General features: G+C 64.1%; 210 protein-coding genes and 6 pseudogenes (2 of these 216 cut by a window edge). 113 read left to right on the top strand and 103 right to left on the bottom strand.

Features of this window, described 5'->3' with window-relative positions; all coding sequences use genetic code 11:
* Positions 1 to 872 carry the 5' portion of an alanine racemase gene (alr, locus tag MTX23_RS20180; RefSeq protein ID WP_280971958.1) on the bottom strand. It extends 349 nt beyond the left edge of the window, so 872 of the gene's 1,221 nt are visible here — the first part of the coding sequence; the start codon lies at positions 870 to 872; its stop codon lies beyond the left edge, outside the window.
* Positions 873 to 1,022: 150 nt separating this feature from the next.
* Positions 1,023 to 2,525, bottom strand: coding sequence for a replicative DNA helicase (locus MTX23_RS20175; protein ID WP_280971957.1), 1,503 nt, complete (start codon positions 2,523 to 2,525; stop codon positions 1,023 to 1,025).
* A gap of 448 nt (positions 2,526 to 2,973) precedes the next feature.
* On the opposite strand from MTX23_RS20175, the gene MTX23_RS20170 reads away from it, so the two are divergent.
* Positions 2,974 to 3,294 (top strand): hypothetical protein, encoded by a 321-nt coding sequence (locus tag MTX23_RS20170; protein ID WP_280971956.1) that lies wholly within the window; start codon positions 2,974 to 2,976, stop codon positions 3,292 to 3,294.
* 23 nt (positions 3,295 to 3,317) lie between these two features.
* On the opposite strand, the gene MTX23_RS20165 is transcribed toward MTX23_RS20170, so the two are convergent.
* On the bottom strand, positions 3,318 to 4,571 hold the full coding sequence (locus MTX23_RS20165; protein WP_280971955.1) for a cyclopropane-fatty-acyl-phospholipid synthase family protein: 1,254 nt from the start codon (positions 4,569 to 4,571) through the stop codon (positions 3,318 to 3,320).
* Positions 4,572 to 4,826: 255 nt separating this feature from the next.
* On the opposite strand from MTX23_RS20165, the gene MTX23_RS20160 reads away from it, so the two are divergent.
* The 3 genes from MTX23_RS20160 (at position 4,827) to MTX23_RS20150 (ending at position 6,933) form a co-directional block, all read left to right on the top strand.
* Complete coding sequence (locus tag MTX23_RS20160; RefSeq protein WP_280971954.1) at positions 4,827 to 5,777, top strand: hypothetical protein; 951 nt, start codon at positions 4,827 to 4,829, stop codon at positions 5,775 to 5,777.
* Positions 5,778 to 5,869: 92 nt separating this feature from the next.
* Positions 5,870 to 6,475, top strand: a complete 606-nt coding sequence (locus tag MTX23_RS20155) for a TetR/AcrR family transcriptional regulator (protein WP_280971953.1) — start codon at positions 5,870 to 5,872, stop codon at positions 6,473 to 6,475.
* On the top strand, positions 6,472 to 6,933 hold the full coding sequence (locus MTX23_RS20150; RefSeq protein WP_280971952.1) for a PaaI family thioesterase: 462 nt from the start codon (positions 6,472 to 6,474) through the stop codon (positions 6,931 to 6,933). Before MTX23_RS20155 ends, MTX23_RS20150 begins: the two co-directional genes overlap by 4 nt.
* 39 nt (positions 6,934 to 6,972) lie before the next feature.
* On the opposite strand, the gene rplI is transcribed toward MTX23_RS20150, so the two are convergent.
* The 4 genes from rplI to rpsF all read right to left on the bottom strand — a co-directional run bounded on the left by rplI (position 6,973) and on the right by rpsF (position 9,438).
* A complete protein-coding gene (gene rplI / locus MTX23_RS20145) occupies positions 6,973 to 7,575 on the bottom strand; it encodes a 50S ribosomal protein L9 (protein WP_280971951.1) in 603 nt (200 codons plus the stop codon).
* Between the two features lie 51 nt (positions 7,576 to 7,626).
* Entirely contained in the window at positions 7,627 to 8,598 is a 972-nt protein-coding gene (locus MTX23_RS20140) for a DUF2232 domain-containing protein (RefSeq protein WP_280971950.1), read from the bottom strand.
* 126 nt (positions 8,599 to 8,724) lie between these two features.
* On the bottom strand, positions 8,725 to 8,964 hold the full coding sequence (rpsR, locus tag MTX23_RS20135; RefSeq protein ID WP_016844287.1) for a 30S ribosomal protein S18: 240 nt from the start codon (positions 8,962 to 8,964) through the stop codon (positions 8,725 to 8,727).
* Between the two features lie 6 nt (positions 8,965 to 8,970).
* Positions 8,971 to 9,438, bottom strand: coding sequence for a 30S ribosomal protein S6 (gene rpsF, locus MTX23_RS20130; protein ID WP_280971949.1), 468 nt, complete (start codon positions 9,436 to 9,438; stop codon positions 8,971 to 8,973).
* A gap of 347 nt (positions 9,439 to 9,785) precedes the next feature.
* Between rpsF and MTX23_RS20125 the strand changes: the two genes are divergently transcribed.
* The 9 genes from MTX23_RS20125 to gmk all read left to right on the top strand — a co-directional run bounded on the left by MTX23_RS20125 (position 9,786) and on the right by gmk (position 18,384).
* Entirely contained in the window at positions 9,786 to 10,496 is a 711-nt protein-coding gene (locus MTX23_RS20125; protein ID WP_280971948.1) for a TetR/AcrR family transcriptional regulator C-terminal domain-containing protein, read from the top strand.
* A complete protein-coding gene (locus MTX23_RS20120) occupies positions 10,493 to 11,518 on the top strand; it encodes a fatty acid desaturase family protein (RefSeq protein ID WP_280971947.1) in 1,026 nt (341 codons plus the stop codon). The genes MTX23_RS20125 and MTX23_RS20120 overlap by 4 nt, the downstream gene beginning before the upstream one ends.
* A gap of 209 nt (positions 11,519 to 11,727) precedes the next feature.
* Complete coding sequence (gene fabD / locus MTX23_RS20115) at positions 11,728 to 12,681, top strand: ACP S-malonyltransferase (protein WP_280971946.1); 954 nt, start codon at positions 11,728 to 11,730, stop codon at positions 12,679 to 12,681.
* Positions 12,682 to 12,701: 20 nt separating this feature from the next.
* On the top strand, positions 12,702 to 13,439 hold the full coding sequence (fabG, locus tag MTX23_RS20110) for a 3-oxoacyl-[acyl-carrier-protein] reductase (RefSeq protein ID WP_280971945.1): 738 nt from the start codon (positions 12,702 to 12,704) through the stop codon (positions 13,437 to 13,439).
* Between the two features lie 287 nt (positions 13,440 to 13,726).
* Complete coding sequence (locus MTX23_RS20105) at positions 13,727 to 13,966, top strand: acyl carrier protein (protein WP_139482977.1); 240 nt, start codon at positions 13,727 to 13,729, stop codon at positions 13,964 to 13,966.
* Positions 13,967 to 14,062: 96 nt separating this feature from the next.
* Positions 14,063 to 15,325, top strand: a complete 1,263-nt coding sequence (gene fabF / locus MTX23_RS20100) for a beta-ketoacyl-ACP synthase II (protein WP_280971944.1) — start codon at positions 14,063 to 14,065, stop codon at positions 15,323 to 15,325.
* Positions 15,326 to 15,454: 129 nt separating this feature from the next.
* Positions 15,455 to 16,711, top strand: coding sequence for an endolytic transglycosylase MltG (gene mltG / locus MTX23_RS20095; protein WP_280971943.1), 1,257 nt, complete (start codon positions 15,455 to 15,457; stop codon positions 16,709 to 16,711).
* Between the two features lie 128 nt (positions 16,712 to 16,839).
* The gene (locus tag MTX23_RS20090) at positions 16,840 to 17,727 is read left to right on the top strand and encodes a YicC/YloC family endoribonuclease (protein WP_280971942.1); all 888 of its coding nucleotides are present in this window, start codon (positions 16,840 to 16,842) and stop codon (positions 17,725 to 17,727) included.
* A 3-nt stretch (positions 17,728 to 17,730) separates the two neighbouring features.
* Entirely contained in the window at positions 17,731 to 18,384 is a 654-nt protein-coding gene (gene gmk / locus MTX23_RS20085; RefSeq protein ID WP_280971941.1) for a guanylate kinase, read from the top strand.
* Positions 18,385 to 18,389: 5 nt separating this feature from the next.
* Here gmk and MTX23_RS20080 read toward each other — a convergent pair whose 3' ends face one another.
* The 9 genes from MTX23_RS20080 to lptF all read right to left on the bottom strand — a co-directional run bounded on the left by MTX23_RS20080 (position 18,390) and on the right by lptF (position 29,613).
* Positions 18,390 to 19,319, bottom strand: coding sequence for a hypothetical protein (locus MTX23_RS20080; protein ID WP_280971940.1), 930 nt, complete (start codon positions 19,317 to 19,319; stop codon positions 18,390 to 18,392).
* 303 nt (positions 19,320 to 19,622) lie between these two features.
* Entirely contained in the window at positions 19,623 to 20,834 is a 1,212-nt protein-coding gene (locus MTX23_RS20075) for an ABC transporter substrate-binding protein (protein ID WP_280971939.1), read from the bottom strand.
* A gap of 60 nt (positions 20,835 to 20,894) precedes the next feature.
* Positions 20,895 to 21,953 carry an alcohol dehydrogenase gene (locus tag MTX23_RS20070; RefSeq protein ID WP_280971938.1) on the bottom strand — a complete coding sequence of 353 codons (1,059 nt, stop codon included), beginning with the start codon at positions 21,951 to 21,953 and terminating at the stop codon, positions 20,895 to 20,897.
* 19 nt (positions 21,954 to 21,972) lie between these two features.
* Complete coding sequence (gene rsmA, locus MTX23_RS20065) at positions 21,973 to 22,827, bottom strand: 16S rRNA (adenine(1518)-N(6)/adenine(1519)-N(6))-dimethyltransferase RsmA (RefSeq protein ID WP_280971937.1); 855 nt, start codon at positions 22,825 to 22,827, stop codon at positions 21,973 to 21,975.
* Positions 22,824 to 23,831 (bottom strand): 4-hydroxythreonine-4-phosphate dehydrogenase PdxA, encoded by a 1,008-nt coding sequence (gene pdxA, locus MTX23_RS20060; RefSeq protein ID WP_280971936.1) that lies wholly within the window; start codon positions 23,829 to 23,831, stop codon positions 22,824 to 22,826. The genes rsmA and pdxA overlap by 4 nt, the downstream gene beginning before the upstream one ends.
* 17 nt (positions 23,832 to 23,848) lie before the next feature.
* Positions 23,849 to 24,796 carry a SurA N-terminal domain-containing protein gene (locus tag MTX23_RS20055; RefSeq protein ID WP_280971935.1) on the bottom strand — a complete coding sequence of 316 codons (948 nt, stop codon included), beginning with the start codon at positions 24,794 to 24,796 and terminating at the stop codon, positions 23,849 to 23,851.
* Between the two features lie 64 nt (positions 24,797 to 24,860).
* A complete protein-coding gene (locus MTX23_RS20050) occupies positions 24,861 to 27,272 on the bottom strand; it encodes an LPS-assembly protein LptD (RefSeq protein WP_280978125.1) in 2,412 nt (803 codons plus the stop codon).
* Positions 27,273 to 27,349: 77 nt separating this feature from the next.
* Positions 27,350 to 28,447, bottom strand: a complete 1,098-nt coding sequence (gene lptG, locus MTX23_RS20045; RefSeq protein WP_280971934.1) for an LPS export ABC transporter permease LptG — start codon at positions 28,445 to 28,447, stop codon at positions 27,350 to 27,352.
* Positions 28,444 to 29,613, bottom strand: coding sequence for an LPS export ABC transporter permease LptF (lptF, locus tag MTX23_RS20040; RefSeq protein ID WP_280971933.1), 1,170 nt, complete (start codon positions 29,611 to 29,613; stop codon positions 28,444 to 28,446). Before lptF ends, lptG begins: the two co-directional genes overlap by 4 nt.
* Before the next feature lie 351 nt (positions 29,614 to 29,964).
* Between lptF and MTX23_RS20035 the strand changes: the two genes are divergently transcribed.
* From MTX23_RS20035 to MTX23_RS20025, 3 genes are all read left to right on the top strand, one after another.
* Positions 29,965 to 31,467, top strand: a complete 1,503-nt coding sequence (locus tag MTX23_RS20035; RefSeq protein ID WP_280971932.1) for a leucyl aminopeptidase — start codon at positions 29,965 to 29,967, stop codon at positions 31,465 to 31,467.
* A gap of 15 nt (positions 31,468 to 31,482) precedes the next feature.
* Positions 31,483 to 31,935 carry a DNA polymerase III subunit chi gene (locus MTX23_RS20030; protein WP_280971931.1) on the top strand — a complete coding sequence of 151 codons (453 nt, stop codon included), beginning with the start codon at positions 31,483 to 31,485 and terminating at the stop codon, positions 31,933 to 31,935.
* 157 nt (positions 31,936 to 32,092) lie between these two features.
* Positions 32,093 to 32,617, top strand: coding sequence for a hypothetical protein (locus MTX23_RS20025; protein WP_280978124.1), 525 nt, complete (start codon positions 32,093 to 32,095; stop codon positions 32,615 to 32,617).
* Positions 32,618 to 32,783: 166 nt separating this feature from the next.
* Here the strand turns inward: MTX23_RS20025 and MTX23_RS20020 are convergent, their stop codons facing one another.
* From MTX23_RS20020 to MTX23_RS20010, 3 genes are all read right to left on the bottom strand, one after another.
* Positions 32,784 to 34,646: an ABC-F family ATP-binding cassette domain-containing protein gene (locus MTX23_RS20020; RefSeq protein WP_280971930.1), complete on the bottom strand. Its 1,863-nt coding sequence runs from the start codon at positions 34,644 to 34,646 to the stop codon at positions 32,784 to 32,786.
* Between the two features lie 130 nt (positions 34,647 to 34,776).
* The gene (locus tag MTX23_RS20015) at positions 34,777 to 34,953 is read right to left on the bottom strand and encodes a hypothetical protein (RefSeq protein WP_280971929.1); all 177 of its coding nucleotides are present in this window, start codon (positions 34,951 to 34,953) and stop codon (positions 34,777 to 34,779) included.
* Positions 34,954 to 35,169: 216 nt separating this feature from the next.
* A complete protein-coding gene (locus MTX23_RS20010) occupies positions 35,170 to 35,421 on the bottom strand; it encodes a sulfur globule protein precursor (protein WP_280971928.1) in 252 nt (83 codons plus the stop codon).
* A 347-nt stretch (positions 35,422 to 35,768) separates the two neighbouring features.
* On the opposite strand from MTX23_RS20010, the gene ndk reads away from it, so the two are divergent.
* Positions 35,769 to 36,191 (top strand): nucleoside-diphosphate kinase, encoded by a 423-nt coding sequence (ndk, locus tag MTX23_RS20005; protein WP_280971927.1) that lies wholly within the window; start codon positions 35,769 to 35,771, stop codon positions 36,189 to 36,191.
* 112 nt (positions 36,192 to 36,303) lie between these two features.
* Positions 36,304 to 37,143: a TerC family protein gene (locus tag MTX23_RS20000; protein ID WP_280971926.1), complete on the top strand. Its 840-nt coding sequence runs from the start codon at positions 36,304 to 36,306 to the stop codon at positions 37,141 to 37,143.
* 64 nt (positions 37,144 to 37,207) lie between these two features.
* Here MTX23_RS20000 and ppx read toward each other — a convergent pair whose 3' ends face one another.
* The 4 genes from ppx to MTX23_RS19980 form a co-directional block, all read right to left on the bottom strand.
* Positions 37,208 to 38,710: an exopolyphosphatase gene (gene ppx, locus MTX23_RS19995; RefSeq protein ID WP_280971925.1), complete on the bottom strand. Its 1,503-nt coding sequence runs from the start codon at positions 38,708 to 38,710 to the stop codon at positions 37,208 to 37,210.
* 12 nt (positions 38,711 to 38,722) lie between these two features.
* A complete protein-coding gene (locus MTX23_RS19990) occupies positions 38,723 to 40,927 on the bottom strand; it encodes an RNA degradosome polyphosphate kinase (RefSeq protein ID WP_280971924.1) in 2,205 nt (734 codons plus the stop codon).
* A 134-nt stretch (positions 40,928 to 41,061) separates the two neighbouring features.
* A complete protein-coding gene (locus MTX23_RS19985; protein ID WP_280971923.1) occupies positions 41,062 to 41,739 on the bottom strand; it encodes a chromosomal replication initiator DnaA in 678 nt (225 codons plus the stop codon).
* Between the two features lie 18 nt (positions 41,740 to 41,757).
* Positions 41,758 to 42,300: a CDP-alcohol phosphatidyltransferase family protein gene (locus tag MTX23_RS19980; protein ID WP_280971922.1), complete on the bottom strand. Its 543-nt coding sequence runs from the start codon at positions 42,298 to 42,300 to the stop codon at positions 41,758 to 41,760.
* 159 nt (positions 42,301 to 42,459) lie between these two features.
* On the opposite strand from MTX23_RS19980, the gene purM reads away from it, so the two are divergent.
* Complete coding sequence (purM, locus tag MTX23_RS19975; protein ID WP_280971921.1) at positions 42,460 to 43,533, top strand: phosphoribosylformylglycinamidine cyclo-ligase; 1,074 nt, start codon at positions 42,460 to 42,462, stop codon at positions 43,531 to 43,533.
* Positions 43,530 to 44,180 carry a phosphoribosylglycinamide formyltransferase gene (gene purN, locus MTX23_RS19970; protein ID WP_280971920.1) on the top strand — a complete coding sequence of 217 codons (651 nt, stop codon included), beginning with the start codon at positions 43,530 to 43,532 and terminating at the stop codon, positions 44,178 to 44,180. Before purM ends, purN begins: the two co-directional genes overlap by 4 nt.
* 84 nt (positions 44,181 to 44,264) lie before the next feature.
* Here the strand turns inward: purN and MTX23_RS19965 are convergent, their stop codons facing one another.
* The 3 genes from MTX23_RS19965 to MTX23_RS19955 all read right to left on the bottom strand — a co-directional run bounded on the left by MTX23_RS19965 (position 44,265) and on the right by MTX23_RS19955 (position 47,505).
* Positions 44,265 to 44,468 carry a cold-shock protein gene (locus tag MTX23_RS19965; RefSeq protein ID WP_280971919.1) on the bottom strand — a complete coding sequence of 68 codons (204 nt, stop codon included), beginning with the start codon at positions 44,466 to 44,468 and terminating at the stop codon, positions 44,265 to 44,267.
* Between the two features lie 340 nt (positions 44,469 to 44,808).
* Positions 44,809 to 45,957 (bottom strand): ribonuclease D, encoded by a 1,149-nt coding sequence (rnd, locus tag MTX23_RS19960; protein ID WP_280971918.1) that lies wholly within the window; start codon positions 45,955 to 45,957, stop codon positions 44,809 to 44,811.
* Between the two features lie 612 nt (positions 45,958 to 46,569).
* Positions 46,570 to 47,505 carry an AEC family transporter gene (locus MTX23_RS19955; protein WP_280971917.1) on the bottom strand — a complete coding sequence of 312 codons (936 nt, stop codon included), beginning with the start codon at positions 47,503 to 47,505 and terminating at the stop codon, positions 46,570 to 46,572.
* 117 nt (positions 47,506 to 47,622) lie between these two features.
* Here MTX23_RS19955 and MTX23_RS19950 point away from each other — a divergent pair, with 117 nt between their 5' ends.
* Positions 47,623 to 48,486: a LysR family transcriptional regulator gene (locus MTX23_RS19950; RefSeq protein ID WP_280971916.1), complete on the top strand. Its 864-nt coding sequence runs from the start codon at positions 47,623 to 47,625 to the stop codon at positions 48,484 to 48,486.
* A 482-nt stretch (positions 48,487 to 48,968) separates the two neighbouring features.
* On the opposite strand, the gene MTX23_RS19945 is transcribed toward MTX23_RS19950, so the two are convergent.
* The 4 genes and pseudogenes from MTX23_RS19945 to MTX23_RS19930 all read right to left on the bottom strand — a co-directional run bounded on the left by MTX23_RS19945 (position 48,969) and on the right by MTX23_RS19930 (position 52,045).
* Positions 48,969 to 49,463 carry a DUF892 family protein gene (locus tag MTX23_RS19945; RefSeq protein WP_280971915.1) on the bottom strand — a complete coding sequence of 165 codons (495 nt, stop codon included), beginning with the start codon at positions 49,461 to 49,463 and terminating at the stop codon, positions 48,969 to 48,971.
* A 65-nt stretch (positions 49,464 to 49,528) separates the two neighbouring features.
* Positions 49,529 to 49,996: pseudogene (locus MTX23_RS19940) on the bottom strand (NADH-quinone oxidoreductase subunit B family protein); the annotation flags it as partial.
* Positions 49,997 to 50,054: 58 nt separating this feature from the next.
* The gene (locus MTX23_RS19935) at positions 50,055 to 50,258 is read right to left on the bottom strand and encodes a hypothetical protein (RefSeq protein WP_280971914.1); all 204 of its coding nucleotides are present in this window, start codon (positions 50,256 to 50,258) and stop codon (positions 50,055 to 50,057) included.
* Between the two features lie 314 nt (positions 50,259 to 50,572).
* A complete protein-coding gene (locus MTX23_RS19930) occupies positions 50,573 to 52,045 on the bottom strand; it encodes a protein adenylyltransferase SelO (RefSeq protein ID WP_280971913.1) in 1,473 nt (490 codons plus the stop codon).
* Positions 52,046 to 52,241: 196 nt separating this feature from the next.
* On the opposite strand from MTX23_RS19930, the gene aspS reads away from it, so the two are divergent.
* From aspS to MTX23_RS19915, 3 genes are all read left to right on the top strand, one after another.
* On the top strand, positions 52,242 to 54,014 hold the full coding sequence (gene aspS / locus MTX23_RS19925) for an aspartate--tRNA ligase (RefSeq protein ID WP_280971912.1): 1,773 nt from the start codon (positions 52,242 to 52,244) through the stop codon (positions 54,012 to 54,014).
* Between the two features lie 146 nt (positions 54,015 to 54,160).
* On the top strand, positions 54,161 to 56,470 hold the full coding sequence (locus MTX23_RS19920) for an NADP-dependent malic enzyme (protein ID WP_280971911.1): 2,310 nt from the start codon (positions 54,161 to 54,163) through the stop codon (positions 56,468 to 56,470).
* Positions 56,471 to 56,571: 101 nt separating this feature from the next.
* Positions 56,572 to 57,024, top strand: coding sequence for a DoxX family protein (locus MTX23_RS19915; protein ID WP_280971910.1), 453 nt, complete (start codon positions 56,572 to 56,574; stop codon positions 57,022 to 57,024).
* Positions 57,025 to 57,066: 42 nt separating this feature from the next.
* Here the strand turns inward: MTX23_RS19915 and MTX23_RS19910 are convergent, their stop codons facing one another.
* From MTX23_RS19910 to MTX23_RS19890, 5 genes are all read right to left on the bottom strand, one after another.
* On the bottom strand, positions 57,067 to 58,185 hold the full coding sequence (locus MTX23_RS19910) for a helix-turn-helix domain-containing protein (protein ID WP_280971909.1): 1,119 nt from the start codon (positions 58,183 to 58,185) through the stop codon (positions 57,067 to 57,069).
* Between the two features lie 560 nt (positions 58,186 to 58,745).
* On the bottom strand, positions 58,746 to 59,303 hold the full coding sequence (locus MTX23_RS19905; protein ID WP_280971908.1) for a dihydrofolate reductase: 558 nt from the start codon (positions 59,301 to 59,303) through the stop codon (positions 58,746 to 58,748).
* Between the two features lie 20 nt (positions 59,304 to 59,323).
* Positions 59,324 to 60,310, bottom strand: a complete 987-nt coding sequence (locus MTX23_RS19900) for a polysaccharide deacetylase family protein (RefSeq protein WP_280971907.1) — start codon at positions 60,308 to 60,310, stop codon at positions 59,324 to 59,326.
* 172 nt (positions 60,311 to 60,482) lie between these two features.
* A complete protein-coding gene (locus MTX23_RS19895; protein WP_280971906.1) occupies positions 60,483 to 61,052 on the bottom strand; it encodes a glutathione peroxidase in 570 nt (189 codons plus the stop codon).
* An 83-nt stretch (positions 61,053 to 61,135) separates the two neighbouring features.
* Positions 61,136 to 62,800, bottom strand: coding sequence for a L,D-transpeptidase (locus MTX23_RS19890; protein ID WP_280971905.1), 1,665 nt, complete (start codon positions 62,798 to 62,800; stop codon positions 61,136 to 61,138).
* 221 nt (positions 62,801 to 63,021) lie between these two features.
* Here MTX23_RS19890 and MTX23_RS19885 point away from each other — a divergent pair, with 221 nt between their 5' ends.
* Positions 63,022 to 63,579, top strand: coding sequence for a CreA family protein (locus MTX23_RS19885; protein ID WP_280971904.1), 558 nt, complete (start codon positions 63,022 to 63,024; stop codon positions 63,577 to 63,579).
* 43 nt (positions 63,580 to 63,622) lie between these two features.
* Here the strand turns inward: MTX23_RS19885 and MTX23_RS19880 are convergent, their stop codons facing one another.
* On the bottom strand, positions 63,623 to 63,856 hold the full coding sequence (locus MTX23_RS19880) for a hypothetical protein (RefSeq protein WP_280971903.1): 234 nt from the start codon (positions 63,854 to 63,856) through the stop codon (positions 63,623 to 63,625).
* A 389-nt stretch (positions 63,857 to 64,245) separates the two neighbouring features.
* Here MTX23_RS19880 and MTX23_RS19875 point away from each other — a divergent pair, with 389 nt between their 5' ends.
* Both MTX23_RS19875 and MTX23_RS19870 read left to right on the top strand, forming a co-directional pair.
* Positions 64,246 to 64,401 (top strand): hypothetical protein, encoded by a 156-nt coding sequence (locus tag MTX23_RS19875; RefSeq protein WP_280971902.1) that lies wholly within the window; start codon positions 64,246 to 64,248, stop codon positions 64,399 to 64,401.
* Positions 64,402 to 64,443: 42 nt separating this feature from the next.
* Entirely contained in the window at positions 64,444 to 64,842 is a 399-nt protein-coding gene (locus MTX23_RS19870; RefSeq protein ID WP_280971901.1) for a hypothetical protein, read from the top strand.
* 65 nt (positions 64,843 to 64,907) lie between these two features.
* Here the strand turns inward: MTX23_RS19870 and MTX23_RS19865 are convergent, their stop codons facing one another.
* Both MTX23_RS19865 and MTX23_RS19860 read right to left on the bottom strand, forming a co-directional pair.
* On the bottom strand, positions 64,908 to 65,147 hold the full coding sequence (locus tag MTX23_RS19865) for a DUF6719 family protein (protein ID WP_280971900.1): 240 nt from the start codon (positions 65,145 to 65,147) through the stop codon (positions 64,908 to 64,910).
* Positions 65,148 to 65,208: 61 nt separating this feature from the next.
* Positions 65,209 to 66,711, bottom strand: coding sequence for a PLP-dependent aminotransferase family protein (locus MTX23_RS19860; RefSeq protein ID WP_280971899.1), 1,503 nt, complete (start codon positions 66,709 to 66,711; stop codon positions 65,209 to 65,211).
* 74 nt (positions 66,712 to 66,785) lie between these two features.
* On the opposite strand from MTX23_RS19860, the gene MTX23_RS19855 reads away from it, so the two are divergent.
* A complete protein-coding gene (locus MTX23_RS19855; protein ID WP_280971898.1) occupies positions 66,786 to 67,511 on the top strand; it encodes a pyridoxamine 5'-phosphate oxidase family protein in 726 nt (241 codons plus the stop codon).
* 53 nt (positions 67,512 to 67,564) lie between these two features.
* Complete coding sequence (locus MTX23_RS19850; RefSeq protein ID WP_280971897.1) at positions 67,565 to 68,842, top strand: ArgE/DapE family deacylase; 1,278 nt, start codon at positions 67,565 to 67,567, stop codon at positions 68,840 to 68,842.
* An 87-nt stretch (positions 68,843 to 68,929) separates the two neighbouring features.
* On the opposite strand, the gene MTX23_RS19845 is transcribed toward MTX23_RS19850, so the two are convergent.
* A complete protein-coding gene (locus tag MTX23_RS19845; RefSeq protein WP_280971896.1) occupies positions 68,930 to 69,742 on the bottom strand; it encodes a cobalamin-binding protein in 813 nt (270 codons plus the stop codon).
* 175 nt (positions 69,743 to 69,917) lie between these two features.
* On the opposite strand from MTX23_RS19845, the gene MTX23_RS19840 reads away from it, so the two are divergent.
* Both MTX23_RS19840 and MTX23_RS19835 read left to right on the top strand, forming a co-directional pair.
* Positions 69,918 to 70,316, top strand: coding sequence for a PaaI family thioesterase (locus MTX23_RS19840; RefSeq protein ID WP_280971895.1), 399 nt, complete (start codon positions 69,918 to 69,920; stop codon positions 70,314 to 70,316).
* 145 nt (positions 70,317 to 70,461) lie between these two features.
* The gene (locus tag MTX23_RS19835; RefSeq protein WP_280971894.1) at positions 70,462 to 71,085 is read left to right on the top strand and encodes a GNAT family N-acetyltransferase; all 624 of its coding nucleotides are present in this window, start codon (positions 70,462 to 70,464) and stop codon (positions 71,083 to 71,085) included.
* 80 nt (positions 71,086 to 71,165) lie between these two features.
* On the opposite strand, the gene MTX23_RS19830 is transcribed toward MTX23_RS19835, so the two are convergent.
* Together MTX23_RS19830 and MTX23_RS19825 are read right to left on the bottom strand one after the other, a co-directional pair.
* On the bottom strand, positions 71,166 to 71,474 hold the full coding sequence (locus MTX23_RS19830) for a hypothetical protein (RefSeq protein ID WP_280971893.1): 309 nt from the start codon (positions 71,472 to 71,474) through the stop codon (positions 71,166 to 71,168).
* A 175-nt stretch (positions 71,475 to 71,649) separates the two neighbouring features.
* Positions 71,650 to 72,336, bottom strand: a complete 687-nt coding sequence (locus MTX23_RS19825; RefSeq protein WP_280971892.1) for a DUF2161 family putative PD-(D/E)XK-type phosphodiesterase — start codon at positions 72,334 to 72,336, stop codon at positions 71,650 to 71,652.
* Positions 72,337 to 72,447: 111 nt separating this feature from the next.
* On the opposite strand from MTX23_RS19825, the gene MTX23_RS19820 reads away from it, so the two are divergent.
* Entirely contained in the window at positions 72,448 to 72,822 is a 375-nt protein-coding gene (locus MTX23_RS19820; protein ID WP_280971891.1) for a GrlR family regulatory protein, read from the top strand.
* A gap of 47 nt (positions 72,823 to 72,869) precedes the next feature.
* Here MTX23_RS19820 and fabG (MTX23_RS19815) read toward each other — a convergent pair whose 3' ends face one another.
* Entirely contained in the window at positions 72,870 to 73,550 is a 681-nt protein-coding gene (fabG, locus tag MTX23_RS19815; protein ID WP_280971890.1) for a 3-oxoacyl-ACP reductase FabG, read from the bottom strand.
* A gap of 128 nt (positions 73,551 to 73,678) precedes the next feature.
* Between fabG (MTX23_RS19815) and MTX23_RS19810 the strand changes: the two genes are divergently transcribed.
* A complete protein-coding gene (locus tag MTX23_RS19810; RefSeq protein WP_280971889.1) occupies positions 73,679 to 74,374 on the top strand; it encodes an SGNH/GDSL hydrolase family protein in 696 nt (231 codons plus the stop codon).
* 121 nt (positions 74,375 to 74,495) lie between these two features.
* On the top strand, positions 74,496 to 74,693 hold the full coding sequence (locus tag MTX23_RS19805; protein ID WP_280971888.1) for a hypothetical protein: 198 nt from the start codon (positions 74,496 to 74,498) through the stop codon (positions 74,691 to 74,693).
* A 13-nt stretch (positions 74,694 to 74,706) separates the two neighbouring features.
* On the opposite strand, the gene MTX23_RS19800 is transcribed toward MTX23_RS19805, so the two are convergent.
* Both MTX23_RS19800 and MTX23_RS19795 read right to left on the bottom strand, forming a co-directional pair.
* Positions 74,707 to 75,450, bottom strand: a complete 744-nt coding sequence (locus tag MTX23_RS19800; protein WP_280971887.1) for a tyrosine-protein phosphatase — start codon at positions 75,448 to 75,450, stop codon at positions 74,707 to 74,709.
* Positions 75,451 to 75,714: 264 nt separating this feature from the next.
* Positions 75,715 to 75,915: a DUF2735 domain-containing protein gene (locus tag MTX23_RS19795; RefSeq protein WP_280971886.1), complete on the bottom strand. Its 201-nt coding sequence runs from the start codon at positions 75,913 to 75,915 to the stop codon at positions 75,715 to 75,717.
* Positions 75,916 to 76,456: 541 nt separating this feature from the next.
* Between MTX23_RS19795 and MTX23_RS19790 the strand changes: the two genes are divergently transcribed.
* The 4 genes from MTX23_RS19790 (at position 76,457) to MTX23_RS19775 (ending at position 79,316) form a co-directional block, all read left to right on the top strand.
* Positions 76,457 to 77,491, top strand: coding sequence for a glutamine synthetase beta-grasp domain-containing protein (locus MTX23_RS19790; protein ID WP_280971885.1), 1,035 nt, complete (start codon positions 76,457 to 76,459; stop codon positions 77,489 to 77,491).
* Positions 77,492 to 77,672: 181 nt separating this feature from the next.
* Complete coding sequence (locus MTX23_RS19785) at positions 77,673 to 78,377, top strand: hypothetical protein (protein WP_280971884.1); 705 nt, start codon at positions 77,673 to 77,675, stop codon at positions 78,375 to 78,377.
* A gap of 5 nt (positions 78,378 to 78,382) precedes the next feature.
* Positions 78,383 to 79,069, top strand: a complete 687-nt coding sequence (locus MTX23_RS19780) for a substrate-binding domain-containing protein (protein WP_280971883.1) — start codon at positions 78,383 to 78,385, stop codon at positions 79,067 to 79,069.
* A 97-nt stretch (positions 79,070 to 79,166) separates the two neighbouring features.
* Positions 79,167 to 79,316: a hypothetical protein gene (locus MTX23_RS19775; RefSeq protein ID WP_016843021.1), complete on the top strand. Its 150-nt coding sequence runs from the start codon at positions 79,167 to 79,169 to the stop codon at positions 79,314 to 79,316.
* Positions 79,317 to 79,358: 42 nt separating this feature from the next.
* Here MTX23_RS19775 and MTX23_RS19770 read toward each other — a convergent pair whose 3' ends face one another.
* Positions 79,359 to 79,802, bottom strand: coding sequence for a DMT family transporter (locus MTX23_RS19770; RefSeq protein ID WP_280971882.1), 444 nt, complete (start codon positions 79,800 to 79,802; stop codon positions 79,359 to 79,361).
* A 161-nt stretch (positions 79,803 to 79,963) separates the two neighbouring features.
* On the opposite strand from MTX23_RS19770, the gene MTX23_RS19765 reads away from it, so the two are divergent.
* The 3 genes from MTX23_RS19765 to MTX23_RS19755 all read left to right on the top strand — a co-directional run bounded on the left by MTX23_RS19765 (position 79,964) and on the right by MTX23_RS19755 (position 83,164).
* Positions 79,964 to 81,586, top strand: a complete 1,623-nt coding sequence (locus MTX23_RS19765; protein WP_280971881.1) for an ABC-F family ATP-binding cassette domain-containing protein — start codon at positions 79,964 to 79,966, stop codon at positions 81,584 to 81,586.
* 342 nt (positions 81,587 to 81,928) lie between these two features.
* On the top strand, positions 81,929 to 82,804 hold the full coding sequence (locus MTX23_RS19760) for an MBL fold metallo-hydrolase (RefSeq protein WP_280971880.1): 876 nt from the start codon (positions 81,929 to 81,931) through the stop codon (positions 82,802 to 82,804).
* Positions 82,805 to 82,918: 114 nt separating this feature from the next.
* Positions 82,919 to 83,164, top strand: coding sequence for a PilZ domain-containing protein (locus MTX23_RS19755; protein WP_280971879.1), 246 nt, complete (start codon positions 82,919 to 82,921; stop codon positions 83,162 to 83,164).
* A gap of 157 nt (positions 83,165 to 83,321) precedes the next feature.
* On the opposite strand, the gene MTX23_RS19750 is transcribed toward MTX23_RS19755, so the two are convergent.
* Positions 83,322 to 83,570 carry a hypothetical protein gene (locus tag MTX23_RS19750; RefSeq protein ID WP_280971878.1) on the bottom strand — a complete coding sequence of 83 codons (249 nt, stop codon included), beginning with the start codon at positions 83,568 to 83,570 and terminating at the stop codon, positions 83,322 to 83,324.
* A 161-nt stretch (positions 83,571 to 83,731) separates the two neighbouring features.
* On the opposite strand from MTX23_RS19750, the gene MTX23_RS19745 reads away from it, so the two are divergent.
* Both MTX23_RS19745 and MTX23_RS19740 read left to right on the top strand, forming a co-directional pair.
* A complete protein-coding gene (locus MTX23_RS19745) occupies positions 83,732 to 84,100 on the top strand; it encodes a hypothetical protein (RefSeq protein ID WP_280971877.1) in 369 nt (122 codons plus the stop codon).
* 140 nt (positions 84,101 to 84,240) lie between these two features.
* On the top strand, positions 84,241 to 85,404 hold the full coding sequence (locus MTX23_RS19740; RefSeq protein ID WP_280971876.1) for an acyl-CoA dehydrogenase family protein: 1,164 nt from the start codon (positions 84,241 to 84,243) through the stop codon (positions 85,402 to 85,404).
* A gap of 43 nt (positions 85,405 to 85,447) precedes the next feature.
* On the opposite strand, the gene MTX23_RS19735 is transcribed toward MTX23_RS19740, so the two are convergent.
* Entirely contained in the window at positions 85,448 to 87,529 is a 2,082-nt protein-coding gene (locus MTX23_RS19735) for a methyl-accepting chemotaxis protein (protein ID WP_280971875.1), read from the bottom strand.
* 168 nt (positions 87,530 to 87,697) lie between these two features.
* A complete protein-coding gene (locus tag MTX23_RS19730) occupies positions 87,698 to 87,943 on the bottom strand; it encodes a hypothetical protein (RefSeq protein WP_280971874.1) in 246 nt (81 codons plus the stop codon).
* Positions 87,944 to 88,120: 177 nt separating this feature from the next.
* Here MTX23_RS19730 and MTX23_RS19725 point away from each other — a divergent pair, with 177 nt between their 5' ends.
* Both MTX23_RS19725 and MTX23_RS19720 read left to right on the top strand, forming a co-directional pair.
* Positions 88,121 to 88,711, top strand: a complete 591-nt coding sequence (locus tag MTX23_RS19725; RefSeq protein WP_280971873.1) for an NADPH-dependent FMN reductase — start codon at positions 88,121 to 88,123, stop codon at positions 88,709 to 88,711.
* 36 nt (positions 88,712 to 88,747) lie between these two features.
* Entirely contained in the window at positions 88,748 to 89,530 is a 783-nt protein-coding gene (locus tag MTX23_RS19720; RefSeq protein ID WP_280971872.1) for an SDR family oxidoreductase, read from the top strand.
* A 10-nt stretch (positions 89,531 to 89,540) separates the two neighbouring features.
* On the opposite strand, the gene MTX23_RS19715 is transcribed toward MTX23_RS19720, so the two are convergent.
* A complete protein-coding gene (locus tag MTX23_RS19715) occupies positions 89,541 to 89,924 on the bottom strand; it encodes a hypothetical protein (protein WP_280971871.1) in 384 nt (127 codons plus the stop codon).
* A gap of 170 nt (positions 89,925 to 90,094) precedes the next feature.
* Between MTX23_RS19715 and MTX23_RS19710 the strand changes: the two genes are divergently transcribed.
* Positions 90,095 to 90,718, top strand: coding sequence for a L,D-transpeptidase (locus tag MTX23_RS19710; RefSeq protein WP_348637493.1), 624 nt, complete (start codon positions 90,095 to 90,097; stop codon positions 90,716 to 90,718).
* Between the two features lie 117 nt (positions 90,719 to 90,835).
* On the opposite strand, the gene MTX23_RS19705 is transcribed toward MTX23_RS19710, so the two are convergent.
* Positions 90,836 to 91,906 carry a hypothetical protein gene (locus MTX23_RS19705; RefSeq protein ID WP_280971869.1) on the bottom strand — a complete coding sequence of 357 codons (1,071 nt, stop codon included), beginning with the start codon at positions 91,904 to 91,906 and terminating at the stop codon, positions 90,836 to 90,838.
* 541 nt (positions 91,907 to 92,447) lie between these two features.
* Between MTX23_RS19705 and MTX23_RS19700 the strand changes: the two genes are divergently transcribed.
* Complete coding sequence (locus MTX23_RS19700) at positions 92,448 to 92,930, top strand: septal ring lytic transglycosylase RlpA family protein (RefSeq protein WP_280971868.1); 483 nt, start codon at positions 92,448 to 92,450, stop codon at positions 92,928 to 92,930.
* Positions 92,931 to 93,402: 472 nt separating this feature from the next.
* Positions 93,403 to 93,582 (top strand): hypothetical protein, encoded by a 180-nt coding sequence (locus tag MTX23_RS19695; protein WP_280971867.1) that lies wholly within the window; start codon positions 93,403 to 93,405, stop codon positions 93,580 to 93,582.
* Between the two features lie 37 nt (positions 93,583 to 93,619).
* Here the strand turns inward: MTX23_RS19695 and MTX23_RS19690 are convergent, their stop codons facing one another.
* Positions 93,620 to 94,348 carry a class I SAM-dependent methyltransferase gene (locus MTX23_RS19690; protein WP_280971866.1) on the bottom strand — a complete coding sequence of 243 codons (729 nt, stop codon included), beginning with the start codon at positions 94,346 to 94,348 and terminating at the stop codon, positions 93,620 to 93,622.
* Between the two features lie 192 nt (positions 94,349 to 94,540).
* Between MTX23_RS19690 and MTX23_RS19685 the strand changes: the two genes are divergently transcribed.
* Both MTX23_RS19685 and MTX23_RS19680 read left to right on the top strand, forming a co-directional pair.
* Positions 94,541 to 94,726: a hypothetical protein gene (locus tag MTX23_RS19685; RefSeq protein WP_280971865.1), complete on the top strand. Its 186-nt coding sequence runs from the start codon at positions 94,541 to 94,543 to the stop codon at positions 94,724 to 94,726.
* Positions 94,727 to 95,009: 283 nt separating this feature from the next.
* Positions 95,010 to 95,207 carry a hypothetical protein gene (locus MTX23_RS19680; RefSeq protein WP_280971864.1) on the top strand — a complete coding sequence of 66 codons (198 nt, stop codon included), beginning with the start codon at positions 95,010 to 95,012 and terminating at the stop codon, positions 95,205 to 95,207.
* A 35-nt stretch (positions 95,208 to 95,242) separates the two neighbouring features.
* On the opposite strand, the gene MTX23_RS19675 is transcribed toward MTX23_RS19680, so the two are convergent.
* From MTX23_RS19675 to pdxY, 5 genes are all read right to left on the bottom strand, one after another.
* Complete coding sequence (locus tag MTX23_RS19675) at positions 95,243 to 95,479, bottom strand: hypothetical protein (protein ID WP_280971863.1); 237 nt, start codon at positions 95,477 to 95,479, stop codon at positions 95,243 to 95,245.
* Positions 95,480 to 95,883: 404 nt separating this feature from the next.
* Complete coding sequence (locus MTX23_RS19670; protein ID WP_280971862.1) at positions 95,884 to 96,030, bottom strand: hypothetical protein; 147 nt, start codon at positions 96,028 to 96,030, stop codon at positions 95,884 to 95,886.
* An 11-nt stretch (positions 96,031 to 96,041) separates the two neighbouring features.
* Positions 96,042 to 96,272, bottom strand: a complete 231-nt coding sequence (locus MTX23_RS19665) for a hypothetical protein (RefSeq protein WP_280971861.1) — start codon at positions 96,270 to 96,272, stop codon at positions 96,042 to 96,044.
* Between the two features lie 138 nt (positions 96,273 to 96,410).
* Entirely contained in the window at positions 96,411 to 96,755 is a 345-nt protein-coding gene (locus tag MTX23_RS19660; RefSeq protein WP_280971860.1) for a tRNA-binding protein, read from the bottom strand.
* A gap of 51 nt (positions 96,756 to 96,806) precedes the next feature.
* Positions 96,807 to 97,664 (bottom strand): pyridoxal kinase PdxY, encoded by an 858-nt coding sequence (gene pdxY / locus MTX23_RS19655; protein WP_280971859.1) that lies wholly within the window; start codon positions 97,662 to 97,664, stop codon positions 96,807 to 96,809.
* Between the two features lie 95 nt (positions 97,665 to 97,759).
* Here pdxY and MTX23_RS19650 point away from each other — a divergent pair, with 95 nt between their 5' ends.
* A complete protein-coding gene (locus MTX23_RS19650) occupies positions 97,760 to 98,035 on the top strand; it encodes a hypothetical protein (RefSeq protein WP_280971858.1) in 276 nt (91 codons plus the stop codon).
* A 140-nt stretch (positions 98,036 to 98,175) separates the two neighbouring features.
* Here the strand turns inward: MTX23_RS19650 and MTX23_RS19645 are convergent, their stop codons facing one another.
* Positions 98,176 to 98,349: a hypothetical protein gene (locus MTX23_RS19645; RefSeq protein WP_280971857.1), complete on the bottom strand. Its 174-nt coding sequence runs from the start codon at positions 98,347 to 98,349 to the stop codon at positions 98,176 to 98,178.
* Between the two features lie 693 nt (positions 98,350 to 99,042).
* Here MTX23_RS19645 and MTX23_RS19640 point away from each other — a divergent pair.
* The 6 genes from MTX23_RS19640 to panD all read left to right on the top strand — a co-directional run bounded on the left by MTX23_RS19640 (position 99,043) and on the right by panD (position 104,214).
* Positions 99,043 to 99,735 carry an FMN-binding negative transcriptional regulator gene (locus tag MTX23_RS19640; protein ID WP_280971856.1) on the top strand — a complete coding sequence of 231 codons (693 nt, stop codon included), beginning with the start codon at positions 99,043 to 99,045 and terminating at the stop codon, positions 99,733 to 99,735.
* 475 nt (positions 99,736 to 100,210) lie between these two features.
* A complete protein-coding gene (locus MTX23_RS19635) occupies positions 100,211 to 100,471 on the top strand; it encodes a PepSY domain-containing protein (RefSeq protein ID WP_280971855.1) in 261 nt (86 codons plus the stop codon).
* 124 nt (positions 100,472 to 100,595) lie between these two features.
* On the top strand, positions 100,596 to 101,330 hold the full coding sequence (locus tag MTX23_RS19630; protein ID WP_280971854.1) for an ROK family protein: 735 nt from the start codon (positions 100,596 to 100,598) through the stop codon (positions 101,328 to 101,330).
* A 44-nt stretch (positions 101,331 to 101,374) separates the two neighbouring features.
* Complete coding sequence (locus MTX23_RS19625) at positions 101,375 to 101,779, top strand: hypothetical protein (protein WP_280971853.1); 405 nt, start codon at positions 101,375 to 101,377, stop codon at positions 101,777 to 101,779.
* 187 nt (positions 101,780 to 101,966) lie between these two features.
* Positions 101,967 to 103,250: a cystathionine gamma-synthase family protein gene (locus MTX23_RS19620; protein ID WP_280971852.1), complete on the top strand. Its 1,284-nt coding sequence runs from the start codon at positions 101,967 to 101,969 to the stop codon at positions 103,248 to 103,250.
* Between the two features lie 574 nt (positions 103,251 to 103,824).
* Positions 103,825 to 104,214 carry an aspartate 1-decarboxylase gene (panD, locus tag MTX23_RS19615; RefSeq protein ID WP_280971851.1) on the top strand — a complete coding sequence of 130 codons (390 nt, stop codon included), beginning with the start codon at positions 103,825 to 103,827 and terminating at the stop codon, positions 104,212 to 104,214.
* Positions 104,215 to 104,473: 259 nt separating this feature from the next.
* On the opposite strand, the gene MTX23_RS19610 is transcribed toward panD, so the two are convergent.
* Positions 104,474 to 105,463: an LLM class flavin-dependent oxidoreductase gene (locus tag MTX23_RS19610; RefSeq protein WP_280971850.1), complete on the bottom strand. Its 990-nt coding sequence runs from the start codon at positions 105,461 to 105,463 to the stop codon at positions 104,474 to 104,476.
* Between the two features lie 580 nt (positions 105,464 to 106,043).
* Between MTX23_RS19610 and MTX23_RS19605 the strand changes: the two genes are divergently transcribed.
* The 4 genes from MTX23_RS19605 (at position 106,044) to MTX23_RS19590 (ending at position 110,587) form a co-directional block, all read left to right on the top strand.
* Positions 106,044 to 107,156 carry an ABC transporter ATP-binding protein gene (locus MTX23_RS19605; RefSeq protein WP_280971849.1) on the top strand — a complete coding sequence of 371 codons (1,113 nt, stop codon included), beginning with the start codon at positions 106,044 to 106,046 and terminating at the stop codon, positions 107,154 to 107,156.
* A 55-nt stretch (positions 107,157 to 107,211) separates the two neighbouring features.
* Positions 107,212 to 108,630, top strand: a complete 1,419-nt coding sequence (locus tag MTX23_RS19600) for an extracellular solute-binding protein (RefSeq protein ID WP_280971848.1) — start codon at positions 107,212 to 107,214, stop codon at positions 108,628 to 108,630.
* Between the two features lie 170 nt (positions 108,631 to 108,800).
* The gene (locus tag MTX23_RS19595; RefSeq protein WP_280971847.1) at positions 108,801 to 109,763 is read left to right on the top strand and encodes a sugar ABC transporter permease; all 963 of its coding nucleotides are present in this window, start codon (positions 108,801 to 108,803) and stop codon (positions 109,761 to 109,763) included.
* Positions 109,760 to 110,587: a carbohydrate ABC transporter permease gene (locus tag MTX23_RS19590; RefSeq protein ID WP_280971846.1), complete on the top strand. Its 828-nt coding sequence runs from the start codon at positions 109,760 to 109,762 to the stop codon at positions 110,585 to 110,587. Before MTX23_RS19595 ends, MTX23_RS19590 begins: the two co-directional genes overlap by 4 nt.
* 115 nt (positions 110,588 to 110,702) lie before the next feature.
* Here MTX23_RS19590 and MTX23_RS19585 read toward each other — a convergent pair whose 3' ends face one another.
* Positions 110,703 to 111,872 (bottom strand): saccharopine dehydrogenase NADP-binding domain-containing protein, encoded by a 1,170-nt coding sequence (locus MTX23_RS19585; protein ID WP_280971845.1) that lies wholly within the window; start codon positions 111,870 to 111,872, stop codon positions 110,703 to 110,705.
* A 322-nt stretch (positions 111,873 to 112,194) separates the two neighbouring features.
* On the opposite strand from MTX23_RS19585, the gene MTX23_RS19580 reads away from it, so the two are divergent.
* Positions 112,195 to 112,605, top strand: coding sequence for an SRPBCC family protein (locus tag MTX23_RS19580; RefSeq protein WP_280971844.1), 411 nt, complete (start codon positions 112,195 to 112,197; stop codon positions 112,603 to 112,605).
* A gap of 86 nt (positions 112,606 to 112,691) precedes the next feature.
* Here MTX23_RS19580 and MTX23_RS19575 read toward each other — a convergent pair whose 3' ends face one another.
* Complete coding sequence (locus tag MTX23_RS19575) at positions 112,692 to 113,048, bottom strand: MTH938/NDUFAF3 family protein (protein WP_280971843.1); 357 nt, start codon at positions 113,046 to 113,048, stop codon at positions 112,692 to 112,694.
* A 599-nt stretch (positions 113,049 to 113,647) separates the two neighbouring features.
* Between MTX23_RS19575 and MTX23_RS19570 the strand changes: the two genes are divergently transcribed.
* From MTX23_RS19570 to MTX23_RS19540, 7 genes and pseudogenes are all read left to right on the top strand, one after another.
* A complete protein-coding gene (locus MTX23_RS19570; protein ID WP_280971842.1) occupies positions 113,648 to 114,325 on the top strand; it encodes a protein-L-isoaspartate(D-aspartate) O-methyltransferase in 678 nt (225 codons plus the stop codon).
* Between the two features lie 580 nt (positions 114,326 to 114,905).
* Positions 114,906 to 116,414: an amidohydrolase family protein gene (locus MTX23_RS19565; protein WP_280971841.1), complete on the top strand. Its 1,509-nt coding sequence runs from the start codon at positions 114,906 to 114,908 to the stop codon at positions 116,412 to 116,414.
* Positions 116,415 to 116,707: 293 nt separating this feature from the next.
* Positions 116,708 to 117,022 (top strand): co-chaperone GroES, encoded by a 315-nt coding sequence (groES, locus tag MTX23_RS19560; protein ID WP_280971840.1) that lies wholly within the window; start codon positions 116,708 to 116,710, stop codon positions 117,020 to 117,022.
* Between the two features lie 90 nt (positions 117,023 to 117,112).
* Positions 117,113 to 118,753: a chaperonin GroEL gene (gene groL, locus MTX23_RS19555; protein WP_280971839.1), complete on the top strand. Its 1,641-nt coding sequence runs from the start codon at positions 117,113 to 117,115 to the stop codon at positions 118,751 to 118,753.
* 890 nt (positions 118,754 to 119,643) lie between these two features.
* Positions 119,644 to 119,916, top strand: a complete 273-nt coding sequence (locus tag MTX23_RS19550; protein WP_280971838.1) for a DUF2312 domain-containing protein — start codon at positions 119,644 to 119,646, stop codon at positions 119,914 to 119,916.
* Between the two features lie 334 nt (positions 119,917 to 120,250).
* Positions 120,251 to 120,415 (top strand): annotated as a pseudogene (locus MTX23_RS36390) (glyoxalase superfamily protein); the annotation flags it as partial.
* Positions 120,398 to 120,565: pseudogene (locus MTX23_RS19540) on the top strand (ClpX C4-type zinc finger protein); the annotation flags it as partial. The pseudogenes MTX23_RS36390 and MTX23_RS19540, both read left to right, overlap by 18 nt.
* A 630-nt stretch (positions 120,566 to 121,195) precedes the next feature.
* On the opposite strand, the gene MTX23_RS19535 reads toward MTX23_RS19540, so the two are convergent.
* From MTX23_RS19535 to MTX23_RS19510, 6 genes and pseudogenes are all read right to left on the bottom strand, one after another.
* A complete protein-coding gene (locus MTX23_RS19535) occupies positions 121,196 to 123,055 on the bottom strand; it encodes an AAA family ATPase (protein ID WP_280971837.1) in 1,860 nt (619 codons plus the stop codon).
* A complete protein-coding gene (locus MTX23_RS19530; RefSeq protein WP_280971836.1) occupies positions 123,052 to 123,555 on the bottom strand; it encodes an ABC-three component system middle component 2 in 504 nt (167 codons plus the stop codon). Before MTX23_RS19530 ends, MTX23_RS19535 begins: the two co-directional genes overlap by 4 nt.
* Positions 123,540 to 124,622, bottom strand: a complete 1,083-nt coding sequence (locus tag MTX23_RS19525) for an ABC-three component system protein (protein WP_280971835.1) — start codon at positions 124,620 to 124,622, stop codon at positions 123,540 to 123,542. Before MTX23_RS19525 ends, MTX23_RS19530 begins: the two co-directional genes overlap by 16 nt.
* A gap of 82 nt (positions 124,623 to 124,704) precedes the next feature.
* Positions 124,705 to 125,771 (bottom strand): IS630 family transposase gene (locus MTX23_RS19520; RefSeq protein WP_280971795.1). Its coding sequence is split into 2 segments (ribosomal slippage): positions 124,705 to 125,285 and positions 125,285 to 125,771, totalling 1,068 coding nucleotides; the frame shifts between segments, so codons are not numbered across the junction.
* A 104-nt stretch (positions 125,772 to 125,875) separates the two neighbouring features.
* Positions 125,876 to 126,636 (bottom strand): annotated as a pseudogene (locus MTX23_RS19515) (IS5 family transposase).
* Between the two features lie 184 nt (positions 126,637 to 126,820).
* On the bottom strand, positions 126,821 to 130,579 hold the full coding sequence (locus MTX23_RS19510) for a vitamin B12-dependent ribonucleotide reductase (RefSeq protein ID WP_280971834.1): 3,759 nt from the start codon (positions 130,577 to 130,579) through the stop codon (positions 126,821 to 126,823).
* A gap of 805 nt (positions 130,580 to 131,384) precedes the next feature.
* On the opposite strand from MTX23_RS19510, the gene MTX23_RS19505 reads away from it, so the two are divergent.
* Positions 131,385 to 132,278 carry a DMT family transporter gene (locus MTX23_RS19505; RefSeq protein WP_280971833.1) on the top strand — a complete coding sequence of 298 codons (894 nt, stop codon included), beginning with the start codon at positions 131,385 to 131,387 and terminating at the stop codon, positions 132,276 to 132,278.
* A gap of 49 nt (positions 132,279 to 132,327) precedes the next feature.
* On the opposite strand, the gene MTX23_RS19500 is transcribed toward MTX23_RS19505, so the two are convergent.
* The 3 genes from MTX23_RS19500 to MTX23_RS19490 form a co-directional block, all read right to left on the bottom strand.
* Positions 132,328 to 134,565, bottom strand: coding sequence for a CHASE3 domain-containing protein (locus MTX23_RS19500; RefSeq protein WP_280971832.1), 2,238 nt, complete (start codon positions 134,563 to 134,565; stop codon positions 132,328 to 132,330).
* Between the two features lie 19 nt (positions 134,566 to 134,584).
* Entirely contained in the window at positions 134,585 to 134,989 is a 405-nt protein-coding gene (locus MTX23_RS19495) for a response regulator (RefSeq protein WP_280971831.1), read from the bottom strand.
* 356 nt (positions 134,990 to 135,345) lie between these two features.
* Positions 135,346 to 135,915 carry a BA14K family protein gene (locus MTX23_RS19490; RefSeq protein WP_280971830.1) on the bottom strand — a complete coding sequence of 190 codons (570 nt, stop codon included), beginning with the start codon at positions 135,913 to 135,915 and terminating at the stop codon, positions 135,346 to 135,348.
* 268 nt (positions 135,916 to 136,183) lie between these two features.
* Between MTX23_RS19490 and MTX23_RS19485 the strand changes: the two genes are divergently transcribed.
* Positions 136,184 to 136,594, top strand: coding sequence for an NADH:ubiquinone oxidoreductase subunit NDUFA12 (locus MTX23_RS19485; protein ID WP_280971829.1), 411 nt, complete (start codon positions 136,184 to 136,186; stop codon positions 136,592 to 136,594).
* A gap of 374 nt (positions 136,595 to 136,968) precedes the next feature.
* On the opposite strand, the gene MTX23_RS19480 is transcribed toward MTX23_RS19485, so the two are convergent.
* Complete coding sequence (locus MTX23_RS19480) at positions 136,969 to 137,655, bottom strand: DJ-1/PfpI family protein (protein ID WP_280971828.1); 687 nt, start codon at positions 137,653 to 137,655, stop codon at positions 136,969 to 136,971.
* A gap of 111 nt (positions 137,656 to 137,766) precedes the next feature.
* Between MTX23_RS19480 and MTX23_RS19475 the strand changes: the two genes are divergently transcribed.
* A complete protein-coding gene (locus MTX23_RS19475; protein WP_280971827.1) occupies positions 137,767 to 138,705 on the top strand; it encodes a GlxA family transcriptional regulator in 939 nt (312 codons plus the stop codon).
* Positions 138,706 to 138,943: 238 nt separating this feature from the next.
* Here the strand turns inward: MTX23_RS19475 and MTX23_RS19470 are convergent, their stop codons facing one another.
* The 4 genes and pseudogenes from MTX23_RS19470 to MTX23_RS19455 all read right to left on the bottom strand — a co-directional run bounded on the left by MTX23_RS19470 (position 138,944) and on the right by MTX23_RS19455 (position 141,975).
* Positions 138,944 to 139,384: a hypothetical protein gene (locus MTX23_RS19470; RefSeq protein WP_280971826.1), complete on the bottom strand. Its 441-nt coding sequence runs from the start codon at positions 139,382 to 139,384 to the stop codon at positions 138,944 to 138,946.
* Positions 139,385 to 139,611: 227 nt separating this feature from the next.
* Positions 139,612 to 140,103 (bottom strand): annotated as a pseudogene (locus MTX23_RS19465) (citrate transporter); the annotation flags it as partial.
* A 70-nt stretch (positions 140,104 to 140,173) separates the two neighbouring features.
* Positions 140,174 to 141,115 carry an alpha/beta hydrolase gene (locus MTX23_RS19460; protein WP_280971825.1) on the bottom strand — a complete coding sequence of 314 codons (942 nt, stop codon included), beginning with the start codon at positions 141,113 to 141,115 and terminating at the stop codon, positions 140,174 to 140,176.
* A gap of 80 nt (positions 141,116 to 141,195) precedes the next feature.
* Entirely contained in the window at positions 141,196 to 141,975 is a 780-nt protein-coding gene (locus tag MTX23_RS19455) for an SDR family NAD(P)-dependent oxidoreductase (protein ID WP_280971824.1), read from the bottom strand.
* 236 nt (positions 141,976 to 142,211) lie between these two features.
* Here MTX23_RS19455 and MTX23_RS19450 point away from each other — a divergent pair, with 236 nt between their 5' ends.
* Positions 142,212 to 143,183, top strand: coding sequence for a DUF2155 domain-containing protein (locus MTX23_RS19450; RefSeq protein WP_280971823.1), 972 nt, complete (start codon positions 142,212 to 142,214; stop codon positions 143,181 to 143,183).
* A gap of 135 nt (positions 143,184 to 143,318) precedes the next feature.
* Here the strand turns inward: MTX23_RS19450 and aat are convergent, their stop codons facing one another.
* Positions 143,319 to 143,999: a leucyl/phenylalanyl-tRNA--protein transferase gene (gene aat, locus MTX23_RS19445; RefSeq protein WP_280971822.1), complete on the bottom strand. Its 681-nt coding sequence runs from the start codon at positions 143,997 to 143,999 to the stop codon at positions 143,319 to 143,321.
* A 698-nt stretch (positions 144,000 to 144,697) separates the two neighbouring features.
* On the opposite strand from aat, the gene MTX23_RS19440 reads away from it, so the two are divergent.
* The 6 genes from MTX23_RS19440 to MTX23_RS19415 all read left to right on the top strand — a co-directional run bounded on the left by MTX23_RS19440 (position 144,698) and on the right by MTX23_RS19415 (position 154,592).
* Positions 144,698 to 146,035 (top strand): MdtA/MuxA family multidrug efflux RND transporter periplasmic adaptor subunit, encoded by a 1,338-nt coding sequence (locus MTX23_RS19440; protein ID WP_280971821.1) that lies wholly within the window; start codon positions 144,698 to 144,700, stop codon positions 146,033 to 146,035.
* Entirely contained in the window at positions 146,032 to 149,139 is a 3,108-nt protein-coding gene (locus tag MTX23_RS19435) for an MdtB/MuxB family multidrug efflux RND transporter permease subunit (protein WP_280971820.1), read from the top strand. The genes MTX23_RS19440 and MTX23_RS19435 overlap by 4 nt, the downstream gene beginning before the upstream one ends.
* 1 nt (position 149,140) lies before the next feature.
* Positions 149,141 to 152,428 carry an efflux RND transporter permease subunit gene (locus MTX23_RS19430; protein WP_280971819.1) on the top strand — a complete coding sequence of 1,096 codons (3,288 nt, stop codon included), beginning with the start codon at positions 149,141 to 149,143 and terminating at the stop codon, positions 152,426 to 152,428.
* A 33-nt stretch (positions 152,429 to 152,461) separates the two neighbouring features.
* Positions 152,462 to 153,931 carry an efflux transporter outer membrane subunit gene (locus MTX23_RS19425; protein ID WP_280971818.1) on the top strand — a complete coding sequence of 490 codons (1,470 nt, stop codon included), beginning with the start codon at positions 152,462 to 152,464 and terminating at the stop codon, positions 153,929 to 153,931.
* Between the two features lie 8 nt (positions 153,932 to 153,939).
* Positions 153,940 to 154,254 carry a hypothetical protein gene (locus MTX23_RS19420; protein ID WP_280971817.1) on the top strand — a complete coding sequence of 105 codons (315 nt, stop codon included), beginning with the start codon at positions 153,940 to 153,942 and terminating at the stop codon, positions 154,252 to 154,254.
* Between the two features lie 89 nt (positions 154,255 to 154,343).
* Positions 154,344 to 154,592, top strand: a complete 249-nt coding sequence (locus MTX23_RS19415) for a BA14K family protein (RefSeq protein ID WP_280990741.1) — start codon at positions 154,344 to 154,346, stop codon at positions 154,590 to 154,592.
* 17 nt (positions 154,593 to 154,609) lie between these two features.
* Here the strand turns inward: MTX23_RS19415 and MTX23_RS19410 are convergent, their stop codons facing one another.
* The 10 genes from MTX23_RS19410 to MTX23_RS19365 all read right to left on the bottom strand — a co-directional run bounded on the left by MTX23_RS19410 (position 154,610) and on the right by MTX23_RS19365 (position 164,055).
* Positions 154,610 to 155,692, bottom strand: coding sequence for a response regulator (locus MTX23_RS19410; RefSeq protein WP_280971815.1), 1,083 nt, complete (start codon positions 155,690 to 155,692; stop codon positions 154,610 to 154,612).
* Complete coding sequence (locus MTX23_RS19405) at positions 155,689 to 156,129, bottom strand: response regulator (protein ID WP_280971814.1); 441 nt, start codon at positions 156,127 to 156,129, stop codon at positions 155,689 to 155,691. The genes MTX23_RS19410 and MTX23_RS19405 overlap by 4 nt, the downstream gene beginning before the upstream one ends.
* Positions 156,126 to 157,658: a CHASE3 domain-containing protein gene (locus tag MTX23_RS19400; RefSeq protein WP_280971813.1), complete on the bottom strand. Its 1,533-nt coding sequence runs from the start codon at positions 157,656 to 157,658 to the stop codon at positions 156,126 to 156,128. Before MTX23_RS19400 ends, MTX23_RS19405 begins: the two co-directional genes overlap by 4 nt.
* 100 nt (positions 157,659 to 157,758) lie before the next feature.
* Entirely contained in the window at positions 157,759 to 159,117 is a 1,359-nt protein-coding gene (gene accC, locus MTX23_RS19395; protein WP_280971812.1) for an acetyl-CoA carboxylase biotin carboxylase subunit, read from the bottom strand.
* A gap of 86 nt (positions 159,118 to 159,203) precedes the next feature.
* Positions 159,204 to 159,689, bottom strand: coding sequence for an acetyl-CoA carboxylase biotin carboxyl carrier protein (accB, locus tag MTX23_RS19390; protein ID WP_280971811.1), 486 nt, complete (start codon positions 159,687 to 159,689; stop codon positions 159,204 to 159,206).
* Between the two features lie 51 nt (positions 159,690 to 159,740).
* Complete coding sequence (aroQ, locus tag MTX23_RS19385; RefSeq protein WP_280978123.1) at positions 159,741 to 160,202, bottom strand: type II 3-dehydroquinate dehydratase; 462 nt, start codon at positions 160,200 to 160,202, stop codon at positions 159,741 to 159,743.
* Positions 160,203 to 160,498: 296 nt separating this feature from the next.
* A complete protein-coding gene (locus MTX23_RS19380; RefSeq protein WP_280971810.1) occupies positions 160,499 to 161,245 on the bottom strand; it encodes a DUF1236 domain-containing protein in 747 nt (248 codons plus the stop codon).
* Positions 161,246 to 161,366: 121 nt separating this feature from the next.
* Entirely contained in the window at positions 161,367 to 161,513 is a 147-nt protein-coding gene (locus MTX23_RS19375) for a hypothetical protein (RefSeq protein ID WP_280971809.1), read from the bottom strand.
* 281 nt (positions 161,514 to 161,794) lie between these two features.
* The gene (locus MTX23_RS19370) at positions 161,795 to 162,562 is read right to left on the bottom strand and encodes a DsbA family protein (protein WP_280971808.1); all 768 of its coding nucleotides are present in this window, start codon (positions 162,560 to 162,562) and stop codon (positions 161,795 to 161,797) included.
* An 86-nt stretch (positions 162,563 to 162,648) separates the two neighbouring features.
* Positions 162,649 to 164,055, bottom strand: a complete 1,407-nt coding sequence (locus MTX23_RS19365; RefSeq protein WP_280971807.1) for a M48 family metalloprotease — start codon at positions 164,053 to 164,055, stop codon at positions 162,649 to 162,651.
* A 227-nt stretch (positions 164,056 to 164,282) separates the two neighbouring features.
* On the opposite strand from MTX23_RS19365, the gene MTX23_RS19360 reads away from it, so the two are divergent.
* Positions 164,283 to 165,470, top strand: a complete 1,188-nt coding sequence (locus MTX23_RS19360) for an aminotransferase class I/II-fold pyridoxal phosphate-dependent enzyme (protein ID WP_280971806.1) — start codon at positions 164,283 to 164,285, stop codon at positions 165,468 to 165,470.
* A 33-nt stretch (positions 165,471 to 165,503) separates the two neighbouring features.
* Here the strand turns inward: MTX23_RS19360 and MTX23_RS19355 are convergent, their stop codons facing one another.
* Together MTX23_RS19355 and MTX23_RS19350 are read right to left on the bottom strand one after the other, a co-directional pair.
* Positions 165,504 to 166,736 (bottom strand): FAD-dependent oxidoreductase, encoded by a 1,233-nt coding sequence (locus tag MTX23_RS19355; RefSeq protein ID WP_280971805.1) that lies wholly within the window; start codon positions 166,734 to 166,736, stop codon positions 165,504 to 165,506.
* 90 nt (positions 166,737 to 166,826) lie between these two features.
* Positions 166,827 to 170,006 carry a ribonuclease E/G gene (locus tag MTX23_RS19350; RefSeq protein ID WP_280971804.1) on the bottom strand — a complete coding sequence of 1,060 codons (3,180 nt, stop codon included), beginning with the start codon at positions 170,004 to 170,006 and terminating at the stop codon, positions 166,827 to 166,829.
* Between the two features lie 704 nt (positions 170,007 to 170,710).
* Between MTX23_RS19350 and MTX23_RS19345 the strand changes: the two genes are divergently transcribed.
* The 4 genes from MTX23_RS19345 (at position 170,711) to MTX23_RS19330 (ending at position 176,873) form a co-directional block, all read left to right on the top strand.
* Entirely contained in the window at positions 170,711 to 172,024 is a 1,314-nt protein-coding gene (locus MTX23_RS19345; protein ID WP_280971803.1) for an N-acetylmuramoyl-L-alanine amidase, read from the top strand.
* A gap of 236 nt (positions 172,025 to 172,260) precedes the next feature.
* Positions 172,261 to 174,762, top strand: a complete 2,502-nt coding sequence (locus MTX23_RS19340) for a penicillin-binding protein 1A (protein WP_280971802.1) — start codon at positions 172,261 to 172,263, stop codon at positions 174,760 to 174,762.
* Between the two features lie 106 nt (positions 174,763 to 174,868).
* Positions 174,869 to 176,000, top strand: a protein-coding gene (gene prfB, locus MTX23_RS19335) for a peptide chain release factor 2 (RefSeq protein ID WP_280971801.1) whose coding sequence is annotated in 2 segments (ribosomal slippage) — positions 174,869 to 174,937 and positions 174,939 to 176,000 — 1,131 coding nt in all. Because the reading frame shifts where the segments join, the coding sequence is not laid out codon by codon here.
* Between the two features lie 3 nt (positions 176,001 to 176,003).
* Complete coding sequence (locus MTX23_RS19330; protein WP_280971800.1) at positions 176,004 to 176,873, top strand: NAD(P)-dependent oxidoreductase; 870 nt, start codon at positions 176,004 to 176,006, stop codon at positions 176,871 to 176,873.
* Between the two features lie 240 nt (positions 176,874 to 177,113).
* Here the strand turns inward: MTX23_RS19330 and MTX23_RS19325 are convergent, their stop codons facing one another.
* Complete coding sequence (locus MTX23_RS19325) at positions 177,114 to 179,267, bottom strand: carbamoyltransferase C-terminal domain-containing protein (RefSeq protein ID WP_280971799.1); 2,154 nt, start codon at positions 179,265 to 179,267, stop codon at positions 177,114 to 177,116.
* A 161-nt stretch (positions 179,268 to 179,428) separates the two neighbouring features.
* Between MTX23_RS19325 and MTX23_RS19320 the strand changes: the two genes are divergently transcribed.
* Positions 179,429 to 180,664 carry an ABC transporter substrate-binding protein gene (locus tag MTX23_RS19320; protein WP_280971798.1) on the top strand — a complete coding sequence of 412 codons (1,236 nt, stop codon included), beginning with the start codon at positions 179,429 to 179,431 and terminating at the stop codon, positions 180,662 to 180,664.
* A gap of 811 nt (positions 180,665 to 181,475) precedes the next feature.
* On the opposite strand, the gene MTX23_RS19315 is transcribed toward MTX23_RS19320, so the two are convergent.
* Positions 181,476 to 182,831: a peptidoglycan DD-metalloendopeptidase family protein gene (locus MTX23_RS19315; protein WP_280971797.1), complete on the bottom strand. Its 1,356-nt coding sequence runs from the start codon at positions 182,829 to 182,831 to the stop codon at positions 181,476 to 181,478.
* A 101-nt stretch (positions 182,832 to 182,932) separates the two neighbouring features.
* Positions 182,933 to 183,643, bottom strand: coding sequence for a peroxiredoxin (locus MTX23_RS19310; protein WP_280978122.1), 711 nt, complete (start codon positions 183,641 to 183,643; stop codon positions 182,933 to 182,935).
* 217 nt (positions 183,644 to 183,860) lie between these two features.
* On the opposite strand from MTX23_RS19310, the gene MTX23_RS19305 reads away from it, so the two are divergent.
* Both MTX23_RS19305 and MTX23_RS19300 read left to right on the top strand, forming a co-directional pair.
* Entirely contained in the window at positions 183,861 to 187,568 is a 3,708-nt protein-coding gene (locus tag MTX23_RS19305) for a DUF3971 domain-containing protein (protein WP_280971796.1), read from the top strand.
* Positions 187,569 to 187,659: 91 nt separating this feature from the next.
* Positions 187,660 to 188,726, top strand: a protein-coding gene (locus MTX23_RS19300; RefSeq protein ID WP_280971795.1) for an IS630 family transposase whose coding sequence is annotated in 2 segments (ribosomal slippage) — positions 187,660 to 188,146 and positions 188,146 to 188,726 — 1,068 coding nt in all. Because the reading frame shifts where the segments join, the coding sequence is not laid out codon by codon here.
* A 432-nt stretch (positions 188,727 to 189,158) separates the two neighbouring features.
* On the opposite strand, the gene MTX23_RS19295 is transcribed toward MTX23_RS19300, so the two are convergent.
* The 3 genes from MTX23_RS19295 to tyrS form a co-directional block, all read right to left on the bottom strand.
* Positions 189,159 to 189,755: a phasin family protein gene (locus MTX23_RS19295; protein ID WP_280971794.1), complete on the bottom strand. Its 597-nt coding sequence runs from the start codon at positions 189,753 to 189,755 to the stop codon at positions 189,159 to 189,161.
* A 585-nt stretch (positions 189,756 to 190,340) separates the two neighbouring features.
* A complete protein-coding gene (locus tag MTX23_RS19290; RefSeq protein ID WP_280971793.1) occupies positions 190,341 to 191,588 on the bottom strand; it encodes an MFS transporter in 1,248 nt (415 codons plus the stop codon).
* 56 nt (positions 191,589 to 191,644) lie between these two features.
* Positions 191,645 to 192,913 (bottom strand): tyrosine--tRNA ligase, encoded by a 1,269-nt coding sequence (tyrS, locus tag MTX23_RS19285; RefSeq protein WP_280971792.1) that lies wholly within the window; start codon positions 192,911 to 192,913, stop codon positions 191,645 to 191,647.
* A gap of 149 nt (positions 192,914 to 193,062) precedes the next feature.
* Here tyrS and MTX23_RS19280 point away from each other — a divergent pair, with 149 nt between their 5' ends.
* The 3 genes from MTX23_RS19280 (at position 193,063) to MTX23_RS19270 (ending at position 195,264) form a co-directional block, all read left to right on the top strand.
* Entirely contained in the window at positions 193,063 to 194,166 is a 1,104-nt protein-coding gene (locus tag MTX23_RS19280) for an anhydro-N-acetylmuramic acid kinase (protein WP_280971791.1), read from the top strand.
* 84 nt (positions 194,167 to 194,250) lie between these two features.
* Complete coding sequence (locus tag MTX23_RS19275) at positions 194,251 to 194,928, top strand: glutathione S-transferase family protein (protein WP_280971790.1); 678 nt, start codon at positions 194,251 to 194,253, stop codon at positions 194,926 to 194,928.
* Positions 194,929 to 195,003: 75 nt separating this feature from the next.
* Positions 195,004 to 195,264 carry an SMR family transporter gene (locus tag MTX23_RS19270; RefSeq protein ID WP_280971789.1) on the top strand — a complete coding sequence of 87 codons (261 nt, stop codon included), beginning with the start codon at positions 195,004 to 195,006 and terminating at the stop codon, positions 195,262 to 195,264.
* A gap of 107 nt (positions 195,265 to 195,371) precedes the next feature.
* On the opposite strand, the gene MTX23_RS19265 is transcribed toward MTX23_RS19270, so the two are convergent.
* Positions 195,372 to 196,019, bottom strand: a complete 648-nt coding sequence (locus MTX23_RS19265) for an alpha/beta hydrolase (RefSeq protein WP_280971788.1) — start codon at positions 196,017 to 196,019, stop codon at positions 195,372 to 195,374.
* Positions 196,020 to 196,356: 337 nt separating this feature from the next.
* Here MTX23_RS19265 and MTX23_RS19260 point away from each other — a divergent pair, with 337 nt between their 5' ends.
* From MTX23_RS19260 to MTX23_RS19220, 9 genes are all read left to right on the top strand, one after another.
* Positions 196,357 to 197,514, top strand: coding sequence for a cysteine desulfurase family protein (locus MTX23_RS19260; RefSeq protein WP_280971787.1), 1,158 nt, complete (start codon positions 196,357 to 196,359; stop codon positions 197,512 to 197,514).
* Between the two features lie 96 nt (positions 197,515 to 197,610).
* Entirely contained in the window at positions 197,611 to 199,107 is a 1,497-nt protein-coding gene (gene sufB, locus MTX23_RS19255) for a Fe-S cluster assembly protein SufB (protein WP_280971786.1), read from the top strand.
* A gap of 59 nt (positions 199,108 to 199,166) precedes the next feature.
* Positions 199,167 to 199,919, top strand: coding sequence for a Fe-S cluster assembly ATPase SufC (gene sufC / locus MTX23_RS19250; protein WP_280971785.1), 753 nt, complete (start codon positions 199,167 to 199,169; stop codon positions 199,917 to 199,919).
* Positions 199,920 to 199,936: 17 nt separating this feature from the next.
* Positions 199,937 to 201,259, top strand: coding sequence for a Fe-S cluster assembly protein SufD (gene sufD, locus MTX23_RS19245; RefSeq protein WP_280971784.1), 1,323 nt, complete (start codon positions 199,937 to 199,939; stop codon positions 201,257 to 201,259).
* On the top strand, positions 201,256 to 202,503 hold the full coding sequence (locus tag MTX23_RS19240) for a cysteine desulfurase (protein ID WP_280971783.1): 1,248 nt from the start codon (positions 201,256 to 201,258) through the stop codon (positions 202,501 to 202,503). The genes sufD and MTX23_RS19240 overlap by 4 nt, the downstream gene beginning before the upstream one ends.
* A complete protein-coding gene (locus MTX23_RS19235) occupies positions 202,500 to 202,871 on the top strand; it encodes an SUF system Fe-S cluster assembly protein (protein WP_280971782.1) in 372 nt (123 codons plus the stop codon). The genes MTX23_RS19240 and MTX23_RS19235 overlap by 4 nt, the downstream gene beginning before the upstream one ends.
* A gap of 9 nt (positions 202,872 to 202,880) precedes the next feature.
* On the top strand, positions 202,881 to 203,294 hold the full coding sequence (locus MTX23_RS19230) for a VOC family protein (RefSeq protein WP_280971781.1): 414 nt from the start codon (positions 202,881 to 202,883) through the stop codon (positions 203,292 to 203,294).
* 102 nt (positions 203,295 to 203,396) lie between these two features.
* Entirely contained in the window at positions 203,397 to 203,786 is a 390-nt protein-coding gene (locus MTX23_RS19225) for an iron-sulfur cluster assembly accessory protein (RefSeq protein WP_280971780.1), read from the top strand.
* 86 nt (positions 203,787 to 203,872) lie between these two features.
* A complete protein-coding gene (locus tag MTX23_RS19220; RefSeq protein ID WP_280971779.1) occupies positions 203,873 to 204,322 on the top strand; it encodes a TfoX/Sxy family protein in 450 nt (149 codons plus the stop codon).
* Positions 204,323 to 204,546: 224 nt separating this feature from the next.
* Here MTX23_RS19220 and MTX23_RS19215 read toward each other — a convergent pair whose 3' ends face one another.
* On the bottom strand, positions 204,547 to 205,614 hold the full coding sequence (locus tag MTX23_RS19215; protein WP_280971778.1) for a GGDEF domain-containing protein: 1,068 nt from the start codon (positions 205,612 to 205,614) through the stop codon (positions 204,547 to 204,549).
* A gap of 225 nt (positions 205,615 to 205,839) precedes the next feature.
* Positions 205,840 to 207,261, bottom strand: coding sequence for a DEAD/DEAH box helicase (locus MTX23_RS19210; RefSeq protein ID WP_280971777.1), 1,422 nt, complete (start codon positions 207,259 to 207,261; stop codon positions 205,840 to 205,842).
* Between the two features lie 509 nt (positions 207,262 to 207,770).
* On the opposite strand from MTX23_RS19210, the pseudogene MTX23_RS19205 reads away from it, so the two are divergent.
* A pseudogene (locus tag MTX23_RS19205) lies at positions 207,771 to 208,236 on the top strand (caspase family protein); the annotation flags it as partial.
* Positions 208,237 to 208,303: 67 nt separating this feature from the next.
* A complete protein-coding gene (locus MTX23_RS19200) occupies positions 208,304 to 209,554 on the top strand; it encodes an FAD-dependent oxidoreductase (RefSeq protein ID WP_280971776.1) in 1,251 nt (416 codons plus the stop codon).
* 58 nt (positions 209,555 to 209,612) lie between these two features.
* Here MTX23_RS19200 and MTX23_RS19195 read toward each other — a convergent pair whose 3' ends face one another.
* From MTX23_RS19195 to MTX23_RS19180, 4 genes are all read right to left on the bottom strand, one after another.
* Positions 209,613 to 210,383, bottom strand: coding sequence for a glucose 1-dehydrogenase (locus MTX23_RS19195; protein WP_280971775.1), 771 nt, complete (start codon positions 210,381 to 210,383; stop codon positions 209,613 to 209,615).
* A 210-nt stretch (positions 210,384 to 210,593) separates the two neighbouring features.
* Positions 210,594 to 211,385 (bottom strand): porin family protein, encoded by a 792-nt coding sequence (locus MTX23_RS19190; protein WP_280971774.1) that lies wholly within the window; start codon positions 211,383 to 211,385, stop codon positions 210,594 to 210,596.
* A 238-nt stretch (positions 211,386 to 211,623) separates the two neighbouring features.
* Complete coding sequence (gene parE / locus MTX23_RS19185) at positions 211,624 to 213,684, bottom strand: DNA topoisomerase IV subunit B (RefSeq protein WP_280971773.1); 2,061 nt, start codon at positions 213,682 to 213,684, stop codon at positions 211,624 to 211,626.
* A gap of 133 nt (positions 213,685 to 213,817) precedes the next feature.
* Entirely contained in the window at positions 213,818 to 214,186 is a 369-nt protein-coding gene (locus MTX23_RS19180) for a hypothetical protein (RefSeq protein ID WP_280971772.1), read from the bottom strand.
* 189 nt (positions 214,187 to 214,375) lie between these two features.
* Here MTX23_RS19180 and MTX23_RS19175 point away from each other — a divergent pair, with 189 nt between their 5' ends.
* The 5 genes from MTX23_RS19175 to MTX23_RS19155 all read left to right on the top strand — a co-directional run bounded on the left by MTX23_RS19175 (position 214,376) and on the right by MTX23_RS19155 (position 218,002).
* A complete protein-coding gene (locus tag MTX23_RS19175; RefSeq protein ID WP_280971771.1) occupies positions 214,376 to 214,906 on the top strand; it encodes a DedA family protein in 531 nt (176 codons plus the stop codon).
* Between the two features lie 110 nt (positions 214,907 to 215,016).
* On the top strand, positions 215,017 to 215,646 hold the full coding sequence (locus MTX23_RS19170; protein ID WP_348637492.1) for a hypothetical protein: 630 nt from the start codon (positions 215,017 to 215,019) through the stop codon (positions 215,644 to 215,646).
* A 206-nt stretch (positions 215,647 to 215,852) separates the two neighbouring features.
* The gene (locus MTX23_RS19165; protein ID WP_280971770.1) at positions 215,853 to 216,518 is read left to right on the top strand and encodes an FMN-binding negative transcriptional regulator; all 666 of its coding nucleotides are present in this window, start codon (positions 215,853 to 215,855) and stop codon (positions 216,516 to 216,518) included.
* On the top strand, positions 216,515 to 217,492 hold the full coding sequence (gene argC / locus MTX23_RS19160; RefSeq protein ID WP_280971769.1) for an N-acetyl-gamma-glutamyl-phosphate reductase: 978 nt from the start codon (positions 216,515 to 216,517) through the stop codon (positions 217,490 to 217,492). Before MTX23_RS19165 ends, argC begins: the two co-directional genes overlap by 4 nt.
* A 186-nt stretch (positions 217,493 to 217,678) precedes the next feature.
* Positions 217,679 to 218,002, top strand: coding sequence for a YMGG-like glycine zipper-containing protein (locus tag MTX23_RS19155; protein ID WP_280978121.1), 324 nt, complete (start codon positions 217,679 to 217,681; stop codon positions 218,000 to 218,002).
* A gap of 348 nt (positions 218,003 to 218,350) precedes the next feature.
* On the opposite strand, the gene MTX23_RS19150 is transcribed toward MTX23_RS19155, so the two are convergent.
* The 3 genes from MTX23_RS19150 to phaC form a co-directional block, all read right to left on the bottom strand.
* Entirely contained in the window at positions 218,351 to 218,530 is a 180-nt protein-coding gene (locus MTX23_RS19150; RefSeq protein WP_280971768.1) for a hypothetical protein, read from the bottom strand.
* A gap of 69 nt (positions 218,531 to 218,599) precedes the next feature.
* Positions 218,600 to 218,998 carry an MAPEG family protein gene (locus MTX23_RS19145; RefSeq protein ID WP_280978120.1) on the bottom strand — a complete coding sequence of 133 codons (399 nt, stop codon included), beginning with the start codon at positions 218,996 to 218,998 and terminating at the stop codon, positions 218,600 to 218,602.
* 73 nt (positions 218,999 to 219,071) lie between these two features.
* The gene (phaC, locus tag MTX23_RS19140; RefSeq protein WP_280971767.1) at positions 219,072 to 220,880 is read right to left on the bottom strand and encodes a class I poly(R)-hydroxyalkanoic acid synthase; all 1,809 of its coding nucleotides are present in this window, start codon (positions 220,878 to 220,880) and stop codon (positions 219,072 to 219,074) included.
* 291 nt (positions 220,881 to 221,171) lie between these two features.
* Here phaC and MTX23_RS19135 point away from each other — a divergent pair, with 291 nt between their 5' ends.
* From MTX23_RS19135 to MTX23_RS19105, 7 genes are all read left to right on the top strand, one after another.
* Positions 221,172 to 221,498 carry a hypothetical protein gene (locus MTX23_RS19135; protein ID WP_280971766.1) on the top strand — a complete coding sequence of 109 codons (327 nt, stop codon included), beginning with the start codon at positions 221,172 to 221,174 and terminating at the stop codon, positions 221,496 to 221,498.
* Positions 221,499 to 221,713: 215 nt separating this feature from the next.
* A complete protein-coding gene (locus MTX23_RS19130; protein WP_280971765.1) occupies positions 221,714 to 222,934 on the top strand; it encodes an LL-diaminopimelate aminotransferase in 1,221 nt (406 codons plus the stop codon).
* Between the two features lie 22 nt (positions 222,935 to 222,956).
* Complete coding sequence (locus MTX23_RS19125; RefSeq protein ID WP_280971764.1) at positions 222,957 to 224,276, top strand: homoserine dehydrogenase; 1,320 nt, start codon at positions 222,957 to 222,959, stop codon at positions 224,274 to 224,276.
* A 76-nt stretch (positions 224,277 to 224,352) separates the two neighbouring features.
* On the top strand, positions 224,353 to 225,351 hold the full coding sequence (gene glpX / locus MTX23_RS19120) for a class II fructose-bisphosphatase (protein WP_280971763.1): 999 nt from the start codon (positions 224,353 to 224,355) through the stop codon (positions 225,349 to 225,351).
* 138 nt (positions 225,352 to 225,489) lie between these two features.
* On the top strand, positions 225,490 to 226,209 hold the full coding sequence (locus MTX23_RS19115) for a haloacid dehalogenase type II (RefSeq protein ID WP_280971762.1): 720 nt from the start codon (positions 225,490 to 225,492) through the stop codon (positions 226,207 to 226,209).
* Between the two features lie 55 nt (positions 226,210 to 226,264).
* Positions 226,265 to 228,106 carry a single-stranded-DNA-specific exonuclease RecJ gene (recJ, locus tag MTX23_RS19110; protein WP_280971761.1) on the top strand — a complete coding sequence of 614 codons (1,842 nt, stop codon included), beginning with the start codon at positions 226,265 to 226,267 and terminating at the stop codon, positions 228,104 to 228,106.
* A gap of 18 nt (positions 228,107 to 228,124) precedes the next feature.
* Positions 228,125 to 228,254 carry the 5' portion of an SDR family oxidoreductase gene (locus MTX23_RS19105; RefSeq protein WP_280971760.1) on the top strand. It continues 680 nt past the right edge of the window, so 130 of the gene's 810 nt are visible here — the first part of the coding sequence; it begins with the start codon at positions 228,125 to 228,127; the stop codon falls past the right edge of the window.

Genomic DNA, 228,254 nt, shown 5'->3' with positions numbered 1-228,254 from the left:
GCGATGATGGCGAGCCGGGTCGGCCGTCGCGCGGTCCAGGTACCGCCATAGCCGACGGTCTCGCCGCGATCGATGTTGCGGATCTGCACGATGCGCGCCTTGAGGTCGACCACCTGCTGCATCGGGTTGTCGGCCTCCGGCGTCGGGTTCACGCCATAAAGCGCCGCGCCGGGCCGTACGATGTCGAACTGGAAATGCGGGCCGAGGAAGACGCCGGACGAGTTCGCGAGCGAGGCTGGCACGCCCGTGAACAGGCTCGCGATCTCCCGGAAGGTCGCAAGCTGCCTGGCGTTGGTGGGATTGTTGAGCAACTCGGCGGAGGCGAGGTGGCTCATCACCAGCGCGATGCCGTGATCGCCGGCATTGATGCGCGGGATGATGCCCTGCGCCTCGCTGACCGTGAGCCCGAGCCGGTTCATTCCGGTATCGATATGGATCGCCGCGCCGCCGGACCAGCCGGAGCGGCGGCAGAACACGTCCCATTCGGCGAGTTCGTTAAGGTCGCCGATCACAGGCTTGCAATCGATCTTGGCGTAGCGGTCGCCGGTGTTCTGGAAGAAGCCGCCGAGCGAATAGATGGTGGCCTGGGGAGCTGCCGCGCGCACGACGGCGGCCTCATCCACTGTGGCGACGAAGAAGGTCTTGCAACCGGCATTGGCGAGCGCGCGCGCAACCTGCTCGGCGCCGCAGCCATAGGCGTTGGCCTTGACCACGGCGGCGCATTCGGCCGGGATCGCGGTCTTCTCGAGCCTGCGCCAGTTGGCGACGATGGCGTCGAGGTCGACGGTGAGGATGCCGGTGGCGGCCGGATCGGCCGCCAGCAGGTTGGCTTCGGGCGTCAGCTGCGATTTCGCGTCGGTCACGATGTTCATGCGGCAGTTGTACGCGCGGGGCTTCCGGCGTTCAACCGCGTCAGGTCGGTAAAGCCACTTCCGTTCCGATGGTATCGGCGCGGGGCTCTCGCTTCTTGTTCTGACGCGTTCTCTTTACGCGAACCGGTATCCACCTCGCTCGACAACGCTTTAGTAGCCGCGATCCGGAACCTGGCCGTCGGGCGCGAGATCGCCGAACCGGGTGACGCTGGCTTCGAAGTGCAGTTCGACGGTTCCGGTCGGGCCGTGGCGCTGCTTGCCGATGATGACTTCGGCCTTGCCGTGGGCGAGGCCCATCTCGGTCTGCCACTTCTCATGTTCGGGGGTGCCGGGGCGCGGCTCCTTGTTCGCGAGGTAGTATTCCTCGCGATAGACGAACATCACGACGTCGGCGTCCTGCTCGATCGAGCCGGATTCACGAAGGTCGGAGAGCTGCGGCCGCTTGTCGTCGCGGTTTTCGACCTGACGCGAAAGCTGCGACAGCGCAATCACCGGGACGTTCAATTCCTTCGCCAGTGCCTTCAGGCTGGTGGTGATCTCGGTGATTTCCTGCACGCGGTTATCGTTGCCGCGCTTGCCCGAGCCTTGCAGCAGCTGGATGTAGTCGATCACGATCAGGTCGAGGCCCTTCTGCCGCTTGAGACGGCGGGCGCGGGCGGTGAGCTGCGAGATCGACAGGCCGCCGGTCTCGTCGACATAGAACGGCAGCGACTGCAGCTCGATCGAGCAGTCGCGGATCTTCTCGAAGTCCATTTCGGTGATGCCGCCACGGCGGATCAGGCTCGAGGGGATGCCGGTGCGCTCGGCCAGAATACGGGTGGCGAGCTGCTCGCCGCTCATTTCGCAGGAGAAGAAGCCGACGGCGCCGCCGTTGACGGCCTTGGTGGTGCCGTCCGCCTGCACCTCCGGCACGTAGGCCTTTGCGATGTTGTAGGCGATGTTGGTCGCCAGCGACGTCTTGCCCATGCCGGGGCGGCCGGCGAGAACGATGAGGTCGGACGGCTGCAAGCCGCCCATCCGGGCGTCGAGGTCGCGCAGGCCGGTCGAGATGCCCGACAGCTTGCCGTCGCGCTGGAACGCCTTCGCCGCCATGTCGACGGCAACCGTGAGGGCCTGCGAGAAGCGCTGGAAGCCGCCGTCATAGCGGCCGGTCTCGGCGAGCGAGTAGAGCTGCCGTTCGGCATCCTCGATCTGCGCGCGGGGAGCGAAATCCACCGGCGCGTCGTAGGCGACGTTGACGATCTCTTCGCCGATCCGGATCAGGTCGCGGCGCAGGCAGAGGTCATAGATCGTGCGGCCGTAATCCTGCGCGTTGATGATGGTGGTCGCCTCGGCGGCAAGCCGGGCGAGGTATTGGCTGACCGTCATGCCGCCTATGTCGAGATCGGCGGGCAGGAAAGTCTTCAGCGTGATGGGGGTCGCGACCTTACCCATCCGGATCAGACTTCCGGCAGTTTCGTAGATCTGCTGGTGGATGGTTTCGAAGAAGTGCTTCGGCTCCAGGAAGTCCGAGACCCGGTAGAAGGCGTCATTATTGACCAGGATCGCGCCCAGAAGGCTCTGCTCCGCTTCGATGTTGTGCGGTGCACTCCGGTACGCCGGTGTTCCGGCGTCAGGCGCGAGCGTGTGGACGTTCGAATCAATCAAGGCCATGGACGAGCTTATTCTTCTGATTTCGTCGTTACTGGGATTTTCGGATGTGGGGCCGCGATCAAGCGCCAGCCCGGCACGAAGCGAAAGGCGGGATGTGCCTTATGCACGATTCACACAACGCATGGTGTGAATCCCGGACGGCAGGACGCATTCGGCTTGACGGGGATTCGTCGAGAACCGGGGAGGGCGGGGCTGGGGAGCGGTGTCGTTGGCGAGAGTTGGACGCGGCCTGAACCTTTTGCCGGGCTGGCGCACCCATCAGAAGGCGAGGTGGCCGTTCGTTCCGATTCTTCAGACGAGGATGAGGAAGGCCAGTGCGATCAAGGCTGCCGCCACGCCGGTTGCGATCAAGGCGTAGTCGGTCACGATATCGCGCTGCGGGTCCAACATCGATCGGTATGTTTCTCGACTCATACCGGACCACTACGACGAACCGGACAGGGCCTCTGTGAAGCAGGTCACACCTGCCGCATTTTATTTGCGGCATGGTTGCGGGAACGACCTGGTGATTTCCGGGTTGTTGTCGCTCAGCGAAGATACGGCGACGATGGCGCAGGAGTTTCAGACATCGCGGTGTGTGGTCGGCCGGGCGGAAAGCCTCGACCGGCGCTGGCTGGCGAGGCTGATCGAGGCCATGGAGCAGGCCGCTCGCCCAGAGACCCGCAGCGTTCCCTGCGATGCCAACCTGATTTCAGCGGTTTCGGCCCATCTGGCGCGCCCGGCATCGGCCTTCGCCCAATACGGGTCGGCCTACAACCTTCGCAAGTAGCCGCTCTCGTCTTTTCGTCAGACTTACTCGCCGGCGAGCTGCAGCCGGGGCGTGGCGGCGTCCGCCTCCTTGAGCCGCAGCCGCGCTTCCTCGCGCCCGATATAGTCGCGCGTCATCGGCACAACGCCCTGCCGCTTGGTGAGTTGCAGCTGGAAGTTCATCATGTTCTGCACGCGGAACGACATCTCCGCCGCCGCCAGATAGAACTCCCACATCCGGGCAAAGCGCTCGTCGTACAGCCGGACGGCCTCCTCGCGCCGCGCCATGAACCGGTCGCGCCACGCCTTCAGCGTCTCGGCGTAGTGCAGGCGCAGGATCTCCATGTCGCAGACGAGCAGTCCGGCTTTCTCGATCGCGGGCATGACCTCGGAGAGGGCCGGGATGTAGCCGCCGGGGAAGATGTATTTCCTGATCCAAGGGCTGGTGACGTCGGGACCGGTCGAGCGGCCGATCGAATGCAGCATCATGACGCCGTCGTTGCTCAGGAGCTCGGCGCAGCGCTCGAAGAAGGTCTCGTAGAAGGCCACCCCGACATGCTCGAACATGCCGACCGAGATGATGCGGTCGAACGGGCCGGGGATGTCGCGATAGTCCTGCAGCAGGAAACGCGCCGACTGGGCAAGGTTGCGCTCGGCGGCGCGGGCATTGGAAATCTGCAGCTGTTCGGTCGACAGCGTGACGCCGGTGACGTCGGCGCCGGTCATTTCGGCGAGATAAAGCCCAAGTCCGCCCCAGCCGGAGCCGATGTCGAGGACGCGATCGCCGGGCCGCACCAGAAGCTTGGCGGTGAGGTGGCGCTTCTTGGCGAGCTGAGCATCGTCCAGCGTCGCGTCGGGCGTCTCGAAATAGGCGCAACTATATTGCTTGTCGGCGTCGAGGAAGAGCGAGTAGAGGCGCCCATCGAGATCGTAGTGGCGGGCGACGTTGTTCCTGGACCGGCCCCGGACATTGAGCTGCTGGATGCGCCGTCCGAGGAAGCGCAGGCCCGACTGCAGTCGGGCATAGTTCGGCAGTATTTTGGCTTGGCCCATCAGGACCGCCAGCGCATCCGCGATGGTGCCTTGTTCCACCACGAACGTGCCGTCCATGTAGGCTTCGCCGAGATAGAGCTCTGGATCGAGGAGAACGCGGGCTTCAGCCGCGGTGCTCGTGAAACGGACGGCAACCGGTATGCCGCTTCCGTCGCCGCAGGTGAATTTCATTCCGCTTGCGGTCGTGAACGTGATCGAACCGCGCCGAACGAAGTGCCCCAAGAAGTATCGCAACAATCGATCCATCGATACACCAACGGAACGGCAAGCTGCTTGCGCCCGACACAACCGGAGCGGTGTGCCCCGATGTGTCCCCATCGCTACAAACATAGGCAGGGAATTAGATCGCGCTATTGCATTGTGGTCAAAGCCGATATTCCGAAATGTGACAATACCGTGTGTGCATCATGGACGCGCTTCCATTCGCGCGATAATCGGATAAAAGGTGACCGTCGCCATGGACCCCGGCGGCGATTTTCCGGAATCTGGAGACTTAAGGGAATGTTGAGCCGAGCCCTCAGTCTGGCGGCGGTGACGCTTTTGATTGGCTGCCTTCCGGCAGCAACCGCGCAAGCGCAAAACCTCGAGGCCGGCAAGAGCCCCTCCCAAATCTTCTCGAGCACCTGCACGGCGTGCCACAAGAGCCCGCGCGGCCTGCTCAAGACCGTGCCGGCGTCCTCGCTGCCGGGCTTCCTGCGCCAGCACTACACGACGTCCAGCGACATGGCCGGGGTGCTCGCGTCCTATCTGATTTCGAACGGCGCCAACGACCCGCGCTACCAGGCGAAGGATCAGCCCAAGGGAGCCAAGGACGGTCGGCACGAGGCGAGGCAATCGCCGGATCAGGCGGAGCGTTCGGGCCCCCGGCGGCAGCCCAGTGCAGCGCCGCAAGAGGCGGCGCGGCCGGACGCGGACGGCTTGACGCCGGGCGAGGGTCATCCTCACCGCAGGGGCAAGCGCATGGCGCGCCCGAGCGAGGCGCCCGAAGGCGTTAGACCCGCCGAGGGTGAGCCGCCGGCCGCGGGCGAGGGCAAGCCCTCCCGCCATAAGCGCGGTCGTCGCGGCAAGCCTAGTGAGGAGAAGCCCGGCGAGGCAGCAAAGGGCGAGACGCCGAACGACGAGTCCAGGGCCGCCAGGAGCCAACAGAAGGGCGAGAGCGAGAAGCCGGCGAACGCCAAGCCTGCGTCGGACAAGTCCGACAACGCCAAGGTCGATGCTCCCAAGGAAGCCACTGGCAGCGAATCGACCCCGCTGCGCTCTGATCCCGTACCGCCAGTGACGCCCGCTCCGGCTGCCGCGCCATCGCCTTCGCCGGCTCCTGCGGCTGGCGCGCCGGCCCCGAGCCCGGCTGCGGCCGCTTCGCCAGCGCCGGCATCCGCAGCTCCGCCGGCCACGGCAGCTGCGCCCGCTCCAACGCCGGCCGGGTCGTCCGAAGCTCCGGTGTCGAAGTAATCCCCAAAGCCCGGCCCTCACAGGCCGGGCAAATTCTTGACCGCAATTAGAGTAATGCTCTAGAGTGTTGATCTAGTTAGGAGGAGAAGCGGGTGACCACAGCGCGCGAGGATCTGCTGGAAGCGGGGCTGGCGGTGTTCGACCGGGATGGCTTCGAAGGCGCGACGGTTGCCGCGATCCGGACCCGGGCGCGGGCCTCCAATGGCAGCTTCTTCCACTTCTTCGCCTCGAAGAAGGAGCTGGCCGGAACTCTCTTCCTGGAGATCCTGCAGCGCTACCACGCCGCGATCATGACCTCGGTCGATGCATCCTGCGGCGCGAGCGAGGGCGTTGCGCGGCTGATCCGCGCCCATCTCGATTGGGTCGTGAGCAACCGGCGCGAGGCGCGTTTCCTGTTCGAGATTTCGCGCAGCGAGTGGAGCGAGGAGGTGCGCGGCGCCCAGCGCAGCGAGAATGCGCGGCTCGCCGACGGGATCGAGCGCTGGCGCGCGCCGCTGCTTGCCCGCGGCGAATTGCTGCCGATGAGCGCGGTGCTGTTCTTCAGCCAGATCATCGGTCCGGCGCAGATCTTCTGCCGGGCCTATCTGTCGGGCCGCGACCGCAGCGACCCGCGGGAACAGGTCGAGACGCTGATCGCCTGCGCGATCCGCGCGGTGGTGGCGCCGGGAGCGGCGCACAGAGCAGGAGGGACTTCATGAGCGAAACCGATCCGGATTTTGCGCCGATCGCGACACGGATCCGCGACAATGTCGGCCGCCAGGGCTTCATGGGCCATGTCGGCGCGGAATTGGCGGAGCTGTCGCGCGGCGCCTGCACGCTCGCGGTCGACCGCCGGCCCGAACTGTTGCAGCAGCACGGCCTGTTTCACGGCGGGGTCACGGCGTTCCTGGTCGACAATGCCACGACGATCGCGGCCGCGACGTCGCGCGGCCAGCCCGCGCTGACGGCGGAGTACAAGCTGAACCTGCTGTCGCCGGCGTCGGGCGATCGCCTGATCTGCCGCGCGCGGGTGATCAAGCCGGGACGTCAGGTCGCGGTGGTCGCAGCCGACGTGTTCTGCGTGATCGATGGCAAGGAAAGGCATACCGCGACGGCGCTGGCGTCGATCGCGATGCTCGACGACGCGGCGGCGGCACGAATCCAAAGCCCGGCCTGATCAGGCCGGGCTTCAGTCGGTGGCACGTTGGAAACGCGCTTACTTCTCTTCTTCGGCTGCCGGGGCCGGCTCGACCTCGTCGTGCTGGGCTTCCGGATCGAAGAATTCGCCGGCGGCGGCGAGCGCCTCGGCGGCGGCGTCCTGGTCTTCCTGACGGGTCGAGATGTCCTCGCCGCGCTTGATCCGTTCGGCCTCGTCGGCGGAGCGGGCGACCGTCACGACGATGCTGGCTTCGACTTCTGGATGGACGGCGATCGTGACCTTCTGCTGGCCGATCACCTTGATCGGCGTGTCCAGCCAGACCTGCGGACGCGTCACCGTGACGCCGTCGGCGGCCAGCGCGGCGACGATGTCGCGCACCGAGACCGAGCCGAACAGCTGGCCGGATTCGGAGGCCTGGCGGATGATGACGATGTCGCGGCCGTCGATCTTCTCGGCGACCTGGGCGGCTTCGCCCTTGGCCTTGATGTTGTTGGCCTCGAGCTCGGCCTTCATGCCGTCATACTTGGCGCGGTTGTCGGCGGTGGCGCGCAGCGCCTTGCCGCGCTTCAGCAAGAAGTTGCGGGCATACCCGTCCTTGACGCGGACGATCTCGCCCATCTGGCCAAGCTTGGCCACGCGCTCCAGCAGAATGACTTCCATGTTCGTTCTCCTTTAGATGCTAAGTATTGGATTGAGTGGTTGGTTCTGACGTCAGGATGCCGGCAGCGGCGGCGGCCTGCTGCGCAGGTAGCGTTGCCGCAGTCCGAACAGGGTATCGGCAATGCCGAGCGCCACCATCGCGGCGATCGGCCAGGTGAAGACGACGACGGCAGTGTAGGCGCAGCCCAGCCAGAAGCCGCGGTTGGTGAGCGACAGCGTTACCGTGTGCAGCACGGCGAAGCCGACGAGGGTGTAGACGATCACCAGCGCGGTCGTGACGATCTGTGCCAGGATGGCGAGAAGGCCGCCGACGAAACTCAGGCCGATCGCCACCAGCAGCGCGACCAGCGTCATCGGCGGCAGCGCGGTCGAGCGCAGCTCCGGCCAGGGCCGGTTCAACCGTCCCGAGATCTGTGTGACCTTGCCGGCGAGCCACAGGTTCACCGTCAGCGTGACCATCGCTACGACCGTTGCTGCGATCGGCGCGACGACCACGAGCAGCTTGACGAGCTGCTCGATCTTGTCGCTGGACTGCACGTTGCCGGCACTGAACACCTTGAGCAGCCCGCGCCGCAGCTCAGAGGCAATCGTCTGGGCGTCCCAGCCGAGCGTCAGCAGCGTGCCGGCCGTGGTGACAACGGCGAAGGCCGCGACCCAGAGCAGGATGCGGCCGACTGGATACCATTCGAGCTGTAGAGGGGCTGCTTCCGCGGCATCGCCAGCGGGGGCGCCGCTGATCGGCCGGCCGAGCAGCGCAAGATGGCCGAGCCACCAGCCGGGCAGGGCAACCATCGTGGCAAAGGCGATCCCGTAGGGAAGTCCGAGGATCGCACCGACGCTTGCGGCCGCGATGATGCCGCCGATCGCGGCGGCGAGCGGACCCCAACCGAGCGCCGTCACCATCAGCGGCAACGGTGCGAGATAGAACAGCAGCAACGAGATCAGCGCGCCCGAAATGATCGAGGCGAACATCAACGCCGACGCAGCGCCGGCCGCAATGGCAACGATGAATATTCCGATCATCAGCTGTCCCGCTCCTTTCGAGCGGTTAGAGGCTGTCTTGCGAGAGCCCCAACCATCGGCGACCGGACGACCCGGAAGCCTTATGAAGATAAGCGGCCGGCGACGCGCGCCGCCGGCCGAAGGCGATTACCTGATAACGTAGGGCAAGAGGCCGAGGAAACGCGCGCGCTTGATGGCGCGGGCGAGTTCACGCTGCTTCTTGGCGGAAACGGCCGTGATGCGGCTCGGCACGATCTTGCCGCGCTCCGAGACGTAACGCATCAAAAGCTTGGAATCCTTGTAGTCGATCTTCGGCGCATTCGCGCCCGTGAACGGGCAGGACTTGCGGCGACGGAAAAACGGACGGCGGGCACCAGCGTCAGCCATGATTCTTTACTCCTCGGTCGCTGCGTCTTCTTCGCGCGGACGGCGCGGGCCACGGTCACCACGGAAACCGCCTTCGCGGTCACCACGGAAGCCACCGCCTTCGCGGTCGCCGCGGAAGCCGCCGCCGCGGTCATCGCGTTCGCGGTCACGGTCGGCCTTGCGCATCATCGCCGACGGGCCTTCCTCGTGCTCTTCGACGCGCACGGTCAGGTAGCGGATGACGTCTTCGTTGATCCGCTCCTGGCGCTCGATCTCGGTGACGACAGCCGACGGAGCGTCGATGTTCATCAGCACGAAGTGCGCCTTGCGGTTCTTGTTCATGCGGTAGGTGAGGGAGCGCACGCCCCAGTTCTCGGTCTTGGTGACCTTGCCGCCGCCCTGCTCGACGATACCCGTGACCTGGGTGGTCAGTTCATCGACCTGCTGGGTGCTCGAGTCCTGACGCGCGAGGAAAACATGCTCGTAAAGAGGCATGGGTGTCCTTTCATGTGTTGGCGCGGTTCCCGGCGACAAGCCCTTCGAGGCCTTCGGAAAGGACTCGAGCTGCTCAGAAGGCGGAAGCACGGGACGACGAGCCGACTGGCCCTGCCACATCAAAATCAACGAGTGAATTTGCTGAGACCGTCCGTTCAGCTCCCGGCCGGGGCCCACGGATGGCGCGCTTTATACGGATTTTGGCTGCGAAGGCAAGGGTTCTTGGCCCCGCCCAGATCTTATCGGCGAGGGCGACCTCGCGGGGGGCGCTCTCGCGCCCATCATGGCACGGTTCTCTGTTGATTTCTTTGTTTGTATGTCATACAAATATCTACGGGAGGACGATGATGGGTTCGGAGACCGCTATCGGCATGCCTGTGCCCGATCCGAAGCACGCGGTCCGCGCGACACGGTCGGCAGGCCGCAAGATGCGCTCCCTGCTGCTCGACGGCGCCAGCCGCCTGTTCAAGGAACGGGGGCTGTCGGGGACCTCGATCTCCGATATCGCCGCGGCGGCCGACGCCTTTCCCAGCCAGATCACCTATTACTTCCGCACAAAGGAGGCGCTGTTCGTCGAGGCCGCCTGCCGCGACATGCTCTATCTGGCGCGCGCGACCGAGCAGGCCGCCCTCAAGGCCCACTCACCGCGCGACTACACGCATGTGCTAGCCGAGACCGTCACCGCGACCGATACGGTCGCCTTCTTCGCCGAAGCCCTGACCCTGACCAGGCGCCGACAGGACCTCGCGCCGCTGGTCGAACGCACCATCGAGCGGTTGCACAGCGAAGGCGCGCGCGCCTATGCGGGCCAGGTCGAGCGGCATGGCTGGCGAACGCTGCGCGCGCCCGAGGAGAGCTCGCGGCGATTCTGGGCGGTCGCGATTGGCGTGATCGTCGAAGGCTTTGCGATGGGCCGCGCGCCCGAAGAGATGTGCCGCGAGCTCCTGCGCGCGCTCGGCGAGCAGGCGAGGGCGACATCGGCACACGAAGCCACGCGGCTCCGCCTGGTCGGCGATTCCAGCACTTCAGCCTTATCGGACGGGGAGACGAGCACATGACCGCGCTTCGCATGCGTGCCCGCGAGTTCCTGACCGATGACGAACTGGTCGCGGTTCGGCAGCGCGCGACATGGAAAGGCGTCGCCCTGATCGCACATGCATGGGCGCTGATCCTGGGCGCGATCGCGCTCATGGCTTGGTGGCCCAATCCGCTGACCTATCTGCTGGCCGTTGCGATCATCGGCTCGCGTCAACTCGGGCTTGCGATCCTGATGCATGACGGTGCGCATGGCTGCCTGTCGGCGGACGAGACGACCAACCTGGCGCTGAGCCAATGGTTCTGCGCTTATCCGATCTTCGCCGAGACCCGCGGATATCGCCGCTATCATCTGCAGCATCACGCGCGCACGCAGCAGGAGGACGATCCGGACCTCGTGTTGTCGGCGCCGTTTCCAATCACGCGGCTGAGCTATCGTCGCAAGTTCTTCCGCGATATCACCGGCCAGACCGGCTACCAGCAGCGCAAGGCGCAACTGCTCAACGCGCTTGGGCCGAAGGAATGGCCGTTGTCGCGGCGCGCCGCGAATTTCTGGGACAAGCTCGGGCCGCAATGCCTGACCAATGCGGTGCTGTTCGCGGGCCTCGCCGCTGCCGGCGTGTGGTGGGCCTATCCGCTGCTCTGGCTGGTGCCGCTCCTGACCTGGATGATGGTGATCACGCGCATCCGCAACATCGCCGAGCATGCCGTCGTGCCCGACAGCTCCGATCCCTTGCGCAATACCCGCACCACGCACGCGAATTTTCTCGAGCGTCTTTTCATCGCGCCTTACTACGTGAACTACCATCTCGAGCATCACCTGCTGTTCTACGTGCCCTGCTACAACCTGCCGCGCGTCCATCGCATCCTGAGCAGGAGCCGATATGCCGACAGGATGGAGGTGCAGCCGGGCTACGCCGCCGTGCTGCGGCTCGCGACCGGCAGGCCTGACCACGAGGATCGGCCGGGGCAACTGGTCAACAGCGCGCGCCGGGCAAGGGCGGGCGCGAAGGTTAATGCCGACCAGAACGCCGGCGGCTTCTAGCCCGAAGATCGTCCGGCATCCCCAGGGTTCCTTCGGCGCGGCTTGACACGGCGGCCTTCGGCAGTGTCTTACGGCCCGGTCCGAGGCATGGTTCATGGCATGGACCGGACCCGCCGAGGCATTTTTCGCGCGACGCGGATACCGTTCTCCCCGCAGCAGACGCTGGGCGTTTGCGGGGAAGTTCACGCTCAACGAGGTAGGGAGCGCCGATGACGGCAGCATTTACGTTTCCCGGGCAGGGCTCGCAGGCGGTCGGGATGGGCAAGGCCCTGGCCGAGGCCTTTCCGGTCGCCAAGGCGGTGTTCGACGAGGTCGATTCCGCGCTGGGCGAGAAGCTGACCGCGACGATCTGGGACGGCCCGGCCGAGACGCTGCAGCTCACCGAGAACGCGCAGCCGGCCCTGATGGCGGTCTCGATCGCGACCTTGCGCGTGCTGGAGACCGAAGCCGGCTTTTCAGTCGGCCGTGACGCCGCCTTCGTCGCCGGGCACTCGCTCGGCGAGTATTCGGCGCTGGCCGCGGCCGGCAGTCTGACCGTCAGCGACACCGCGCGCCTGCTGCGCACCCGCGGTCTTGCGATGCAGAAGACGGTACCAGTGGGCGCCGGCGCGATGGCCGCGCTGCTCGGGCTCGACTATGAGGCGGCCGTGGCGGTCGCCAACGAGGCGGCGCAGGGGCAGGTGTGCCAGGCCGCCAACGACAATGGCGGCGGACAGGTCGTGGTGTCCGGCGACAAGGCCGCCGTGGATCGCGCGGTCGAAATCGCCAAGACCAAGGGCGCCAAGCGCGCGATGCTGCTGCCGGTGTCGGCACCCTTCCACTGCAAGCTGATGCAGCCGGCGGCCGATGCGATGGCGCAGGCGCTGGCCGGCGTCACCATCAAGCCGCCCGCGGCGCCGCTCGTCTCCAACGTGCTGGCCTCCGCCATCACCGACCCCGACGAGATCCGCCGTCGCCTGGTCGAACAGGTCACCGGCACCGTGCGCTGGCGCGAGTCGGTTGCCTATATGGCAGGGCAGGGCGTGACGCGATTCTTCGAGATCGGCGCCGGCAAGGTGCTGAGCGGGCTGGTCAAGCGCATCGCCGACGGCGCAGTCGGCGTGTCCGTCGGCGGTCCGAACGACATTGCTGCAGCCAAGGACGCATTGGCAGCGTCGGCGTGAGCGGCCGAGAGGAGATTTCGATGTTTGATCTGACTGGCAGGACGGCGCTCGTCACGGGTGCGACCGGAGGCATTGGCGGCGCGATCGCGCAGGCGCTGCATGCACAGGGCGCAACGGTCGCGATCTCGGGCACGCGGCGCGAGGTGCTGGATGGCTTTGCCGCCAAGCTCGGCGACCGCGTGCACGTGTTGCCCTGCAATCTCTCCAGCAGGGACGAGGTCGAGGCATTGGTGCCGGCGGCGGACGCGGCGATGGGGCAGGTCGACATTCTCGTCGCCAACGCCGGCATCACGCGCGACAACCTGTTCGTGCAACTGCGCGACGAGGATTGGGACGACGTCATCGCGGTCAACCTGACGGCAACCTTCCGATTGGCGCGCGCCGCAACCAAGCTGATGATGCGCAAGCGCTTCGGCCGGATCATCGCGATCACCTCGATCGTCGGCGTTACCGGCAATCCGGGGCAGGGCAACTACACCGCGTCGAAGGCCGGGATCATCGGCCTGATCAAGACGCTGGGCGCCGAATATGCCAAGCGCGGCGTGACCGCCAACTGCATCGCGCCGGGCTTCATCAAGACGCCGATGACGGACGCGCTCAACGAGAAGCAGCGCGAAACCATCCTGGCGAAGGTTCCTGCGGCGCGACTCGGGACGCCCGAAGACATCGCTGCCGCGGCCGTCTACCTGGCCTCCAACGAAGCCGGTTACGTCACCGGACAGACGATTCACGTCAATGGCGGGATGGCCATGATTTGAGCTGCTACTGGCTCTCGCAATGCGGCGAAAGGCCGTTTTCGGGAGCCGGTTCAGGCGTGTAGTCAAGGCTTGGGAAGTATGATAGCTGAACCCCCCACGGATGGGCGAAGAACGCCATTGCAGGATTTTGAAACCCTGTATATTGGCGTGACGATGCCTGCCGTTCGCCGGGGCTTAGTCGGCTACGACCGGGCCGAATCAAGACTATGCGCGATTGAGTAATCGAGACGACCACGATGGCTCGTATCGTCTTGGGGTCGGGTCCAATGGAACAACGAGGTTGAACGATGAGTGAGATTGGCGAGCGGGTTAAGAAGATTGTGGTCGAACACCTCGGTGTCGAACCGGACAAGGTGGTCGATAGCGCAAGTTTCATCGATGACCTCGGCGCCGACAGCCTCGACACGGTCGAGCTCGTGATGGCTTTTGAAGAAGAATTCGGTTGCGAGATTCCCGACGATGCCGCGGAAACGATTTTGACCGTCGGCGACGCGACCAAGTTTCTCGAGAAGAACGCGAAGAGCTGACGCTTTTAGCGGAGTTGACGGAGCCGGACGGACCGTTGTCGAACTGTCCCCCGGTTTCTTATTATTGGCCGCCCGTTGTGGGCCGGAGATTCTGAAATGAGACGTGTTGTCGTCACGGGGCTGGGCATGGTTACGCCGCTCGGCTGCGGCGTCGACGCAACCTGGACACGCATCCTCGCCGGACAGAGCGGCGCGAAGAAGATCGATACGTTCGACGTGTTCGACCTGCCGAGCCAGATTGCCTGTCCCGTTCCGCGTGGCGATGGGACCGACGGCACCTTCAATCCTGATCAGTGGATGGAGCCGAAGGACCAGCGCAAGGTCGACGACTTCATCATCTTCGCGATGTGCGCGGCCAAGCAGGCGCTCGACGATGCCAACTGGCATCCAACCTCCGAAGAAGACAAGTGCGCGACCGGCACGCTGATCGGCTCCGGCATCGGCGGCCTCTCGGGCATTGCCGATACCGCGATCCTGCTGAAGGAGCGCGGGCCGCGGAAAGTGTCGCCGTTCTTCATTCCCGGCCGCCTCATCAACCTGGCATCGGGCTACGTCTCGATCGAGCACGGCCTCAAGGGGCCGAACCATTCAGTCGTCACCGCATGCTCGACCGGCGCGCATGCGATCGGCGACGGAGCGCGCTTGATCGCGCTCGGCGATGCCGACGTGATGGTGGCAGGCGGTACCGAATCGCCGATCTGCCGCATCGGCATGGCCGGCTTCTGCGCGGCGCGCGCGCTCTCCACCGGCTTCAACGACACGCCGCAGAAGGCCTCGCGCCCCTACGACAAGGATCGCGACGGCTTCGTGATGGGCGAGGGCGCCGGCATCGTGATCCTCGAGGAATACGAGCACGCGAAGAAGCGCGGCGCGAAGATCTACGCCGAGGTGATCGGCTACGGCCTGTCGGGTGATGCCTATCACATCACCTCGCCCTCGCCTGATGGCGATGGCGGCTTCCGCAGCATGAGCGCGGCGCTGAAGCGCGCCGGTCTGGCTCCCGCGGACATCGACTACATCAACGCGCACGGCACCTCGACGCTGGTCGGTGACGAGATCGAGCTCGGCGCGGTCGAGCGTTTGCTCGGCAATGCCGCCTCGAAGGTCTCGATGTCGTCGACCAAGTCGGCGACCGGCCATCTGCTCGGCGCGGCGGGCGCGATCGAGGCGATCTTCGCGATCCTCGCGATTCGCGATAATGTGGTACCGCCAACCATCAATCTCGATAATCCATCGGTTCAAACGGCGATCGACCTTGTGCCTCACACGTCGCGCAAGCGCGACGTCAATGTGGCGTTGTCCAATTCCTTCGGTTTCGGGGGCACCAACGCCTCTGTGATCGTGCGGCGCGTGATCTAATTGTAAGTCTTTAGAACTAGTCCACCGTTTTGCCGTATTCCGCGGTGACTCCTAAGAGCGGGCGTATGCTATTGGCAGGGCAGGGGTTTGTCCGGCCACGATTCAACCGGCAGGATTTGGTTTGCATCGATGAGTGAGAGGCCGCCCATTTCACCGAGGAGTCCGCGTGCTGCGCTGGAGCCTGAGCAGGTTCCGCCGCCGCCGAAGCGCTCGGATCGTGCACGCAATCCGTTCGTGATTGTCGGCAATGCCATCTTCACCATCCTGATCATCCTGATGATCGGGGCCGGAGCGACCTACTACTACGGCAAGCAGACGCTGGAAGCGCCCGGGCCGCTGCAGGAAGACAAGGTCGTCAACATCCCGGCCCGTGCCGGCAAGCGTGACATCGCCGACGTGCTGTCGCGCGAGGGCGTGATCAACGTCAATCCCTGGATCTTCATCGGCAGCGTGTTCGCGCTGAAGGCAAGCTCGGACCTGAAGCCCGGCGAGTACTCGTTCCAGAAGAATGCGAGCCTGCGCGACGTCATCGCCACCATCGTCGAGGGCAAGGTGGTGCAGCACGCCGTCACCATTCCCGAGGGCCTGACCTCGGAGCAGATTGTGGCGCGGCTCTCCGACAACGACATCTTCACCGGCTCGGTGCGCGAGATCCCGCGCGAGGGAACGTTGCTGCCTGAGACCTACAAGTTCCCGCGCGGCACCACGCGCGATCAGGTGATCCAGCGCATGCAGCAGGCGCAGAAGCGCGTGCTCGCCGAGATCTGGGAACGCCGCAATCCGGATACGCCGTTGAAGTCGCCGGAGCAGCTGGTGACGCTGGCGTCGATCGTGGAGAAGGAAACCGGGCGCGCCGACGAGCGCAGCCGCGTGGCCGCGGTCTTCGTCAATCGCCTGCGGCAGAAGATGAAGCTGCAATCCGACCCGACGATCATCTACGGGCTGGTTGGCGGCAAGGGAACGCTGGGACGACCGATCAAGCGCAGCGAGATCACGCAGCCGTCGCCCTACAACACCTATGTGATCGACGGCCTGCCGCCCGGGCCGATCGCCAATCCCGGCCGCGCCTCGCTGGAGGCAACCGCCAATCCCGCGCGCACGCGTGACCTGTTCTTCGTTGCCGACGGCACCGGTGGTCACACCTTCACCGAAACCTACGACCAGCATGCCAAGAACGTCGCCAAGCTGCGCTCGATGGAAAAGCAGATCCAGAACGACACCGTCGAGCCTGCGGATGATCCGCTGCCGCCGGCTGCCGGGGCGCCGGGAGCGGCCGATACCAATCCCACGGCGGCCACGCCGCCGAAGCCCACCAATCGGAGGAAGCCGCGCGGTCGTCAGGGCGCGGCCCAGCAGACCAATTCGCCGCCGGTGGTGCAGCGCTGAGCCCTGCTGTCCCGTGGGTGGAACGTAATTCCACTTTCACGGAATCCGTTTTAAGTTCGCTGGGACTCCGTGCGAGTCTCGTAGGCTCCAGGTGAGCCCCATATCCTTCTGCTGGAGAGTTTCACGCGATGGCGCTGTCGAGCATGACTGGCTTTGCCCGAAGCCATGGCGCAAGCGGTCCCTATACGTTCGAGTGGGAGCTGAAGTCGGTCAACGCCAAGGGCTATGATCTGCGGTTGCGGCTGCCGCCCGGATGGGACGAACTGGAGGCCTTCGCCAAGAAGCGCGCCGCCGAGTTGCTGTCGCGCGGCACGGTCTATGCCAATCTCAGCGTCAAGCGCACCGATGCAGCGCAGACCATCCGCATCAATGAGGAGGTGCTGGAAGCCGTCGTGAAGGTCGCCGGTACGCTCGCGCAGCGGATCGATGCGGTGGCGCCGAGCATCGACGGCCTGCTCGGCATCAAGGGCGTCATCGAGGTGGTCGAGCCCGAGAGGAACGAGGAAGAGGACAAGGCGGCGCGCGACGCAGCGGCCAAAGCCTTCGAGCAGGCGCTCACTAGTCTCGTGGAGATGCGCCGCCGCGAGGGCGATGCGCTCGGCCAGATCCTGATGCAGCGGATGGACGAGATCGAACGGCTGGCCAAGCGTGCCGAGGCCGCGCCGGGCCGCAAGCCCGAGGCGATCAAGGCGCGGCTCGCCGAACAGATCGCGGCGCTGCTGGAGACCTCGGATCGCTTCGACGCCGACCGGCTCAGCCAGGAGGCGATCCTGATCGCCACCAAGGCCGACATCCGCGAGGAGCTCGACCGCATCGCCTCGCATGTCGCCCAGGCGCGCGAGATGATCGGGAAGGGCGGGCCGGTCGGGCGGCGGCTCGACTTCCTCGCGCAGGAGTTCAATCGCGAGGTCAACACCTGTTGCTCGAAGTCGAACGATGTCGAGCTGACAAACACCGGGCTCGAGATGAAGAATGTGGTCGAGCAATTCCGTGAGCAGGTCCAGAATCTGGAGTGAGCGATGACGGCGCAGGGTTTTGATGGCGTGGACCGGCGCGGACTGATGTTCGTGTTGTCATCGCCCTCGGGCGCCGGCAAGACGACGCTGTCGCGCATGCTGCTCGAACGTGAGCCGGGCCTGAAGATGTCTGTGTCGGCCACAACACGTCCAAGGCGCCCGGGTGAAGTCGAGGGCCGCGACTATTTCTTCGTCGACAAGCAGAGGTTTCAAAAGATGGTCGAGCAGGGTGAACTGCTCGAATGGGCGACCGTCTTTGATAATCTCTATGGCACGCCGCGGGCACCGGTCGAGGCGGCGCTATCAGTGGGACAGGACGTTCTGTTCGACATCGACTGGCAGGGCACGCAGCAACTGCATCAGAAGGCCAGCGTCGATGTGGTGCGGGTTTTCATCCTGCCGCCGTCGGCGGCCGATCTCGAGAAGCGGCTGCACACCCGTGCGCAGGATTCGGAAGAAGTCATCCGCGGCCGGATGAACCGTGCCACGCACGAGCTGAGCCACTGGGCGGAATACGACTACATCGTCGTCAACCAGAACGTCGACGACGCCTTCGCCGAGGTGCAGTCGATCCTGAAGGCGGAGCGGCTCAAGCGCGAACGGCGCACGGGCCTCACCGAATTCGTACGCGGCCTGCAGCGCCAGCTCGAGAAATAGCCGCCTCAGTTCGTCGCGCTGCGTGCCAGGCGCTGCAGCATCGCCGTGATCTGCCGGTTCTTCTCCTCGGTCTGGTCGAGATCGCGCGGGGCCTCGCGGCGACGAATCGGCGGCTCGGCCCTGCGCGGCGGCACGTCGGACAACCGAACCGGAGGCTCCAGGCGGATCGGTATGTCCGGTGACCGTTCGGTGCGAATCGAGTCCCATGGCGCGCGCCACTCGTCGCGGATTTCGTAAGGCGGTGTGCGGGTGCGGGTCAGCCGGAACACGAGCGCGCTGACCAGGGCGGCCAGCGCCAGCGCGCAGACCATCACGATCAGCAACATCTGCGTGGAGGATGACGTCTTCTCGGTTGGCGTTTCGACTGCAGCGGGCGCGGCTGGCGGCGCGTCGTTCGCCGACGGCTGCTGCACATCCGCCTGCTCGGGCGCGGGTGGCTGAGGCGAGGCGTGCCGCGTGCCGTTGGATCCGGCCATGCTCGTCGCATCCAGCCACCGCGCCGATGTCTGCGCATTTGCGTCGGGGGGTGTCGCAGGCGCGGGTGCGCCGGTGTCCAGCACCGTGCCGCCTGCCTGACTGGCGTCCCCGGTTGCCGCCGGGGCGGCGGCCTGCGACGCAGCGAACTCGGCATGCGCATCGGCGACCGACGGACGCATCTCCGGCTGCGGCTGCGGTTGAGCCTGCGGCTGAGGTTGAGCCTGCGGCTGTGGTGGTGTGGCGTCTGCACTTGGATCCGGAGCGGGGGCAGGCTGTTGCTGCGCGGCGGCGATCTTGGCGGCCTTGTTCTTGGCCTCACCGATGTACCAGCACTTGGTCTTGGTCGCGCGATCCGTGTGGTAATACCAGTGACTCCCGGCGGGCGCCGGTCCCTTGGGGGCAGACTGGCAGTTGGCTGCCGTCTTGGTGTCCGCCGTGTTGGTCGCATTCTGCGCCACGGCTGTGAAATTTGCGCCGGCCAGGATGCTCGCGACGAGCGCCCAAGCAAATTTTGCTGAACGATTTGACATTGACGTCCCCGGTAATTCTTTTACGCAAACGCTTGCGATCCAATCTCGGTAAAGAGTTGGGTCGCAATGCGCCGCAAATCCGGAGCGGGTAGGGCTTAATTGGGGCTCGCAGCGTCTGACAATTGCGGCGCCGCGGTGGCGGGAGAACTTGGACCGCACGGTCGCTCGCCTGGTTCCGCAGTCGTGCCGACTCGCGGTTCCCGTCGTGCGGCACCCTCGTTCCAACGCGGGTTAGTTGCTCTCAAGCACATCGCTGAACAGCACGTAGCGCTGGCCGTTGAACCGGACGAGACGCATCTGCTTGATCGGCCGCAGGTCGGTCGGCGAGGTCCGCAACCGGATGCCGGGCAGCAGCAGCGGCAACTCCATGTCGAGATGCGAGGCCTGTTTCATGATGTTCTCGCGCGTCAGGTCGTTGCCGCACTGCTTGAGGATTTGCACCACGGCATAGCCGATGTTGTAGCCGTAGGGTGCGTAATAGTCGCTCTTATCGACGTGCGGGTTGTACTTATCCATCCAGACATTCCAGGCCTTCATGGCCGGATCGTCCTTCCATTGCGGATCGGCGGGGTCTTTCTGATAGGCCGCCGAGATCACGCCCTTCGCAGCCTCGAATCCGGCCGGGCGGATCGCGCCTGCGATCGAGGAGCCGACGCTGGAGAGGAATTCCTGCGGGTGCCAGTCGATATCATAGGCCTTGCGGATGGCTTGCGCAGCGAACTTCGGCACCGAGGCAATGAACAGCACATTGGCGCCGGCGGCCCTGAGCGACACGATCTGCGAGTCCACCGTGGGATCGCTGGTGTTATAGGTTTGCTGCGACACGATCATCGTCGCGGCCTTGTCGCCGAGCCCGTGCTTGAAGCCCATCACGTAGTCGCGGCCGAGATCGTCGTTCTGCGCGAGGATGCCGATCTTCGCGTCGGGAAGCGTCGACAGGATATATCTTGCGTAGATCTCGCCCTCGGACGCGTAATGCGGCGTCCAGCTCATCGTCCACGGATAGTGCCCGGGATCGTTGAAGATGGTCGCGCCGGATCCGACGAACAGATGCGGCACCCGCTTCTGATTGATGTATTTGACCACGGCCATGTTGGGTGCGGTGCCGACCGGGTTGACGAGAAACAACACCTCGTCGCTCTCGATCAGGCGGCGGATCTGCTCGACGGTCTTGGGCGGGCTGTAGGCATCGTCAAGGCTGATGAAGTTGATCTTGCGGCCGTTCACGCCGCCCTGATCGTTGATCATCGCAAAATAGGCGGTGATCGAGATGGCACCGGCCGAATAGGCCGACGCCGGGCCGCTATAGGGCGTTGTGGTCCCGATCTTGATCTCGTGGTCGGTGGCGCCGGGCCCGTAATGCGATTGCGCCGTGGCCGGTGTAGCGGCAAGGGCAAGCGCGAGCGCCGCCCATGCCGCGAACGTCGAACGTTTCCTCCACATGTGCGTCCTCCCCAGTTGTCGGGTGAGGCCGGCGGGACTCCGCTAAAGCGCGATCAGGCTTTAGTTCTTCAAGACGATGCGTCCCACGACTTTGCCGGCCCGCAATTCATCGATCCATTTCTGGACGTCGGCCATCGGCTCTTCCTTCATCGGCGTCGGCTTGATCTTGCCCGCGCGGGCGAGCGCCATCAATTCCTGCCCCTCGGCCAGCGTTCCCACCATGAAGCCTTCGATGGTCATGCGCTTGTAGACCCATTGCACCATCGGCAGGCTGAAATTGCCGCCCATCAGGCCGGACACCACGATCTTGCCGCCACGCGCCACTGTCGACACCGCGAAGGCCATCGACTTCTCGTTGCCGGCGAAGTCGACCACGCCGTCGAAGCCGCCGTCGCTCTCCTTCAGCATGCGCTTGACCACGTCCGGCTCCGCCGGGTCGTAGGCGGCGGCTGCGCCGTTCTTCAGCGCGGTCTCGCGTGCAGCGGGGCTGAGATCGGCGACCGTGATCGGCTGCTTGAACATCGCCTGCGCGAACGACAGGCCCATCATGCCGACGCCGCCAAGACCGATCAGCAGCAGATTGCGCTGGCGCGGACGGTCGACCAGGCGCTTCAGCGCGCCATAGGCGGTGACGCCAGAGCACATCAGGGTCGCGGCCTGATTGACCGGCAGCGGATCGTAGTCGAGCAGGTATTTCGCGTCGGGCACCAGGACGTGCGTCGCGAAGCCGCCATCGATGGAGACACCGAGGAAGCGCTGCTTGATGCAGAGGTTCTCGTCGCCGTTCTGGCAGTCGCGGCACTGGCCGCAGCCGATCCAGGGGAAGACGGCCTTCTTCGAGCCGATCAGATCCTGCGACACGTCGGGCCCGACCTCGTCGACGACGCCGGCGATCTCGTGGCCGAGCGTGAAGGGCAGGGTCATGCCGCGGGTGGTGTCGAGCTTCTTGCCGCCGCCGAGATCGGCGTAGCCGTCCTGGATGTGGAGATCGGAATGGCACAGGCCGCAGCGCTCGATGCGCACCAGCACCTCACGTCCCTGCGGCTTGGGCGTCTCCACGATGGTTTCGCACAGCGGTGCATCGAATTTGACGAGGGATTGGCGAACCATACGCGCCATTACGTTTTCTCCTGATGTTCTATTTTGTGGACCGTATATCGGCCAATTCACGTGCCATGGCAACAAAGCCGGTGACCGGAATGGTTTCGGCACGGCGCGTGGCTTCGATCTGGGCGGCCGCAGCGAGCCGCGCCGGATCGACGGACAGCGACTTCAGGCTCTGGCGCAACATCTTGCGGCGCTGGCCGAAAGCGGCCGCCGCCACCTGCTCGAGCATGCGGCGGTCGCACGCTTCTGGGGCCGCGCGCGGAATCAGCCGTACCACCGAGGACGTGACCTTCGGCTGCGGCACGAACGCGGCGGGCGAGATGTCGAACAGGATCTTGGTCTCGGCGCGCCAGTTGGCAAGCACCGCGAGCCGGCCATAGGCCTCCTCGTCCTGATGGGCGACGATGCGCTCGGCGACCTCGCGCTGGAACATCAGCACCATCATGTCGTACCAGGGCGGCCACGGCTCGATCGACAGCCAGTCGACCAGAAGCTGGGTCGCGATGTTGTAGGGCAGATTGGCGACGATCTTGGCCTTGCCGCCATCGAGCAGCGGGCGCGGATCGAACCGTTGCGCGTCGCCATGCACGATCTCGACGCGGCCGGGGTAACGCTTGACGATGTAGTCGAGCGCGGCAAGCGCCCGTTCGTCGCGCTCGATTGCGATCACGCGTTTGGCGCCGAGCGCAAGCAGCGCGCGCGTCAATCCGCCCGGACCGGGCCCGACCTCAATCACAGTGGAGTCCTCCAGCGGACCGGCGGCGCGCGCGATCCGTGCAGTGAGATTGAGGTCGAGCAGGAAATTCTGACCGAGCGATTTGCGCGCCGACAGGGAATGCTCGCGAATGATGTCGCGCAGCGGCGGCAGGTCGTCGATGGCGCTCATCGAGGCGGCGCCGCCGCGGCCATGCGCGCGGCGAGCCGGAGGGCGGCGATCAGGCTCGCCGGATTGGCCTTGCCGGTGCCGGCGATGTCGAATGCGGTGCCGTGATCGGGAGAGGTCCGGATGAACGGCAGTCCCAGCGTGACGTTGACGGCATCCTCGAACGCGATGGTCTTGATCGGGATCAGCGCCTGGTCGTGATACATGCAGATCGCGCAGTCATAGGTCTTGCGCGCGGCCTCGTGGAACATGGTGTCGGCCGGCAGCGGGCCTCGGACGGCGATGCTGTCACGGCGCAGGATCTCGACGGCCGGCGCGACAATCTCGATGTCCTCCCTGCCGAGCGTGCCGTCTTCTCCGGCATGCGGATTGAGGCCCGAGATGGCAAGGCGCGGCGCCGCGATGCCGAACCGCGCCTTCATGTCCGAGACGACGATCTGCGCGGTCGACACGATCAGATCGGTTGAGAGCTGCGCCAGCGCCTCGCGGACCGACAGATGGATCGTCACCGGGACGACGGCGAGGGCCGGCGACCACAGCATCATCACCGGCTGCGGTGCCTGCCCCCCATTGGCCGCAAGCTCGGCGAGAAATTCCGTGTGCCCGGGATGACGGAAGCCGGCGCGATACAGCACGTTCTTGGCGATCGGGTTGGTGACGACGGCGCCGGCCTTGCCGGCGACGACATCGGCGACCGCCTGACGGATCGAGGTCATCGCGGCCTCCGCGCTCGTCTCGTCGGGCTGCCCCGGCCGTGCGGTCGCTGCCTTGCCGATGGCTACGACGGGCAGGGCGCGCGAAAATGCTGCGGATGCTTCCTCGGCGCTGACGTCGGCAAGCTCGACCGTAAGCCCGAGCGCCTTGGCGCGTTCGGCGAGGGAAGCGCGATCGCCGAGCAGATAGAACGGCGGGAGATCGAGCTCGCGGCGCCGCAGCCACGCGGCGAGGGTGATGTCGGGTCCGATGCCTGCAGGCTCGCCGGATGTCAGCGCGAGAGGTGTGGCCATGCGTCAACGATAATCGATCATCGCCTGCCTGGGTACTCGATCATCGCGGCCTTGCGGACTTCCTCCAGATAGGACTTCGACTTCGCTTCGTACTTCTGGGCGTACATCTTCTCGCGGATTTCGCGCTTCTTCGGCGTATCCACAGTGGTGGCCTTCCGGCCGCAGAGCGCGACCATCTCGATGCCCTGCTTGGTGACCTCAGGCGCGGTCAGATGGCCGACCGGTGTCTTGTCCAGGATGTCGCGCAGCGACTGAGGCAGATCTGCCGAGGTCTTTACGACGATTTCGCGGATCGCGGCGTTGCGCATCGACTTGAAGTAGGAGTTGGCCTCCTCGCAACTGGTCACGCGTTCGCGCAGGCTGTCGGCCTCCTTGCGCCGTGCCTCGAACTCGGACTGGGGCGCGCCGCGCGGCACGATCAGGACCACCGGCTGCATCCGGTATTCGAAGGCATCGGCGTCGCCCGACTCGCCAGCCGCTTTGACTGCAGTCGCCACATCCTTCTCGCCGACCTGCAGGCTTTCCTTGAAGCGTCCGCGGACCAGGCTGGTCCAGACCATGTCGGCCCTGATGCGTTGCTTCAGCGTATCAGGCCTGATGCCCTTGTTCTCCAGCACCTTGGTGAGCTGGTCGCCCGACAGCCGCATCCGCTGCGCCATTCCGTTATAGGCCTGATCGATGTCGCTTGTGGAGGGATCGACGCCGTATTTCTTGGCTTCCTTGATCTTCACCTTCTCGTCGATCAGATCGTTGAGAATGGCTTTCCGATCGGGATTCTTGGCGCCGGTCAGCGCGTTCAGCTTGGCGCGCTGCTCGATGTCGAAATTGGTGATGGGGTCGCCGTTGACCATGACGGCAATGGTCTGGGCGTGCAAGCGAGCGCCGCCTCCGAGCAGGATCATAAGGGCCAGCAGGGAACTCAGCAGGAACGAATAGCGACGAGTTGGCAGCCTAGCTGTCGTCATTGTCATGTCAGCCGTTTAAACCCATTCAAGCCGGAGCCGCAGGCCGCGGCCATCCAGTTCCACGCTACTGGACGCCGGCCGAGCTGCTCGTGGTCGAGGATTGAGCAATGGTCCGCAGGCCGATCTGGAACATGAACGCGTGGCTGAGGACGGGCGGCGTGCTGCCAGCTTGATATGTGTAGGACGTGACATAGTTGGCGGCCAGCACGAAGCAGTCGTCCACATAGCCTGCGCCGACCACATACTGGTTGATTTTGTTCGCTTCAAGGTCCCAGCGCGCCGCACCCTGGACCACCCAGTTCGACGCCACCTTGACCGACCCGCCGGCGAGAAGGCCTTCGCGGCGCGTCAGATATCCGAGTTCCGGCTGCGCTGCATAGTTGCCGTACGTCAGGCTGACCGACCAGCGATCGAAGTTCGCGGTACCCTGAGCTTCAAACCGGTTGACGTTCCACGTCGCCTCGTCCATCCGCGAGCGGACGCTGAATGTGTAGGTCCGGTTCGGCGAATAAGCGACGCTTGCGACATAGTCCGATCGCGCGTTCTGCAGGCCGGAGTCGACGCCGGTGTTGGTGACGTCGGCGACCGCGAACGAGTTCAGCCCGAACAGCTGGTAAGACTGGCCGAACATTGCCTTGACGCTGCCGCCGCGATCAAACTGGGTGGTGGCCTGCACGCCGACATTGGCGCGGCTACCGCCCTCAACGCGGTCGTAGCCGGAGAACTTGTCGACAGCGAACAGGTTGCTGGTGTCGAACACCAGGCTCTGGGCGTCCTCGTTCGGGAGCTTGCCGGCATTGGGCTCATTGGGCCGGATGATGACCTGTGCGATCGGCTCGATCGTGGTCGTGCCCCATGGCTGCACGTTGATGAAGGGATAGCGGTACTCGAAGCCGACGGCCGGCATCAGGCGGACCGTCTGGGTGTCGCCGACCGGGAGGAAGTTGGAGACACCCGGCTGATTCGAGATGTCGGCGTTGATCGCATCGCCACGGAGGCTGACGAACGGCGTCCAGATCTGACCGAACGGGTCGGTGTAGGACTTGCGCCACTGCGCCTCGGCGGTGAAGCGGGTGTACGTGCCGGGCATGCCGCGCAGCAGGCACTGCTGCGGTATCACACGCGCTGGATCTGCAGACAGGCACAGGCCGCTGGTGTTGGCGAGCGTCGTGATCGGATCGAACACCGCGCTTTCGCGGGTCAGGTTGGTGAAGTTCATCTTGTAGCTGAACTCACCACCCAGGATCGGGCTGTTGATCACGTTATTGTAGTCGATGACCGGAGCGACGACCGGCACCTTGTCCTGGTTGCCGGAGAAGCTGAGGTAGTAGATCGCCCGTGCGTCGAAGAAGCTGCGGTTGCCGACGCCGGTCAGATAGAGCTGCGAGATCGCCTCGGTCGGCAGCGACAGGAACGACCCGAACGGATCCTTGTACTGGGCCAGCCGGTAGTCCGACATGAAGTAGTAGTCGGACAGCAGCACGCCGTCCCAGCCAAAGGTCCACTTGTCGTTCAGCGCGAACTGACCCTTGGTCTCGACACCGCCGCGGAACTGGCGGTCGCCGGGCTGGCCGGCGAAGGCGCCGGGATCGAGCTGGTCGATGCCGTAGAGGCGGATCTGGTAGGCACCGTTCGACAGGCGCTGGCGGAATTCACCCTGCAGCAGGACGCCTTGTTTCGACGTGAAGCGCGGATTGAAGGTCACGTCGTAGTCGGGCGCGAGCGCGAAGTAGTAGGGGACTTCGACGCCGATGCCGTAGGCCGAATAGGTGGTGAACGCCGGCATCAGGAAGCCGCTCTTGCGTTTCACCGTCGGATCGGGCGTCGAGAAATAGGGCAGATACGCCATCGGAACGCCGAAGAACTCGAGCTGGGCGTTCTCGAAATAGAGCATCTTCTCGGTCTGGTTATGGATGATGCGCGCGCCCTTGACCTGCCAGAGCGGCGGCTTCTTCGGATCGTCCTTACAGGGGGCGCAGGCGGTATAAACGCCGTTCTCGAACACGGTGTAGTTGCCGCTCGAGCGATCGGCGCGGGTCGCCGCCATCCGGGTCTGGTCTTCGGTGTCGACGCGCAGCGAATCGACGAAACCGTCACGGTAGTCGTCGCTCAGATCCATGATGTTTGCGTAGGTAATCTTACCTTCCGCATCGGTCATGCGGATGTTGCCCTCGGCATGAAGACGCTTGGTCTTCTGGTCGTAGATGACCTTGTCGGCCTCGACGCTGGTGCCGTTGTAGAACATCTGCACGTTGCCGACCGCCGACACGCGCTGATTGTTGTAGTCGTAATCGACCTCGTTGGCCTGAACGAGCATCTGCCCGTCATTCTTGGCCGGCGGCCGCGGCGGCTTCGGCGGGCGCGGATTGTAGGTGAAGCTCTGCGCAGCGGCCGGCGTCGGCACGACAACGCCGAGCGCGCCGACCACGACAAACGCGGCGACAAGCGTGGAGAGTGAGACGCCAAGCGCGGCCATGCGGCTGCGAGGACGGCGCAGGGCACTGCGCCGCCGGAACACAGGCGACCTCAACTGGCGGGCGGCGACAACGGCCACTACCCGTCCTCCTGATACAGCAAGGCCAAGAAACCGGTGAGGCCGCCGACAACGACAGGCAGCCACGCCGCAGCGATGGGATGCATCAACTCAGCCTTGCTCAAATCCTCAGTTACTTTCGACAGCACGTAGAGCAGAAAGCCCGCACCCACGCCACTCAAAACCATCTTCTGCACGCCGCCCATCCGGAAGAAGCGGAGGCTCACAGAAGCCGCCAACATCACCATTGCAGCCAGCAAAAATGGCTGTGCGATGAGCTTGTGATACTGCAAGCGATAGCCGGCGGTCGCGAACCCTGAGCTCTCCGACGAACGGATGTAGCTCGGTAGTTGCCAAAAGGACACAGTTTCGGGGGTGGAAAAACTGTTGCGGACCTGGGCCGGGGTGAGCGTCGTGGAGAGGTAGAAGGTGTCCTGGTCCACCGGAGGCTTGTCGAGGGTGTATCTGCGTACCCCTTTGAACACCCAGCGCCCCTCTTCGAGATTCGCTTCGCGCGCCTCGATTCGCTCCTTGAACTGCAACTCGGTATCGAATCGGAACACGGTCAGGCCGGTCAGCCGCACGCCCTGCTGCTCGCTGCGGACGGCATTGATGATCGCCTGACCTTCATTGTTGATCTGATTGAGCCAGAACCCGGATGCATCCTGAATGCCGCCGCCCGGCGCTGAGCCGAACAGCTCGGCCTCCATCCGTTTGGACAGCTCGCGTAGATTCGCTGAGATCGGGTTGTAGGCCGTGGTCGCGACGATCCCGAGCAGGATCGCGCTGGCAAGGGCAGGCGAGATGAATTGCCAGGCCGAGACGCCGGCCGCCCGCGCCACGACCAGCTCGAGCCGGCGCGACAATGCGAGGTAGCAGGTCATCGCGCCGATGAGCACGCAGAACGGCATCAGCTTTTCGAGCAGCTGCGGCACGCGGAACAGCGACGTCTCGGCAACGGTAATCGCTGAGACGTCGACGAGTCCCGACGTCTTGCGCACCATCTCGATATAGTCGACCAGCACAAGCAGCACGAAGATGCTCGCGAACACGCCAACCGCCGAAATCACGAAGCGGCCGGCGAAATAGCGCCCGAGGGTGTTTGTGACCATGCTCATGCGGTCACCGGCCGTCGGAAGAAGCGCGCGATGCGCTCGTTATTCCTGTTGATCGCCTCCATCAGGGCGGCCGGCGGCTCGACGATCACGCCGCCGATGATCATCCAGATACCGAGGCCGATGCCGCCGAACAGCATCAGGTATTGGACGAGCGCAGCCCATGGCGTCTTCACCGTCATGACCGAGCAGGCGAAGCCCACCATGCGCAGGCCGAATACCGCGAGCACCGAGCCGCCGATCGAGAAATTGCGGCTCTGGCGCGTGGTCCGCGGCGCGCCCAGGAACGCGAAGGTGAGCGCGGCGAAGGCGAACGGATAGATCGGCGCCATGAAGCGGTCATGCAGCTCGGCGCGGAATTGGCCGGGGATCTGCTTGTAGACGGGATCGTCCTCGGATGGGGAGATCAATTCCCAGAGGTAACGTTCGCGGATGCCGAGCGTGACGTCGCGGCCCTGGTTGGAGAATTTCGACATGTCGAACGCGTAGCGCTGGAACGCTACCAGCGCCGGATCGCGCTTGCCGACCTCGAATCGCTCCAGGTTGCCGTCCTCCAGCACGAGATACGAACCGTTCTCGTTCTTCAGCACGGTGCCATGGTCGGCGATAATGGTGACGCGCTCCTGCGGATCACGGCGATCGTCGACGAAGATGCCGCCGAGCACGCCGCCCGGCAGACGTTCGCGGATGCGAATCGTGAGATTCTGGTCGAGCTGGGCGAAGCGCCCGGGCTGCAGGATGTTGGTCAGCACGTCGGCGGTGATCTCGGCATCCCATTGCTTGATGCGGCGCATGCCGTCGGGCGCGAGATAAGCACCGATGAAGGCGACCATCGCGGCCACCACGCAGGTGGCATAGAAGAATGGGTAGAACAGCCGGAACGGCGAGAAGCCCGCCGCGTTCATCACGATGATTTCGGAATCGGTCGCGAGCTTGTTCAGCGTGTGCGAGATCGCGATCATCAGCGCGATCGGGGCGATGATCAGGACGAGCGCCGGGATCACCAGCCCGGTGATGCCGAGGAAGGTGAGGATGGTCTGACCCTGGCTCGTCATCAGGTCGATGCCGCGCAACGCCTGCGTAATCCAGATCACGCCGGTGAGGCTGACCAGGACAAGCGCAAACGACGCCAGCGTCGTTTTGAAAATGTACTTGTCGATCGACCCCATATTGCTACCGCACGACCCCCCTGGCGCGCCCAAACGCTCGGCTTTCGACCAATCCCGTCAATCCGGGTTCCCCTATGGTCGAGCCGCGGATCCGTCCGGCTCACTCGCTCACTACCATCCCTTTGATCCGTCAACAAAATGGCCGCGCCAAGGCGCGCTTAATTTATGGTTAATTATTCGCTTTTGTGGCCTTCCGGCCACTCCGGCGCTTGGCAGCGCCGCAGCCGACAGGCCATAGTGTGGCCAACCCGGTCCGGATCAGTTTGGACCGCTCCCGTAACCTGTGTCCCAAGTGCTCAGGGGCCGCCTCACGCGCCCTAAGCAACACCCTGAATTCTGGAGGATTTTCCTATGTCCGACGCCGTCAAGGTCGGCTTTGTCCCATTCTCCGCGCCAGCTCGCGGCATTCTGGTCGCCTTTTGCGACGAGCAGTTGAAGCTGGGGACGGCGACCCGCAAGGCGCTCGGGGCTGCGGCCGAGACGGTGAAGCGCGCTGCTGCCGCCAACCAGTTCAAGGGCAAGAGCGGCGCGGCGCTCGATATTCTGGCACCCGAAGGACTCAAGGCCGAGCGGCTGATCGTGATCGGCGCCGGCAAGCCGTCCGAGCTCAAGGAGAAGGACTTTCTCAAATTCGGTGGTGTCGCGGCCGGCAAGCTCAACGCCGGCAGCCACGCGATGACCGTTCTCGCCGAATTGCCGGAGGAGGCGATGACGGCGGAGCAGGCGGCCGCGATCGCGACCGGCATCCGCCTGCGCGCCTACAAGTTCGACCGCTACAAGACCAAGAAGAAAGACGGCGAGAGCGGCGCCATGCGGGCCGACGTCTCGATCGCCGTCGCCGACGCCGCGGGCACGAAAAAGGCCTTTGCGCCGAGCGCATCGATCGTCGACGGCGTCAACTTCGCGCGTGAGCTCGTCAACGAGCCGCCGAACGTCCTCTATCCCGAAGAGTTCGCGCGCCGCGCCAGCCAGCTGCGCAAGCTCGGCGTCACCGTCGAGGTGCTCGACGTCAAGGCGATGACCAAGCTCGGCATGGGGGCGCTGCTCGGCGTCGCGCAGGGGTCAAATCGCCCCGGCCGCACTGTGGTCATGCGCTGGAATGGCGGCAAGAAGAGCGATGCGCCGGTCGCGTTCGTCGGCAAGGGCGTCTGCTTCGATACAGGCGGCATCTCCATCAAGTCGGCTGGCGGCATGGAGGACATGAAGGGCGACATGGGCGGCGCAGCCTGCGTGGTCGGGCTGATGCATGCGCTCGCGGCGCGCAAGGCGCGCGTCAACGCGGTCGGCGCCATCGGCCTCGTCGAGAACATGCCCGACGGCAACGCGCAGCGCCCCGGCGATATCGTCACCTCGATGTCCGGCCAGACCATCGAGATCATCAACACCGACGCCGAGGGGCGCCTGGTGCTTGCCGACGTGCTCTGGTACGTCGCGAAGAAGTTCAAGCCGAAATTCATGGTCGATCTCGCAACGCTCACTGGCGCGATCATGGTCGCGCTCGGCACCGATCACGCCGGCATGTTCTCCAACAATGACGAGCTTGCCGAGCGGCTGACCAAGGTCGGACTCGAGACCGGCGAGAAGGTCTGGCGCATGCCGCTCGGTCCCGAATACGACAAGCAGATCGACTCGCAGTTTGCCGACATGAAGAACACCGGCGGACGCAACGGCGGCTCGATCACCGCCGCGCAATTCCTGCAGCGCTTCGTCGACGGCACGCCATGGGCCCACCTCGATATCGCGGGCACTGCGATGGGGGCGCCGAAGACGGAGATCAACCAGAGCTGGGGATCGGGCTATGGCGTTCGCCTGCTCGAACGGCTGGTCTCGGAATATTATGAATCGGGGAAGTGAGGCGACCGACCACGCATGACCGAGGTCCTGTTCTACCATCTGCAGAACATGACGCTGGAAAGCGTGTTGCCGTCGCTGCTCGAGAAATCGCTCGATCGCGGCTGGCGCGTGGTCGTGCAATCGACCTCGCCGGAGCGTACCGAGACGCTCGATGCGCATTTGTGGACCTACAGCGACGATTCATTCCTGCCGCACGCGACCTGGCGGGTCGGCGACGCGCAGGACCAGCCGATCATCCTGTCGATCGAGGAGGGCAATCCGAATCGGGCCAATGTCCGCTTCCTGATCGACAATGCCGCGCTGCCGGCCGATTGCGACAGCTACGAGCGGGTGGTCCTCGTGTTCAACGGCGACGATCCCGATGCGGTGGCGGCTGCGCGGGAGAGCTGGACCGCTTGCAAAGCGCGCGGCTTCGAGGTCACTTACTGGCAGGCCGACGAACGGGGGCGTTGGCAGCGGCGCCAATAGCGATTCCAAGCAATTTAACGATAAATCGAGGTTTCTTGCGGCGAGCCATGGTCATGCCGCAAAGTGATGTTCGGACAACCCCTTACGTGAAGGGGCGGGAGCTTTGTCGATCGTGCGGGACGGAACATTCAGTCGGAAATCGCTGCTGGCGCTGCTTATCCTCGCGCCTGGTCTAGCCGGCTGTTCGAGTGCCTCCGACTTGCTGTCGCGCGACGCGAACTGGTTCTCGCGTCCCGGCCGGCTGTTCATTCGCAACATCTCGATCGATGCGCCGCCGCTGACGCCGGACAAGCCGGTCACCAACGACGATCTCGTGAGTGCCGACGGCGGATGTCCGGGGATGGGACCGCCGCCCGGCGCTGCCGACGCCAACGCGCTTGCAAATGGCGCCGCTGCGGCGCCGCCGCCTCAGCAGCCGACAGGTGGCAGCGTTGCGCTCGGCCACACCGAGTGTGACGTCGTGCGCGGCATCGGCGCGCCCGACAGCGTGAACCTCTCAAGCAGTCCGAGCGGCGACCGTGTCGCGGTCGTGACCTGGTTGCGCGGGCCGCGCGCGGGCATCTACACCTTCACGGCAGGGCGGCTGACTTCGGTCGAGCGTGCCCCGGAGCCCGCGCCTGAGCCGAAGGTCGCGAAGCCGAAGAAGAAGCCGAAAAAGCACGCGGCAACCTCGAACGGTTGAGTCACGATATCCGGGCTTCCGTCAAACCGAGCGCTGCGACCCTTCGTCGCGACCTAGAGCAAGACGAGTTTGGGCCGAATCGATTCGCCCCACGGGCTCGCTTCACCTCTCCCAAGGGAGAGTGAAGCTCTGTCGCCGCTCCAGCGCAACCCAATCTCATTGTGCTTTAGCTCGCCGCCTCGTCATGTTCGGCGCTGGCTTCGAGCCATTCTTCCTCGGCGCGTTGTAGTGCGCTCTCGGCGCCGGCGCGGGCCTTGGCGAGCTGTGCCGCCTGCTTGGGATCGCGGGTGAAGATGTCGGGCAGCGCGAGCGCAGTGTCGATCTTGGCGATGATGCCGGTGATGCGCTCGATCTCGGTCTCCGCTTGCGCGATCCGCTGCTTCGGTGGCACGCGCCTTTCGGTCCTGCCGCGGTCAGGCCTTGCGGCCTCCCTGACGCGCTCGCGTGACGTCGGCCGGCCGTTGTTGGCCGCCAGGATCATCTTTCGATATTCGTCGAGATCACCGTCATACGCCGTAACGGTCTGGTTGGCGACGATCCACAATCGGTCGGCACAAGCCTCGATGAGATAGCGGTCGTGCGAGACCATCATGACGGCGCCGGGGAAGTCGTTGATCGCCTCCGCGAGCGCTGCGCGGCTGTCGATGTCGAGGTGGTTGGTCGGTTCGTCCAGGATAATCATGTTCGGGCCGAAGAAGGTCGCGAGCCCAAGCAGCAGCCGTGCCTTTTCACCTCCCGACAGGCTCTTCACCAGCGTGTCTCCGGCCTTGCCGGAAAAGCCGATCGCGCCGACGCGGCCGCGCACCTTGCTCTCGGGCGCATCGGGCATCAGCCTGCGGACGTGGTCATAGGGCGAGGCGTCGAGATTGAGCTCATCGACCTGATGCTGGGCGAAGTAGCCGATCGACAATTTGTCCGCCCGAACGATTTTTCCGGAGAAAGGCGCGAGCTTGCCCGCGAGCAGCTTGACCAGCGTCGACTTGCCGTTGCCGTTGGCGCCGAGCAGCGCAATGCGGTCGTCGGTATCGATACGCAGCGTCACGCGATTGAGGACAGGCTTGCCTGGCTCGTAGCCGACCGAGACGTCATCGACCGCGATGATCGGCGGCGACAACAACTTCTCCGGCACGGGGAAGGAGATCTCGCGCACATCCTGGGTCACGAGTGCCGTGACCGGCTTCATCCGCTCCAGCATCTTGACGCGTGACTGCGCCTGACGCGCCTTGGAGGCCTTGGCCTTGAAGCGGTCGACGAAGGCCTGCAGGCGCTTGCGCTCGTCGGCCTGCCGCTTGGCATGCTTGGCGTCGAGCAATTCGCGGGCGGCGCGCTGTTCCTCGAACGATGAATAGGTGCCCTTGTAGAGCGTCAGCTTGCCGTTATCGAGGTGCAGGATCTGGTCGACCGACGTGTCCAGCAGGTCGCGGTCGTGGCTGATCACGATCACCGTGCGCGGATAGTTGGCGAGGTGGTTCTCGAGCCACAGCGTGCCCTCGAGATCGAGATAGTTGGTCGGCTCGTCGAGCAGCAGCAGATCGGGCGCCGCGAACAGCGTTGCTGCCAGCGCGACGCGCATGCGCCAGCCGCCGGAAAACTCCGCGCAGGGCCGCGCCTGATCGGCGGTCGAGAAGCCGAGGCCGCCGAGAATCGCGGCGGCGCGGGCGGGAGCCGAATGGGCGTCGATATCGACGAGCCGCGTCTGGATCTCGGCGATCCGATGCGGGTCGTGCGCCGTCTCCGACTCGCGCAGCAGCGAGTCGCGCTCGAGATCAGCCTTGAGCACGACGCTGATCAGGCTTTCGGGCCCGTCGGGCGCCTCCTGCGCGAGGCTACCGATCCGCCAGCGCGGCGGAAGCGTGATGCTGCCGCTTTCGGTCGGGATGTCGCCGCGGATGGCGTGGAACAGCGTCGACTTGCCGACGCCGTTACGGCCGACGAATCCAACACGGGCGCCGGGCACAACCTGCACGGAACTGTGATCAATCAACAGCCGTCCGGCGACCCGGATCGAGATGTCGGTAATGGAGAGCATGCAGCGTTGTCACCGGACCCGCTGCCAAACGCAACCCGTCAATCTGTAAAATCTGTCTGGGTGCGCTTTGGAAAACCTATTTAGGGCGTTTTGTCCGCCAGTAACGTCTGTTTTGTCCGCCCACTAACGTCTAATGATGGTCGTTCTCCCGTCGACGCAGCTCATCCATGAGCTGCTGCAAGCGAGACGAAAGTGAAGGCTCGGGACGCATGCTCTGCTGGAGCCGCTCACCTACGGCATCGCAGATGTAGCGGCAGGTCTTGTGATCGATTTGGTCGAGATCGCTGTTGGTCTGAGTCGGCGTCATGGCTTGTCTCGTAGCGAGTTCCACCTCGCAAGGTTCGAGTGATTTCCGTGCCATTACAAGTCGCGACTCGGAATTTTGTTTCCGGTAGTCCAATCCTTCTCGTCTTCACCTTGAGGTAGAGTCGTGGAACGACAGGTTCCCGCGGGCAAGAAAGGCCCCGGCGCAAAAGGCCGGGGCTGAACAAGTCAGGGGGAGGGTAGGTGGAGGTAGGTCAGGTCAATAGCAACGGTTGACCAGGCGCCAGCGGGGGCCCCAGGGGGTCGGCACCACGCGCCGCACATAGCAGCCGCCATAGCCGTACCCGTAATAGGCGGGACCGCCGACGACGACGCGCGGGCCCCACCAACCGCGGTGCCAGCCATGCCATCCTCCGTGCCAGCCATCCCAGGCAGAGGCGGAGGTTGGGGCGAGCGCGGCCGCACCCAGCGAAATCGCGGCAACTGCAGCAAGCGAGAGTTTGCGCAACATGATCGTCTCCTCGAGGTTTGGGCGCGCACGAGGCGCCCGCGGTGACATCGTTTCCCGAGACGTCTTGTTAGGCTTGCGGATAGGCCCAAGGCGTCCGATCGGTGAGGAGCCTAGCGAGGCGGAGCTGAACGACGGCGGCACGGCCGTGACAGATTGGGTTCACCTTTGTGAAATCGTCGTAATTTGGCCGGTGCGAAAGGCCTTGCCGGTGACGGTTGCCGGGCCGGCTTCGGGCACGAGAACGCGTCAAAACTAAAGGCTAACGCGTCACAGGGTCGCTTGCCGTGACTGCATCGCGCCGATATAAGCCCCGGCAACTCCCAACCACCCTTTGCAAGGACGAAATCATGGCGATTGAACGCACCTTTTCGATCATCAAGCCCGACGCCACCGAGCGCAACCTGACCGGTGCGGTCAATGCTGTGATCGAGAAGGCGGGCCTGCGGATCGTGGCGCAGAAGCGCATTCGCATGACCCGCGGCCAGGCCGAGACCTTCTACGCGGTCCACAAGGAGCGCCCGTTCTTCGGCGAGTTGGTCGACTTCATGACCTCCGGCCCGGTGGTGGTCCAGGTGTTGGAAGGCGAGGGCGCCATCCTTAAATATCGCGACGTGATGGGCGCGACCGATCCGTCGAAGGCCGCCGAGGGTACGATCCGCAAGCTCTATGCGAAGTCGATCGGCGAGAATTCGGTGCACGGTTCTGACGCGCCGGAGACCGCGGTGGTCGAGATCGCGCAGTTCTTCGCCGGCAACGAAATCGTCGGCTAACGCCGATCCGAAGACCAGGGCTGCGGTCCGCCGAAGAGACCGGGCCCGATTAAACTAGGGGAGCGGCGAGCGTTCGCCGCCGGGGCGGCCGTGAGGCCGAAAAGGACGCGCTGTGGACTGGCTGTGGCAGATCTTTGATCCCGCGCATCTTGGTGCGTTTTTCACCGAGTTCAAGAACGAGATGGCGACGGCGACCTTCTGGGTCGCGGTCGGCAAGATCATCTGGATCAATGTGCTGCTGTCGGGCGACAACGCGCTCGTGATCGCGCTCGCCTGCCGCGGCCTGGCGCCGCGCCAGCGCCTGTGGGGCATGATCCTCGGCGCCGCGGCCGCGGTGCTCTTGCGCGTCATCTTCACCGGCATCGTCGCCAGCCTGATGGGGCTGCCCTATCTGAAGCTCGTCGGCGGGCTGGCGCTGATCGTGATCGCGGCCAAGCTCCTGGTGCCGGAGCGGCAGGACGAAGACAGCGTGGATGCGGCCTCCCATCTATGGGCGGCGGTGCAGATCGTCGTCGTCGCCGACATCGTGATGAGCCTCGACAATGTGATCGCGGTGGCCGCGGCGGCCAATGGCAGCGTGCCGCTGCTGGTGCTGGGACTTGCGATCAGCGTTCCCCTGATCGTCGCCGGCGCCGCGCTAATCATGGCGCTGCTCAACAAGCTGCCGATCCTGATCTGGGCCGGTGCTGCGCTGCTCGGCTGGATCGCGGGCGAGGTCATCGCGACCGATCCGGCCGTGCATCCGAGACTGGATGCGCTGTTTGCCGGACCGCTCGGCTCCAGGCTCGATTCCTGGCTGGCTTCGGTCGGGATGGCGCCGCAGTTCGCCCATGGCGGCAGCGGCGGCGAGATCCTGCTTGCCGTGCTCGGTATCATCGTGGTGCTGATCGCCGGATCGATCTGGCGCCGGCAGGCGCTGCGGAAGGCCAAGCATTCCGCAGAAGCCGCGTGACGGCGGCGATCGTCTAGATGTGAGCTTAAAGCGCGATGACGATTCAACCCAATCTCATCGCGCTTTAGCGCCTGACGATCGAGCCGGACCGCCCGACCAGTCGCGCCAACTGCCTGAAGCGGCTGCCGACCCGGTCGGCGACCAGATCGACCATCCGGTGCTCGAACACCAGCATCAGCTTGCGCCCCTCGGTCCGGAAATGAGTCGCCGGCAACACGCCCGTCCGCGCCGCCGTGATCAGATGCGCGACACGGAACGCCGCGCCGAGCAGGCGGGCGCGCTCGTTCATGGCCGGTGTCACCAGCTCGCGGATCTGCAGCGGCGGTTCGTTTTCCTCGCTGAGCCCGGCGTAGCGATAGAACACCGAGAGCGCGACGAAGGCGCGTCCCTGATGCGTGATCGAGCCGAAATTGCCGTTCATGATCAGGCTGAGGGTTTCCTCGCCGCGATGATCGGGGTGCACGCGCCAGCCGATGTCGGAGAGCAGGCAGGCGACGTGACGCAGCCGGCGATCCTCCTCCATCTCACGCAACTTCACCACGCGCACCAGGCGGTCGGTCCAGGCGGTCAGCTCCCGGGCGTGACGGGCCGAGCGTGACAGCAATTCGTTGAGGTCCTGCGCGGCGCAGGCGAGGCCGTCCTTGGCGCGCTCGGCCGGCGGCAGCATTTCGTACAGCAGGCCCTCGCGAACGCCGAAGGTCGAGAACACGATGGTCTTCGGCTGCGCGACGCGGATGATGTATTCGAGCACGAGTGCGGCATAGGTCAGCAGCGGCCGGCGTGCGTCGGCGACCGCCTCGATATTGGCCAGCATATTGGTGGCCGCGAGCCGCCGCAGCCGCTGCGCGAAATCGAGCGCGTCGGCCGCCGGAATCGAATAGCCGTGCATCACCTTGAGCGGATAGCCGCTCTGGATGATGTGGATGCGCGCAAGCGCACGCCAAGTGCCGCCGACCGCGTAGAAGGTGCGGCCACGGCCGGCCTTGAGCTGGGCGACGCCGAGCAGCTCGTTCTTGACGATGCGCTCGGCACGCTTGAGCGACTTATGCGAGAGGTCCTGCAGCGCGAGGCTGCCGAGCGGCAGCGTGACGCCGCTGCGCACGCGATTGCCCCTCACGTCGATCAGTTCGAGCGAACCGCCGCCGAGATCGCCCACGATGCCGTTTGCATTGTGCACGCCGGAGACGACACCGAGCGCCGACAGCTTTGCTTCGCGCGGCCCGGACAGAATTTCGATCTTCGCGCCGCAGATGCGTTCGGCCTTGGCGATGAAGTCAGAGCCGTTCTTGGCATCGCGGCAGGCCGCGGTTGCGATCGCGTAGACGCGGCCGACCTGCTGGATCTTGCACAGCGCGCGAAAGCGGCGAAGCGCGGTGAGTGCCTTGTTGACCGCATCGGTCGCGAGCAGGCCGGTGCTCTGCACCTCGCGGCCGAGCCCGCACAGAGCCTTCTCGTTGAAGATGGTGACGAGGCTGCGCGCCATCGCCTCGTAGACCACGAGACGAACGGAGTTCGAACCAATATCGATGACAGCGACGCTGGAAGCGCGCTTCCGCGGTCGCTTCACCGTGAGGCCCCCTTATGACGATGCCTGCTGACGTTCGTTACGACGTGTGAGCCGGCGCGGCGAAGATTCTTTGAGAGACTTACCACGGCCGGACAGACTCGGATTTGTCATGAAGTAGTTGTGCAGATTGAAGGGCTCCTCGCCTTTCGCGGCCTTCATACGCGTTGACGATCCATCCGGCAACAATTGCCAGCTCTGCTCGGTGTCCTTCAGGTTCGCAACCATGATCTGTTCGAGAACCTGCTGATGCACTGTGGGATTTTGCAGCGGACAGAGAACCTCGACGCGACGGTCGAGGTTGCGCGGCATCATGTCTGCGGACGAGATATACACAGCAGCTTTTGTGCTCGGCAGGCCTTGCCCCATGCCGAAGCAGTAGATTCGGCCGTGTTCCAGGAACCGGCCGATCACCGACTTGACGCGGATGTTCTCCGACAATCCGGGCAAGCCGGGGCGCAGGCAGCAGATGCCGCGCACCACAAGCTCGATCGAGACGCCGGCCTGCGAGGCTTCGTACAGCGCGTCGATGATATCGGGATCGACCAGCGCATTCATCTTCATCCAGATCGCGCCGGGCCGTCCGTGACGGACGTGGGCGATCTCGTCGTGGATGTGTTCGATGATGCGCTTGCGCAGCGTCAGCGGCGACACCGCCATCTTCTCGATGTCGCTCGGTTCGGCATAGCCGGTGATGTAGTTGAATACGCGCGCAACGTCGCGGCCGATGATCGGGTCGGAGGTGAAGTAGGAGAGGTCGGTGTAGATGCGCGCGGTGACCGGATGATAGTTGCCGGTGCCGGTGTGCACATAGGTGGTGAGGCTGCCGGCCTCGCGGCGCACCACCATCGACAGCTTGGCGTGCGTCTTCAGCTCGATGAAGCCGTACACGACCTGCACGCCGGCGCGCTCGAGGTCGCGGGCCCAGCGGATGTTGGCTTCCTCGTCGAAGCGCGCCTTCAATTCGATCAACGCCGTCACCGACTTGCCCGCTTCGGCGGCTTCCGCGAGCGCGCGTACGATCGGTGAATTGTTCGAGGTGCGATAGAGCGTCTGCTTGATCGCGACGACGTCGGGATCGCGCGCTGCCTGCTGCAGGAACTGCACGACAACGTCGAACGATTCATAGGGGTGATGGACGATGAGGTCCTTCTGCCGGATGGCTGCGAAGATATCGCCGCCATGATCGCGCACGCGCTCGGGATGGCGCGGGACGTAGGGCGGGAATTCAAGGTCGGGACGATCGAGGCGCGTGAGCTGCGAGAGCTCGTTCATCGCGAGCACGCCGTCGACCAGGAACACCTCGTCGTCGGACGCCGACAATGCGTGCTGCACGAAGCTGCGCAGCTCCTCCGGCATCTTGGCCTCGATCTCGAGCCGGATCACCGATCCGCGCCGGCGCCGCTTCAGCGCGGTCTCGAACACGCGGACCAGGTCTTCGGCCTCTTCCTCGATTTCCAGTTCTGAGTCGCGGATGATCCGGAACGCGCCCTGGCCCTTGACGGTGTAGCCGGGGAACAGACGGCCGATGAACAGGCCGGTGGCTTGTTCCAGCGTGATCAGGCGGGCCGGACCACCCTCCTTACTGGAGGGGAAGCGGATGAAGCGGTCGATCTTGCCCGGCATGCGGATCAGCGCGTTCATCGGCTTGCCGTCGGAGATCCGCGACAGTTGCAGGGCGACGGTGAAACCGAGATTCGGAATGAACGGGAACGGATGCGCCGGATCGATCGCCAATGGTGTCAGCAGCGGGAAGATGTTGTGGAGGAAGTGATCCTCGATCCAGGCCCGCTCGGACTTGGTGACGTCGCGCCCGTCGACGAGCTGGATGCCGACCTCGGACAGGATGGTGCGGAGGTCGCGCCAGATCGCCTGCTGGTCGGAGGCGAGCTGCGACACGTTCTTGTTGATCACAACGAGCTGCTCGGACGGGGTGAGGCCGTCAGGGCTGCGCTCCGGGATGCCTTCACGGACCTGCGCCTTGATGCCGGCGACGCGGACCATGAAGAACTCGTCAAGGTTATTGGCCGAAATCGACAGGAATCGAACCCGCTCCAGCACGGGATGACCTGTGTTGACCGACTCCTCAAGCACCCGGCGATTGAAATGCAGCCAGGAGAGCTCGCGATTGATGAATCGCTCGGGGCTGGTCGCAATCGCGGGGAGTGCGGCAACATCCGGCTCTTTGTCTTTGATTTCAATAGCTTGCGACGAGTCCATTAAATGTCGATCCAATCCGAGGCATCGGCCCTGAGCGGTCTAGCCGAGAGCCGCACCGACCATGTGATATTGCGATGACGTTTCGATGACATTGATGTTCCAGCCGCTTCCGCCGTCAAGCCGGGCGGCCCCGTTCACGCATCGCGCAACAACTCCGCCGCCAGTGCCCGCGTAACCGGCCGGCCCAGCCGGAGCGCCTCGGTGTCCAACAGCTCGACCGCTTGCCGGACGGCGGCATAGGAGCGCTCGATCCGGGTGGTCAGGTAGCTCACGATCTGCTCGTCCACGGTCATCTGGCGGTCGGCGCAGAATTTCACGATGAGGCCGCGGAACAGCTGATCGTCGGGCGGCAGCAGCGTCACCGTCGGCACCGCGCGGAGCCGCGAACACAGGTCGCGCAGGTCGATCTCGAAGGCCGATGGCGATACGCGGGCCGTCAGCAGCACGAAGGCGTCATCCTGGCGCGCGAGATTCATCAGGTGGAACATCGCGCGCTCGTCGAAATCCGACGGCCTGAGGTCTTCAACCACCAACGCGCCGGTCGCCAGCGCGCCGGGCACGGCATCCGCAGTGAGCGCGTGCGCCGAGGTCGAGCGCGCGCCGGCGTGCTCGGCCCAGATCGCGGCGAGGTGGCTCTTGCCGGAGCCCTCCGGCCCGACCAGCAGCATGATGCGGTTCGGCCAGTCAGGCCAGCGGTCGACGAGCGTCAACGCGGCTTCGTTGGCCGGCCCCTCGAGGAAATCGTCTCGCGTCAGTCTCTCCTCGTGCGGCAGTGCCAGGGCCAATTGACGAGGTTGAACGCTACCTGCCACACAAATCTCCAAACCAGGCTATCGGGCTTCGATCGTGCTCATGTGTCGCAGCCACTCCACGAGATAGAGGGACACCGAAACCAAAGTAAAGATCGTGACCAGCCCCATCAGGATCAGGTCGTAGGGGTGCGGCTGAAAGCCGAAGCCGAGCGAGGCCAGCACCAGCGCCGCGAACGCGACCTGCGCCACCGTGTTGAGCTTCGACACCATCAGCGGCTTCATCTCGACCGGCTTGTCGAACAACCATGACACAATCACGGCGGACACGATCATGATATCGCGCGACACGACGAGGATCACGAGCCAGCGCGGCACCGCGCCCCAGATCCCGAGCGAGACATAGATCGACACCAGCAGTGCCTTGTCGGCTAGCGGATCGAGCAGGGCGCCAAGCTCGCTCGTCATGTTGAAGCGCTTGGCAAGAAACCCGTCGACCGCGTCCGAGACCCCGGCGATCACGAAGATCGCAAACGCGATCTCCATCTGGCTGGAGACGATGGCCCAGACGATCACCGGCACCAGGATGATGCGGCCGAGGGTAATGATGTTCGGAATGCTCAACTTGGTCGCTTCCCGGCTAGAAGCCTGATTTTACTCAATATCCGGCTCTTGGCAGCAACGGACCGATGTTATCTACATAGTATCGTGGCCGCATTGCCGCGAGCCATTGCACGGGGGCGGAATTCCTCGTAACCAGCCCCTGATCATCTGGAATTGGGCATGACCGAGCGCAAAAACGGGCTCACTTACGCGGATTCGGGCGTCGACATCGACGCCGGCAATCGTCTGGTCGATCTGATCAAGCCGATGGTGCGGGCGACCGCACGGCCCGGCGCGGATGCCGAGATCGGCGGCTTCGGCGGCTTGTTCGACCTCAAGGCCGCCGGCTTCAAGGATCCCGTCCTGGTGGCGGCGACCGACGGCGTCGGCACCAAGCTCAAGATCGCGATCGAAACCGGCATCCACGGCGGCATCGGCGTCGACCTGGTCGCGATGTCGGTGAACGACCTTGTCGTGCAGGGCGCGGAACCGCTGTTCTTCCTCGACTATTTCGCCTGCGGCAAGCTCGATCCGGAGGCCACCGCCGCGATCGTCGCCGGCATCGCCGAAGGCTGCCGGGAATCCGGCTGCGCCCTGATCGGCGGTGAGACCGCCGAGATGCCCGGCCTCTACAAGGACGGCGACTACGACCTCGGCGGCTTTGCCGTCGGCGCGGCCGAGCGCGGCACCTTGCTGCCGAGCGCCGATATCGCCGTGGGCGACGCGGTGATCGGCTTGACCTCCTCGGGCGTGCACTCCAACGGCTATTCGCTGGTGCGCAAGATCGTCGAGCAATCCAGGGTTCGCTACGATGCGCCCGCTCCGTTCTCGCCGGTGATGACGCTGGGCGCGGCGCTGCTGACGCCGACGCGGCTTTACGTGAAATCCTGCCTGCGCGCGATCCGCGAGACCGGCGCGGTGAAGGGCCTCGCCCATATCACCGGCGGCGGCTTCACCGACAACATCCCACGTGTGCTGCCCAAGCATCTCGGCGTTGGCATCGATCTGTCGCGGCTGCCGGTCCTGCCGGTGTTCAAATGGCTGGCGGAGCTGGGCGGCATCGCCGAGCTCGAGCTGCTGCGCACCTTCAACTGCGGCATCGGCATGATCGCGATCGTCAAGGCTGATGCGGTCGACCGGGTAACCGAGGTCTTCACCGCAAGCGGCGAGACCGTGGCAGTGCTCGGCGAGGTGATCGCGGCCAAGGACGAGCATCGCGTGGTCTACAGCGGTCATCTCGATCTCGCCCAATGAAGCGCCGGGTCGCCATTCTGATCTCCGGCCGCGGCTCCAACATGGCCGCGCTGATCGAGGCCGCCAGGGCACCGGACTTTCCGGCCGAGATCGTGGTCGTGATCTCCAACCGCGCCGACGCCGCCGGGCTTGAGAAGGCGGCCGCAGCCGGCGTTCCGACCGTCGTCGTCGAGAGCAAGCCGTTCGGCAAGGATCGCGCCGGCTTCGAGGCGGTGCTGCAACGGGCGCTCGACGAAAAGCAGGTCGAGCTGATCTGCCTCGGCGGCTTCATGCGGCTGTTCACCGCCGATTTCGCGCGGCGCTGGTATGGCCGGATGCTCAACATCCACCCCTCGCTGCTGCCGTGTTTCCCCGGCCTCGATCCGCACGGCCAGGCGTTGCGCGCGGGCGTCAAGCTTTCCGGTGCGACGGTGCATTTCGTGATCCCGGAGACCGACGCGGGTCCGATCGTGATGCAGGGCGCGGTCACCGTCGCCGATGACGACACGCCCGAGACGCTCGCCGCGCGCGTCATCACAATCGAGCATCGCATCTACCCCGAGGCGCTGCGGCTGTTGGCGAGCGGCCGGCTGGAGCTGGACGGGGACCGCTGCAGGACGCTGGGCAGCGCCGCGTCCGATCGCACGTTGATCGCGCCGATGGGGTGAGGCGCGTAAGCGCAAAAAAGAAATCCCCCGGGGTGATGCGGCCGGGGGAGGCATCAGGATTGGTTGCGCCGACGGCGCCGACGTTCAGTTGACCTTGAGATTTTCCGCCGACGTCTTGCCGCGGCTCTCCACCAGCTCGTACTCGATCGCCTGGTTCTCGTTGAGTGTGGTAAGGCCTGCGCGTTCGACCGCCGAGATGTGAACGAACACGTCCTTGTCTCCGACTGCCGGCTTGATGAACCCGTAACCCTTGGTCGGGTTGAACCACTTGACGGTACCCTTCGGCATCGCCTTTCTCCCAGTTTAGACATAAAAAAGACGCGGCCACGTTTCGCACGTGCCACGCCACAAACGGGCTTCCCGGTGTCTGTTCAATTCCCGAATCTTCAAGTCCGAAGTCTTGTCTCTCGAAGCCTTGGATCTCAACGTCGCGAAACGCACAGTCGAACGGCCGCAGTCCGATTGTGCAGGGATTGCAACATGAAAATCCTGAGTTAGCAAGCCTCCGGCGCAGGGCGACAGTTTCGTGTGGCGCAACCGGAGCCTGTGGCCGCCGGAGACAATCTGTTGCATTCGGCCAATGGCCGACAGCCAGGGAACCGGACGACATCTCCGGGCACGGCGCGCGCTACCCCCGGTCAACCCGCACCACGCGGCCCTTGTCGATGGCGAGCGCGAGCTGGCCGTGCTTCAGCTTCAACGCGGCCTCGCCGAACAATTCGCGACGCCAGCCGTGCAGGGCGCCGACATCGGCATTGTCGCTGGCCGCGATCTGCTCGAGATCGTCGACGGTCGCGATCACCTTGCTCGCAACCGCGTGCCGCTCCGAGGTCATGCGCAGCAGCACCTTCAACAGTTCGACGGTGGCAGCGCCATTCGCATTGTTGCGCGGCTTTTCCAGCTTCGGCAGCGAGGCCTGGTCGCGCGCGAGCCCGCGCTGCACGGCGGCGATGATATCCGCGCCCCATTTCGAGCGCTCGAAACCTTTCGGCAGCGAGCGCAGATTGGCGAGCTTATCGAGCGACGTCGGCGCATGGGTTGCGATATCGCCGACCGCGTCGTCCTTCAGCACGCGCGAGCGCGGCACGTCGCGGCTTTGCGCTTCCTGTTCGCGCCAGGCCGCGACCTCGATCAGGACGGCGAGCTCGCGAGGCTTGCGCACGCGGGTCTTGAGCCGCTCCCAAGCACGCTCAGGGTGGAAGTCGTAGGTCTTCGGCGAGGTCAGAATCTCCATCTCCTCGCTGACCCAGTCGCTGCGGCCGCGCTTCTTCAGGTCGGCGTCGAGCGTCGCGAACACCTCGCGCAGATGGGTGACGTCGGAGACGGCATAGAGGACCTGCTCGCTGGTCAGCGGGCGGCGCGACCAGTCGGTGAAGCGGTGGGTCTTGTCGGGGCGGTGCCCGGTCACGCGGTCGACGAGCTGGTCGTAGGCGATGCTGTCGCCGTAGCCGAGCACCATGGCGGCAACCTGAGTGTCGAAGATCGGATGCGGAATGGTGCCGGAGAGGTGCCAGACGATCTCGATGTCCTGCCGCGCGGCGTGAAAGACCTTCAACACCGCCTCGTTCGACATCAGGTCGAAGAACGGTTTGAGGTCGATGCCCGGCGCCAGCGCGTCGATCACGACGGCTTCGTCCGCGCTCGCCATCTGCACGACGCAGAGCAGCGGGTAATAGGTGGTCTCTCGCAGGAACTCGGTATCGACGGTGATGACCTTGTGTTTGGCGAGGCGGCCGCAGACGGCCGCAAGTTCGGAGGTGGTGGTAATCAGATCCATGAAGTGTCCATGACGCTCAAGACACGCGTTCTGCCGAAAGGGCAGTCATGTCAAGGGTCTTGCTGGGACTTTGGCTCTGCATATGGGGCAGGACTGGGCCTTTTTCCATGCCTTTGCGGTCTCGCGGCACGGAATGCGCCCGAGGTTTGCTGTGTTTTCGCCCCCTCCGGGAGAGAGGGCGCAGGGAAAGCCGGGTGCCGATCGCACCCATGGGTCCCGTGCAAATGGAAAGCACGGGAGGTAGGACCACAGGTGAAACCGGAAAACACTCCGGCTTTCCCTGCGCGATGGTTTACGGCTTATACGTGCTCTCCCCGGCGAGACTGGGCTTTGTTGTCACCGTCATCAGCGAGAGAGCTTGCTCTTGCTGATGAGACACCTGCCACTAGGGCGTCAGGCCTGCACGATTTCGCCGTCCGCCTCATGCGTGCTCGTCAGTCACGCGCTCGGCGTCCACCGCATCTCGACCCAACACTCGTGACGATCGCGAAGCGCCCCTCAGACAGGTGAGACGGGCTATTCATACACTGAGTTGCAATTCTGATAAACAGAAATATTTTTGCATGAGAGGCTTGCGCCGTCGGGCAAATCAGTGATTGGCGATCTGCATCGTCACCTCGCCACGGCGAGATAAAGGCTGAGCGTGACGACCGACACGATGGTGGACGCGAGGATGACGTTGGAAGTCATGCTCGCCTCGCGCCGGTAGAACTCCGCCAGCATGAAGGGACCCGTTCCCGTGGGAAGGGCGGCGAGAAGCACGGCGGTGTGCGTGAGCAGCGGCGACAGGCCGAACACCAGCGTCGCCATCACCCAGGTGACGGCCGGTTGCAGCACGAGCTTGAAGCCGACGAGCAGGGCCGCCGACCCGATGTCCTGTTCGGTCCCGTCGCGCTTCGCTGCGAGAAACAGTCCGAGCGCGACGAGCGCGCAGGGCGAGGCCGCGCCGCCGAGCAGCTTCAGGAAATTCTCCGCGGGGCCGGGGACGTTCAGGCCGGCGAGCGGAATGATCGCACCCAGCGCGGGCGCCACCAGCAGCGGATTGAGCAGCAGCGAACGGCCCACCTTGATAATGACGTGCCTGCGGCGCTTCTCGGTTTGCAGGCCGGTTTCGATCAGCACAATCGCGATCGCAAACAGCATGCAGACCGTGATGATCGTGGCGATCAGGGTTGGAGCCAGCGCCTCGCGGCCAAGCGCTGCCACGGCCAGGGGAAAGCCGACAAACCCGGTGTTCGCGTAGCCCGCGTTGAGGCCGTCGATGGCGGCATCGACCAGCTGCTGGCGGCCGCGCCAGCGAACGGCAATCGTCAGGCAGAACACCAGCGCCGCCCCGATGCCGAAGGCTGCGATGAAGCTCGGCTGCCAGACGTCGGCCCATTGGGCATGGGCGATGATGTCAAAGAGCAACGCGGGCAGGGCGAGGTAGACCACGAACCGGTTCAATTCCCCCGACGCGTGGGGCCCGACCGCGCCGGTGCGGCGGGCGACCCATCCGGCGAAAATCAGCGAGAAAATGGGGAGGATGGCGGTGAGGGTGGAGAACACGGGGAGAGCCTGACTTGAAGGGTGCGCCTTAGCTCTATGCGGCGGCTCTGTTATCATCCAATACTGATTGGCGTACCTGTTCATACCTTTTCGGTATCGATGATCGACATCAGGCAAATGCGCTACTTCGTGGCGCTCGCGGAAACCCTGCACTTCGGCCGGGCGGCGGAGCGGCTGCACATCAGCCAGCCGCCCCTGAGTCGCCAGATCGCCGCGCTGGAGAAGGAACTCGGCGTTCGCCTGTTCGAGCGCCAGTCGCGGCGCGCGACGCTGACCCATGCCGGCCGTCGCTTCCTCGAAGACTCCTGCGCGGTGCTGATGAGCTTCGATCAGGCCTGCCGCAACGCGCGCCTCGCCGAATGCGGCGAACTGGGCGAGCTTTCGATCGGGTTCATGATGCACGCCGCCTATACGAGCCTGCCGAACCTGGCGCGGCGCTACATGGCCGATTACCCCGAGGTGCACGTGGAGTTGCGCGAGGTGGTGCCCGGCGCGCTCGCCGACGCGGTGCTGACCGGGCGGTTCGACGCCGCCATCATGTTCAATCCCGGTCCCATCAAGGGCCTTGAGACGCATATCATCCATCGCGAGCGATTGTGCCTGGCGCTGCATCCCGATCATCCTCTCGCCGCGCGTGATCTGGTCAGCGCCCAACAGCTCAAGGGCGAGCCTCTGATCGCGACCCCGACCGAGGCCGCGCCGATGCTGCGCGAGGCGATCGTCCGCTACTGCCGTTCCGGCGGGTTCGAACCGAATGTCCGGCTCGAGGTAGAGCTGCAGCAGACCATCGTGAACCTGGTGGCCGAGAATCTCGGCATCGCGCTGGTGCCGGAATCGATGGGCAAGCTCGGCATCGCCAACCTGGTGCAGCGCGATCTGGACAACGCGCCCGCCATCGAGCACGTGATCGCGTGGCGGCCGGGCAACCTCAACCCGGCGCTTCGGCCATTCCTCGCGGCAGCGCGTGCCGCTCCGGAATAGCGGGCGAGACGGGCAAGGCTGAGGTGTCGAAACAGGGGGGCTGGCGTCGCGTGCGACGCGCCGGCCGCGCCACGCCGAAATAGAAATAAATGCGGGCGGGCCCTTCCGACGAGGATGCTAATGGCATGCGCTCACGCGAGCAGCCGTCGATGCGATCTCGTAATGCAACGACGGGCCGCTCACTCGTAGCGCATGTTCTTCGACGGCCGGCGCGCAGCGGGCATCGCCAGCACGACGAGGCAGAGCGCGATCATCGCCATTCCGATGAATTCAAAGGCAAACGCATCCACGGCTCATTCTCCCCCATCACCAATCGTTAGACTTGTTGGGGGAGCGTTGACGACTTGTTAAACCTTATGGTTACCGCGCGTGGGCGCGAGGCATGGTGGAAGGTGAGTTAATGCTCACGAGATGCTCTTCGCGGAATCTCGGAAGCACTTGCAAGTGCCTCCGATTGGAAGTCCCAGCCGAGGAGTGATCGATCATGCCGCCAGGGCGTCCTGGTTGATCTCGCCCTTGGCCAGCGTCGTCAGCAGTGCGTCGGCGTGGCGTTCTTCCTCGAGGCTGTCGTGCAGCAAGCGCTGGTCGTCCCGCAGGTCAAGCTGGCCCGCGAGCGCAGCCGCGCTGCCATAGGCGGCGATCTCGTAATGCTCGAGCCTCTGCGCCGACGCGATCAGCGCGGCATCGCGCAGATTGTCGTCGGGCAATATCGAGACCATCTTGGCGGTCTCACCGATCAGGGCCTGCATGGCCTGGTCGGTGTGCAGGTCAGGATCGGCGCCATGCGTCCTCAGAAGCGATTTCAGCCGCTCGCCCTGTACGATGGTTTCGCGGTGATGGCTGCTAAACGCATCCTTCAGCGACGGATGCGACGCAACCTCCGCCATGCGCGGCAAGGCTGCGGCGAGCTGGGTCTCGGCGCTGACCAGTTCCTGCAGTTCGGCGATGTACATGTCCTTGAAGGTCGTGATCTTCATGCTGGGCACCTTTCTCGTCTCGGCGCGAGAGCGTCAGCTCGACGCGCTGTTCGCTGGATCAGAATCTATCGCTCGATCGTGCCGGTCCGGCGGATCTTCTTCTGCAACAGCATGATGCCGTAGAGCAGCGCCTCCGCGGTGGGCGGACAGCCAGGCACGTAGATGTCCACCGGGACGATGCGGTCGCAGCCGCGCACGACCGAGTAGGAATAGTGATAGTAGCCGCCGCCATTGGCACAGGAGCCCATCGAGATGACGTAGCGCGGCTCCGGCATCTGGTCGTAGACCCTGCGCAGGGCGGGGGCCATCTTGTTGCATAGTGTTCCCGAGACGATCATGACGTCCGACTGGCGCGGCGAGGCGCGCGGTGCCGCGCCGAAGCGTTCTACGTCGTAGCGCGGCATCGACACCTGCATCTGCTCGATCGCACAGCAGGCAAGTCCGAAGGTCATCCACATCAGGGATCCCGATCGCGCCCAGGTCACGAGATCGTCGAGCGGGGCGACGAAAAAGCCGCGGTCACCAAGCTCATTGCTCCGCTCGTCGAACCACGTCCGGGTCAACGTCATCGTCATTGCGGTTCCTCCATTCTCACGCGGTGTGACCGCCGGAACCGGAATCGATCGGCGTCTTCTTCGCCCGTTGTGGCGTCATCTTGGCCGGGTCCGGTTGTCCGGGCACGCCGCGCGGCCCGAGTTGCTGCCGCTGCAGGTCGTCCTCCGAGAGCGCCGGCTCGACACCGTTTGGATTGCTGCGCTCGAACGCGGCTTTGCGGCTCTGTTCGCGCTCGTCCATCCTGGCTCTCCGTCATCGAGGCGGGACGGAACCTCGCGGCCACGCGTCCCGCGATGTCCGGCCAACGATTAGCGCCGGAAATCGTTGCTAAAAATTCGAGGCCGCGCGGCTGACGGAGCTGATGCCCGCCGCCCCGGTGAAACTCACGCCACGAGCTTCGGCAGAGCCACGGCGAGCGCGTCCACGGCGAGGCGAACCTTCAGTGCGTAGATGGAGTAACGGGCCGGCGGATTAGCCGAAGGCGTAATCCGCCGCGCCACTTGCCGAGAGGCGCGGATCGCGCTGACGCTAATCCGTCCTGCGAAGCTGGAGCCTCACGTCCCGCAGAACGTCTGCGTCACGCGCTGTTCGGGCAGTGGCGGGTCTGCATAGGCCACATACTGCGGCTGATCTTGATACGGCTTCGCCAGCACCGTCAGCAGTTCCTCAAACGGCGCGTAGTCGTCCGCGTTGACGGCGGCCGCGATCGCGGCCTCGATGCGGTGGTTGCGCGGGATGAAGGCGGGATTGACCGCGTGCATCGCAGCCTTGCGCTCGGCCGCCGACTGCGGCTCCAGCGCCAGGCGCGCGCGCCAGCGGCCGGCCCATTCGTCGAACACGGAAGGATCGGTGAACTGCGCGCGGACGTCGGCGGCGTCATCGGCTGCGGCTTCGCCGAGCTGGCGGAAGGTCAACGTGAAGTCGGCCTCGTTCTTCGCCATGGCGTCGAGCAGGGCCTGGATCAGCGCCTCGTCGCCCTCGCGAACGGTGAACAGGCCGACCTTCCGGCGCAGGCCCGAATTATAGGCCACGGTGAACTTTTCCGGGAATTCGCCGAGGATCGCCTGCGCCTGTTCGATTGCCTTGTCCGTGTCGTCGGAGAATAGCGGCAGCAAGCATTCGGCAAGCCGGGTCAGATTCCATAAGCCGATCCGCGGCTGGTTGGCATAGGCGTAGCGGCCCATCTCGTCGATCGAGGAAAACACCTGGGCCGGGTTGTAGGCATCGAGGAACGCGCAGGGGCCATAGTCGATGGTCTCGCCCGAGATTGAGGTGTTGTCGGTGTTCATCACGCCGTGGATGAAGCCGACCAAAAGCCAGCGCGCAACGAGGTCGGCCTGCCGCGCCACGATGCCGGCCAGCAGGTCGTGGTAGGGGCGCTCGGCGCTCTTCAGCTCCGGATAGTGCCTGGCGATGACGTGGTCGGCGAGCGCGCGCACGCCGTCGGTGTCGCCGCGGGCGGCGAAGAACTGGAAGGTGCCGACGCGGATATGGCTCGCCGCGATCCGGGTCAGCACCGCGCCCGGCAGCGCGGTCTCGCGCATCACAGGCTCGCCGGTGACGACGGCGGCGAGCGAGCGGGTGGTCGGGATGCCCAAAGCGAACATCGCCTCGCTGACGATGTATTCGCGCAGCACCGGACCGAGCGCGGCGCGGCCGTCGCCGCGGCGGGAGAACGGAGTGGGGCCACTTCCCTTGAGCTGGATGTCGCGGCGGACGCCGTCCCTGTCGATGACCTCGCCGAGCAGGATGGCGCGGCCGTCACCGAGCTGGGGCACGAACTGCCCGAACTGGTGGCCGGCATAGGCCATGGCGATCGGGTCGGCCCCGTCGGGCAGGCGCTTGCCGGCGAGGATTTCGGCGCCCTCGGGCGTCGACAGCAGGTCCGGGTCCAGCCCGAGCTGGACGGCGAGCGGCCGGTTCAGCTTGATCAGGCGGGGGGCGGCGACCGGGGTCGGCGCGACCCGGGCGAAAAAGTTCGCCGGCAGCGCCGAATAGGTGTTCTGGAACGGGAAGTGGACGGTCATGTCCAAAAGATAGGCCGGCTGGGCGAATAGGCAAACGCCTGCCGCCAGGCGGGGTCAAAATGTGCGGTTTCGTCCCGAAACCGGGCGTTCCCTTGGTTGCCGCACCCGGCCGCCTCAGGTAAACCCTGCGCAACTTCGGCACCGGCCCTCGAGGCCTGCCGATTCGTTTCCTCCGACATCAGTTTTTGGGACTAAAATGCATCGCTACCGGTCACACACATGCGGCGCGCTCCGAGAGGGCGATATCGACCAAACGGTCCGGCTCTCGGGCTGGGTCCACCGGGTCCGCGACCATGGCGGCGTGCTGTTCGTCGACCTGCGCGACCATTACGGCATCACGCAGTGCGTGGCCGACCCGGACTCGCCGGCCTTCGCCGAGGTCGAGAAGTTCCGTTCCGAGTGGGTGGTGCGGATCGACGGCAAGGTGCGCCGCCGCCCCGCCGGTACCGACAATCCCGAACTGCCGACCGGCATGGTCGAGATCTACATCAGGGAGATCGAGGTGCTGGGCCCTGCGGCCGAGCTGCCGCTGCCGGTGTTCGGCGAACAGGAATATCCTGAGGACATAAGGCTTAAGTACCGTTTCCTCGACCTGCGTCGCGAGAAGCTGCATCAGAACATCATGACCCGCGGCGCGATCGTCGATTCCATGCGCAAGCGGATGAAGGAGCAGGGCTTCTTCGAATTCCAGACCCCGATCCTGACGGCGTCGTCGCCGGAAGGCGCGCGCGACTTCCTGGTGCCGTCACGCATCCATCCCGGCAAGTTCTACGCGCTGCCGCAGGCGCCGCAGCAGTACAAGCAGCTCCTGATGATGTCGGGCTTCGACCGCTACTTCCAGATCGCGCCGTGCTTCCGCGACGAGGACCCGCGCGCCGACCGCCTGCCGGGCGAGTTCTATCAGCTCGACGTCGAGATGAGCTTCGTCACCCAGGACGACGTGTTCGCGGCGATGGAGCCGGTGATAACAGGCGTGTTCGAGGATTTTGCCAAGGGCAAGCCGGTCACCAAGAACTGGCCGCGCATTCCGTTTGCCGAAGCCGTGCGCAAATACGGCTCCGACAAGCCCGACCTGCGCAACAAGATCATCATGCAGGAGGTCTCCGAGCACTTCCGCGGCTCCGGCTTCAAGGTGTTCGCACGGATGCTGGAGGACCCGAAGAACCAGGTCTGGGCGATCCCCGGCGTGGGCGGCGGCTCGCGCGCCTTCTGCGATCGCATGAACTCGTGGGCGCAGGGCGAAGGCCAGCCCGGCCTCGGTTACATCATGTGGCGCGAGGGCGGCGAGGGTGCAGGCCCGCTTGCCAACAACATTGGCCCGGAGCGGACCGCGGCGATCCGCGATCAGCTTGGCCTGAAGGAAGGCGATGCCGCGTTCTTCGTCGCCGGCGATCCGGAGAAGTTCTGGAAGTTCGCAGGGCTCGCGCGCACCAAGCTCGGCGAGGAGTTGAACCAGATCGACAAGGATCGGTTCGAGCTCGCCTGGATCGTCGACTTCCCGATGTACGAGTACGACGAGGAGAACAAGAAGATCGACTTCTCGCACAACCCGTTCTCGATGCCGCAGGGTGGCCTCGACGCGCTGAAGACGCAGGATCCGCTGACGATCAAGGCGTTCCAGTATGACATCGCCTGCAACGGCTACGAGATCGCCTCCGGCGGTATCCGCAACCACAAGCCGGAAGCGATGGTGAAGGCGTTCGAGATCGCGGGCTATGGCGAGCAGGAAGTCGTCGATCGCTTCGGCGGCATGTACCGTGCCTTCCAGTACGGTGCGCCGCCGCATGGCGGCATGGCGGCCGGCCTCGACCGCATCGTGATGCTGTTGTGCGGCACCACCAACCTGCGCGAGATTTCGCTGTTCCCGATGAACCAGCAGGCCATGGACCTGCTGATGGGCGCTCCGTCCGAAGCAACCCCGAAGCAGTTGCGCGAGCTTCACATCCGGACCAATCTGCCGCAGAAATGACGGGCGCATACCCGAACCGCGCAAGCTGTCTGGAGCATGCCTCGACCATAATGACGGGATGACGCTTTCCAGGAAACGTCATCCCGCTTTTGCCTCAAGTCTTAAGTCGGGCCACCGAATTTCAGTGCGGGGCCGAGGGGGAGTGCATGTCGTCATCGTCTGAAGAACTCCACAACGCGGCGCTCGCCTATCATCGCCTGCCGCGGCCGGGCAAACTCGAGATTCAGGCGATCAAGCCGCTCGCCAACCAGCGCGACCTCGCGCTGGCCTATTCGCCGGGCGTCGCCGCCGCCTGTACCGAGATCGCCACGAACCCGGCCGAGGCCGCCACCCTGACCGCCCGCGCCAACCTCGTGGCAGTGGTCTCGAACGGTACCGCGGTGCTCGGCCTCGGCAATATCGGGCCGCTGGCCTCGAAGCCGGTGATGGAAGGTAAGGCGGTGCTGTTCAAGAAGTTCGCCGGCATCGACGTGTTCGACATCGAGATCAAGGCCGACACCATCGAGCGCGTGGTCGAGACGGTCGCGGCGCTGGAGCCGACCTTCGGCGGCATCAACCTCGAGGACATCCGCGGCCCTGAGTGCTTCGAGATCGAGGCGCAGCTCAAGGAGCGCATGAAGATCCCGGTATTCCACGACGACCAGCACGGCACCGCGATCATCGTCGCGGCCGCGATCGTCAATGGCTTGCTGCTGAACGGCAAGAAGCTTCCCGATGTGAAGATCGTCTGCTCGGGCGCGGGCGCGGCCGCGATCGCAACCCTCAATTTGCTGGTCTCGATGGGTGCGCAGCGCAAGAACATCTGGGTCTGCGACATCGACGGCGTCGTCTACGAGGGCCGCAACACCACGATGGACCGCTGGAAGGCGGTCTACACGCAGAACACCAGCGCGCGCGTGCTGGCGGACGTGATCCCGGGAGCCGACATCTTCATCGGCCTGTCCGCGCCCGGCGTGCTCAAGCCCGAGATGGTCAAGCAGATGGCGGACCAGCCGCTGGTGATGGCGCTCGCCAATCCGGTGCCGGAGATCATGCCAGACGAGGCGCGCCAGGCGCGGCCCGACGCCATGATCTGCACCGGCCGGTCGGACTTCCCGAACCAAGTCAACAATGTGCTGTGCTTCCCGTTCATCTTCCGCGGCGCGCTCGACGTCGGCGCCACTGCGATCAACGAGGCGATGAAGCACGCCGCGGTCGACGCGATCGCGCAGCTCGCGCGCGATCCGCCGTCGGATGCGGTGGCCCATGGCTTCGAGAGCACCGAGTCCCAAGGGTTCGGTCCGGGCTCGCTGATCCCGAGCCCGTTCGATCCGCGCCTGATCCTGCGCATCGCGCCGGCGGTGGCAAGGGCCGCGATCGAATCCGGCGTTGCGACCCGGCCGATCAAGAACTTCGACGAATATTGCGCCGAGCTGCAGCGCTACGCGTTCCGCTCCGGGCTGACCATGAAGCCGGTGTTTGCCAAGGCGAAGACCCAGCCGGTGCGGGTGATCTACGCCGAAGGTGAGGACGAGCGCGTGCTGCGGGCCACGCAGGTGGTGCTGGAAGAGAAGCTGGCCCGGCCGATCCTGGTCGGACGTCCGTCAGTGGTGGAGACCCGGATCAAGCGCTTCGGCCTGTCGATCAAGGCCGGCCGCGACTTCGACCTGATCAATCCCGAGGACGATCCGCGCTATCGCTCCTATGTGCAGTCCTACATTGACGTCGCCGGCCGGCGCGGTGTGACGCCCGACGCGGCGCGTACGGTGGTTCGCACCAACAACACGGTGATCGCCGCGCTGGCGGTGTCGCGCGGTGAGGCCGACGCGATGCTGTGCGGGGTCGAGGGCCGCTTCATGAGCCATCTGCGCCATGTCCGCGAGATCATCGGCTTCCTGCCGGGGATCAGCGACTACGCGGCGCTGTCGCTGATGATCACCACCAAAGGCGCCTATTTCCTCGCCGACACCCAGGTGCGGCCGAACCCCAGCGCGGAGGAACTCGCCGAGGTGGCGTCGCTGGCGGCTGTTCATGCCCAGCGCTTCGCCTTCAAGCCCAAGGTCGCCTTCGTGTCACATTCCGACTTCGGAAGTTATGATACGGACTCGGCGCGCAAGATGCGCCGCGCTACTCAGCTCCTGAAGGACAGGCATCCGGAGATCGAAGCCGACGGCGAGATGCAGGCCGATACCGCGCTCTCGGCGATCGCTCGCAAGGCCGTGCTGCCGCAGTCGCGGCTGGAGGGCGAGGCCAACATCCTGATCATGCCGACGCTGGACGCGGCCAACATCGCCTATCAGACCATCAAGGTGCTGGGAAATGCCTTGCCGGTCGGCCCGATCCTGATCGGTCCGGCGCGCCCGGCGCACATCCTCACCCCCGGCGTGACGGCGCGCGGTGTGCTCAACATGACCGCGGTTGCCGCCGTCGAAGCGCAGGAGCGCGCCGGCCGCGCTCAGCCGACGCTGTTCGGCTAGGGGGAGGAGGCGAGACGGATTCGATTTGATCGAAGCAGGCGGAGCGACCATAATCGCGTCGTCTGCTCCGTCCGACTCCCGCCATTCCGTGAGGCCGACCCATGCCAGCATTCATCGTCTTCGGGCGATTCCTGTTCGCCGTCCTGTTCATCTATTCGGGGGTGACCAAGCTGCTCGGCGTACAGACGACGGCGGATATGCTCACGGCCAAGGTGACCATTCCCGACGTCATCGCGCCCTATACCCAGCAGATCGAAACCTTCGCCGCGATGCCATTCATGCAGCTCCTGGCGATCGCGATCGGCTCGTTCGAGATCCTCGCCGGCCTGATGATCGCGTTCAACCTGCTGGCGCGCTTCTTCGCGATTCTTCTGATCATCTTCATGTGCTTCGCGATATTCTACTTGCACGATTTCTGGAATCAGCCGGCGCCCGATAATGCCAAGACCCTGATCGATGCGCTGAAGGACCTCTCGCTGATCGGCGCGCTGTTCATCATCGCCGGCTACGGCCGCGGCCCCCGCAAGAACGACCCGACTTACGGGGATGTGTAGCACCGGGCGAAGCGAGCCCATTGGACGTCGGGGAGGCGGAGATCAATCGATCGTGTGCGGCGGTGCGATCTCACGCATCCAGCGGGAGATCGTGCCGTTGTCCGATCCGTCCGGGCTGGGCCGCATGCGCGCTCCGAGCAGGGCCGCCTCCCGTGCTGCGCGCGGCGTGATGCCATAGGCCGCCTTGAAGGTGCGCGTGAAATGCGCGTCGGTGCCGAGCTGCCAGCGCCGCGCGACCTCGCTGATCCTGAGACCGCGCGCGTCGGAACCCGCGAGGTCGAAGAACGCGCGATGGAGGCGGCGGCTGCGGATGTACTCGGCGATGCCGCCGACCGGGGCGAACAGCCGGTAGAGCGAGGCCCGGGACAGGCCGAAATGCACCGCGATCGAATTTGCCGATAGATCGTCATCGCCGAGCTTCGCCTCGATGTGTTGGCGAATCCGCATCAGCGATGCGCCCGCCCTCATGCTATGGTCTGCATTGCGACGCTCCAGTTCGTTGCGGAGGCAGGCGACCATCAGCGCGATCGTGCCTTCGACCACCGACTGGCATTCGTCGAGCGTCATGCGCGGGGCGAATTCGAACAGCGCAGTGAGGTGCCCGGCCAGCAGCTGGGCGAGCACGCCGCTGCCCGGCAGGACGAGGCCATGCAGATCCTCCACCTGGATGAGGTGGCTGTCGAACAGCGGGCGCGGCACGACGAGTGTGACATTCTCGAACGGCGTCGCCTTGGTTTCCAGCGTCTGCGCGAGGTCGAACAGGCAAATGTCGCCGGCGCGTACACGGATCGGCACGTCGCTGGCGATGCCGTCAAAGCCGCCTTTCGCATACAGTTGCAGGATGATGTGATCGACGCCGCTCCGCGCGATGGTTTCGGTGGTGCGCCGGAACCGCTGGCCGCTGGCGCGGCTCAGCCCGATCAGCGCGGGCCCCATTGCATAGGAGCAGAGGTCAGCTCGGAATGGTTCCGGCTCGCCGTGCGCCAGTTCGTCGACGTCGAACAGCGTCGCGACAGCCTCACGCCAGGCTGCAATGTTCGCTTCGGCATCCATGCGCTCAGCAGCAAAACCAAACGTCGGGAGCAGGGATGATACGCGCGCGGCATCGCCCATCAGTCCGGACGTTTCGTTCCGGTCGCTTGTCGTGAGGTCGTCGGTCATTCGCGGCTGACGTTCAGTTCTCCTGGAAGGCACGATCGTCACCATCAAGCAGGCTCGCTCGCAGCCTGTGCTTTTTTATCTCAATTCGGTTGATGGATTGTCTCCGACCGTCCGGGCCTCCGGGTGTAGGTTGATATCGTCCGAAGGAGAAGTGGCTGCGGCGAGGGCGCCGTCTCATCCACCGCGCGGGACGGATAGCCACGTTCCTTCTCGAGCGTGTTTGCCGCGATGGCGGAGATCACCCGCCGGGCCGGGCGCCATTTTGCGTTTTTGTCTCAGTCTATTGATCCGGTGTGTCTTGATCGTCGGCTCGTCTTGACGGTGAGCCCTCCACGCTGGCTATAGCTCCGCACGCGTCGAGCACCGATGCGCAGGGGCAACGCGGCGGTTAAATCAGCCGATGCACGAGCCGCGGTGTCGGGGACCGCCGTCGGGGCCGATTGCCGGCTTTCGGCGTATACGCGAGCCGGTTTTGCGCTGGTCGGCGGCGGTACCAATTTAAGCGGCATGCCCTGGCTTTTCCGGGCACCGTTGTGCGTCGATCGAAACGGTACGTACGATCAAGCGACCCGCCGCCACGGCGTCACGCTGACGTCGTGCTCTGCGTCGATCAGTTGCGGCTCGCCGGCGTGGAGGCCATGGGCGGCCAGCACCTGTTGCGGCGAGCGGGCAGGGACGCCGGGGAAGCACGGCTCGCCGTCGGGGATGTGCACGTGCGGTGCGACCGACAGCCAGAACGTGTCGTAGCGGTCCATGAACATGCCGAACACACCGGGACCGCCGATGATCGCAGCGAGGCCCGACGTGACGCCGGCTGCGCGGCATGCCGCCTCGAACGAACAGCCGGCGGGATTCCACAACAGCGCCTTAGGATTGGACGGGTCCTGCGCGGTAGCCTGCACCTTGTGCGTCAGGATGAGGCGCCGCCGCTTCGGCGAGTTCGGCTGTTCCTCCCCGGAGTTGCGGCCGTGCACGACGAGGTCGACGCGGTCGAGGGCTGCGGTGAAGAACCGCTTGTCGCCCTCGATCTTGAGATCGTCGGGCATCACGTTATGCCCGTTCGCCAGCCGGCCGTCGGCCGAGACGATGACAAAGCCCTCGATACGCAACCCCGGCACAGAAATCGTCGCCGATGCCGTTACTGGTTGACCGTGGTGACGACGCTGTTCACCGGCCGCGAGCTCAGGGTCGGCAGCTTGACGTCCTTGGCGAGCTCTTGCTCGTATTGCGGCAGCACCGTCACCGGGAATTTGGCGCGCATCGCGACCACCTTGTAGCCGCCGGCCTTCAACTGCTGCAGCAACGTGGGTAGCGCTTCGGCGGTGTGCTTCTGGAAGTCGTGCAGCAGGATGATACCCTTGCCGAGCTTGTTCAGCTTCTTCATCACGGTATCGATCACCTGCTGCGGGTTCTTCGACTTGAAGTCGAACGAGTCTAGGTCGCAGGAGAAGATCGCGATGTTGCGGGTGCCGAGATAGGTCACCATCTCCGGCGGATGCTGTAGCGCCGGGAAGCGGAAGAACGGCGCGGGTGAGGTCTCGAGCGCCCATTTGACCGCGGCGAAACCGCGCTCGATCTCGTCCTTCCGCTGGTCCTCGGTCAGCTTCTTGTTGTTCAGATTGGCGTGCGACCAGGTGTGCGAGCCGATCGTATGGCCGGCTGCATAGACCTGCCGCAGGATTTCCGGATGGTAGGTCGCGTGCTTGCCGATCGGAAAGAAGATCCCCGTGGTGCATTCGTCCGCCAGCGCCTTCAGGACCGCCGGCGTGTTCACCGGCCACGGTCCGTCGTCGAAGGTCAGCACCACTTCGTGGTCGCGCAGGAAGTCGAGTTGCTTGAAATGCTCGAAGCCGAAACCTGGACCGCCGGTGGTGTCGACCTCGACGGTGCGGCCGACGCCAAGCGCATTCGGGTTGGTGCAGGCGGCGCGCGCCGGCTGGGGCGGTTGCTGCGGCGGGACCGGAGCCGGCATCGCCGCAGGGGCGGGGGCCGCAGCCGCCGGCGCGGGAGCTGCTGCCGGTGGCGCTACCGCGGCGCCCTTGACGGGGGGAGTCTGGGACCAAGCCGCGCTCGACGCGAGCAGCGAGACCGTCCCTGCGAAAATCAGACCTGCCGCAATGCGCATGGCGTGTTCCTTGCCGATCCCGCTCCCGGCGCTGGCATTTGCCGTTGCCGGGCCGCTTCCACCCCCAACCTAATAGTACCCTAGTTGGATTGGGGCCGCCAAGGCAACGGACGTGGCAGCCTTGCGACCAAATCCTCGTTTGATGAGTTAATTCCGGGGATTACCGGCGCCATCACGCAGCCGCCAACGCCCGTGCGATCGCAGTTTTGACCCTGGTGTCCTCGGGGACGACCGACTCAGGGAAGACGTCGGCGATATAGCCGTCGCGGCCGATCAGGTATTTGTGGAAGTTCCAGCGCGGCACGTCCTTGGGGCGGACCTCCGCCGCCCATCGGTAGAAGGGATGCGCGTTCGCGCCCTTCACGACGGCCTTGGCTGCTATCGGGAAGGTGACGCCGTATTGATGCTGCGCCGTCTCGGCGATCTCGGTCGGACCGCCCGGCTCCTGGCCGCCGAAATCATTGGAGGGGACGCCGATGATGACGAAGCCGCGATCGCGGAGTTCGGTCCATAGTTGCTGCAGGCCTGCATATTGTGGCGTGAAGCCACACAGCGAGGCCGTGTTCACGATCATCATCGGGTGGCCGGTGTAGTAAGCGAGGCGGATATCGCCGCCGGCAAGGGCCGGGAACGAGAAGGCATAGGCGGTGATCCGGCTCATCGTCGGCGTCTCGGCATACAGGGCGCGCGATCCCGCCGCGGCGGCCAGCGCCGCTACGATCATTGTCCTGCGATCGATCATGATCATGTCCCCAGACGGATGTGTGCCGATCATAATCCAGGGGAGCGGGACTTGAGGCTTCAAGAAGCCGTTATGACCTGCTCTTAGCGCAGCGGCACGATGAAGTCGGTGCCTTCGCCGGTCTCGCCTTGGTTCACGCCGAGGTCGGAGACGATGATCGATCCGCCGGTGCCGAGCGCTTCGTTGATCCGCGCCATCGCGTCGGCGGGAATCGTGATGCGGTCGAGTGCTTCGGCCGGGCTATCCGGCAACGGTAGCGACTTGGCCTCGATCGCTGCGGCGCCGGCCATCTTGCGGCGGTGCGAGGTGCGATCCTGCGCCTCGATGCGGACGGCGCTGCGCGTAGAGACCGGCAGCGAGACCACCGACCAGCGCAGCAGGTTCGGATTCTTCTTGTCGGCTTCTGCCGTGAAGACATGCGTGCCCAGGGGACGGTCGCTCGGCGCAATCGTCACCGGCACATCGAACAGCGGCGCGAAGTTCTGCCGCACATAGAGCTTGGAATCCTTGCGGCTGATGAAGACCGCGATCTGGCCGCCGCGCTTGGGCACGTCAAGGTTTGCGAGGCCCGGCAGCCGTGCCGGATCCTTCTTCGCGTCGGGCGCGTCTGCCGCCGCGGCCGGCTTGTCAGCCGTTGCTGCGGCACCTCCGACCCGTGCATCGTTCCCTGTCACCGTGTCGACCTTGGGCGCCTCGGCGCCGGCGAGGTTGGCCTTGGCGTCAGTCTTCGGCGCATCGGCCCTCACTTCGGCCTTCACATGGTCGCCTGCGGAGACCTCACTCTTCGCCTCGATACTGCCCGTTTCGCCGACCGTCGTGTCGTCGCTCGTGGCGTCGGCGGATCTGGTGTCGGCCGTCGTGTCGTCGGGAACGGCGGCCGCGGGCGCGTCGGACATCGTCACCGCCGCGCTTGCGGACGGCGTGGTGCCGCTGGCGTCGGCGGTGTGGGTGTTGTCGCGCAGTGAGCCATGCTGGTCGGCATGACCGACCGTCGAGCGCAGTTCGAGGCTGGTCTCCGGCTTGTCCGCGCCCTTGTCGCCCTTCACGCCGAGCGGAGCATCCTTCTTCAGGAGATCGTCGGCGACCGGCTGCTGCGGCGCGACCTTCTGTGTCACGAGCAACGGGTGCGAGAAATTCTCCGGCGTGATCGTGCCAGGGGTAATGACCACGCGCGCGCCCATCCGCGTCCAGTTGTACATCTTGACCGCGAACGCCGTCGGCATGCGGATGCAGCCGTGGGAGGCGGGATAGCCGGGCAGCACGCCGGCGTGCATGGCGATGCCCGACCAGGTGATGCGCTGCATGTACGGCATCGGCGCGCCGCTATAGATGTTGGAGCGATGGTATTTCTGCTTCTGGATGACGCTGAAGACGCCCATCGGGGTCGAATGCCCCTTCATGCCTGTCGACACCGGGCTCTCGGCGTACAGACCGTTGGCGTCGTAGATGCGCACCTTCTGCTGCTCGATCGCGATCGCGATGATCAGCGGACCTTGCGGCTTGGCGACGGTTTCCTTTCCCGCAACGATGTCTTTCTTGACCGGATTGCGCCGCACCTTCGGCCGGTGCGGCACAGGCAGCGGCTCGGGCTCGCCATAATAGGCGCTGTCGGGCCCGTTCCAATAGTACAGGGCGGCATCGGCTTGAGTGGAGGCGCCTACCGTGCCGGCGGCTGTCAAAATCGCAAACTGCCAAAAACGCTCATTCGCAAAATCAAGAATCGACGGCCGACTTCCGTTCGCACGCATTTTCCGAATCCCAGTCCAAACTATCCATTGGTTGTCGCAAACGTGGAACGCGTTCACCAGCGCAAGCGATCTAACCCTTCCGTGATCCCCGATTTTTCGGGAAAAAGCGTAACAAAAAAGCCTCACATAAGGTTAAAGCACCCCCTGCGATCACCAATCTGTCAGCCTTTCCGTGCGGCTGTTCCGCACTACATACGCGAAGCCCATCAGCGGAGACCTCAATGACGCCGAGAAGTGTGAGCCTGTGTGACAGCCGTGTCCTGAATCGCTGGGGGTGCGCGCTGCTGCTTCTCGTCGTCGCATTGGCGCAGGCCGGTCCCACGGCAGCGGCCGACGAGCCGGATCTGATCTTTCGCCGCTCGACCGTGTTCAAATGGCTAAGTCCTAACGACAAGCTGGCCACCTATGGTGTCGACGACCCCGAGGTCGAGGGTGTGGCCTGTCACTTCACGGTGCCGGAGAGGGGAGGCTTCAAGGGCTGGCTTGGTCTCGCCGAGGAAGTGTCCGACATCTCGCTGGCTTGCCGGCAGATCGGGCCGATCCGCTTCAAGAATAAAATGAGCCAGGGCGACGATATGTTCCGTCAGCGGCGGTCGATGTTCTTCAAGAAGATGCAAATCGTGCGCGGCTGCGACGCCAAGCGCAATGTACTTGTCTACATGGTCTATTCGGACAAGCTGATCGAAGGCTCGCCGAAGAACTCGACCTCGTCGGTACCGATTATGCCATGGGGCGCCGGCGACACCAGCGTGCAGAAGTGCGGCGAGTTCATTCAGTAGCCAGCGCAAGGGCTTGAGCCGCCAAGCTGAAGTATCTGATAATCTAGCGATTGGTCTGCCCGAACTGCTTCGCGCGAGACTTGAAGCCTGACCGTTCGGGGTGGACCTTCGAATCGCGGCAGCCGACGAGCCGGACCAGTTGCTGCGGCGCGCATTCGTTGTCGCCCATCACACGGGCGCCCTGCTGCGGCATCGCGCCTGCCATCTGCTGCTGACCCGCGGCGCGGGTCGCGGGTTCATTGCCAACGCCCATGTTGCCATTGCCCACGGCTAACATCCCTCGTTGGATTGAAATAGCGACAACGTGCCACCGCGAAGATGGTTGCACGGTGCGTGCATGAGTCGGGGAGGACCGCGGCCCGGTTCATTGTCGACCCTGCGAGGTTGGCGCCTGTCTCAACAGAGGACAGTCGAGAAAGCGCCGTGGGTCGCCGAATTCACAAGCGCGTAGCTGCCCGCCATTACGCTAGGGCGATGGTCAATGACCGCTACTGAAAACATTGGCTTTTTTCGGCGATTGTTTCGTCAGGTACCGGCCGACGAAACAATCCCCAGGGCCGACGAAACCATTTTTCGCTTGTGTTGCAGAACTCCGGAAACGCCGGTTGGTTATCAAATCGCCAACAGACGGGCGCGGACGACGAGCGCAGCGGCGGAGATAGTCAAATGCGGACCATCAGCTTCATCCTCGCGTTCGCCTGCGTGATGGCGGGGCCGTCGGTGGCTGGCTCCGCGGACGGCAGTCTGCCCGGCATCGGCACCTTTTCCTACAACGGCTCTCCGATCGCCACCGCCGCGACGATGGTGGTGGCGGCCAACTGACCGCGACACAGCAAACGAGAAAATGGGCGGAAAAGGCTTCGCATGTTGCTCCGAATTTGCTTCGCGGTGATGTTGGCTTCACTCGTGATGGCTACGTCAGCACACGCCCAATCGCAGCTCCCACTCGAGTCGATGCAGATCCGCTCACTTTTCAAGATGCCTGAGCCGCGCGATGAATTCGTGCGCCAGTGTGTGCCCCACATGGCGGGACGCTGGGCGCATCCTGAAGCCGTCTGCGGCTGCCTGCACGATCACGCTGCGGCGACGATCGAGGATAGCGATTTGCGGCAGGCGGTGCTGCGCGGCATCAGCGAGACCGGCGTGCCGACGATCGAGAACGACTGGCTGCCGCCGTCAAAGCAGGCCGAGATCGGCCCGACCTTCACCAAGATCGCCAAGCCGACGCTGCAATGCATGTTCGAGCCGCTGGCGGCGAATTGAGCGGCGCATTTCCGACACGACAATGAGGAAGCAGGCGACGAGGAAGCTCACTTCCTTGCAAGGCTTTACTTCCTCGCGAGGCGTGGCACGCAGGTGCGGGTGCGCACCACGCCGGTCTCTTTGAGCTGCGATCCGGTGACCTGCTTGATTTGCCCCGACGGGCAGGATCCGTCATCGACCAGCACGCGCTGACCGACCCGCAAATCCACGATGTCCTGCTCGCGCGAGACGGTCTGCGCGGAGACAGCTGCGGCCATCGCAACGAGTGCGGCGGCGAACATCGCGCCAAGTCCGATGCGACGCATCGCGATCTCCTTTATTCGTGCTGGATCTTGAGGCCGTTAGGCCGAGATTGAACGACCTTAGTCAGCCGGTCGCGATTCTGATAGAGGGCCGCGGTTTTGCCGACGCGCCGCGTTCGGCGCGCAGCACTGTGAGGGTGGCCCTCGCCAGCTGTTCCGCCGACGCGACGAGTTGCGGAACCGGATGACCGGAGAAGCCGAGCACGAATCCGGGCAGCGGCCGCGCGCGATGATAGGTCTCGGCGAGCAGCCAGCCGCCGACGCCGGCGGCCGCCTTCGCCTCGGCTGCAACGCGCGGATCGGTCGACGGAGCGAGCCGCGCCACCAGATGCAGGCCTTGCGACGGCACGGGAACCGTGAGCTCGCCCTCGGAGGCCGCAGCGAGCGTCGATGCCAGGATGTCGCGCGCCTCGCGGTAGAGCTTGCGCGCCTTGCGCAGATTGGCCGCGAAGGCGCCGGAGTTCAGCATGTCCGCAACCGCACCTTCCAGCAGCGTGCAGGGAAAGCGGTCGAGCGCGGCGCGTGCCGCCGTCACCGGGCCGATCAGCTGCTCGGGGAGGGCGCAGTAGCCGATGCGCAATCCTGAAAACAGCGTCTTGGCAAAGGTGCCCATGTAAATCACCCGGCGCAGGTGATCGATGCCGGCGAGTGACAACAGCGGCGCGCCGTCATAACGGAACTCGCTGTCGTAATCGTCCTCGAACACGAACGCATTGGCGTCCTTCGCCCAGTCGAGCAACTCGAGCCGGCGCTGCATCGACATCTGGACGCCAAGCGGAAATTGGTGCGACGGCGTCACATAGGCGGCGCGCGCCGCCGGCGCCGACATCCGTCCCTTGCCGACAACCATGCCCGATGCATCGACCGGTACTGACACCGGACGATAGCCGCAATGCTCGATTGCGCGCCGCGCCGCCGGATAGCCGGGATCCTCGCACCAGACCTTGTCGCCGGGCTTGAGGATCGCGCTCAGCACGATGCGCAGCGCGTGCAGCGTCCCCGACGCCAGCATGATCTGGTCGGGATCGCAGCGCAGCCCGCGCGCCGACAACAGATGGTCTGCGATCGCGGCGCGCAGTTCACGATTGCCCCTGGGGTCGCCGTAGTGGAGATGCTCGGGCCCGAAGGCGCGCAGCCGGCGGCCGGCGAAGGCGCGGAAGCGCTGCAGGGCGCGCTCGTCGATATGTGTGCAGCCGAGCGACAACGCGCTGTGCTGCGGTGGCTCAATCGTGATCTTGGCGCGTCGCGGGCTACCGGCCTGCGCCGGGATGCGCGCGGCGACGAAGGTGCCGGAGCCGACGGTTGCGACCGCAAAGCCGTCGGCGATCAGCCGCTCGTAGGCGGTCGTGACGGCGTTGCGGCGGAAGCCGGTCTGCCTGGCAAGTGCGCGCGACGGCGGCAGCGGTTCGCCCGGCTTGACGATGCCGCCGACGATCGCGTGGCACAGCGCCTGATAGAGCCGGTGCTGCGAGGCCGCACCTTGCGTCACGTGCGGGCCTGCGAGGTCGAGCGGAAGCTCGGTCCGGCGCGGCGAGGGCTTCGATGAATTGGTCGGAATTTTTCGCATGGAATTGGCACTATCGCAGACCAAATGGGCCGCTACAACTGCCGTCAGATTCCAAATTTTCGCGAGGCATTGCCGTGACCGAAGGCGCATCCACTCCGTCCTACCCGCTGTCGTCCCGCAACCGGGTGAAGCGCCGCCATGATCGCGGCTTCTACGATCATGCAACCGTGCACAGGATCCTCGACGCCTCAATGCTGTGCCACGTGTCCTATGTGATCGACGGCCAGCCCTATTGCACGCCGACCTTCTTCTGGCGTGAGGGTACCCGGCTCTACTGGCACGGCTCCAGCGCGAGCCGGATGCTGGAGCACCAGGCGGAAGGGCAGAAGGTCTGCCTGACGGTCGCGCATCTCGACAGCCTGGTGCTGGCGCGCTGCGGCTTCAACCATTCGGCCGACTATCGCGCGGTGATGGCGTTCGGCACCGCCTATCTCGTCACCGATCCCGAGGAGAAGCAGCGCGCGATCGTCGCGATGGTCGACCGCTTCTTTCCCGACCGCACCGCGAGCTTAAGGCCGAGCAACAAGCAGGAGATCAAGGCGACCTCGTTCATCGCGATGGAGATCGAGGAGGCGTCGGCCAAGGTCCGTGCGAAGGGCGTCGCCGATGACGACGAGGATTACGAATTGCCGATCTATGCCGAGCGCATCCCGGTGCGCACCGTGCTCGGCGCGCCCGAGCCGTGCCCGCGGCTGCTCGACGGCGTGACGCGGCCTTCGACGCTCGACGGCTATTCGGAAGGCCGTCTGCTCGAAGATGCATTGCGGGATGCCCATTTTGCGGAATACCCGGCCGACTGAAATCGGGCTACGGTGGCGCTCCCGCCTTTCAATATTCCCAGTGGAGCTGCTGCATGACTGCCGATACCCAACAACGAATCCTCGATGCCGTTGACGAAGGGTTCGATGAGCAGCTCGCGACGACCGAGGATTTCGTCTCGATCCCCTCGACACGCGGCGCGGAGGGCCCGTGCCAGGACATGATCGGCGACCTCCTGCGCGAACGCGGCTGTGAGGTCGACGACTGGCACATCAATCTCGACGATCTCAAGGATCTGCGCGGCTTCGGCCCGATCGAGCATGATTTCTCCAAGGCACGCACCGTGGTCGGCACCTACCGTCCGGCCACCAATGCCGGCAAATCGCTGATCCTGCAGGGGCACTGCGACGTGGTGCCGACCGGCCCGCTCGACATGTGGGAGACGCCGCCGTTCTCGCCCGTCATCAGGGAGGGCCGGATGTACGGCCGCGGCGCCTGCGACATGAAGTCAGGCACGATCGCCGCGCTTTATGCGCTGGATGCGATCGCGAAGGCCGGACTCAGGCCTACGGCGCGGATCCATTTCCAGTCCGTGATCGAGGAGGAGAGCACCGGCGTCGGCGCGCTCTCGACCCTGCAGCGCGGCTATCGTGCCGACGCTTGCTTCATCCCGGAGCCGACCAGCGGCAAGATGATCCGCTCGCAGGTCGGCGTGATCTGGTTTCGCCTGAAGGTGCGCGGCTTTCCGGTGCATGTGTTCGAGGCGGGCGCGGGCTCGAACGCGATCATGGCGGCGTATCATCTGGTGCACGCGCTGGAGAAGCTCGAGATCGCCTGGAACGAACGCGCCAAGGCCGACCGCCACTTCAAGGACGTCAATCATCCCATCAACTTCAATCCCGGCATCATCAAGGGCGGCGACTGGGCGTCGAGCGTGCCCGCCTGGTGCGACGTGGATTGTCGCATCGCGGTGCTGCCGGGCTGGTCGATATCGGAATGCCAGAAGGAAATCCTGGCCTGCGTCGCTGCCGCTGCGCGCGACCACCGCTTCCTCTCCAATAATCCGCCGCTGGTGGAATGGTCGGGCTTCCTGTCGGAAGGCTATGAGCTTACTAATTCCGAAGCGCCGGAAGCCGCTTTCGCCAAGGCGCATCAGGCCGTCTACGGCGGCGCGGTGGAAGATCGGGCCTTTACCGCGCTGACCGACACGCGCTTCTACGGGCTGAACTACAACATCCCGAGCCTCTGCTTCGGCGCCAGCGGCGAGGCGATGCACGGTTTCAACGAATATGTCGAGCTGGAGTCGCTGCGGAAGACGACCAAGGCCATCGCGCTGTTCGTCACGGAATGGTGCGGGGTGGAGAAGGCATAGCCCTCATGGTGAGGAGCGCGGGACGCGCGTCTCGAACCATGAGGCCCGTCTGTGGCCTCACCCTTCGAGACGCCGCTGCGCGGCTCCTCAGGATGAGGGATTTACATTCGGCCACAACGCTCTGACGATCGCATCGAGTCCATCCGTCAGCGCGGCGGGACCGGGCTGCAGGATGATCGTCGACTTGATCTCGACGATGCGATTGTTGCGCACCGCCGGGATGTCGCCCCAGCCGGGACGTTTGCGGATGCGGTCGGGCACGACCTTCTTGCCGCACCAGGACGCCAGGATCACGTCGGGCATCGTCTCGCGCACGGTGTCCGGCGCGACGATGCGGTCGCGGGCCGCTTTGTGCATCCGCAGATGCGGCAGCACGTCCTCACCGCCGGCGATCTCGATCAGCTCGGATATCCAGCCGATGCCGCTGATCAGGGGATCGTCCCATTCCTCGAAATAAACCCTCGGCCGCGGAACCCTCGGCCGCGGCGCGGGGCGCGGCGTTGCCGCGATCGCCGCAAGCCGTCGCTCGAGGTCTGTCGCAAGCTGCTCGGCGCGATCGGCGGCACCGACCATCGCGCCCAGGGTGCGGATCATCGCAAAGATGCCGGCGAGGTCGCGCTGGTTGAAGACGTGGACGGCGACGCCAGCGCGGATGAGATCAGCGACGATCTCGGCCTGCAGGTCGGAGAAGGCGAGCACCAGATCGGGCGCGAGCGCCAGGATCTTCGGAATGTCCGCTGAGATGAAGGCCGAAACGCGGGGCTTCTCGCGCCGGACCTGCGGTGGCCGCACCGCATAGCCGGAGACGCCGACGATCCGGTCCTGTTCGCCGAGCAAATACAGCGTCTCGACCGTCTCTTCGGTCAGGCAGACGATCCGGCTGGGAGGGAAATTGCGCATCGCCGACCTGCATAGCGCTTTCGAGTGAAGCGGGCACCGGTCCGCATCAAGGAATCGCGGCTTCGGGAATTGGCGGGAGCTGTCATGGGGTCCATTACCTCCGACGTCATTGCCTGATTTACCCGGCGCGTCCATGTTCGGCGGACATCATCAAAACGCGATGCCGGAGGACCTGATGACCCTGCTTGAAAAGATCCAGTCGATGAAGATGCCGTTCGCGGAACTAAAGGGCGTCACCTTCACCGAAGCCGACAACGATCGCGTGGTCGCCAGGATGGTCGTGCGGCCGGAGCTCTGCACCCTCAATCATACAATCCATGGCGGCGCGGTGATGGCGTTCGCGGATTCGGTCGGGGCAGCCGCGACCGTGATCAACCTGTCCGAGGACGCCAAGGGCACCACGACGCTGGAGAGCAAGACCAATTTCATCGGCGGCGCCAAGGAGGGAGCCACCGTGATCGCCACTGCAACACCGGTTCACCGGGGACGGCGGACTCAGGTCTGGCAGACCCGACTCGAAACCGAGGATGGCAAGCTGGTTGCCGTGGTCATACAAACGCAAATGGTATTATAGTAGAAGGTATGATCGATTTTCTCTAGCGAATTCAATATGTAACGATTATGTGAATCTCGCGTCTTGAACTATATTGTGCGTTGCACAATATAGTTGATGCTAGGGACTCGACGCCTCCTCGAGGGCTACCAAGAGGAGTTATGAAATGAACCACCATTCCATCCGTTCGACGCTCGCCAAGGGCACCGTGCGGACATTGAGCCAGCAGGAGGAGCTCCCTCTGCTGCGCGATCATCTCTTGAGACTGGATCGAACCAGCCGTCATGATCGCTTTCATGGCTTCATCGACGACAACTTCATCCGTCGCTACGCCGAGCGGTGCGCCAACGACGGCACCGTCGTCATCGCCTATTTCGAGGATGGCGTCGTTCGCGGCGCGGCCGAGCTGCATCCGCCGGAGCAATCGCCGGACGCGCAGCCGGAGATCGCCTTCAGCGTGGAGCGGTCGGTGCGGCGCAAGGGCGTCGGCAGCATTCTGTTTCGCAAGCTGATCGCCGAAGCGCACGCCAGAGGCTACACCAGCCTGCGCATCACCACCGGGGCGCAGAACGACGCGATGCGGGCGCTGGCCACCAAGTTCGGCGCGCAGCTCACCTTCCGTCACGGTGAGTCCACCGGAAGCATCGACCTGAGCGAACACAGCCTGCCCGAGCCGGTGCCGGCACCTGCGATGGTGACCCCGGTCGAGGCCGCGCGCGCGATCGTCGACATGAACCGCGCCTACTGGCGGATGGTGATGCAGGTGTCCGGCTGGGGCCGGGCGGCCTGATCCCGTAGTTGAAGCAACAGCGAAAGGGCAATTCGCTCAGCGAATTGCCCCTTTTGTTTTCAGCAATCAGTTGTTGGTCTTCAGGTGCCGGTGCGCTTGTCGGTCGCGAAACGCCGGACGACGCGGCGCTCGACCACGACGGAGCGCTGCGCGCCCTGTTCGCCGGCGATGACACGGGTCGCGGTGCCGGTGCGGGCGCTGACGCGCGCGGTCTTCTTCACTTCGGCCAGCACGTCATCGTAGGGCAGGCCCATCAGGGCTGACGCGATCTCGGCCTGGGCTTCGAGATCGTCGGTGATGCCGACAGCCGCGAAGATCGCTTCCTCCAGCGTCGGCGGATCATGCCGCACGCGTCGGGGGCCATACTTGGTGTTCCAGTCTCCGCTCATCGCCGCCTCATATTTGAATCGCGGGAGATACGTAGGTGGCCTTATGTTGCATTGCAATATGAAAGTGAGATGGCAATCCAGCCATGCAACCAGAGTCTCTCAATCTTGTGAGCGCGAGAAAGTTCGATCGGGGTCGCAGTCGGATCTGTCAGCGCCATCACGACATCTCCGCGTCCTAGGGCGCGGCTCCCGCCGCGTCTGAGAGATCGACCGGCCGCTGCGGCCAGCGCTTCAGCGCGGCGCGGCCGGCATCGGTGAGTACATAGATGCCGCGCTCGGCGCGATCGAACCAGCCATAGACATTGTGCAGCAGAATCTTACCGGCATCGGGAATGTCGATTCGCAGATCGCGCACGCGCCGCGGTCCGTCCGACAGCGCCGAGGCGCAGGCGAGCGCCTGCTGCCGATAGGCCGTCATGATCGGCGCGCGTGTCGAGCCGCCCATGACCGGATCGCCCTTGCGCTTCTGGTGCTCGGCGATCAGGCGCGAGCGCTTTTTCGGATTGCGGCGGGGGGCGGCGGTCGGCGGCTTCACCAGCACCTCCACGTCGCCGGTGCTGGTGACGCCGAGCATGCCGAAGCCGAGCCGTCGGCACAGATTGCGATAGCGCGCATCGCTTTCGCGGCCCCTGCCGCGGGCCGATATCTTCGCAGCGATCCAGACCTCATCCGCAGCGGCGGCGCGATCGACCGCCTGCAGGATCAGTTCGAGATTGAAGACGAGCTTGAGTTCCCCGATCACGACAACCGGCGGATCGTCGCCGATCAGTGCCACGAGATCGCAGCCGCCGATCTCGCCCTTGACCGTGAAGCCGAGCTTTTCGAGGAAGCGTTTGACGGGCAAATAAAGCGCGGTTTCCAACGGACAGGCTCCGGCGGCGCTTTTCGCCGCGACTCATAGCGACAGCATAGCCCGGAATCGGGCCGGCCGACGCGAACGGGATTTGCCCATGATGGATCCGGGCGGCTATGGTTGCCGACGGGACAAGGCGCGACCAGTTCGATGATCCGGAACGGGCTTTATCACATCACCGTCGAATTCCTCGACAGCGTTCAAGGCGGCAATCAGGGCGTCATGGTGCTGCGTGACGGCCAGATGCGCGGCGGCGACTCGTTCTTCTACGCCTATGGCAGCTACACCTCGGCAAACGGCAAATGGAAGGGCGAGGTCACCAATCAGGAACACTCGCCGACCTATGGTGAGCGGCCGGTGTGGGAACGCAAGGTCGTGACGATCGGATTTACCGGCACGTATACCGACGAGACCGCCGAAGGCGATGGCATTGCGCTCGCCGGCAAGCAGAGCATCCGCTTCAAGTCGAAGCTGCGCCTCCTGATCCCGGACTGATCGAGGTGATGCAGACCGCGCCGATGCGCGCTTCGCTCAACAGCGCTCTAGACCCGTCCGTTGACCGGCAGCAACGCGCCGGTGACGGCGCTCGCGGCGTCGCTGGCAAGGAACAGGATGACGTCGGCAAGCTCCTTTGGCGTCACCCATTTGGAGACATCGGCCTTCGGCATGGCGGCGCGATTGGCCGCGGTATCGATGATCGACGGCAGCACGGCGTTGACGGTGACCTTGCCCTTGAGCTCGGCGGCAAGCGACTCCGTCAGGCGGTGCACGCCGGCCTTCGAGGCGGCATAAGGGCCCATGCCGGACGCGGCCTGCAAGGCGCCCAGCGCGCCGATATTGATGATACGGCCGGCTCCCGCCTTGACGAGATGCGGGATCGCCGCCTGCGACGTGTTCAAGGCCGTCATCACGTTCATCGCATACATTCGCTGCCAGGTCTTGGGATCGCCTTCGGTGATCGTCTCGAAGGTGAAGCCTCCGGCAATGTTGATCAGTGCATCGAGCTGGCCGAAATGCGCGGCCGCCTTGTCGATCGCCGCCTTGGCGTCCGCGGCGTCGGTAAGATCGACGTTGCCGAGCTCGATGCGGTTGGGCGTCGCCGCAAGCTGCGAGGCTGCATGATCGATACCGGCGACGCGCGCGCCGCGCGCGAGGGCTTCTTCGGCGACCACCTTGCCAAGCGCACCAAGTGCACCGGTGATGACGATGGCTTTTCCGTTCATGACGGCCTCCGTACAGGCAAAAAGGCAGGTGCCACCCACTATGATCAGGCGGATTTCATTTGCAATGCCGCGATTTTCCGCTCCTATTGCGGGTATTCAGCTATTCATTCACGCAAAGGATGTTTGCGATGCCCGGGCCGAGGCCATGCGAAACCCATCCCGATATCGTCAAGTTGGATCACCGACTGCCGCATTTCGCCGATGCCTTGAAGCGCCAGCGCAAGGTCAAGGTGGTGGCGCTTGGATCGTCATCGACGGCCGGCGCTGACGGCGTTTTGCCGTTCCCGCCGCGCCTCGAAATGCTGCTGCGGCAACGCTTCTTCGGCCGAATGATCGACGTGATCAACCGCGGGATCGGCGGGCAGGAGGCACCTGAGGAATTCTCCCGCATCGAGTCCGACGTCGTTGCCGAAACGCCGGTACTGGTGATCTGGCAGGTCGGCACCAATGCCGTCTACAAGAGCTACAATCCAGCCGAGGTGAAAGCCTCGCTCGAAGCGGGACTCGATGTGCTCGCAGCGCTTCCGCTCGATGTCATGGTGATGGATTCACAGTACACTGAAGCGATCATCGGGACGCCCGACGCGCTCAAGCTCGCCAACACGATCATGCCGATGATCGCCGAGGTCACCGCAAGCAAGCAGATCAATTTGTTTCGTCGCTTCGCCCTGATGAAGCGGTGGGTCGACGACGGGATTCCGCTGGCCGAGCTCGACGACGGCGCTCAGGAGCATCTGCACACCAGCGAATGGGCAACCAACTGCGTGACGCAGGCGCTGTTCGGTGCGATCGACCAGGCGCTGGCGCCAGAGGCGATTTCGTAAGGCTGGCGATTGCGTAAGACTACGGGGCAAGACCCGTTCGGTAAAATTTGCAGCAGTTCCGTAAGTCGATCGCAGAACCCTATCCGTAAAAGAGGAGTCCGACCAAGGAAGGGGATTAGCTATGGGATATCTTCCGGATCACGGTTTACCGCTTGTTCAGCTTAAGGAACAGCGGCGCGAACTCGTGGTTGCACTGCAGAATCGCAAAGGTCCGGTGAGCAACTGGGAGCTCATGCAGATCGCGGCGATCCAGCAGGCGATCTCGGCTTTCGAGGATGTGATCGCCGATCTCGACGCCGAGCTCGAAGCCGCAGCCTGAGCGCTTCGAACGATCAGGCCAGCAGATAGCGGCCTTCGAGCGCCTTGCGCTCGGCCTGTCCGAGCCCGAGGCCATCGCGGAAATAGCGATCGAGGCCGCCGTAGTCGGCATCGATCGCCTCGTACGCAGCATTCAGGAACGGCTGCTGCACGGTGCCAAGCACCTGCTTGACCTCCTCGGGAAGCTCGGTGCTCGCGGACGGATCGCGCTTGTAGAACTTGTTGGTCAGGAGATAGTCGTCCGCGATCACCTCACCCGGCACGCCGAGCGCGTGCAGGATCAGCGCGCAGGCAAAGCCGGTGCGGTCCTTGCCAGCGGTGCAGTGGATCACGAGCGGGGCGCGATCCTCGAGCAGATGCGCAAACAGCGCGCGGTAGCGCGGCGTGTTGTCCTGCACATAGCTGCGGTAGGAGTCCCGCATCACCTCAAACGCGTCCGCGCTCGAAAGCTGTCGGTGTGCTGCGATCGCGCGCAGGGCCGCGACGACGGTCGGCTCGACAGGCAGCGAATGCACTGTGATGTCAGTCATGCCGCACAGCGCTTCGGAGCGCTCGGCGATGCCGCGAAAATCGAAGGCGCTTCTGACGCCAAGGCTGCGCACCACGGCGATGTCCTGCTCAGTCAGGTGCGCAAGATGGTTGGAGCGGAAGATTTGCCGCCAACGCACCGTCCGCCCGTCACGTATCTGGTAGCCGCCGAGATCGCGAAAATTGCTGGCGCCGGCGAGATTGAGATGACGGGCATGGGTTTCTGACATCGGCAGGCCTGTTGCAGCGATGGATCTCGCGCTGGTCTATAGCCGCCCTATCAGGGGGAGAATATGACTTATGGCGGGACTGCATTCCCGCGGATGCAACTCGTCGCGGGGTGTTTGGCTGCCAAGACGCGCATACGTCGCGCATACGTGACGCCTCGGTCGCGGTGCGGGCATGAAAAAAGGCCGAAACACCTGGTTCCGACCCTTCTTTATCGCTCTGACGTCTTCGACGCTTCGGCATCGCGCCCCTCTGTCGTGCCGGCATCAGTGATCCCGACCCGGCTTGGCGTCGTCGATCGCCGCCTGATGATACCAGCTGTCGCTGCACATGGCGGTTTCGACCTTTGCGGCAAGTTCGAGCGACATCTGGACCTCGCCGTAGCGACGTCCCCCGAGAGCCGCACGGCCCCCGGCCGGGAACTGATAGATCTTGGCAGACCCCTGGTTTAAGTCCGAATTCATCATCGCAGACCTCCTTGGTCGGAACGCGAGCCTCCATGGTGCGCCCAACTCTTTCGCGCGTGGTTACCTAGTTTCGATATTGGCCGAGCCCTGACCGGCTGCAAGATGACCAAGAAATAATCAGGTTCTGACCAATTCGTAGGCAGATTCCGGTTTGCACTCGGCAAGGCAGGATGCAGGTGATCAATGCTTGAGCCGAGGTGATGGTTGCCAGGGAACCAGCGGCGGGACGCAAACTGTCATGCGGCGCTGCCGCTGCTTTAATCTGGAAGGGGTGTCTTCGCCGGATTTGCTGGAGAATCAGGCGGTCACGGGCTCCAAAAAGCGGATTCTGGCCCATCGGGATGCATGGCAGCCGCGCTGCTATGTCGCAGCAAAAAATGCAATGAGCGTTGTGGACATCCGCAACAAGGACGGGTGCCGCAATGCAGCGACTGGCATTTTAATTGCTTGGCAGGAACCGGCCGATGGTGGCCGGGTACGCGTGCGGCGACCGACTGGCTTTCGGTTCCTCACGGTTTTGCATCATCAACAGAGAGGCTCAATGACCAAGTACAAGCTCGAGTATATCTGGCTAGACGGATATACGCCGACGCCGAACCTGCGCGGCAAGACGCAGATCAAGGAATTCGCGTCGTTCCCGACCCTCGAACAGCTCCCGCTCTGGGGCTTTGACGGTTCGTCCACCCAGCAGGCTGAAGGCCACAGCTCTGACTGCGTGCTGAAGCCGGTCGCATGCTATCCCGACGCCGCGCGCGAGAACGGCGTGCTGGTGATGTGCGAAGTGATGATGCCCGACGGCAAGACGCCGCATCCGTCCAACAAGCGCGCCACCATCCTGGACGACGACGGCGCCTGGTTCGGCTTCGAGCAGGAGTACTTCTTCTACAAGGACGGCCGCCCGCTCGGCTTCCCGGAGGCCGGCTATCCGGCGCCGCAGGGCCCGTACTACACCGGCGTCGGCTACAAGAACGTCGGCAGCGTTGCCCGCGAGATCGTGGAAGAGCATCTCGACCTCTGCCTTGCCGCCGGCATCAACCACGAAGGCATCAATGCCGAAGTGGCGAAGGGCCAGTGGGAATTCCAGATCTTCGGCAAGGGCTCAAAGACCGCCGCTGACCAGATGTGGATCGCCCGCTACCTGATGCTGCGCCTCACCGAGAGCTACGGCATCGACATCGAATTCCACTGCAAGCCGCTCGGCGACACCGACTGGAACGGCTCGGGCATGCACGCCAACTTCTCGACCAAGTACATGCGCGAAGTGGGCGGCAAGGAGTACTTCGAGAAGCTGATGGCGGCCTTTGAGAAGAACCTCATGGACCACATCGCCGTCTACGGGCCGGACAACGACAAGCGCCTGACCGGCAAGCACGAGACCGCGCCGTGGAACAAGTTCAGCTACGGCGTGGCTGATCGCGGCGCTTCGATCCGCGTGCCGCACTCCTTCGTCAACAATGGCTACAAGGGCTATCTGGAAGACCGCCGTCCGAACTCCCAGGGCGACCCCTACCAGATCGCGTCGCAGATCCTGAAGACCATCTCCGAGGTTCCGACCGGCGCGAAGGCTGCGGCCTAAGCCGATCTTCGATCCGGATGGAAGCATCCGGCCGGTATCGCAATCCGGTCCGCCAGGGGCACCCTGGCGGACCTTTGCATTTGGCACACCACCTTTGCGCGGCTTCACCCCGAAAGCGGTTTCTCTACGTTATGAACCGCGCTAGACAACGGTTGCACTGTGATTGCCGGGGACGCGGCGCTTGTTCGAGGGCTTCTACAAGGTCCGGTTTCAGCTTGGCGATGCGGTCGGGCGGAGCGTCATGTATGCGCGCGACGGCAGGATGCTTGGCGGCAATTCCGCCTTCGCCCATATCGGCACCTACAGGAAGTCCGGCGACAAGGTTGCTGTCGAGATCAATACCGTTCGTCATAATCACGATCCGAATTACCGCGCGATGGCCGGCACCGACGATGCGACCTTGCTCGCCACGGGTCGGCCCGACGGCGAGCTCTATCGTTTCCAGGGCGAGCTGAAGGAGTTGCCCGGCGTGCCCTTCGCGGCATTGCTCACGCCGATCACGGAAGAGGAAATCCCGATCGCCGGCGGCCTCGGCGAGGGGGGCATCGTCAACGGGCTCTATTCGATCCACATTCGTCTGCTCGACGGCGTCGATGGCGGCCTCACCGGCGTGATGCTGCTCAGCAATGGCCGCATCGTCGGCGGCGACGCGTCATTCTACTATCTCGGCACCTACACCTCCGAGAACGGCCGCTGGAAAGGCCAAGTGCTGAACCAGGAGCATACGCCAGCGGTGGGCGAGAACCCGATCTTCGGCGGCCACGACGTCGGTATCGGCTTTGCCGGCACCTGCGACGCAGAGGGCGCCCTGCTCGAAGCCACTGCGCTCGCCGGCAAGCGCAGCCTGCGCCTCACGGCGGTGCTCAAGCTGATGCGGCGGGCGTAAGTCACATGGACAATTCGGTTCGCGTGCTTTCGACACTGGCGCTGAAGGGTGCGGTCGTGCGGCTCGCCGACGCCTATCGGGCGGCGAGCCGGGTCCGGATCGATGCGGATTTCGCGCCGACGCTCGCGCTGCTCGACCGCCTGCGCGGCGGCGAGGGTGCCGATGTCGTGATCCTGACGCGCGAGGGGCTCGACGCGATGACCGGCGAGGGCCGCGTCGTCCCGGACAGCGCGGTCGATCTCGCGCGCTCCTATGTCGGCCTCGCGGTGAAGGCGGGGGATGTGCATCCCGACATCGCAACCGAAGCCGCGCTGCGCGCGACTCTGTTGGGGGCGCGGGCCGTGGCGTATTCGCGGCTCGGCGCCAGTGGTATCCTGTTCGCACAATTGATCGAGCGGCTCGGCATCGCGGAAGCGGTCAACGCGCGTGCGGTGATCATTCCGGTCGGATTCACGGCGGAGAAGCTCGTCACCGGCGAGGCCGATCTTGCGATCCAGCAAATCAGCGAGCTGAAGCAGATCGGCGGGATCGAGGTTGTCGGTCCGCTCCCGCTGAACTTGCAAACTCCGGCGGTGTTCTCCGCCGGGCGCATGACGGCCTCGCAGCGCGCCGCTACCGCCGATCACTTGCTGCGCTATCTGTCATCTGCGGCGGTCGCGCCTGTGCTGCGCGAAACCGGGCTCGAACCTTGAATTGGCAGCGCGGTGACCAATCTCTGCTTCTAGCCGGATTGGAACGTTCGCCGCGACATCGTCGTTGACGTCAAGCAAATGCTGGCGAGGGCATGTCATGATCCGCAAGCTACGGTCCGGCGAGTACCGGCTCTATTCCCGCAAGGTCAATCCGAAGACCGGCAAGCGCCGCAATCTCGGTACCTTCAAGTCGCGCGCGGCGGCGGAAAAGCACGAGCGCGACGTGCAGTACTTCAAGCGGCACTGACGTCGCTTCCGCACTCTCGCTGCCGGGCGGACAGTGGCGGCCTCAGTCCTTGATCAGCAGGACGCCGCCGATGACGAGCGCAATGCCGATCAGTCGTGACACCGACACAGGGTGTGATGAAAGCCCGAAGACGCCGAAATGATCCATCACGATGCCCGCGAGCATCTGACCGGCGACAACCAAGGCCAGCAAGGTCGCCGCTCCCAGCGACGGCAACAGCAGGATCACCAGCAGGATGAACACGCCGCCGAGGATGCCGCCGCTCCAGGCCCACCACGGCGTCGACGCCACGAGCTTGAATGACGGCGCCGGCTCGCGCAGCACCACCAGCACGACCACCATCGTCAGCAGGCCCCCGAGATAGGAGACGAGCCCGGCCCAGGCCGGCGAGTTCAAGGCAGAACGCAGATTGCCGTTCAGGACCTGCTGAACGGACACGCTGATGCCCGCGCCGAGCGCGAGCAGATAGAGAAGCCAGGCTTGCATGTGATGCCCCAAAACACCGATCGGTGCAGTATTCCCGGTCTCGTTTGATTGGCAAATGATCGGCATGCGCACGGGCATTGCGCGAAACGCACGGAACGCCCTTCCACCCGTGCTCCAGATCGACTAAGAGGCCGCAAACTCCCCGTTTCCCCCAAGTTTGCATGATCCGCCTCGATAACGTCTCAAAGCAAGTCGGCCACCAGATCCTCTTCATTGAAGCCTCAGCCGCGCTCCAAAAGGGCGAGAAGATCGGCCTTGTCGGTCCGAACGGCGCCGGCAAGACCACGCTGTTCCGGATGATCTCGGGCCAGGAGCTGCCCGATGAGGGCCAGGTCTCGGTCGATCGGGGCATTTCGATCGGCTATTTCAGCCAGGATGTTGGTGAGATGTCCGGCCGCAGCGCCGTTGCGGAGGTGATGGACGGGGCAGGGCCGGTCAGCGTGGTCGCGGCCGAGCTCAGGGACCTCGAGGCGGCGATGGCCGATCCCGACAAGGCCGACGAGATGGACGACATCATCGCGCGCTATGGCGAGGTGCAGCATCGTTTCGAGGAGCTGGACGGCTATGCGCTCGACGGCCGCGCGCGCGAGGCGCTGGCGGGCCTCGGCTTCAGCCAGGAGGTGATGGACGGCGACGTCGGAAATCTCTCCGGCGGCTGGAAGATGCGCGTGGCGCTGGCGCGCATCCTCTTGATGCGGCCCGACGTGATGCTGCTCGATGAGCCGAGCAACCATCTCGATCTCGAAAGCCTGATCTGGCTCGAGCAGTTCCTGAAAGGCTACGAGGGCGCGCTGCTGATGACCTCGCATGACCGCGAGTTCATCAATCGCATCATCAACAAGGTGGTCGAGATCGACGGCGGCCAGCTCACGACCTATTCCGGCAATTACGAGTTCTACGAGCAGCAGCGGGCGCTGGCCGACAAGCAGCAGCAGGCGCAGTTCGAGCGGCAGCAGGCGATGCTGGCCAAGGAGATCAAGTTCATCGAGCGCTTCAAGGCGCGCGCGTCCCATGCCGCCCAGGTGCAGAGCCGGGTGAAAAAGCTCGACAAGATCGAGCGCGTCGAGCCGCCACGACGACGGCAGACGGTGGCGTTCGGGTTCCAGCCGGCGCCGCGCTCGGGCGAGGATGTCGCGAGCCTGAAGAACGTCCACAAGGGCTACGGCAGCAAGCGCATCTATGACGGGCTCGACTTCATGATCCGGCGCAAGGAGCGCTGGTGCGTGATGGGCGTCAACGGCGCCGGCAAGTCGACGCTGCTCAAGCTGGTGGCTGGCTCGACCGAGCCCGATGACGGCGCGGTGACGATCGGCGGCAGCGTCAAGATGGGTTATTTTGCCCAGCACGCGATGGATCTGCTCGACGGCGAGCGCACGGTGTTTCAGTCGCTGGAAGACGCATTTCCTCAGGCCGGCCAGGGCTCCTTGCGCGCGCTCGCCGGCTGCTTCGGTTTTTCCGGTGATGACGTCGAGAAGAGGTGTCGGGTGCTCTCGGGCGGCGAGAAGGCGCGGCTTGTCATGGCGAAGATGCTGTTCGACCCGCCGAACTTCCTGGTGCTGGACGAGCCGACCAACCATCTCGATCTCGCCACCAAGGAGATGCTGATCAACGCGCTCAGCGAGTTCGAGGGCACCATGCTGTTCGTCTCGCACGACCGGCACTTCCTCGCCGCGCTCTCCAACCGCGTGCTGGAATTGACGCCGGACGGCATCCACCAATACGGCGGCGGCTACACCGAATATGTCGCGCGCACCGGACAGGAGGCGCCGGGGCTGCGGAATTAGCGTCGCCTAACTTGTAGCGCTTGTAGCCCGGATGCAGCGAAGCGAAATCCGGGCTACGGTCTTTCTCCCAAGCATTCCAGCGCGCGCAGAACGCTTCGACGTCTCCCGACTGGAATTCCGGCAGCCGCTCCCGGATCGTTTCCGGCGGCCAATTCCACCACGAGCCGCGAGAGCTGTGCCGCGATCCCGCGATTGAACCGTTCCTTGATCTGCCGCGCCGGCGCGCCGCCGATGATCGATAACGCAAGCAATGCAAAGGCGCATGGCACGCCGCAAGGCGCTCAGCTTGTGAGGCATTGTGCCACCAGCTAGGCTTTCGCAAAAACCGGGAGCGGAACGGCCATGAGACAGATCAGGATCGGCGATATCACGATCGATGCGGTGATCGAGCGCGAGGGGCCCTGGCGGCGGCCGCAGGATTTCTTCCCGGCCTATGACGATGCCGTGTTCAAGCACCATCTGCGGACGATGGAGCCCGAGGTGTTCGAGGCCGCGCGCGGCATGATGGTGATCACCTATCAGACCTTCGTGGTCCGCACGCCGCGCTACACGATTCTGGTCGACACCTGCACGGGCGAGGACAAGGGGCATCCGCCGCCGTTTGACTTCCCGGGCAAGGAGCGCTGGCGCAACGAGCTGTTCGCGCTCGGCATCTCCTACGAGCAGATCGACTACGTATTCTGCACCCATCTACATATCGACCACACCGGCTGGAACACGACGCTGCGCGACGGACGCTGGGTGCCGACCTTCCCGAACGCGAAGTACGTCTTCCATAAGCGCGAATATGCGGCTTGGGAGGCCGAGCATGCCAAGGGCGCCAATCCCCCGGGCACGGTGTTTCGCGACAACTGCCTGCCGATCGTCGAGGCCGGGCAGGCGCTGCTGGTCGACGACGACTATGCGCTCGACGACACCGTGACGCTGACGCCGACGCCGGGCCATTCGCCCTGTCATTGCTGCGTCAACATCTTCTCCAAGGGGCAACGCGCCGTCGTCGCCGGCGACCTAATGCACCACGCGATCCAGTGCCGCGAGCCGGACTGGTCGGCAAAACCCGATTGGGACCCGAAACAGTCAGCCGTATCGCGGCGGAAATTCTTCGCGTCGGTGGCAGAGACCGACACGCTGATCCTGCCGATCCATTTCCCGACTCCGACGGTCGGATTGATCAAGGCCGATGGCGATCGCTTCGACTATCGGTTCGAACGCGAATAGATCTGACGCAGGGCGGTGCATTTCGCGGTCCGATTTGCGCCGTAACCATGCGCTGGAACGGATTCTTAACGGTCACCGACGAGCCTGTTGCTGAGTCTACCAAAGGCAACGGTGATGCATCCCCGGCGGTTTGCGCGTGTTCGTCCGACAGGTCGAGTGCCCAGTACGGTCAAGCTTCTGCTTGAACCGAAGGCGCCGCTGATCGAGTGCAGGCTGGTGGACTATTCAGCCGGCGGCGCGTGCATCGAATTACCGCGCGCGCTTCAATTGCCGGAACGTTTCGAAATGCTTCATGGCAATATCAAGAAGCGTTGCCGGCGCGTCTGGAGCAAGGGGCTGCGCGTCGGCGTTTCGTTCTGACTTGCGCGCTTGCGTAGGTGGCGCCGGCTGCCAGGAACGCGCGCGACCGGATATTGCCGGACATTAATGGCGACCAAACCCCGTTCCTCCGGGCCGCGTTGCCGCGGCCCGGAGGTTGATCTCAATCGACGATACCGGAGAGCAGGCGACGACGGGCTCAGGCGCCGCTTTCGCACTTCTTCATGAACGAGGTCTTGGCCGCGCCGGCGAGCTTCTTGCCGTCAGAACCGACCGCTTTCGTCTCGCAGGCGTCATGCGTGCACTTCTTCATGAAGGAGGTCTTCGCCGCGCCGGCCAGCGGCTTGCCGTCCTTGCCGACGGCCTTGGTTTCGCAGGAGGCGTCCTGCGCAAACGCCGCGCCGGCCGCGAAGGTCGCAATCACGGCAGCCAAGAAAATCCGCTTCATCTGGGTTTCTCCCTAAACCGAACCAGTGGGCCGGATTGGATATCGGATTCTTGGGCCGATCAAGCTCCTCCGGCTGTAAAATACCTAGCCGACGGGAGAAAATTCTCGCCTTCGGGGGAACAAATGGAGGATGCAAGGAATGGAGTTCGAGACGCAAAAGCGTGCGCAGCTTCAAGAAGCAGCCGGTTTCTCGGGCGGCTATTGAGGAGAGCCCGATCCGATCGCGAGGCCAACAGTCGCTTCGTCCACTATGTCGGCTTCGCCGACTGAGCAGGGCCACAACCAACAATCACATTGTTTTCGGCCGGCAACCGGTGACGAGATTGTCGGACGCTTTCGCGAAGGCCAGCGGCAATTTCACGCTGGTTCGGACGCACTTGTTCGGCAGCGATGGGCACATGCTGTTCGGCGGGAAACGCACGGCAATCTCGGAGCTGATCGTCGATCGTTTCCTCAAGGCGAACAGTCACGTGCTGCGCGGTCATTTGCTCGATGCGCCTGCGCGAAGAGAGCAATTGCGCGATCGTTGACCGCGCTGCGGGATATTGAATTCCGCATCGTGAAACCCGCAGCCTGTGTCTCGGCCGACGCGCACTTTCCGCTGTTTGCGCCGCTTCAAAATGCGCTACTGGTGTCGCTTGAAACACAACAGCACAGGCGAGGATGTCAGATGAGCGATGATGAACAAACAGCCATGATCCGCGAGACGGTCGCGAAATTCGTCGATCGCGAACTCATCCCGCTCGAGCCGCAATACCTGAAATCACGGCTGCCCGGCAGCGATTATCCCGAACTGACGGCAGAGCAGCGCAAGCGGCTGCGCGATGTCTCGAAGGAACTCGGATTGTGGGGCCTTGATGCGCCCGAGGAGCTCGGCGGCCACGATCTGCCGACGCGCACGATGGCAGCGGTGAACGAGGAGCTCGGCCGCAGCTGCGTGCCGTTCGGGCTGCCGCCGGATACGCCGAACCTGCGCATGCTGCAGGCGGTCGGCACCGACGCGCAGAAGAAGAAATACATGCAACCTTACATCGAGGGCCGGACGAGCTCGGCGATCGCGATCTCCGAGCCCGGCGCCGGCGGCGACCCCGCAGGCATGAAGACACGCGCGGTATTCGAGGGCGAGCAGTGGGTGATCAACGGCCGCAAGATCTGGATCAGCAACGCGCGCACCGCCGACTTCATCATCGTGATGGCGCGCGTCGGCAGCGACCAGCGGCAGGGCGGCATCACGTCGTTCATCGTCGAGAAGGGCACGCCGGGCTTCATCATCGAGCGCGAAATCCCTATGCTCGGTGGCGGCTCGACCTACGAGATCGTGTTCGACAACTGCCGCATCCCGAAGGACTCCGTGCTGGGCGAGGTCGGCAAGGGCTATGCGCCGATGCAGCTGCGGCTGCGCACGCGGCGGCTCGAGATGGGATCGACCTGCATCGGCATCACCAGGCGCGCGCTCGACATGTTGTGCGAGCACGCCAAGCAGCGCAAGACGTTCGGCGTCAAACTCGCGGAGCGCCAGGCGATTCAGTGGTGGATCGCCGACATCTCCACGCGGATGCATGCCTGCCGGCTGATGGTACGCGATGCCGCCGACAAGACCGATCGCGGCGAGGATATCCGGCACGAGGCCTCGATGATCAAGGTGTTCGCGACCGAAATGGCCTATGAGGCCTGCGACCACGCCATGCAGACGCTCGGCGCGCTCGGCATGACGCTGGAACTGTCACTCAATGCGCTCTGGCAGAAGGCCCGCCTGATGCGCATGTACGAAGGCCCGAGCGAGGTCCATCGCCAGGCGATCGCCCGCCGCGTGCTCGGGTTGCGCGGCGGTTAACGCGTTCTCCATCGTGCTGCGCGGGCGATGCCCCGCGATGGCCTCAGGCGGCCCGCACGTCGGAGAGGAAGCGGTTGACCTGGCCGGCGAGGTCCTTCGACTGCGTCGAGAGCTGTTCGGCCGCACCAAGCACTTGTGTTGCCGCAGCACCGGTGTCGTCGGCGGCGCGCTGTACGCCGGAGATGTTGGAGTTGACCTCCTGCGTGCCGCGCGCGGCCTCCTGGACGCTGCGCGCGATCTCCTTGGTCGCCGAGCCCTGTTCCTCGATCGCGGCCGCAATGGCGGTACCGATCTGGTCGATCTCGGTGATGACGTCGACGACATTCCTGATCGCCGTGACAGTCTCGTCGCTCGCGGTCTGGATCGCGGTGATCTGCTCGGAAATCTCGGTGGTTGCCTTGGCGGTCTGACCGGCGAGCGATTTCACCTCGGAGGCAACGACGGCAAAGCCGCGGCCGGCGTCGCCGGCGCGCGCCGCCTCGATGGTGGCGTTGAGCGCGAGCAGGTTGGTCTGCGCCGCGATATTCTGGATCAGCGTCACGACATCGCCGATCTTCTGCGCACCCTCGGCGAGCGAGCGGGCGGTGTCGCCGGTGCGGCGGGCATGATCGACCGCGCGCGCGGCGATCTCGGTCGAGGTCGCGACCTGTCGCGCGATCTCCGAGATCGAGGAGGTCAGTTCCTCGGTCGCGCTCGCCACCGTCTGCACGTTGGTCGAGGTCTGCTCCGACGCCGCGGCGACCACGGCAGCCTGGCGGTTGGTCGTTGTCGCGGTCGAGGACATCGAACGCGCGGTGTCCTCCATCACGCCGGAAGCCGAGGACAGCCCGCCGACCAGTTCCGTGACCTTGATTTCGAATCCGCGGGTGAGATCGTCAAGCACGCGCACGCGACGCATCTTGATGTCGTTCTCGGCTTCCTTCTCGGCGGTGAGGCGATCGGCCTCGATCTTGTTGTCCTTGAACACCTGCACCGCGGAGGCCATCGCGCCGATCTCGTCGTTGCGTGCGGCGCCCGGAATGTCCGCGGCGACGTCACCCGCGGCGAGGCTCGACATGCGGCCGGTGAGGGCGGCGATCGGGGTGAGGATACGGCGGCGGACCATCACGATCAGGCCGGCGCTCATGGCGGCGACCGCGATCAATCCGGCCAGCGCCACCACGAAGCTGAAGCGCGCCGACGAGTACGCGGCGGCGAGGCCTTGCTCGGCATTGTCATAGAAGGCGTCACGCACGCCGACCACGGAGGCGAGCCCAACCTGCGACTCGGCGTAGTAGGTGTCGACATCCTGCTCATACTTGCCCGACAGCGCGCCCTCCTTGGCGAGCTTCAGCGCCCTGCCGAAGCGCTCGACATAGTCGGCCTGCATCTTGCCGAGCGCCGTCATGACGTTGGAGGGCGTGGCGGGATTGTTGCGCAGCTCCTGGAGCGTCGAAAGGATCTGCTGTGTCCTGCCGCTGCTGCGGAACAGCTCCATCTTCTCGGGCTCGGTGGCGGGGCGGCGGGCACCGACCATAGCCTTGTGCAGGCTGGCATCGAGGCCACCAATATCGCGCAGCGTCCAGGCGACGTTGGCGTAGTTGGCCTGCCGATAGGCATTGCCGTCGAGGCCCGCGAGCCGTCGCACCTGCTCATCGAGCAGCGTGGTCACGCCGGCGTTGAACACGGAGTTGTCGGCGACGATCTTGGTGGCTGCGGCGCGGCGGGCGTCGACGGGGCCTGCGATTGCGGTCTGGATCGAGTCGCGGAGCGCGGCAAACTTCGCCTTCAGCACATCGATCGCGCTCGCGACGGCCTCGCCGTCGTCGAGCGATCCGGGCAGGGTGGCGCGCACCTGATTGACCTTGGCGAGCGCGCCGTCGGTCAGATGACGCAGCTTGTCGAGGCCGGCGATCTGCTTCTGGTCGATCGCACCGGTACTGAACAACAGGTTAGTTGAGTAGCCGCGCTCGGAGTTCATGTAGCGCGGAATGTCGCCGACGGCGCGGACGATTTCGAGCCGGCTTTGCGCGATCGAAGCCTTGTCCATCGTCTGGTACTTCGTCACTGCGACATAGGCCGCAAGGCCGCCACCGACCGCGGAGAGGGAGACGATTGTGGCCGTCAGGAGAGTACCGATTTTCATGTGCTGTGCGCCCTTCTGGACGAGAGTGAGGTGGGAGCCTCAACCGTACCGGGTGCACATTAAGCTTGGGTTGACGATCCGGCGCGCCGCCGCATCTCAGCCTGTCAGGGATAGGCCGAAAGTCGAATCGGGTCGGCCGCGGGCTCACCGGCCTGCGCGGCGTTTCGGTCAGTGTTCGTCCTCGTCCGCGCCTTTGGTCCCTGTACGATGCTGGGTTGCGCCGCTCGAGCCGGCCTCGCCGCAGGGAAGCTGCGTCCAGCTACCGTCAGCGGCCTGCTGATAGGCCTGGCAGCCCACGGATGTGGTGGTCTTTTCGTCGGCTTTCTGGTGCTCAGAACTCTTGGCCAACACAGGCGCGCCGATAGCAGCGATGGCTGCGAGCGAACCTGCGAGAACCAGCTTTGCAATCCGCATGTCGGGTCCTCCTTCTCGAAGCAATGCATATCCAGAAAACGAATCTGGCGATTTTGGGCCGCGCCGGGCAGCCGGTGGGGGATTGCTTAATGGCCGGAAAACGGGCGGGATTGGCCGTTAACGCCTGCGCATGGCGCCGCAGGACGGTGCCGCTACACGATGCTAGGATCGGCCGTCATGTCCCATCGCATTCTCGTTCTCTACGGCTCCTATCGCTCCGACCGGATGGGCATCCGGCTGGCTCATTTCGTCGTCGACGGCTTTCGTGCCCGCCGCGACGATGTCGAGCTGATCGACGCCAAGGCGATCGGCCTGCCGATCCTGGACCGGATGTACAAGGAATATCCCAAGGGCCAGGCGCCTGCCGCGCTCGAGACGCTCGCCGGGAAGATCCGCGCGGCCGACGGCTTCCTGTTCGTTACCGGCGAGTACAATTGGGGCATCCAGCCGGGGCTGAAGAATCTCACCGATCATTTCCTCGAAGAATGGTTCTGGCGCCCCGCCGCGATCGCGAGCTATTCGGCCGGGCGTTTTGCCGGGGCGCGCGCCGCGACGGCCTGGCACGGCACGCTTTCGGAGATGGGCATGGTCGTGGTGTCGAGCACGATCGCTGCCGGTCCGATCGGCCAGTCCTTGTCGGCCGAAGGCAAGCCGATCGGCGAGGGCGGCAAGGCGCTGGAGCGCGCCTTCCCGCGCTTTGCCGATGACCTCGCCTGGTGGATGGAAGCGGCCAAGGCTCAGCGGGCGCGCAAGGCACCGCCGTACTGACGGCGGCGCGCGGCGATTTTTCGGAGGTCGGAGATCATGAGCCTCTTCAGTTCATTGTTCGATCCGGTGCGCGAGGCCGCACTGGTGACGGGCGCAGGCAACGGCATCGGCCGGGCCATCGCGCAGGCGCTGGTCGGCGAGGGCGTGCGTACCGTGTTTGCCGATCTGCATGAAGACCGGATCACAGCCGCGATCAAGGCCGCACCGCGTCCCGAGCTCGCGGTGCCGTGGGTTGGCGATCTCGCTCGGCGCGACGCGTGCGACGCGCTGCTGGCGCGAGCACAAGCGGCGGTTGGACAGGTGACGCACTTCGTCCACAGCGCTTCGCCGCCGCGGCGCGAGGCCGACCATGCAATGGCGGTCGACGAGGAGACCTGGCGGCAGATGCATGCGGTCAATCTCGATGCCGGCTTTCATCTGTCGCGCGAGCTGGCGCGCAAGCTCATTGCGGCGAAGACGCCCGGCTCGTTCCTGCTGCTCACCTCGCTCCATGCCGGCACGCCGCGCAATCTGCCACACTACTCGACCGCGAAGGCCGGCATGGCCATGCTGGTGAAGGAGCTTGCCAAGAGCTGGGGCCGCTACGGCATCCGCGTCAATGCGCTTGTGCCCGGCGCAATCGCGGCCGGCGGCTTCGTCACCGATCCCGCGCTCGCGAAGCACATCCCGATTGGGCGGCTCGGCAATGCGGAGGATCTCGCGCCGATGGCGCTCGCGGTGTTGTCGAACAGGCTCGCCGGCTACGTCACCGGCGCATCGATCGTGATCGACGGCGGCCTGTCGCTGACCAACTGGTTTGCGTCGCCCGAGCTGGAGTGAGGCTTAGCGCCTACTCCTTGGTCCTGATGTAACCCGCGAGCCGCGACTTCTGCTCGTGGCACCAGGTCGTCATGCCGAGGCGGCGCTGGTCGAGATCGGTGGTTTGCGTTGCGATCGCGACTTCGGTCATCAGCGCATCGGACTGCTTCTCGCCCATCTTGCCGCCGGTGTGCAGATAGGCGATCGCCTTGCGCACCTGTTCGGTGGTGCCGTCGGGCAGGTGCATCTCCTGCGCCTTCTGCACGAGGTCCTGGTAGACGAGATCGGTGCCGGGGCATTCGACCTTTGCGGCAAAGGCCTGCAGCACCATCGTGACATAGGCCTCGCGCGGGTCGGCGGCTTGGGCCGGCGTTGCAGCCACGATCAGGCCCGCGAACATCAGTGCATATCGCATCAAATCCTCCCGATTTTTCCGCAAGGCTAGCGTCCGCGGGAACTCACTGCAACCGCCAGGACACACTTGCGGAAAGAACCGATCAAACGGATGTGTTTCAGGCAGCGTTGCCACGATTTCAGCACGATTTCGGCCGCATGTGGCACAAGTTGTCGCAGGGGAGAATGATCGTGTCAAAGTTGGGGCTTGCTGTGGTGCTTGGAGGATCGCTCGCGCTCGGCGGTTGCATGCAAGCAACGCTTGCGCCTGTATCGGACGCCGCGATGACACCGCGTGACCGGCAATTGCTGGCGCATCCGCCTTATGCGCAGGCCAGCATCCCCGAGCGGTTCCAGCGGCACATCGTCCAGTATACGCGCCGCGAGCAGCCGGGCACGATCCTGGTCGATACTGACGCGCGCTACCTCTACTACGTGCTGCCCGGAGGCAAGGCGATCCGTTACGGCGTCGCCGTCGGCGAGGAGGCGATGGCCTTCTCCGGGGTCGCCACCGTCGGCCGGATGGCGGAATGGCCGGACTGGGTTCCGACCAAGGAGATCCAGGCGCGGCTCGGGCCGTATCCGGCGCGCGTCCCCGGCGGACCGGCCAATCCGCTCGGCGCACGCGGCATCTATCTCTACCAGGACAACAAGGACACGCTCTATCGCATCCACGGCACCAACCAGCCCGAATATATCGGGCAGGCGATTTCGTCCGGCTGCATTCGCATGACCAATGCGGACGTGATTGATCTCTACCAGCGGGTCAAGCCGGGCGCGACGGTGGTCGTGCTGCCGCCGGGACAGAGCGTCTAGTTCGCAGTCAACGGGCGAGGGGCAGGCGGATCAGTCCTCATTTGCGGAAGGTGGCGGGCGACGCTTACGTCGTCCGCCATATGTTTTTGCGGACGCTTGTCCGCTCTTCTGTCTGCCTCAACGCACCGGCATCGGCGGCCGAACCACTGGACCACCGTCGTCGGCGTCGACGACGGCGGGCTGCTGCGCCGACTGCACTGGCCGCGGCGCCATAGTCTGCGGCGCGGGTGCGGTGGGCGGCGGCAATGGCGCAGGTGGCGGCGGCGGAATGTAAGCCTGCGCCGGCCGGCGGACCGGTGGTGGTGCGACGGCCGCGTGCGGCTGTGTCGCGGCGCGCCCGCGCGCCGCGGGCCGCGGCTCAACCGCCCTGGTCTCCGTCGTCCGCGCTAGGCGCTGGGACAGTTGATCCTGGCTCGCCTTGAGCTGGTCGATGCTCGCCTTGAGTTGCTCGATCTGCTGCCCCATCGACGCGAGATCGTGCGCCATCGACTGCAGCAACTGGGTTTGGTCCGGCGCAGCCGCGACTGCGGCTGGCGCTGCCGGCGCAGCGGGCGCGGCCGCCGGCGCAGCGGGTGCGGCCGCCGGCGCGGCGGGGGCCGGTGCCGCGGCAGGCGCGGGAGCCGCCGTTGCAGCGACGTCTTGCTGCGGAGCGGCCGGTTGCTGTTGCGGAGCAGCCGGCGCTGCCTGGGCCGCCTGCTGATCGGCGGCGGCCGTTTGGGTGGTGGCCGGTGCGCCCGCCTGGTCGGGCGCGGGCGCCGCCTTGCCAGGAAGCAGCGACGTCAGCATCTCGACCTGCGGGGCCCACTCCGCGACCATCTGCTTGGCGCGATCACCATAGTGTTGCCAGGCCGCGGCGCCCGTCGCGGTGGCGATGGCAAACAGGAACCAGAAAAGGCGGATCGCCCATTTGTTGCTGGATGGCGGCGTGTAATCGAATGGGGCGTGGTTGAGCCTGATGTCGCCTGTTCCGGCGGCGTGATACATCGGCGTTACATGCGGCGCCGGCGCGGCTGGCGGCACCGATGGGTGCGCTGCGGCGCTCGGACCGAAATGCGGCTCGCGATGCTCCGGCGATCCCGTGCCGGCCGGGGCAAGCGCGGGCGCAGTCCTGTCCGAGCGCGGCGTGAAGTCAGGTTCGATCGCGAAAATGTCGTGCGGATCAGCGTCTTTCGAAAGTATCGGTTGCATTGGCGGTCCCCGCTATCAGTCCAAGGTCAAACCGCAAATGGGCGGCCGGCGAATTTACGTCCTGTGTCGACCCCTGGCCCTGTCCGCACCACTCCAGTCCGGTTTGACCAAACCAAGGCGAGAGAGTGGAGAGGTTGGGGTGTTTCGGGAACCCGAATTGGGGCGAGCAGCATCGCCGATGCCGGCGTTTCCGGGCGAATGATGTCCGGGCAGGCATCTAGCGCCTCGCGTCCCCACACTGAGTCCTGCCCATCGCCTCGGGAAATGCCGGCGCCAATAGCCAGCACAGGTTGTGTCCCAATCAGCACACCCAATCGGAAATCGCTCTCCGCAAGGCGCGTCGCGTCGCGTCCGCCTCCGTTCCGCCCCGATTGGATTCGGCTGATAGGCCTATGTTGGATTTTCGGCTTGGGCTGGGGGCGCGAGTTGGGGATGCAATATGTCACGCGACGGGGCTGTGATTTCGAACGTCGACGTCAACTGCGGCGCATTTGGCGCTGCGCCTTGGGTCTCATCTGCTCATCCGCGAAAGGCAGTCCGCTTGTTTGCCGTCGTGATCGGCGCCGCGTCGCTCGCGGCCTGCGCGCAATCCGCTGTGGTCAGCGAACGTTCGCAGGCGCTCGCGAGCCGGACCGCGTCGACCGAGCCGACACGGAGCGCGGCATCCTCGGCGCGGAGGCGGGTTGCGGTCGTGCGCACGCACGCGCCCCACGCATCGCGCAGGAAGGCCGACGATACCAAGGTTGCATCGCGAGGGCTCGCCAGCTTCTACAGCGAGGCGCAGCAGACCGCGAACGGAGAAAAATTCGACGGGCGCGAATTGACCGCCGCGCACCCGACATTGCCGTTCGGCACCAAGCTGCGCGTCACCGACGTCAACACCGGCCGCTCTGTGACCGTGCGCGTCAATGACCGAGGACCCTATGTGCCCGGGCGCATCGTCGACGTGTCCTACTCGGCCGCACAATCGCTCGGCATGGTCGGCAAGGGCCTCGCGAATGTCAGGCTTGACGTGGTGGAGTGAGCGCCCGCGTGCGGGCGGGTGAGCGTCAGCCTGAGCACGCTTGCGGTCCGGGACTTTTGCCCGCGTAATCGGGAAAAAGTCCCGGGATCGGGCGCGCTTTAATCCTGTTGTCCGCACGACCGGCACAAATAAAATTGTCGCCGCTACTTCCCGCCTCTGATTTCACAGACGCGCGGATTTCTACCCAATGAACCTTATCCCCGCCGTCTCAGCCGAAGGCGGGGATTTTCTTTGGGTGCATCACGCATTCGAAGGCCCGCAGATGCGGCGCTTGCGCAGCGTGAATGTCGACTTCGCGCGCTCAGGATGCCGACCTTGATGGGAAAGATCGCGTAAGCGCGACCCCACGTTGCGACCTCGGCCCGTGCTGCGCGCGGCGTCCACCAAATTGTCACGCTCCGGGCGAATTGCGGCCCCAAGACGCTGCCAACTGGTGGCCGATATCGCGCGCGCGTCATGAGGGGATTCAGCGTTGGCCTACAAGATGATCGCAGAACGCGACAACGAGACGGTGAGGGTTGAACGGGAAAGCACCTTGCTCATCGTCGCCAAGGCGCGGATCTGGGCGAGCGAGGGATGGCGGGTCGTGATCACCGACAAGGACGGAAAATCCTACGCGCCGGACGAGTTCGACAAGCTGCTGGCCGCGTGAGCCGGCGCTAGCCTTGTAGCGCCGGTTGGCCATTGCTTCAGCGCTGCACCGAGATCAGCAGCATCATCGGGCGCTCTAGCTCTTCAGCAAGTTGAGGCACTGCCGCGATCTGCTCCGGCGTCGGGCAGAACTCCTCGACATGGCGGAGAGCGAAGCCGGCGCCGATCAGCGTACTGAGCGTCGTGCCGATCGTACGATGATATTTCAGCACGTCCTTGGCGTACCAATCGGTGCGGCGTTCGCCTTCGATGAAGTAGCGGTTGACTGGCCAGGTCTTGCGGCCGTCGTCGTCGAGCAACCAGCGCGGATGGACGGCCGCCATGTAGACCGGGTGTTCAATGGTAAAGACCAGAGACCCACCCGGCGTCAGGGCGCGATGCAGCATGCGCGTCAGGCGATCGAAATCCTTGATGTAATGGAAGGCGAGGGCGCTGTAGGCGAGATCGAAGGACTCTTGCGGCAGCTCGAGTGTCTCAAGGTCGGCGATCTCGTAAGTGATCGCCGGATCGTCGGTCATGATCCTCGCGCGCGCGATCATGTTCTGCGAGAGATCGAGGCCGAGCACGGCGGATGCGCCTTGCTCGCGCATCCAGCGCGCCGCCCAGCCGAAGCCGCAACCGAGGTCGACGACGCACTTGCCCGAGACATCAGGTAGCATGGCACGGATGGCGGGCCATTCAGGCGCGCCGACAAGACCGCGAACCTGTCGCGGCAATTGGCTGTAGCCGGCGAAGAAACCGGGATCGTCATAAATATTCTGCGCCATGATTGCTGCAGCTCGTGGAAACGAAGTCATCTCTCTGTAACTGCCGAACCGGGGCGTGGGAACTGATGATTGCTCGGCACCGGGCTCGCGTCCTGTGGAACCAGACCTCGCGTTCGGCGGTTTTGATGTCAGTGCCGCGGGATATTTGGCCAAATCTCTGCGCTGCGGCATCGGACAATCGAGGAGAGCGTTATGATAGCCCAAACGCAAATCCACACCATCGCGCGGCAAATGCTCCAGAAGCACGGTTTGCAGGCGATCGCCCAGGCCGCGCAGAACGCTGTGGCGTGTGAGAGCAAGGGCGAGATGAAAGAGGCCCGGGAGTGGCGTAACGTCGAGGACGCAATGAAGATGATGCGTGGGCCGCATCAAAGCTGACGATCGGACGGGACGACCATCAACCACATGATCCAGCGGCGCGTCCGCTGGATCATTCGTCTTTGACTTCCCCGGCACAGCTGCGCGCGACCGAGGCGCACGACGTCTTCCGCGATAACGCACTCCACCGAAAAACGCGACTTCACAGCACGCCTAGACCTAGAAGCGAGGGCCGGCGCCGCCGCAAACGCTGACCACGCGCAACGGTCAGTTCAACTTCATCAAGAACAATCCGAAAGGGGCCAGTTCACGGCATCGGGTGCCTGACGGCAAGATGCCCGGCATGCTCTCGAACCTGACGTTCGAGACCGACATCCAGAACTGCATCGGCAGCGATCCAAGCCTGCCGGGCCCGGGCTCCTGCGTGAGCTGTCACAACTTCGCGACCCTGGTCGACAACAAGACGTCGGCCAACTTCAGCTTCCTGCCCGGCCTGGTCGATCCGGTCGCCGCGCGCAGCAAGATCAAGACCGCGCGGTGACGGGCGCGATCACCTGAGACCTGGAGCCGTCGACGCTAGCTCGCCCTGCGCCATTGCGGCACGGGATCGAGCGGCGTGCGATAGAGTTCGCGGTGGTCGACATCGGTGACGCGGACGGCGCAGCCGCGCGCCTTCAACTCTGGCTTGACCTGCGCCAGCTCGGTCGCAAGCTGATCGGCGCGATCGGAGGCAACGCCCAAGTCTTCGAGGATGATGGTTCCCTGGTTGCGGAACTCTTCTCCTACCACGAGATCGAATGTGTAGTATGGCATGCCGAAGTTCCCCGTTTCGGTATGCACCACAGGGTAACACTGAGTCGAGTGGTTCCCTAAGATGCATCACGCACAATCGTCGAGCGATGGCGCAAAAACGATGTGCAACACATCACGCGCGATAACCACATGTGCACGCGATGCGCGGCACGGCGATGGAGTCCGTAGTTGCCCGGAGAGGTGGCGCGCGATGCTCGGTCGATCCATCGTGTGTCACGTCGCCGGCGCGGTGTGACCCAGCTCACCGCGGGGCCGTTAAGATTTGATTAAATCTGTGGGCGCAGGCTCGCCATCGAGCGGAATCGCAGTGGAACCGGACTCCGGGAGCCGGCAGCTGCAGGAGGAGGCCGGCGGCGTAACGCCCGTCGGCCTTTTCTCGTGTGGCGATGCACGCGATGCGCGGACTAGTCATGCAGCACTTGATGCCGGGCGCGCCATTTCGGGCCGGGTCCGCGCATGTAGTGCAGCTCGGGGCGATAGGGATGGCAGACGCTGTCAATCAGTTCCTGGCAGCGCGCCACGAGCACGGCGAGGCAGCGGCGCAGCGGCATCGCGTCCTCCTTCAGTGCAGTTCGCCGAGCACGGCGGTGAATGGCAGCTCGAACAGCTCGTCGCCGAGATCGTCGGTGACGTGCAGGACCCAGTTGCGCCAATCCTCCGCACTCGGCGTCATGACGTAGCTGCGCACGATGCGCTCCGCATGGTCGCGCGCCTCCGCAAGGTCCATGGCGGCGCCGTTGCGATCGAGCAGGACGTATTGGTCGTCGGAGCAGTGGAAAAAGACGGCTGACATGTTCTGATTCCCGTGGCAACGTTCTTACACGTTGAGATAGCAGTGCGCATCGCTGCGGAGAATCCGGATGATCCCCCATCGGGGAATTACGGGGAAAACGGACGATTTGAATCAACCGGCCGTGATCGTCGCGTGATGTCAGAAGATCGGCTCGCCGATTGCGACCTCGCTGCGCGGACCGAGCACGATCACCTGGCCTGCGGCGTCCTTCGCGCCGAGGATCAGGAGCTCCGAGGTGAAGCCCGCGATGTTCTTCGGCCCGAGATTGCAGACGCAGACGACGAGCGAGCCGACCAGCGCCGCGGGCGTGTAATTGGTGATCTGCGCGCTCGACCACATGATCCGCTCGGCGCCGACATCGACGCCGACCTTGTAGGACGGGTTGCGCGCGCGCGGAAACGGCTGCACCTCGACGACCTTGCCGATGCGGATATCGAGCCGGGCGAAGTCATCATAGGTGGCTTGTGGCTTCAGGGCAGACATACGGTCCTCATGGCTTGCCCGAGCGGCCGCCGAAGGCGTCCGCATCGAACTCTATTGCGCGGTGACGGCGGTGGCCGCGAAGCGGCGCGCCGGATGAAGCATCAACTCGGCGCTCTCGACGATGCGCATTTCCTCGGTCTTTCTGAGCGCCGTGCGCTCCAGCACGGCGTAGATCGCGGATGCGGCGTGGCCGAGCGCGTCAGGCATCGCCGATCCGCGCACGCGCGCGGCCGCGAGCAGCGCGGCGAACAGATCGCCAGTGCCGGACGGGCTGATCGGCAGTCGCGGCGTGCGCACCCGCCAGGCGCCGGCGCGCTCGATCGCCAGCGTCTCGATCTCGCCGCCGGGCGTGTCGGCGAGCTCGGCGCTGGTGATGACGATGGTCGACGGGCCGCGTGCGATGAGATTGCGGGCCTGCGTAATCACCGCCTCGGTCGTGCCGACCTTCGTGCCGCACAGAAATTCGAACTCGAAATGGTTGGGGGTGATGATGTCGGCGAGCGGGCAGAGCTCGTCGCGCACCAGCGGCGGGATATCGGTGCGCACGAACATGCCGCGGTCGCGATCGCCGAGCACGGGATCGCAGCAATAGCGTAACGCAGGGTTCTTCTCCTTGGCGCGCGCGACGAAGTCGGCGACCTCCAGCGCAATGTCGGCCGAGCCGAGATAGCCGGACAGAATCATCTGTGCGCCGTCGATGGCGCCGCGCTCCTCGATCCCGCGCAGGAGATCGGCGACCAGTTGCACGTCGAGCACCCGGCCGCGGATCGTCGGGTATCCCGGCCGGTTGCTGAGCAGCGTGGTCGGCACCGCGATCACGTCGATGCCGTGGAGCTGGATCGGAAAGGCGGCCGCACTGTTGCCGACATGGCCCCACGCGACCTGGGACTGGATGGAGATCACGGTCATACGGTCATCACATGATTGTGCGATGCAGAATCGTGCTATTGCGGTGCAGCAAAGTGTGACTAGCTCCGTATTTCGATCCTACGAGGAGAATTGCCGTGAAGAACAAGAAACTGTCCCTGTCCGCTGCCCTGGCCGCCATGCTCGCAATGACGGCGGCCACCGCCGCCACCGCGGCAGAACTGCCGACCTATGAAAAGGCGGGCCTGCCGATCTCGGCCGTCCAGCTTCAGGTGCTGGGCGCCGCAGATGTCCAGGAACAGCCGTCCGTCGCAAATTCGCTCACGCCGCATCAGCTTGGTGTCCTGGCGCCGCGACACCAAATCAGGGCCGCGGCAGGCCGGAGCGAAACCGTCGGTCGCGCGGTCCGTTGAGCGGCGCTGCAATCGCTGCTCACGCGTCGCGCACGGCGCCCGCCGCGTGCTCACCCCGCTCGCGACCGGGGATGCGCGTCGCGACCCAGCTTGCAAGAAGCCTGCGACATCGTCGCAGGCTTTTTGTCGTGCAGGCCGGCTCACTTGAACAGGGCCACGTAGATGACGTAGAGCCAGCCCAGGATGCCGTGGATGATCGCCCACAGGATTGAGTGATTGTTGGTGTAGGAGATTGCGATCGCTAGCGCCGAGCCGAACCCTACGCCGTATTTGGCGCCCTCGACGCGAACGCCGTAATACCGGTTGCCGTTCATGCTGGCATTCCTGTGCTTGGCATGGCGACAGCGTAACCCGTGATATCTCGGGACGCGAGTCCGCATTCTCGCGGCAACCACGTGCCCGAGCTTTGTCGCAATTTCGCCCGCCTCGATGAGAAGAGGGCGCAGGGAAAGCCGGGTGCCGATCGCACCCATGGGCCCTGTGCAATGAGAAAGCACAGGGGTAGGACCACAGGTGAAACCGGAAACACTCCGGCTTTCCCTGCGCGATGGTTTACGGCTTATACGTGCTCTCCCCGGCGAGACTGGGCTTTGTTGTCACCGTCTTCAGCAGAGGCATAACCTCTTGCTGATGAGACACCTGCCACTAGGGCGTCAGGCCTGCACGACTTCACCGTCCGCCTCATGCGTGCTCGTCAGTCGCGCAATCGGCGTCCACCGCATCTCGACCCGACACCCGTGACGATCGCGAAGCGCCCCTCAAGCGGGTGAGATGGGCCATTCATACACCGAGTTACGATTCTGAAAAACAGAAATATTTCTGCCGCGAGGGCTTGACGAGATTCTGGCGAGTTGCCCGTCGGGTTGATTTGTCGCAGGTGATGCGCCTGAATTTGACTTGCGCGGCGCATCGGCCGCGCTTCACAGCGAGCGCGAACCGTGACCCGCAAATAAGAATAGGCTAGCCTTGCGGACGCCGACCATCCGCCAGCCGATCGAGTTTGCGCCATGCACATCCTGCGTCCCCAATTCCGCATCGAGGAGCAGCGCGCGCTCGCATTCGCCGCCGAACGCGGCTTCGGCGTCATCGTTGCCGCCGAAGCGCGCGGGCCGCGCGGTTCGCATGTACCCTTCGTGATCGAACAGCGTGACGGCCGCGCGATCGTGCAGATCCATCTCACCGCGAAGAACCCGCTGGTCGAGCTCGCCGATGGCAGGCGGAGATTCCTCCTGATCGTCGCGGGCGACGATGCCTATGTCTCCAACGACTGGTACGCCTCGCGCGACAATGTCTCGACCTGGCTCTATGAAGCGGTGCATCTCTCCGGCGTCGCGCATCTGCGCGGGGCCGGCGAGAACCGCGGCCACGGCGATGCGCTGCTCGCAGTCTCCGAGGGGCGGCTGCCGAAGCAGCCCTGGGACCTCGCGCAGATGGAGCCGGGCAAGCGCGAGACTATGCTGTCGGCGATCAGGGTGATCGAGCTCGTCGTCGATGAGATCGAGGGCCAGTCGAAGCTCAATCAACACAAGAGCGATGGGGACCACGTCGCGGTCGCCAAACAGTTGGCGCGCTCGCAGGAGAGCGGAAGCCGGCGGCTCGCCGGCAAGATGCGAGCGTTGCGGCCGGAGCTTCGTTATGAAGAACCGGCGGAGCATAGAGGGCAGGTGAGCGGAGCCCCGCCCACCACATGTCGCAAATAGATCGGCGAATAACGTTCCGGCTTATGTCGTGTCGCCTGAAGCAACCTGTTGTTAGGAATTTCTCCGCGCCGATTTATGCGATTCCGATTCGTTCTTTGCGAACGAAGTGGAGTCGGATCGCGAACAAACAGCGATGTGTCGGGCAGCGCTGCTGGCTCGTTTGAATGAGCGGAACGACGACATTTTTCAAGCGATCCATGACGCCGTCATGGATCGCGTTGACGCCCGATGACATGCGCGCCGCGGCAAACGTCTTGTTAAGAGTTGCTCCGCGCTGATTTGCGCGATTCCGATTCGTTCCTTGCGAACAAAATGGAGTCGGATCGGGAACAAAACTGCGGCGCCCACGCGCAGCGGAACCGCCGCCAAATCGCCGGAACGTCGCAAGGTCCGTGCGGTTTCGTGATCCCCACGATCGGAACTGATCGCGTCGCCGCCCGTTTATGCGGCGCATCCATTTCGAGAGGAGAGAGCCATGCGAAAAGTCATCCTTCCCATTGTCGCAGCTGTGGCGCTTGGCGCAGCGACGCCTGCGATGGCCTATGATTCCGGCGACCAGATGTCGATGGAGGCCGCGCTCGACGTCGCAACCGGTGTCGGCATCATGACGGTGTCCAACACCGAGTTCCTCGGCGACGAGTGGCAGGTCCAAGGCCGCGACCGTCTCGGCCACTGGATGGAGGTCTATGTCGATTCGCGAACCGGCGAGATACGCAACGTGGAGCGTGGCTGGTAACCGGCGTCGGCACGTTCACAGCGCCGAATGACTTGATCCGGCCTTGACGGAGTAGCGGCGCTGTATTTTGCCGTGTTGGGGGAGCGCATCCGTGAGGCGCGCCCGTGGCGGCGTTAATCCATTCATGGCGAAGACAACCGCAAAACGGACATCGCGGCCGACGGTTCTGGCGATTGACATCGGCGGATCGCATGTCAAGGTGATGACCGACAGGGAGCGCATCAAGCGCGAGTTCAATTCGGGTCCCGATCTGTCAGCCAAGGCGATGGTGCGCCAGGTCAAGGCGCTGACGAAGGATTGGTCCTACGACGTCATCGCGATCGGATATCCCGGGCCTGTCGTCCACGACCGGCCGCTGGCGGAGCCACACAATCTCGGCCAGGGATGGGCCGGCTTCAACTTCCGCAAGGCCTTCGGCCGCCCGACCAAGGTCGTCAACGATGCGCTGATGCAGGCGATCGGCAGCTACCGCGGCGGCCGCATGCTGTTCCTCGGTCTCGGCACCGGCCTCGGCTCCGCGCTGATCGTCGACGGCGTTCTGGAGCCGATGGAGATCGGTCACCTGCCGTATCGCAAGGGGAAGACATTCGAGGACTATGTCGGCGCGGCGGGCCTGAAACGGCGCGGCAAGAAGAAGTGGCGAAAGTCGGTCGACGATGTGCTGGAGCGACTGTTTGCCGCGCTCGAGCCTGACTATGTCGTGCTCGGCGGCGGCAACGCCGACAAGATCGACAACCTGCCGCGAAAGGTGCGGCTCGGCGACAATGCCAACGCGTTCGAAGGCGGCTTTCGGCTGTGGGGCAAGGACGCAACTAAATCTGAAATCAGGCGCGTCAAGCTAAGATTAACCGCGCATTAGGGCTGGCAAACCCATATGAGACGACCGCATTCACGGAACGACTCATGCTGGAAGATGGGACCTATGCCGCGTGGTTCAAGACGCCTCTGAGCGAGGGCACGGGCGTCGCCCATGTCGCGAACGGCAAGATATGGGGGCGTGACAGCATCACGACCTATAGCGGCTCCTGTGAAGTAAATGGCGACCGGTTTGTTGCTGTCGTCACCACCGAGCGACATACCGACGGACACGAGACCGTCTTTGGCGTCGACCGTCTTACGCTTCGGCTCGAGGGAACATGCGCCGGCAACGTCGGCAAATTCACCGCGACCGCCGATGAAGTGCCCGGCATGATCCTCGAGGGAACGCTCATTCGAAGCGAGCCAGCGCAGGCCGCGCCCGCGCCGAGCGGGCCGCTGCCGCCGTTCAACCTCGACAACCTGCCGAAACTGCCGAAGCGCTCGCGCTGACGTCTCTCTCCGCCGTTCCTGAGCACAGCCGTGGTGTACGCAGACGCCACGCCCCCACCGAAAGCACCTAGTAGTGACTGACGGCGTCGTCCGGCTTTGCCCGAACGGGCCAGAGGTGGAGTATGCTTCCACAGAGTCTTGGAGTCGCTGCCAGCTCGACGTTCCCTCAAGGACAAGGAGACAGGCCGTGGTGAAACCGTTTCCGTCGAAGACCCATATCGGCAATCACGTGCTGCATCCGGAAACCCAGATGCTGAACTACGGCTACGATCCGCAACTGTCGGAGGGCGCGGTCAAGCCGCCGGTGTTCCTGACCTCGACCTTCGTGTTCAGGACCGCCGAGGACGGCAAGGACTTCTTCGACTTCGTCGCCGGCCGCCGCGAGCCGCCGGAAGGGATGGGAGCGGGGCTGGTCTATTCGCGCTTCAATCATCCGAACAGCGAGATCGTCGAGGACCGGCTCGCGATCTATGAGCGCACCGAGAGCTGTGCGCTGTTCTCGTCGGGCATGTCGGCGATTTCGACCACGGTGCTCGCCTTCGCGCGGCCGGGCGACGTGATCCTGCATTCGCAGCCGCTCTATGGCGGCACGGAGACGCTGTTCGCCAAAACGCTCGCGGGACTCTCGATTGCCGCGGTGGGCTTTGCCGACGGCATCGACGAGAGCGTCGTGCGCGCGGCGGCGGCGGAGGCGATGCAAAAGGGACGCGTCGCGATGATCTTCATCGAGACGCCGGCCAATCCGACCAACGGTCTGGTCGATATCGCGCTCACCAGGCGCGTGGCTGATATGATCGGCAAGACGCAGGGGCATACGCCTGTGGTCGCCTGCGACAACACGCTGCTCGGGCCGGTGTTCCAGCGGCCGATCGAGCACGGCGCCGATCTGTCGCTGTACTCGCTCACCAAGTATGTCGGCGGCCATTCCGACCTGATCGCGGGCGCGGCGCTCGGCTCGAAGAAGCTGATGAAGGACGTCAAGGCGCTGCGCGGCGCGATCGGCACGCAGCTCGATCCGCATACCTGCTGGATGATCAGCCGCTCGCTGGAAACGCTGGGCCTGCGCATGGAAAAGGCCGACCACAACGCGCACATCGTCGCCGACTATCTGCGCGATCACCCCAGGGTGGAGAAGGTGCATTATCTCGGCCACCACGATGCGGCGTCGCCTGCGGGGCGCGTGTTCGCCAGCCAATGCAGCGGCGCGGGCTCGACCTTCTCCTTCGATATCGTCGGCGGCCAGGCCGCCGCGGAAAAATTCCTCAACTCGCTGCAGATCTTCAAGCTTGCGGTGAGCCTAGGGGGCACCGAGTCGCTTGCAAGCCTGCCCGCCACGATGACGCATTCCGGCGTGCCTGCCGACATCCGCAAGCGGATCGGCGTGCTGGACTCGACGATCCGCCTGTCGATCGGGATCGAGTATCCGTCGGATCTCGTGGCCGATATCGCGCAGGCGCTGAGTGGGGTGTGAACGACAGGGGAATTCAGATCGGATCGGGCGGCGGTCCATCCTTTACCTCGTCCCGCCTGCGGCAGGGCAATCGCATATGATCCTCCGAGGAGGTTGTCCGCGGATTCCCCTCCGCCTCTCCCGCTTGCGGGGGAGGCCGACGCGCGCACAGCGCGCGGCGGGTGGGGGGTCTTTCCACGAGTCGACTCGCGGAGATACCCCCACCCCCAACCCTCCCCCGCAAGCGGGAGAGGGAGCCGACTGCCGATGCCGTTGCAGTTCGAATCTCATATGCGATTGCCCTGTCGCGAAGAATGGCAGATTACGTCTTTGCTCATTGAGTTACGGCGGCCGCGGTCGCCGACGGGGCACAAATAATAACCTGCTCCGGAAAGGCTTCGTCGCAGGACATCCATTCTCGGATTCATGTGACGCGGAGCGATTCCAGACCAAAGTGATCGGCGATTTCAGAACAAATCCATCGAGACAGGGAACGGCTCGAAGCGAGCGCGCGCCCGGAGAACATTGACGGAGAGGCGCTGCGCCATTATTGGCGGCGCGGAAAATTCCGACGCAACGATACGGGATGGCCTCGATGCAAGTGACTTTGATGAAGGGCAAGATTCATCGCGCGCATGTCACCGAAGCGGACTTGCATTACGAAGGATCGATTTCGATCGACCGCAATTTGATCGAGGCCGCCGGCTTCCTCATCAACGAACGCGTCGACATCTACAACATCGACACCGGTGCGCGCTTCTCGACCTACGTGATCGAGGCGCCCGCGGGATCCGGCACCATCGGCCTCAACGGCGCGGCCGCGCGGCTCGCAATGACAGGTGACAAGGTCATCATCGTCGCCTACGCCAGCTTCGACGCCGACGAGGCGCGCAAATTTCAGCCGCGGATCGTGATGGTCGATGAGAAGAACCGGCATGTCGCGAAGTCTGCTGCGTCATCCGCGAAAGCTTTGGCGGACGCGTAAGCCGAGTAGGGCGGTTGTACGACTGCGTCCGCAGTAGCTTAGCGCGCATGCTGGGCATCCGAATGGAAAACGGATTGTTAGGATTTCTCTCGCGCCGATTTGCGTGATTCCGATTCGTTCTTTGCGAACAAAATGGAGTCGGATGGAGAACGGAGCCGTGACGGGTAGCCCGCATGAGCGGAGCGATATGCGGGGGCTGGATTGGCGTTAGCCCCGGATATCGCTGCGCCCATCCGGGCTACGTGTCCGGCCAAAATGGTTAGGGCATGATCCCGGCGGCTTTGGCGATCAGCTCGAAGGATCGCAGCCGTTTTGCGTGATCGTAGACGTCGGACACGATCATCAGCTCGTCGGCGCCGGTCTCCGCAACGAGCGCATCGATGCCGGCACGAACCGTGTCGGGCGAGCCAATGATGGAGCGTTCGAGCATCCGCATCGCCTGGACTTTCTCCGACGGCGACCAGTAGGTCTCGATGTCGTCGATCGGCGGCTGGCTGAGGCCGCGCGCGCCGCGGAAGATGTTCGTGAACGACATCTGCTGCGTCGTTGCCAGGCGGCGCGCTTCGGCGTCCGTCTCGGCGGCGATGATGTTGACGCCGACCATGGTGGTGGGGCGGTCGAGCTGCTCGGACGGTTTGAAGCGGGTGCGGTAGATATGCAGCGCCTGGAGCAGGAGTTCAGGCGCGAAATGCGAGGCGAAGGCGTAGGGAAGCCCGAGCTCGGCAGCCAGCATCGCGCCAAAATTGCTCGATCCGAGAATCCACAGCGGCACGTTCGTCCCTGCGGCCGGCACGGCCTGGATGCGCTGGTTTGGGCCGGCTTCAGCCAGGAAGGCCTGCACCTCGAGCACGTCCTGCGGAAAATTCTCGGCGGCTTCAGGCGTGCGGCGCAGGGCGCGCAGCGTGAGCTGATCCGTGCCCGGCGCGCGGCCGATGCCAAGGTCGATACGATCAGGAAACAGTCGCGCCAGCGTGCCGAACTGCTCGGCAATGACGTAAGGCGCGTGGTTGGGCAGCATGATGCCGCCGGCGCCGACGCGGATGGTCTTCGTTCCCGCCGCGATATGACCGATCACGACCGACGTCGCGGCGCTCGCGATGCCGGCCATGTTGTGATGCTCCGCCACCCAGATGCGGCGATAGCCCCAAGCCTCGGCATGGACAGCGACATCGCGCGCATTGTAGAGCGCGCCCCGCGCATCGGTATCCTGGGTGACGCGGACGAGATCAAGAACAGACAGTGCCGCCACGGGAGCTCCTGAACGAAAGAAGGTGCGTGAAGGAGGCGGCCAGCGGTACTCGGCTGCGTCCAGGTTGGTGCGAAACGGCGGGCTTCAGCCGGATCGCTTGCCTCATATGGATATTGTCGCCATGCGGGTCAATCTGCCGAACCGCACAAGCGAGTAGGCCGCGTTAGCGAAGCGTGCCCGCCAACTGAAGCGAAGAATGGCGGATGAGCCTTTCAGCCGGTCTTCGGCATTACGTTTGCTCGAGAAGGGCGTCACACATAGATTGCAATTATAGATGGTTTTGGTGATGGAGAGCTCGATGTTTGATTGATTAGTCTTAAGTAAGGCGCCTCATCCCCCGCTCCGCGTGTTACAACCGCTCCAGTGCCAAGCGGACGCTGCGGAGGCATTGTTGAACGGAACTCACGCAGCAGCGTCTTTGATAAAAGCATCTCGTGCAGAGCCATCCCGCAACGCAGCAGCCGATTAAGCTGGAAACGAACAGAAATCGGGCTAAAATCTTCGTGGTTCAACACTAGGCGTCGCCCGAGAGACGGCCGCATGAAGGTCGTCCGCCAAAAAAGGGTAGGAGGCGCGGTTCTTGGCCAATGTCTCGCTGCGCAATCTCGCTAAACGCTTCGGCGCAACGCCGCTGTTCGACGGGTTCAGCCTCGACGTGACCGACGGCGAATTGCTCTGTCTGCTCGGGCCATCGGGCAGCGGCAAGACCACTCTGTTGCGCATGATCGCGGGGCTGGAAGAGTTGGACGACGGGGACATTTTCATAGGCAGCCGCGAAGTCTCCCGTCTGTCGCCGCGCGATCGGCATATCGGCATGATGTTCCAGGGCTACGCCCTCTACCCGCACCTGTCGGTGCGCGAAAATCTCGCTTATCCGCTGCGCGTGCGCCATGTCGGCAAGGACGAAGTTGCCGCGCGCGTAGGCGAGGTCACTCGCCTGTTGCGCGTCGAGCATCTGCTCGACCGCCGCATTCAGCAGATCAGCGGCGGCGAGCAGCAACGTGTGGCGATCGGTCGCGCCATCGTTCAGAAGCCAAGCCTCTATCTGCTCGACGAGCCGATCAGCAATCTCGACGCCAGCTTGCGGGAGTCGGTGCGAACCGAACTGCGTCGGTTGCAGCGTGAGCTCGGCGCAACCATGATCATGGTCACCCACGATCAGCTTGACGCGCTGGCGATCGCAGACCGCATCGCCGTTTTGCACAAGGGCGTGTTGCAGCAATTGGGCAGGCCTGAAGAGCTCTATCTCAATCCGGCCAATTCCTTCGTGGCGGGCTTCATCGGCCAATTGCGCATGAATTTGCTGCCCTGCCGACACAGGAACGGCGCGCTCGAGGGCGACGGCTTTTCATTGCCCGCGCGCCCCGATGCAATCGAAGCGCTGAGCGCCCAAAGCGGCGAAATAACTGTGGGCTTCAGGCCGGAAGCAGTGACGGTTCATCGTCGTGCCGTCGCAGACGCGTGTTTGGCGAAGGTAGAGACCACCCAGTTTCAAGGCGAAAGGGCCATCTCGGTGCTGCGCCTCGGCGGCACCCCAATTCACGTCTCGCTCGACTCTCGCGTCCGGCTCGAGGTCGGGCGGTCGGTGTGGCTCGCCGTTCCACCCGACCAATTGCATGTGTTTGGCCCCGACGGCGAGCGGATTTCTGGTCCAGCGGCAGCTGCAAAACCGGAAGCGGCGGTCGCGGGCTGATCGGCCACATCGTCCGCCGATTTCAAGAACCTGAACTCAGAGGGAGGAAACGGACATGATCGGCAATTCCAGCCAAGTCTCGTTCCGGCGCGGATGGCTTAGTCGCCGCGGAATTCTGGGCGGCGGTGCAGCGCTGCTCGGCGGCGCAATGCTGCCGCGCGTCGCGATGGCCGCCACGACGGTCAATGTCGAGATTGACGCCGGGCAAAACCAGAATCCGTTCCGGTGGCAGGCCGACGCCATCAAGAGACAGTTCGGCCTCGATCTGAAGTTGATTGGCCTTCCTTTCGTCGGTCAATACGAAAAGCTGGTCTCCGAACTGACCGCGCGATCCGCGGCCTACGACCTCCTGGTCTTTCCACCGTATTTTCTCGGCGATTTCGTCGCGCTCGGCTTCCTGCGCGACCTCGATCAATATACGAAAATCATCGATCCGCAGCTTGACGACTATCTACCGGTCTATCGCGATCCCGTGATCAAGCGGAACGGTAAGCTCTACGCCCTGATGTACGACGGCGACATGCTGCAGGTGACCTACCGCACCGATCTGTTCGACAATGCCGAGGAAAAGAAGAACTTCAAGGCCAAATACGGCTGGGACCTCGCGCCGGCGAAGAACTGGGATCAGTTCATGCAGATCGCCGAATTCTTCACCCGGCCGCCGAAACTGTACGGAACCGCGTTCTACGCGCAGCGTGGCTTCTGCTACGCCTGGTTCATCAACATATTCGCCGGCCTCGGCGGTCATTGGTTCACCGATGACATGAAGCCCGGCATCAACAGCGACGTTGGCGTCAAGGCTTTGGAGATGCTGGTCAAGCAGAAGCAATATGCACCGCCCAACATTCTTCAGATCGACTACCCGGGGCTCAACGAAGCCTTCCTCAACGGCTCGACCGCCATGGTGGTGCAATGGGACGATCTTGCGCTGAAGGTCGGCGATCCGAAGATGAGCAAGGTTGTAGGGAAGGGAGGCTACGCTGCCTGCCCATCGCGCACCTACATGCCGTACAGCCGCGTAATGGCGGTTTCGGCCTTCTCCAAGAATCCCGAGAACGCCTACAAGGTCGCGGCTCATATGCAGCTTCCCGACGTGGGTGTGACCTATATCTACGATTCGGAATGCGGCGAGGATCCCTATCGCAAATCCTCTCTGAAGCCCGAAGCAGCGATGAAGAATCACGAGGGCAAGCCGGCACTCGACGCTGCTTCCGCCAAATCTTATGTCGAGGCGATGGGCGAGGGGCTAAAAGACGGCTATCCCGAACTCAGCATCCCCGGCGCGCCGCGCTATCTCGACATCCTCGACCTCTATGTCAGTCAAGCGCTGGCCGGCTCGCTTGCTCCCAAGGCCGCGCTCGACGCGGCGGCAAACGAGTGGAAGAGCATCACCCAGGCCGAGGATCCTGACGCGCAGAAGGCCGCTTATGCGGCCTGGGTGAAGTCGTTTAAGGAAGTGGGCTTGAACTATTAGCAGGATGGCTTCGGACCGACGCGATCGTCAATTGCCAGGGCGGCGAAGCAATCCGTGAGGCGATCGACTTACCGGATGCTTCGCTCCACTCGCAATGACGGTGGGCGCTTCAACCGAACGCCATCTGCAGACCGATCGATGCATCACGAGGCCGGCAAGCTCATACTTTTGTGCCGCACGCCCGTCGCTACAGTGCCATGAACAGACCAGCTTCCATCGCCCTCTTGTCGAAGCCTCGCCACAACGCCGACAGCGCACAACGTCTCGGCTGGTTGATGTTGGCGCCGACCCTGGCGATGCTGGCGGCAAACAGCATTTTTCCGCTGTGCTATGCGCTCTCCGTGTCGCTGAGGAATTACCAGATGCTGATTCCGGGCACGCATCGCTGGATCGGGCTCAGTAATTATCTTCGCATCTTTGGCGATCCGCTGTTTTTGAGCAGTCTGCACGTCACACTCTGGTTCCTGGCAGGCGTGATCTTTCTGCAATTCCCCGTCGGCATGGCGCTCGCGCTTCTGGTCAATCGCTTGCGGCGCTTTCAAAATATGATCGCGACGTTGCTGCTCATCCCGACGATCATCTCGAGCTCCGTCGCCGCGTTCCAATGGACGCAACTGTTCAACTATCAGTTCGGACCAGTCAATTACGTGCTTGGCCTGCTGCATCTCGGCCAGCCGACCTGGACGGCCGATCCTTCGCTTGCCTTGCCGGCCCTAATCTTCGTTGATTTCTGGCAATGGACGCCGTTTATGACGCTGCTGCTGTTCGCGGGACTCCGTTCTCTGCCGGACGCTTTGGTCGAAGCGGCGCGCATGGACGGATCGACCGGCTGGCAAATCGTCTGGCGCATCTATCTGCCGCTGCTGCGCCCGGTGATCGGCATCGCGTTGATCTTGCGTATTCTGATGACCTTCAAACTCTTCGACATCATCTACGTGCTGACCGCCGGCGGGCCAGGCACGGTAACCGAGAACCTCGCCTTCTTCACCTACATTCAGGGCTTTCGCTATTTCAATCTCGGTTACGCCTCGGCTCTGGCTATCCTGCAGCTGATCATCGTCAGCATCCTGGCCAAGGCTCTCATCGCGCTCACGCGGCGCTCGAGCCCTGGAGGTCGGGAGGCTGCGGCATGAAGCGCCAGGGCCTCAAGCTGTCGGACTTTCTCTGCGGCCTTGCGCTTGCGGTCGCACTTTTCATCTTTCTCGCGCCGGTCGCCTGGATGCTGATCACCGCAATCAAGCCACCGGGCGAATGGCTTAATTCGCCACCGATCTTTATCCCGTCCGAGCTGCACTGGGCGAATTTCACCGACGCCTTGTTCAAATGGGGCGGGTTGAAAGGCCTGAGCGATAGCCTGATCGTCGCATCGCTGTCCACCGTCCTGTCGCTCTTATTGGGCGTGCCGGCCGCCTACGCGATCGGTCGCTACCGAACGGGCGGCGATAATCTCTCCTTCATGGTGCTCAGCATTCTCTTCATGCCGCCCGTGGCGGTGGCGATTCCGATGTACCTTTTCTGGTCGGCCCTTGGCCTGCTTGACAGTTATACTGCGCTGATCCTGCAATATACTGTCTTCAACATCCCCTTCATCTCATGGGTGCTCAGGAGCTTTTTCGAGGAGATCCCGCGCGACATGGAGGAGTCGGCTCTGGTCAACGGCGCGACGCGCTGGCGTGCCTTCTGGGAAATTTGCGTGCCGCTGGCGCGCCCGGCGATCCTCGCGGTCGCGATGCTCGCCTTCATCTTTTCCTGGAATGAATTCTTCTTCGCGGTCATCCTGACCCGCGCGGACGTGACGACCTTGCCGTTCATTCTGCCGGTGCTGATGGAGGGGCACGACGTTCTGTGGGGCGACATCGCCGCGATTGCAATGCTCGGTGCGTTGCCGGTCGTAGCCCTCGCTTTCGCGTTGCAGAAATACCTTGTGCGTGGCCTGTCCTTTGGCACACTCCGATAAGCATGCCAATAGAAGCGACCATTGAACCGGCTTTGAGGCTCGCGCTCGTCAAGCCGCGCTTTCGGCGGTTACGATTCACGGAATCCAGCACGCCGCTGCAGTTCCGAGCGCTACCTCAACGCGCGCCGAAGGTGAGGCCGGCGCGCTCCTTCAGACGCTTGCGCAACGCCGGACCCATCAGCGCGCCAGGCGTCCAGGTGCCGCCTTCGCCCTGCACGTCGCGCACGAGGCAGAGAGCGCTCTCGGCGATCATCTTGCTGGTCGAGCCGTAGCCCGGATCGCGGTCGCCCGTGACTACCGCCTCGACCCGTCGGCCATCCGGCAGCTCGCCCAGGAAGAGAATGTCGTAGAAGCCCTTCTCGCGCTCTTCCCGAGTCGGGCCTGCGCCAGGTTTGAGACCGCCAGTCCCGAACAAGGACACCATCGTGGCGAACGTCTCCGTCGTCACGCGAGCGATTTCCCCAAATCCCGGCGCCACCATCATCTCGTCGTAAACGAAGTCCGTGCCATAGGGATGACCCAACAGGAAATTCGTGCGGTGCACGTTCTTGGTGTTGATCGGCGCCATTGGGAACGGCACGAGCCACGCGTTCATGCTCGGGTCGTATTCGGGGAGGAGGCCCGACGGCTGAGCCGGCCCGGTGAACCCCGGCGTCAACGCGAAGGGATCGGTCAGCAGCCGGATCAGGGCCGGGTCGCGCGCGGCGGCGGCCAACGTCGCCTGGGCGCTCGCCGCGGTGCCGCCAGACATGCCGCCTTTCACCTTGCGCAGGCGGGCCCTGACCCGGCGTGCCGGGCGTCCGAATTTCTCACGCGCCTTCTCCTGCAACGTGAGCACACCGAGATCGAACGGTATGGAATCGAAGCCGCAGGAAAAGACGATGCGCGCGCCAGTCCGTTTCGCCTCTTCGTGATGGGCGTCGATGATGTGCCGCATCCACGCCGGTTCGCCGCACAGATCAACATAGGCCGTGCCAGTGGCCGCGCAGGCCGCCACAAGCTCGGCACCGTGGAGCTGATAAGGCCCGACCGTCGTGATGATCACGGTCGCGCGCTCGCACATCGAACGCAGGCTGGCCGGCTCGGCGGCATCCGCCTTAACCAAAGGCAAATCGTCTGGTGCGCCGATGTCAACTTGCACCTTCCGGAGCTTATCGGTCGAGCGTCCCGCGATCGCCCAGGACGGAGCATCGTTGCCGCGATAGGACGTCGCCAGGTATTCGGCGATGAGACGGCCGGTGTAGCCCGTCGCGCCATAGACGATGAGGTCGAAGTCCCGCTTCACGACGTTGGTCCTCCTCGAGACCCGGAAGAGCTATCTTCGGATCCGTGTGCAATCGCACTGTAAGCTTCGCGGCCACTTTCGCCAGAGGCGTCCGGCTGTCCGGCAGGTGATTGGGGGAGTACGATGCGAAGGGCCAGAGCACGAGCGAAAGGGAGATGAGCCCATCGGCCCAGACGAGTACGACATCCTTGCCTGACCCCCGGCGCGCCTCCGCCAGCTCGACCTGGTGGCCCGCGGCGACGGATGCTCAGCGCCTCGGCCCGGCGACATCCACAGGAGATCGGAGCAAAGGAGGAACAGATGGCAACGATCGTAGAGAGCATTGAGATATCCCGTCGGCCCCGACGACGTCTTTCTATACGCGACGGACTTTTCGCATTTCCCCGAATGGCAGGGGGGCGTCGTGTCGGCGCGCCGGGAAGGTGACGCCCCGTTGAAAGCCGTGGTGACCCGGCTGGTCGGTCCGCGGAAGTTGCAGAGGACGGAGGAGATAACCGAACTTGATCCTCCGAGGACATGGACGGTGCGCGGGGTTGGCGGCCCGCTCACAGCGATTGCCAAAGGCATAGTTGAGCCACTCGATGACGGCGAGCGGTCGCGCGTAACGATCGCCCTCGAAATAGAAGCCCACGGGATCGCCAGGGTGCTGGCTCCGTTCATCGTTCGGCAAGTGCGAAGGCAGCTGCCGAGAAACGAGCAAAAGCTGAAGGAGTTGCTTGAGCGGGGCGCGTAACCGTAAAACGGGACGTCGTGTTTCGAACCGACCGTGGTGCCGTGCCTCTATGGGCATGGATACACAACCTCACCCTGACATTTCTTTCAACAAGTCACGTGAAAGAGCCCGATTCTCTTTGCGCGCGACCGGTTGAACACCCCGATCGCCTCGGGTGTCGGCTTCAGCAGGACCTCGCAACCCTTTCTTTCGAAAAAGGCCTCGGCTTCCGGTGACAGGTGCACGTTGCCCATCTGACCCGAGCCGATGACGAGCTGGTCGCATCCCTTCTCGAAGACAAATTTGGCCTCATCCTCCGAAAGCACGTGCGAGGTACCGTAGAGCTTCTTTGATAGCTTCTTTTTCCGCTTCACAATTTCGCCGGATAGGCGAACGACCACATCGTGTTCATACGTCTTTCCGTCAATCGTAATCGCGCCAAAAGTGGTGCCCTCAATCCTCATCGCTACCTCCTTATGGTCAGAGCCTGCTCAAACACGCGGCGGAGAGGCCCTCGACGCCAGCATCATCCTCGCCGAAGAGCGTTCCAGTTACTTCCATCTCGGGATATAGGACCAACTCATGGTGATCCTCCGCTGCTCTGTCGTTCGGCGCTGCACTTGGCTCAGGAGCAGCGCGAGCCTGCGAAATGCAAATGCTGGTAGCGCGAGCAAAGGAACGGCGCCGGAGTGCTGGTAAAATGCCTGCCGACGGTCGCTGCCCGTTCCGCCACAAAGATTTCGGCATGTCCCGCTTCAAGGGCAACCGTCGATATTGTACAATTTTTGTTGCCCGTTTGAAGGCGCCTCGTTGTCCTTGATGGCCCTGTGAGGCCTTCAGCGTGTCGAGGGTAACGCCATCGGCGACAGAGTTCCACTTGAGGAACTTGCTCGGCATGGCCCGCGAGAGCGGTCGTAACGGGTGGGCAGTTGCTGCAACTGGCTGGGCGTGCGCGGGTGCGCCGCCCATTTCGCCCATGCGCAACGCCGATGTGATCCGCGGCCAACGGCCGGAACATCAGTTAGGGCAAAGCATTCCAATTGCGTGCCCGTGAAGGTTGCCAATGCGAGCAGAAAACCTTGAGCCCCTGCGTAAACACATGCTCGCCGTCATCGCCGCCAGCGTCTTTGAGCTGCGCGACGCAATCGGCAAGAATGCGCTAGACGAACGCGTCATGACTGCCATGGGCAAGGTGCCGCGGCATGAGTTTGTGCCAATCGAACTTCAGCCCTACGCGTATCACAATATTCCACTTCCAATCGGCTTCGCAAAGACGATCTCGCAGCCGTTTGTCGTCGCCTTAATGACCGATCTGCTCGACATCAAGGCCGACGACAGCGTTCTCGAAATCGGTACCGGTCTTGGCTATCAGGCCGCTATCCTCGCGCAGCTGGCGCGCAAAGTATACTCCGTTGAAATCATCGAAGAGCTTGGCCAAGCGGCGAAACAACGGCTCCGACGGCAGGGCTGCAGCAATGTCGAACTCAAAATTGCCAATGGCTATCACGGTTGGTCAGAGCACGCCCCATTTGACAAGGTGATTGTGACCGCCGCTCCCGATCTCATTCCTCCTCCGCTGATCCACCAATTGAAAGCGGGTGGAAAAATGGTGATACCGGCCGGCCTGCCCAATACGCAGCAGCTCATTCTGGCCGAGAAGCTTGCCAACGGCAGAATGACGATGAAAGAGATTCTGGCGGTCCGGTTCTCTCAACTCGAGGGGACCGGATCCGGCTCATAATGAGGCCAGTGGCGCATCCGGAACGGAGCATGGCCACAATGATCCGGAGCGGCAACGCCTCCAGCCTCGCGACCCGCACGTGGTGTACCGTCCACCAAAGCGCCGGCATAACAGCTGCAATGAGGCTCCACTGTCGAGTACCGCTCGCGCGCAGGCGAGCTGCTTAAACCACCGTCATCTCGCGCCTCAGATCGGGAGCGAAGATGGTGGAGGATGACTTGGATGCGCAGCTCTTTCAGCCGCGTCTTCGGCTCTGAAAATGATCGGATGAAAGAATGATGCCGCGTTGGGACAGTGTGACTGTCGCATTACATCGCTTGCGCCAATAAAAGTTTAAGCATTGAATCAGCAATGATACGCCACTACCGCAAGTAGTTTTTCGAGTATGCCCGCGCTCTCGCAGCGATGACGCGCTCTCGCAGCGATGAAGAGAGCAAGCCCGGGCGGAAGGCGTGTGATGGATTCATGCGCGGCTGAACAGGAGAGGTCGCCTAGTCGGTCCATCTAACTGATTGGGAGTGGCCAACGCGCACCTCATGCGCGCACCGCTCGGCACTGGCTAACAAACGGGAGGAGAACAATGAGCACTTGGCTTAGTGAGCGAGAACAGCGTCTCGTCACGGGCGCGGAGGCGGCATCGGCTGCGACGCCTATACCGACACAGATTGTTTCCAACGGCGAATATCTCCCGCCCCCGCAGAGCGCCACGCAGAAGAAGGTCGAGGCGCGGATCAACGAGCTCGCCGACGTGAACGGCAAGCACCTCGGCTTGAGCCGCAGGCAGTTCCTGCACACGAGCTGCGGCATGGCGGCAGCGTTCCTCGCCATGAACGACATCTACGGCAATGTTTTCCAGGTCACTCCCGCCGAGGCTCGCGAGCCCGAGCTCATGCTGGCGCGCGCGCAAAGCCTCGCCGACCAGTTCATCTTCGATGTCCAGACCCATTTCGTGCGCGACGATTTCAATCACGCGGAGCTGTTGGACCTCGGCAAGTTCGCGAGCGAGCACTGGAACCCGAAGATGAAGGAGGAGGGCGTTTCCTCGCTCGCCCGCTACAAGTTCGAGAATTACGTGAAAGAGATCTACTACGACAGTGACACCAACATGGCGCTCCTGAGCGGCGCGCCGTTCGACGACCCGAGCTGGTGGCTCCTGTCCAACGAGCAGATCGTCAAGGCGCGCGAGCTGATCAACGACCTCGCTGGCTCCCGGCGTCTGCTGGCACACTCCGTCATCACCCCCAAGCAACCCGGCTGGATGGACGAGGTCGACAAGGCGATCGAGGTCTATAAGCCGGATTCCTGGAAGTCCTATACGATCGGCGACCCGCTGGCGCCCTCGAAGTTTCCATGGCGGCTCGACGACGAACAGGTGATGTATCCGTTCTACGAGAAAGCGGTGAAGGCGGGCATCAACACGCTCTGTATCCACAAGGGGCTGCTGCCGCCCGATTACGAGAAGTCGTTCGCCGGCGTGTGGGAATACGCAACGGCGTGGGACATCGGAAAGGCCGCCAAGGATTGGCCGCACATGAACTTCGTGATCTATCACTCGGCGCTACGGCCATTCCTCGAATTGCCGGACAAGGCGTGGGCGGAGTTCGAGCAGACCGGTCGCATCCAATGGGCCTCGGATCTCGCGGAAATCCCGCAGAAGTTCGGCGTCACCAATGTCTATGCCGAGCTTGGTACGTCGTTTGCCAACTCGGCAGTGGCGCATCCCAAGTTCTGCGCCGCGCTGGTGGGCACGCTGATCAAGGGGATGGGCGTTGACCACGTCATGTGGGGCACCGACTCGGTCTGGTACGGCTCACCGCAGTGGCAGATCGAGGCGCTCCGCCGGCTCGAAATCCCGGAGGATATGCAGAAGAAGTACGGCTTTGCCGCGCTCGGCGACGCCAACAGCGCTACCAAGCAGCTGATCTTCGCGGGCAACGCAACCAGGTTCTACAAGATCAAGTTGAAGGCGGCTGAGAACACCAGGATGCCGGCCTTTTCCGAGGACCGCCTCGCGGCGCTCAAGAACGAGTACATACAAGCCGCGACGCAGCCATCGAACCTCCGCTACGGCTACGTTCGCGCGAGCTAAGTGAACGGCGCCAGGGGCGCGGGCAAGCTCCGCTGGCGCGATGGACGCGCGGATGCCGCAAATCCGACTTCGGCTTAGGGTCAATCGCGTCGCTTTTGGCCCGCTTGCCGCATGTCTCTGATCCCCCTGACAGCGGCGGAATAGCTGATATCCCAACCGCTGTTTGGGCCAACAGGCGACATGGGTCGAAGCCCTTGCGCCCCCAAGTGTCACAGGCTTATGTGAGGAGCGGCGAGCACTCGCTCATTGCGACTGCCAATCCAGCAATAATCACAAAAGCCAAGGAGGATCGCATGAAATTCCGTCCGCTTCACGACCGCGTCGTGGTCAAGCGCATCGAGGCCGAAGAGAAGACCGCAGGCGGCATCATCATTCCCGACACTGCCAAGGAAAAGCCCTCCCAGGGCGAAGTCATCGCCGTTGGTCCCGGCGGCCGCGACGAGAGCGGCAAGCTGATTCCGATCGATATCCAGGTCGGCGACCGCGTGCTGTTCGGCAAGTGGTCGGGCACTGAGGTCAAGATCGACGGCCAGGAACTGTTGATCATGAAGGAGAGCGACATCATGGGCGTTCTTACCGACGTCGCTGGCTCCAAGAAGGCGGCCTAACGCTGACCGCCGCAAACGCTCACCCCTGAGGAGGGCCTGCCGCTGCCGCCTCGCAGGTGAGAGACGAATTTCAATTCAGGGAGGACAAATATGTCAGCTAAAGAAGTCAAATTAGGCGTCGATGCCCGCGACCGCATGCTGCGCGGTGTCGACATCCTCGCCAATGCCGTGAAGGTCACGCTCGGTCCGAAGGGCCGCAACGTCGTCCTCGACAAGTCGTTCGGCGCTCCCCGCATCACCAAGGACGGCGTTGCCGTCGCCAAGGAGATCGAGCTCGAGGACAAGTTCGAGAACATGGGCGCGCAGATGGTGCGGGAAGTGGCGTCGAAGGCGGCGGATGCTGCCGGCGACGGCACCACCACCGCGACCGTGCTGGCCGCCGCGATCGTCCGTGAAGGCGCCAAATCGGTCGCCGCCGGCATGAACCCGATGGATCTGAAGCGCGGTATCGATCTCGCCGTCGACGCCGTAGTCGCGGATCTGGAAAAGAACTCCAAGAAGGTCACCTCGAACGAGGAGATCGCCCAGGTCGGCACCATCTCCGCCAATGGCGACGCCGAAATCGGCAAGTTCCTCGCCGATGCCATGAAGAAGGTCGGCAACGAGGGCGTGATCACGGTCGAGGAAGCCAAGTCGCTCGAGACCGAGCTCGACGTCGTCGAGGGCATGCAGTTCGACCGCGGCTACATCTCGCCCTACTTCGTCACCAATGCCGACAAGATGCGCGCTGAAATGGAAGACGCCTACATCCTGATCAACGAGAAGAAGCTCTCCTCGCTGAACGAGCTGCTGCCGCTGCTCGAGGCCGTGGTGCAGACCGGCAAGCCGCTGGTCATCGTCGCTGAAGACGTCGAAGGCGAAGCGCTCGCCACCCTCGTCGTCAACCGCCTGCGCGGCGGCCTGAAGGTCGCAGCCGTCAAGGCTCCGGGCTTCGGCGATCGCCGCAAGGCCATGTTGCAGGACATCGCGATCCTGACCGGCGGCCAGGCCATCTCGGAAGACCTCGGCATCAAGCTCGAGAACGTCACGCTGCAGATGCTCGGCCGCGCCAAGAAGGTGATGATCGACAAGGAGAACACCACGATCGTCAACGGTGCCGGCAAGAAGGTCGACATCGACGCCCGCGTTGCCCAGATCAAAGCGCAGATCGAGGAGACCACCTCGGACTACGACCGTGAGAAGCTGCAGGAGCGTCTCGCCAAGCTCGCGGGCGGCGTCGCGGTGATCCGCGTCGGCGGCGCGACCGAGGTCGAGGTGAAGGAGCGCAAGGATCGCGTTGATGACGCGATGCACGCGACCCGCGCGGCCGTCGAGGAAGGCATCGTTCCGGGCGGCGGCGTCGCCCTGCTTCGTGCCTCCGAGCATCTCAAGGGTCTGCGCACCAGGAACGACGACCAGAAGACCGGCGTCGAGATCGTGCGCAAGGCGCTGTCGGCGCCCGCTCGCCAGATCGCGATCAACGCCGGTGAAGACGGTTCGGTGATCGTCGGCAAGATCCTGGAGAACAAGACCTACAACTACGGCTTCGACTCCCAGACCGGAGACTACGCCGACCTCGTCAAGAAGGGCATCATCGACCCGACCAAGGTCGTGCGCACCGCGATCCAGAACGCTGCCTCGGTTGCCGCGCTGCTGATCACCACGGAAGCGATGGTCGCCGAGCTGCCGAAGAAGGCCGCCGGCGGCCCCGCGATGCCTCCGGGCGGCGGCATGGGCGGCATGGACTTCTGAGTCCAACCATTCAGCGCTCAAGAGAAAAAGGCCCCGCAGCGATGCCGGGCCTTTCCGCATCAGCTACCGGTCCAACTCGACGACAACAGCTGGATGGAGGTGACCCATCAGCAGGGGGCAAGCGGGAGCGGGATTCAGCCGGTGCGTCGCGCTCATATGGATACTGTCGCAGCGCCGGTCAATCTGCCGCACTCGAGCGGGGACGAGCAAATGCGTAGGGGCGGGTTAGCGCAGCGTAACCCGCAGAACGGCGACATCGCGCGCATTGTACAGTGCACCGCGTGCATCGGTCTCCTGGGTGACGCGGACGAGATCGAGGATGGAGAGTGCGGCCACGAGCGCCCCGGGAGGGAAGAATGTGAAGGACGAAGCCCGCGATCGCCGGCCGCGTCCAGGCTGATCCGAAGCGGCAGGTTGGGCCGGTTCGTTCGTCCCATATGGATATTGTACCCATGCCGGTCAATCCGCCTGATGCGACCGAGGAAGGGGTATGCGTCAGGTGCTCCCTTCGTCGTCATTGCGAGGAGCTCGCGACTGTTTTGGCGCTGAAGCGGCGATGCAAAGCTGCCCGTCCGAAAATATCGAAAACAACCCCATGCAAAGTAGCAGGTTGCCGCCGGGACTCGGAACGGGACTTGACGCGTCAGGCAAATCGGTGATATCTTTCTATTATTCCGAAATCATGCAAGCGCCCGGCGCCACGCGATGGCCATCCTGTGCCAGGTGCTCACTCTCGCGTCATTGCGTGGAGCGCGCTTCAGAGCTATTCGCCCAGCGCGCGCCAAGAAGATGTCCTGTTCGCAGTTTCGTCGTGGCTGCGGCCGCCATGCTTAAGACATTGGTCATCTCTTTGCTCTCATTTTCACGGCCTCATCAAGCAAAGAGGCACCATGTCCGACATCACCATTCCCGGCGGAAAAATTCGTTCCTTCGTCGAGCGGATCGAGAACCTTGACGCAGAGATGCAGGAACTCAGCGAGCAGAAGAAGGAAGTCTTCTCGGAGGCGAAGGGCGAAGGTTTTGACGTGAAGATCCTCAAGGAGATCATCAAGCTGCGCAAGCAGGACCAGGACGAGCGCGACGAGCGTGAGACCTTGCTCGATCTCTACATGCGCGCCATGGAAACGGCGCCGGCAGAAGACAAGACCGCGAAAGCAGCGTGAGGTCTGCGGAGGCAGAGTGCGCTTCCATCAGCGGGCGGCGAGTGCGGCGGGTTAGCGTAACCCGCTGCGATTGCTGCCAGCAGAAACGGCGGATTACGCCTTGCGCACCATGCTCGGTGTGTGGATCGACAGTGCAGGTGGCGGGAGGGAGCGGCGTGCCTGTCGGTATTGACAACAGGTCGGCCGAGCCCAATTATGGTGTTGGGTCGATACACCCGCTGCTTGCGCCCATTGTGGATAGTGAACGTATCAAAATCGGCCACACCCTCGCTATTGGCGAGCGGGTCGGCAAGGCAAGCACCGATCGCCTCCGTTCGCCGATAGGGGTGCACCCATGCGCGATTTTCGCGATGCGAAGGCTATGGCACGGTCGCTGCGCAATGCCTTGAATGCCAAGGCGATACAAGCCACTCACAGCGAATCTCTGGAGCTGATCGCGAAGGCGTTCGGCTGCGAGACCTGGAATATTCTGTCTGCCAGGATCGACGCCGCCAGCGCGCCGAAGCAGGCCGCCCAAGGTGGTCTGCTCTACTGCTCATTCTGCGGCAAGAACCAACACGACGTGAGCAAATTGGTGGCGGGTCCCGCCGTCTTCATTTGCGACGAATGTATCGACCTGTGCACCGATATCGTCGACGAGAACCTACAGCACTTAATTCAAGGAAACGACGAGAGTGCTCGCGCCTTGTCGACCGATCGATTGCTGCACTACGTCGAGTTCGCGGGCAAGGTTTTGGAACGCCATCGTTTGATGTTGCAGCGCATTGACCGCATGATTGCGCTTCGATCGCGTCCATCGCTGGCGGACGAGAAGGGGCCACAGACGGCCATCTTTGCTCAGCTCAAGGCCAAGACGTCCGATGAGTTGCTGGCCATGAAGAAAATCTCGCGAGATCAAATAAGCCGGTACGAGCGTGTTCAGCGGACGGCGACGCCGATCATCAACGAGCGGAGTCAATAGCGAGTAGCAAGTAGCCCGCATGAGCGAAGCGATATGCGGGATTGAACTTTCGACCTGCGTGCTGGTCCCGGATATCGCTTCGCTCATCCGGGCTACGCTTGCTGATCCGCGCTGCCTTCGCAGATAAAGTAGGATGCGCGGTTAGGCAAGTGTGATGCCGCCAGAGCCGGCGCAAACTCTGCGGTCCCGCAGTGATATGCCCGATAACGACCGACGTCGCGGCGCCAGCGATACCCGCAATGTCGACGCAACGATGGCCCGGGGGTCTCGGCGTGCACCGCATCGTGTGCATGGTAATGCGTGCCCCGCGCTTTGATGTCAACTCACCGGGAATAGTCCGAACCGCCCGATGCCCGCTATGCCGGTAAACTTCAGAGCTTGAGGTGAAGCGCGTACGTTAGCCGGAGGATCGGTGTTTTCAATTACGATAATTTGGCGATCACTTCGAGCAGACTGAAGTAGATCGTAGAAATGATCATCTAAGTCAGTTCCTCGTAAGTCATCGTTGGTGCCTTCAGGCTCGCGATACGACAACAGTGGCGAGTCCAAGACCGCAAATCCGGGATGGGGCGTCGATTCCCGAGCGCAAAACTCCAACAGCCCAATCGTGAATGCTGCTTGAGTAATGGCTCTTAAACCTTTGCCAAACGAGGTGCGGTTCTTACCGTTAATGATGAGATCTCGGACCTTCATATCAAAATGTACGCGATCTGCATCTGGGAAGTGCCATTGTTTGAGAAGTTCAAGCACAACACTGGAGAATTTGTCGACCGTGGTTGTCGATAGCTCTATTTCCGTGGCGTTGCTTGGTGATCCCAGCGCGGCGGCGTCTTCACGCTCAAGCGCCCCTTTTCTTTCTTCGAGGTCCTTAAGTGTTTGGTGAAGGCCAAGAGCCTCTTTGACCTCACCTCGCTTGTCTGCGAGATCGCGATACGAGCTGCGTAGACGGCGCAAGTTTGGCGCTACGATATTGTCGATCTCTTCCGATAAGCGCGAAATTGACTGTTCAATTCCAGGAAAACGCCTTTCAAAAGCTCTTGCTTCGCGCTGAAGTGTCGCGATGGTATCGCGCAGTTCCCCTTGGCGAAGCTCAATCTTAGAAATTTCCGCATGGGCTGCGGCAACAGCACCTTCAATATTCCCGTCGCAGTCGCTTGACGGCCGATGGTGCTCTGGCGCGGCTCCGCAGAGTGGGCATGTTGCCTCTCCCAAAGCCGAAAAGAGATTGCCGGCTTCCTCGATTCCGCGCAATCTATCGACGTCAGAGCGATAATGCTGTTCGAGCAGCTCAAATCGCTCGAGAAGATTCCGTATTTCGGTTAGACGATTGCGTCCATCTTCTAGCCGCTTCAATAGAGTGCGACGTTCGTTTGCAACTCCGCGATACTGGGATTCTGAAATCGCAAGCTGTTGGCCGTGCGCGCCCATCGTTGTATCAAGGCGGCTCAGTTGATCCTCCAGCTCGGCAGGAGGCCCGGCTAGCTCTCGAACTTTCTTCCGATAGTCGCCAATAAGCTGATCGAGTAGGTCAAGCTGAGCGCCACGAGCCTGGTATTCGGGTGTCTGATGTTTTGCGGCTGCCAACGCAGAGTCGTCGACTCCTGTGAGTAGAAGCTTGAAGACCGACGAATTGGCCGTATCGGCGACGTAATTGCCGTCCGATAGCGGGGAGCGCTGTTGGATAATTTCTTCCTCATTGACGATTATCAGCCGAGCCAGATTTCTAAAGCTAAGGCTTTGCACGTCGCCGCGCTGATTGCGGCGCACCTTTCGATGCATCAGGTCTAATTGGGAGAGAAGAAACGCTGAGAGGTTGTCTTCTTTCCGTTCGCTGTGAGTGTCGGCCAGAAGTGTACCTTGGCCTTCCGGAAGTGTGTCAGAATACAGTCCCTCATATCGAGTAATGTTTCCGCCGGCCGTGCTTCGGAGGAATGAGAACTGAGCGCCGCTAAGTGTCTCGATGCCCAAAATGACCTTATCGTAACCCACTCTTTCCGGGATATCGCGTAGGGGCCCTTTCCCACCGAGCATGAAATCAATTGCATCGACAATGAACGACTTGCCCGTATTGGACGCGCCGTAGATCACGTTTAACCCTGCGCCGAACGAGACGCTCGCCGCCTCACGAGCTGGGCCGTGAAAGCTTAAAGACCGGATTTGGAAGCGGTGTTCCGTCATTCGAAAGATCCAAGGCTTCGTTCGACGCTCTGGAATTCGATAATCCAGTTGTCAAAGAATCGTCGCATCATCCGACGAAATGCGTCGTCGTTGTAGTCTTTGAGGTGGCTTACGAGCCAATCAGCGCGCTCTTTGAGCGCTAATAGATACGGGCTCCTCATTGTCTCTAAGAATAGGGCCGCCGACTCTCCGGCGCGATATCGAATGCCGCTTTCGTGTAGTTCGCGGCTTACCAAGTCGCGGGTCATCATCAGAAGGATCGCACTCTGTACGACCTTGCGCCTTACTTCTGTTGCGGGAGTTTGAATTGGAGCGCCGGGATGCAGGTCCGTTGGTCCACCGAGTTGGCTGGTATGGACCAAGAGGTAATCAAATGCAGTTAGCCGTTCGATGTCGAACGTCGCGGGAAATGCAGCCCCCAAGATGGTGACCACGCGCACACCTGCTTCAAGCGGTCCGTTGAACGTCATGTTCCGACGGCCACTCACTTCTTTGTCCATATCAGGCGATCCTCGTTCGCAAGTTGATGGCAAATTCCTCGTCGGTCTACCGGGAAAGTGCTTGCGGCTAGCGGATGAGCATCCAGCGCGAGAGACTGGGCAGTTCGCGTTACGGAAATGAGGCGCATGTATCCATCTGGGAAGGCTTCTTGATACGTGTCGGCTATTCCTCCATAGAGCTCTTCTTGAAGGCTTTCGAACGTCCCGGGTTCGACTTTGTCGCGCACGAAGACATGCAAACTTTCGGCGTGATAAAACGCCTCTCGTGACCTTCGAAAATGGTCTTTTAGGACCTCCCATTTCGCGAGGTCCTTGACCGATACGCCACTCTCGCTCTTATGGTCCGCATAGGCATCGAGCAAGTGTTGGACGTAACGCATCTCTGAGTCGGCTATCTCGGGCGGAGGCCTTTGAGGTTTTGGGCGAGCGGGTAATCCGCCGCCAAAGCGCGGCAGAAAGTATGATGTTTTTCGGTGCTGCTCGAGTACCCGCAATACGGGCATTGCCTTAAACACTCGAAAGTCAAAGCGATCTACGTAGGTCGCAAACGCCCCGATAAGAGGAACTGCGCTCGAGCCAATATGGTCGCGGATGGACTTATTCCAAGCAGCGATTAAAGCTGTTTTGAGCTTGGCCGCGTTTGCCAACAACAAGGTGAGGGAGGTCGAGATCCCCTTCGGGGCCACGAAGTAGTACGCTCGGGGCGGCCTATAGTGACCATTGAAGGAATGCCAGAGGATCTTTCCAATCTCCAGCAAAGCGACGTTGGGTGAGATTGGCTTTGCGTAGTGCTTACACTGGTAATTGTCCCAAACGCCGTTTAGAAGATCTGAATCCCTAAAGGCAGCAATGTCGATACCGCGGTCACCGCCTCCAGTGGGACGGGCGACATCGACATAGTCCGTCTTTAGTGAGGAGACCCATTCGTGAATGAAGGCCTCCCATTCATCAGGTGAGTATGTCAGGACCCGGGTTACTGGATCGATCGGCGGTCCGCTTTGCATTTGAGCGGCTGTTAACATGACGCCGGCCGATGTCGGGTCCGGAATGGGAACGAAATCAACCATTGGTACTTGGAAATGTTTGCGGGGCGTTGGACTTGAATTCTGGGCCCCGAATCGTCGGTGCAAATTGCTTATACCAATGGCCCTAAGGATTGACTGTTGCCCAAGTGCGGCTTGTGATTGAGGCGATGCGACCTGGATCATTTGCGAAGAAGTTCCAGGCTTCGCAGGTCTTGGCGACGATATCGTCGTAGTCGTCGAAGACGGTGATGGCGAGCTTGTTGGCGCGCAGGTACTGCCAGACGTTTTCAATCGGATTGAGCTCGGGCGCATAAGGCGGCAGCTGTAACAGAGTGATATTTTCCGGAGCTCGGACGGTGCCGGCACTGTGATAGCCGGCGCCGTCGAAGACGAGAACGGCATGTGCGTCGGGTGCAACTTTGCGGCTGATTGCCTCCAAATGCAGTGACGTCGCCTCTGCATTTGCCGTCGGCATGACAAGACCCGCGGCGACGCCCCGTTGAGGACAGGCGGCACCGAAGAGATAAGCCCAATCGTAACGTCGATCGCGCGGCGCGCGAGGCCGTGAGCCACGCTTGGCCCACACGCGTGTCAGCGTGCCCTGCTGGCCGATCCGCGCCTCGTCCTGGAACCAGATTTCGATCGGCTTGCCTTGGGCGTGAGCGGGGAGCGTTGTCGTGAGGGTCGTAGCAAAGTTTTTTTGAACGCTTCCTGAGCCGCTTCATCGGCTTGCGGATGGCGCGGCCGCACCGAGAGCCGGCGGTACCCGAGCTTGGCCAGAACCTTGCCGACCGAACGTTCGTGCAGTTTGACGCCAAACCGCCGCTCAAGCTCGTCGCGCAAATCCACCCGCCGCCAACGTACGACCCCATGCTGCTCAGGATCGGGACCGGCCTCGACCAACGCGGCCAATTCGGCCTGCTGCTCTGTCGTCAGCCGCGACCGCGGTCCCGTCGGTTTGCGCGACCGCAGTCCCGCCAAGCCTTCGGCGTTATAACGATGCACCCAGTCCCGCAGGGTCTGACGATCCATCCCGCAACTTTCGGCTGCCTTCTTGCGGTCCGCGCCCTCCAGCACAAGCGCAAGCGCCAATATCCGCCGCGCTACCGTACTATTCTTCTCTCTGCGCGCCGCCTTCCGAAGCTCGCCCGCGGTCAAATCAAGCCGCGTAATCGCTACCGCTGCCCCCATCGATATTGCTCCTGTCTACGCAGCAACATCGATTCAGAAACTCACTGATTTGGAAATCCCAAATGTGAGTCAAATCCGGGGGCCGTTGGTATTAGGGTTCAGACTCAATTGATCCAATAGGCGACGATGGCGGCGAGGTGCACGGCAGCCAAGAAGTTTCTGGCAAGTTTGTCGTAGCGAGTTGCGACACGCCTGAAGTCCTTGAGGCGGCAGAAACAGCGCTCGATGACGTTGCGTCCCTTATAGGCGCGTTTGTTGAAGCTGTGGAGGATGACCCTGTTGGATTTGTTTGGAATGACGGGCTTGGCACCACGATCGACGATTTCGGCGCGAAAGCCGTCGCCGTCGTATCCTTTGTCGCCGATGAGGGCAGACATGGGTGGCGCGAGTTCCAAAAGGGCCGGCGCGGCGGCAATATCTGCGTCCTGGCCTGGAGTGAGATGAAATGCGCAAGGTCTGCAATCAGGGTCGCTCAGCGCGTGGATTTTCGTGGTCCGCCCGCCGCGCGAGGAGCCGATCGCCTGTTCATGCTCCCCCCTTTTCCGCCGCTCGCCGAGCGATGCGCTTTGATCGAGGTGGAATCGATGGACAAAGTCACGCCATCCTTTCCGCAGCGGGCGAGCGCTTCAAAGATCGCCTGCCAATGTCCGCGCTTGGCCCAGCGATTAAAGCGATTGTAGATCGTCGTGTAAGGACCATAGTCGGGCGGACAATCGCGCCAGCGTGCGCCGCACTGAAGCATGTGAATGATACCGCTGATAATGCGTCGATCGTCATCGCGCGCCGGGCCAGTCTGGTTCGTTGGCAGATGCGGCTTAATCTGAGCCCACTGCTTGTCGTTCAGCCAGAACAGCCCCTTGCGCACCTAACTCCCCCGTGCCGAATCAATCCAACGCGAGGGAATCAGAAATCGCTAATTAGGTACAGACCCTAGTTGTGTCGTACTCTGAACGATACTTGTCTCGGTTGTAAGCGAAAAGGGGTGATCTTGCGATCACCCCTTTCGTCGTAGTCGAGACAATTTTGGAATTCTGGCGCTCTTTAGCCTATCACGAACACCCCGTCGTGGACCCGCACGTATCGCACTTCATGCAGGTGCCATTCCGCACCAGCGTGAAGTTGCCGCACTCCGAGCACATCTCGCCTTCGTAGCCCTTGGCTTTCGCTTCGGCGCGACGCTCGGCCTTGGTGGGGGTGACGGCGGCGGCTGAGCCCGGCTTGCTCCAGTTCAGGGCCTCGAGCTTCTCGGTCGGCGAGAGGTCGTGGCTCGTTTCCTGCTTCAGGGCGACCGCGCCTTCGACGGTGTCGGAGGCACCGCGGGGGGAGAGCGCGGTGACGCGGTTGCCGCCGGCGGGGGCGTTGTCGGCGTTCTGGCTCACCGCGGTCGAGCCGCCGCGCATGATCACGAGGTTGTCGGTGCGCGAGCGGGTGAGGCCGCGCGACAGATACTTGGTGGCCTGCTGGGCGGGGGCCTCATCCGGCTCCTTGCCTTCCTCGACGCCCTTGCCGAGCGCGTCGAAACCGCTTTCGTTGGGATCGACATGGGCGAGGTCGAAGCGGCCCATGTAGCTCACCGCGAGCTCGCGGAAGACATAGTCGAGGATCGAGGTCGCATACTTGATGCTGTCATTGCCCTGCACCGGGCCCGCCGGCTCGAAGCGGGTGAAGGTGAAGGCGTCGACATATTCCTCCAAAGGCACGCCGTATTGCAGGCCGAGCGAGACCGCGATCGCGAAGTTGTTGATGAAGGAGCGCAGCGCCGCGCCTTCCTTGTGCATGTCGATGAAGATCTCGCCGAGCCGGCCGTCGTCATACTCGCCGGTGCGCAAGTAAACCTTGTGGCCGCCGACCACAGCCTTCTGAGTGTAGCCCTTGCGGCGGTCCGGCATCTTCTCGCGCTCGCGCATCACCACGATGCGCTCGACCAGCTTCTCGACGATCTTCTCCGAGACCTGGGCGGCGCGGGCGGCCATCGGCTTCTCGTAGAGCGCCTCCACCGCATCGTCCTCGTCGTCATCGTCGGCGATGAGCTGCGAGTTGAGCGGCTGCGACAGCTTGGAGCCGTCGCGGTAGAGCGCGTTGGCCTTCAGCGCGAGTTTCCAGGACAGGAGGTAGGCGGACTTGCAGTCCTCCACCGTGGCGTCGTTCGGCATGTTGATGGTCTTCGAGATCGCGCCCGAGATGAACGGCTGGGAGGCCGCCATCATGCGGATGTGGCTCTCGACCGAGAGGTAGCGCTTGCCGATCTTGCCGCAGGGATTGGCGCAGTCGAACACCGCATAATGTTCTGCCTTGAGGTGGGGAGATCCCTCGACCGTCATCGCGCCGCAGATGTGCACGTTGGCGGCGTCGATCTCGCGCCGGGTGAAGCCGACGGCCGAGAGCAGGTCGAAGCCGGGGGCGGCGATCGCTTCCGCGCCGATGCCGAGCTGGTCGCGGATGAAGTCCTCGCCGAAGGTCCACTTGTTGAAGGCGAACTTGATGTCGAACGCGGTCGGCAGCGCCTTCTCGACCTTGGCAATCGCCTCGTCGGTGAAGCCCTTGGCCTTGAGGGTCGAGGCGTTGATGCCGGGCGCGTTGGACAGCGAGCCGTGGCCGACGGCGTAGGCCTCGATCTCCGCGATCTCGCTCTCGCGATAGCCGAGCGCGCGCAGCGCCTGCGGCACCGCCTGGTTGATGATCTTGAAGTAGCCGCCGCCGGCGAGCTTCTTGAACTTCACCAGCGCGAAGTCGGGCTCGATGCCGGTGGTGTCGCAATCCATCACCAGGCCGATGGTGCCGGTCGGCGCCACCACCGTGGTCTGGGCGTTGCGATAGCCGTGCTGTTCGCCGAGCGCGAGCGCGTCATCCCAGGCGTGCACGGCATGGGTAACGAGGTCGGCTTGCGGGCAGGAGGCGTGATCGAGCGGCACCGGATTGACCGAGAGCGCCTCATAGCCGGAGGCGTTGCCATGCGCGGCGCGGCGGTGGTTGCGGATCACGCGCAGCATGTGCTGAGCGTTCTTCTTGTAGCCGGGGAAGGTGCCGAGCTCGGCCGCCATCTCGGCCGAGGTCTTGTAGGCGATGCCGGTCATCACAGCGGTCAGCGCGCCGCACAGCGAGCGGCCTTCCTTGGAGTCATAGGGCAGGCCCATGGTCATCAACAGGCCGCCGATATTGGCGAAGCCGAGGCCGAGGGTGCGGAATTCGTAAGAGAGCTCCGCGATCGCCTTCGACGGGAACTGGGCCATCATGACGGAGATTTCCAGCACGATGGTCCAGAGCCGGCAGAGGTGCTCGTAGGATTCGACGTCGAACCGCTTGGTGGTCGTGTTGTAGAACGTCAGCAGGTTGGCGGAGGCGAGGTTGCACGCCGTGTCGTCCAGGAACATGTATTCCGAGCACGGGTTGGAGGCGCGGATGTCGCCGGACGCCTTGCAGGTGTGCCAGTCGTTCATCGTGGTGTTGAAGTGCAGGCCGGGATCGGCGCTGGCCCAGGCGGCGTAGCCGATCTTGTCCCAGAGATCGCGCGCCTTCAGCGTCTTGGTCACCTTCTTGGTGGTGCGGCCGATCAGATTCCACTCGCCGTCGGTCTCCACCGCGCGCAGGAAGTCGTCCTTCAGCGACACCGAGTTGTTGGAGTTCTGGCCGGAGACGGTGAGATAGGCCTCCGAATCCCAGTCGGTGTCATAGGTGTCGAACTGGATCTCCTTGTAGCCCTGCTTGGCGAACTGGATCACCCGCTTGATGTAGTTGTCGGGCACCAGGTTGCGGCGCGCGAGCTTGATCTCGCGGCGCAGCGCCGGGTTCTTCTCCGGATCGAAGCAGTCGTCGCCCGAGCCTTCGCAGTTCACGCAGGCCTTCATCACGGCCTTGAGGTGCTTCTGATTGATCTTGGAGCCGGTGACGAGCGCTGCGACCTTCTGCTCCTCCTTCACCTTCCAGTCGATATAGGTCTCGATGTCGGGGTGATCGACATCGACCACGACCATCTTCGCCGCGCGGCGCGTGGTGCCGCCGGACTTGATTGCGCCGGCGGCGCGGTCGCCGATCTTGAGGAAGCTCATCAGGCCGGACGAGCGGCCGCCGCCGGAGAGGCGCTCGCCTTCGCCGCGCAGGCGCGAGAAATTGGAGCCGGTGCCGGAGCCGTATTTGAACAGGCGCGCCTCACGCACCCAGAGGTCCATGATGCCGCCCTCGTTGACGAGGTCGTCCTCGATGCCCTGGATGAAGCAGGCATGCGGCTGCGGATGCTCGTAGGCCGACTTCGATTTGGTCAGCTTGCCGGTCTTCCAGTCGACGTAATAGTGGCCCTGGCCGGGGCCGTCGATGCCGTAGGCCCAGTGCAGGCCGGTGTTGAACCATTGCGGCGAGTTCGGCGCGACCATCTGCTTGGCGAGCTGGAAGCGGAGCTCGTCGAAGAAGGCCTGCGCGTCGTCTTCCGAGGAGAAGTAGCCGCCTTTCCAGCCCCAATAGGTCCAGCAGCCGGCGAGGCGATCGAACACCTGCTTGGCGGAGGTCTCGCCGACGTAGCGCTCCTTCTCGGGCAGGAGGCTAAGCGCCTCGGTGTCGGGCACCGAGCGCCACAGCCAGGACGGCACGGTCTCTTCCTCGACCTTCTTCAGGCGCGCGGCGACGCCGGCTTTGCGGAAATACTTCTGCGCCAGCACGTCGGAGGCGACCTGCGACCAGAACTCCGGCACTTCGACGTTCTCGGCCCGGAACACGACCGAGCCGTCGGGATTGCGGATCTCCGATGTGGTCAGCCTGAAATTGATCCCGGCATAGGGTGTTTGTCCGCTGGTGGTGTTGCGCCGATCGATTCGCATTGGTCGAGCCCCGTCTTTTCTGCCGGCCCCACGTTTCTCGCGGGTTGCCGGTAATGTTATTCTTGAGCGAACTTCCGGAGCACGCGCGAGCGCGCCTCCCGTCATTCGCAGCTCAGCCGGTGGACCCGGCCTGTTCTCTCATCCGCAGGAGCCCGGTTGGTACCGGCCCTGCGGTGGCACGTTCCGGGCGGGTCCCGACGGAATCGGGCCTTCCGGGGACATGCATTCAACGCCCCAACGCTTTCCACGCGACACGTCACGCGTACGCAATTTTGCGGGCCGGTTCCGGCCTCTCGTTTCCGGGCCTTGTTGGCCCGTTTGGCGCTCCGGAAGCGGCCCAAAATTCAGGGCAGACAAGCCCTTCACCCGCGGCCCAAAGGCCTGGCGGAGTGGTCATTTTGGAACCCTTGTGGGAGCGACCGGCGGGGACCCAAACACACTCGCGCCGAACAGGTTGAAAGCTAGGCCAACTCCGTCACGCCCGTCAAGGACTAGTACGAGTTTCTGAATCAAACACTAAATATGGTGGAAATGTTGGGATAACAGGGGGCGATGCCGCGCCTTTGATCAGGCCAACTATCGGTGAGTCCTAAGGGATTCCCAAGCCCAAAAAATCTCAGCCGGCTGTGGATCGGAACTTCGCCCCGCTGTTCACAGGCGAACTATTTATTCGCGTCTCCGGATTGAAATTTGGGGACTCACGTAAGCCTACGGGCAAAGTACGGATCAGGCATGTCAGGGCCGTGATGGTCGGGCGACAAAATAGCAGGCAAGGTGCACCTGATTCACATCCCCGCCGGGTCCCATGACAGATTCGAAGCCTCGCGCGCGGGCGCGCCTTGCGCCCGCTGGCCTGATGTTCCTCGCCATCACTTCGGTGGGCTGGGGATTCAATTGGCCCGTGACCAAGTTCCTGCTCGGCGAACTGCCTCCGCTGACGCTGCGCGGCTCGACCGGGGTCATCGGCGCCGCGCTGCTTGCGGTGCTGGCGCTGATCCGCCGGCAATCCCTGGCCGTTGAGTCACGGCTTTGGCCGCGCCTCGTGCTGTATGCGGCGCTCAACGTCACCGGCTGGATGGTGCTGATGGGGCTCGCGCTATTGTGGCTGCCGGCGAGCGAGACCGCGCTGATCGCCTACACGATGCCGGTCTGGGCCTCGCTACTCGCCTGGCCCGTGCTCGGCGAGCGGCCGACGCTCCTGCGCACCATCGCGCTTGCAATGGCGTTTGCGGGGCTGGCCGCGATCATGGGCGGCAACGGCCTCAGCACGAGCAAGGAGCAACTGCCCGGCATCGTGATGGCGCTCGGCGGCGCCATCGGCTTTGCGCTCGGCACCGTGCTGGCGAAGAAATATCCGATCCAGATGCCGCCGATCCCGGCGGCGGCCTGGCAGATCGGCCTTGGCTGCGTGCCGATCACAATCGTCGGACTATTGATCGAGACCACGCATCTCGAGCGGCTGACGACGGTCGGCTGGTGGCTCCTGATCTATTCGACCGTGGTCCAGTTCTGCATCGCCTATGTCAGCTGGTTTGCTGCGCTGGCGCGCCTGCCGGCTTCGGTGGCCGCGATCGGCACCATGGCGGTGCCGGTCATCGGCGTGGTGGCATCCGCGATCGCGCTGCACGAGCCGCTGGGGGCGGCCCAGATCGCGGCGTTGCTGTTCACGCTGGTCGGCGTCGTGCTGGCAACGCGCTAATGGTTCCTCGCGCTTCCGCCCTTTTAGGGGGAGTGGGATGTTGTCCGCGCTATTCGCCGAGCGCCTGCTGCAGCATGCTGGCGAGCTCCGCCTTGCGATAGGGCTTTGCCAGCAGCAGCACGCCCTCGTCGAGGCGGCCGTGATGCACGATCGCATTCTCGGTATAGCCTGAGGTGTAGAGCACCTTGATGCCGGGCCGGCGTTTCGCGACCTCGTCGGCGAGCTGCCGGCCGTTCAAGCCGCCGGGCATGATGACATCGGTGAACAGCAGATCGAATTTCTCGTCCTTGTCGACCAGCGCGAGCGCAGCACGGCCGTCGGCGACGGCGATGGTCTTGTAGCCGAGGCTTGCGAGCTGCGCGCAGACGTAATTGCGCACCAGCGCATCATCCTCCACGACGAGGATAGTCTCGCTGCCGCGCGGCGCCGCCGCCGGGGCAGCGGCTTCGACCTCGACCTGGCCGCGGGCCGGCGGCAGATAGAGCTTGATCGTGGTGCCGTGGCCTTGCTCGCTGTAGATCTTGATATGGCCGCCGGATTGCTTGACGAAGCCGTAGACCATGCTCATGCCGAGCCCCGAGCCCTTGCCGACCTCCTTGGTGGTGAAGAACGGCTCGAACACCTTGTCCTGCACCATCTGCGACATGCCGCTGCCGGTGTCGCTGACCGCAAGCAAAACGTAGCGACCGGGCGCGATGTCCGGATTGGTGGCCGCATAGGCCTCGTCCAGCACGATATTGCTGGTCTCGAACAGGAGCTTGCCGCCATTAGGCATCGCGTCGCGGGCGTTGATCGCCATGTTGAGCAGCGAGTTCGATAGCTGCGACGGATCGATGTGGACGCTGGCGACGTCAGGTGCGAGCACCGAGTCGATCTCGATCTGCTCGCCAAGGGTGGGCCGCAGCAGCTTGGCGATGTCGACCACCGTGGCGTTGACGTCGACGGTGCGCGGCTCCAGCGGCTGGCGGCGGGCGAAGGCGAGCAGATGCTGGATCAGCTCGCGGCACCGCTCGGCGGCCCGGTCGATCAGCTCGGCGGTCCTCGCCAGCTGCGGCTGGCTGCGCAGGCTCTCGACCAGCGTCTCGGTGGTGCCGGTGATGATGGTCAGCATGTTGTTGAAGTCGTGCGCGACGCCGCCGGTCAGCTTGCCGATGGCGTCGAGCTTCTGCGATTGCTGCAGCTTGTGTTCGGTTTCGCGCGAGGCGGTGATGTCGTGATAGATCAGCGCAGCGCCGGTGATGGCGCCATCGCCATCGCGCAGCGGGCGGCCCGACACTACGAGGTGCATCTGCGGGCCGCCGCGCACCGGCCGGGCGATGAATTCCAGCTCATCGAATTCCTCACCCCGCAGCGCCTTGGCCGACGGCATGTCGTCGGCCTGCATCGGCGTGACGCCGTCGGCCTGGAACGCGTTGCTGAGGGCGCGCAGGAGCTGGACCGTCATGCCGGGCTTGTAGCGCAGCATTTTCTCGGCGGCCGGATTGGAGAGCAGCACGGTGCCAGCCGTGTCGATCACCAGCACCGCCTCCGCCATGCTACGGAAGGTGGTCTCGATCACCGAGGTGGAGCGCCGGACCTCCTCAAGGGCTGCGCCGAGATCCTTGGTGCGTTCGGCCACCTTGGCCTCCAGCGAGAGGTTGGTCGCTTGCGTCGCGCTCAGCGAGTCCTGCAGTTGCCGGCGGGACTGTCGCGTCATCAGCGTCAGCACGGTCGCAAGCAGCAGGATCAGCGCGACGCCGGCGAGGTCGATCGCCAGCAGCAGGCGTCCATTGGCCTTCGACTGCGCATTGCGGACCGTGAGCAGCCGGCGCTCCTCGGCGACGATCCGCTCGAGCGCTGCACCGACCTTGTCCATCAGCACGCGGTTCTCGCTGCCGGAGGTCAGTGCCGCGGCGCCGGCCGTGTCGCCGGCGTTGCGCAAGCGGATCAGCTCCGCGCCGAGCGCGATGCCGCGGTCGACTTGTGCCTTCGCGTCCGCCAGCATATGCGCCTCGTCCGAATCGTCCTTCACCGCCGCGATCAGGTTGTCGAAGGCGGAGGTGAGGGCTGCGCTGGACTCGCGATACTCGTCGGCGAACGATTGATCGCCTGTCAGTGCGAAGCCGCGCGCTGCACTCTCGGCGCCGCGCAGCAACGGGCGCATGTCGGATATCTGCTTGAGGATGCCGAGCGTGCGCTCGACCGATTCGACCTGGTCGTGCGACTTGACGTCCAGCCCGATCGACGCCGCGCTGATCGCAAGGAGGATCGCAAGGCCGCTGGCGAGTATGAGACGCTGGGAAGCCATTGGCGCTTGGTACGAACGATTAATTTGAAAGGCGCGCGGAAGGAGCGGACTTGGCAAGACAATCGTTGACGGCGGCGATCAGCGCCTGTGGCGTGAACGGCTTGCGCAGGCAGGCGGAGGCTCCGAGTTCGATCGTCATACGCAGGAAATCCGGCGCGCGGTCCGCATTCGCGAAAGCGTAGCCCGACATCGCGATGACCGGGATATCGGGGGCGCGCTCATGGAAAGCGCGGATTGCCTCGAAGCCGCGCATATGCGGCATGAAGACGTCGACCAGCATCACGTCGAACGCTGCATTTTCCAGCGCGCGCATGCCGGCCTCACCGCCGTCGGCGACGGTGACCTCGAAGCCCTGGCGTTGCAGACAGACCTCGATGGCAACACACACCATCGGGTCGTCGTCGACCACGAGAACGCGCGGCACTATGCATCCTCTCTGATGGGCTCTCGCGTGCCGACGGCTCGCTTGGCCCGTTTGGCGATTAAGGCGGAACGGAGACGGATAGTCTGTATCATAGAGGGCATATGCTGTTGCCTGACAAGCAGATTTCCGATCGGTCGCGCCACATCACCTGCATTTGTCCTGCGGCGGATTGCAGGCATATGACTGCAATTTCAAGTATGCGTCGAACTGCGCCGCCCTGGTTCGCAAATCGTCGCAACCGCTGAGCCGAGTTCCGCGGCCGTTTAAAACACTGGTCACGCCGCGGCGGTCGGCTTGTGCGCACGAAAAAGGCGGCCCGACGGCCGCCTTTTGACGATTGGAACGTGAGGTCAGGCTTACGGACAGGGATGCCGCCGACCGTCATAGCCGAGATAAGTGCCCGACGCCGGATCGTAGGACCTATAGCGCTGCGCGCAGTAGCTGGCGTCGCCACCCGGCGCCACCGCAACCGGCGCGCTATCGTCGTAATAGCCCTCGTCATAGTACCCGTAGCCCGGGCCGTAATAGTAGTCCGAGTCGTAATAGGCGTTGGAGGCGATCGCGCCGCCGATTACCGCTCCGGCAACCGCTCCGGGCCAGAAACCACCGCCATGGCGGTGATGCCAGCCTCCGCCGCCGTGCCAGCCGCCGCCCCAATTGCCGCCACCGCCGACCCGCGGACCCGGTCCAAGACCCGCTCCTGCGCCGTCGACGCGCGGGCCAACACCGCCGCCCGCAAGGCGCTGGCCGATCGCCGGGCCACCGCCGCCGCCGCCGAAACGCATCCCGCCGCCGCCACCGGCGACATGTCCGCCGCCGCCACCACCGCTCCGAACCAGCCCTTGCGCGAGTGACGCCGTCGGCGCTGCCAGAGGCAGCGCAAGCGCCAGCGCCGCTGCGGCGCTCAGAACCTTCAGATTGATCATTTTGGACTCCATGAAAACGGGACGATGTGTAACCTTTTCTGGGTTCAGACGTTCCCGTATCGCGCATTGATTGTGCGTCACCTTTGCTAGTCAGGCCGCACATGTATGGCGCCTGAACGTGAGCGCCGCCCACCGCGTCATTTGGTCGCCAACAGGCGGTATCCGGGCCCTGATGGGGCCCGGTGGCGGGGCGCCGCCCGATGGCTGGACATTTGCAGATTCAGGTGGCATCAGAGCCCGACTGCCTCGAACCGACGACCGGCCGCGCATGAAACAATTCCTGCTGAAATTCTTCACCTGGTGGAACGGCCAGACCTTTGGCACGCAATTGTGGACCGCGCGCTTCGGCGAGCTGGTCGGCCAGGACGAGCAGGGCAACCGCTACTATCGCACCAAGGGCGGTGAGATCGACCCGACGCTCCATTTTGAGCGTCGCTGGGTGGTCTACAACGGCTATGCCGAGGCCTCGCGCATCCCGGCGGGCTGGCACGGCTGGTTGCACCACACCGTCGACGTCCCCCCGACCGAGCAGAGCTATACGGCGTGGGAGTGGGAGAAGCCGCATGTGCCGAACATGACAGGCACCTCGCAGGCCTACCGCCCGTCCGGCTCGACCATGGCGAGCGGCCGTCGCCCCAAGGCGACCGGCGACTACAACGCCTGGACCCCCGGGAGCTGACTATCCGGCATTGCTGGTTCGAACGCACACGCGAGAGCGTCTCGCACGCGGCGCACGCATGCCTGTGGACAATGGTAACAGCGGGGACAGGCCGGCGCGTCCTGATTTTTGCGCTTGCGCCGATCGAGGGATCGCGGCTCAATAGGATCATCTTACGGAGATGGGAAACCATCGCGTCGGATCGGGCTCCAGAATCGCGACTGTCCCGATGCAGCAGCGGCCTCCGAGTAGGATGCGGCCGGGAAATAGGCCCCCGGTGCAGATGTCCTGAAATCGCCCGCTAATGTGAGGCCACCGTGAGACAGGAAGGGCCGCCCGGGAAAACCGGGCGGCCTTTTTCTTTGTCGGCGATGTCCTTTTGAGCGATCCGCGGATCAGGACAATCGCGCCGCGGCGCGGCTCATCAATTCGCCGCGGCGTGCCTGCGATGGGCCAATTCGCTCTTTCATGAATGCGAGCACCTCGGCGGGCGCAGTGTCGGGCGAGCCGGCATTGAATGGCGGCGCGGGATTGTATTCCAGCCGGAGCTGGATCGCTTCCGCGGTCTTGCGGTCGACAAGTTCAGATACCAGCGTCAGCGCAAAGTCGATCCCGGCGGTGACGCCGCCGCCGGTGAAGCGGTTGCGGTCGACGCAGACCCGCGTCCTGGTCGGGATCGCACCGAAGCCCGACAGAAAATCGATCGCGCTCCAATGCGTGGTGGCCCGATAGCCCCTGAGCAAACCGGCCGCGCCGAGCACCAGCGAACCCGTGCAGACCGAGGTGACATATTTCGCGCGCCCGGCCTGCCGGCGCAGGAAGGCGAGCATCTCCTCGTCACCCACCATGTCATCGGTGCCCATGCCGCCGGGCACGCAGATCACGTCGAGCTGCGGGCAATCGGCAAAGGTCGTGGTCGGCGTCAGGACCATGACCGAATCCGTCGCAACCGGCTCGATGCGTTTCCAGATCAGGTGCACCTTGGCGCCGGGCACCGAGGAGAATACCTGCAGCGGGCCGGTGAGGTCGAGCTGGGTCACCTTCGGGAAAACGAGCAGTCCAATCTGCAGCGGGGCGGACATCGAAAGCCTCCAATTCGTGCTTGACGGCGCCACAATGCCATGGTGGCCTTCTGTCCAAAATGCCATAATTCCCTCATTTTATGACACGGCACCCCTGACGAGGATTTGGCGATGATCGGTATCCTGATCTTTCCCGACTTCCAGTTGCTTGATGCGGCGGGCCCGATTGCGGCGTTCGAGATCGCCGCGCGCTTCGCCAGTAATGCGCCGCAAATCAGGACGCTCGCGGTGAAGGCCGGACCGGTGCGCAGCTCATCCGGTGTCGAGATGCTGGCGCGCGGCCTGAAGCCGTCAACCGCGATTACGACGCTGATCATCGCGGGCGGCAACGGCGTGCGTACGCCGGCAACCTGTCCGACCACGCTGGCCTTCGTGCGGCGCATGGCGAGCCGCGGCATCCGTGTCGCCAGCGTCTGCTCGGGCGCCTATGTGCTCGCCGAGGCGGGCCTGCTCGACGGCCGCCGCGCCACTACGCATTGGCAACGCACGCCGCATTTTGTGAAGACCTATCCCAAGATCAAGCTCGAGCCCGACCAGATATTCGTCCGCGACGGCAATATCTGGAGCTCGGCCGGCATCACCGCCGGCATCGACCTGGCGCTGGCGATGATCACCGAAGACTATGGCGACGAGGTCGCGCAGAACACGGCGCGCCAGCTCGTTCTGTATCATCGGCGCAGCGGCGGGCAGTCGCAGTTTTCCTCGCTCCTGGAATTGAAGGCGCCGAACGGCCGTTTCGGGCCGCTGCTCGCCTGGGCGCGCGAGAATCTCGATGCGCCGCTGACGGTCGAGGACCTCGCGGAGAAAGCCGGCATGAGCTCACGACATTTCACCCGCGCCTTCATCGCGGAGACCGGCACCACGCCGTCGAAGGCAGTGGAGCGGCTGCGGATCGAGGTGGCACGACAGCGCGTGCAGTCGTCAGGCGAAGCCATCGAGCGCGTCGCCGAGATCACGGGTTTCCGCGATCCCGAGCGGATGCGTCGCGCTTTCATCCGCGCGTTCGGCCAGCCGCCGCAATCGCTGCGCCGCGCAGCGAAAGCGGGGTAGGTCGTGGACGCAAAGATTCCGAAAGCGCATTCGATAGGCTGCCGCGCGCAGCGATTGCTCGCTGAGGGCATAAAAAGCCCCGCCGAAGCGGGGCAAGATGTTGAACGGCTTGGTATTGAATAGAACTAAACAGTTCTGCCGCGCCGGAGCGGCGCAACCGTTCACCTCAAATGAGATTAACCCCACCGTCACAGGAAGCACCACGGATTTGCGCTGCTTACCGGACGGCGGCCGAATATCACTGGGTCAATGTGTCGGCTGCGATCTTTTTCTTAAGTACCTCGCAGGTATCCCTGACCTCCGAGGTCATCAACGAGACGGCTTCGATCTGCAGGAAGAACCGCTTGCCCTGATCGCGATAACCTGCAGCGAACTCCTTGATTTCTGCGATCATGTCATGGACGCCTGCCACCATCGTCTCGCACTTCCTGGCGGCCAACTGCAGCTCTGTTCCAAGGGCCTCGATCTCTTTCACGGCCGCTTCGTATTCACGCACAACCGCCTCGGCCGAAAGCTTGCCAACCTCGTTGACGCCGTTGCGGTGCTCGACGTAGTCCGGCATCGGTGAGAGTGGCCGAATGTTGCTGCGTGGTCGATGAGGGCTCACCGCGCTGATTTCGCCAGCCAACTGCTCCAACTCCAACGGGGCGCGGTTGAGGACTTCTGCACTAACGCTCATGCGAACGCTCCATAAGTTGTTACGGCAAACGGAGTTTAGCAATGTCAACGGATTTGTCTCGTTTTTCAACAGCTTTGAAGTAGTGCAGTTGTGCGCTGCACCACAGCAGATTCCCATATGGCACAGCAGGTTGGGGCGAACCGCTTGCCTCCAACCTGTGCGGCGGCGTCTCCGCACCTGCTTCGGGCGCACCAAGGGCGATGTAGCAACTCGCCGGCGTCAGTGCGTCAGTTCGGGGCGCCGGGATGCCAGCCGAGGAGGGCGAGCATCACGAAGAAGCCGATGACGTAGGCCGCGATGACCGGCCGGCCATGGGTGATCCATCTCGTCACGGACTTGGCTTCCGGATACAAGTTGGACAGCGCGACGCCCGCGGATGAGCCGAACCAGATCATCGATCCGCCAAATCCGACGGCGTAGGCGAGGAAGCCCCAATCATGGCCGCCCTGCTTGAGCGCCAGCGCGGTCAGCGGAATGTTGTCAAACACCGCCGAGACAAAGCCGAGCCCGAGCTGGGTCTGCCATGCCGCGGCCGGCAGATTTTCCACTGGCATCATCGAGGCCGCAGTGACCAGCGCGAGCAGAAATACGGTGCCCTTGAAGGTCTCAGGCATGACCGACCAGTCGGGCCGCCGCAGCCGTGACGTGGCCAGGATTGCGAGCCAGACCGTCACACCGAGCACCGGGAACGCGTCGAGCGGGGCCGGGAATCTGACGTTGCCGCCACGTTGGCCGTCATTGCGGCGAGCAACCTCCAGCCGCTCGCCGGACGCGATGTGTTGAGCGATCTCAGTTCAAGCTCTTCAGCCAGGCACCGATTTCGGTGACCGCGACGTTGGCCTCGTTGAGCAGCTTGCCCATGGTAAAGAAGCCGTGGAATTGGCCGGGGAAATGCCGGTAGGTCACGGGCACGCCGGCGTCCTTCAGGAATTTGGCGTATTCGTCGCCCTCGTCGCGCAGCGGATCGGCGCCGGCGGTCAGCACATAGGCCGGTGGCAGTCCGGCAAAGCTCTTGGCGCGCGCCGGCGAGGCGCGCCAGTCGCTGCCGTCGACACCGCCGAGATAGTGATTGGCGAACCAGCCGATCACCGAATGCGTCAGCAGGATGCTGGTCTCCGGCTCGCGATGCGAGGGATGCTTCCGCGAAAAATCCGTCGCGGGATAGATCAGCACCTGGCCGGAGAGCTTCGGTCCGCCGTCACGGGCGGTGAGCGCGACGACGGCTGCGAGGTTGCCGCCGGCGCTGTCGCCACCGACGATCAGGCGCGAGGCATCGACGCCGAGGTCTTTTGCGTTGGCGGCGACCCATCGGGTCGCGGTGACGGCGTCATCGACCGCAGCGGGGAAGCGGTGCTCGGGCGCCAGACGATAGTCGATCGAGATCACGATCAACTCGCCCTCGTGCGCGAGCTTCTGGCAGACAACCTCGTGGGTATCGAGGTCGCCGATCACCCAGCCGCCGCCATGGAAGAACACCAGGCACGGCGCGAGACCGGCTGCCTTGCGCAGCGTCTTCGGCGTGTAGATGCGCGCCGGGATCGTGCCGTGCGGCGCCGCGATCGCGAGCGGCTTGCTCGACTCGAGCGCGGGCGGCTCGGGATTGCTGACGACGCGGGCGGCTCGATAGTAGTCGCGTGCTTCCGGCGCCGTGAGTGTCTCATAAGCTGGACGGCCGGCCTCCTGGAACGCCTTGTAGACGGCGGCGGCATCGGGATCGAGAACGACGGGCATTAGCGACAACCTTCTTGTGATGCTTGGTGATGTGATTTCCGGGTTCGACGCTGCGCATCGCCTCGGAATGACAGTGGATGTTAGGCGGCGGTGCGGCCGCCATCGACGGTGTAGGCGGAGCCCGACACGTAGCTTGCTTCGTCGGAGGCGAGGAAGGCGACGATCGAGGCGACCTCGCTTGCCAGGCCGAGCCGGCGCGCCGGGATGCGGTCGACGATCTTCTCGGTGGGAGGCGGCGCGTTGCCGCCGCTGCGGCCCTGCAGGATCGTGCTCAGCATCCGGCTGTCGATCAAGCCGGGGCAGACGCAATTGACGCGCACGCCGGTGCCGGTGCATTCCCAGGCCGCGCTCTTGGTCAGCCCGATCACCGCGTGCTTGCTGGCACTGTAGACTGCGATCATCGGCGAGCCCATCAGGCCGGCGATCGAGGCGGTGTTGATGATGCTGCCCTTGTTCTGCTTCAGCATGACGGGCAGCACGTACTTCATGCCGAGGAAGACGCCGACGACGTTGACGTCGAGCACTCGGCGGAAGCTCTCCAGCGAGTATTCGGGGATCGGCTTGATGTCGCCCTCGATACCGGCGTTGTTGTAGAAGACGTCTATGGTGCCGAACCGGTCGACGGCGGCGCGGACATAGTCCTTCACCTCGTCTTCCCTCGTAACGTCCGCGGCCACCGTCAGCGCTTCCGCCGAGGCCGGCAGGTCCTTGATGGCGGCCCTGAGGTCGGCCTCCTTGCGGTCGATTGCGACAATCCGCGCACCCCGTTCGGCGAGCAGATGGAGCGTGGCCGTTCCGATGACGCCGGCAGCGCCGGTGACGACGGCGACCCGGCCATTAAGCCGGATACGATCGGGCATGGTTGGTTTCCTCTGGCTGGTCCGGTTCAGTGCCGGATTTTCCTCGTTTTCGCGCTGGGGCGGCGCGGGTTTTGCACACGGACTATTCCACGTGTTCCAGAGGCTGACCAGAGGCCAGGAAGGGCGGCAAACCGCCCTTTCCCCGCCGTATTCGGCGTGTTAACCGGTGGTCCTGCGAGCGGCCGATATCAAGGTAAACTGTCGCGAGCCCGATTCGCCTCTTTAAGCCGCGCGAGATGTCTCGAACCATTGCCCTGATTGGCTTTGCGGCCTTGATCGCCGCCTCAACCGTCTCGCTTGCGCCGTCCGCGCGTGCGCAGATCGGAACGATTTTTTCCGATCCGCCGCCGCGTCCGCCCGGTGCGATTCCGCGCGGCCAGATGCCGCCGCCCGGCGATGACGACGAGGAAGTGCCGGAATTGCCGCGCGGCCGGGTGCTGCCGACGCCGAACCGGCCATTGCCGCCGGGGCAGGCCGTGCCGCCGCCCGGGAGCGTGCAGTCGCAGCCCTTGGCGCCCCCGCCCGGCACCGCGGTCGCGCCGCCGAACGGCCAGCCGGGCGTTGCCGTGCAGCCGCCGCAGCCCGGCGCGCCGAATGTCGCCAACGCGCCTCCGGGGCAGCGTCCGCCCGCCAAAGGCACGCCGCAGGCACCTGGGGCGCTGCAGCCCGGCGACGAGGTCGTGCAGGAGCCGCCGTCGACCAAGATCACCAACAAGAAGGCGAGCTTCTCCGGGCTCGACAAGATCACCGGGCGCATCATCAATTTCGACGAGGATATCGGCGAGACCGTGCAGTTCGGCGCGCTGCGCGTGAAGACCGATGCCTGCTACACAAGGCCGTCGACCGAAGCCGCCAACACCGATGCCTTCGTCGAGGTGGACGAGATCACGCTGCAGGGCGAGGTGAAGCGGATCTTCTCGGGCTGGATGTTCGCCGCGAGCCCGGGCCTGCACGGCGTCGAGCATCCGATTTACGACATCTGGCTGACCGACTGCAAAGGGCCGGACCAGACCATCGTGACCGCTGCGCCCGATCCGCCGAAGCAGCCGACGCCGCCACCGCCGCCTCCGGCGCAGAAGCGTCCGGCGAAGCAGGCCGCGCCGCGTCCCGCGCCACCGCCGCCGCAGTATCAGCAGCAGCCACCGCCGCCACCTCCGCCGCAACAGCAGCGGCCGGGCGGCTTGTTCGGCGGCTTGTTCGGGAACTAGTTGAGTTCCCGCAGCCCGGATGAAGCGACAGCGAAATCCAGGGCTCTCATGCTGCGGCTACATCTATCCCGGATTGCGCGGAGCCTGTCATCGGGCACGCGTTCGCGCGACCCGTCGCTCCTCCGGGCTACCTGATCAATTGCGCTCGGCGATGATGGCGAGGGCGTCCGCGCCTCTGATCGGCTGCGTGACGTCGAGCTTGCGGAAATCTCCGGGCGCACCTGTGATCGCCTTGTCGAGCAGCGCGCGATAGCGGCGGCGTGGAATCTCGATCGCGCCGAACGTCTTCAGATGCTCGGTCACATATTGCGTGTCGAGCAGCTCGAACCCGCCGGCGATCAGGCGCGCCACCAGATGCACCAGCGCGACCTTCGATGCGTCGCGCGCGGTGTGGAACATGCTTTCACCGAAAAAGGCGCGGCCGAGGCTCACGCCATAGAGCCCGCCGACCAGATTGTCGTCCTGCCACACCTCGACACTGTGGCAATGGCCAAGCGCGCTCAGCCCGACATAGAGATCGCGGATACGCTTGTTGATCCAGGTGTCGTCGCGGCCAGGGTGCGGCGCCGCGCAGCCTGCGATCACGGCCTTGAACGCGGTATCGACCGTGACCGTGAACACATCCGAACGCACGGTGCGCGCCAGCCGCGAGGCGACGCGGAAGCCGTCGAGCGGAATTACGCCGCGCAGTTCGGGCTCGACCCAGAACAGGGTTGGGTCGTCGGCGCTCTCCGCCATCGGAAAGATGCCGCAGGCATAGGCGCGCAGCAGCACTTCGGGCGTGATTTCGGAAGAGGCGGAGTCGCGCGACGTCATGAGCGCAGGATAGCAAACACCGGGCGGCGACGCGATGGTCCGCATCGATGTTTGTGCAGTGTTGACCGAATGCGGTTCCTTTCAGGCCGTGCCGCCAGGTCAGGCGCTGCGGTGACGCCAAATTGCGACCAAAATTGGCGGTGCGCTTTGCGACATGGTGGTTGCGTTTCCGACCTTCCAGGCAGGCGAGGGGCTGCCACACGAAATTGTCATCACTTTTGCACGGTGTGTGGCATGGCCGGCAGTCCGTGGACTGTGACGCCAACGAGTTGCAGCCAGTCGAAGAACGTGACGCGCTGACACACAGATCGCTGGCAGTCGCGCCGGTTCGCCGCTCACGATAGAGTCGCCATCGCGCCATGAATGATCATGATCGCGCGTACCACTGACAAAGCTCTCGCGAATTGGCGGCTTCAGCGCGATCACGTTTGGACACTTTCAGGCGTTCGGCTGCCTTTGATGTGACCTACTTTGTCGGATTGTTGCTGATTGTGTTGCCCTGCTTGCAGGCCATCGGGTAATCTGCAAGACAGTGCGGCGTGAAGTGCGAGTTTGATCGGCAAGACACCTTCCTTTCCGATTGTTAACGCGCTTTGTCTTCCGGAAGCGTTCAAAATGCATTCTCGAGTGTGGCGCGCGCGAGTTCAGGGGACGCAGAGAATCGCGCGAGCTCGTTCGTCTTTCCTCGTGAGCATCTCATGGACCAGCAGATAAGGGATCGGACCATCCATCCGTCGATTGACGCGCCCAAGCAGAAGGGGCGGACGTCGCGTGGCCGGGGCGTGCTGACGACGTTGATCGTGTTGCTGTTGCTTGCCGGCATCGTGTGGTGGACGAGGCACCAAAGCGCGCCGCAACAGGCGGCCGGCGGACGCAACAGTGCGCCGATGTCAATCGTGCCGGAGACCGTCGCCAAGGGCGATATCGGCGTCAGCCTCAACGCACTCGGGACCGTGACGTCGCTCGCCACGGTGACGATCAGGAGCCAGATCAGCGGCTACCTGATGAAGGTCGATTTCAAGGAAGGCGATGAGGTCAAGAGGGGCGACCTCATCGCCGAGATCGATTCGCGCCCCTATGAGGCGACGCTGGCGCAGGCCAAGGGCCAGCTCGCACGCGACGAAGCGCAGCTCAAGGGCGCCCAGGTCGATCTGGCCCGTTATCAGAATCTCGCCGCGCAGAACGCGGTGCCGCACCAGCAGCTCGACACCCAGGTCGCGCTGGTCGCGCAGTATCAGGGCACTGTCGAAGCCGATCGCGCCTCGGTGAAATCGGCCGAGGTGAACTTGCAGTACTGCCGCATCGTGTCGCCGATCAACGGGCGCGTCGGTCTGCGCCAGGTGGATCTCGGCAACTACGTGACGCCGGGAGACACGAGCGGCATCGTCGTGATCACGCAACTCGAGCCGATCAGCGTGCTGTTCACCTTGCCGGAGGACAATCTGCAGGCGGTGGCGAAGCGGCTGCGTGATGGCGCGGTGCTGCCGACGGCAGCCTACGACCGCAGCGGCGCCAACAAGCTCGCCGAGGGAACACTGCAGACCTTCGACAGCCAGATCGATCCGACCACGGGCACGATCAAGCTGCGCGCCAAGTTCGAGAACGACCAGCGCACGCTGTATCCGAACCAGTTCGTCAACGTCCGCCTGCTGCTCGACACGCACAAGGATGTCACGACGATGTCGACCGCGGGCATCCAGCGCGGCGTTCCCGGCACCTTCGTCTATCTCGTGAATGGCGACAGCACCGTCTCGGTCAGGCCCGTGAAGCTCGGCGTCACTGCCGGCGACCGCGTCGAGGTGCTCTCGGGGCTTTCGCCCGGCGATCGCGTCGTGATCGACGGCGCCGACAAGCTGCGCGAGGGCGCGAAGGTGATCGTTCGCTCGGCGGCCGACGTTGCCAATCCCGCCGCCGCGGCCAAGGGCGGCGCCAAAGGACATAACAAGGGAGACGGCAAAGAAGGCGCCAAGGGCGCCGATCCCGACAAGGCAGGTGGTGGCAAGCGCGAGCACTCCGAGGACGGACAGAAGCAATGAACCCGTCACGGCCATTCATCCTGCGGCCGGTGGCGACGACCCTGCTGATGATCGCCATCATGCTGTCGGGGATGCTGGCGTTCAGATTCCTCCCCGTCGCGGCGCTGCCTGAGGTCGACTACCCGACCATCCAGGTGCAGACCTTCTATCCCGGCGCCAGCCCTGACGTGATGACATCGTCGGTGACGGCGCCGCTCGAGGTGCAGTTTGGCCAGATGCCGAACCTGAACCAGATGAGCTCGGTCAGCTCGGCGGGCGCTTCCGTCATCACCTTGCAGTTCGGTCTGTCGATCTCGCTCGATGTGGCCGAGCAGGAGGTGCAGGCCGCGATCAACGCCGCGGGCAATCTCCTGCCGTCGGACCTGCCGGCGCCGCCGATCTATGCCAAGGTCAATCCGGCCGACGCCCCGATCCTGACGCTCGGCCTGACCTCGAAGACCATGCCGCTGACCAAGGTCGAGGATTTCGTCGACACGCGATTGGCGCAGAAGATCTCGCAGCTACCCGGCGTCGGCCTCGTCAGCATCAGCGGTGGCCAGCGGCCCGCGGTGCGCATCCAGGCCGACATCCGCAAGCTCGCTGCCTACGGCCTCAATATCGACGATCTCCGCACCACGCTTGGCAACGCCAACGTCAATACGCCGAAGGGCAATTTCGACGGCGCGATGCGCGCCTATACGATCAACGCCAATGACCAGATCCGCAACGCGACCGATTACAGGTCGCTGATCGTCGCCTACAAGAACGGCTCGCCAGTCCGCCTCAGTGACGTCGGCGACGTCGTCGAAGGCGCGCAGAACGACAAGCTCGGCGCCTGGATGAACGAGACGCCGGCGATCATTCTCAACATCCAGCGCCAACCCGGCGCCAACGTCATCTCGGTCGTCCAAGGGATCAAGGCGCTGCTGCCGCAGCTGCAGGCGACGCTGCCGGCCGCGATCGACCTCAACATCCTGACCGACCGCACCGTGACGATCCGGGCCTCGGTCCGCGACGTCGAATATGAACTGTCGCTCGCGGTGATCCTGGTTGTGCTGGTGATCTTCGTATTCCTGCGTTCGACCCGCGCGACGCTGATCCCGAGCCTGTCGGTGCCGCTCTCGTTGGTCGGCACGCTGGGGGCGATGTATCTGTTCGGCTTCAGCCTGAACAATTTGTCGCTGATGGCGCTCACCATCGCGACCGGCTTCGTGGTCGACGACGCCATCGTCGTGATCGAGAACATCTCGCGCTACATCGAGGAGGGCGAGCCGCCGCTGCAGGCGGCGTTGCGCGGCTCCAAGCAGATCGGCTTCACCATCATCTCGCTGACGGTATCGCTGATCGCGGTGCTGATCCCGCTGCTCTTCATGGGCGATGTGGTCGGCCGCCTGTTCCGCGAATTCGCCATCACGTTGTCGGTCACGATCCTGATCTCTGCCGTGGTGTCGCTGACGCTGGTGCCGATGGCCTGCGCCAAGCTGCTGAAGGCGGAGGATGCAACGCAGGAAAACACCTTCCAGCGGCTCAGCCGGGAAGGCTTCGACTTCGTCATCGCGATCTATGGCCGGATGCTCAACTGGGTGCTGGATCGCCAGACCCTGGTGCTGCTGATCGCGCTCGCCACTTTCGGCTTGACCGCGTGGCTCTACGTCATCATTCCCAAGGGCTTCTTTCCGCTGCAGGACACCGGCGTGATCCAGGCGATCTCGGAGGCGCCGCAATCGGTCTCCTATGCGGCGATGGCCCAGCGCCAGCAGCAGCTCGCCAGCGTGATCCTGAAAGACCCGGACGTGGACAGCCTGTCGTCCTTCATCGGCGTCGACGGCACCAACACCACGCTCAATAGCGGCCGCATCCTGATCAACCTGAAGCCGCATGAGCAGCGGAAGTCCGGCATCGCGACGGTCATGGAGCGGATCAAGGCGAGCACCGCATCGCTGACCGGAATCTCGCTCTACATGCAGCCGGTCCAGGATCTCACGATCGAAGGTACGGTGAGCCGAACGCAATACCAGTTCATCCTGCAGGATGCCGATCCGGCCCAACTCGCCGAATGGACGCCGAAGCTGGTCGACAAGCTGCGCGAATTGCCGGAGCTCAGCGACGTCACCAGCGACATCTCGGCGCAGGGTCTTTCGGTGTTCGTCGAGATCGACCGCGACCAGGCGGCGCGGTTCGGGATCACGCCGGCGACGATCGACAACGCGCTCTACGACTCCTACGGCCAGCGCATCGTCTCCACCGTCTTCACCAATTCGAACCAGTACCGGGTGATCCTGGAGGCCGATCCAAGCTTACAGAACTCGCTGCAATCGCTGTCGTCGATCTACCTGCCGTCCTCGGTTGGCTCAACGCCGGTGCCATTGTCGGTGATGGCGAAGATGCGCGAGGAAACCGCGCCGCTACAGGTCTCGCATCTCGGTCAGTTCCCGTCGGCGACGGTGTCGTTCAACCTCGCGCCCGGCGCCTCGCTGGGCGAGGCGGTTGCGGCGATCAAGCAGGCGCAGATCGACATCGGCCAGCCGCTCAGCGTCATCACGAGCTTCCAGGGCGCGGCGCTGGCCTTCCAGTCGTCGCTCTCCAACCAGCTCTTCCTGATCCTGGCGGCGATCATCACAGTCTACATCGTGCTCGGCGTGCTCTATGAGAGCTTCATCCATCCGGTCACGATCCTGTCGACGCTACCCTCGGCCGGTATCGGCGCGCTGCTGGCGCTGATGATGGCGAAGCAGGATCTCACCATTGTCGCGATTATCGGCATCATCCTGTTGATCGGCATCGTGAAGAAGAACGCGATCATGATGATCGACTTCGCGCTCGATGCCGAGCGCAACGAGGGCAAGCCGCCGCGCGAGGCGATCTACCAGGCGTGCCTGTTGCGCTTCCGGCCGATTATCATGACGACGATGGCCGCAGTGCTCGGCGCGCTGCCGTTGATGATCGGAACCGGCGCGGGCTCCGAGTTGCGGCATCCGCTCGGCATCTCGATCGTCGGCGGCCTGCTGGTGAGCCAGCTGCTCACCCTGTTCACGACGCCGGTCATCTATCTCTGGTTCGATCGTCTCGCGATCCGGTTTTCGGGGCGATCGCGGGAGGTCGGCGAGGCCAGCGGGTCGCACTGAGATGGATCCGTCAACACCCTTCATCCGGCGGCCGGTGGCCACGACGCTGCTGACCCTCGGGCTCGCAGCGGCCGGGGTGGTGGCGTTCTTCAAGCTGCCGGTGTCGCCGCTGCCGCAGGTGGATTTCCCGACCATCTCTGTACGGGCGACGCTGCCCGGAGCCAGCCCGCAGGATGTGGCGACAACGGTCGCAAGCCCTCTGGAGCGGCATCTCGGCCAGATCGCAGACGTCACCGAGATGACGTCGTCCAGTTCCGTCGGTGCGACCCGCATCACGCTGCAGTTCGGGCTCAACCGCGACATCAACGGCGCGGCGCGCGACGTGCAGGCCGCGATCAACGCGGCGCGGGCCGACCTGCCGACCAGCCTGCGCTCCAATCCGACCTACCGGAAGGTCAATCCGGCCGACGCGCCGATCCTGATCCTGACGCTGACGTCGGACACGCTGACCCGCGGCGATCTCTACGACGCGGCGTCCACCGTGCTGGCGCAAAAGCTGTCGCAGGTCGAGGGGATCGGCGAGGTGGTGGTCGGCGGCAGCTCGCTGCCGGCCGTGCGCGTAGAGCTCATCCCGCAAGCGCTCTACAAATACGGCATCGGGCTGGAGGACGTTCGCGCCGCGCTGTCGAACGCCAATGCCCACAGTCCGAAGGGCGGGATCGATGTCGGCGACCAACGCTACCAGATCTACGCCAATGACCAGGCCAAAAAGGCGGACGACTACAAGTCGCTGATCGTGGCCTACCGCAATGGGGCTGCGGTTCATCTCTCCGACGTCGGCGAGGTGGTCGACGGGGTAGAGAACCTGCGCAACTCGGGCCTCGCCAACGGCAAGCCGGCGGTGCTGATCATCCTCTACCGGCAGCCGAATGCGAACATCATCAGCACCGTCGACCTGGTGAAGGGGTTGATGCCGCAGCTCAAGGCCTCGGTATCGCCGGCGATCGACATCGGCCTGGCGGTCGACCGCTCGACGACCATCCGCACTTCTCTGCACGACGTGGAACGAACGCTGGTCCTCGCCGTGCTGCTGGTCATCATTGTGGTGTTCGCGTTCCTGCGCAATGCGCGAGCCACCCTCATACCGGTCGTCGCGGTCTCGGTGTCGCTGGTCGCGACCTTCGGAGCGATGTACCTGATTGGCTACAGTTTGGACAATCTGTCCCTGATGGCGCTGACGGTTGCGACCGGCTTCGTCGTCGACGACGCCATCGTCGTCCTGGAGAACGTGACCCGCTACATCGAAGAGGGCATGAGTCCGCTTCAGGCAGCGCTCAAGGGCGCCAACGAGGTTGGGTTCACCGTGCTGTCGATGAGCATCTCGCTGATCGCGGTGTTTATCCCGATCCTGCTGATGGCGGGGATTGTTGGCCGGCTGTTCCGCGAATTCGCGATGACGATCTCGATCTCGATTCTGATCTCGCTCGCGATTTCGCTCGCGACCACGCCGATGATGTGCGCCGTCCTGCTGAAGGCCGAGCGCGGCCAGAGCCACGGGCGGCTCTATTGGGCGAGCGAACGCATTTTTGAAGCTATGCTGAACTTCTACCGCAGGACGCTGACTGCCGCGTTGCAGCACCCGCTGTCGGTGATGCTGATCCTGGCCGCCGTGTTCGGCCTGAATTTCTATCTCTACGATGTCATTCCGAAGGGCTTCTTCCCGCAGCAGGATACGGGGCGACTGGTCGGCTCGATCCAGGCCGACCAGAGCGTATCGTTCCAGTTGATGCAGCAGAAGCTGGCGCAGTTCGTCAACATCATCAAGAGCGACCCGGCCGTGGAGACGGCGGTCGGCTTCACGGGTGGGGGACAGACCAATTCCGGCTTCGTGTTCGTCTCGCTTAAGCCGCTCGACCAGCGCAAGATCAGCGCCGATGGTGTGATCAGGCGGCTGCGGCGGGAGATGGCCGTCGTCCCGGGCGCGAGCCTGTTCCTGCAGGCGGTGCAGGATATCCGCGTCGGCGGCAGGGCGTCCAACGCGCAGTACCAGTACACGCTGCAGGGGTCGACGCTGGAGGAGCTCAATGAATGGACGCCGAAGATCGCAGCGGCCCTGCAGCATGATCCGAACCTGGCCGACGTCAACAGCGACCAGCAGAACAAGGGCCTGGAATCCAACCTCGTGATCGACCGCGATGCGGCGGCCCGGCTCGGGATCACTGTGAGCCAGGTCGACAATACCCTCTATGACGCATTCGGCCAGCGGCAGGTTTCGACGATCTATGTCGCGCGCAACCAGTATCACGTCATCATGGAGGTGGCGCCGCGCTATTGGCAGAACCCGGAGACGCTCAAGGACGTTTATATCAGTAAGTCGGGCGCGTCGGTCGGCGGCTCGCAGTCGACCAATGCCGTGGCGGGGACGGTGGTGGCGCCCGGAAGCTCAAGCGCAACCACTGCGGCCAACGCCCAGGCCGCGCGCAATCAGGCCACCAACTCGATCGGTGCGACGGGGAAGGGCGTGGCCTCGACCGGATCGGCGGTCAGCACCAGCAGCGAGACGATGATCCCGCTTTCGGCGGTGGCGAGCTTCAAGCAAGGGGCGACCCCGCTGGCGGTTAATCACCAGGGCCTGCTGGTCGCCAACACCATCTCGTTCAACCTGCCGCCCAACGTCTCGCTGAGCACCGCGGTCGCCAGCATCGAGGCCACCATGAACCGGATCGGCGTCCCGGCCACGATCCGCGGCACCTTCCAGGGCACCGCCAAGGCGTTCCAGGATTCCCTCAACAACCAGCCGTTCCTGATCCTGGCGGCACTGGTGACGATCTACATCGTGCTGGGCGTGCTTTACGAAAGCTACGTCCATCCGCTGACGATTCTATCCACACTGCCCTCCGCAGGTGTGGGCGCCTTGCTGGCGCTGATGGCGTTCAAGACCGAGTTCAGTATCATGGCGCTGATCGGCGTCATCCTGCTGATCGGCATTGTGAAGAAAAACGCCATCATGATGATCGATTTTGCCCTGGAGGCGGAGCGCAAGCGCGGGCTGGAGCCGCTCGAGGCCATTCGCGAGGCCTGCCTGCTCCGCTTCCGTCCGATCATGATGACGACGATGGCTGCGCTGCTCGGCGCCGTGCCGCTAGCCGTGGGTATGGGCGAAGGGGGCGACCTGCGCCAGCCGCTCGGCATCGCCATCGTCGGCGGGCTGATCCTGAGCCAGGTCCTGACGCTCTATACGACGCCGGTCATCTATCTCTATCTCGACCGGTTCCGCCTGTGGGCCCAACGCGTGCGGCGTGGCGGCAATGCAACACGTATTCCAGGGTCTCTCCAACCGGGCGAGTAAATGCCGATAGTCACAGCGTTGCGAAACTTTCAGATGGCGCGGAAATCCGCCCGTTTTCCGCGCACGCGGACGTTCCGTCCCGGCAAGCGGCCCGCACTCGTGATGCTGGTGGGGGTCGGCCTGGGCCTGTCGGGCTGCATCCCGGGGTCGGAGCGCCCCGAGCTCAATCTCGAAGTGCCGGCGAGCTACAAAAGCGCCGGCAAAGGTAACGCCGATGCCGCCGTTCCGGCGCTCGCCTGGTGGCGCGGTTTCCGCTCCGCCGAGCTGACCGGGTTGATGGAATCGGCGCAGGAGTACAATCTCGATATCGCGGTCGCGATCGCCCAGATCGTGCAGGCCGACGCGCAGACTGGCGTCTCCGGTGCCGCGCTGCTGCCGTCCGTCACCGGTTCGGCCACCGCCGAGCGTGAGCATCTGGGAACGCGATCGAGTTCGTCGACCGGCGCCAGCGGGACGTTCTCACAGTACAACGTCGCGCTGAGTGCGAGCTACATCGTCGATTTCTGGGGCAAGAACCGTGCGACGCTGGCGTCGTCGGAGGAGAGCGCCACCGCTGCCCGCTACAATCGCGAGGTCGTGGCGTTGACCACGATGGCGACCGTCGCCAACACCTATTTCCAGCTGCTTGCGGCGCAGGACCAGATCAAGGTGACGCGCCGCAACCTCGCTGCGGCCGAGCGCATCCTTGGGCTGATCAAGCAGCAATTCGCTGGCGGCACCGCCTCGCAGCTCGACGTGTCGCAGCAAGAGGCGCTGGTCGCGACCCAGCGCGCGGCGATCCCGCCGCTCGAGGTAACGGTGGGACAGAACACGGCTGTGCTCGCGCTGCTGGTGGCGCGTGCGCCGGCCAATTTCACCGTGCGCGGCGGCAGCACCACGCAAATCGCGGTGCCGCGCGTCACACCCGGGTTGCCCTCGGAATTGCTCTACCAGCGGCCCGATATCCGCCAGGCCGAGGCGCAGCTCGCCGCATCCAATTTCAGTGTCGAGGCCGCGCGCGCCGCCTTCTTCCCGCAGATCCAGCTGACCGGCACCACCGGCTTCCAGAGCGCGGCGCTCGCCTCGTTGTTCGCTCCGGGCGCGTGGTACTACACGCTCGCCGCCAGCCTGACCCAGCCGCTGTTCGACGGCTTCCTGCTGGAGAGCCAGCTCAAGCTCGCCAAGGGCCAGCAGCTGCAGGAGGTGCAGGCGTATCGCAAGGCCGTGCTGTCGGCCTTCGCCGACGTCGAGAAAGCACTGATCGCGCTGCAGAAGTACACGCTGCAGGAGCGCCTGCAGTCCGACGTGGTGGCCAGTTCGCGCAAGGCTTTCGAGGTCGCCGAGACGCAGTTGCGCGGCGGCACTGTCAGCCTCATCACCGTGCTGCAGGCGCAGCAGACGCTGTTCACAGCTGAGAACAATCTGGTTACGGTCAGGCTCAACAAGCTGCTGGCGGCCAGCAGCCTGTTCCAGGCGCTCGGCGGCGGCTGGACGCCGACCGGCACGCTGGCGGCGCTGCAATGAGGATGGTCATGCAACGGTTGATTGGACTTGTGGTCGTTGGCCTTGGTATCGCGCTGGCCGTTCCGCCAGGCGCGTCCCGTGCCCAACAGAGACCTGCGCCCAACGGTGTCCCGCTCACCTTCGGCATGACGGTCGACCAGGCCAGCCGGGCGCTCGGCGTGCCGCTGAACTACGTCCGCGGCCGCCCCGGCAACGAGCTTTTCGTCGCGCTGCCCAATGTCAAGGGGAGTATATTCGCGAACCGCAGCGACGGGCTCTATCTGCAGTTCGGCAGAAGGCATCTGATTGCCTGGAAGGGTGACTGGGGGACCATTCGGCCATGAGAAGTGCAATCATGATCGCAATGAAAGGACTCGTTGCCTGTGCCGTCATCGCACTATGCGTCGGCGCGGCATGCGCGCAGCAGCGCCCGTTGCGCTTCGGCAATACTAGCGGTTGGTTTTTCGACGGCAGGGACGACGATCGCGACTTCCGGACCAACGGCTATTTCCCGGGCAATTTTGCTTCGGATCCCTTTAGCGCCGGCTTCGGCGCGGCCGGCCTGTTCGGGTCGACGCCGCGGCGCTCGGCACGGCCATATCCGTCGCAGGTCGTCTTTGCCGCGCCGTGCCGGGATTGCGGTACGCACAGGAAGCGGCGGCACCGGTCTCACCACGACTGAGGGAAGGCGAGGGCGGCCTATTTTACCGCCGCGGTTTGCGGCGTCGCGACGACGCGGCGGAATCGGACCAGCACCTTCGTGCCATTGTGGGCGGGGTCGCGCTCGACGCTGGCGTCGAGCTTGGCGGCCATTGCGGTGACGATGCGCTGGCCCATGCCGGTGCCGCGCGGATCGACCTTGTCATCGAACCCCACGCCCTCGTCGCTGATCGACAGCAGGAGATCGTCGCCCTCCGGCTTGAGCTCGACATCAATCGGGCCGGCGCCGTCGGGATAGGCGTATTTCACCGCGTTCATCACGAGCTCGTTGACGATGATGCCGATCGCGACCGCGCGATCCGGGTCGATCTCGATCGGGCCGGCGTTCAGCGTCAGCCGCGACATCTTGTTGCCTTCGGTCGATCGCCTGAGATCCTCGAGCAGCGCTTCGAGATACTGGTTCAGCATCACCGTCTTGAAGTCCTGCGAGGTGTAGAGGCGGCGATGCACCTGCGCGACCGCGGCAACACGGCCCATGGCGTTGGTCAGGGCGGCCTTCACGTCGTCCTGGGTCGCGGAGTTAGCCTGCAAATGCAGCAGCGAGGCGATGATCTGCAGTGAATTGCCGACGCGGTGGTTGACTTCGCGCAGCAGGACCTCGCGTTCGGCGGCGAGCGCCGCGTAGCGATCCCGCGAGGCGTGCACCTCCGCCTCAGCCTCGTCGCGCGCCTTCTGGATCGCAGCGCGTCGGATCGCGCCGTTCACTGCGACCTGGAGCAGGGGGATGAATTCGCCCCTGACGTCCTTGACCAGGTAGTCTGCGGCGCCGGCCTTCAGCGCGGTGACGGCGATTGCGGAGTCCTGCGAGGCGGTGACGAACACCACCGGCGGCGCATCCGGAATCTTCAGGATCTGCTCCAGCGTCTCCAGTCCATCGGCGCCGGGCATGTACTGGTCGAGCGCGATGACGTCGATGCCGCCCTGAGCAAGACGATCGAGGCCTTCCTGGCCGTCGGCGGCGTGCACGACCTTGAAGCCCGCGCGCGTCAGCCCGCGTTCGACCAGCCGCGCCAGGGGCGCATCGTCATCGATATAGAGCAGTGTCGGCGTCGCGCTGGTCATGTTGAAGCGGGCGGAACCTGAATCACGGAGAAGAACAGCCCGAGCTGGCGAATGGCGTTGGCAAAGCTTTCGTAATTCACCGGCTTGGTGATGTAGACATTGCAACCGAGCTCATAGCAGCGCTTGATTTCCTGGGAATCATCCGTCGTGGTCAGCACCACGACCGGCGTCGACTTGAGAAACTTGTTCTCCTTGACCCGCTTCAGGATATCGATGCCGGTCATGTCGGGCAGATTGAGATCGAGCAGGATCAGGAGCGCCTGGCCCATGCGTTCGGCTGCGGTGCCATCCTTGCCGAAGAGATAGTTGACAGCCGCCGTGCCATTCGCGAACGGAATGATCTCGTTGTTGACCCCCGATCGCCGGATGTTGCGTTCGATCAGGCGAGCATGGCCCTCGTCGTCCTCGATCATGATGATGGTGACTGGATTGCTCATGAAGCTCTGTCCCGGTTCTTGCCTGTCCAATTGATAGGCAGTGTTATCGTGAAGGTGCTGCCGCTGTGAAGCTTCGATGCTACCGACATGGTGCCTCCTAGTCTGCGCACAAGTGCGCGGACATGGGCGAGACCGATACCCTGGCCGGGCTTGTCCTGGGTTCCGGCGCGGCGGAACAGTTCGAAGATGCGCTGATGGTCCTTCGGATCGATACCGCGGCCATTGTCCGCGATCTCGTAGATCGCAAAGCCGAGCTTGGTGCGGCCCTCGATCGTAATCTCGCCGGGGACGCCGTCCCTGAGGTATTTCAGCGCGTTATCGATCAGGTTGGAGAAGATCTGCTCGATCGCCAGCCGGTCGCTGACGATATCAGGCAGTGAACCGATCTCGACGGTGGTGTTGCTCTCTGCGGCCTGGTGGGCAACCGTCTTGACGATGCCGTCGATCAGCTCGCGGACGTCGATCGGCTCCGGCTTGAACTCGCGCCGACCTTCGCGGGTGAGATTGAGGATCGCGGTGATCAGCCGGTCCATCTTGGCGATCGAGGATTTGATGAAGCCGAGCGACTCGCTGAAATCGTCGGACAGTTGCTTGTCGGAGCCTTCCAGTTCGGGCTCGGCGGTATCGGTAGCATCATCCGGCATCGCCGACGCGAGCGGCGCCGAGCGGTTCAGCGTCGCGATGCGCCGGAAGATGTCGCCGCGGAGTTCTTCCAGCTCGCTGGTGAAGCCCATGATGTTGACCAGCGGCGACCGCAGATCGTGGCTGACGATATAGGCGAAACGCTGGATCTCCTCGTTGGCCTCGCGCAGGTCGGCAGTGCGCTCGTCGACGGTCGCTTCGAGGTTGACGTTGATGTCGCGCAGCTTCGCCTCTGCCTCGTCGCGGGCCCGTGAGGATTGCCGCAGCAGCACGATCGAGAAGCCGGCGAGCGCCAGCACCATGCAGGAGCCTGCGATTGTGACCGAGGACGCCAGGACCTGGGTCTTGTCCGCGGTCTCGGTGCGCATCGCGAACAGGCGGTTCTCCTCGGTGCGCATGTCGCTGCCGATCCGCGCGATCGCCGCCACCGCATTCGTTGACGCGGTGCTGCGCAGGTCGGCGATGCTGTCGGTAATGTCGTTGTTTTTGGCGTGGTCGATGTCGCGGGCGAGCTCGGACAGGCGCCGGTCGATCGCGATCTTGAGTTTTTCGCTGTTGGCGACCTGCGTCGGATTGTCGGCGGTGATCTTTGTGAGATGGTCGAGCGCAGCCGGGATGCCTGTCGCGGCAGACTGATATTCCGCCAGATGTTGCGGCGCGGATGTCAGCAGATACGCCCGGGTGGCGCTTTCGGCACGGCGGATCTCAACCAGCAGGCTCGCGATCTGGCTCTCGACCTCGACGGTGTGGACGACCGAGGCGTTGTCCTCGCGCGCCTTGTTCACCAGCAACACCGAGGCCACGCTGACCGCGACCAGCACCAGAAACCCCGCCGAGAGGAGCAGGATTTGCAGGGCACTGCGCCGCCGTGAAGCCCCCAGCGTCACGATCGTCTCGTCAAATCAATGGAGTTCAATTGAGCCCCGGGGAAAGCCATTAACTCAATGATACGCTTGAGCAAGGCTTGAGTTCCACGGGGCCGCCGTATTATTTCGCCGGCTCGGCGGGTTGACCGGCCAGATACTGTTCCAGCCAGTGGATGTGGTAGTCGCCCTCGATGATGTCGGGCTCGCGGACCAGGGCGCGGAACAACGGCAACGTCGTTTCGATCCCGTCGACCACCATCTCGTCCAAGGCCCGGCGCAGCCGCATCAGGCATTCGCCGCGGGTCTTGCCGTGCACGATCAGCTTGCCGACCAGTGAATCGTAATAGGGCGGGATCATGTAGCCTTGGTAGACAGCGGAATCGATCCGCACGCCGAGGCCGCCCGGCGGATGAAATTGCGTGATCCGTCCGGGCGAGGGTCGGAAGGTCTGTGGGTTCTCCGCATTGATGCGGCACTCGATGGCGTGGCCGATGATGGCGATGTCATCCTGTCTCGCCGGGAGGTCGCCGCCGGCGGCGATCCTGATCTGCTCCAGCACCAGATCGATATCGGTGATGCTTTCGGTGACGGGGTGCTCGACCTGGATGCGCGTGTTCATTTCGATGAAATAGAATTCGCCGTCCTCGTAGAGGAATTCGATGGTGCCGACGCCGAGATATTTCATGTCCCGCATCGCCTTGGCGCAGGTCTCGCCGATCTTGGCGCGCGCGGCGGCCGCGAGCACCGGCGAGGGGCCTTCCTCCCAGACCTTCTGGTGACGGCGCTGCAACGAGCAGTCGCGCTCGCCGAGATGGATGGCGCCGCCGCGGCCGTCGCCGAGAATCTGGATCTCGATGTGGCGCGGCTTCTGCAGGTATTTTTCCAGATAGACCGAGGCGTCGCCGAACGCCGACTTGGCCTCGTTGGCCGCGGTCGACAGCGCGAGCGCCAGGTCAGCCTCGGTGTGGGCCACCTTCATGCCGCGGCCGCCGCCGCCGGCGGCTGCCTTCACCAGCACGGGAAAGCCGATCGACTTCGCGATCGCCATCGCATCGTCTTCCGATGTCACCGCGCCGTCCGAACCAGGCACCACGGGAATGCCGAGCCGCTTGGCGGTCTTCTTGGCCTCGATCTTGTCGCCCATCAGGCGGATGTGCTCGGCCTTGGGGCCGATGAAGTGCAGATTGTGATCGGCGAGGATCTCGGCGAAGCGCGCGTTCTCGGACAGGAAGCCGTAGCCGGGATGCACGGCATCCGCCCCGGTGATCTCGCAGGCCGCGAGCAGCGCGGGCACGTTGAGGTAGGAATCCTTCGAGGGCGGCGGCCCGATGCAGACGCTCTCGTCGGCGAGACGCACATGCATGGCGTCGGCGTCCGCGGTGGAGTGCACCGCGACGGTGGAGATGCCGAGCTCCTTGCAGGCGCGCAGCACGCGGAGCGCAATCTCGCCGCGATTGGCTATGAGGATCTTGTCGAACATGGCGTCCCAAGGGGCGAGTAGCCGGTCGCGAGTAGCGAATGGAGCATTATTTCATCAACCATTGGCTATTCGCCACCCACCATTCGCTATTCAATGATGACGAGCGGCTCGCCGAATTCGACGGGCTGGCCGTCCTCGACGAGGATCTGCGTCACGGTGCCGGCGCGCGGCGACGGAATCTGGTTCATCGTCTTCATCGCCTCGATGATCAGGAGCGTCTGGCCGGCAGACACTTTCGTGCCGACTTCAACGAATGGCTTGGCGCCGGGCTCCGGCGCCCAATAGGCGGTGCCGACCATCGGCGAGGGGACGACGCCCGGGTGCTTTGCGAGATCGTTGGCTGTCGCCGCGGCCGGGACCGCGACCGGCGCTGGGACGGCCGCCTGAACCGGGATGCTCGGCACGGAGGCGGCGATGCTGACGTTGCGTGCGACGCGCACGCGCAGTCCGGCGCGCTCGATCTCGATTTCGGTCAGGTTGGTCTCGGCAAGCAGATGCGCGAGCTCGCGAATGAGGGCGCTGTCGTCGCTCGTGGATTTTGCCGCTGATTTGTCGTCTGGCTGGCGCGCCATGATCTTGGTCCGGAATCTCTGTCTGGTGACGGGGAACGTCAGGATTGACGATTAAGTCTTTGCCTTGGCGCCGATCTTCGCGGCGAGCCCGATGATCGCGAGCCGGTAGCCGTCGATGCCAAAGCCGCAAAGCGACGCGAACGCCGCTTTAGCAGTGAACGAATGATGCCGGAAGCTCTCGCGGGCATGGATGTTGCTCACATGCACCTCGACGGCCGGGATTTTCACCGCAATCAGCGCGTCGTGCAGCGCGATGGAGGTATGAGAATAGCCGCCGGCGTTGATGATGATTCCGGTCGCCTTCTTGGCGTGGGCTTCGTGGATGAAGTCGATCAGTTCGCCCTCGCGATTGGATTGTCGGCAATCGGCGGCAAGACCGAACTGCCGGGCGGTGTCCGCGCACAGCTTTTCGACGTCGGCGAGGGTGGCATGGCCATAGGTCTCGGGCTCGCGCGTCCCCAACAGATTGAGGTTCGGGCCGTTCAGGACATAGATCGTTCCGGCAGCAGCCATTCCGAGGTTCCGGCGAAGGGGGTGGGTGGGGCGGGTTATAGGTAACAACCGGCCGCAGGGGAAGCCTTTAGGTGGGATCCGGAGGTCTTCAACAGGTTCGTCTTGGCTGTCAGACGGCAGCGATAACCCCCTGAAAATGCTGATTAACCCAATCCCGCGGAAGGCGCCCGCGGCGGGAGTCCCGCCCGCCATCCACTGCCCATTCCGGGGGCGCCCGATAGCAAGACCCCGCCCTGAAGGGCGGGGTCGAAAGTAGGCGAGGGCCCGTCACGGCACCCTCGCGCCGAGGCCCGGGTTCAGCCCTCGATGATGTAGACGATCTCGTGGGTCTCCGGTTGCACGATCAGGTAGCGTCCGTGCACCAGGATGAAGTCATAACCACGCCATTGCGGATAGATCGTCACGACTCGCTCCGGCAGCGGATAGAAGCGGACGCTGGCCGGAACGCGGGTGCCGACCGCCACGTTGAAGTTCACATTGGTGACCTCGCTCACGCGCTCCGACTTGATCGCGGTCGAAATCTGGCTGCGCTTCTCCGCCGGAGGAGCCGCAGTCGCCGAGGTCGCCGCGTTGCCGGTTGTGGTCTGCGAACGGCTCTCGTTCCTTTGCGCGCGGTTGGTGTCGGTCGGATTCCGGGTCTGCGCATTCTGGTCCGTCGTTGCGCCGCTCTTGTCGCGTCCCTCAGCCTTCATGCCCTTGGAGCCCTTTGTCGTCTCGTTCTCCGGGTTCATGCCCTTCGGCTTCTGCATATTCTCTTGTGCGCCCTTGGTGGCAGGGCCGCCCTTCTCGGACTCCGCACCCCTCGGGGATTGAGCGCTCGGAGATTGACCGGTCGTGGAATGCTCGGAGCCCTTCATGCCGCCCTTATCGTGCTGCATGGTGCCGGATGACGCGCCACTGGACGGTGCATTGTGCTGCATGGTCGCGCCGCCGCCGGCTCCAGGCGATTCCTTGCCGGTGCCGCCTGCGCCCTGCGCATTCGCGAGACCCGTGCCAGCGATCAGGGCCGCCGCAGCGACCGAAATCAGAAAGCGGTTAGTCATCATATTCCTCCTCGTTTCGGCATTGCCCGCGCCGACAACGAGAGAGCATCTGCGATGTTCCTAGCGATCCGAGGTTCCACGCGGCCGGTTTCGTGAATGCGCGATGAACGCGCAGAGCGTTTCAGTCGCAGGCCCAATCGAACTCCATGGCAGCGAGATCGAGCTGACCGTTGCCAGCGCGGCCGAGGAATCGATCGAGGTTTCGCGCGCAATGCCTGCTTGCAGTATAGGCGGCGACGTAGTCGCCGAGCTCGTCCTTGTGCGGCAAATGATCGTGCGCCGGCTCTTACGTTGGATCGCCCTCGTGTGTCGCGAGCACGGTGCCATTATTCTTCTACGGCTCGTCGGCGGGTGTGATGCGGGCCGACCTGCGCCTCGAGGTCGCGGGTAGCGGCTGGCGCGGCCAGGGTCATGAGGTACGTCTTCCGTGGTTGGCGACGGCCGTTAGTTGCGGCCTGCGCCGAACTGGTTCGGAGGGGACGTGCCCAAAAAACTCCGGCTGCGCCGCAGCCGGATTTGCAGTCGACGGGATTGCTTGATCGCAGCCGGTCAGCAGGTCGCCTTGCCGCAGCGCGCGATGCCGATCTTTTCCTTGAGATTGTCGAGGCCGACCGCACCGACCACGACCTGCTTGCCGATCACGTAACTCGGCGTGCCGTTCATGCCCATGGCTTCGGCGAGGCGGAAGTTCTCCTCGATGGTCGCCTTTACCTCAGGGCTCGTCATATCCTTCTCGAGCTTCGCCATGTCGAGGCCGACATCCTTGGCAACCGCGAGCGCGCGCGCCTTGTCGGCGGCACCGCGGCCGCCCAGCAGCTTCTGGTGAAACTCGAGATATTTCTTTCCGGTCGGATCCTGCATGCGCACGGCAACCGCGACCTGCGCGGCCTCGACCGAGCCCTGGCTCAGCACCGGGAATTCCTTCAGCACGACCTTCAGCTTCGGATCCGATTTCATCAGGTCGAGCATGTCGGACATCGCGCGCTTGCAGTAGCCGCAATTGTAATCGAAGAACTCGACGAAGGTGACGTCGCCGTCCTTATTGCCGAGCGTGACGCCGCGCGGCGAGTTGAAGATGGTGTCGGCGTTCTTGGCGACATTTTGCTCATGCTTCTCGGCTTCCGCAGCCGCCTGCCGTTTGCTGAGCTCGTTCATCGCTTCCTCGAGCACCTCGGGATGCGAGACCAGGTAGTTGCGCACGATGCTCTCGATGTCGCTGCGCTGGGTGTCGGAGAAGCTCTGGGCCGACGCCGGCAGCGGCGCGGCGCAAACGCCGAGCGCGAGGAGGGCAGGAGCAAGAAAGCGGAGCGCTGGCATGGACAGATCCTTGTTGGACGTGGCTCGAAATACAGCAGGGCCGTGAGCCGGTTTCGGTGATGGTTGTATGGAACTACGGTTTATTTCTAGTTGTTTTTCTGGCCCGGCATGGGCTTGGCGCTCACAATGTCGTCAGCTTTGACCCAGCCGGGAGTGCCGATCGCAAACCGGGTCTTTGCGCGCGACGCCAGCTCGCGGGCGGTCTTGGTGTCGCCGCGAAGATAGGCGGCCTGCGCGGACGCAAGGTCCGCCTCCGCGTAGTCGCCCTTGCGGCCATAGGCCATGGCAAGCTGGGTATAGCCGAGTGGCGCCTCAGGCTCGCGGGCGACTGCGGCGCGCAGCATGTTGATCGCCTCGTCCGTATACGCCTTGTTGTCCGAGGCGACCAGCGCCTGGCCGAGCAGCATCTCGATCAGCGGCGCGCGGTTGGAAAGCTGCACCGCCCTGCGCAGCGGCGCGATCGCTTCCGCCGGCTTGCCGCCCTCGAGCAGCGCCTGGCCGCGCAGCTCATAGAAATAGGGATTGTTGGGCTGTGCCTGGATCAGGCTGTCGATCTGTGAGATCGCGGAGCGCAGGTCGCCGTGCAGATAAGTGGTGATGGCGCGGGCGTAACGCGCCGGCAGGCTGTTGTTGGTGAGCGGATAGCGGCGGTAGACCGTGTCCTGCCGCTCCATGAAGCCCGAGATCTTGGCGCGCATCATGTCGTGACGAAGCTGCAGCGCAGGATCATCCTTCTTGTCCCAATAGGGGCTGGAGCGCGCGAGCCCCTCCAGCGCCTCGACACGGTCGACCGGCATCGGGTGTGACTGCAGATAGGGATCCGCGCCGCGCGAGGCGAACAGGCTCTCATCGGTGAAGCGCTTGAATGTCTCGTACATGCCCTTGGCGGATTGACCGGTCGCGGTCAGGAGCTTCACGCCGGCGCGGTCGGCGTTCTCCTCCTGCTGGCGCTGGTAGGACAACAGCGAGCGCTGGATCATCGACTGTGGCGCCGAGAAGGCGGCGGCGCCGGCATTGGTCAGGCCATTGTTGGAACCGCCCCGCGCGCCCGCGGCCATGGCGCCGGCGCCGAGCAACATGGCGATGATCATCTGTGTTTGCGCCCGCGCAAGCTGCTCGTGCAGCTTGGCGAGGTGGCCGCCGGCGAGATGGCCGGTTTCGTGTGCGAGCACGCCGATGATCTGGTTCGGCGTTTCCGACTGCAGCAGCGCGCCGTAATTCACGAAGATACGGCGGCCGTCGGCGACGAAGGCGTTGAACGCACTGTCGTTGATGATCACGACTTGGATGTTCTGCTTCTCCAGGCCCGCGGCGCGCAGGATCGGCCGCGTATACTCGCGCAGGAGCTGCTCGGTCTCGGTATCGCGCAGCAGCGGCGGGCCCTTGGACTGCTGCGCTTGCGCGGTGGCGACGGGGCCGACCGCGAGCGCGACCGCCGTCAGCAGCGCGGTCAACTTGAACGTCCTGGTGCGAAGCGCAAGGCGGAACAGCATGGGGCGATCTATTGGCGATGGCCGGCCGCGGAAAGGCAAAGCCTGATTGCCGCCCTGATTGGACCAGGAGCGTCGCACAGTCTGTTGTTTTTGCAGTTTTTCTTCACGCGATCCGGTATTCAGTGGGCCTGAAAACGTTATAAGAAGCCACCGAATACGGCCAGTCTGGGGCGGTAGCCGGTGCGGGAACCTGAATTCGGCTGCGGCCGCCCAAATAGCAGAAATTCATGCTTGATGCGACACTGAGAGATCGTGCGAACAGCCTGTTGACCGCGTCCCGGCGGAGCGACGTTCCGCCCTTCATGGTGATGGACGTGATGGCTGCGGCCGCGCGAATCGAGGCGGCCGGCGGCCACGTCATCCACATGGAGGTGGGGCAGCCTGCCGCACCCGCGCCGAAACCGGCGATCGCGGCTGCGCAGGCCGCGCTTCAGGACGGGCGGATCGACTACACGTCGGCGCTCGGCATCCCGTCCTTGCGCGAGCGCATTGCGCGTCACTATCGCGAGACATATGGCTGCTCGGTCGATGCGCAGCGCATCATCGTCACCACGGGCTCATCGGGCGGATTCATCCTGGCGTTTCTGTCGATGTTCGAGCCGGGCGACCGGGTGGCGGTCACGGTGCCGGGATATCCGCCGTACCGGCACATCCTGACGGCGCTCGGTTGCGAACCGGTGCTGATCGAAACCACCGGCGACACCCGCCACGCGCTGACCGGCGAGGCGCTGCTCGCCGCCCATCGCAAGTCGCCGCTGAAAGGCGTGCTGGTCGGCAGCCCCGCCAATCCGACCGGCACCATGATGTCGCGCGAGGCGCTGTCGAACCTGATGGCGGCTGCCGACAGCGCGGGCATCCGCTTCATCTCCGACGAGATCTACCACGGACTTGATTACGCGTTTCCCGCGGTGACCGCGGCCGAGCTGTCGCCGAACGCGCTCGTCATCAACTCGTTCTCGAAATACTTTTGCATGACCGGCTGGCGGGTCGGCTGGATGGTGGTGCCGGACGTGCTGGTGCGGCCGATCGAGCGGCTGCAGCAGAACCTCTCGATCTCGGTGCCGACGCTGTCGCAGATCGCGGCAGAGGCGGCGTTCGAGGGCCGCGAGGAGATGGAAGCGATCAAGCGAGGCTATCAGGAGAACCGCCGCATCCTGATCGAGGGCCTGCCGAAGGCGGGCCTCACGAAATTCCTGCCGGCCGACGGCGCATTCTATCTTTACGCCGACGTCTCCGATTTCACCTCCGATAGCTTCGCCTTCGCAAGCGAGATGCTGGAGAAGGCGCATGTCGCGGCGACCCCGGGCGTCGATTTTGATCCGATCCACGGCCGGGCCTTCATCCGCTTCTCCTATGCGCGCTCGGCCAAAGAGATGCAGGAGGCGGTCGCGCGGATCGCGCGCTGGCTCAAGTAACTCGCGCTGACGGCGGACAGATTGCGCGCGAGATCAGAACCGATCCGGCCGATAAGGCGTGGCGTCCACGGAGCATGCCTCGCCGTTCATCATTTCGGCGAGCAGCCGGGCCGTGGCGGGGCCGAGCGTGAAGCCTTGATGGCCGTGGCCGAAATTCGTCCAGAGCCCGCGATGGCGCGGCGCGCGGCCGAGCACCGGTAGCATGTCGGTCGTGCAGGGACGTGTGCCGTACCAGGGCTCGGGTTCGACGCGCTTTCCGATATCGAGCAGGCCGCGCGCGGCGGCTTCCGCATGGCCGAGCTGGACCGGCGTGGCCGGAGCGTCAGGGCCGGTCAGCTCTGCGCCCGTGGTGATGCGGATTCCCCTGGCCATCGGCGCCATCGCGTAACCCATCGCGGTGTCGACCAGCGGCAGGTCGAGCGAGTGGCCGCCGTGATAGTGCATGTGGTAGCCGCGCTTGCGCACCAGCGGGATCCGGAAGCCGAACCGGTGCAGCAATTGGGGAGACCAGGGCCCGAGCGCGATCACCGCGTTGGCTGCATCGATGCGGCCCGCAGCGGTGTCGAGCGACCACCCGGATGAGGTCTCCGTCAGCGTCTGTGCATCGCCGCGCAGGACGGTGCCGCCGAGGCGTTCGAACAATGCGGCGTAGGCCGAGACGAGGCCGCCGGGATCGGACACGGTCCAGGGATCGAGCCAGTGAATGGCGCCGGGAAGGTCATCGCGCAGGATCGGTTCGGCCTTGGCAAGCTCGCTGCCGCTCAGGACGCGAAACTTGACGCCGTAGTCGCGCTCGTTCTCTTCCGCGGTGGCAATGGCACGCTCGAGCGCCGCCGGGTCACGGTGAAGCAGGCGATAGCCTGCGCGGCGGATCAGGTTGTCGGCATGGGCCTCGCGGATCAGCGTGTCGTGCTCCGCGGTGGCATGGGCGATCAGGCGCGCCCAGGCCGCGGTGGCTTCGCGGTGCCGCTCGGGCGTGGAGTGCCACCAATAACGCAGGAGCGGGCCGGCGTGCCGGGGCAGCGAGGCCAGGCGATAGTGCACGTCGTTGGTGCGGCCAGTCGCGATCTTCGCGAGCGTGACGAGATCGCGCGGCATCGGATAGGGACGAACGGCCTCGCTCTGGATGATCCCGGCATTGCCGTAGCTGGTCTCACGGCCCGGCTCCTTGCGGTCGACAAGCGTGACCGACCAGCCGCGACGTTGCAGGTGCAGCGCCGTGCTGACACCCACCATGCCGCCACCAAGAACGATCGCACTTTGCATTGAAGCCTGTCTCCGTGGGGTGGGCCTGCGCCGCACCCGCCAGATAAAAAACGCCCGGGTTGAGCCGGGCGTTTTCGTTCGCGAGGGGGATTAGTTGCCGCCGCCGAAGCGCCGCGACCACCAGCCCTTGCGGGCCGGGGCTTCGGTTGTGACCGCCGGTGCCGGCTCTGCCGTCGCAGGCGCAGGCTCCGGTTCGGGGGCAGGGGCCGGCGATGGCTCCAGCGGGCCTTCGGCCAGCTCGGGCGCTGGCGTCTCCGGCTGCGGGCTCGACAGGAAGTTGACCTTTTCGCGCACAGTGGAGCGGCGCCGCACTGCGCGCTCGCTTTCGGCCGGCGTTTCCTCTGTCTCCGCGGTGGCCTCGGGCGCTGCGGCCGTTGCTTCGACAGGAGCCGGCGCGACCGGCTGCGATTCCGGTGCCAACGGTTGCGCGTCAGCCTCGGGCTGGGCCAGCGACGGGGCCGGTTCCGAACGGCTGTCGAAGTCGGCGACCGCGCCAGTGGCTTCGGGCGTCGGCGCCGGGCTCAACTCATCGGAAATCGATCCTGCGAGACCCTCGTCCTGCGGACCACTGCCGCGCCGGCGGCGGCCACCACGACGTCCGCGGCGGCGCGGGCGACGTTCGCCATCGCGCTGATCGGTGCCGGCAAACGTCTGTTGCTCCTCGCCCTCGTCCTCGTCGCCTTCGGCATCCTCGGCCGTGGCCACATCGGTGCTCTCAGGCATCACATGCATCAGGTCGCCGTCCTCGCGGGGCTGGGCGCCCTCGCGCGCTTCGCTGCCACCGCCGCGGCCGCGCCGCCGGCGACGGCGCCTGCGGCGTTGACCGTCACCTTCAGCCTCGGCGCTGGCTTCCTCGCCGGCGGCCTGGTCATCGGTGAGGCCTTCGGTTTCCTCGGTTTCGACCCCGGCCTCGTATTCGAACAGTTCCGACTCGTCGTCGGCTTCGTCGGCGTGCGCCGGTGCCGAGGCGGCCTGCGCCGCGAGTAGGGCCTTGGCCGCCTCGAGCGTGTGTACCTGCTCGCCGCGGTCGATGACGTACGACTGCTGGCCGCTCACGGTGGCGTCGGCGACGATCGACAGCGACACCCTGAAGGAGTCTTCGAGGTCGCGCAGATGGCCGCGCTTGTGGTTGAGGACATAGAGCGCGACGTCGGTGCGGGTGCGCACCACCAGATTGTGGGTCGCGCCCTTCATCAGGATTTCCTCGATGCCGCGCAGCAGCTGCAGCGCGACCGAGGAGACCGAGCGGACGTGACCGGAGCCGCCGCATTGCGAGCAGGGCTCGGTCGAGCTCTCCAGCACGCTGGCGCGGATGCGCTGACGCGACATTTCCAGCAGGCCGAAATGCGAGATGCGGCCGACCTGGATCCGCGCGCGGTCCTGGCGCAGGCAGTCGGACAGCTTGCGTTCGACTGCGCGGTTGTTGCGCTTCTCGTCCATGTCGATGAAGTCGATGACGATCAGGCCGGCGAGGTCGCGCAAGCGGAGCTGGCGGGCGACTTCCTCCGCCGCCTCCAGATTGGTCTTGAGCGCCGTGTCTTCGATGTGGTGCTCGCGCGTCGCTCGTCCCGAGTTGACGTCGATCGAAACGAGCGCCTCGGTCTGGTTGATGACGACGTAGCCGCCGGAGCGCAACTGCACGGTCGGCGAGAACATCGCATCGAGTTGGCTCTCGACGCCCATGCGCGAGAACAGCGGCTGGCCGTCGCGATACAGCTTCACCGCGCGCACGTTCGCGGGCATCAGCATCTTCATGAAATCGCGCGCTTCGCGGTAGCCGGCTTCGCCCGCCACCTGGATCTCGTCGATCTCCTTGTTGTAGAGGTCGCGCAGCGAACGCTTGATCAGCGAGCCTTCCTCATAGACCAGGCTCGGGGCCTGCGACCTCAGCGTCAGGTCGCGCACGGTTTCCCACATGCGGATCAGATATTCGAAGTCGCGCTTGATTTCGGGCTTGCTGCGCGAGGCGCCTGCGGTGCGCAGGATGATGCCCATCCCCTCGGGCACGTCGAGATCCTGAACGACTTCCTTCAGCCGCGAGCGGTCCTGAGCCGAGGTGATCTTGCGGCTGATGCCGCCGCCGCGCGCGGTGTTGGGCATCAGCACGGCGTAGCGGCCGGCCAGTGAGAGATAGGTGGTGAGGGCGGCGCCCTTGTTGCCGCGCTCTTCCTTCACGACCTGCACCAGCATCACCTGGCGGCGCTTGATGACTTCCTGGATCTTGTACTGGCGGCGCGGCCGGAACGGGCGTTCCGGAACTTCCTCGAGCACGTCGTCTCCGCCGACGGATTCGACGACGTCTTCTTCCTCGCCTTCTTCGCCGTCGTCCTCATCCTCGTCGTCGCCGGCGTCATCGCCAGGTTCGCCTTGGGACACCGCGGCGTCCTCCGACACGGCGTCCTCGGACACGGCGTGCTCATGCTCAGGGGCGGCGTGGTCATCGGCCGCCGCATGCACCTCGTCCGCTGCATGCGGCGCATCGTCCGCGTGCGCGGTATTTTCCTCGACCTGTTCCTCGTGGGCCCGTTCGGGCTCATGGTTGAGCGCGACGGCCTCGGTCGGGTCGGGCGCTACCGCCGCAACCGATGCCTCGACCACCGCTGCAACGGGATCGGGCTGCGCGTCGGCATCCGGTGCGACGTTCACGTCGTGAGCGTGCTCATGCTCATGATGGTCGTGATGTTCATGATCGTCATGATGTTCGTGATCATCGTGGTGATCGTGATCATGGGCATGTTCGTGATCATGGGCGTGCTCGTGCGCCTCATGCTCGTGACTGTCGCGGGCCACCGCGTCATGGTCGTGGTGTTCGGCATCGACGGGGTGCTCGTAACCCTCGTGAGCCTGCTGCGGCTGCGCCTCGCTTGCACCCTCGACCACCTCGCTCTGCACGCGGTCGCCGTGGCCGCGGCGACGGGCATTGCGATGGCGCGACCGGCGGCGGTGACCACGATTCTCGTGTTCTTCCTCGGCCTCGCGATGGGCTCGCTCATCGGCTTCGATCAGCGCCTGACGGTCGGCGACCGGAATCTGATAGTAGTCGGGATGGATTTCGCTGAAGGCGAGGAAGCCGTGGCGATTGCCGCCATACTCGATGAAGGCGGCCTGCAGCGACGGCTCTACGCGCGTGACTTTTGCGAGATAGATATTGCCGCGCAGTTGCTTGCGCTGGGCGGTCTCGAAATCAAATTCTTCGACTCGATTGCCACGGACCACAACGACCCGGGTCTCTTCCGGGTGGGTGGCATCGATCAACATCTTGTTGGGCATTTGGGAGCTCTTGACGGCGGCGGGCGCGATGCATGGCGCGCGCAAATAGCGCCGCCTGGTGACGCGACGGTCCACCTGATTCGGGGGTGAGGGGAAGGCCAAAACGCGTCTCGCGGCGCAGCGCCGAGCGGGAACTCGCCGGGATGATGCGGCGGGCGAGGCTTTCGCCTCGCGTCAACGCGATCGTCTCGAGTATCCTGGTCGACAATACAGTCTGGCGCATTAAGCGTCGGCCCGTCTAAACATGTTGGCGGCGAGAAGTGCCGCCGTGTCTTTTGCTGAAAGCCCGGCGCGGCGCCGAAGCGCCTGCCGGCCATCGCATATCGAGACCCCAAGGGGCCGGATAATCAGCTATGCCGTGTCTCAAACCGTCCCTCTAGCGAGAGAGTGTGCCTGGGACCGGACGCCGCTCGGGCTCGAAACCGCCCCTCCTTGTCAGCCGCGCGCGGCGCTGGCTGAGGAGGGAGCGGAAAAACACGGCGGGATCTCCGACATCGAAGGTTCCACCGCTGCACCGGGAGGCTGAACGCGACACAACCGGGAGTATTAGCCATCAGCATCCCGTACATACGTGGATTGACCGCTGGGTGCAAGGGAAGCGTCGCGGCAGGGCAACACTCAAACCTTTTCGCCCTTGCGTCATTAAGGTGCGATTAACTGTGTGGTTCTAATGCGGTAAAGGGCTGCTTGGAGGCACCGAGTCGGTGGAAAACCGCGCAAATCACCGTATTTTGCTGGGATGCGGGCTGTTGTGCGCCGCGGCATTGGTGTTTGCCGAAATGAGCGGCCCGAGTGCTGCCGAGAGCCCGCAAAACGACCAGCCCGCCCCAGTCTCGGCCACCTCAAAGTTTCCCGTCGCCTCCGGCGCTCGACTGGCCGGCGATGACAAGCAGACCCGATTCATCCTTGATCTCGACCGCAAGATCGAGTTCCGCGCCTTTCCGCTGGCCGACCCCTACCGCGTCGTGGTCGACATCCCACAGGTCGACTTCCATCTCGCCGCCGGGACCGGCTCGACGGGACGGGGGCTGGTGAAGGCCTTCCGCTACGGCCTCGTTATGCCTGGTGGTTCCCGGATCGTGTTCGATCTGACCGGGCCGGCGAAGATCGCCAATTCCTACGTGCTCGACGCTGCCAACGGCCAGCCGCCGCGGCTGGTGCTCGACCTCGAAGAGGTCGACCATGCCAGTTTTGTGCAGTCGCTCGCCTCGGAGAACCGCCCCGCACTTAAGCCGGCGGTCGCTGACGCCAATGCCGCGGTTGCTCCGCCCCAAGCCACGACGGCGGCGCTGCCATCGGCGCCATCGACGGATGCCCGGCCGCTGATCGTGATCGACCCCGGTCACGGCGGCATCGACAACGGCACCCAGTCCGGCGAGCAGTTGGAAAAGACCCTGGTGCTGGCGTTCGGTCTGGCGCTGCGCGATCGGATCGAGCAATCCGGCAAATATCGGGTGGTTATGACCCGGACCGACGACACATTCATCCCGCTCAACGACCGGGTGAAAGTCGCGCGCGCCCAGGGCGCGGCCCTGTTCGTGTCGATCCATGCCGACGCCTTGCCGCGCCGCGAGGGCGACGCCCAGGGCGCGACGATCTACACATTGTCCGACAAGGCCTCGGACGCCGAGGCGCAGCGGCTGGCTGACGCTGAGAACAAGGCCGACGCCATCGGCGGGGTGAACCTCACGGACGAGCCGACCGAGGTCGCCGACATCCTGATCGATCTTGCGCAGCGGGAAACCAAGACCTTCTCCAACCGCTTCGCCCGTCTCTTGATGAACGAGATGAAGACCACGGTCAGGATGCACAAGAATCCGCTCAAATCGGCGGGTTTCCGGGTGCTCAAGGCCCCCGACGTCCCCTCCGTCCTGGTCGAACTCGGCTATGTCTCCAACAAGGGCGACCTCGAGCACCTCGTCTCCGAGACCTGGCGAAACAAGACGGTCGGTTCGATGGCTCAAGCGATCGATGCGTTTTTTGCCAAGCGGATGGCAACGGCCGGATCGGCCAACTGAAACTGGCCGCTTGAACGGGCCGAACCCACAGGGGGCCCTAGTTTGGCCACAGCGGCAACGGTATAGACAACCCACCGGAGAGCCCCCGGAATCAGCCATATTGCCTGGCGGCCCGTGTATATTTGGGTAGCGTGAGTATAGCTCTCTGGAACCCGGAATTCGCGTGAGAGGCTTTCGTACGTTGGACGGGCGCTTTCGATGATTGAGCGCCGAAGGGGTGAAACGGAACTTCGATAATGCGCCTGCTAGTGCGGTTCATGGGTTTCTTGTTCGCTGCCGGAACCGTGGTGTTCCTGGTTGGCGTCGCTGCGGTCGCAGGCGCGATTTGGCATTTTTCCAAGGATCTGCCGGACTATTCGCAGCTGCAGGACTATGAGCCGCCGGTAATGACGCGCGTGCACGCGGCCGACGGCGCGCTGCTCGCCGAATATTCCAAGGAGCGCCGGCTCTATCTGCCCATTCAGGCGGTGCCGAAGCTCGTGATCAACGCGTTCCTCGCGGCCGAGGACAAGAACTTCTACGAGCACGGCGGCATCGACTACCAGGGCATGCTTCGCGCCGCGATCCTCTACGCGCAGAACTACGGCTCCAACCGCCGCCCGCAGGGCGCCTCGACCATCACCCAGCAGGTGGCGAAGAACTTCCTGCTGAACAACGAGGTCTCCTTCTCGCGCAAGATCAAGGAAGCCTTGCTCGCGATGCGCATCGAACGCGCGTATTCCAAGGACCGCATCCTCGAGCTCTACCTCAACGAAATCTATCTCGGTCTCGGCGCCTACGGCATCGCCGCCGCGTCGCTGGTCTACTTCGACAAGTCGGTCAACGAGCTGACGGTCGCGGAAGCCGCCTATCTCGCCTCGCTGCCGAAGGCCCCTGCAGCACTGCATCCGGTGCGCAATCGTGACCGCGCGATCGAGCGCCGCAACTACGTGATCGACCGCCTGCTGGAAAACGGCTGGATCAAGCAGGCCGAGGCCGACCAGGCGCGCAAGGATCCGCTCATCGTCACCAACCGCTCGAACGGTGCGCATATCTTCGCGGGCGAGTATTTCGCGGAGGAGGTCCGCCGTGACATCTTCGAGCGCTACGGCGAAAAGAAGCTCTATGAGGGCGGCCTGTCGGTCCGCACCACGCTGGATCCGAAGATCCAGGTGATGGCGCGCAAGACCATGGCCGCCGGTCTCGTCAACTATGACGAGGCGCAGGGCTGGCGCGGGCCGCTCCAGAAGCTCGACATCTCCGGTGACTGGGGTGTCAAGCTTGCCGACGTCAAATCGCTCTCCGACATCTCGCCGTGGCGGATGGCGGTGGTGCTGGAGACCAGCGACCAATCGGCACGGATCGGCTTCCAGCCCAGCCGCGAATTCGGCGGCGCCGTCAGCAAGGAGCGGCAGACCGGCATCATCACGATGGATGGCGTGCGCTGGGCGAAGACCAAGGGCAAGGCACCAACGGCTGTGGCTCAGGTGCTACATCCGGGTGATGTGATCTACGCCGACCCGTTGGTGACCAAAGAGGGCACTGCGGTCGAGGGCCAGTACCGGCTGCGGCAATTGCCTGAAGTCTCCGGCGCGATGGTGGTGATGGATCCGTTGACCGGCCGCGTGCTCGCGATGGTCGGCGGCTTCTCCTTCGACCAGAGCCAGTTCAATCGCGCGACGCAGGCTTACCGGCAGCCCGGCTCGTCGTTCAAGCCGATCGTCTACGCTTCGGCGCTGGACAATGGCTACACGCCATCGACCACCGTGATCGACGCGCCCATCGAGATCGATCAGGGGCAGGGGGCCGGCGTGTGGCGTCCCGAGAACTACTCGACCGGCAAGTATTACGGGCCGACCACGCTGCGCAACGCGCTGCAGCGCTCGCTGAACACCGTGACGGTGCGGCTCGCGCAGGACGTCGGCATGCCCTTGATCGGCGAGTACGCCAAGCGCTTCGGCGTCTACGACGAATTGCCGAACTATTTGTCCTATGCGCTCGGCGCCGGCGAGACCACGGTCATGCGCATGGTGACGGCTTACTCGATGTTCGCCAATGGCGGCCGCCGCGTGAAGCCGACGCTGATCGACCGCATCCAGGATCGCTACGGCCATACGATCTTCAAGCACGACCAGCGTGAATGCCGCGGCTGCGATGCGCCAGAGGGATGGAAGAACCAGCCCGAGCCGCAGCTGATCGACCGCCGTGAGCAGGTGCTCGATGCCATGACCGCCTACCAGATCACCGAGATGATGGAAGGCGTGGTCCAGCGCGGTACGGCAACTGTCGTGAGGGAGGTCGGCAAGCCGATCGCCGGCAAGACCGGCACCACCAACGACGAGAAGGACGTGTGGTTCGTCGGCTTCTCGCCGGATCTCGCTGTCGGCGTCTACATGGGCTACGACAAGCCGCGCAATCTCGGTCGAACCGCCACTGGCGGCCACGTCGCCGCTCCGATCGCGCGCGACTTCCTCAAGCTCGCGTTGGCCGACAAGCCGCCGACCCCGTTCAAGGTGCCGGCCGGCATCAAGCTGATCCGCGTCGACGCCAAGACCGGCATGCGCGCCCGCCCGGGCGACAGCGGCAATACCATCCTGGAAGCCTTCAAGCCGGGCACTGCGCCGCCGGAGAATTATTCGGTGATCGGCGTCGCCGATGTGGACGGTCGCGGTCCTCCGCCGGGTCCTCAGCCGTCGCAGGGTGGGCAGCAGCCTGATGGCGGCTTCTTCATGCGTCCGGGAACCGGCGGGCTGTACTAGCGGTTCTTCGTTCCAAATCGTCGGGATAGCGCGGCCAAGCCGATTGCGCTTTGCCGCGCCGGTCGTTACATCCCTCGCAAGCTTTTTTCCCAACTCCTGAAAGACCATGCGCGCGGAAATCGAACGCCTTGTTGAAGAGATCAAGCAGTCAGTCGGGCTGCTGAGGAGGCATCTTTGACGTCGAACAATCGACAGCACGCCTCGCTGAGCTGAACAAGCTCGCAGAAGACTCCAATCTCTGGAACGATCCCCAGAAGGCCCAGAAGCTGATGCAGGAGCGCACCTCATTGGAGGACGCGCTCTCGGGCATCGGCAAGGTCGAGCGCGAGCTCGAGGACAATATCGGCATGATCGAGCTCGGCGAGGCCGAGAATGACGAGTCCGTGGTCGTCGACGCCGAAAAGGCGCTCAAGGAGCTGAAGAAGGAGGTCGCCCGGCGCGAGCTCGAGGCGCTGCTCTCGGGTGAGGCCGACAAGTTCGACTCCTATCTCGAGGTCCATGCCGGCGCCGGCGGCACCGAGAGCCAGGACTGGGCGCAGATGCTGCTGCGTATGTACACGCGCTGGGCGGAGAAGCACGGCTTCAAGATCGAGTACCTCGAAGAATCCCAGGGTGAAGAGGCCGGCATCAAGTCCGCCACCATCCAGATCAGCGGCCACAACGCCTATGGCTGGCTGAAGACGGAAGCTGGCGTGCATCGCCTGGTGCGGATTTCGCCGTTCGACTCCAACGCGCGGCGGCACACCTCGTTCTCGTCGGTGCAGATTTTCCCCGTGATCGACGACAGCATCAAGATCGAGATCAAGGAGTCCGACGTTCGCACCGACACCATGCGGTCCGGCGGCGCGGGCGGCCAGCACGTCAACAAGACGGAATCGGCGGTGCGGCTGACGCACATTCCGACCGGTATTGCGGTGGTCTGCCAGGCCGGCCGCTCCCAGCACAAGAACCGGGCGCAGGCCTGGGACATGCTGCGCGCGCGGCTGTACGAGATCGAGCTGAAGAAGCGCGAGGAGCAGGCCGCAGCCGACCAGGCCGCAAAGACGGATATCGGCTGGGGTCACCAGATCCGCTCTTACGTGCTGCAGCCCTACCAGATGGTGAAGGACCTGCGCACGGGAGTGCAGACCTCGGACACCGCGGGGGTGCTCGACGGCGATCTCGACGAGTTCATGGCCGCGACGCTGGCGCAGCGTGCCTTCGGCACCGCGCCCGGCGCGGTCGAGGATGTGGACTGATCCATGGCGCGGGTCACCTTCATCGGATTGGGGCGTATGGGCCATGGCATGGCCGGCCGCTATCTCGATGCCGGCTTCACGGTCGCGGTGTGGAATCGCAGCAAGGCAAAGGCCGAGGACCTGATCGCGCGGGGAGCGCAGTGGGCGACTTCGCCGGAGGATGCCGCGATCGACGCTGACGCCGTCATCACCATGGTCGCCGACGACGAAGCCTCGCGCGCGGTCTGGCTGACGAAGGATGGTGCGGCCGCGACGATGAAGGCGGGCACGCTGGCGATCGAATGCTCGACCGTGTCGTATCAGCACACGCTCGACATGGCGCGCGAATTGCGCAACCGCGGGCTGATCTACATCGATTGTCCGGTCACCGGCCTCCCGGCGGCGGCGGCCGCGGGCAAGCTCACGCTTCTGGTCGGGGCTGATCCGGCCGATCTCGAGCGGGCGCAACCGTTCCTTGCGCCGATCGGTGAGACGATCCGCCATTTCGGCGGGGTCGGCAGCGGAACGATATTCAAGCTGATCAACAATCTGATGGGTGCCGTGCAGATCGCGAGCCTGGCCGAGGGCATCGCGATGGCCGAGCAGGCCGGCCTCGACATGCAGGTCGTGGCCGAAGCGCTTGCCGCCGGCGCGGTCGCGAGCCCGCAGGTGATCCGTCATTCCAGGCGGATGATCGACCGTGACTTCTCGGGCGCCTCGTTTACCGCGGCGCTGCGCCACAAGGACGCCGCCTATGCGGTGCGGCTGGCCGAGACGCTGTTGCCCGGCGTGCTGGTCAGCCGGGCGGCGCTCGCCGCCTACGAGGAGGCAAAGTCGCACGCGCCCGACGATGACGAAGGCCGGATGATCGAGATCGTGTCGCGGCCGAAATAGGGCGGCCGGCGGATCGCAGAAATCGGGTGGCAATGGCCGCTGCGGCTGACTAGTCATCTGCGCCAGCGCTGATGCGAGCCCGATATGTCATCCGCCGACAACAGGATCGATCCCCGCGATTGGGCGCTGCTCGGCGTGCTGTCGGTGTTGTGGGGCGGGAGGTGATAGGAGCACTGGTGATCGCGAGCGCGCTGCTCCTGATCTACGGGCGCGTGCCGACATGGTTTCGGCGATAGCTAATTAGCTGGCCGCCTTCGTCCACGCCGCATACCATCCGGTGAAGCGTCGGCTGTCGCGCTCGCCGCCATGCCAGGCGGCGTAGGCGGTGCCGTCGTCGGCGACCAGCACCACCGCATCGAGCCCTTTGGAGCGGCGCAGCGTCTCCATCGCCTGCGCCGGCGTCTGCGCGATCGGTCCCGCGACATTGAACGATGTGTTGACCGACATCTCGACGCCGATGCGGCGGCCGAGCGCCTTCAGATAGGCATAGGTGAGGGGATCGTCCGCCTCGCGCACGATCTGGATGCGCCCGGTGCCGTCGGCATGCACCACGGCCGGAATCTTCTCACGCGCCTGCGGCTTCGAGTGGGCAGTGATCACCATGTAGTTGTAGGCGTTGTAATCGGCGTCGGACGCGCCGTCTTCCAGCTCGAAATAGTCATGCGCGGCCTGAAGCGTCGCCATCGGCGCAAGCGGGCGGATCGCCTCGCGGTATTTGACGCGCTCGTTCAGCCGTTCGCGCACGTTGGGATCGCACGGATTGGCCAGGATCGAGCGATGCCCGAGCGCGCGCGGTCCGGTCTCCGCGGCACCCTGGTAGATCGCGATCACGCCGCCCTGCGCCACCATGAAGGCCATCATGTCGGCAATCGCGTCCCGTCCCTCCGGTGTCGCGATACTGCCGATCTGGGTCGAGGCGATGTCGTCGGCCTTGAGCGCGGTCGTGATGTCGGCAGCCGACGGCGGCAGGCCGCAATAGAACGCGTGCGACAGCGGCGCGCCGCGCGGGGCGCCCGCCATATGCGCGAACAGCCACGCAGCGCCGATCGGCACGCCGGGATCGCCAGGCACCGGCGGCACCCACATGTGCAGCCGCGTCTTGCGCTGCTGCGCTTTCGCGAACCACGCCTCGTTGAAGTGCTCGAGCAGACGCATGTTGCCGAGTGCATTCAGCGCCACGCCGCCTGTCAGGACCAGGCGGTCGGTGCCGGTGAGGCGCAGCAGGTGATCGACGACATGGATCATCGCGTCCTCGAACACCAGCTGCGTTGCCGCGGCCTTGTCGAGCCGGTCCTTGGTGTCGGGGCGGTGATTGATGTCCTCGACGCGCAGGACGGCGTCGGGATTCCAGAGCTGGTCGGGCCGCAGCGGCGGGCCGAGGATGTCGATCAGCGGTGCCTTGTAAGGATTGTCGACGGGGTCGCTGTGCCAGTTGGCCATCGCGCGATTGAGATGCACCGCGCCGTTCGGGCCGAGCTGCAGCACAGCCTTGAGCCGCTGATAATACGGATTGGTCGCGCGGTTCATGTCACCCCAGGCGGCCGCGCCCATGTAGCGGCCCTCGCTGGAGAGCCAGGTCCAGCCGCCCTGGCTGGAGGAGACCACGGTGTAGAAGGCGCCGAGCGAGTCAAACAGACTCTCGTTGCAGTAGAGCTGCTTCATCTCGCCGTTCTCGGCGACATAAAGCGAGATCGAGCCGACATCTCCGGTGCCGTCGAGGACGGCGATCGCGACGGGCTCGCGCGAGTCGGCGAAGGGAGAGGCGGTGAACGAGTACCATGCGTGATTGTCGTGGTGCGGCATGCAGATCAGCGGCAGCTGCTCGCCAAGCCCATACATCCGCCCGAGCTTGCGCGACAGGCGCCGCACCTGATCCATCTGGCGCAGATTGATAGCGGGCGCGATGGGTGCGCGCAGGAGCTTGAAACTGCCCGGCGCCTCCTCGAACGAGGTGCGGATCAGCATCGCCATCAGCGCCGGATAGTCCCACGTCGTGACGAAGGCCGCGACGTCGCCGATGTCGCGACCCATCCGCCGCAGCACCTGGCGCATATCGTCCAACGCATATTGCGGAAACTCGTTGGTGTGCTTGTTTCCGGAAAAGCGCTCTTCCTCGTTGTTGACGATCAGGCGCGGTCCGCCGCTCTGGGTGACTTCGACCAGCGCCACGCCGGTATTGTGAGTGCCGGGGCAGGCCAGGCCCGCGATGTAGACGGTCTCGCCGCGTTGCAGCCGCTCACGGACCGACGCGATCGTGCGCTTCGCGAAATCACCGTTCGCCTTGTGCAAGCCGAGACGCGCCATCGCGGGCTCGCTGAGCCGGCGCGTGAGCTCGTAGCCCGCAGCCGCGAATCGCGGATGCCGCGGACCGATACGGATGTCCGGTTTAAGCAATCAAAGCGCCTCGACCTGTGAGCCCCCGACGGACCATCAATCACAAATTGCGCCAGGCAACAACGCCATTTCGCTCAACGGAAAAACCCAGCGCTTGCCAGCACTTCCGTGACTTGCGACAGTTGCCGCCAAAACCAACGACAAAAAATCGGGAGAAAACGATGCCGGCTCGTTCTGGATATATTGGCGCGGTTACGGCGTTCGCAAGTGCCGCACTGATTGCAACCGCGGCTTACGCGCAGAAGAATTACGATCCTGGTGCGAGCGATACCGAAATCAAGATCGGCAATATCATGCCCTACAGCGGTCCGGCATCGTCCTACGGCGTGATCGGCAAGACCGAGGCGGCGTTCTTCAAGATGATCAACGATCAGGGCGGTATCAATGGCCGCAAGATCAACTTCATCAGCTACGACGACGCCTATTCGCCGCCGAAGGCGATCGAGCAGGCGCGCAAGCTTGTCGAGAGCGACGAGGTGCTGCTGATTTTTCAGGCGTTGGGTACGCCGTCCAACTCGGCGATCATGAAATACATGAATGCAAAAAAAGTGCCGCAGCTCTTCGTCGCCTCGGGCGGTACCAAGTTCGGAGACCCCAAGAATTTTCCCTGGACGATGGGCTTCCAACCCAACTACCAGAGCGAGGGGCGCATCTACGCCAAATACATTCGCGACAAATTCCCCAACAGCAAGATTGCGGTGTTCTGGCAGAACGACGATGCCGGCAAGGATCAGTTCAAGGGGCTGAAGGACGGGCTCGGCGACAAGGTCAGCATGATCATCGCCGACAAGTCCTACGAGGTCAGCGATCCCTCGATCGATTCCCAGATCGTCGCGCTGCATGATTCGGGCGCGGACATCTTCTTCTCCTGGGCCGCGCCGAAGGGATCGGCGCAGGCGATCCGCAAGGTCGGCGAACTCGGCTGGAAGCCGAAGTTCTTCCTCGCCAACACCGCGACCTCGGTCGCCTCGGTGCTGAAGCCGGCGGGCCTTGAATTTTCCAAGGGCATCATCTCGACGGCCTATCTGAAGGACCCCACCGATCCGACCTGGGACAAGGATCCCGCCGTGCAGAGCTGGCGCGCCTTCATGGACAAGTACTATCCGGACGGCGACAAGGCCAACGCCAACAATATCTACGGCTATGCGCAGGCCGAGGCGATGGTGCAGGTGCTGAAGCAGTGCGGCGACAATCTCACCCGTGAAAACGTGATGAAGCAGGCCGCGAACCTGAAGAACTTTCACTCCGACCTGATGCTGCCCGGCATCATGGTCAACACCGCGCCCGACGACTACTTTCCGATCGAGCAGATGCAGCTCATGAAGTTCAACGGCGAGGCGTGGGAGTTGTTCGGCGACGTCATCACAGGCGAGGTCGGGCACGACGCAACACGATAGGGAGGGCGCATTTGCCGTCATTGCGAGCCAACGGGTCGCGCGAAAAGCGCGCCCGATGACAGGCTCCGCGAAGCAATCCATCTCGCCGCATATGCGGAAGCATGGATTGCTTCGTCGCTTCAGCGCAAAATTGCTTTGCAATTTTGTCGCGAGCTCCTCGCAATGACGGGCGCGTTTCTGATTCAACTGTCAAAGAGCTTGCTCGTTGTCATCACCCGCGCATGCGGGTGATCCAGTATTCCAGTGCCGCCGGTGCTTGAGCCGAGAGGCCGCGTACTGGATGCCCCGCATGCGCGGGGCATGACGACTAAGAGGATGTGAGGCCGCATTCTCGCGAGTGTCCGAGTTTTGCATCTCGTTTCGCCCTCCCAGTGATTAGAGGGCGCAGGGAAAGCCGGGTGCCGATCGCACCCATGGGTCCCGTGCAAATGGAAAGCACGGGAGGTAGGACCACAGGTGAAACCGGAAACACTCCGGCTTTCCCTGCGCGATGGGTTACGGCTCTCCCCGGCGAGACTTGGCTTTTTTGTCACCGTCTTCGCAAAGACGCGTTCGCGTGCTTAGCGAGGAGACACCTGCCACTGGGGCGTCGGAACCACACGACTTCACCGTCCGCTTCATGCGCACTCGTCAGTTGCGCAATCGGCGTCCACCGCATCTCGACCCAACACTCGTGACGATCGCGAAGCGCCCCTCAGGCGGGTGAGACGGGCGGATGATAGACGGGCACGCAAACGACAACGGCGCGAGCGGGGAGCCGCTTGCACCGCGTTCAGAAGATCGCTGTGTAAGCGTATGATGCGGGAGGTTCTCAGCCGGCGTTGAGCCGCACGCCCGCGCGCAGGAATCGCTGTGGGTCGACCGCTTCGCCATCGATGCGGGTTTCATAGTGCAGATGTGGGCCGGTGGAGCGGCCGGTCGAGCCGACTTCGCCGATCACCTGGCCGATCTTCACATATTCGCCGACCTTGACCTTGATCTCAGAGAGATGGCCGTAGCGTGTCGAGAGCCCGTTGCCGTGGTCGACCTCGACCATGCGGCCGTAGCCGCCGGCCCAGCCCGCCGACACCACCTTGCCGTTGGCGGTGACGCGCACCGGATCGCCCTGCGAGGCACGGAAGTCGAGGCCGGTATGCATCGCCGGCCGGCCGAGGAAGGGGTCGGTGCGGACGCCGAAGCCACTGGTGAACTCGACCTCGCCGACGACGGGCTTGCGATAGGGCACCAGTGCCAATGTCTGGTTCAGCCGCTGCATCTGCGCGCGGTTGATGTTGATGCGATAGAGCTGGCGCTCGAACGGGCCGGCGTTGGGGGCGAGCTTTACCGGCACGAACGGGCCGCCCATGCCGCCGCGCGGCGTTGCGCCCTCGAGCTGCGCCATGTTGAGGCCGAGATCGCTGATCACGCCGCGCATCCGGCGCAGCTTCGATTCGATGTTGTCCTCGGCCGAGGAGAGCGCCGCCATCTGGCGCCGCTCGACCTGGTCGAGCGAGGTCTGCAGACGGACCAGCGCATTGTCGACGCCCTGCGCCTTGGCGAGCTGGCTCGGCTGCGTCTTGGCGGCCAATGGCGCACGCGATTCCAGCCGCGCCTCACGGTCAGGCGGCGCCACGAAGATCACGGTGTCGCTGATCGGGGAGGGTTTGGGTGTTCCTGAGGAGGGCGTCGCATCGGCGCGGCCCTGTGGCTTGATCGATCCGGTGCTGCCGAGGTCGGGAAGCGCGCCGAGCGCGGTGGCGCGCGATTCCAGTGTGGCCTGGCGCCGCATGATCTGGTCAAGCTTCTGGTCGAACTGCTCCTGGTCGAGGAGCTGGCGGCTGGTGGTGCGGTCGACCTTGGCGCGCAGCTCCGCGATCCGATCTTCGTAGGCGTATTGCATCTCGGCCTGGCGCGCGATCAACCGGGTCAGGACGTCGTCGCGGAACGCGAAATAGGTGGCGGTCGCCGCCGACCACATGCCGAGCAGGACGATGGTGCCGACGATGATCCAGAACACCACCGGCCCAAAGCGGACCTGCTTACCGGCGTGGACGATGGCGTAGCCCGCGCCCGCCGACGCCGGTATCGGCGCGGCATGGGCGGCCGCGCGACGCGGCTGGGTCCGGCCATGGTCCTGAGGATGATGGTGTCTGTGGTGGTCGTAATGGTGACCGGACCGGTTTGACATCGGTACTCCCGCGGCCGGTCGGACCAAGTTCCGTACGGCTGATTTGCGGGGCCGATTTTGAGCCTCCTATGGTTAATTTTCGGGAAACGGGGCCCCGGCCATCAGAGCGCCCTTGCGGCCTCCAGCACCTGATCGGCATGGCCGTCGACCTTCACATTGCGCCAGATCCGGGCGACTTTTCCGTTCGAATCGACCAGAACTGTCGTGCGAATAATTCCCATGAAGGTCCTGCCGTACATGGATTTTTCGCCCCAGGCGCCATAGGCCTCCAGCATCTGGTGCTGCTCGTCGGAGACGAGCGGGACGGATAGCTGGTGTTTGTTTCGAAATGACTCCTGGGCCTTAACGGTGTCGGCGGAAATGCCGAGCACGACGGTACCCGCGTCTGCGAAGGCGCCGCTTAGCCGGGTGAAGTCGATCGCCTCCCGGGTGCAGCCGGGGGTGTCGGCGCGGGGGTAGAAGAACAGCACCAGCTTCTTGCCGGTGAAATCCTTCAGCGCGACGCTGCCGCCGCCATCGCGCGGCAGGTTGAAGGCCGGCGCTTTGGCGCCTTCGGCAAGAATCGCCCCGGGAGTTGTCACCCCAGGAGCTTTTGTCGCGGCGGCGACCGGCTTCGACTTTAACGGTTTCGAGTCGGCCTTGTGCGAGGCTTTGCTCCGAACCGCTGCGGCAGTCTTGCCCTTGGTCTTGGCAACCGCCGTGCGGGTTTTCGCAGCAGACGTCCCCGTACTTGTGCGTGCGGTGCGGGCAACCTTGGTTGCTGCCCGCCTTCCGGTTGTGTTGGAGGATTTCTTGCGCGTTTTCTTGGACATACGCCTTCCTTTCGTCGCTTTCCGCGGCTCAACCATTGGGGTATTGCGGGTCTCATTCGCAGCGACCGGATTCGCAGCCCGTCGCTGGGCAAGTTTGATGGCCTCGGAGTACGGTTACAAGGAAATCGACGCATCACCCGTCCGCTCGTCGAATCGGCTTTTGATTGGGTTCTTAGGTCCGTCAGCGAGCAACTTTATTAGTCGAGGATAGGCAGCGATGCCGGCACAGGAGCGCTCGATACGAATTGACGGGCGCTGCGATGACGGCGATCGACATCACCGCCAGCACCGAGAGGCAATGGCAAGGAATACGTCGCCGCAGGGGCCAAATCCGCGCGCCGAGGCTGAGTTCTCGCAATGGGAAGATCAGGTCGCGTGGGACGAGCAGGATGAGGCGGCGGGCCACCGTGCGCGGCAATTGCTGGCGCGTTCCAACACCAATCTGCACCGCTTCACCGACTCCTGCACACGCCTGCAGCGCTGGCTGAACAGCGAGCGTTGGGTGCGGCGCATCGGGCTGGTGCTCGGCGTGCTCGTGGTGATTTTCGCGACCTGTTTCGGCGCGCTGTGGTGGCGGCTCGGCGCCGGGCCGATCAACCTCGACATCGCGACGCCTTGGCTCGCCGCCGCGATCGAAGAGAATATCGGCCACGGCAACACCGTCGAGGTCGGCGGAACGCAGATCGAGCGCGCCGGTCGGGTCAGGATCGCGGTGCGCATCCGCGACATCATCGTCCGCGATCGCGACCACGCCATCGTGGCGAGCGCGCCGAAGGCCGAGGTGCGGCTGTCGGGCACGGCGCTGCTGCTCGGGCAATTGCGCGCGGAAAGCCTCAACCTGGTCGATGCCGAACTGTCGGTGCGCATCACCCCGGACGGCTATGTGACGGTCTCGGCCGGCGACACCGCAAAGCCGCTCGCCACCGGCGTCGCCTCCAAGAAGGAGGCGGGGATCCCGCCGACATTCCCGCGTCCGACACCCGCGGTACCTGCGGTACCCCCGCCGCCGGCAGCGCCCGATACCGCGGCGGCCTCGTCCGATTCGCCCTCATCCGCGCAGAGCGGCCTGCTCGCCGGTCTCGATTGGCTCGACAGCCTCAGCCTGACCGGCCTCGACGGCCAGAACCTCAACGAGATCGGCCTGAAGAACGGGAATTTGGTCGTCGACGACCAGCAGCGCGGCAACAAATTCAGCTTTGAGAACATCAGTCTGAGCCTGCGACGCCCGAGCGAGGGAGGCGTGGCGCTGAGATTCGGGGAGGAGGGCGCGAAGCCTTGGGCGATGCGCGTGGTGGTCGGGCCGCAGGTCGACGGTGTGCGCTCGGTCGACATCAAAGCTGACAATGTCTCGGCCGCTAATATCCTGCTGGCGCTCAGGACCAAGGACCTCACCTATACCGCCGACCTGCCGATATCGGGTGAATTGAAGGGCGAGCTCGGCCGCGACGGTCTGCCGACCTATTTCCGCGGCAAGATCAACGTCGGCGCCGGCAACATCATCGACACCGACACGCCCGACTACCCGATGGCGATCGATTCGGCCGACATGAGCGTCGAATGGGATTCGGGACGGCGCGTGCTGCTGGCGCCGATCAAGATCATCTCGGGTGCCAACCGGATCACGCTGCTCGGTCACCTGGAACCGCCGAACGACAACGTCACCGACTGGCAGGCGGGGCTGTCGGGCGGCACCATCGTGCTGGCCGGCATCGACCCCAATGAGCCGCCGCTGATCTTCAACCGTATCAACATCGGCTTCCGGTTCGACACCGACAGGAAGCGCGTGCTGCTGACCCAGGCCGACATCTCCAATGGCGAGATCGGGGTGGCCGGCACCGGCAGCATCGACTATTCCGGCGAGCCGCGGCTGCAACTCGGTTTTGCCGGTACGCCGATGTCGGCGATCGCCTTGAAGCGGGTGTGGCCGACCATCATCGTGCCCGAGGTGCGCCAATGGGTGATCGAGCGCATCGAGCGCGGCACGCTCCAGCGCATCGATGTCGGCGTCAACTCGCCGGTGCACAACCTGTCCCGCAAGGGGCCGCCGATCCCGGATGACGGTCTCTCGGTGAACATTGTCGCCTCGGGCGTCGCGGTGCACCCGGTCGATGGGATGCCCTCGGTGCACGACGCGGATCTGAAGGCAAGGGTGACCGGCCGCACCGCGACGGTGTGGATCGGCCAGGGCATCGCCGACACGCCGTCGGGCCGCAAGATCACGCTGTCGGATTTCACCTTCGAGGTGCCCGACATGGCGCCGAAACCCTCGCCGTCGAAGGTCAAGTTCCGGGTTGATTGTCCGGTGCCGGCCGCCGCCGAAATCCTCGCCTCCGACCGGCTCAGCGATCTCTCCGGTCCGCCGATCGATCCCAATGCCAGCAAGGGCAACGTCACGGCCACGATCAACCTCGGCATGCCCGTGAAGGGCGAGCTGACCAAGGCCGACACGGTCTATTCGGTCACCGCCGACGTCACCGGCGTTGCGGTCGACAAGCTGGTGATGAACCAGAAGCTCGAGGCCAACGCGCTGAAGGTGATCGCCAGCAACGCCGGCTACCAGGTCAAGGGCGACGTCAAGATCAACGGGCAGGCGGCGTCGCTCGACTATCGCAAGCCGGCCGAAGGCGATGCCGACGTCAAGCTGCAGGCGACGCTGGATGACGCCAGCCGTGCGCGGCTCGGGTTGGATCTCGGTACGGCGGTCTCGGGTGCGATCCCGATCAAGCTGACCGGCAAGATCGGCAGCGGCGACAACAGCACCAAGTTGGGCGTCGAGGCCGACCTGACCCAGCTGAAGCTCGACAACGTCCTGCCGGGCTGGGTCAAGGCATCGGGCAGAGCGGGCAAGGCGACTTTCAACGTGGTGCCGAAAGGGCAGTCGACGCGGTTCGAGGATATCGTGGTCGAGGGCAGCGGCGTCTCGATCAAGGGCTCGCTCGAGGTCGACCAGAACGGCGACCTCATGAATGCGAACTTCCCGACCTACGCGCCCTCCGAAGGCGACAAGACGTCGCTCAGGGCCGATCGCGGGCCCGACGGCGTGCTGAAGGTCACGATGCGCGGCGATGTGTTCGACGGACGCGGCTTCCTGAGGTCGGCGATTTCTGGTCGCGAGTCCGATGCCAAGAGCAAGACCAAGAACATCGATTTCGACTTCGACGTGAAGCTCGGCGCCGTGGCGGGCTTCAACGGCGAGGCGGTGCGCAGCGTCGACGCCAAGATGTCGCGCCGCAACGGCTTCATCAGGGCGTTCACGCTGAGCGGCAAGGTCGGGCGTGACACGCCTGTGAGCGTCGATATGCGCGGCCGTCAGCAGGGGCGTGAGGTGATCTATCTGCAGACCAGCGACGCCGGCGCGTTCCTGCGCTTCATCGACACCTATTCGAAGGTGGTCGGCGGGCGGCTGACGCTGGCGATGGAGCCGCCGACGCCCGAGCCAGGCCCCCGGGAAGGTCTGCTCAATATCCGCGACTTCGCCGTGAAGGGCGAGGCCCAGCTCGACCGGGCGGTCGCGGGCGGACCGGTCAGCACTCAGAACGGCATCGCGTTCTCCGCGCTGCGCGCCGAGTTCACGCGCCAGAGCGGCCAGCTCACGATCCGCGACGGCGTGGTCAAGGGACCGAGCATCGGCGCAACCATCGAAGGCAGCATCGACTATGTCGGCAATCAGGTGCGGATGAACGGCACCTTCATTCCGATGTACGGGTTGAACAACATGTTCGGCCAGATCCCGTTCTTCGGGATCTTCCTCGGTGCCGGCAGCAATGAAGGCCTGATCGGCGTCACCTACGAGGTGGTCGGCACGCCCAGCGCACCGGTGCTGCGCGTCAATCCGATCTCGGCGCTGGCGCCGGGATTGACGCGCAAGATTTTCGAGTTCAAGCAATACAACAACCCGAACGACCTGCCGCCGACCAACAACTAATACCAACGGCCCCCGGATTTGACTCACATTTGGGATTTCCAAATCAGTGAGTTTCTGAATCGATGTTGCTGCGTAGACAGGAGCAATATCGATGGGGGCAGCGGTAGCGATTACGCGGCTTGATTTGACCGCGGGCGAGCTTCGGAAGGCGGCGCGCAGAGAGAAGAATAGTACGGTAGCGCGGCGGATATTGGCGCTTGCGCTTGTGCTGGAGGGCGCGGACCGCAAGAAGGCAGCCGAAAGTTGCGGGATGGATCGTCAGACCCTGCGGGACTGGGTGCATCGTTATAACGCCGAAGGCTTGGCGGGACTGCGGTCGCGCAAACCGACGGGACCGCGGTCGCGGCTGACGACAGAGCAGCAGGCCGAATTGGCCGCGTTGGTCGAGGCCGGTCCCGATCCTGAGCAGCATGGGGTCGTACGTTGGCGGCGGGTGGATTTGCGCGACGAGCTTGAGCGGCGGTTTGGCGTCAAACTGCACGAACGTTCGGTCGGCAAGGTTCTGGCCAAGCTCGGGTACCGCCGGCTCTCGGTGCGGCCGCGCCATCCGCAAGCCGATGAAGCGGCTCAGGAAGCGTTCAAAAAAACTTTGCTACGACCCTCACGACAACGCTCCCCGCTCACGCCCAAGGCAAGCCGATCGAAATCTGGTTCCAGGACGAGGCGCGGATCGGCCAGCAGGGCACGCTGACACGCGTGTGGGCCAAGCGTGGCTCACGGCCTCGCGCGCCGCGCGATCGACGTTACGATTGGGCTTATCTCTTCGGTGCCGCCTGTCCTCAACGGGGCGTCGCCGCGGGTCTTGTCATGCCGACGGCAAATGCAGAGGCGACGTCACTGCATTTGGAGGCAATCAGCCGCAAAGTTGCACCCGACGCACATGCCGTTCTCGTCTTCGACGGCGCCGGCTATCACAGTGCCGGCACCGTCCGAGCTCCGGAAAATATCACTCTGTTACAGCTGCCGCCTTATGCGCCCGAGCTCAATCCGATTGAAAACGTCTGGCAGTACCTGCGCGCCAACAAGCTCGCCATCACCGTCTTCGACGACTACGACGATATCGTCGCCAAGACCTGCGAAGCCTGGAACTTCTTCGCAAATGATCCAGGTCGCATCGCCTCAATCACAAGCCGCACTTGGGCAACAGTCAATCCTTAGGGCCATTGGTATAATTTGCGTGGGATCAATTCGGATTGAATCGGTTCGCCCCCGGATTCGGTTCACCTCTTCCCATTGGGGAGAGGTGAACTTCCGCCGCCGCTCCGGCTCAACCTGATTTCTTCATGCTCTTGGGCGCGACTCGCGAGACGCTCACCAGAACTAATCATCGCTCAACAGTTCGCCTGTCGACGAGTTGACGAAGTGCAGCCGCAAACATGAAGGACAGGCGACGGCCTGATAGAGCGCGGCTTCGCCCTGTTCCCCTTGACCTTCGCAGTCAATGCACCGGATTTCTTTTCGAGTGATCGGACAGTGAAATCGAAGTACCTGCATTGCAGGAGACCTCCAGGAAGCTAACTCCAAGTGCAAATGAACGGCACATGAGCGGCATTCTCAGCCGCTCATGTGCCAGCGTCGCAGATTGTAAAGCTAGGCTGCACGCTCCATGCGTTCGATGGTCTGGCTTATATGCTTGCCAGCTTCGTCGGCGACCTTGAGCGATACGTCCGCCATCCGACGACTGCTCTCAAGTGCACTGCTGATCGTATCGCGCACTAGATCACTGTGCACGGCTGCGACGTCATGAGGCGTGCGGCAGCGCATGAGTTCGGTCATGCGATCCATGTTCCTTTCAACCTGCTGGCGAAGAAAGTCACGATACTCTCGAGCGACTCCATCCAGTCCTTTGGTGACAGCCGTGGCAGAGTACAGGATGGTCTCAGCATTGCGCGCCGATCGTTCGGTTGCCTGCTGCGCCTCGTCTCCCGTCAGACCGAAAGCCCGACCAAGTTGGTCAGTGGAGCGCCCCAATATCGCCGTTGTCATCTCCATGCCGAAGCGCCAGCTATTCTGCAGCATCTCGGCGTTCTGTTGCAGCAGACCGGCGCTGGCTTTGGCGACTTCCTCGCTGGCCTGGGCCGCAGCTAATCCGATGCGCCTCGTTTGCTCACTGGTTCTCTCGCCGGTACGCTGGATCGTTTGCTCAACGTTTGGGATAGACTTCTCCTCTTGGCGCGGATTGGCCATTTTGGTTGCTCCATCGATGTTGGTTGTTGGCGATCGATGCGATTCTTTTAGCAAGCAACGTGCTCGCTTTAGCCCGTTCCTTAACAATTCGCCTTTAACGAATGCTTCGGGTTCTCGAGCAGGAACGAGTGCTGAAGTGCCATCGTTTAGCGGTCGCGGTGGTTCCAAAGTGAGAACCGCAACTTAAGATATTCTAGCAAACACCCCGCTGAGATACGAGGCAGCGGACCTGTCCCATATGACCATTTGTGCCGATGTTCACGTAGGGACGTGGAAGCGCATAGTCGCCTTTGGGTCTTTTCGATGAGTTCAGCGGAGGCCGTCAGCTGGTTGATGTCCCCTTCTGCCCTGTAAGCGCCGAACCGGGCCTAGCCAGGAGCGCTGCGTTTCGCCGGGACGCTCATGATTCAAACTTCCAAACTGGAGGCTCAAATCTGCGCTATGCCATAAACCCGATGCTGCCCAACAAGCTGCGTGGCGTCCCTCGGTTAAACGACCGTCGTGTCCAGCCAACATAGTGAATCAGAAACACGGTGATTTGGGGATCCCAAATCGATTCAACCTAACCCCATCCCGCTTGAGAATTCAGCGCCGCAGCGCCGGCACTACCAGGAATGGGATCAAGCCGAGCACCACGTTGACCAGCGCAAATACGATCAGCGGGTTGTAGCTGTGGGTCCAGTCATGGATCAGGCCGCCGCTCCATGAGCCGAGTCCCGAGCCGAGGCCGCTGCCGATCATGATCGTGCCGTAGATCGTGCCGACGCGCTCGCCGCGGAAGATCTTCAGCGCGGTCGCGGTGATCAGGGGGCCGCGCGAGCCGATCATGCTGCCGAAGCAGATTACGAAGCCGGTCAACAGCCAGTAGTTTGGATACCACTGCAACAGCCAGAGCAGGATGATGCCGACGATCGAGACGCCGTAGCTGAACAGGACCGACGGCCGGCGGCCGATGATGCCGTCGAGCGTTGAGACGCCGAGCATGCCGACGAACAGCGCAACGCCGCTGAAGCCCCAAGCGGTTGCTGCCTGCAGCGGCGGAAAGCCGACATCGATCAGGTAGGCGACGATCTGCGCCGTGAGCGCGTACATCGCGACCGCGGTGAAGAAGAAGGTGGAGAACAACGCCCAGAAAGCATGGTAACGCATCGCGCTGAGCAGCGTCCAGCCCTCGTCGGCCAAGCCTGACTGGGCTTTCCTGACGACATGCGGCGAACCGCGCGCCAGCCGCCGCCATGGCAGCAGCAATAGCGGTATGAGCAGGCAAAGCGCTGTGGTGCCGAACACGTCATAGGCGCTGCGCCAGCCGATCCGGTCGATCAGGACCTGCGAGAGCGGGAGCAGCACCAGCAAGCCGGCGCCGGTCGCCGAGTACATCACCGCCATCGCGGTCGGAAGCCGCGGCCCGAACCAACGGCCGAGCAGGATCGAGTTCGACACGTTGCCGATCAACGCGGTGCCGAATCCGACGCAGAGGCCGACGCTGAGCTGGAATTGCCAGAGGGCTTGCGCATGCGCCGCAACCAGGAACGCGCAACCGAGCAGCAACATCCCGAGCGAATAAACCACGCGGGGACCCGAGCGATCGAACAGGCGGCCGACCAGCGGCGCGGTCAAACCGCTGGCGAGCCAGGTCAGCGAATAGACCGAGACGACTTGCGCGCGATCCCAGCCGAAGTTTTCCGAGATCGGTTTCAGGAACACGGTGAAGCTGTCGCTCAGGCCGCGGCCGAGCACCGACAGCACGAAACAGAGCGCCAGCACGTTCAACGCGACGCGTGACTGTTTCGGCGGCGCTGCGAGTGTGCCGTTCGGGTTCGTGGTCTGGTCCATCGGAAAGCAGGGAGCGCGCTTTCGGTGCTCCCTACAACCGACAAATGCGAATGCGCCTATGCAGGCTTGAGCAGGACGTGCCGCTTCTTGCCCATCGAGAGCTTGATGACTCCTTCCGGCGTCAAATCCGACGGTTTGAGCATTCTAGTCGTCATCGTTACCGTGACGTCGTTCACCTTGAGACCTCGCCCATCGATTAGGCGTTTTGCCTCTCCGATCGATTTGACCAATTCAGTGTCGCGAGCCGCTACCATGACAGGTACGCCATCTTCCTCGAAGAAGGCCTTTTTGAGCTCCTCCCGCATCGGATACGTCGGCAGCGTCTCGGCGAGCGCACCTTCCTCGAACGTACGCCGCGCGGTCTCGGCGGCCTCGTTCGCCGCGTCGCGGCCGTGGAGCAGGGCGGTGGCTTCCGTTGCCAGCACCTTTTTCGCCTCGTTGATCTCGCCGCCTTGCAACGCCGCAAGCTTGTTGATCTCGCTCATCGGCAGGATCGTGAACAGCTTGAGGAACTTGATGACGTCGGCGTCCTCGACATTGCGCCAGTATTGCCAGAAGTCGTAAGGCGAGAACTGATCGGCATTCAGCCACACCGCGCCCTTGGCCGTCTTGCCCATCTTGTCGCCGGAGGCGGTGGTGAGCAGCGGCGTGGTCAGCGCGAACAGTTGCGGCGTGCCCATGCGGCGGCCGAGATCGACGCCGTTGACGATGTTGCCCCACTGGTCGGAGCCGCCCATCTGCAGCCGGCAGCCGACGCGGCGCGACAGTTCGACAAAATCGTAGGCCTGGCAGACCATGTAGTTGAATTCGATGAAGCTCATCTCCTGCTCGCGCTCGAGCCGGAGCCGCACCGAGTCCATGGTCAGCATGCGGTTGACCGAGAAGTGGCGACCGATGTCGCGCAGCATCTCGATCCAGTTCAGCTTGGTCAGCCACTCGGCATTGTCGAGCATGATCGCGTCCGATTGCCCGTCGCCATAGCGCAGCACCTTGGCGAACACCCCGCGGATCGACGCCTTGTTGGCCTCGATCTCCGCGATCGTCCGCATCGCGCGCGTCTCGTCCTTGCCGGAGGGGTCGCCGACCATGGTGGTGCCGCCGCCCATCAGAGTGATCGGCTTGTTGCCGCTCTGCTGCAGCCAGTACAGCATCATCATGGTGAGGAAGTTGCCGATGTGCAGCGACGGTGCGGTGCAGTCGTAGCCGACATAGGCGGTCGCCTGGCCCTTCGCGGCAAGCGCGTCCAGGCCCTCGAAATCGGAGCATTGGTGGATGAAGCCGCGTTCCTGTAAAGTATTCAGGAAATCCGATTTAAATGCAGTCATTTGTCTGCGACTCAGAGCATTCGAGTTTTACGGTTTTTGCATCAATTTGCGGAACCTTGGTGCTCAAGCTGCCGCAGGCGGACGCGCTGTGGCATTATAGGATGTACTTGTTTGAGACAAGCCGGGGTTCCGGCTAGGGCGCGACCAAGATGATGCTGACGGCACTCGGTCTGATGAGCGGTACCTCGCTCGACGGCGTTGATGTGGCGTTAATCGAGACCGACGGCCGGCAGGTCCGGGCCTTCGGTCCTTCCGGCTATCGGCCCTATACGGACAGCGAGCGCGGCTTGCTCCGGCAGGCGCTGACGGAAGCCGTTCATCTGCCGCAGCGCGATGCCCGGCCGGGGGTCCTGCGGCAGGCCGAACAGGCCGTCACCATTGCCCATGCCGAGGCGGTTGCGACCTTCTCCGCGCAGCACCGGATCTCCTGCCAGGACATCGATATCGTCGGGTTCCACGGGCAGACCGTGCTGCACCGCCCTGAGCGGAAGCTGACGGTGCAGATCGGCGACGCCACGGCGCTGGCCAAGGCGATCCATATCCCGGTGATGCATGATTTCCGCGCCGCTGACGTCGAGGCCGGCGGGCAGGGCGCGCCGTTCGTGCCGGTCTATCACCGCGCGCTGGCGCAATCGCTGAATCGCGAGGGGCCGATCGTGGTGGTCAATATCGGCGGCGTGTCGAACATCACCTATATCGACGGCACGGATACGCTGATCGCCTGCGACACCGGCCCGGGCAATGCGTTGCTCGACGACTTCATGTACCGCGAGATGCATCAGCCGTTCGATACCGAAGGCCGGCTGGCCGCGCAGGGCAGGCCGGACGATGCTTGGATCGCCCAGGCGCTGAAGCTGCCGTTCTTTTCAGCTCCACCGCCAAAATCGCTCGATCGCAACGACTTCGCCCAGCTCAAGCTGAGCGCGATGGCGCCTGCCGACGGCGCCGCGACGCTGACCGCCTTCACCGCGGCGGCCATTGCCCGCGTCGTGCCGCTGCTGCCGAAGCCACCGAAGAGCTGGATCGTCTCGGGCGGGGGCGCCTCCAACCTCACCATGCTGCGGATGCTGCGCGAGCGGCTGGCACCGGCGACCGTGGAGGCCGCCCAGACGGTCGGCTGGGCATCCGACGCGATCGAGGCCCAGGCCTTCGGCTTCCTCGCCGCCCGCGGCCTGAAAGGCCTGCCGCTCAGCTATCCCGCCACCACGGGTGTGCCGATCCCGATGACTGGGGGCATCATCGCACGGCCGTGATTTGGATGCAGGTGCATCGACCTTGACGATTTAATGCAGATGCATGTAAAATTGGATGCAATTGCATTAAACGCGAGTTTCGCCATGGCCGCCCTGAAGCTGATCAGCCACAAGCTCTGCCCCTATGTGCAACGCGCGGTGATCGCGCTGCTCGAGAAGGGCGTGCCGTTCGAGCGGATCGACATCGATCTCGCGCACAAGCCGGACTGGTTTTTAAAGATCTCGCCGCTCGGCAAGGTGCCGGTTCTGGTCGTCACCGGCGACGACGGCAAGGAGGTCGCGCTGTTCGAGAGCAACGTGATCTGCGAATACATCGAGGAGACGCAGGCCGGCGCGAAGCTGCATCCGCAGGAGCCGCTCGCGCGCGCCGCGCATCGCGCCTGGATGGAGTTCGGTTCGGCCATTCTGAGCGATCTCTGGGGGCTCGAGACCGCCACCGATGCCGCGACGTTCGAGAGCAAGCGGCAAGCGGTTGCGGCGAAGTTCGCGCGCGTCGAGGCGGCCCTTTGCGGAGGCCCGTTCTTCGCCGGTCCGAACTTCAGTCTGGTGGATGCGGTGTTCGCGCCGGTCTTCCGCTATTTCGACGTGTTCGACCAACTGACCGATCTCGCTGTCTTCGCCGATACGCCGAAAGTGCGGGCGTGGCGTGCGGCGCTGGTGCAGCGGCCGAGCGTGCGGAGCGCTGTTTCGCCTGACTATCCGAACTTGCTGCGCGCGTTCCTGGTACGCCACGACGCGCACATGCTGAAACTCGCCGCGTAGCACCCCACGTCGCAGTCCGTTGCGTGGATCGCGCTAGTCGCCGCGGGCCTGCTCGATGTCGGCTGGGCGATCTCGATGAAATATGCCGAGGGCTATACGCGCCTCGGCTGGAGCCTGGTCTCGCTGGTTCTGCTCGCGGCGTTCGTGTTCCTGCTCGGGCGCGCGTTGCAGGTGCTCGGGGTCGGTGTTGCCTACACGGTGTGGACCGGCATCGGCGCAGTCGGCACGCTGACCATGGGCGTGCTACTGTTCAACGAGGCCCTGAACCCGATGAAGATCGCGGGAATCGCGCTTGTGCTGGTCGGCATTGCCGCACTGAAATTTGCGGCTGAATAAGCCACGTCCGTAGCCCGGATGGAGCGAATCCCAATCCGGGAATTCTATCCGCCGCAATAGTTCCGGATTTCGCTGCGCTTCATCCGCTACAAGGTTGGCAGCGAGCTTCAACGCACGTTGGCGAGACGCATGTCGAGATAGCCGGTCACCGTCTCCATCAGCGGCTCGAGTTTGCCGTCGAAGAAATGGTTGGCGCCGGGGATGATCTGCTGATCGATCACGATGCCCTTTTGCGTCTTCAGTTTCTCGACCAGCGTGTTGACGTCCTTGGCGGGCACCACGGCATCCTTGTCGCCGTGCACGATCAGGCCCGACGACGGGCAGGGCGCGAGGAACGAGAAGTCGTAGAGATTGGCCGGCGGCGCGATCGAGATGAAGCCCTCGACCTCCGGGCGTCGCATCAGGAGCTGCATGCCGATCCAGGCGCCGAACGAGAAGCCCGCGACCCAGCAGGCGCGCGCTTCCGGATTGATCGCCTGCGCCCAATCGAGCGCGCTTGCGGCATCAGACAATTCGCCGGTACCGTGATCGAACGAGCCCTGGCTGCGGCCGACGCCGCGAAAGTTGAAACGCAGCACCGAGAAGCCGCGATGCGCGAACGCGTAGTAGCACTGGTAGACGATCTGGTGGTTCATCGTGCCGTGGAACTGCGGATGCGGATGCAGGATCATCGCAATCGGCGCGTTCTTCTGCTTGGCTGGATGGTAGCGGCCTTCAAGGCGGCCAGCAGGGCCGGTGAAAATGACTTCAGGCATCGTGATCTCTTGCTTGATCCCTCGATTGATCCGTGCGCATCAACCGAATATGGGCTGACTTCATCGGCTTCTGCCGGATAAAGCGGCTCATCGAAGGGTGATCGGCGTCGCGGGCGTTCGCGCGGCGGACGGCGCTCGGTTAACTTTCGAGGCAGCTTCTAGCATGAGGCGTAGGGCAAAAAGCAAGCATCTTGAGCATCCGGAAGCCGGCCCACGCGTTGGGATCGTGATTGTACGGGACGCTGTCCGTCCCCACCTGCGATAAGAAGGGTGCAAGCGGGTGGCGACTCACGGTGGACACGGCCCCACTCGCCATTGAAGGTAATGTCGTAAGTCGATGTTCGAGCGCGTATATTTCGACTGGAATGCCACCACGCCGCTTCGCCCCGAGGCGAAGGCGGCGATGGCTGCGGCATGGGAGTTGAGCGGCAACCCGTCGTCGGTGCACAGCGAGGGCCGCAAGGCGCGCCGGCTTGTCGAGGATGCCCGCGCCGCCGTGGCAAAGGCCGTCGGCGGCCGGCCGCAGGACGTCGTGTTTTCATCAGGCGGAACGGAAGCCAACGCGCTGGCGCTGATGCCGGGGCTTCGGCGCGGAACGAGCGCGCCGGTGACGCGGTTGCTGACGTCGGCTGTCGAGCACGCCTCGGTGCTCGCGGGCGGACGATTCGCGCCCGATGTAATCGGATCGATCGGCGTCACGCGCTCTGGCGTCGTCGATCTCGACGACTTGCGCGCTCTGCTGAATGACGGGCCGCCCGCGTTGGTGTCGGTAATGCTCGCAAACAATGAGACCGGCGCGATTCATCCGGTGGCTGAGGTTGCCGAGATCGTCCATCGGGCCGGTGGTCTGCTCCATGTCGACGCCATCCAGGCGTTCGGAAAGATTCCGTTCGACCTTGCCTCGACGCAGGCGGACCTGCTGTCGCTGTCGGCGCACAAGATCGGCGGACCGAAGGGCGTCGGCGCGCTGGTCCTCGCCGAGGGTGTGGAGGGGCTGGAGGCGCTGCTGCGCGGTGGTGGCCAGGAACTGGGGCGCCGGGCAGGAACGGAGAATGTCGCCGGCATTTCCGGTTTCGGCGCTGCCGCGAAGACGGCGATGGCGGCGTTGAAGGTCGACGCCGCAAGGGTGCGAGGGCTGCGCGATCGTCTGGAGCACGGACTACGGCAAACTCCGGGTCTGGTGGTCTTCTCTGACGATGTGCAGAGGTTGCCAAATACCGTTCTGTTCACTGCGCCTGGGATGAGGGCCGAGACCGCAGTTATCGGGTTCGATCTCTCGGGCGTGGCGGTGTCCTCGGGTTCCGCGTGCTCGTCGGGCAAGGTCCAGCCGTCCCATGTCTTGGCGGCAATGGGATACCGTCAGGAGCTCGCGCAGGGAGCGGTGCGGCTCAGTCTTGGCTGGTCTACCAACGAGACAGACGTGGATTTGGCGCTCAAGGCTTGGCGAAAGCTCGCCGATACCCTAGTTAAGGGGGAGCGACGAAACACAGCTTGAACTGTTCTAAGCAGGTGATTTCGTCTCCAAAGCATCGTAATAGACTTTCGGAACTGAGATCCACCGCGGTCCTTGAAACCGCGAGCGGAGGATTAAATGCCTGCTGTACAAGAGACGGTCGAGCGCGTCCGGCGCATCGACGTCGATCAGTATCGATATGGGTTCGAGACGCTGATCGAGTCCGACAAGGCCCCCAAGGGGCTGTCGGAAGACACCGTCCGATTTATCTCCGCAAGAAAGGGCGAGCCGGCCTGGATGCTGGAATGGCGCCTGGAGGCGTTCCGCCGGTGGCTGACCATGACCGAGCCGACCTGGGCGCGTGTCGACTATCCGAAGATCGACTACCAGGACATCTACTATTACGCGGCGCCGAAGCCGAAGAAGGCGCTGTCATCGATCGACGAGATCGATCCGGAAATCCTCAAGACCTACGAGAAGCTGGGCATCCCGCTTCGTGAGGTCGCGATTCTCGAAGGCGTCGAGCCCGCCCCCGGCGGCGAGCCGTCGGCCAACCGCAAGATCGCGGTCGACGCCGTGTTCGATTCGGTCTCGGTTGCCACCACGTTCAAGGTGGAGCTGAAGAAGGCCGGCGTGATCTTCATGCCGATCTCGGAGGCGATCCGCGAGCACCCCGAGCTGGTGCAAAAGTATCTCGGCAGCGTGGTGCCGACCTCCGACAATTTCTTCGCGACGCTGAATTCGGCGGTGTTCTCCGACGGCTCGTTCGTCTACGTGCCGCCGGGCGTGCGCTGCCCGATGGAGCTGTCGACCTATTTCCGCATCAACGAGCGCAATACCGGCCAGTTCGAGCGCACGCTGATCATCGCGGACAAGGGCTCCTACGTCTCCTATCTGGAAGGCTGCACCGCGCCGCAGCGCGACGAGAACCAGCTGCACGCCGCCGTGGTTGAGCTCGTCGCGCTCGACGACGCCGAGATCAAGTATTCGACGGTGCAGAACTGGTACCCCGGCAATTCGGAAGGCAAGGGCGGCATCTACAATTTCGTCACCAAGCGTGGCGACTGCCGCGGCAAGCATTCGAAGATCTCCTGGACCCAGGTGGAGACCGGTTCGGCGATCACCTGGAAATATCCGAGCTGCATCCTGCGCGGCGACAATTCGAGCGGCGAGTTCTACTCGATCGCGATCTCGAACGGCTTCCAGCAGGTCGACTCTGGCACCAAGATGCTTCACCTCGGCAAGAACACGTCGAGCCGGATCATCTCCAAGGGCATCGCCGCCGGCAAGTCGCAGAACACCTATCGCGGCCTGGTCAGCGCCCACCGCAAAGCCACCGGCGCGCGCAACTACACCGCCTGCGACTCGCTCCTGATCGGCGACAAGTGCGGCGCGCATACCGTGCCCTATGTCGAGGCCAAGAACTCCTCCGCGACGTTCGAGCACGAGGCCACCACCTCGAAGATCTCCGAGGACGTGCTGTTCTACTGCATCCAGCGCGGGCTCTCGCAGGAGGAGGCCGTCGGTCTCGTCGTCAACGGCTTCGTGAAGGACGTGCTGCAGCAACTGCCGATGGAGTTCGCGGTGGAAGCGCAGAAGCTGATCTCGATCAGCCTTGAAGGTTCGGTTGGCTAAATCCCACCCCGCCGACGGTTGCGCATGACGCGCCTCGGATGATGTTCAGGAAAAATGTGATGTCATTGCTCGAAGTGAAAGATCTGAAGGTCCGTGTCGAGGAGCGTGAGATTCTTCACGGGCTCTCGCTCACGGTGAATCCGGGCGAGGTGCACGCGATCATGGGGCCGAACGGCTCCGGCAAGTCGACGCTGAGCCACGTCATCGCCGGCAAGCCGGGTTACGAGGTCACCGACGGACAAATCCTGTTCCGGGGCGAGGACCTGCTGGAGATGGAGCCGAACGAGCGGGCCGCGAAGGGCGTGTTCCTGGCGTTCCAGTATCCGGTCGAGATTCCCGGCGTGACCACCTGGAACTTCCTGCATGCCGCGCTGAACGCGCAGCGCAAGGCGCGCGGCGAGGAGGAGATATCGTCGCCGGCCTTCCTCAAGAAGGTCCGCGAGGTCGCCAAGTCCTTGAACGTCCCGCAGGACATGCTCAAGCGCGGCGTCAATGTCGGCTATTCCGGCGGCGAGAAGAAGCGCAATGAGATCCTGCAGATGGCGCTGTTCGAGCCGGCCGTCTGCATCCTCGACGAAATGGATTCCGGCCTCGACATCGACGCGCTGCGGATCGCGGCGGACGGAGTCAACGCCCTGCGTTCGCCGGAGCGCGCGATGGTGGTGATCACCCACTATCAGCGGCTGCTCAACTACATCGTGCCCGACTTCGTGCACGTGATGTCGAAGGGCCGGGTCGTCAAGAGCGGCGGCAAGGAGCTGGCGCTGGAGCTGGAAGAGTCCGGCTACACGCAATTCGAGGATGCCGCCTGACAGGGACGGGTTTTCAGATGAACGTTGTTGCAAAGACCGAGACCGGGCGCGCGCTGGGCGATGCTTTCGCCGTCGTGCGCGACCGTCTGCCGGGCAAGGGCAAGATCGCCGATCAGCGGCGCCAGGCGTTCGAGGCCTATGAGCGCCTGGGCCTGCCGCACCGCCGCATCGAGGACTGGAAATACACCGATCTGCGCGCGCTGATGCGCGAGGTGCTGCCGCTCGCGGCGGCGCCGGATGCCACCGCGGTCGATCGCGCCGCCGCGACCGCGAAGTCGCGAGCGATCGATGGCGTGTGCCGTCTGGTGCTGGTCGACGGCGCCTTCGCGCCGACGCTGTCCGATCTGGGCAATCTCGAAAAGGGGCTCAGCGTCCGCCCGCTGCGCGAAGTGCTCGACGCCGGCGACGGCGCGCTCTCGGCGCAGGCGTTTGCCTCGGACAATTCCAATCCGATGATCGCGCTGAACGGCGCCATGGCGACCGATGGTGTCGTCATCGACGTCGCCGATGGCACGGTGCTGTCGCAGCCGCTGCACATCGTCCACGTGGCGACCGGCGCCACCCCGGCCGCGATGTTCACGCGGTCGCTGCTCCGGCTCGGCCGCGATACCGGTGCGACGTTGGTCGAGAGCTATCTCGCCGCTGATGGCGTCAAGGCCTACCAGGCCTACGACGCGCTGGTCGTCGCGATCGGCGACAACACGCGGCTCGATCACATCCGCCTGGTCGAAGACGCCATCGAGGCCTTCAACATCTCCTCGGCGACCGTGTCGCTCGGCGCGCACGCGCATTTCAACACATTCGGCATGACCAGCGGCGGCCATGTCAGCCGCTACCAGCTCACGATCGCGTTCGCCGGCGAGGGCTCGAGGGTCGAGACCAACGGCGTCAACCTGATCAAGGGCACTCAGCACGCCGACACCACGCTATTCCTGGACCATGCGGTGCCGAACTGTGCGAGCCGCGAGGTCTTCCGCGCCGTCGTCGACGGCCGTGCGCACTCCGTATTTCAGGGCCGCATCGTCGTTCGCCCCGATGCCCAGAAGACCGACGCCAAGATGATGACCCGCGCGCTGCTGCTGTCCGACGAGGCGGAGGCCGACAACAAGCCGGAGCTCGAGATCTTCGCCGATGACGTCACCTGCGGCCACGGCGCGACCGCCGGCGCGCTCGACGAGAGCCTGCTGTTCTACATGCGCGCCCGCGGCCTGCCGGAGAAGGAAGCGCAGGCGCTGCTGATCCAAGCGTTCGTCGGCGAGGCGATCGAGACGATTGCCAACGATGACTTGCGCGAGATCGCGATCGCGACCGCGCGGCGTTGGCTCGAGGCGAGGGCGTGAGGATGCATCCGGCAGTGGCCAACGGCGCTTACGACGTCGCCCGCGTGCGGCAGGATTTTCCGGCGCTGGCCATGCAGGTCTATGGCAAGCCGCTGGTCTATCTCGACAACGCCGCCTCGGCGCAGAAGCCGAATGCGGTGCTCGATCGCATGACCGAGGCTTACAAGACTGAGTATGCCAACGTGCATCGCGGTCTGCACTACCTCGCCAACGCCGCGACGGAAGCCTATGAGGGCGCCCGCGGCAAGGTCGCGAAGTTCGTCAACGCACGCCGCAACGAGGAGATCGTTTTCACCCGCAACGTCACCGAGGCGATTAACCTCGTAGCGTCGTCCTGGGGCGAGCCGAACATTGGGGAAGGCGACGAGATCGTCGTCTCGATCATGGAGCACCACTCCAACATTGTGCCCTGGCACTTCCTGCGGGAACGCCATGGCGCCGTCATCAAGTGGGCGCCGGTCGACGATGAGGGCAATTTCCTGATCGAGGAGTTCGAGAAGCTCCTGACCCCGCGCACCAGGATCGTCGCGATCACCCAGATGTCGAACGCACTCGGCACCTTGGTGCCGGTGAAAGAGGTCGTCCGGCTGGCCCATGCCCGCGGCATTCCGGTGCTGGTCGACGGCGCCCAGGGCGCGGTGCACCTGCCGGTTGACGTGCAGGACCTCGATTGCGATTTCTATGCGTTCACCGGCCACAAGGTCTACGGGCCGACCGGCATCGGCGTGCTCTACGCCAAGCATGGGCACCTGGTGGCGATGCGGCCGTTCAACGGCGGCGGCGAGATGATCCGCGAGGTCGCCAGGGACTGGATCACCTATGGCGATCCGCCGCACAAGTTCGAGGCCGGAACGCCACCGATAGTCGAGGCGATCGGGCTTGGCGCTGCGATCGACTACGTCAATTCGATCGGCAAGGAGCGGATCGCTGCGCATGAGCACGGCCTGCTCACCTATGCGCAGGAGCGCCTGCGCGAGATCAACTCGCTGCGCCTGATCGGCACCGCCCGCAACAAGGGCCCGGTGATCTCGTTCGAGATGAATGGCGCACACCCCCACGACGTCGCGACCGTGATCGACCGGCAGGGCATTGCCGTGCGCGCCGGCACCCATTGCGTGATGCCGCTTTTAGAGCGGTTCAACGTCACGGCCACCTGCCGCGCGTCGTTCGGGATGTATAATACGCGTGAAGAAGTCGACCATCTGGCACAAGCGCTGCTCAAGGCGCGGGATTTGTTCGCATGACCGACACAGCCGAAGTCAAGCCGGCCACCATCGAAACCAGCTCCGCGCTGCCCGTGGAGGAGACCGAGCGCCTGAGCGCTGAAATCATCGCCGCGCTGAAGACGGTGTTCGACCCGGAAATCCCGGCCGACATCTACGAGCTCGGCCTGATCTACAAGGTCGACCTCAAGGACGATCGCTCTGTCGACATCGTGATGACCCTGACCACGCCGAATTGCCCGGCTGCCGGCGAGCTGCCGACGATGGTGGAGAACGCGGTCGCGAGCGTCCCCGGCGTCGGCGTCGTCAACGTCAACCTGGTGTGGGACCCGGCCTGGACGCCGGATCGGATGTCGGACGAGGCGCGCCTCGTTCTCAATATGTGGTGATGCGCTACATTGCCAAAATTATCAGGTGTCATCGAAACAGCACTTTACGTCGATGATCTCGACCGCGCGGGCGTGTTCTACACGGATGTGCTCGGTCTTGAGCCGCTGACGAGCGACGCGCGGTTTCTCGCGTTTGATGTGGGCGGCCGCAACGTTCTTCTGCTGTTTCGTCGTGGCGCGACGCTGGAAGTGGTTCATCTCCCCGGCGGCACCATACCGCCCCATGACGGAAGCGGGCCGATTCACGCGGCGTTTGCAATTGCCGGGGACGAGCTGCCGGCGTGGGAGAAGCGGCTTGGCGAGCACGATGTCGCGATCGAAGCCAGGACTGATTGGCCGCGCGGGGGGAAGAGCATCTACTTCCGCGATCCGGACAATCACCTGCTCGAACTGGTCACGCCGGGCGTATGGGCGATCTACTAGGTTCTAGCCAATTCCAGGATATGAGGCCTTCACAGCCGAAATTTCGTTGTTACTTCTAAGTTCGAGGATGTCGCCGCCCTGCGGCGAAGGAGAGGCGCTACGATGGATACCACCGCACCAGTCGCCAAGCCGAAGCCGCGGCCGCGCCCGCAGGTCATGAAGCTGACCGATGCAGCGGCCCAGCGGATCACGGAACTTGCCAAGCGCGCCGATTCCGAGATCGTCGGTCTTCGCGTCGGCATCAAGAACGGTGGCTGCGCCGGGCAGTCCTACACCGTCGAATACGCCCACGAGGTCCGCCCGACCGACGAAGTGGTCGAGGACAAGGGTGTGAAGATCCTGGTCGATCCGAAGGCTGTGTTGTTCCTGCTCGGCACCGAGATGGACTACGTGGCCGACAAGATGCAGGCTCAGTTCGTCTTCAACAACCCGAATCAGGTCTCGGCCTGCGGCTGCGGCGAGTCGGTGCAGCTCAAGCCAGCCAAGGTCTAGTTTTCCGCGCCTCCGGCCTTGGCCTGAGGAGCCATGCCTTGCGCGGCGTCGGAGGATGATCGGGCAAGGGGTAGGGGCGCCGGCATATGGACCGCGAATTCCTGATCGACCTGTTCACAGATTTCGGCCCGGTCACGCTGCGCCGAATGTTCTCCGGCTATGGCATCTCCGCCGACGGCACCAATTTCGCGCTGGCGCTGCGCGCCGGGCTCTACTTCCGCGCTGACGACGAAACCATTCCGCAATTCGAGGCGGAAGGATCGAAGCCCTTTTCGTACCAGACACGGTCCAAGATCGTCACGGTCAATTCGTATTGGCAGTTGCCGGCGCGGCTGTTCGACGATTCCGAGGAGCTTGCAGTGTGGGCGCGGTTGGCACTCGCCGCCGCCCAGCGCGCCGCGCTGCGCAAGCGGCCCAGGGCGCGGAAGCCGCCTGTAAAGAAGGCCGCCGGCAAAAAGGGGGCGGTGAGAAGGGCGGCGGCGAGGCGGTCTTCGGCCAAGAAGAAGGGCGCGCCAACGAAAAGGTCCTCATCCTGAGAGGCCGTATGCATCCCCGTCATTGCGAGGAGCTCGCGACAAAATTGCAAAGCAATTTTGCGCTGAAGCGACGAAGCAATCCATTGTTCCGCATGTTCGGCTGGATGGATTGCTTCGCTTCGCTCGCAATGACGTGGAGAAACGCAGGGTAGGCAAAGCGACTCGATCGCGCTTAGAGATCGTGGGCACGGCGCTGCGCGCCTTTGCCCGCCCTGCAAAGGCGACTACGCCACGCGGTTCTGCGTCTCGGCGCTGTATTCCGGATCGGCTTCGCAGATCACGCGGTTGCGGCCGGCGCGCTTGGCGGCATAGAGGCATGCATCGGCACGCTCGATCAGGGAATCCGTGTCGTCGCCCGGCTTCAGCATGGAGACGCCGACCGAAATGGTGACGCGGCCAAGGATCTCGCCGGTGGACTTCTTCTTCAATTCCTTGGCCATCACCGCGCGCCGGATATGGTCGGCGACCGTCAGCGCCTGGCGCAGCGCGGTATTGGGCAGCACCACCGCGAATTCCTCGCCGCCGTAGCGGGCTGTGATATCCTGGCCCTTGATGGTCTGCCTCAGCGACTGCGCGACCAGCCGCAGCACCTGGTCGCCGGTGAGGTGACCATAGGAGTCGTTGAACGACTTGAAGTGGTCGATGTCGAACATCAGGAGCGACAACGGTTCGCTGCTGGCGAGCGCGGCCTGCACCGCCATGTCGATCGAGCGGTCGAAATACTTCCGGTTACCGAGGCCGGTCAGCGGATCGGTCAGGCTCTCGGCGCGGATCGCTTCGAGACTGTGCTGCAGATCACTGATCTCGGACCTGGAGAGAGCAAGCCGCGCTTCCAGCGCCAAGTTGGTCTCGCGCATCTCTCGAGTCGATTTCACCAGCCCCTCGACGATGGCCTTGATCTGGTCGCGCGTCGTTGCGGTCGCGAGCCTGTCGCTGGCGCCGGCCAGGCTTGCGTCGTAGGCCGCCGATACGCCCAGCGCATCGGTGATCAGCTTCATGACGTCGTCGATCTCGCCGATGACGCGGGCGCCGACCTTGTCGATGCGGTCGGATGTCTTGATGTGCGAAAGGTAGGTTTCGTAGATTTGTTCAAGATCGGCTTCGCTGAGCGTTCCACTGCGCGCCAGCGTCTCGTTGATGATCTTGTTGAGGGGGGCGTTGTATCCGGTCGCGTAGACGTACCAGATTTCATAGTTGCGGGGGACTGCGGTCTGACGAAGGGAGCGGATCTGGCAAAGCGCGACTTCGGCGAATGCCAATGTGCGTTCGTGTTCGTCCAGCAGTTTGACCACTGTTACGTCCTCAATAGCGAGTGGCGCCGGCTATTTTCCAGCAGCAATGACTAAATTATCGAGCCGACGGTACGGGACGAGAGTGAAGGCGAGGTAAACAGTAGAATTACGGGAAACCGGGCATGGAATCTGCGCTGATTTGTTTCAAACGCAAGCACGCTGTCGGCGAGGCAGGCCGTTCGAGAGCGCGCCTCGCTTGGAACCAATTAGACCAAAGTTTGAGCCCTAGACCCGGGCACGCACCGGGCGCAGCAGGAAGGCTGGCAGATGCGAGTGATCGGCGGGCTCGTGGTCGACCTCGCGCTGCGGTCGTCGCGGCTCGCTGCGACCAATCGAGGGGACGTGTTGCGCTGCCGCTTGCGGCTGGGCGCCGTTGCGGCCGCCCTGACGCGGCTCGCGTTCATGGCGGGGTTCGCGCTCGCGGCGCGGCTTGCGACCACTGCGGGCGCCGTCGCGTGAACCATCGCGGCTGCGCGACCGGCGCGGCGCTTCAGCCTCGTCGGACGCCTCGCTGTGAACGGTATAGTCACCCTCGGCGCGCGGGATTTGCTGGCCGATCAGCTTTTCAATCGCGGCGATCGACTTGCTGTCGAGCGGGGTGACGATGGAGATTGCGGTGCCGGTCCGTCCGGCGCGACCGGTGCGGCCGATGCGGTGGACATAGTCATCGGGATGATGCGGCACGTCGAAGTTGAAGACGTGGCTGACGGCCGGAATATCGAGGCCGCGGGCGGCGACATCGGAAGCCACGAGCAGGGGCAGTTCGCCCTTGCGGAATTGATCGAGCGCGGCCATTCGAGCGGTCTGGTCCATGTCGCCGTGCAGGGCACCGACGCTGAAGCCGTGCTTCTGAAGCGACTTGTGAAGAATGGCGACCTCGCGCTTGCGATTGCAGAAGATAATCGCGTTGTTGAGATCCTTGGCTTCGCGCAGCAGACGGCGGAGGATTTCGCGTTTCTCGTGGGGCTCACGGCCCGCGGGCACCTGCGACTGGCTCACTGTCACCGCTGTCGTCGCGGGCCTGGAAACTTCCACCTTGGCCGGATTGTGCAGGAAGGCCTCGGTGACGCGGCTGATCTCCGGCGGCATGGTCGCAGTGAAGAACAGGGTCTGCCGCGTGAAGGGGACGAGCTTGCAGATGCGTTCGATGTCGGGGATGAAGCCCATGTCGAGCATCCGGTCGGCCTCGTCGATCACCAGCAGCTCGACGCCGGTGAGCAGCAGGCCGCCGCGTTCCGTGTGGTCAAGCAGGCGGCCGGGCGTTGCGATCAGGACGTCGACGCCGCGCATCAACTTGGAGTCCTGGTCGCCGAACGAGACGCCGCCGATCAGGAGCGCCACGTTGAGCTTTTGGCCGGCGCCATATTTGTCGAAATTCTCCTTCACCTGGGCGGCGAGCTCGCGGGTCGGCTCGAGGATCAGGGTGCGCGGCATTCGTGCCCGGGCGCGGCCCTTTTCGAGGATCGTGAGCATCGGGAGAACGAAGGCGGCGGTCTTGCCGGTGCCGGTCTGGGCGATGCCGAGGACGTCGCGGCGGGCGAGAACGTGGGGGATCGCCTGTTCCTGGATGGGGGTGGGGGTGGTGTAACCTGCGGCCGCAACTGCGGTTTGGACCTTGTCGGACAGGCCTAGATTGGAAAAGGACATTGAGCCTCTGGTCGATACCGCCGTTCGGAATCGAAGGTAAAAGGCTGTCGCGTTCGGCCCCGAAACGGCTCGCTTCTCAAAAAAGCTCGGGGGCTCTGTGTGACGCTGACGGGCGGCAAACCTGACAAATCGCGCTTCGATCCGAGGGCCGCGTTAAGCTGGAACATAGGGTCCAAACCGGCAAAGTCAATCTTGGAACCTGCCCCATGGCCGAAAAAGCTTAATGTTTTCGCACAAATAAGCGTCCTATCCGTCACTTTCCGGTCAAATGACCGGCGGAGTCGCGAGGGCGGGGCTGCAGCGGCACCTGGCGCGCGGCGGCTCCTGAACTCGCCGGGGCGTTCCGCAGGATCGCGGGGCGGGCAACGCCACGTCACGCTGGGAGCGCCGGATCACCCGGTAATCGCCCGGCGACATGCGACCGCGTTGAAGGCCCGATAGAGCGTCGCAAGGCTATCGAAACCGCTGGCAAAGGCATCTCTGCGATCGGCCGCTCGGTCAGAACCGGCCTGCTGCCGACCGACGTGCCGGCGGCGACCGAAGGCCAGGAAGAACTGGTGCGCGACGCCTCGGTTCTCGCCGACCGCATCATCGAGCGGTTGCAGAACAAGAAGGTGCGGACCTCGATCCTGGTGTTCGACGCCTGCCGCAACAATCCGTTCGAGCGCCCCGGCACGCGCGCCGTTGCGGGCGGCGGCGGGCTCGCCCTGATGACGCAGCTGCCGGGGGGGCGTGTTCTCGGTGTTTTCGGCGGGACCGCGGCAAACCGCGCTCGATCGACTCTCGAATGACGACACCAATCCCAACTCGGTGTTCACCCGGACCTTTGCCAGCGAGCTGCTGCAGCCCGGAGAAAACCTGGTGCAGGTCGCGCAGCGCACGCGGCGTCTGGTGAGCGAGATGGCCGAGACGGTGAAGCACAAGCAGATCCCGGTGTATTTCGATCAGATGGTCGACGACGTCTTCCTCAACGGAGCATCCTTTTCCGTTTGATTGGCGTTACAATCCGGATCCAGGGTCTGTGAGCAATGAGGATGGCGGCATGGATGCAGGCAATCGGGAGCAACCGAAAGCGCGCGCGATGAAAGTGCGCTGTTGCGTGGTCGGTGGCGGCCCCGCCGGCATGATGCTCGGCTACCTGCTCGGACGCGCCGGGATCGAGGTCGTGGTGCTGGAGAAGCACGCCGACTTCTTCCGCGACTTCCGCGGCGACACCGTGCATCCCTCGACCTTGCAGGTGATGGACGAACTCGGGCTGATCGACGGCTTCCTGAAACTTCCGCACCAGCAATTGCAGAAGCTCGAGGGCATGTTCGGCGGCACGCCGGTGCGTATTGCCGACCTCAGTCGCGTCAACATCAAATATCCCTTCATCGCGTTCATGCCGCAGTGGGACTTCCTGAATTTCCTGCGCGACAGCGGCAAGCGCTTCGCGTCGCTGAATGTGTTGATGAGCACGGAGGCGACCGACCTGATCCGGCGCGGCGACACCGTCGCGGGCGTTCGCGCGAAGACGCCGGACGGGACGATCGACATCGAGGCGGATCTCACGATCGCCTGTGATGGTCGCCATTCCACGGTGCGCGCGTGTGCCGGACTCGCGGTCGAGGAGATCGGCGCGCCGATGGACGTGCTGTGGTTTCGCGTCGGGCGGCGGCCGGACGAAACGGAGAATCTGTTCGCGCGCGTCGAATCCGGCAAGATGCTGGTGACGTTCGATCGTGGCGGCTATTGGCAATGCGCCTATGTGATCGCGAAGGGACAGTATGACACCGTGAAGGCGAGGGGCTTGCCGGCGCTGCTCGACGATGTCGTACGGATCGCACCGGTCCTTAAATCAGGCATCGCCGAGGTGAAGAGTTTCGACGACGTCAAGCTGCTCACGGTGGCGATCAACCGCCTGACCCGCTGGGCCCGTCCCGGTCTGCTGTGCATCGGCGATGCCGCGCACGCGATGTCGCCGGTCGGCGGCGTCGGCGTTAACCTCGCGGTGCAGGACGCGGTCGCGACCGCCAATATCCTGGCGGCGAAGCTAGCGCGCGGCTGTCCGTCGGAGGACGAGCTCGATGCCGTCAGGCGGCGGCGCGAATTTCCCGTGCGTGTGACGCAGCGCATGCAGGTGATCGCGCAGAACAACATCATCACCGTGGCGCTGAAATCGGGCGGTCAGCCGCTGGAAGTGCCGCTCGCCGTGCGGGTAGTCACGGCGGTGCCATGGCTGCAGGGGCTGCTCGCGCGCCTTGTCGGCGTGGGCGTGCGGCCCGAGCACGTGCATTCGCCGGCGCAGAGCTGAGGACTGGCCATGCGTTCGCGAAAGCCCCGACGTTGGCCGGGGCTTTCATGTCCGAAGCTTAGGCCATGATCGAATAGCCGCCGTCGACGGGGATGGCGGTGCCGGTGACGAAGTCTGACGCTGGTGAAGCCAGAAACACGGCGATGCCTGCGAAGTCATCGATCGCGCCCCAGCGCGCCGCCGGGGTCCGCGCCAGCACGCGGTCGTGAAGGCCGGCGACCTGCTGGCGCGCGCCCCGCGTCAGGTCGGTGTCGATCCAGCCGGGCAGGATGGCGTTGACCTGGATGTTGTCCGGCGCCCAGGCGTTGGCGCAGGCGCGCGTGAACTGCACGATGCCGCCTTTGCTCGCGGCATAGGCCGGGGCGAAGCTCGCGCCGAAGATCGACATCATCGAACCGATATTGATGACCTTGCCGCGGCCGGAAGCCTTCAACGCCGGATAGGCCGCCTTCGAGCACACAAAGGCGCTGGTGAGGTTGGTGTCGATGACCTTGCTCCACTCATCGAGCTCCAGCTCGTGCGGCGGCTTGCGGATGCTCATGCCGGCGTTGTTGATGAGAATGTCGATCCGGCCGAGCTCCTTGACGACACGCTCGACCATTGCAGCGACCGCCGACTTGTCGGTGACGTCGGTCGCTACCGCGATCGCCTTGACGCCGCGTTGGCTGAGATCCTCGACGGCCGCTCGCGACTTCTCTTCGTTGCGGCCGACGACGGCAATCGCAGCACCCGCGTCGGCGAGGCCGCGCGCCATGCCGAGCCCGATGCCGCCATTGCCGCCGGTGACGACAGCGACCTTGCCGGAGAGATCGAACAGTTCTTTCTTCATTGTTGTTGTCCGCCTTGTTTTGGAACCGATGCGCAGAGTGCCCGATCATCGCGGGCTCGACCAGACCAGGATCCTACCGACGGCCCTGCGCGAGGGACAATCTCCAACGGAGTTCCTTCGCCGCGCGCAGCGGGGCGCGCGCGGGCAACAAAAAAAGCCCCGGACAATGCCGGGGCTCTTGAGCAGCGATTGCGCAGGACCAGTACTTGATCAGTACTTAGCGACCACCGGGCCGCTCCAGTTGAAGCGGTAGACCAGCGACGTGCTGATGGTCTGCACGAAGGGCTTGAAGGTGATGTCGCGGCCGTTCGACAGGTTGGTGCCATCGGCCAGCTCGGAGATGGCCTTGCTGTCGTAGTAGGCAGCGCGATATTCGGTCTTCATGAACCAGCCCGGCGCGGTGATGCCGAAGAAGTTCAGGTTGTTCTCGACGCCGCCGCCGACGAACCAGCCGCTGCGATCGAAGCCGTTGGTGTGCAGACCGGCGGGCAGAGCGCTAGCCGTGTCGAACAGCGTCGTGCCCTTCCAGTGCGAGTTGGAATAGCCGGCGTTCACGTACGACAGAACGTTCGGCGCAATCAGGTAGCCGAGGCGGACGCCGGCAGCCCAGTTGTAGTCGTTCTTGATGTTGCCGGCGAGGAACCCGACCTGATCCTGAATGGTGCCCTTGAGGCTGCCGAACTGGCCGTCAGCGAACACACCGAAGACCCAGCTCGGGCTGACCTGCCAGTCGTAACCGGCGCCAACCGTGCCGAACCAGCCGTCGCCGCCCTGCCGCTGATTGAAGCCCAGGATGCTCGCACCCGTGGTGGTCGACTGGATGCCGGTGTCAGCGTCCCAGAGACCGCCGCCGCCGCCGCCGAAAATGTAGAAGCCGGTCCAGCTCGGCGCTACCGGGAGCGGGGCAGGAGCCTTGGTGTAGGGGCGGGCGGCAAGGTCAGCCGCCGACGCCGATGCCGTCATCGCAGCAACCGCGGTCAGAGCGAGCAGAAACTTCTTCATTATTAGATCCTCGGCTTTTGCGTTCGGTCGGGTCGCTGGGGACTGGCGCTGGCGCCGATTCCCGTAACTCATGGCACTATACGTGGTCGCGCCAGAAATGCTGTTGCGGGTGGGACACAACCGGCCGAAAACGGAACAGGCTCTTGGCCTAAAGCGGCCTCCGCCGCCCTTAAAAGGCAAGTGGCCGCTCCCCATGGGAAGCGGCCAAAAAAGACATCCGAAATCAATAGGTTGAAGTTTAGACGTCGAGCATGTCGTCGCTCGCGAATTCGGCCTTGTCGGAGATGAAGGCAAAGCGAGCTTCCGCTTTCGTGCCCATCAGCCGCTCGACCGAGTCCGCGGTGCCCTCGCGATCGTCGGCCAGCAGCACCACCCGCAGCAGCGTGCGCTTGGCTGGATCCATGGTGGTTTCCTTGAGCTGCGTGGGCATCATCTCGCCGAGGCCTTTGAAGCGGCTGATGTCGACCTTCGCATTGGCGTTGAATTGGCTCTTCAGCAGCGCATCCTTGTGGGCGTCATCGCGGGCGTAGACCGATTTGGTGCCGTGGGTCAGTTTGTAGAGTGGTGGCACGGCGAGATAGAGGTGCCCCTCATCGATCAGCCGCGGCATCTGCCGGTAGAAGAAGGTGATCAGCAGCGAAGCGATATGCGCGCCGTCGACGTCGGCGTCGGTCATGATAATGATGCGCTGATAGCGCAGATCCTCTTCGCGGTAATGCGCGAGCGTGCCGCACCCGATCGCCTGCACGAGGTCGGAGAGCTGGGCGTTGGCCATCAACTTGTCCTTGCCGGCGGAGGCGACGTTGAGAATCTTTCCGCGCAGCGGCAGCACGGCCTGGGTCTTGCGATCGCGCGCCTGCTTGGCGCTGCCGCCTGCCGAGTCGCCTTCCACGATGAAGAGCTCTGAGCCTTCGGTCCCGGCGTCTGTGCAATCGGCGAGCTTGCCGGGGAGGCGGAGCTTCTTGCCCGCGGTCTTGCGCGCGGTCTCCTTCTCCTGGCGGCGGCGCAGCCGCTCCTCGGCTCGATCGATCACGAAATCCAGCAGCCTGTTGGCCTGGTTCGGATTGGCCGACAGCCAGTGGTCGAACGGATCCTTCATCGCCTGTTCGACGATGCGCTGTGCTTCGGCGGTGGCGAGGCGATCCTTGGTCTGGCCCTGGAATTCAGGTTCGCGCACGAACACCGAGAGCATGACGGCTGCGCCCACCATCACGTCTTCCGAGGTGACGGAGGCCGCGCGCTTGCCCTGGCCGACGCGCTCAGCGTGGTCCTTCAGACCACGCAGCAGCGCGCTGCGCAAACCGCTTTCGTGGGTGCCGCCATCGGGGGTCGGCACGGTGTTGGTGTAGGACGACAGGAAGCCGTCGGCGTCCGCGGTCCAGGCCACCGCCCATTCACAGGCGCCGTGCGCGCCGCTGCGGCCGGACTTGCCGGAGAAGATATCCTGATGCACCAGCGTGTCGGCGTGGATCGCCGCGGCGAGATAGTCCTTCAGGCCACCGGGGAAATGGAAGCTTGCCTCGGCCGGGACGTCCTCGATGCCCTTCAACAGCTCCTGGTCGCAGTGCCAGCGAATTTCGACGCCGCCGAACAGGTAGGCCTTCGAGCGCGTCATCTTGAACAGGCGCTGCGGCTTGAAGGTCGCCTTGGCGCCGAAAATCTCGGTGTCCGGCTTGAAGCGGATGCGGGTGCCGCGGCGGTTGTTGACCTTGCCGAGGTCTTCGAGCTTGCCCTTGGGATGGCCGCGCTCGAAGGTCATGCGGTAGAGCTTCTGGCTGCGCGCGACCTCGACCTCGAGCCGCGAAGAGAGGGCGTTGACGACCGAGACGCCGACGCCGTGCAGACCGCCCGAGGTTTCATAGACCTTGGAATCGAATTTGCCGCCCGAATGCAGCGTGCACATGATGACTTCGAGCGCTGACTTCTTCGGGAATTTCGGGTGCGGGTCAACCGGAATGCCGCGGCCGTTGTCGGTCACGGTCAGGAAGCCGTCAGCGGTCAACTCCACCTCGATGAAGGTGGCGTGGCCTGCCAAGGCCTCGTCCATCGAGTTGTCGATCACCTCGGCGAACAGGTGATGCAGCGCCTTCTCGTCGGTGCCGCCGATATACATGCCAGGCCGCCGGCGGACCGGCTCCAGCCCCTCCAGCACCTCGATGTCAGCCGCTGTATAGCCGGCTTCAGCGCCCCCAGAGGACCGGGCGGCGACCTTCAGCGGCGCTCGCCCCTTCGGTTCAGGGGCTTCGAACAAGTCGTCGGCTGATTTGCTTTTAGCGTTTTGTTTTAGAGATTTAGCCATGGATCTTCATATGGCGCGCGAGCATTGGTGCGGCGAATCGGTTGCTCTGACTATGCCACGGATGGGCTGCCTATGGGGACGGCCAGCCCGGATCGGAGCCGGACCTGACCATCCCCTAGATAGGAATCCGCGATTACGCCCGCGAGGTCCGGAATACAACGACCGCGAACAGGGCCATGGCGAGCGTGACCAGCAGCGACCCCACAACGGGCGCCGCCAGGAACGCGTGTCCTCTCAGGACCACCAGCGCAATGCCGGCCGGGAAGAGGATCGCACCCACGATATGCAGCCAGCCCTGGAGCTTCGCCAGCAGGGTCGCGCCAGCCGCTGGAAAGACACGATAGTAGAGGCCGAACAAGAACAGGAGCACGCCGCCGACGAGATTGAGATGCGCATGCGCCGGCGCCAACGTGAAGTCCTGCTGGATGCCCATGGCGATGCCTGCGAGCATTCCGAACGAGAGAACAACAACGCTCACGCACATCATCAGTGATCCGATCATCCCGTCCATCCTTGGTTCTTGTAAGGAAATGCGAGCCTGCCCGGGCGGCAGCAGCCCGTGTGAAATCACGTTCGATCCCCGCCATTGTGACTTGATGTCACGCAACGGGCTGGCTTACCTCTTCTTAGGCTGGGAGCCGGTAGAAAGGTTCATTCAAGGCCACAACGGAGCAGGAAGGCACTCGATCAGATGGAGGATTTTGCGCGCGCCCTGGCCGAGTTCGTGCGCCATCACCAGGCCTGGGCCGCTCCGATCGTCCTGCTGCTGGCGTTCGCCGAGTCGCTTGCCTTCATCTCGCTGCTTGTCCCTGCCTGGGGGGCGCTCGTTGCGATCGGCGCGTTGATCGGCGCCAGCGGAATCCATTTCTGGCCGGTATGGATCGCTGGCGGCGTCGGCGCTGCGCTCGGCGATTGGGTCTCCTACTGGTTTGGCTACCGCTACAAGGAGCACGTCGCGAAGATGTGGCCGCTGTCGCGCTATCCGGAGATCCTGCCGCGCGGCGAGGCGTTCGTCAGCAGGTGGGGCGTGCCCAGCATCTTCATCGGGCGCTTCTTCGGTCCGCTGCGGGCCTCGGTGCCGCTCGCCGCCGGCATTTTCGAGATGTCGTACTGGCCGTTTCAGATCGCCAATTTCGTTTCTGCGCTGGTCTGGTCCGCGGCACTGCTGCTGTTCGGCGACGTGATCGCGCAGGCCATCGAATGGATATGGCGGGCCGTGTGAGGCCTCCGGAATATGACGGCGAGACAGGGGTTGGCGCGGAAAGCACCGGCCCGCCGCACAAGCGGGGAGGAGCTGCCGGCCGCGGGTCACGGTCTTACTGGAGGTACCACATGGAACTGACACGACGTCACGCTCTCGCCGGCGCCGCTGGGATTGCAGCCGCGCCGCTGTTGCCCGAGGTCTCGGCCATCGCTGCGGCGCCGATCGCCGACAGGCAGGCGCCGAGCTTCTATCGCTACAAGGTTGGGGACATCCTTGTCACGGTGGTGTCGGACGGCAAGAACGTCTTCAAGCTGGAGGATTCGTTCATTCCCAACGCCAAGCGGGATGATGTGAACGCGGCGCTGGAGAGGGCGTACATGCCAAGCGACATGATGACGATCTATTTCGCGCCACTGGTGATCAACACCGGCGGCAAGCTTGTCGTGATCGACACCGGAAACGGCGCGCTGGCGAAGGCCGGCAGCAAGGGGACCAACGGCCTGTTCGCCGACAATTTCGTCGCGGCCGTGGTCGCCGTGGAAGTGCGAGATCACGACCATGTCGACATTCTTGGGGTCGAAGCCCGACCTGGCCGAGAAGACCCGGCGCCGCATCTACGACATGGTCGTGGCGGAGCGGCTCCAGGTGCAGGGCTTTCATTATCCGTTCCCGGGCCTCGGCCATGTCGAGAAGGACGGCAACAGCTACCGGGTGATCCCGGCGCCGTGGAATCCCGTGATCTGACCGGTTTTCCTTGACGCGATATGGGCGCGGCCCTATAGCAGCGCCCATGATCAACGCCGCGACCATCATCATCGCTCGCCGCCGCCGTATCTCCGCGGTACAGGCGATCGTTCGCGTTTAAGATCATCGCCTCTGCCGCTGGATCCCTCCCGCGGCGCTCTCCTCGAAAAAGACACGCGGTTCGATCTGGCGGCTCCTACGTCACGCAGGAGTTACGACCATGTATACGCCACCGGTGTTCAAGCCCGACCGCGCCGCAAGCCTCGCCTTCGCGGAAGCGCGCGGTTTCGGCATCGCCTGCGCGTGGGACGGCGCAAAGCCGATCGCCTCCGCGCTGCCGTTCTATCTGACCTACGCGGATGATGGCACGCCGCGGGCGCTGTTTCATGTCGCCCGTCACAATCCGTTGGTAAAGCTGGCAGCCAGCACGTCATGGCTGCTGGCCATCAACGGCGCTGACGCCTATGTATCGGCCGACTGGTACGTGTCTCCGGACCAGGTGCCGACTTGGCTCTATCAGACCGTCCATCTGATCGGACCGGTGCGGGCATTGTCGGGTCACGAACTCGCCGTTCACATCGATACGTTGAGCGCCAAGTTCGAGAACCGGCTGTTGCCCAAGAAGCCGTGGACGTCGGTCAAGATGACAGCCGCGCGGCTGGATGGCATGAAGAAGGTGATCGTGGGTCTTGAGATGACGGTGGAAGAGGTGGAGGGCAGCTTCAAGCTGAACCAGCACAAATCCGAGACCGACTTTGCGGCGGTCGCGGGCGCGCTTGCCGTGCAACTGGACGCCGACGCGCAGATGATCGCGCATCTGATGCGGCAGGCGCGGCCTGATGTCTTTGCAAACGAAACGAACGAGCTCGAAAGGAGCGTGCCATGAGCCTCACCGACACCGATAAGCCGACCGTCAGCGGGGCGACCAAGCCCACTGTGTTCGTCGATGGCGCGTCCGGCACGACCGGCCTCGGCATTCAGGAACGGCTGCGCGAGCGGGGCGATGTGGCCGTGAAGAATATCGCCGAGGACGAGCGCAAGGATCCTGCGGTGAAGCGCGCGCTGATGGAGGAGGTGGATCTCGTGATCCTGTGCCTCCCGGACGATGCCGCGAAGGAGACCGTCGCGTTGATCGACACGATGGGGAACGCTGCTCCGAAGGTGCTTGACGCCTCGACGGCCTATCGGGTCGCGCCCGACTGGGCTTACGGCTTCCCGGAACTGGCGCCCGACCAGGCCGACAAGATCCGGACCGCGCAGAAGGTCTCGAACCCGGGCTGCTATCCGACCGGCGCGATCGCGCTGCTGCGGCCGGTGGTCGATGCCGGCCTGCTGCCACAGGATTATCCGGTCACGGTCAACGCCGTGAGTGGCTATTCGGGCGGCGGCAAGTCGATGATCGCGAGCTACGAGGATGGCACCTCGCCGGCATTCGAACTCTACGGGCTTGGCTTCGAGCACAAGCACGTGCCGGAGATGCAGCTCTACTCGCGGTTGACGCGGCGGCCGATCTTCATCCCGTCGGTCGGCAACTACCGGCAGGGCATGCTGGTCTCGGTGCCGTTGCAGCTCGACGTGTTGCCGGGCAAGCCGACCGGCGCCGACCTGCAGGCTGCGCTGGCGAAGCGCTACGCGGGAAGCCGCTACGTCTCGGTGATGCCGCTGCAGAATGAAGCCGCGAAGAGCGGCCGGCTCGAGCCGCAGGCGCTGAACGAGACCAACAAGCTCGAGCTCTACGTCTTCGCCAGCGACAAGCACCACCAGGCCGTGATGGTCGCGCGGCTAGATAATCTGGGTAAAGGTGCCTCGGGCGCAGCCGTGCAGAACATGCGGCTCATGCTGGGGCTGGCCGACAGCTGACGGCAGGCCTCATCGTGGACGAGGACCCAAACCGACAACAATGCCGGTCAGAAATCCGCCAGTCCAAGCACATGCTCGCCCGCAATTCGCTTGCGGGCGAAAATCCGCCAAATTTAGACTGCACTCAACTTTGCGTGAGCAAAATTGACTCTGCTCACTCCCGCCGAATTGCAGGAACCCCTCTTCATGAACATTCTGAAAGCCGCTGCCATTGGCATCGTGGCTCTTAGCACCTGTCTGGCCGGCTGTGCACAAACAGCGCAGCAACAGCGCACCGCTACGGGTGCGGCCTTGGGCGCCGCCAGCGGCGCGCTGATCGGCCAGGCCATTGGTAGAAACGCCGGAAGCACCCTTATCGGCGCTGGTGCCGGCGCGCTGCTTGGGGCGGCCGTGGCCGACTCGACGAATCCGCCGAATCCGGGTGGGCCGCAAATGTGCAGGTACCGCGATCCCTATGGCAGAATTTATGTCGCCGAGTGCGACGAGCGCTACTACAGCGGGCGATACTGACACGACGAGGGCCGTACCCACTTGGGCAGCCTCGGCAGAGGACGCCTGGGCGGCGCTGCGGTTCTTACGGCCTTTGCCAGCGCAACAGCCGTTTTTCCGCCGCGCAAGTAGAGCGCTTGCGAAAAAAGTCGCCCGGGTCGAGCATGATGATGGCGGCGAAGAGTTCCTGCGCGAGAAACGAGCGCAGCCGCCATCAGCAGCGTCTGGCCGGGGCCGGCTTCATCGGGTTTGCCGCCCGGCCATCAGCTCGGTGACATCCAGGGCGACCGCCGATCACCGCATCATCACCAAGCCGACGGCGGCAATGATCGCGACATCGTAGGCTTGCGCCTCCGGCGCTCGCCGCGCTCAATTCATCCAGGTCGCGGTGCAAGTGAGGGGAAGACCGAACAGGCGCATCGATCTGATCCGATAATTGGTGACGCCCGCCGCCCAGCCCTTGCCGATGAATTCGCAGCAGCGATCGAACTGCTGCTTGGACAACATGAGATGCAGCATCAAGAGCTTCGATGATGCACCGGAGACCATGCTGCACATCGTCGTGCGGACTAGCTGCCGACGGTGCGGCATGTGCCGCGACTGGCGCGATGATGCCGCTCAGACGATCCTGAAGATAGCGAGCGCAAGCACGGCCTGGGCGAGGAAGCCGACCGTAAATGCCAGCGTGCGGAACACGGGCAGGCCAAGCGTGTAGACGATCAGGTGCGCGACGCGAGCCCAGAAATACACAGCGCAGGCGAGCACGGTCCATTTGGACGAATAATCGGCCGCGTTGAGGATCAGCACCAACGGCGCGAAGATCACGAGGTTCTCGACCGCGTTATCGTGAGCGAACATTAGCCGGGTCGCCCATTCCGCATGCGGCTTGTCGCCGCGCGAGGGATTGGCCATCGCGCCGGAGAGGCCACGGACCTGGCAGCGGTTGATGATGTAGGGAATCCAGAGCAGTCCGGTCAGGATCACCGTCAGCGCCAGCCAGAACAGTTCACGAGTCATCATCTCCCCCTCAACTGAGTTCGATTCCCGAGCGCCGGGACAATCTGCTTATAGCTGAGAGGCAGGCCCGGCGCTACGCGCGGACGCGGACGTAACTCCCCGGAGCGTCCTCGAGCGGCGGCATCTCCGGCGAGCCCACGGCGCGCGCCGGCACCTTCTCGGAATCGAGGTGCTCCAGCCATTCGCGCCAGTCGGGCCACCACGAGCCCTTGTGCTCCTGGGCGTTCTTCAGCCAGTCGGAGAGCTTGACGTCCTTGATGTTGTCGTTGGTCCAGTATTGGTACTTCTTCGCTGTCGGCGGATTGACCACGCCGGCGATATGGCCCGAGCCGGAAAGGACATACTTCACCGGGCCGCCGAAGAACTGCGAGCCGTACAGCACCGATTCCGCCGGCGCGATGTGATCCTCGCGCGTGGCGAGGTTGTAGACTGGAACCTTCACCTTCGACAGATCGAGCAGCGTGTTGTCGAGCACCATCGTGCCGGTCGACAGCCGGTTCTCAAGGTAGCAGTTGCGCAGGTAGTAGGAGTGGTTCGACGCCGGCATCCGGGTCGCGTCGGAATTCCAGTGCAGCAAGTCGAATGAGGAGGGCGGCTGTCCCTTGAGATAGTTGTTCACGACATAGGACCAGATCAGGTCGTTCGAGCGCAGCATGTTGAAGGCCATCGCCATCTTGCTGCCTTCGAGCACGCCGGATTCCTGCATGTCGCGTTCCAGCGCCGAGATCTGGTCCTCGTCGACAAACACGAGCAGGTCGCCGGCATGGGTGAAATCGACCTGCGCCGCAAAGAACGTTGCCGAAGTCACGCGCTGGCGGCGCTTCTCGGCGAGATAGGCGAGTGTGGAGGCCAGCAGGGTGCCGCCGACGCAATACCCGGCGGTGTGAACCTTCATCTCGCCGGTGACCTTTTCGATCACGTCCATCGCCGTGAGCGGGCCTTCGGTCATGTAGTCGGCCCAGGTCTTCTTGCCGAGTTCCTTGTCCGGATTGACCCAGGAGATCACGAACACCGTGATGCCCTGATCGACGCACCATTTGATGTAGGATTTTTCCGGGCGCAGATCGAGGATGTAGAACTTGTTGATCCAGGGCGGAACGATCAGCAGCGGCGTGCGCAGCACGTTCTCCGTTGTGGGCGAATACTGGATCAGCTGCATCAGCTCGTTCTGGTAGATCACCTTGCCCGGCGTCGTCGCCATATTGACGCCGACCGCGAGATTGGTCGGATCGGACTGGCGAATTCGGAGCGTGCCATGGCCGGTTTCGATATCTTCCGCCAGCATCTTCATGCCGCGCACCAGGTTGTCGCCGTTGGATTCGACGGTGGCGCGCAGCACTTCAGGATTGGTCAGGACGAAATTCGACGGCGCGAGCGCATTGGTGATCTGCTGGACGTAGAACTCGGCCTTCTGGCGGGTATGCGGATCGATTCCCTCGGCGTTGCGGACCAGCTCCTGCGCCCATTTCGACGTCAGCAGATAAAGCTGGAGGATGAAGTCGAAGAATTGGTTCGACTTCCATTCGGGATCCTGGAAGCGCTTGTCGCGAGGGGACGGCTCGATCGCCGGCTTGGCGTCTGCCTCGCCGGCCATGCGGCGCGCCGCTGCGCCCCAGAGATCGAGGTAGTCCTTCCCGAGCTTGATCTGCAGGTCGGAGGCGCGCTCCTTGTCGGACAGCCAGTATTCGGCGATCACGCTGAAGGTCTTGATGACCTCGCCGAGTTCATTGGGGGTCTTGTCGCGGACTTCGCCGGTCTGGCGCGGCTTGAGATAGGCGGCAAGCGCCTGACCGCTGCTTTCGATCGCCCGCGCGATATTCATGGCGAAGGCTTCGGCGTTGAATTTGGGGGCGGCTTGGGTTTCGGTACTGACGTTGCTCATCTTAAGGACATTATCGCTTCGTTTCGTGGGCGTCATCGCGCGGTGCGGCAACGGCAATCAGGCAAAATCCAATGTTTCGCGCTGTTGCGCTGCGACAAAAAATCTTTGTTCTGACATATTGAAGCCTCACAGGTCGCCTTTGCTGTTCACGCCTTAATCGTTTCGGGCGACAATGGTTTGAACGGCTGAAGCCAAAATTAACGCAGCGGGGATGCTGCAAGGCTCGTACCAGTGCGACCCGTGTCGGCGACGTGCGACCTGCGCGCCAGCTTGTTGGGGACTTTTCGGCGCATGCCGATCGATCGGATGATGAGGGGGCTCGGGGCCGCAGTGCTGCTCGCGTCGATGGCGGCGCTGGGGGGCTGTTCGAGCACGGTTGCGGATCTGCCCGGGATCGGGGTGCCCGCCGACGCGTCGGCGCGGCCAAAGGACGCCAGCGGCTACCTTCCTGTCCATGATCTCCCGCCGGACCGCAACGAGGAGACAATGAAGCCGGCCGACCAGGCCAAGCTCGAGGCGGAGCTGAAGGCCGCGCGGGACCGCCAGGCGACCGCCGCGGCCCAGAATGCCGCCGCTGCGAGCGACGTGGCTGCGGCCAACATCGCGGCCGGGAAGTAGTGCGTGAAGAGGCCGATCTGCGCTGGCGCGGCCGGGTGTCCGTGCTAAAAGAGCTTCAATTCAACCGCATATCCGGCCGCTTGTCTCAGCCCCGTGCGCCTGAATTCGCCATAAGTTATTGATTCTGTGCGATTTCTGGATGAAGCCGAGTCCGGCTTCGAGAGCTGGCCAAGGGTCGTCGATTCTGATGTGCCGGTTGTCGGAGCAAGGGTCCCATGGAAGAATTTTATCGCATTCGCCGTCTGCCGCCTTACGTCTTTGAAAAGGTCAACCAGGCCAAGGCGGCCGCGCGCAATGCTGGGGCCGATATCATCGACATGGGTATGGGGAACCCGGACCTGTCGACGCCGCCGCATGTGATCGAAAAGCTCAAGGAAACCCTCGGCAAGCCGCGGACCGACCGCTATTCGGCCTCGCGCGGCATCAACGGCCTGCGCAAGGCCCAGGCTGCCTATTACGCGCGCCGCTTCGGCGTGAAGCTCAATCCGGATACGCAGGTGGTCGCGACCCTCGGCTCGAAGGAGGGCTTCGCCAATGTGGCACAGGCGATCACGGCGCCGGGCGACGTCGTGCTGTGTCCCAATCCGAGCTACCCGATCCATGCCTTCGGCTTCCTGATGGCAGGGGGCGTGATCCGCTCGGTACCTTCGGAGCCGACCCCGCAATTCTTCGAAGCCGTCGAGCGGGCGATCGTCCATTCGATCCCGAAGCCGATCGCGCTGATCGTTTGCTATCCGTCCAATCCGACCGCCTATGTCGCGGATCTCGACTTCTACAAGGACCTCGTCGCCTTCGCGAAGAAGCACGACATCTTCATCCTGTCGGATCTCGCCTACGCAGAGGTCTATTTCGACGAGAACAAGCCGCCCCCATCGGTGCTGCAGGTGCCCGGCGCAATCGACGTCACCGTCGAATTCACCTCGATGTCGAAGACGTTCTCGATGGCCGGCTGGCGCATGGGCTTTGCGGTCGGCAACGAGCGCATCATCGCCGCGCTCGCGCGCGTGAAGTCATATCTGGACTATGGCGCCTTCACGCCGATCCAGGTGGCCGCGACTGCCGCGCTCAACGGGCCCGATGACTGCATTCGCGAGATGCGCGATACCTATCGCAAGCGCCGCGACGCGCTGGTTGAGTCATTTGGTCGCGCCGGCTGGGACATTCCGCCGCCGCAAGCCTCGATGTTCGCCTGGGCGCCGTTGCCGAAGGCGTTCGAGGCGGTCGGCAGCATGCAGTTCGCGACCCTGATGGTGGAGAAGTCCGGCGTCGTGGTGTCGCCCGGCGTCGCCTTCGGCGAGCATGGCGAAGGCTATGTCCGCATCGCGATGGTGGAGAACGAGCAGCGGATCCGGCAGGCCGCGCGTGGCGTGCGCCGCTTCCTTGAAAGCGGCATCGAAACGTTGCACAACGTGGTTCCTCTCGCCAATCGACGCTAATCTTCCCAGGTTCCTTACTCACATGGTCGCACCCCTCAAAGTGGGCATAGCGGGGCTCGGCACCGTCGGTGCCGACGTCGTCCGCCTGATCGAAGCGCAGGGACGCATGCTGTCCGAACGCAGCGGCCGCGGCGTGCGCGTCGTCGCCGTCACGGCGCGGTCGAAGGCCAAGAAACGCAGCCTCGACCTGCGCGGCATTGAATGGGCCAAGAGCCCGCAGGCGCTGGCCGAGGATCCCAACATCGACTGCTTTGTCGAATTGATGGGCGGCGCCGGCGATCCCGCATTCTCCGCAATCGAGACGGCCCTGAAGACCGGCAAGTCCGTGGTCACTGCCAACAAGGCACTGATCGCCAAGCACGGGCTGCGGTTGGCCGCGGCTGCCGAGAAGCACGGCGGCGCGCTCAACTTCGAAGCGGCGGTCGGTGCGGCGATCCCGGTCATCAAGACGCTGCGCGAGGGGCTCGCCGGCACCGGCGTCAATCGCGTCTACGGCATCCTCAACGGCACCTGCAATTACATCCTGACGCGGATGGAGCACGAGGGGCTATCGTTCGCCGAGTGCCTGAAGGATGCCCAGCGCCTCGGCTATGCCGAAGCCAACCCGTCCTTCGACGTCGACGGCCACGACACCGCGCAGAAGCTGGCGATCCTGGCGAGCCTCGCCTTCGGAACCAAGGTCGCGCAAAGCGCCGTCTATGTCGAAGGTATCTCCTCGATCACGCCTGAAGACCTGCGCGCAGCCGAAGAACTCGGCTATCGCGTCAAGCTGCTCGGGGTTGCCGTGCGCACCGCCAAGGGCATCGAGCAGCGCGTGCATCCGACCATGGTGCCGAAATCATCGTCGATCGCCCAGGTGATGGGCGTTACCAATGCGGTGACGATCGACGGCGAGGGGATTCCGCCGATTACGCTGGTCGGCCCCGGGGCCGGCGGCGCGGCGACGGCCTCTGCGGTGGTCGCCGACATCGCCGACGTCGCGCGTGGAATCAGAGCCAAGCCGTTCGGCCGCCCGGTGGAGCGGTTGCGCGGCACCACCAAGGCGCCGATGGAACGCCACGAGGGTGGCTATTACATCCGTCTGATGGCGCGCGATCTTGCAGGCACTGCCGCAACAATCGCCACCCGGCTCGCGGAACAGAAGATATCACTGGAATCGATCGTGCAACGGCATCCGGATGGCGTTGATATGAATGGTGCGGCCAAAAAACCTTCACCGGTTCCTGTCATTCTGATTACCTATGCCACCAGTGAGGACGCTGTGCATCGCGCTTTGGCCGCAGTGCAGCGCGATAAGGTCATCAGCGGCCGGCCGCAGGTGATCCGGATCGAGAAAAACTAGCGCGCGACCTGAACGGGACGGGCGCAAGACGATTGATGCGGGCAGCGTGGCCCGTGAGGCTTTAAGGAGTACGCCGATGTCGACCCATATTTCCGTTCCGCCGCAGATGCTGCTTGAGCGCATCCTGACGCTCGAAATCGTGCGGGTGACGGAACGCGCGGCGGTGTCGGCCGCGCGGCTGCGCGGCCACGGCCAGGAGAAGGCCGCAGACAAGGCCGCGGTCGACGCGATGCGCCGCGAGCTCAACAAGCTGCCGATCGAAGGCACCATCGTGATCGGCGAGGGCGAGCGCGACGAGGCGCCGATGCTGTTCATCGGCGAGAAGGTCGGGCTCAACGCCGGTCCCAAGGTCGACATCGCGGTCGATCCGCTCGAGGGCACCACGCTTTGCGCCAAGAACATGCCCGGCTCGATCGCCACCATGGCGATGGCCGATGGCGGCACGCTGCTGCACGCACCCGACGTCTACATGCAGAAGATCGCAATCGGTCCGGGCTTCGCCAAGAACGTGATCGAGCTCGACGCGCCGCCGGCCGACAACGTGCGCCGGCTCGCCAAGGCCAAGGGTGTGGATCCCTCCGCCATCACCGTTCTGGTGCTCGACCGTCCGCGCCATGCCGAGATCATCAACAGCGTGCGCTCGACGGGCGCTGCCGTGCAGCTGATTACCGACGGCGACGTCGCCGGCGTCATTCACTGTGCCAAGCCCGATGAGACCGGTGTCGACATGTATATCGGCACCGGCGGCGCGCCGGAGGGCGTGCTGGCGGCGGTTGCGCTGCGCTGCATCGGCGGTCAGATGCAGTGCCGCCTGATCCTCGACAGCGAGGAGAAGCGCGAGCGCGCGCACAAGATGGGCGTCACCGATCCGAAGATGATCTATGGCATCGAGGACATGGCCAAGGGCGACTGCCTGTTCGCCGCGACCGGTGTCACCACCGGCTCGCTGCTGACAGGCGTGAAGTTCAAGAAGGACGTGATCGAGACCGAGACGGTCGTGATGCGCTCCGTCACCGGCACCGTACGCTACATCAAGGCCGAGCACCGGCAGTTCGACAAGTTCCACCTTGATTGATGCACTGTCGTTCCGGGGCATCCGCAGGATGAACACAGATGCGCAATTGCGCATCGGGAAACCTCGAGTTTCCGGGTTCGCGCTGATGCGTGCCCCGGAATGACGAACCAGGAACGAATAACAACAAGGGAGACGAACATGTCCGATGTTTCCGCGGTCAAGGCGCTGGTGTTCGACGTGTTCGGGACGGTGGTCGACTGGCGCACCAGCCTGATCAACGACTTCACCACATGGTCGGAGACGCGGGGCATCAAGGCCGACTGGACCGCGCTGGTCGATGGCTGGCGCGCGGTCTATGCCGCGTCGATGGACGAGGTACGCAGGAATCCGCAGAACGGCTACGTCATCCTCGACGTGCTGCACCGCCGCTCGCTGGAGAAGTTGGCCGCGCAGTTCGATATCAAGGGGCTGACGGACGCCGATCTGCACCATCTGACGATGGGTTGGCATCGCCTGCACCCGTGGGCCGACAGCGTCGCCGGGCTGACGCGGCTGAAAACGAAATACATCATCTCGCCGCTCTCGAACGGCAACGTCGCGCTGCTGACCAACATGGCGAAGTTCGCAGGGCTTCCCTGGGACCTGATCATGTCGGCCGAGCTGTTCGAGCATTACAAGCCCGATCCGGAGACCTATCTCGGTGCGGCGAAGCTGCTCTGCCTGCCGCCGGAGCAGGTGATGATGGTCGCTGCGCACAATTATGATCTGAAGCATGCGCAGAAGCTCGGCCTGAAGACGGCGTTCGTGGCGCGTCCGACCGAATACGGTCCGCTGCAGAAGGTCGATTTCGAAGCCACCGGCGACTGGGACATCGTCGCCAAGGATTTCGGTGGGATAGCCGACCGGATGGGGTGCTAGCACTGGCCTGCGAGTCAGGGACACGTTACGATTCCTGCCTGGCTCGGAAGGGATCATGACGCTCCACGCATCCGCACTGCCCGTCGAGGCGCCGCCGGCGTTCCTCGGCGTGACGCGGTCCTTGAATGGAAAATTCTGGCGCGACCGGTTGGATGCACGCGGAGCGGCGCGGGCGCTCGCGATCGTCCAGCGCCACAATCTGCCGGAAATGCTGGCGCGCGTGCTGGCGGGGCGCGACGTCGGGATTGATGCGGTCCCCGATTTCCTCGATCCGACCATCCGTAAGCTGATGCCCGATCCCCATACCGTGACCGATATGGAGACGGCCGCCAAGCGCATTGCGGACGCTGCACAGCACGGCGAGAAGGTCGCGATCTTCGGCGACTACGACGTCGACGGCGCGACCTCGGCGGCGCTGCTGGCTTGGCATCTGCGCCATTGCGGACTGGATCCGCTGATCCACATTCCCGACCGCCTGTTCGAAGGCTACGGGCCGAACACCGAGGCCGTCCGCGCGCTGGCGGCGAAGGGCGCAACGCTGCTCGTCACCGTCGACTGCGGCACCACCAGCATCGAGCCGCTGGCCGAAGCGAAGAAGCTGGGAATGTCGGTCGTCGTGATCGACCACCACCAGACCGGCGATCAGTTGCCCGAGGTCGATGCGCTGGTAAATCCGAACCGGCCCGACGATCTCTCGGGCCTCGGTCATCTCGCGGCTGTCGGTCTCGTGCTGGTGACGCTGGTGGCGGTGAACCGCGAACTGCGGCAGCGCGGGTTCTGGACCAGCGAGATGCCGGAGCCCGATCTGCTCGGCATGCTGCACCATGTTGCGCTCGGCACAGTCGCCGACGTCGCGCCGCTGATCGGGCTCAACCGCGCCTTTGTGGCCAAGGGTCTGATCGCGATGCGCCGCCGCGATCACCTCGGCCACACCGCGCTGATGGATGTATCGCGGCTGAACGGTCCGCCGGAGGCCTGGCATCTCGGCTTCTTGCTTGGGCCGCGCATCAATGCCGGCGGCCGCATCGGGCGCGCCGATCTCGGCGTGCGGCTGCTGCTGGAAAGCGACGTGTCGGAGGCGGCGCGGATCGCGGCCGAGCTCGATCGCCTCAACACCGAGCGCCGCGTGATCGAGCAGGCGGCCGAGGCGCAGGCCGAAGCCGAGGCCTTGGCGTCGCTTGGCCTTGAGGACAAGGGCGCGGTGATCGTCACCGCGGCGGAAGGCTGGCACCCCGGCGTGGTCGGACTGGTGGCCGCGCGGCTGAAGGAGAAATTCGCGCGCCCCGCTTTCGCGATCGCGCTCGAACCGGGCGGCATCGGCACGGGATCTGGCCGCTCGATCGGCGGCGTCGATCTCGGCAAGGCGGTGCGGCAGGCAGTGCACGACGGTCTCTTGATGAAGGGCGGCGGTCACGCGATGGCCGCCGGCGTGACGCTGCGCAAGGAGAAGCTCGCTGAATTCCGCGCCTACCTCGAGAACGCGCTCGCCGCCGACGTCGCCAACTCGCGCCACGAGAACGAGCTCTTCATCGACGGCGCGGTGACCGCGCGCGCGGTCACGCCGGAATTTGCCGCAACGCTGAACCGCGCGGGTCCGTTCGGCAGCGCCAATCCGGAGCCGGTGATCGCGCTGCCGTCGCATCAGCTCGTCTACGCCGACGAGGTCGGTCAGGCGCATTTGAGGCTGCGCTTCAAGTCGGGCGACGGCTCCATTGTCAACGGTATCGCGTTCCGTTCGGTCGGACAGAAGCTCGGCAGCGCCTTGACGCAAAATCGCGGCCAGCAATTGCACGTGGCAGGCTCTCTTGCGGTCGACCGTTGGCAAGGCACCGAACGTGTGCAATTCCGTGTGCTCGACGTCGCGGTGCCGGATCAGGGCCCGGCGGTGATCAGATAAGAAACGTTGGGAGTGGCCATGGCAGGACAGGTTCAAGGCAAGGTCGCGCTGGTGACCGGCGGCGCGTCGGGCATTGGCGCGGCGATCGTGGAATTGCTGGCGCGGGAGGAGGCGACCGTGATCGCCACCGACATCGACGAGTTGAACG

The sequence above is a fragment of the Bradyrhizobium sp. ISRA436 genome (assembly GCF_029910015.1).
Taxonomy (GTDB): domain Bacteria; phylum Pseudomonadota; class Alphaproteobacteria; order Rhizobiales; family Xanthobacteraceae; genus Bradyrhizobium.
Note: the sequence above shows the minus strand (reverse complement) of the source record. Positions and strands in the feature narration are given on the sequence as shown.

Coding starts and splice junctions, on each gene's coding strand:
- MTX23_RS19115 (WP_280971762.1), top strand. CDS start 225,490: ATGTCCGATGTTTCCGCGGTCAAGGCGCTGGTGTTCGACGTGTTCGGG.
- MTX23_RS20075 (WP_280971939.1), bottom strand. CDS start 20,834: ATGTGGAGGAAACGTTCGACGTTCGCGGCATGGGCGGCGCTCGCGCTT.
- sufD (WP_280971784.1), top strand. CDS start 199,937: ATGAACGTTGTTGCAAAGACCGAGACCGGGCGCGCGCTGGGCGATGCT.
- MTX23_RS19990 (WP_280971924.1), bottom strand. CDS start 40,927: ATGGACTCGTCGCAAGCTATTGAAATCAAAGACAAAGAGCCGGATGTT.
- MTX23_RS19305 (WP_280971796.1), top strand. CDS start 183,861: ATGCCGGCACAGGAGCGCTCGATACGAATTGACGGGCGCTGCGATGAC.
- rpsF (WP_280971949.1), bottom strand. CDS start 9,438: ATGCCTCTTTACGAGCATGTTTTCCTCGCGCGTCAGGACTCGAGCACC.
- MTX23_RS19570 (WP_280971842.1), top strand. CDS start 113,648: ATGCGAGCAGAAAACCTTGAGCCCCTGCGTAAACACATGCTCGCCGTC.
- MTX23_RS19310 (WP_280978122.1), bottom strand. CDS start 183,643: ATGTCCAAGAAAACGCGCAAGAAATCCTCCAACACAACCGGAAGGCGG.
- MTX23_RS19870 (WP_280971901.1), top strand. CDS start 64,444: ATGTTGCTCCGAATTTGCTTCGCGGTGATGTTGGCTTCACTCGTGATG.
- MTX23_RS19290 (WP_280971793.1), bottom strand. CDS start 191,588: ATGGACCAGACCACGAACCCGAACGGCACACTCGCAGCGCCGCCGAAA.
- MTX23_RS20120 (WP_280971947.1), top strand. CDS start 10,493: ATGACCGCGCTTCGCATGCGTGCCCGCGAGTTCCTGACCGATGACGAA.
- MTX23_RS19630 (WP_280971854.1), top strand. CDS start 100,596: ATGGCGAAGACAACCGCAAAACGGACATCGCGGCCGACGGTTCTGGCG.
- MTX23_RS19450 (WP_280971823.1), top strand. CDS start 142,212: ATGTCTCGAACCATTGCCCTGATTGGCTTTGCGGCCTTGATCGCCGCC.
- MTX23_RS19475 (WP_280971827.1), top strand. CDS start 137,767: ATGATCGGTATCCTGATCTTTCCCGACTTCCAGTTGCTTGATGCGGCG.
- MTX23_RS19195 (WP_280971775.1), bottom strand. CDS start 210,383: ATGAAGAAAGAACTGTTCGATCTCTCCGGCAAGGTCGCTGTCGTCACC.
- MTX23_RS19795 (WP_280971886.1), bottom strand. CDS start 75,915: ATGATGAATTCGGACTTAAACCAGGGGTCTGCCAAGATCTATCAGTTC.
- aroQ (WP_280978123.1), bottom strand. CDS start 160,202: ATGGCTGCTGCCGGAACGATCTATGTCCTGAACGGCCCGAACCTCAAT.
- MTX23_RS19265 (WP_280971788.1), bottom strand. CDS start 196,019: ATGCCTGAAGTCATTTTCACCGGCCCTGCTGGCCGCCTTGAAGGCCGC.
- fabG (WP_280971890.1), bottom strand. CDS start 73,550: ATGAACGGAAAAGCCATCGTCATCACCGGTGCACTTGGTGCGCTTGGC.
- MTX23_RS20015 (WP_280971929.1), bottom strand. CDS start 34,953: ATGACGCCGACTCAGACCAACAGCGATCTCGACCAAATCGATCACAAG.
- MTX23_RS19505 (WP_280971833.1), top strand. CDS start 131,385: ATGACAGATTCGAAGCCTCGCGCGCGGGCGCGCCTTGCGCCCGCTGGC.
- MTX23_RS19330 (WP_280971800.1), top strand. CDS start 176,004: ATGGCGCGGGTCACCTTCATCGGATTGGGGCGTATGGGCCATGGCATG.
- MTX23_RS19770 (WP_280971882.1), bottom strand. CDS start 79,802: ATGCAAGCCTGGCTTCTCTATCTGCTCGCGCTCGGCGCGGGCATCAGC.
- accB (WP_280971811.1), bottom strand. CDS start 159,689: ATGGCGCGCCAGCCAGACGACAAATCAGCGGCAAAATCCACGAGCGAC.
- MTX23_RS19640 (WP_280971856.1), top strand. CDS start 99,043: ATGCACATCCTGCGTCCCCAATTCCGCATCGAGGAGCAGCGCGCGCTC.
- MTX23_RS19575 (WP_280971843.1), bottom strand. CDS start 113,048: ATGAGGATTGAGGGCACCACTTTTGGCGCGATTACGATTGACGGAAAG.
- MTX23_RS19840 (WP_280971895.1), top strand. CDS start 69,918: ATGACCCTGCTTGAAAAGATCCAGTCGATGAAGATGCCGTTCGCGGAA.
- MTX23_RS20030 (WP_280971931.1), top strand. CDS start 31,483: ATGACCGAGGTCCTGTTCTACCATCTGCAGAACATGACGCTGGAAAGC.
- MTX23_RS19535 (WP_280971837.1), bottom strand. CDS start 123,055: ATGACGGAACACCGCTTCCAAATCCGGTCTTTAAGCTTTCACGGCCCA.
- purM (WP_280971921.1), top strand. CDS start 42,460: ATGACCGAGCGCAAAAACGGGCTCACTTACGCGGATTCGGGCGTCGAC.
- MTX23_RS19865 (WP_280971900.1), bottom strand. CDS start 65,147: ATGCGTCGCATCGGACTTGGCGCGATGTTCGCCGCCGCACTCGTTGCG.
- MTX23_RS19880 (WP_280971903.1), bottom strand. CDS start 63,856: ATGTTAGCCGTGGGCAATGGCAACATGGGCGTTGGCAATGAACCCGCG.
- MTX23_RS19260 (WP_280971787.1), top strand. CDS start 196,357: ATGTTCGAGCGCGTATATTTCGACTGGAATGCCACCACGCCGCTTCGC.
- MTX23_RS19135 (WP_280971766.1), top strand. CDS start 221,172: ATGCCGATCGATCGGATGATGAGGGGGCTCGGGGCCGCAGTGCTGCTC.
- MTX23_RS19175 (WP_280971771.1), top strand. CDS start 214,376: ATGGAGGATTTTGCGCGCGCCCTGGCCGAGTTCGTGCGCCATCACCAG.
- MTX23_RS19275 (WP_280971790.1), top strand. CDS start 194,251: ATGGCCGCCCTGAAGCTGATCAGCCACAAGCTCTGCCCCTATGTGCAA.
- MTX23_RS19370 (WP_280971808.1), bottom strand. CDS start 162,562: ATGCCAGCGCTCCGCTTTCTTGCTCCTGCCCTCCTCGCGCTCGGCGTT.
- MTX23_RS19220 (WP_280971779.1), top strand. CDS start 203,873: ATGGACCGCGAATTCCTGATCGACCTGTTCACAGATTTCGGCCCGGTC.
- sufB (WP_280971786.1), top strand. CDS start 197,611: ATGCCTGCTGTACAAGAGACGGTCGAGCGCGTCCGGCGCATCGACGTC.
- MTX23_RS19910 (WP_280971909.1), bottom strand. CDS start 58,185: ATGACCGACGACCTCACGACAAGCGACCGGAACGAAACGTCCGGACTG.
- MTX23_RS19740 (WP_280971876.1), top strand. CDS start 84,241: ATGAGCGATGATGAACAAACAGCCATGATCCGCGAGACGGTCGCGAAA.
- MTX23_RS19280 (WP_280971791.1), top strand. CDS start 193,063: ATGATGCTGACGGCACTCGGTCTGATGAGCGGTACCTCGCTCGACGGC.
- MTX23_RS19380 (WP_280971810.1), bottom strand. CDS start 161,245: ATGACTAACCGCTTTCTGATTTCGGTCGCTGCGGCGGCCCTGATCGCT.
- MTX23_RS20140 (WP_280971950.1), bottom strand. CDS start 8,598: ATGATCGGAATATTCATCGTTGCCATTGCGGCCGGCGCTGCGTCGGCG.
- MTX23_RS19130 (WP_280971765.1), top strand. CDS start 221,714: ATGGAAGAATTTTATCGCATTCGCCGTCTGCCGCCTTACGTCTTTGAA.
- rpsR (WP_016844287.1), bottom strand. CDS start 8,964: ATGGCTGACGCTGGTGCCCGCCGTCCGTTTTTCCGTCGCCGCAAGTCC.
- MTX23_RS19165 (WP_280971770.1), top strand. CDS start 215,853: ATGTATACGCCACCGGTGTTCAAGCCCGACCGCGCCGCAAGCCTCGCC.
- MTX23_RS19315 (WP_280971797.1), bottom strand. CDS start 182,831: ATGTCAAACCGGTCCGGTCACCATTACGACCACCACAGACACCATCAT.
- MTX23_RS19685 (WP_280971865.1), top strand. CDS start 94,541: ATGATAGCCCAAACGCAAATCCACACCATCGCGCGGCAAATGCTCCAG.
- MTX23_RS19350 (WP_280971804.1), bottom strand. CDS start 170,006: ATGCCCAACAAGATGTTGATCGATGCCACCCACCCGGAAGAGACCCGG.
- MTX23_RS19270 (WP_280971789.1), top strand. CDS start 195,004: ATGAAATATGCCGAGGGCTATACGCGCCTCGGCTGGAGCCTGGTCTCG.
- MTX23_RS19150 (WP_280971768.1), bottom strand. CDS start 218,530: ATGGTCTCCGGTGCATCATCGAAGCTCTTGATGCTGCATCTCATGTTG.
- MTX23_RS19510 (WP_280971834.1), bottom strand. CDS start 130,579: ATGCGAATCGATCGGCGCAACACCACCAGCGGACAAACACCCTATGCC.
- panD (WP_280971851.1), top strand. CDS start 103,825: ATGCAAGTGACTTTGATGAAGGGCAAGATTCATCGCGCGCATGTCACC.
- MTX23_RS19355 (WP_280971805.1), bottom strand. CDS start 166,736: ATGCAAAGTGCGATCGTTCTTGGTGGCGGCATGGTGGGTGTCAGCACG.
- MTX23_RS19900 (WP_280971907.1), bottom strand. CDS start 60,310: ATGCGCATTGCGGCAGGTCTGATTTTCGCAGGGACGGTCTCGCTGCTC.
- MTX23_RS19295 (WP_280971794.1), bottom strand. CDS start 189,755: ATGGCCAATCCGCGCCAAGAGGAGAAGTCTATCCCAAACGTTGAGCAA.
- MTX23_RS19725 (WP_280971873.1), top strand. CDS start 88,121: ATGTCCCATCGCATTCTCGTTCTCTACGGCTCCTATCGCTCCGACCGG.
- rplI (WP_280971951.1), bottom strand. CDS start 7,575: ATGGAAGTCATTCTGCTGGAGCGCGTGGCCAAGCTTGGCCAGATGGGC.
- MTX23_RS19920 (WP_280971911.1), top strand. CDS start 54,161: ATGTCGTCATCGTCTGAAGAACTCCACAACGCGGCGCTCGCCTATCAT.
- MTX23_RS19525 (WP_280971835.1), bottom strand. CDS start 124,622: ATGGTTGATTTCGTTCCCATTCCGGACCCGACATCGGCCGGCGTCATG.
- recJ (WP_280971761.1), top strand. CDS start 226,265: ATGACGCTCCACGCATCCGCACTGCCCGTCGAGGCGCCGCCGGCGTTC.
- MTX23_RS19430 (WP_280971819.1), top strand. CDS start 149,141: ATGGATCCGTCAACACCCTTCATCCGGCGGCCGGTGGCCACGACGCTG.
- MTX23_RS19530 (WP_280971836.1), bottom strand. CDS start 123,555: ATGGACAAAGAAGTGAGTGGCCGTCGGAACATGACGTTCAACGGACCG.
- MTX23_RS19410 (WP_280971815.1), bottom strand. CDS start 155,692: ATGACCAGCGCGACGCCGACACTGCTCTATATCGATGACGATGCGCCC.
- MTX23_RS19125 (WP_280971764.1), top strand. CDS start 222,957: ATGGTCGCACCCCTCAAAGTGGGCATAGCGGGGCTCGGCACCGTCGGT.
- MTX23_RS19765 (WP_280971881.1), top strand. CDS start 79,964: ATGATCCGCCTCGATAACGTCTCAAAGCAAGTCGGCCACCAGATCCTC.
- pdxY (WP_280971859.1), bottom strand. CDS start 97,664: ATGACCGTGATCTCCATCCAGTCCCAGGTCGCGTGGGGCCATGTCGGC.
- argC (WP_280971769.1), top strand. CDS start 216,515: ATGAGCCTCACCGACACCGATAAGCCGACCGTCAGCGGGGCGACCAAG.
- MTX23_RS19790 (WP_280971885.1), top strand. CDS start 76,457: ATGACCAAGTACAAGCTCGAGTATATCTGGCTAGACGGATATACGCCG.
- aat (WP_280971822.1), bottom strand. CDS start 143,999: ATGACGTCGCGCGACTCCGCCTCTTCCGAAATCACGCCCGAAGTGCTG.
- MTX23_RS19455 (WP_280971824.1), bottom strand. CDS start 141,975: ATGCCCGATCGTATCCGGCTTAATGGCCGGGTCGCCGTCGTCACCGGC.
- ndk (WP_280971927.1), top strand. CDS start 35,769: ATGGCGATTGAACGCACCTTTTCGATCATCAAGCCCGACGCCACCGAG.
- MTX23_RS19500 (WP_280971832.1), bottom strand. CDS start 134,565: ATGGCTTCCCAGCGTCTCATACTCGCCAGCGGCCTTGCGATCCTCCTT.
- MTX23_RS19800 (WP_280971887.1), bottom strand. CDS start 75,450: ATGTCAGAAACCCATGCCCGTCATCTCAATCTCGCCGGCGCCAGCAAT.
- MTX23_RS19490 (WP_280971830.1), bottom strand. CDS start 135,915: ATGATCAATCTGAAGGTTCTGAGCGCCGCAGCGGCGCTGGCGCTTGCG.
- mltG (WP_280971943.1), top strand. CDS start 15,455: ATGAGTGAGAGGCCGCCCATTTCACCGAGGAGTCCGCGTGCTGCGCTG.
- MTX23_RS19200 (WP_280971776.1), top strand. CDS start 208,304: ATGGATGCAGGCAATCGGGAGCAACCGAAAGCGCGCGCGATGAAAGTG.
- MTX23_RS20165 (WP_280971955.1), bottom strand. CDS start 4,571: ATGGATCGATTGTTGCGATACTTCTTGGGGCACTTCGTTCGGCGCGGT.
- MTX23_RS19435 (WP_280971820.1), top strand. CDS start 146,032: ATGAACCCGTCACGGCCATTCATCCTGCGGCCGGTGGCGACGACCCTG.
- MTX23_RS19760 (WP_280971880.1), top strand. CDS start 81,929: ATGAGACAGATCAGGATCGGCGATATCACGATCGATGCGGTGATCGAG.
- MTX23_RS19750 (WP_280971878.1), bottom strand. CDS start 83,570: ATGAAGCGGATTTTCTTGGCTGCCGTGATTGCGACCTTCGCGGCCGGC.
- groES (WP_280971840.1), top strand. CDS start 116,708: ATGAAATTCCGTCCGCTTCACGACCGCGTCGTGGTCAAGCGCATCGAG.
- MTX23_RS19675 (WP_280971863.1), bottom strand. CDS start 95,479: ATGCCATACTACACATTCGATCTCGTGGTAGGAGAAGAGTTCCGCAAC.
- MTX23_RS19590 (WP_280971846.1), top strand. CDS start 109,760: ATGAAGCGCCAGGGCCTCAAGCTGTCGGACTTTCTCTGCGGCCTTGCG.
- MTX23_RS19190 (WP_280971774.1), bottom strand. CDS start 211,385: ATGAAGAAGTTTCTGCTCGCTCTGACCGCGGTTGCTGCGATGACGGCA.
- fabG (WP_280971945.1), top strand. CDS start 12,702: ATGTTTGATCTGACTGGCAGGACGGCGCTCGTCACGGGTGCGACCGGA.
- MTX23_RS19805 (WP_280971888.1), top strand. CDS start 74,496: ATGGGATATCTTCCGGATCACGGTTTACCGCTTGTTCAGCTTAAGGAA.
- MTX23_RS19730 (WP_280971874.1), bottom strand. CDS start 87,943: ATGCGGATTGCAAAGCTGGTTCTCGCAGGTTCGCTCGCAGCCATCGCT.
- MTX23_RS19340 (WP_280971802.1), top strand. CDS start 172,261: ATGCGCCTGCTAGTGCGGTTCATGGGTTTCTTGTTCGCTGCCGGAACC.
- MTX23_RS19845 (WP_280971896.1), bottom strand. CDS start 69,742: ATGCGCAATTTCCCTCCCAGCCGGATCGTCTGCCTGACCGAAGAGACG.
- accC (WP_280971812.1), bottom strand. CDS start 159,117: ATGTTCGACAAGATCCTCATAGCCAATCGCGGCGAGATTGCGCTCCGC.
- MTX23_RS19550 (WP_280971838.1), top strand. CDS start 119,644: ATGTCCGACATCACCATTCCCGGCGGAAAAATTCGTTCCTTCGTCGAG.
- MTX23_RS19225 (WP_280971780.1), top strand. CDS start 203,397: ATGGATACCACCGCACCAGTCGCCAAGCCGAAGCCGCGGCCGCGCCCG.
- MTX23_RS19850 (WP_280971897.1), top strand. CDS start 67,565: ATGACTGCCGATACCCAACAACGAATCCTCGATGCCGTTGACGAAGGG.
- MTX23_RS19660 (WP_280971860.1), bottom strand. CDS start 96,755: ATGTCTGCCCTGAAGCCACAAGCCACCTATGATGACTTCGCCCGGCTC.
- lptG (WP_280971934.1), bottom strand. CDS start 28,447: ATGAGCATGGTCACAAACACCCTCGGGCGCTATTTCGCCGGCCGCTTC.
- pdxA (WP_280971936.1), bottom strand. CDS start 23,831: ATGGCCACACCTCTCGCGCTGACATCCGGCGAGCCTGCAGGCATCGGA.
- MTX23_RS20070 (WP_280971938.1), bottom strand. CDS start 21,953: ATGGCGCGTATGGTTCGCCAATCCCTCGTCAAATTCGATGCACCGCTG.
- MTX23_RS19810 (WP_280971889.1), top strand. CDS start 73,679: ATGCCCGGGCCGAGGCCATGCGAAACCCATCCCGATATCGTCAAGTTG.
- MTX23_RS20125 (WP_280971948.1), top strand. CDS start 9,786: ATGGGTTCGGAGACCGCTATCGGCATGCCTGTGCCCGATCCGAAGCAC.
- MTX23_RS19365 (WP_280971807.1), bottom strand. CDS start 164,055: ATGCTGTTCCGCCTTGCGCTTCGCACCAGGACGTTCAAGTTGACCGCG.
- phaC (WP_280971767.1), bottom strand. CDS start 220,880: ATGAGCAACGTCAGTACCGAAACCCAAGCCGCCCCCAAATTCAACGCC.
- MTX23_RS19890 (WP_280971905.1), bottom strand. CDS start 62,800: ATGCGTGCGAACGGAAGTCGGCCGTCGATTCTTGATTTTGCGAATGAG.
- MTX23_RS19780 (WP_280971883.1), top strand. CDS start 78,383: ATGGACAATTCGGTTCGCGTGCTTTCGACACTGGCGCTGAAGGGTGCG.
- MTX23_RS19895 (WP_280971906.1), bottom strand. CDS start 61,052: ATGATCGATCGCAGGACAATGATCGTAGCGGCGCTGGCCGCCGCGGCG.
- aspS (WP_280971912.1), top strand. CDS start 52,242: ATGCATCGCTACCGGTCACACACATGCGGCGCGCTCCGAGAGGGCGAT.
- MTX23_RS20020 (WP_280971930.1), bottom strand. CDS start 34,646: ATGCTCTCCATTACCGACATCTCGATCCGGGTCGCCGGACGGCTGTTG.
- MTX23_RS19735 (WP_280971875.1), bottom strand. CDS start 87,529: ATGAAAATCGGTACTCTCCTGACGGCCACAATCGTCTCCCTCTCCGCG.
- fabD (WP_280971946.1), top strand. CDS start 11,728: ATGACGGCAGCATTTACGTTTCCCGGGCAGGGCTCGCAGGCGGTCGGG.
- MTX23_RS19715 (WP_280971871.1), bottom strand. CDS start 89,924: ATGCGATATGCACTGATGTTCGCGGGCCTGATCGTGGCTGCAACGCCG.
- parE (WP_280971773.1), bottom strand. CDS start 213,684: ATGGCTAAATCTCTAAAACAAAACGCTAAAAGCAAATCAGCCGACGAC.
- rsmA (WP_280971937.1), bottom strand. CDS start 22,827: ATGAGCGCCATCGACGACCTGCCGCCGCTGCGCGACATCATTCGCGAG.
- gmk (WP_280971941.1), top strand. CDS start 17,731: ATGACGGCGCAGGGTTTTGATGGCGTGGACCGGCGCGGACTGATGTTC.
- MTX23_RS19180 (WP_280971772.1), bottom strand. CDS start 214,186: ATGATCGGATCACTGATGATGTGCGTGAGCGTTGTTGTTCTCTCGTTC.
- MTX23_RS19950 (WP_280971916.1), top strand. CDS start 47,623: ATGCGCTACTTCGTGGCGCTCGCGGAAACCCTGCACTTCGGCCGGGCG.
- MTX23_RS20055 (WP_280971935.1), bottom strand. CDS start 24,796: ATGACGACAGCTAGGCTGCCAACTCGTCGCTATTCGTTCCTGCTGAGT.
- MTX23_RS19945 (WP_280971915.1), bottom strand. CDS start 49,463: ATGAAGATCACGACCTTCAAGGACATGTACATCGCCGAACTGCAGGAA.
- MTX23_RS19485 (WP_280971829.1), top strand. CDS start 136,184: ATGAAACAATTCCTGCTGAAATTCTTCACCTGGTGGAACGGCCAGACC.
- MTX23_RS20150 (WP_280971952.1), top strand. CDS start 6,472: ATGAGCGAAACCGATCCGGATTTTGCGCCGATCGCGACACGGATCCGC.
- MTX23_RS19915 (WP_280971910.1), top strand. CDS start 56,572: ATGCCAGCATTCATCGTCTTCGGGCGATTCCTGTTCGCCGTCCTGTTC.
- fabF (WP_280971944.1), top strand. CDS start 14,063: ATGAGACGTGTTGTCGTCACGGGGCTGGGCATGGTTACGCCGCTCGGC.
- MTX23_RS20090 (WP_280971942.1), top strand. CDS start 16,840: ATGGCGCTGTCGAGCATGACTGGCTTTGCCCGAAGCCATGGCGCAAGC.
- MTX23_RS19635 (WP_280971855.1), top strand. CDS start 100,211: ATGCGAAAAGTCATCCTTCCCATTGTCGCAGCTGTGGCGCTTGGCGCA.
- MTX23_RS19600 (WP_280971848.1), top strand. CDS start 107,212: ATGATCGGCAATTCCAGCCAAGTCTCGTTCCGGCGCGGATGGCTTAGT.
- MTX23_RS19965 (WP_280971919.1), bottom strand. CDS start 44,468: ATGCCGAAGGGTACCGTCAAGTGGTTCAACCCGACCAAGGGTTACGGG.
- MTX23_RS19470 (WP_280971826.1), bottom strand. CDS start 139,384: ATGAGCGTTAGTGCAGAAGTCCTCAACCGCGCCCCGTTGGAGTTGGAG.
- MTX23_RS20035 (WP_280971932.1), top strand. CDS start 29,965: ATGTCCGACGCCGTCAAGGTCGGCTTTGTCCCATTCTCCGCGCCAGCT.
- MTX23_RS19565 (WP_280971841.1), top strand. CDS start 114,906: ATGAGCACTTGGCTTAGTGAGCGAGAACAGCGTCTCGTCACGGGCGCG.
- MTX23_RS19155 (WP_280978121.1), top strand. CDS start 217,679: ATGAACATTCTGAAAGCCGCTGCCATTGGCATCGTGGCTCTTAGCACC.
- MTX23_RS19875 (WP_280971902.1), top strand. CDS start 64,246: ATGCGGACCATCAGCTTCATCCTCGCGTTCGCCTGCGTGATGGCGGGG.
- MTX23_RS19645 (WP_280971857.1), bottom strand. CDS start 98,349: ATGAACGGCAACCGGTATTACGGCGTTCGCGTCGAGGGCGCCAAATAC.
- MTX23_RS19860 (WP_280971899.1), bottom strand. CDS start 66,711: ATGCGAAAAATTCCGACCAATTCATCGAAGCCCTCGCCGCGCCGGACC.
- lptF (WP_280971933.1), bottom strand. CDS start 29,613: ATGGGGTCGATCGACAAGTACATTTTCAAAACGACGCTGGCGTCGTTT.
- MTX23_RS19835 (WP_280971894.1), top strand. CDS start 70,462: ATGAACCACCATTCCATCCGTTCGACGCTCGCCAAGGGCACCGTGCGG.
- MTX23_RS19930 (WP_280971913.1), bottom strand. CDS start 52,045: ATGACCGTCCACTTCCCGTTCCAGAACACCTATTCGGCGCTGCCGGCG.
- MTX23_RS19625 (WP_280971853.1), top strand. CDS start 101,375: ATGCTGGAAGATGGGACCTATGCCGCGTGGTTCAAGACGCCTCTGAGC.
- MTX23_RS20175 (WP_280971957.1), bottom strand. CDS start 2,525: ATGGCCTTGATTGATTCGAACGTCCACACGCTCGCGCCTGACGCCGGA.
- MTX23_RS19665 (WP_280971861.1), bottom strand. CDS start 96,272: ATGTCAGCCGTCTTTTTCCACTGCTCCGACGACCAATACGTCCTGCTC.
- MTX23_RS19755 (WP_280971879.1), top strand. CDS start 82,919: ATGCATCCCCGGCGGTTTGCGCGTGTTCGTCCGACAGGTCGAGTGCCC.
- MTX23_RS20010 (WP_280971928.1), bottom strand. CDS start 35,421: ATGTTGCGCAAACTCTCGCTTGCTGCAGTTGCCGCGATTTCGCTGGGT.
- purN (WP_280971920.1), top strand. CDS start 43,530: ATGAAGCGCCGGGTCGCCATTCTGATCTCCGGCCGCGGCTCCAACATG.
- MTX23_RS19405 (WP_280971814.1), bottom strand. CDS start 156,129: ATGAGCAATCCAGTCACCATCATCATGATCGAGGACGACGAGGGCCAT.
- MTX23_RS19775 (WP_016843021.1), top strand. CDS start 79,167: ATGATCCGCAAGCTACGGTCCGGCGAGTACCGGCTCTATTCCCGCAAG.
- MTX23_RS19830 (WP_280971893.1), bottom strand. CDS start 71,474: ATGAGCGGAGACTGGAACACCAAGTATGGCCCCCGACGCGTGCGGCAT.
- MTX23_RS19480 (WP_280971828.1), bottom strand. CDS start 137,655: ATGTCCGCCCCGCTGCAGATTGGACTGCTCGTTTTCCCGAAGGTGACC.
- groL (WP_280971839.1), top strand. CDS start 117,113: ATGTCAGCTAAAGAAGTCAAATTAGGCGTCGATGCCCGCGACCGCATG.
- rnd (WP_280971918.1), bottom strand. CDS start 45,957: ATGGATCTGATTACCACCACCTCCGAACTTGCGGCCGTCTGCGGCCGC.
- MTX23_RS19670 (WP_280971862.1), bottom strand. CDS start 96,030: ATGCCGCTGCGCCGCTGCCTCGCCGTGCTCGTGGCGCGCTGCCAGGAA.
- MTX23_RS20160 (WP_280971954.1), top strand. CDS start 4,827: ATGTTGAGCCGAGCCCTCAGTCTGGCGGCGGTGACGCTTTTGATTGGC.
- MTX23_RS19705 (WP_280971869.1), bottom strand. CDS start 91,906: ATGCAACCGATACTTTCGAAAGACGCTGATCCGCACGACATTTTCGCG.
- MTX23_RS19885 (WP_280971904.1), top strand. CDS start 63,022: ATGACGCCGAGAAGTGTGAGCCTGTGTGACAGCCGTGTCCTGAATCGC.
- MTX23_RS19360 (WP_280971806.1), top strand. CDS start 164,283: ATGCTTGATGCGACACTGAGAGATCGTGCGAACAGCCTGTTGACCGCG.
- sufC (WP_280971785.1), top strand. CDS start 199,167: ATGTCATTGCTCGAAGTGAAAGATCTGAAGGTCCGTGTCGAGGAGCGT.
- MTX23_RS19440 (WP_280971821.1), top strand. CDS start 144,698: ATGGACCAGCAGATAAGGGATCGGACCATCCATCCGTCGATTGACGCG.
- MTX23_RS19935 (WP_280971914.1), bottom strand. CDS start 50,258: ATGGACGAGCGCGAACAGAGCCGCAAAGCCGCGTTCGAGCGCAGCAAT.
- MTX23_RS19170 (WP_348637492.1), top strand. CDS start 215,017: ATGGAACTGACACGACGTCACGCTCTCGCCGGCGCCGCTGGGATTGCA.
- MTX23_RS19145 (WP_280978120.1), bottom strand. CDS start 218,998: ATGACTCGTGAACTGTTCTGGCTGGCGCTGACGGTGATCCTGACCGGA.
- MTX23_RS19720 (WP_280971872.1), top strand. CDS start 88,748: ATGAGCCTCTTCAGTTCATTGTTCGATCCGGTGCGCGAGGCCGCACTG.
- MTX23_RS20050 (WP_280978125.1), bottom strand. CDS start 27,272: ATGGCCGCGCTTGGCGTCTCACTCTCCACGCTTGTCGCCGCGTTTGTC.
- MTX23_RS19210 (WP_280971777.1), bottom strand. CDS start 207,261: ATGTCCTTTTCCAATCTAGGCCTGTCCGACAAGGTCCAAACCGCAGTT.
- MTX23_RS19425 (WP_280971818.1), top strand. CDS start 152,462: ATGGCGCGGAAATCCGCCCGTTTTCCGCGCACGCGGACGTTCCGTCCC.
- MTX23_RS20105 (WP_139482977.1), top strand. CDS start 13,727: ATGAGTGAGATTGGCGAGCGGGTTAAGAAGATTGTGGTCGAACACCTC.
- MTX23_RS19460 (WP_280971825.1), bottom strand. CDS start 141,115: ATGCCCGTCGTTCTCGATCCCGATGCCGCCGCCGTCTACAAGGCGTTC.
- MTX23_RS19420 (WP_280971817.1), top strand. CDS start 153,940: ATGCAACGGTTGATTGGACTTGTGGTCGTTGGCCTTGGTATCGCGCTG.
- glpX (WP_280971763.1), top strand. CDS start 224,353: ATGTCGACCCATATTTCCGTTCCGCCGCAGATGCTGCTTGAGCGCATC.
- MTX23_RS19235 (WP_280971782.1), top strand. CDS start 202,500: ATGACCGACACAGCCGAAGTCAAGCCGGCCACCATCGAAACCAGCTCC.
- tyrS (WP_280971792.1), bottom strand. CDS start 192,913: ATGACTGCATTTAAATCGGATTTCCTGAATACTTTACAGGAACGCGGC.
- MTX23_RS19320 (WP_280971798.1), top strand. CDS start 179,429: ATGCCGGCTCGTTCTGGATATATTGGCGCGGTTACGGCGTTCGCAAGT.
- MTX23_RS19690 (WP_280971866.1), bottom strand. CDS start 94,348: ATGGCGCAGAATATTTATGACGATCCCGGTTTCTTCGCCGGCTACAGC.
- MTX23_RS19680 (WP_280971864.1), top strand. CDS start 95,010: ATGCTCTCGAACCTGACGTTCGAGACCGACATCCAGAACTGCATCGGC.